Origin of the sequence: Dysgonomonas sp. HDW5A, from assembly GCF_011299555.1 — a bacterium.
Classification (GTDB): domain Bacteria; phylum Bacteroidota; class Bacteroidia; order Bacteroidales; family Dysgonomonadaceae; genus Dysgonomonas_A.
Genome location: NZ_CP049857.1, coordinates 3,979,332 through 4,210,017 on the forward strand (window position 1 = coordinate 3,979,332; position 230,686 = coordinate 4,210,017).

The 230,686-nt window shown below is 35.2% G+C and carries 192 protein-coding genes, 4 tRNA genes, 3 rRNA genes and 1 riboswitch (2 of these 200 only partly in view); of the genes, 78 read left to right on the forward strand and 121 right to left on the reverse strand.

The features are described from left to right. The 11 genes from epsC to pyrF form a co-directional block, all read left to right on the forward strand. On the forward strand, window positions 1–396 hold the end of the coding sequence (epsC, locus tag G7050_RS16415) for a serine O-acetyltransferase EpsC (protein ID WP_166117347.1). The gene continues 423 nt to the left of window position 1, outside the view; the window shows 396 of its 819 coding nt (coding positions 424–819); its start codon lies beyond the left edge, outside the window; it ends in the stop codon at window positions 394–396. A gap of 133 nt (window positions 397–529) precedes the next feature. Further along, the gene (gene efp, locus G7050_RS16420; RefSeq protein ID WP_166117348.1) at window positions 530–1,093 is read left to right on the forward strand and encodes an elongation factor P; all 564 of its coding nucleotides are present in this window, start codon (window positions 530–532) and stop codon (window positions 1,091–1,093) included. A gap of 75 nt (window positions 1,094–1,168) precedes the next feature. Beyond that, window positions 1,169–1,873 (forward strand): DNA repair protein RadC, encoded by a 705-nt coding sequence (radC, locus tag G7050_RS16425; protein WP_166117349.1) that lies wholly within the window; start codon window positions 1,169–1,171, stop codon window positions 1,871–1,873. A gap of 22 nt (window positions 1,874–1,895) precedes the next feature. Then, window positions 1,896–2,816 (forward strand): hypothetical protein, encoded by a 921-nt coding sequence (locus G7050_RS16430; RefSeq protein WP_166117350.1) that lies wholly within the window; start codon window positions 1,896–1,898, stop codon window positions 2,814–2,816. A 10-nt stretch (window positions 2,817–2,826) separates the two neighbouring features. Continuing rightward, window positions 2,827–4,074 carry an NAD(P)/FAD-dependent oxidoreductase gene (locus G7050_RS16435; protein WP_166117351.1) on the forward strand — a complete coding sequence of 416 codons (1,248 nt, stop codon included), beginning with the start codon at window positions 2,827–2,829 and terminating at the stop codon, window positions 4,072–4,074. An 84-nt stretch (window positions 4,075–4,158) separates the two neighbouring features. Then, complete coding sequence (locus G7050_RS16440) at window positions 4,159–4,476, forward strand: metal-sulfur cluster assembly factor (protein ID WP_166117352.1); 318 nt, start codon at window positions 4,159–4,161, stop codon at window positions 4,474–4,476. A gap of 5 nt (window positions 4,477–4,481) precedes the next feature. After that, a complete protein-coding gene (locus tag G7050_RS16445; protein ID WP_166117353.1) occupies window positions 4,482–5,303 on the forward strand; it encodes a UDP-2,3-diacylglucosamine diphosphatase in 822 nt (273 codons plus the stop codon). Between the two features lie 245 nt (window positions 5,304–5,548). Further along, window positions 5,549–5,893 carry a CidA/LrgA family protein gene (locus tag G7050_RS16450; protein ID WP_185154971.1) on the forward strand — a complete coding sequence of 115 codons (345 nt, stop codon included), beginning with the start codon at window positions 5,549–5,551 and terminating at the stop codon, window positions 5,891–5,893. After that, window positions 5,890–6,582 carry an LrgB family protein gene (locus tag G7050_RS16455; protein ID WP_166117355.1) on the forward strand — a complete coding sequence of 231 codons (693 nt, stop codon included), beginning with the start codon at window positions 5,890–5,892 and terminating at the stop codon, window positions 6,580–6,582. The genes G7050_RS16450 and G7050_RS16455 overlap by 4 nt, the downstream gene beginning before the upstream one ends. Window positions 6,583–6,758: 176 nt before the next feature. Beyond that, on the forward strand, window positions 6,759–7,844 hold the full coding sequence (gene prfA / locus G7050_RS16460; protein WP_166117356.1) for a peptide chain release factor 1: 1,086 nt from the start codon (window positions 6,759–6,761) through the stop codon (window positions 7,842–7,844). Window positions 7,845–7,966: 122 nt separating this feature from the next. Next, window positions 7,967–8,791 carry an orotidine-5'-phosphate decarboxylase gene (gene pyrF, locus G7050_RS16465; protein ID WP_166117357.1) on the forward strand — a complete coding sequence of 275 codons (825 nt, stop codon included), beginning with the start codon at window positions 7,967–7,969 and terminating at the stop codon, window positions 8,789–8,791. A 79-nt stretch (window positions 8,792–8,870) separates the two neighbouring features. Here the strand turns inward: pyrF and G7050_RS16470 are convergent, their stop codons facing one another. From G7050_RS16470 to G7050_RS16500, 7 genes are all read right to left on the reverse strand, one after another. Continuing rightward, a complete protein-coding gene (locus G7050_RS16470) occupies window positions 8,871–10,034 on the reverse strand; it encodes a cytochrome d ubiquinol oxidase subunit II (protein ID WP_166117358.1) in 1,164 nt (387 codons plus the stop codon). Window positions 10,035–10,069: 35 nt separating this feature from the next. Next, window positions 10,070–11,617 carry a cytochrome ubiquinol oxidase subunit I gene (locus G7050_RS16475; RefSeq protein ID WP_166117359.1) on the reverse strand — a complete coding sequence of 516 codons (1,548 nt, stop codon included), beginning with the start codon at window positions 11,615–11,617 and terminating at the stop codon, window positions 10,070–10,072. A gap of 40 nt (window positions 11,618–11,657) precedes the next feature. Further along, entirely contained in the window at window positions 11,658–11,885 is a 228-nt protein-coding gene (locus tag G7050_RS16480) for a DUF4492 domain-containing protein (protein WP_370521862.1), read from the reverse strand. Window positions 11,886–12,115: 230 nt separating this feature from the next. Further along, window positions 12,116–12,418 carry a DUF3467 domain-containing protein gene (locus G7050_RS16485; protein ID WP_166117360.1) on the reverse strand — a complete coding sequence of 101 codons (303 nt, stop codon included), beginning with the start codon at window positions 12,416–12,418 and terminating at the stop codon, window positions 12,116–12,118. Window positions 12,419–12,542: 124 nt separating this feature from the next. Further along, on the reverse strand, window positions 12,543–12,983 hold the full coding sequence (locus G7050_RS16490; protein ID WP_166117361.1) for a YbaN family protein: 441 nt from the start codon (window positions 12,981–12,983) through the stop codon (window positions 12,543–12,545). Between the two features lie 160 nt (window positions 12,984–13,143). Continuing rightward, the gene (locus tag G7050_RS16495) at window positions 13,144–14,547 is read right to left on the reverse strand and encodes a peptide MFS transporter (RefSeq protein WP_166117362.1); all 1,404 of its coding nucleotides are present in this window, start codon (window positions 14,545–14,547) and stop codon (window positions 13,144–13,146) included. 34 nt (window positions 14,548–14,581) lie between these two features. Further along, window positions 14,582–16,129, reverse strand: a complete 1,548-nt coding sequence (locus G7050_RS16500; RefSeq protein ID WP_166117363.1) for a peptide MFS transporter — start codon at window positions 16,127–16,129, stop codon at window positions 14,582–14,584. A gap of 356 nt (window positions 16,130–16,485) precedes the next feature. Here G7050_RS16500 and G7050_RS16505 point away from each other — a divergent pair, with 356 nt between their 5' ends. From G7050_RS16505 to G7050_RS16520, 4 genes are all read left to right on the forward strand, one after another. Next, complete coding sequence (locus G7050_RS16505) at window positions 16,486–19,023, forward strand: ATP-dependent Clp protease ATP-binding subunit (protein ID WP_166117364.1); 2,538 nt, start codon at window positions 16,486–16,488, stop codon at window positions 19,021–19,023. 268 nt (window positions 19,024–19,291) lie between these two features. Next, window positions 19,292–20,902, forward strand: a complete 1,611-nt coding sequence (locus tag G7050_RS16510; RefSeq protein WP_166117365.1) for a CTP synthase — start codon at window positions 19,292–19,294, stop codon at window positions 20,900–20,902. A gap of 50 nt (window positions 20,903–20,952) precedes the next feature. After that, window positions 20,953–22,914, forward strand: a complete 1,962-nt coding sequence (gene yidC, locus G7050_RS16515; protein WP_166117366.1) for a membrane protein insertase YidC — start codon at window positions 20,953–20,955, stop codon at window positions 22,912–22,914. 102 nt (window positions 22,915–23,016) lie between these two features. Next, on the forward strand, window positions 23,017–23,697 hold the full coding sequence (locus G7050_RS16520; protein WP_166117367.1) for an ankyrin repeat domain-containing protein: 681 nt from the start codon (window positions 23,017–23,019) through the stop codon (window positions 23,695–23,697). Between the two features lie 54 nt (window positions 23,698–23,751). On the opposite strand, the gene G7050_RS16525 is transcribed toward G7050_RS16520, so the two are convergent. The 7 genes from G7050_RS16525 to mdh all read right to left on the reverse strand — a co-directional run bounded on the left by G7050_RS16525 (window position 23,752) and on the right by mdh (window position 31,307). Then, complete coding sequence (locus G7050_RS16525; RefSeq protein ID WP_166117368.1) at window positions 23,752–24,177, reverse strand: RNA-binding S4 domain-containing protein; 426 nt, start codon at window positions 24,175–24,177, stop codon at window positions 23,752–23,754. A 69-nt stretch (window positions 24,178–24,246) separates the two neighbouring features. Next, complete coding sequence (pth, locus tag G7050_RS16530; protein ID WP_166117369.1) at window positions 24,247–24,810, reverse strand: aminoacyl-tRNA hydrolase; 564 nt, start codon at window positions 24,808–24,810, stop codon at window positions 24,247–24,249. Between the two features lie 15 nt (window positions 24,811–24,825). Then, on the reverse strand, window positions 24,826–25,407 hold the full coding sequence (locus G7050_RS16535; RefSeq protein WP_166117370.1) for a 50S ribosomal protein L25/general stress protein Ctc: 582 nt from the start codon (window positions 25,405–25,407) through the stop codon (window positions 24,826–24,828). Between the two features lie 124 nt (window positions 25,408–25,531). Next, on the reverse strand, window positions 25,532–26,302 hold the full coding sequence (locus tag G7050_RS16540) for a 3'-5' exonuclease (RefSeq protein WP_166117371.1): 771 nt from the start codon (window positions 26,300–26,302) through the stop codon (window positions 25,532–25,534). A gap of 136 nt (window positions 26,303–26,438) precedes the next feature. After that, entirely contained in the window at window positions 26,439–27,563 is a 1,125-nt protein-coding gene (dnaN, locus tag G7050_RS16545) for a DNA polymerase III subunit beta (protein ID WP_166117372.1), read from the reverse strand. Between the two features lie 200 nt (window positions 27,564–27,763). After that, complete coding sequence (locus G7050_RS16550) at window positions 27,764–30,124, reverse strand: family 20 glycosylhydrolase (RefSeq protein WP_166117373.1); 2,361 nt, start codon at window positions 30,122–30,124, stop codon at window positions 27,764–27,766. Window positions 30,125–30,365: 241 nt separating this feature from the next. Beyond that, a complete protein-coding gene (gene mdh / locus G7050_RS16555; RefSeq protein WP_166117374.1) occupies window positions 30,366–31,307 on the reverse strand; it encodes a malate dehydrogenase in 942 nt (313 codons plus the stop codon). Between the two features lie 432 nt (window positions 31,308–31,739). On the opposite strand from mdh, the gene G7050_RS16560 reads away from it, so the two are divergent. The 3 genes from G7050_RS16560 to G7050_RS16570 all read left to right on the forward strand — a co-directional run bounded on the left by G7050_RS16560 (window position 31,740) and on the right by G7050_RS16570 (window position 34,629). After that, on the forward strand, window positions 31,740–32,639 hold the full coding sequence (locus G7050_RS16560; RefSeq protein WP_166117375.1) for a hypothetical protein: 900 nt from the start codon (window positions 31,740–31,742) through the stop codon (window positions 32,637–32,639). 80 nt (window positions 32,640–32,719) lie between these two features. Next, window positions 32,720–33,862 (forward strand): AAA family ATPase, encoded by a 1,143-nt coding sequence (locus G7050_RS16565; RefSeq protein ID WP_166117376.1) that lies wholly within the window; start codon window positions 32,720–32,722, stop codon window positions 33,860–33,862. Between the two features lie 8 nt (window positions 33,863–33,870). Then, complete coding sequence (locus G7050_RS16570) at window positions 33,871–34,629, forward strand: DUF4276 family protein (RefSeq protein ID WP_166117377.1); 759 nt, start codon at window positions 33,871–33,873, stop codon at window positions 34,627–34,629. 35 nt (window positions 34,630–34,664) lie between these two features. On the opposite strand, the gene rpmA is transcribed toward G7050_RS16570, so the two are convergent. From rpmA to G7050_RS16585, 3 genes are all read right to left on the reverse strand, one after another. After that, window positions 34,665–34,934, reverse strand: a complete 270-nt coding sequence (rpmA, locus tag G7050_RS16575) for a 50S ribosomal protein L27 (protein WP_166117378.1) — start codon at window positions 34,932–34,934, stop codon at window positions 34,665–34,667. Window positions 34,935–34,953: 19 nt separating this feature from the next. Next, window positions 34,954–35,265, reverse strand: a complete 312-nt coding sequence (rplU, locus tag G7050_RS16580; RefSeq protein WP_166117379.1) for a 50S ribosomal protein L21 — start codon at window positions 35,263–35,265, stop codon at window positions 34,954–34,956. 133 nt (window positions 35,266–35,398) lie between these two features. Next, complete coding sequence (locus G7050_RS16585) at window positions 35,399–35,938, reverse strand: hypothetical protein (protein WP_166117380.1); 540 nt, start codon at window positions 35,936–35,938, stop codon at window positions 35,399–35,401. A gap of 194 nt (window positions 35,939–36,132) precedes the next feature. Here G7050_RS16585 and G7050_RS16590 point away from each other — a divergent pair, with 194 nt between their 5' ends. The 3 genes from G7050_RS16590 to G7050_RS16600 all read left to right on the forward strand — a co-directional run bounded on the left by G7050_RS16590 (window position 36,133) and on the right by G7050_RS16600 (window position 38,353). After that, window positions 36,133–36,717 (forward strand): TetR/AcrR family transcriptional regulator, encoded by a 585-nt coding sequence (locus tag G7050_RS16590; protein ID WP_166117381.1) that lies wholly within the window; start codon window positions 36,133–36,135, stop codon window positions 36,715–36,717. 97 nt (window positions 36,718–36,814) lie between these two features. After that, window positions 36,815–37,561, forward strand: coding sequence for a 3-oxoacyl-[acyl-carrier-protein] reductase (fabG, locus tag G7050_RS16595; protein WP_166117382.1), 747 nt, complete (start codon window positions 36,815–36,817; stop codon window positions 37,559–37,561). Window positions 37,562–37,678: 117 nt separating this feature from the next. Continuing rightward, window positions 37,679–38,353 carry an RluA family pseudouridine synthase gene (locus G7050_RS16600; RefSeq protein WP_166117383.1) on the forward strand — a complete coding sequence of 225 codons (675 nt, stop codon included), beginning with the start codon at window positions 37,679–37,681 and terminating at the stop codon, window positions 38,351–38,353. A 137-nt stretch (window positions 38,354–38,490) separates the two neighbouring features. Here G7050_RS16600 and radA read toward each other — a convergent pair whose 3' ends face one another. From radA to G7050_RS16700, 20 genes are all read right to left on the reverse strand, one after another. Continuing rightward, complete coding sequence (gene radA, locus G7050_RS16605; protein ID WP_166117384.1) at window positions 38,491–39,855, reverse strand: DNA repair protein RadA; 1,365 nt, start codon at window positions 39,853–39,855, stop codon at window positions 38,491–38,493. 270 nt (window positions 39,856–40,125) lie between these two features. Further along, window positions 40,126–41,826, reverse strand: a complete 1,701-nt coding sequence (locus tag G7050_RS16610; RefSeq protein ID WP_166117385.1) for a T9SS type A sorting domain-containing protein — start codon at window positions 41,824–41,826, stop codon at window positions 40,126–40,128. A gap of 5 nt (window positions 41,827–41,831) precedes the next feature. After that, window positions 41,832–42,371: a shikimate kinase gene (locus G7050_RS16615; RefSeq protein ID WP_166117386.1), complete on the reverse strand. Its 540-nt coding sequence runs from the start codon at window positions 42,369–42,371 to the stop codon at window positions 41,832–41,834. Window positions 42,372–42,611: 240 nt separating this feature from the next. Further along, window positions 42,612–43,430, reverse strand: a complete 819-nt coding sequence (locus G7050_RS16620; RefSeq protein ID WP_166117387.1) for a glycosyltransferase family 2 protein — start codon at window positions 43,428–43,430, stop codon at window positions 42,612–42,614. Next, window positions 43,427–44,317 (reverse strand): glycosyltransferase family 2 protein, encoded by an 891-nt coding sequence (locus G7050_RS16625; protein ID WP_166117388.1) that lies wholly within the window; start codon window positions 44,315–44,317, stop codon window positions 43,427–43,429. Before G7050_RS16625 ends, G7050_RS16620 begins: the two co-directional genes overlap by 4 nt. A gap of 3 nt (window positions 44,318–44,320) precedes the next feature. After that, entirely contained in the window at window positions 44,321–45,121 is an 801-nt protein-coding gene (locus G7050_RS16630; protein WP_166117389.1) for a glycosyltransferase family 2 protein, read from the reverse strand. Then, window positions 45,121–46,281 carry a glycosyltransferase family 1 protein gene (locus G7050_RS16635; protein WP_166117390.1) on the reverse strand — a complete coding sequence of 387 codons (1,161 nt, stop codon included), beginning with the start codon at window positions 46,279–46,281 and terminating at the stop codon, window positions 45,121–45,123. Before G7050_RS16635 ends, G7050_RS16630 begins: the two co-directional genes overlap by 1 nt. 9 nt (window positions 46,282–46,290) lie before the next feature. Further along, window positions 46,291–47,139, reverse strand: a complete 849-nt coding sequence (locus G7050_RS16640) for a class I SAM-dependent methyltransferase (protein WP_166117391.1) — start codon at window positions 47,137–47,139, stop codon at window positions 46,291–46,293. Beyond that, on the reverse strand, window positions 47,132–48,433 hold the full coding sequence (locus G7050_RS16645; protein ID WP_166117392.1) for a glycosyltransferase: 1,302 nt from the start codon (window positions 48,431–48,433) through the stop codon (window positions 47,132–47,134). Before G7050_RS16645 ends, G7050_RS16640 begins: the two co-directional genes overlap by 8 nt. Beyond that, window positions 48,433–49,350: an alpha-1,2-fucosyltransferase gene (locus tag G7050_RS16650; protein WP_166117393.1), complete on the reverse strand. Its 918-nt coding sequence runs from the start codon at window positions 49,348–49,350 to the stop codon at window positions 48,433–48,435. The genes G7050_RS16645 and G7050_RS16650 overlap by 1 nt, the downstream gene beginning before the upstream one ends. Beyond that, window positions 49,347–50,177, reverse strand: a complete 831-nt coding sequence (locus tag G7050_RS16655) for a glycosyltransferase family A protein (RefSeq protein WP_166117394.1) — start codon at window positions 50,175–50,177, stop codon at window positions 49,347–49,349. Before G7050_RS16655 ends, G7050_RS16650 begins: the two co-directional genes overlap by 4 nt. Before the next feature lie 5 nt (window positions 50,178–50,182). Beyond that, entirely contained in the window at window positions 50,183–51,169 is a 987-nt protein-coding gene (locus tag G7050_RS16660) for a glycosyltransferase family 2 protein (RefSeq protein ID WP_166117395.1), read from the reverse strand. Then, a complete protein-coding gene (locus G7050_RS16665) occupies window positions 51,169–52,071 on the reverse strand; it encodes a glycosyltransferase family 2 protein (protein WP_166117396.1) in 903 nt (300 codons plus the stop codon). Before G7050_RS16665 ends, G7050_RS16660 begins: the two co-directional genes overlap by 1 nt. A 9-nt stretch (window positions 52,072–52,080) precedes the next feature. Further along, window positions 52,081–52,920, reverse strand: a complete 840-nt coding sequence (locus G7050_RS16670) for an FkbM family methyltransferase (RefSeq protein WP_166117397.1) — start codon at window positions 52,918–52,920, stop codon at window positions 52,081–52,083. A gap of 29 nt (window positions 52,921–52,949) precedes the next feature. Beyond that, complete coding sequence (locus G7050_RS16675) at window positions 52,950–54,467, reverse strand: glycosyltransferase (RefSeq protein ID WP_166117398.1); 1,518 nt, start codon at window positions 54,465–54,467, stop codon at window positions 52,950–52,952. Further along, window positions 54,460–55,167, reverse strand: coding sequence for a CatB-related O-acetyltransferase (locus G7050_RS16680; protein WP_221412810.1), 708 nt, complete (start codon window positions 55,165–55,167; stop codon window positions 54,460–54,462). Before G7050_RS16680 ends, G7050_RS16675 begins: the two co-directional genes overlap by 8 nt. Window positions 55,168–55,172: 5 nt before the next feature. Continuing rightward, complete coding sequence (locus tag G7050_RS16685; RefSeq protein WP_166117399.1) at window positions 55,173–56,591, reverse strand: class I SAM-dependent methyltransferase; 1,419 nt, start codon at window positions 56,589–56,591, stop codon at window positions 55,173–55,175. Further along, complete coding sequence (locus G7050_RS16690; protein WP_166117400.1) at window positions 56,584–57,858, reverse strand: ABC transporter ATP-binding protein; 1,275 nt, start codon at window positions 57,856–57,858, stop codon at window positions 56,584–56,586. Before G7050_RS16690 ends, G7050_RS16685 begins: the two co-directional genes overlap by 8 nt. 113 nt (window positions 57,859–57,971) lie before the next feature. After that, a complete protein-coding gene (locus tag G7050_RS16695) occupies window positions 57,972–58,829 on the reverse strand; it encodes an ABC transporter permease (protein ID WP_185154972.1) in 858 nt (285 codons plus the stop codon). 149 nt (window positions 58,830–58,978) lie between these two features. After that, window positions 58,979–60,637 (reverse strand): AMP-binding protein, encoded by a 1,659-nt coding sequence (locus tag G7050_RS16700; RefSeq protein ID WP_166117402.1) that lies wholly within the window; start codon window positions 60,635–60,637, stop codon window positions 58,979–58,981. 175 nt (window positions 60,638–60,812) lie between these two features. Between G7050_RS16700 and mtaB the strand changes: the two genes are divergently transcribed. The 3 genes from mtaB to G7050_RS16715 are packed head-to-tail and all read left to right on the forward strand — an operon-like array spanning window position 60,813 to window position 64,049. Further along, entirely contained in the window at window positions 60,813–62,123 is a 1,311-nt protein-coding gene (gene mtaB, locus G7050_RS16705) for a tRNA (N(6)-L-threonylcarbamoyladenosine(37)-C(2))-methylthiotransferase MtaB (protein WP_166117403.1), read from the forward strand. Between the two features lies 1 nt (window position 62,124). Then, on the forward strand, window positions 62,125–63,018 hold the full coding sequence (locus G7050_RS16710) for a lysophospholipid acyltransferase family protein (RefSeq protein WP_166117404.1): 894 nt from the start codon (window positions 62,125–62,127) through the stop codon (window positions 63,016–63,018). Next, complete coding sequence (locus G7050_RS16715) at window positions 63,015–64,049, forward strand: glycosyltransferase family 2 protein (protein ID WP_166117405.1); 1,035 nt, start codon at window positions 63,015–63,017, stop codon at window positions 64,047–64,049. Before G7050_RS16710 ends, G7050_RS16715 begins: the two co-directional genes overlap by 4 nt. Window positions 64,050–65,003: 954 nt before the next feature. On the opposite strand, the gene miaA is transcribed toward G7050_RS16715, so the two are convergent. The 3 genes from miaA to G7050_RS16730 all read right to left on the reverse strand — a co-directional run bounded on the left by miaA (window position 65,004) and on the right by G7050_RS16730 (window position 67,341). Continuing rightward, window positions 65,004–65,909, reverse strand: coding sequence for a tRNA (adenosine(37)-N6)-dimethylallyltransferase MiaA (gene miaA / locus G7050_RS16720; protein WP_166117406.1), 906 nt, complete (start codon window positions 65,907–65,909; stop codon window positions 65,004–65,006). Next, complete coding sequence (locus G7050_RS16725) at window positions 65,909–66,463, reverse strand: plasmid pRiA4b ORF-3 family protein (RefSeq protein WP_166117407.1); 555 nt, start codon at window positions 66,461–66,463, stop codon at window positions 65,909–65,911. Before G7050_RS16725 ends, miaA begins: the two co-directional genes overlap by 1 nt. A gap of 161 nt (window positions 66,464–66,624) precedes the next feature. After that, entirely contained in the window at window positions 66,625–67,341 is a 717-nt protein-coding gene (locus G7050_RS16730) for a 2-phosphosulfolactate phosphatase (RefSeq protein ID WP_166117408.1), read from the reverse strand. Window positions 67,342–67,766: 425 nt separating this feature from the next. Here G7050_RS16730 and G7050_RS16735 point away from each other — a divergent pair, with 425 nt between their 5' ends. Next, window positions 67,767–68,360 (forward strand): DUF3109 family protein, encoded by a 594-nt coding sequence (locus G7050_RS16735; protein ID WP_166117409.1) that lies wholly within the window; start codon window positions 67,767–67,769, stop codon window positions 68,358–68,360. Between the two features lie 2 nt (window positions 68,361–68,362). Here G7050_RS16735 and G7050_RS16740 read toward each other — a convergent pair whose 3' ends face one another. Then, the gene (locus tag G7050_RS16740) at window positions 68,363–68,764 is read right to left on the reverse strand and encodes a 2-amino-4-hydroxy-6-hydroxymethyldihydropteridine diphosphokinase (RefSeq protein ID WP_166117410.1); all 402 of its coding nucleotides are present in this window, start codon (window positions 68,762–68,764) and stop codon (window positions 68,363–68,365) included. Between the two features lie 83 nt (window positions 68,765–68,847). Between G7050_RS16740 and G7050_RS16745 the strand changes: the two genes are divergently transcribed. Together G7050_RS16745 and kdsB are read left to right on the forward strand one after the other, a co-directional pair. Next, window positions 68,848–70,236, forward strand: coding sequence for a nodulation protein NfeD (locus tag G7050_RS16745; protein WP_166117411.1), 1,389 nt, complete (start codon window positions 68,848–68,850; stop codon window positions 70,234–70,236). A gap of 31 nt (window positions 70,237–70,267) precedes the next feature. Next, window positions 70,268–71,020 (forward strand): 3-deoxy-manno-octulosonate cytidylyltransferase, encoded by a 753-nt coding sequence (kdsB, locus tag G7050_RS16750; RefSeq protein WP_166117412.1) that lies wholly within the window; start codon window positions 70,268–70,270, stop codon window positions 71,018–71,020. Between the two features lie 637 nt (window positions 71,021–71,657). Here the strand turns inward: kdsB and G7050_RS17810 are convergent. Together G7050_RS17810 and G7050_RS18050 are read right to left on the reverse strand one after the other, a co-directional pair. Beyond that, window positions 71,658–71,867: a transposase gene (locus tag G7050_RS17810; protein WP_221412811.1), complete on the reverse strand. Its 210-nt coding sequence runs from the start codon at window positions 71,865–71,867 to the stop codon at window positions 71,658–71,660. A 17-nt stretch (window positions 71,868–71,884) separates the two neighbouring features. After that, window positions 71,885–71,968 (reverse strand): hypothetical protein, encoded by an 84-nt coding sequence (locus G7050_RS18050; protein ID WP_370521994.1) that lies wholly within the window; start codon window positions 71,966–71,968, stop codon window positions 71,885–71,887. 734 nt (window positions 71,969–72,702) lie between these two features. Here G7050_RS18050 and G7050_RS16760 point away from each other — a divergent pair. The 9 genes from G7050_RS16760 to G7050_RS16800 all read left to right on the forward strand — a co-directional run bounded on the left by G7050_RS16760 (window position 72,703) and on the right by G7050_RS16800 (window position 84,810). Next, window positions 72,703–74,355 (forward strand): glycosyltransferase, encoded by a 1,653-nt coding sequence (locus tag G7050_RS16760; protein WP_166117413.1) that lies wholly within the window; start codon window positions 72,703–72,705, stop codon window positions 74,353–74,355. Beyond that, window positions 74,352–75,632, forward strand: a complete 1,281-nt coding sequence (locus G7050_RS16765) for a glycosyltransferase (RefSeq protein WP_166117414.1) — start codon at window positions 74,352–74,354, stop codon at window positions 75,630–75,632. The genes G7050_RS16760 and G7050_RS16765 overlap by 4 nt, the downstream gene beginning before the upstream one ends. A gap of 71 nt (window positions 75,633–75,703) precedes the next feature. Then, window positions 75,704–75,886, forward strand: a complete 183-nt coding sequence (locus tag G7050_RS16770) for a TIGR04149 family rSAM-modified RiPP (RefSeq protein ID WP_166117415.1) — start codon at window positions 75,704–75,706, stop codon at window positions 75,884–75,886. Between the two features lie 121 nt (window positions 75,887–76,007). Then, window positions 76,008–77,108, forward strand: coding sequence for a zinc-binding alcohol dehydrogenase family protein (locus G7050_RS16775; protein ID WP_166117416.1), 1,101 nt, complete (start codon window positions 76,008–76,010; stop codon window positions 77,106–77,108). Between the two features lie 37 nt (window positions 77,109–77,145). After that, window positions 77,146–78,069, forward strand: a complete 924-nt coding sequence (locus G7050_RS16780) for a TraB/GumN family protein (protein WP_166117417.1) — start codon at window positions 77,146–77,148, stop codon at window positions 78,067–78,069. Further along, a complete protein-coding gene (locus G7050_RS16785) occupies window positions 78,066–80,249 on the forward strand; it encodes a lantibiotic dehydratase family protein (protein WP_166117418.1) in 2,184 nt (727 codons plus the stop codon). Before G7050_RS16780 ends, G7050_RS16785 begins: the two co-directional genes overlap by 4 nt. A 5-nt stretch (window positions 80,250–80,254) precedes the next feature. Beyond that, a complete protein-coding gene (locus tag G7050_RS16790) occupies window positions 80,255–81,139 on the forward strand; it encodes a thiopeptide-type bacteriocin biosynthesis protein (protein WP_166117419.1) in 885 nt (294 codons plus the stop codon). After that, a complete protein-coding gene (locus G7050_RS16795; protein ID WP_166117420.1) occupies window positions 81,140–83,347 on the forward strand; it encodes a peptidase domain-containing ABC transporter in 2,208 nt (735 codons plus the stop codon). Window positions 83,348–83,355: 8 nt separating this feature from the next. Then, complete coding sequence (locus G7050_RS16800) at window positions 83,356–84,810, forward strand: HlyD family secretion protein (RefSeq protein WP_166117421.1); 1,455 nt, start codon at window positions 83,356–83,358, stop codon at window positions 84,808–84,810. Window positions 84,811–85,154: 344 nt separating this feature from the next. Here the strand turns inward: G7050_RS16800 and G7050_RS16805 are convergent, their stop codons facing one another. The 3 genes from G7050_RS16805 to G7050_RS16815 form a co-directional block, all read right to left on the reverse strand. Then, window positions 85,155–86,360 (reverse strand): IS256 family transposase, encoded by a 1,206-nt coding sequence (locus tag G7050_RS16805; protein ID WP_166117422.1) that lies wholly within the window; start codon window positions 86,358–86,360, stop codon window positions 85,155–85,157. Window positions 86,361–86,623: 263 nt separating this feature from the next. Then, window positions 86,624–87,724: a relaxase/mobilization nuclease domain-containing protein gene (locus G7050_RS16810; RefSeq protein WP_255499198.1), complete on the reverse strand. Its 1,101-nt coding sequence runs from the start codon at window positions 87,722–87,724 to the stop codon at window positions 86,624–86,626. Then, the gene (locus tag G7050_RS16815; RefSeq protein ID WP_166117423.1) at window positions 87,714–88,064 is read right to left on the reverse strand and encodes a MobC family plasmid mobilization relaxosome protein; all 351 of its coding nucleotides are present in this window, start codon (window positions 88,062–88,064) and stop codon (window positions 87,714–87,716) included. Before G7050_RS16815 ends, G7050_RS16810 begins: the two co-directional genes overlap by 11 nt. Before the next feature lie 607 nt (window positions 88,065–88,671). Here G7050_RS16815 and G7050_RS16820 point away from each other — a divergent pair. From G7050_RS16820 to G7050_RS16835, 4 genes are all read left to right on the forward strand, one after another. Then, window positions 88,672–89,616: a hypothetical protein gene (locus G7050_RS16820; protein ID WP_166117424.1), complete on the forward strand. Its 945-nt coding sequence runs from the start codon at window positions 88,672–88,674 to the stop codon at window positions 89,614–89,616. A gap of 586 nt (window positions 89,617–90,202) precedes the next feature. Then, window positions 90,203–90,490 carry a DUF3408 domain-containing protein gene (locus G7050_RS16825; protein ID WP_166117425.1) on the forward strand — a complete coding sequence of 96 codons (288 nt, stop codon included), beginning with the start codon at window positions 90,203–90,205 and terminating at the stop codon, window positions 90,488–90,490. 185 nt (window positions 90,491–90,675) lie between these two features. After that, a complete protein-coding gene (locus G7050_RS16830; RefSeq protein ID WP_255499324.1) occupies window positions 90,676–90,795 on the forward strand; it encodes a helix-turn-helix domain-containing protein in 120 nt (39 codons plus the stop codon). Between the two features lie 4 nt (window positions 90,796–90,799). After that, window positions 90,800–91,099, forward strand: coding sequence for a helix-turn-helix domain-containing protein (locus G7050_RS16835; protein WP_166117426.1), 300 nt, complete (start codon window positions 90,800–90,802; stop codon window positions 91,097–91,099). Window positions 91,100–91,263: 164 nt separating this feature from the next. Here G7050_RS16835 and G7050_RS16840 read toward each other — a convergent pair whose 3' ends face one another. Next, complete coding sequence (locus tag G7050_RS16840; RefSeq protein ID WP_166117427.1) at window positions 91,264–91,416, reverse strand: hypothetical protein; 153 nt, start codon at window positions 91,414–91,416, stop codon at window positions 91,264–91,266. Window positions 91,417–91,429: 13 nt separating this feature from the next. After that, window positions 91,430–92,791 (reverse strand): site-specific integrase, encoded by a 1,362-nt coding sequence (locus tag G7050_RS16845; protein ID WP_166117428.1) that lies wholly within the window; start codon window positions 92,789–92,791, stop codon window positions 91,430–91,432. 403 nt (window positions 92,792–93,194) lie between these two features. On the opposite strand from G7050_RS16845, the gene G7050_RS16850 reads away from it, so the two are divergent. After that, on the forward strand, window positions 93,195–93,824 hold the full coding sequence (locus G7050_RS16850) for a TetR/AcrR family transcriptional regulator (RefSeq protein ID WP_166117429.1): 630 nt from the start codon (window positions 93,195–93,197) through the stop codon (window positions 93,822–93,824). 13 nt (window positions 93,825–93,837) lie between these two features. Continuing rightward, on the forward strand, window positions 93,838–98,085 hold the full coding sequence (locus G7050_RS16855; RefSeq protein ID WP_166117430.1) for an acyl-CoA dehydratase activase-related protein: 4,248 nt from the start codon (window positions 93,838–93,840) through the stop codon (window positions 98,083–98,085). 53 nt (window positions 98,086–98,138) lie between these two features. Here G7050_RS16855 and G7050_RS16860 read toward each other — a convergent pair whose 3' ends face one another. Together G7050_RS16860 and G7050_RS16865 are read right to left on the reverse strand one after the other, a co-directional pair. After that, on the reverse strand, window positions 98,139–98,864 hold the full coding sequence (locus G7050_RS16860) for a hypothetical protein (protein WP_166117431.1): 726 nt from the start codon (window positions 98,862–98,864) through the stop codon (window positions 98,139–98,141). A 127-nt stretch (window positions 98,865–98,991) separates the two neighbouring features. Continuing rightward, window positions 98,992–101,358, reverse strand: coding sequence for a glycoside hydrolase family 20 protein (locus tag G7050_RS16865; protein ID WP_166117432.1), 2,367 nt, complete (start codon window positions 101,356–101,358; stop codon window positions 98,992–98,994). A 164-nt stretch (window positions 101,359–101,522) separates the two neighbouring features. Between G7050_RS16865 and G7050_RS16870 the strand changes: the two genes are divergently transcribed. Both G7050_RS16870 and G7050_RS16875 read left to right on the forward strand, forming a co-directional pair. Beyond that, window positions 101,523–103,031, forward strand: coding sequence for a catalase (locus tag G7050_RS16870; RefSeq protein WP_166117433.1), 1,509 nt, complete (start codon window positions 101,523–101,525; stop codon window positions 103,029–103,031). Between the two features lie 363 nt (window positions 103,032–103,394). Continuing rightward, window positions 103,395–103,835: a VOC family protein gene (locus G7050_RS16875; protein WP_166117434.1), complete on the forward strand. Its 441-nt coding sequence runs from the start codon at window positions 103,395–103,397 to the stop codon at window positions 103,833–103,835. A 170-nt stretch (window positions 103,836–104,005) separates the two neighbouring features. Here G7050_RS16875 and G7050_RS16880 read toward each other — a convergent pair whose 3' ends face one another. The 6 genes from G7050_RS16880 to G7050_RS16905 form a co-directional block, all read right to left on the reverse strand. Continuing rightward, window positions 104,006–104,881, reverse strand: a complete 876-nt coding sequence (locus G7050_RS16880) for an alpha/beta fold hydrolase (RefSeq protein ID WP_166117435.1) — start codon at window positions 104,879–104,881, stop codon at window positions 104,006–104,008. Between the two features lie 261 nt (window positions 104,882–105,142). Beyond that, window positions 105,143–106,222, reverse strand: a complete 1,080-nt coding sequence (locus tag G7050_RS16885) for an RnfABCDGE type electron transport complex subunit D (protein WP_166117436.1) — start codon at window positions 106,220–106,222, stop codon at window positions 105,143–105,145. After that, window positions 106,212–107,504 (reverse strand): electron transport complex subunit RsxC, encoded by a 1,293-nt coding sequence (gene rsxC, locus G7050_RS16890; protein WP_166117437.1) that lies wholly within the window; start codon window positions 107,502–107,504, stop codon window positions 106,212–106,214. The genes G7050_RS16885 and rsxC overlap by 11 nt, the downstream gene beginning before the upstream one ends. 3 nt (window positions 107,505–107,507) lie before the next feature. Continuing rightward, window positions 107,508–108,437 carry an FAD:protein FMN transferase gene (locus G7050_RS16895; protein ID WP_166117438.1) on the reverse strand — a complete coding sequence of 310 codons (930 nt, stop codon included), beginning with the start codon at window positions 108,435–108,437 and terminating at the stop codon, window positions 107,508–107,510. Next, on the reverse strand, window positions 108,430–108,825 hold the full coding sequence (locus G7050_RS16900) for a hypothetical protein (RefSeq protein ID WP_166117439.1): 396 nt from the start codon (window positions 108,823–108,825) through the stop codon (window positions 108,430–108,432). The genes G7050_RS16895 and G7050_RS16900 overlap by 8 nt, the downstream gene beginning before the upstream one ends. 141 nt (window positions 108,826–108,966) lie before the next feature. Further along, window positions 108,967–109,683 (reverse strand): YebC/PmpR family DNA-binding transcriptional regulator, encoded by a 717-nt coding sequence (locus tag G7050_RS16905; RefSeq protein ID WP_166117440.1) that lies wholly within the window; start codon window positions 109,681–109,683, stop codon window positions 108,967–108,969. Window positions 109,684–109,993: 310 nt separating this feature from the next. Here G7050_RS16905 and G7050_RS16910 point away from each other — a divergent pair, with 310 nt between their 5' ends. Together G7050_RS16910 and G7050_RS16915 are read left to right on the forward strand one after the other, a co-directional pair. Continuing rightward, on the forward strand, window positions 109,994–112,354 hold the full coding sequence (locus tag G7050_RS16910) for a TonB-dependent receptor (protein ID WP_166117441.1): 2,361 nt from the start codon (window positions 109,994–109,996) through the stop codon (window positions 112,352–112,354). Between the two features lie 59 nt (window positions 112,355–112,413). Further along, entirely contained in the window at window positions 112,414–113,559 is a 1,146-nt protein-coding gene (locus G7050_RS16915) for a PepSY domain-containing protein (RefSeq protein WP_166117442.1), read from the forward strand. 69 nt (window positions 113,560–113,628) lie between these two features. Here G7050_RS16915 and pheT read toward each other — a convergent pair whose 3' ends face one another. Next, window positions 113,629–116,088, reverse strand: a complete 2,460-nt coding sequence (pheT, locus tag G7050_RS16920) for a phenylalanine--tRNA ligase subunit beta (protein WP_166117443.1) — start codon at window positions 116,086–116,088, stop codon at window positions 113,629–113,631. A gap of 402 nt (window positions 116,089–116,490) precedes the next feature. On the opposite strand from pheT, the gene G7050_RS16925 reads away from it, so the two are divergent. Beyond that, a complete protein-coding gene (locus G7050_RS16925) occupies window positions 116,491–116,997 on the forward strand; it encodes a thioredoxin-like domain-containing protein (protein WP_166117444.1) in 507 nt (168 codons plus the stop codon). Window positions 116,998–117,038: 41 nt separating this feature from the next. Here G7050_RS16925 and G7050_RS16930 read toward each other — a convergent pair whose 3' ends face one another. After that, window positions 117,039–118,670, reverse strand: coding sequence for a beta-N-acetylhexosaminidase (locus G7050_RS16930; RefSeq protein WP_166117445.1), 1,632 nt, complete (start codon window positions 118,668–118,670; stop codon window positions 117,039–117,041). A 132-nt stretch (window positions 118,671–118,802) separates the two neighbouring features. On the opposite strand from G7050_RS16930, the gene G7050_RS16935 reads away from it, so the two are divergent. Next, a complete protein-coding gene (locus tag G7050_RS16935; RefSeq protein ID WP_166117446.1) occupies window positions 118,803–119,714 on the forward strand; it encodes a GNAT family N-acetyltransferase in 912 nt (303 codons plus the stop codon). 65 nt (window positions 119,715–119,779) lie between these two features. Here the strand turns inward: G7050_RS16935 and G7050_RS16940 are convergent, their stop codons facing one another. From G7050_RS16940 to G7050_RS16975, 8 genes are all read right to left on the reverse strand, one after another. After that, window positions 119,780–120,580 (reverse strand): hypothetical protein, encoded by an 801-nt coding sequence (locus G7050_RS16940; protein WP_166117447.1) that lies wholly within the window; start codon window positions 120,578–120,580, stop codon window positions 119,780–119,782. 75 nt (window positions 120,581–120,655) lie between these two features. Next, window positions 120,656–122,251, reverse strand: coding sequence for an MFS transporter (locus tag G7050_RS16945; protein WP_166117448.1), 1,596 nt, complete (start codon window positions 122,249–122,251; stop codon window positions 120,656–120,658). After that, complete coding sequence (locus G7050_RS16950) at window positions 122,248–123,345, reverse strand: HlyD family secretion protein (RefSeq protein ID WP_166117449.1); 1,098 nt, start codon at window positions 123,343–123,345, stop codon at window positions 122,248–122,250. Before G7050_RS16950 ends, G7050_RS16945 begins: the two co-directional genes overlap by 4 nt. A gap of 72 nt (window positions 123,346–123,417) precedes the next feature. Then, window positions 123,418–124,740: a TolC family protein gene (locus G7050_RS16955; protein ID WP_166117450.1), complete on the reverse strand. Its 1,323-nt coding sequence runs from the start codon at window positions 124,738–124,740 to the stop codon at window positions 123,418–123,420. Then, on the reverse strand, window positions 124,733–125,155 hold the full coding sequence (locus tag G7050_RS16960; RefSeq protein ID WP_166117451.1) for a MarR family winged helix-turn-helix transcriptional regulator: 423 nt from the start codon (window positions 125,153–125,155) through the stop codon (window positions 124,733–124,735). The genes G7050_RS16955 and G7050_RS16960 overlap by 8 nt, the downstream gene beginning before the upstream one ends. Window positions 125,156–125,309: 154 nt before the next feature. Beyond that, a complete protein-coding gene (gene glpE, locus G7050_RS16965; RefSeq protein ID WP_166117452.1) occupies window positions 125,310–125,603 on the reverse strand; it encodes a thiosulfate sulfurtransferase GlpE in 294 nt (97 codons plus the stop codon). A 67-nt stretch (window positions 125,604–125,670) separates the two neighbouring features. After that, window positions 125,671–126,531 carry a GNAT family N-acetyltransferase gene (locus G7050_RS16970; protein ID WP_166117453.1) on the reverse strand — a complete coding sequence of 287 codons (861 nt, stop codon included), beginning with the start codon at window positions 126,529–126,531 and terminating at the stop codon, window positions 125,671–125,673. A gap of 115 nt (window positions 126,532–126,646) precedes the next feature. Beyond that, complete coding sequence (locus G7050_RS16975; RefSeq protein WP_166117454.1) at window positions 126,647–126,928, reverse strand: lipoprotein; 282 nt, start codon at window positions 126,926–126,928, stop codon at window positions 126,647–126,649. 160 nt (window positions 126,929–127,088) lie between these two features. Between G7050_RS16975 and G7050_RS16980 the strand changes: the two genes are divergently transcribed. Both G7050_RS16980 and G7050_RS16985 read left to right on the forward strand, forming a co-directional pair. Further along, a complete protein-coding gene (locus G7050_RS16980) occupies window positions 127,089–127,349 on the forward strand; it encodes a DUF4884 domain-containing protein (protein ID WP_166117455.1) in 261 nt (86 codons plus the stop codon). A 115-nt stretch (window positions 127,350–127,464) separates the two neighbouring features. Continuing rightward, window positions 127,465–127,977, forward strand: coding sequence for a hypothetical protein (locus G7050_RS16985; protein ID WP_166117456.1), 513 nt, complete (start codon window positions 127,465–127,467; stop codon window positions 127,975–127,977). A 172-nt stretch (window positions 127,978–128,149) separates the two neighbouring features. On the opposite strand, the gene G7050_RS16990 is transcribed toward G7050_RS16985, so the two are convergent. The 4 genes from G7050_RS16990 to G7050_RS17005 form a co-directional block, all read right to left on the reverse strand. Then, entirely contained in the window at window positions 128,150–128,782 is a 633-nt protein-coding gene (locus G7050_RS16990) for a Vat family streptogramin A O-acetyltransferase (protein ID WP_166117457.1), read from the reverse strand. 71 nt (window positions 128,783–128,853) lie between these two features. Beyond that, window positions 128,854–128,926: transfer RNA gene (locus tag G7050_RS16995), tRNA-Met, on the reverse strand. 117 nt (window positions 128,927–129,043) lie between these two features. Further along, a complete protein-coding gene (locus G7050_RS17000) occupies window positions 129,044–130,474 on the reverse strand; it encodes a DUF3078 domain-containing protein (RefSeq protein WP_166117458.1) in 1,431 nt (476 codons plus the stop codon). A gap of 278 nt (window positions 130,475–130,752) precedes the next feature. Beyond that, the gene (locus tag G7050_RS17005; RefSeq protein ID WP_166117459.1) at window positions 130,753–131,925 is read right to left on the reverse strand and encodes a lactonase family protein; all 1,173 of its coding nucleotides are present in this window, start codon (window positions 131,923–131,925) and stop codon (window positions 130,753–130,755) included. A 318-nt stretch (window positions 131,926–132,243) separates the two neighbouring features. Between G7050_RS17005 and G7050_RS17010 the strand changes: the two genes are divergently transcribed. Further along, window positions 132,244–132,504: a type B 50S ribosomal protein L31 gene (locus tag G7050_RS17010; protein ID WP_166117460.1), complete on the forward strand. Its 261-nt coding sequence runs from the start codon at window positions 132,244–132,246 to the stop codon at window positions 132,502–132,504. 53 nt (window positions 132,505–132,557) lie between these two features. Here G7050_RS17010 and G7050_RS17015 read toward each other — a convergent pair whose 3' ends face one another. The 14 genes from G7050_RS17015 to G7050_RS17080 all read right to left on the reverse strand — a co-directional run bounded on the left by G7050_RS17015 (window position 132,558) and on the right by G7050_RS17080 (window position 151,202). Further along, entirely contained in the window at window positions 132,558–132,992 is a 435-nt protein-coding gene (locus G7050_RS17015) for an energy transducer TonB (RefSeq protein WP_166117461.1), read from the reverse strand. Window positions 132,993–133,069: 77 nt separating this feature from the next. Then, entirely contained in the window at window positions 133,070–134,074 is a 1,005-nt protein-coding gene (locus tag G7050_RS17020; protein WP_166117462.1) for an ABC transporter ATP-binding protein, read from the reverse strand. A 21-nt stretch (window positions 134,075–134,095) separates the two neighbouring features. Further along, window positions 134,096–135,133 carry an iron ABC transporter permease gene (locus tag G7050_RS17025; RefSeq protein ID WP_166117463.1) on the reverse strand — a complete coding sequence of 346 codons (1,038 nt, stop codon included), beginning with the start codon at window positions 135,131–135,133 and terminating at the stop codon, window positions 134,096–134,098. A 67-nt stretch (window positions 135,134–135,200) separates the two neighbouring features. Further along, window positions 135,201–136,337: an ABC transporter substrate-binding protein gene (locus G7050_RS17030; RefSeq protein ID WP_166117464.1), complete on the reverse strand. Its 1,137-nt coding sequence runs from the start codon at window positions 136,335–136,337 to the stop codon at window positions 135,201–135,203. Window positions 136,338–136,392: 55 nt separating this feature from the next. Further along, window positions 136,393–137,484 carry a YncE family protein gene (locus G7050_RS17035; protein ID WP_166117465.1) on the reverse strand — a complete coding sequence of 364 codons (1,092 nt, stop codon included), beginning with the start codon at window positions 137,482–137,484 and terminating at the stop codon, window positions 136,393–136,395. A gap of 51 nt (window positions 137,485–137,535) precedes the next feature. Beyond that, entirely contained in the window at window positions 137,536–138,630 is a 1,095-nt protein-coding gene (locus tag G7050_RS17040) for a YncE family protein (protein WP_166117466.1), read from the reverse strand. Window positions 138,631–138,650: 20 nt separating this feature from the next. Beyond that, a complete protein-coding gene (locus G7050_RS17045; protein ID WP_166117467.1) occupies window positions 138,651–140,645 on the reverse strand; it encodes a TonB-dependent siderophore receptor in 1,995 nt (664 codons plus the stop codon). Window positions 140,646–140,775: 130 nt separating this feature from the next. Continuing rightward, a riboswitch (cobalamin riboswitch) is annotated at window positions 140,776–140,933 on the reverse strand. Window positions 140,934–141,065: 132 nt separating this feature from the next. Then, window positions 141,066–142,562, reverse strand: coding sequence for an MBOAT family protein (locus G7050_RS17050; protein WP_370521996.1), 1,497 nt, complete (start codon window positions 142,560–142,562; stop codon window positions 141,066–141,068). Between the two features lie 5 nt (window positions 142,563–142,567). After that, complete coding sequence (locus G7050_RS17055; protein WP_166117469.1) at window positions 142,568–143,995, reverse strand: LysM peptidoglycan-binding domain-containing protein; 1,428 nt, start codon at window positions 143,993–143,995, stop codon at window positions 142,568–142,570. A gap of 34 nt (window positions 143,996–144,029) precedes the next feature. Next, window positions 144,030–145,448, reverse strand: a complete 1,419-nt coding sequence (locus G7050_RS17060) for a hypothetical protein (protein ID WP_255499201.1) — start codon at window positions 145,446–145,448, stop codon at window positions 144,030–144,032. A 334-nt stretch (window positions 145,449–145,782) separates the two neighbouring features. Continuing rightward, window positions 145,783–147,198, reverse strand: a complete 1,416-nt coding sequence (locus G7050_RS17065) for an OmpP1/FadL family transporter (RefSeq protein ID WP_166117471.1) — start codon at window positions 147,196–147,198, stop codon at window positions 145,783–145,785. 116 nt (window positions 147,199–147,314) lie between these two features. Continuing rightward, entirely contained in the window at window positions 147,315–149,252 is a 1,938-nt protein-coding gene (locus G7050_RS17070; protein WP_166117472.1) for an NAD(+) synthase, read from the reverse strand. A 436-nt stretch (window positions 149,253–149,688) separates the two neighbouring features. Continuing rightward, window positions 149,689–150,324, reverse strand: a complete 636-nt coding sequence (locus G7050_RS17075) for a peroxiredoxin (protein ID WP_166117473.1) — start codon at window positions 150,322–150,324, stop codon at window positions 149,689–149,691. Between the two features lie 125 nt (window positions 150,325–150,449). Beyond that, window positions 150,450–151,202 (reverse strand): endonuclease/exonuclease/phosphatase family protein, encoded by a 753-nt coding sequence (locus G7050_RS17080; RefSeq protein WP_166117474.1) that lies wholly within the window; start codon window positions 151,200–151,202, stop codon window positions 150,450–150,452. A 679-nt stretch (window positions 151,203–151,881) separates the two neighbouring features. Between G7050_RS17080 and G7050_RS17085 the strand changes: the two genes are divergently transcribed. Continuing rightward, entirely contained in the window at window positions 151,882–152,292 is a 411-nt protein-coding gene (locus G7050_RS17085) for an iron chaperone (protein WP_255499202.1), read from the forward strand. On the opposite strand, the gene G7050_RS17090 is transcribed toward G7050_RS17085, so the two are convergent. The 8 genes from G7050_RS17090 to recN form a co-directional block, all read right to left on the reverse strand. Next, entirely contained in the window at window positions 152,289–152,927 is a 639-nt protein-coding gene (locus tag G7050_RS17090) for a trimeric intracellular cation channel family protein (protein ID WP_166117475.1), read from the reverse strand. The two genes, G7050_RS17085 and G7050_RS17090, sit on opposite strands and share 4 nt — an antisense overlap. A 32-nt stretch (window positions 152,928–152,959) precedes the next feature. Beyond that, window positions 152,960–154,039 (reverse strand): tRNA 2-thiouridine(34) synthase MnmA, encoded by a 1,080-nt coding sequence (mnmA, locus tag G7050_RS17095; protein ID WP_166117476.1) that lies wholly within the window; start codon window positions 154,037–154,039, stop codon window positions 152,960–152,962. 140 nt (window positions 154,040–154,179) lie between these two features. After that, entirely contained in the window at window positions 154,180–154,683 is a 504-nt protein-coding gene (locus G7050_RS17100; protein WP_166117477.1) for a hypothetical protein, read from the reverse strand. Window positions 154,684–154,904: 221 nt separating this feature from the next. Further along, entirely contained in the window at window positions 154,905–155,282 is a 378-nt protein-coding gene (locus tag G7050_RS17105; protein WP_166117478.1) for a YccF domain-containing protein, read from the reverse strand. A gap of 61 nt (window positions 155,283–155,343) precedes the next feature. Then, window positions 155,344–155,721 carry a RidA family protein gene (locus tag G7050_RS17110; protein WP_166117479.1) on the reverse strand — a complete coding sequence of 126 codons (378 nt, stop codon included), beginning with the start codon at window positions 155,719–155,721 and terminating at the stop codon, window positions 155,344–155,346. A 22-nt stretch (window positions 155,722–155,743) separates the two neighbouring features. Continuing rightward, on the reverse strand, window positions 155,744–156,487 hold the full coding sequence (gene rlmB, locus G7050_RS17115; RefSeq protein ID WP_166117480.1) for a 23S rRNA (guanosine(2251)-2'-O)-methyltransferase RlmB: 744 nt from the start codon (window positions 156,485–156,487) through the stop codon (window positions 155,744–155,746). Window positions 156,488–156,576: 89 nt separating this feature from the next. Further along, the gene (locus tag G7050_RS17120) at window positions 156,577–157,287 is read right to left on the reverse strand and encodes an SMI1/KNR4 family protein (RefSeq protein WP_166117481.1); all 711 of its coding nucleotides are present in this window, start codon (window positions 157,285–157,287) and stop codon (window positions 156,577–156,579) included. After that, window positions 157,284–158,945, reverse strand: a complete 1,662-nt coding sequence (gene recN / locus G7050_RS17125) for a DNA repair protein RecN (RefSeq protein ID WP_166117482.1) — start codon at window positions 158,943–158,945, stop codon at window positions 157,284–157,286. Before recN ends, G7050_RS17120 begins: the two co-directional genes overlap by 4 nt. A 212-nt stretch (window positions 158,946–159,157) precedes the next feature. Here recN and G7050_RS17130 point away from each other — a divergent pair, with 212 nt between their 5' ends. Next, window positions 159,158–159,766 carry a hypothetical protein gene (locus tag G7050_RS17130; RefSeq protein WP_166117483.1) on the forward strand — a complete coding sequence of 203 codons (609 nt, stop codon included), beginning with the start codon at window positions 159,158–159,160 and terminating at the stop codon, window positions 159,764–159,766. Between the two features lie 63 nt (window positions 159,767–159,829). Here the strand turns inward: G7050_RS17130 and G7050_RS17135 are convergent, their stop codons facing one another. The 5 genes from G7050_RS17135 to aspS all read right to left on the reverse strand — a co-directional run bounded on the left by G7050_RS17135 (window position 159,830) and on the right by aspS (window position 168,074). Next, entirely contained in the window at window positions 159,830–161,224 is a 1,395-nt protein-coding gene (locus tag G7050_RS17135; protein ID WP_166117484.1) for an efflux transporter outer membrane subunit, read from the reverse strand. Window positions 161,225–161,235: 11 nt separating this feature from the next. Further along, complete coding sequence (locus G7050_RS17140; protein WP_166117485.1) at window positions 161,236–164,406, reverse strand: efflux RND transporter permease subunit; 3,171 nt, start codon at window positions 164,404–164,406, stop codon at window positions 161,236–161,238. Between the two features lie 130 nt (window positions 164,407–164,536). Beyond that, window positions 164,537–165,640 carry an efflux RND transporter periplasmic adaptor subunit gene (locus G7050_RS17145; protein ID WP_166117486.1) on the reverse strand — a complete coding sequence of 368 codons (1,104 nt, stop codon included), beginning with the start codon at window positions 165,638–165,640 and terminating at the stop codon, window positions 164,537–164,539. A 12-nt stretch (window positions 165,641–165,652) separates the two neighbouring features. Next, on the reverse strand, window positions 165,653–166,108 hold the full coding sequence (locus G7050_RS17150) for a MarR family winged helix-turn-helix transcriptional regulator (protein ID WP_166117487.1): 456 nt from the start codon (window positions 166,106–166,108) through the stop codon (window positions 165,653–165,655). A 211-nt stretch (window positions 166,109–166,319) separates the two neighbouring features. Further along, entirely contained in the window at window positions 166,320–168,074 is a 1,755-nt protein-coding gene (gene aspS / locus G7050_RS17155) for an aspartate--tRNA ligase (RefSeq protein ID WP_166117488.1), read from the reverse strand. Between the two features lie 152 nt (window positions 168,075–168,226). Here aspS and G7050_RS17160 point away from each other — a divergent pair. The 4 genes from G7050_RS17160 to G7050_RS17175 all read left to right on the forward strand — a co-directional run bounded on the left by G7050_RS17160 (window position 168,227) and on the right by G7050_RS17175 (window position 171,211). Continuing rightward, a tRNA-Pro gene (locus tag G7050_RS17160) sits at window positions 168,227–168,301 on the forward strand. A 208-nt stretch (window positions 168,302–168,509) separates the two neighbouring features. Further along, window positions 168,510–168,704 carry an Arm DNA-binding domain-containing protein gene (locus G7050_RS17165; RefSeq protein WP_166117489.1) on the forward strand — a complete coding sequence of 65 codons (195 nt, stop codon included), beginning with the start codon at window positions 168,510–168,512 and terminating at the stop codon, window positions 168,702–168,704. An 82-nt stretch (window positions 168,705–168,786) separates the two neighbouring features. Further along, a complete protein-coding gene (locus G7050_RS17170) occupies window positions 168,787–170,139 on the forward strand; it encodes a hypothetical protein (protein WP_166117490.1) in 1,353 nt (450 codons plus the stop codon). Window positions 170,140–170,368: 229 nt separating this feature from the next. Continuing rightward, window positions 170,369–171,211, forward strand: a complete 843-nt coding sequence (locus G7050_RS17175; RefSeq protein WP_166117491.1) for a hypothetical protein — start codon at window positions 170,369–170,371, stop codon at window positions 171,209–171,211. Between the two features lie 61 nt (window positions 171,212–171,272). On the opposite strand, the gene G7050_RS17180 is transcribed toward G7050_RS17175, so the two are convergent. Then, complete coding sequence (locus G7050_RS17180; RefSeq protein ID WP_166117492.1) at window positions 171,273–171,503, reverse strand: hypothetical protein; 231 nt, start codon at window positions 171,501–171,503, stop codon at window positions 171,273–171,275. Window positions 171,504–171,529: 26 nt separating this feature from the next. Beyond that, window positions 171,530–171,700 (reverse strand): hypothetical protein, encoded by a 171-nt coding sequence (locus tag G7050_RS17185; protein WP_166117493.1) that lies wholly within the window; start codon window positions 171,698–171,700, stop codon window positions 171,530–171,532. A gap of 187 nt (window positions 171,701–171,887) precedes the next feature. Here G7050_RS17185 and G7050_RS17190 point away from each other — a divergent pair, with 187 nt between their 5' ends. From G7050_RS17190 to G7050_RS17230, 9 genes are all read left to right on the forward strand, one after another. Continuing rightward, window positions 171,888–172,277, forward strand: coding sequence for a hypothetical protein (locus G7050_RS17190; protein ID WP_166117494.1), 390 nt, complete (start codon window positions 171,888–171,890; stop codon window positions 172,275–172,277). A gap of 294 nt (window positions 172,278–172,571) precedes the next feature. Beyond that, window positions 172,572–173,180 (forward strand): hypothetical protein, encoded by a 609-nt coding sequence (locus G7050_RS17195; protein ID WP_166117495.1) that lies wholly within the window; start codon window positions 172,572–172,574, stop codon window positions 173,178–173,180. 55 nt (window positions 173,181–173,235) lie between these two features. Beyond that, on the forward strand, window positions 173,236–174,021 hold the full coding sequence (locus G7050_RS17200) for a T9SS type A sorting domain-containing protein (RefSeq protein ID WP_166117496.1): 786 nt from the start codon (window positions 173,236–173,238) through the stop codon (window positions 174,019–174,021). Window positions 174,022–174,451: 430 nt separating this feature from the next. Then, on the forward strand, window positions 174,452–175,960 hold the full coding sequence (gene gadC / locus G7050_RS17205; RefSeq protein WP_166117497.1) for a putative glutamine/gamma-aminobutyrate antiporter GadC: 1,509 nt from the start codon (window positions 174,452–174,454) through the stop codon (window positions 175,958–175,960). A gap of 329 nt (window positions 175,961–176,289) precedes the next feature. Further along, window positions 176,290–177,921: a hypothetical protein gene (locus G7050_RS17210; RefSeq protein WP_166117498.1), complete on the forward strand. Its 1,632-nt coding sequence runs from the start codon at window positions 176,290–176,292 to the stop codon at window positions 177,919–177,921. Next, window positions 177,912–178,322: a hypothetical protein gene (locus tag G7050_RS17215; RefSeq protein ID WP_166117499.1), complete on the forward strand. Its 411-nt coding sequence runs from the start codon at window positions 177,912–177,914 to the stop codon at window positions 178,320–178,322. Before G7050_RS17210 ends, G7050_RS17215 begins: the two co-directional genes overlap by 10 nt. Then, the gene (locus G7050_RS17220) at window positions 178,319–179,626 is read left to right on the forward strand and encodes a DUF3440 domain-containing protein (protein WP_166117500.1); all 1,308 of its coding nucleotides are present in this window, start codon (window positions 178,319–178,321) and stop codon (window positions 179,624–179,626) included. Before G7050_RS17215 ends, G7050_RS17220 begins: the two co-directional genes overlap by 4 nt. Beyond that, on the forward strand, window positions 179,623–180,252 hold the full coding sequence (locus G7050_RS17225) for a ParB N-terminal domain-containing protein (protein ID WP_166117501.1): 630 nt from the start codon (window positions 179,623–179,625) through the stop codon (window positions 180,250–180,252). Before G7050_RS17220 ends, G7050_RS17225 begins: the two co-directional genes overlap by 4 nt. Before the next feature lie 120 nt (window positions 180,253–180,372). Further along, window positions 180,373–181,119, forward strand: a complete 747-nt coding sequence (locus G7050_RS17230) for a DUF3667 domain-containing protein (RefSeq protein WP_166117502.1) — start codon at window positions 180,373–180,375, stop codon at window positions 181,117–181,119. Window positions 181,120–181,132: 13 nt separating this feature from the next. Here the strand turns inward: G7050_RS17230 and G7050_RS17235 are convergent, their stop codons facing one another. From G7050_RS17235 to G7050_RS17275, 9 genes are all read right to left on the reverse strand, one after another. Then, window positions 181,133–182,230: an MBL fold metallo-hydrolase gene (locus G7050_RS17235; protein ID WP_166117761.1), complete on the reverse strand. Its 1,098-nt coding sequence runs from the start codon at window positions 182,228–182,230 to the stop codon at window positions 181,133–181,135. A 169-nt stretch (window positions 182,231–182,399) separates the two neighbouring features. Then, on the reverse strand, window positions 182,400–185,159 hold the full coding sequence (locus G7050_RS17240) for a substrate-binding domain-containing protein (protein WP_166117503.1): 2,760 nt from the start codon (window positions 185,157–185,159) through the stop codon (window positions 182,400–182,402). A gap of 88 nt (window positions 185,160–185,247) precedes the next feature. Continuing rightward, window positions 185,248–186,129 carry a carbohydrate kinase gene (locus G7050_RS17245; protein ID WP_166117504.1) on the reverse strand — a complete coding sequence of 294 codons (882 nt, stop codon included), beginning with the start codon at window positions 186,127–186,129 and terminating at the stop codon, window positions 185,248–185,250. Window positions 186,130–186,209: 80 nt separating this feature from the next. Next, window positions 186,210–187,364, reverse strand: a complete 1,155-nt coding sequence (locus tag G7050_RS17250) for an MFS transporter (protein ID WP_166117505.1) — start codon at window positions 187,362–187,364, stop codon at window positions 186,210–186,212. Between the two features lies 1 nt (window position 187,365). Continuing rightward, window positions 187,366–189,564 carry a GH32 C-terminal domain-containing protein gene (locus G7050_RS17255; protein ID WP_166117506.1) on the reverse strand — a complete coding sequence of 733 codons (2,199 nt, stop codon included), beginning with the start codon at window positions 189,562–189,564 and terminating at the stop codon, window positions 187,366–187,368. A gap of 26 nt (window positions 189,565–189,590) precedes the next feature. Then, window positions 189,591–191,114: a glycoside hydrolase family 32 protein gene (locus G7050_RS17260; RefSeq protein WP_221412812.1), complete on the reverse strand. Its 1,524-nt coding sequence runs from the start codon at window positions 191,112–191,114 to the stop codon at window positions 189,591–189,593. A gap of 57 nt (window positions 191,115–191,171) precedes the next feature. Then, on the reverse strand, window positions 191,172–192,551 hold the full coding sequence (locus tag G7050_RS17265; RefSeq protein WP_166117507.1) for a DUF4960 domain-containing protein: 1,380 nt from the start codon (window positions 192,549–192,551) through the stop codon (window positions 191,172–191,174). Between the two features lie 82 nt (window positions 192,552–192,633). Next, window positions 192,634–194,316: a RagB/SusD family nutrient uptake outer membrane protein gene (locus G7050_RS17270; RefSeq protein ID WP_166117508.1), complete on the reverse strand. Its 1,683-nt coding sequence runs from the start codon at window positions 194,314–194,316 to the stop codon at window positions 192,634–192,636. 17 nt (window positions 194,317–194,333) lie between these two features. Further along, window positions 194,334–197,441, reverse strand: a complete 3,108-nt coding sequence (locus tag G7050_RS17275; RefSeq protein WP_221412813.1) for a TonB-dependent receptor — start codon at window positions 197,439–197,441, stop codon at window positions 194,334–194,336. Between the two features lie 416 nt (window positions 197,442–197,857). On the opposite strand from G7050_RS17275, the gene G7050_RS17280 reads away from it, so the two are divergent. The 5 genes from G7050_RS17280 to G7050_RS17300 all read left to right on the forward strand — a co-directional run bounded on the left by G7050_RS17280 (window position 197,858) and on the right by G7050_RS17300 (window position 203,434). Then, entirely contained in the window at window positions 197,858–198,514 is a 657-nt protein-coding gene (locus G7050_RS17280; RefSeq protein ID WP_166117510.1) for a hemolysin III family protein, read from the forward strand. Window positions 198,515–198,535: 21 nt separating this feature from the next. Then, complete coding sequence (locus G7050_RS17285) at window positions 198,536–199,330, forward strand: metallophosphoesterase (RefSeq protein ID WP_166117511.1); 795 nt, start codon at window positions 198,536–198,538, stop codon at window positions 199,328–199,330. Between the two features lie 478 nt (window positions 199,331–199,808). Continuing rightward, window positions 199,809–201,416 (forward strand): sulfatase, encoded by a 1,608-nt coding sequence (locus G7050_RS17290; RefSeq protein WP_166117512.1) that lies wholly within the window; start codon window positions 199,809–199,811, stop codon window positions 201,414–201,416. 66 nt (window positions 201,417–201,482) lie between these two features. Continuing rightward, on the forward strand, window positions 201,483–202,658 hold the full coding sequence (locus G7050_RS17295; protein WP_166117513.1) for an anaerobic sulfatase-maturation protein: 1,176 nt from the start codon (window positions 201,483–201,485) through the stop codon (window positions 202,656–202,658). An 8-nt stretch (window positions 202,659–202,666) separates the two neighbouring features. Then, a complete protein-coding gene (locus G7050_RS17300) occupies window positions 202,667–203,434 on the forward strand; it encodes a M15 family metallopeptidase (RefSeq protein WP_166117514.1) in 768 nt (255 codons plus the stop codon). Window positions 203,435–203,443: 9 nt separating this feature from the next. On the opposite strand, the gene G7050_RS17305 is transcribed toward G7050_RS17300, so the two are convergent. The 6 genes from G7050_RS17305 to G7050_RS17330 form a co-directional block, all read right to left on the reverse strand. Then, on the reverse strand, window positions 203,444–204,490 hold the full coding sequence (locus G7050_RS17305) for a glycoside hydrolase family 18 protein (RefSeq protein WP_166117515.1): 1,047 nt from the start codon (window positions 204,488–204,490) through the stop codon (window positions 203,444–203,446). Between the two features lie 160 nt (window positions 204,491–204,650). Continuing rightward, window positions 204,651–204,761: ribosomal RNA gene (gene rrf, locus G7050_RS17310) — 5S ribosomal RNA — on the reverse strand. Between the two features lie 116 nt (window positions 204,762–204,877). Further along, a 23S ribosomal RNA gene (locus G7050_RS17315) occupies window positions 204,878–207,767 on the reverse strand. Between the two features lie 122 nt (window positions 207,768–207,889). Continuing rightward, window positions 207,890–207,962: transfer RNA gene (locus tag G7050_RS17320), tRNA-Ala, on the reverse strand. A gap of 32 nt (window positions 207,963–207,994) precedes the next feature. Continuing rightward, a tRNA-Ile gene (locus G7050_RS17325) sits at window positions 207,995–208,068 on the reverse strand. Window positions 208,069–208,227: 159 nt separating this feature from the next. Then, a 16S ribosomal RNA gene (locus G7050_RS17330) occupies window positions 208,228–209,754 on the reverse strand. The 16S, 23S and 5S rRNA genes sit together here with 2 tRNA genes alongside, the layout of an rRNA operon. Window positions 209,755–210,349: 595 nt before the next feature. On the opposite strand from G7050_RS17330, the gene G7050_RS17335 reads away from it, so the two are divergent. Genes G7050_RS17335 through G7050_RS17345 form a run of 3 tightly spaced genes read left to right on the forward strand, consistent with a single transcriptional unit; the run spans window position 210,350 to window position 213,692 of the window. Next, on the forward strand, window positions 210,350–211,789 hold the full coding sequence (locus tag G7050_RS17335) for an MBOAT family protein (RefSeq protein WP_166117516.1): 1,440 nt from the start codon (window positions 210,350–210,352) through the stop codon (window positions 211,787–211,789). 4 nt (window positions 211,790–211,793) lie between these two features. Further along, complete coding sequence (locus G7050_RS17340; protein ID WP_166117517.1) at window positions 211,794–212,732, forward strand: hypothetical protein; 939 nt, start codon at window positions 211,794–211,796, stop codon at window positions 212,730–212,732. 18 nt (window positions 212,733–212,750) lie between these two features. Further along, complete coding sequence (locus G7050_RS17345) at window positions 212,751–213,692, forward strand: hypothetical protein (protein WP_166117518.1); 942 nt, start codon at window positions 212,751–212,753, stop codon at window positions 213,690–213,692. Window positions 213,693–213,694: 2 nt separating this feature from the next. Here the strand turns inward: G7050_RS17345 and mnmD are convergent, their stop codons facing one another. The 5 genes from mnmD to G7050_RS17370 form a co-directional block, all read right to left on the reverse strand. Then, window positions 213,695–214,372 carry a tRNA (5-methylaminomethyl-2-thiouridine)(34)-methyltransferase MnmD gene (gene mnmD / locus G7050_RS17350; RefSeq protein WP_166117519.1) on the reverse strand — a complete coding sequence of 226 codons (678 nt, stop codon included), beginning with the start codon at window positions 214,370–214,372 and terminating at the stop codon, window positions 213,695–213,697. Window positions 214,373–214,395: 23 nt separating this feature from the next. Beyond that, window positions 214,396–214,875: a 2-C-methyl-D-erythritol 2,4-cyclodiphosphate synthase gene (gene ispF, locus G7050_RS17355; RefSeq protein ID WP_166117520.1), complete on the reverse strand. Its 480-nt coding sequence runs from the start codon at window positions 214,873–214,875 to the stop codon at window positions 214,396–214,398. A gap of 39 nt (window positions 214,876–214,914) precedes the next feature. After that, window positions 214,915–216,081, reverse strand: coding sequence for a type IX secretion system outer membrane channel protein PorV (gene porV, locus G7050_RS17360; protein WP_166117521.1), 1,167 nt, complete (start codon window positions 216,079–216,081; stop codon window positions 214,915–214,917). A gap of 153 nt (window positions 216,082–216,234) precedes the next feature. Further along, window positions 216,235–219,702 carry a type IX secretion system sortase PorU gene (gene porU / locus G7050_RS17365; RefSeq protein WP_166117522.1) on the reverse strand — a complete coding sequence of 1,156 codons (3,468 nt, stop codon included), beginning with the start codon at window positions 219,700–219,702 and terminating at the stop codon, window positions 216,235–216,237. 115 nt (window positions 219,703–219,817) lie between these two features. Next, window positions 219,818–220,441, reverse strand: coding sequence for a fumarylacetoacetate hydrolase family protein (locus G7050_RS17370; protein ID WP_166117523.1), 624 nt, complete (start codon window positions 220,439–220,441; stop codon window positions 219,818–219,820). 210 nt (window positions 220,442–220,651) lie between these two features. Here G7050_RS17370 and pyrE point away from each other — a divergent pair, with 210 nt between their 5' ends. The 4 genes from pyrE (at window position 220,652) to serB (ending at window position 224,547) form a co-directional block, all read left to right on the forward strand. Further along, window positions 220,652–221,281: an orotate phosphoribosyltransferase gene (gene pyrE / locus G7050_RS17375; protein WP_166117524.1), complete on the forward strand. Its 630-nt coding sequence runs from the start codon at window positions 220,652–220,654 to the stop codon at window positions 221,279–221,281. Window positions 221,282–221,374: 93 nt separating this feature from the next. Beyond that, on the forward strand, window positions 221,375–221,803 hold the full coding sequence (locus G7050_RS17380) for an SRPBCC family protein (protein WP_166117525.1): 429 nt from the start codon (window positions 221,375–221,377) through the stop codon (window positions 221,801–221,803). Between the two features lie 81 nt (window positions 221,804–221,884). Continuing rightward, window positions 221,885–223,225 carry an argininosuccinate lyase gene (argH, locus tag G7050_RS17385; RefSeq protein WP_166117526.1) on the forward strand — a complete coding sequence of 447 codons (1,341 nt, stop codon included), beginning with the start codon at window positions 221,885–221,887 and terminating at the stop codon, window positions 223,223–223,225. 98 nt (window positions 223,226–223,323) lie between these two features. After that, the gene (serB, locus tag G7050_RS17390; RefSeq protein ID WP_166117527.1) at window positions 223,324–224,547 is read left to right on the forward strand and encodes a phosphoserine phosphatase SerB; all 1,224 of its coding nucleotides are present in this window, start codon (window positions 223,324–223,326) and stop codon (window positions 224,545–224,547) included. A gap of 70 nt (window positions 224,548–224,617) precedes the next feature. Here serB and G7050_RS17395 read toward each other — a convergent pair whose 3' ends face one another. Together G7050_RS17395 and G7050_RS17400 are read right to left on the reverse strand one after the other, a co-directional pair. After that, window positions 224,618–228,184 carry a polysaccharide lyase family 8 super-sandwich domain-containing protein gene (locus tag G7050_RS17395; protein ID WP_166117528.1) on the reverse strand — a complete coding sequence of 1,189 codons (3,567 nt, stop codon included), beginning with the start codon at window positions 228,182–228,184 and terminating at the stop codon, window positions 224,618–224,620. A 205-nt stretch (window positions 228,185–228,389) separates the two neighbouring features. Next, window positions 228,390–230,686, reverse strand: partial view of an adenosylcobalamin-dependent ribonucleoside-diphosphate reductase gene (locus tag G7050_RS17400; RefSeq protein WP_166117529.1) — the 3' portion only. Its footprint extends 241 nt past the window's final position; only the last 2,297 of its 2,538 coding nucleotides appear in the window; its start codon lies off the right edge, out of view; it ends in the stop codon at window positions 228,390–228,392.

The window sequence follows — 230,686 nt, forward strand, 5'->3', positions numbered from 1 at the left end:
TCTGAATATGCTCATGCTTCAGTTGGAATAGATATTCACCCAGGAGCACAAATAGGAAATATGTTTTTTATAGATCACGGCACGGGAATAGTTATCGGCGAAACTACAATTATTGGGAATAATGTAAAAATATATCAAGGTGTAACTCTAGGAGCATTGTTTGTTACTAAAGAGCTAAAAGACAAAAAAAGGCATCCAACCATAGAAGATAATGTGGTTATCTATGCAGGAGCAACCATATTAGGTGGCTCAACTGTTGTTGGTCACGACTCTACCATTGGAGGAAACGTATGGCTTACAAGAAGTGTTGTCCCCTACTCTTTGGTTTTTCACAACTCTGAAGTAAGAATCAGAACAACTCAGGATTTTGAAGATTCTTTTAATTATACAATTTGAATAGACTTTTAGCAAAAAGATCTATTATAATCTTTGTATTATTTTTCTATCTTTGCGGTCTTATTGAGAGTTAACTATCTATTCCATTAAGACATAATCGAATAATTATTATATAAAAAACAAAATATATTTTATGGCAACTACTGCAGATATTAGAAATGGTATGTGTATTGACATTGAAGGTCAATATTATGTAATTATTGAATTCCTTCATGTAAAACCAGGTAAGGGAGCAGCTTTTGTGAGAACAAAAATGAGAAACGTAACTACAGGACGTATCTTAGAAAGAACATTTAATGCAGGTATAAAGCTAGATGAAGTACGTATCGAAAGACGCGAATATCAATATTTATACAAAGATGAAATGGGATACAACCTTATGAATAATGAGACTTTCGAGCAAGTATCTCTTAACGCAAACCAAATAGAAGGAGTAGCTTTTCTTAAAGAAGGTGATACTATAGATGTACAGGTGCATGCTGAAACCGAAACTATTTTGACTGCCGAATTACCTCAAAACGTAATCTTGGAAGTTACATATACCGAGCCAGGATTAAAAGGAGATACTGCAACAAATGCAACGAAACCTGCAACATTAGAAACCGGAGCAGAAGTTAGAGTACCACTTTTCATAAATGAAGGTGAGAAAATAAAAATCAATACTCGTGACGGCTCATACGTTGAGAGAGTTAAGTAATATAAGATTTATGTTTAAGAAAAAATCGTGATTTGGTTAGCTTACCAAACACGATTTTTTTATCTTTATAAACTTATGGATCAATCGAAGCTAAAGCTAAAAATAACAGATTGGGCAGAAGAAGACCGTCCACGGGAAAAGATGCTTATAAAGGGAGTATCCGCATTATCTGATGCTGAATTACTGGCTATTCTGATTGGATCGGGTAATAAGAATGAAACCGCTGTCGAACTGTCGCAACGAATATTATTTTCGGTAAATAATAACCTGAATTCATTCGGTAAACTAAGTATTCATGACTTAGTACAAAATTTCAACGGTATAGGTGAAGCCAAAGCCATTACTATTATTGCAGCGTTAGAATTAGGTAAAAGACGTAAGCTTTCTGATACAGAAAAGCAACAGCTCATACTATTAAGTAAAGATGTTTTTCATATGTTTCAGCCACTCCTTGGTGATCTAAGACATGAAGAAAGTTGGGTATTACTCATGAACCGGTCTAATAAAGTGCTGAAAAAGATTCTAGTCAGTAAAGGAGGAATTACAGGTACAGTTATTGATATTCGCCTTATTATTAAAGAAGCAATTGAAAATTTAGCAACTAACATTGTATTAATACACAATCATCCTTCGGGTAACCCTAAACCAAGCGAAGATGATAATAACATCACACTAAAACTTAAAGAGGCCTGCAAAATACTTGATATATATTTAATGGATCATGTTATTGTATGCGACAATAGCTATTACAGCTATAGAGATAATGATTGTATATTATAAAATTTAATGAACTAACTATAAAATGATCGCATTAGTAATTATACATAACCACCGTTATGATGCTAATATTCCAAGATTAGATGAAATCTATAAAAGTCGATTTAGTCACATATTTCATTTAGTACCCTTTTATGATGGTGATAGAAGCAATGTTATTACAATATACGAAAATTCACACTACTTTCAAGGGTATGTAGCACAAGCGTATGAAAGATTAACTTCAGAAGGAAACTTTGACCATTTCATCTTTATTGGTGATGACCTAATCTTAAATCCTCAAATAAATCAAGATAATTATACTACCTATTTTAAAGTAGGAAAAGAAGATTCTTTTATTTCAAGTTTAGATGAATTACATTCTTTAAATTTGTGGTATCATTCTCCCAAGGCAGTAGATTATGATCCTTTTAATGTTCCAGGAGTAGAAGTTAAGAGAGAATTTCCTTCAAAAGAAGATGTCTTAAAAGAATTTGAAAGAAAAGGATTTGAAAAACCCTATTTAAATGCAGATAAGGTCTATGAACTACCCCCACGCTGCAATTATCCTAAAAATTTAAAAGGACTCATTCGTTATAAATTAGATTGTCGTAAAGTTAATAAGCAATTAAGAAAAGGAAGAATAGAATTAAAGTTTCCCTTAATGAGTGGTTATTCTGATATTTTCATCTTACCGGCATCTGATTTCAAACAATTTAGACATTATAGCGGCCTATTCGTTGCAACTAACCTTTTTGTAGAATTGGCTATTCCAACTGCAATGATTATGGCTTGTAAAAAAATATTCACAGAAAAAGACCTTATGGATAAAGGCATAGCCTTATGGACTAAAGAAGACAAGCAGGCATTAGAAGATACATATGAACGATCTTTGGATAAACTCTTCTCCACTTTTCCTTCAGATGTATTGTATTATCACCCCATCAAACTGTCCAGATGGACTTAAAAGACATATTATGAAAATTGCAATTATTGGAACAGGTATATCCGGACTTTCTTTAGCTAATATTTTAAAAGATAAACACGAGGTTGTTCTTTTCGAAAAAGAGCAACGTCAAGGTGGACTTATAAAGTGTGATATTATCGATTCGGTTTTGTTTCATAAAGTTGGAGGACATGTATTCAATTCTAAAAATAAAGAAGTAGCCGATTGGTTTTGGTCACATTTCAACCAAGACTCTGAATTTCTAGAAGTTACCAGAAATGCTAAGATTCTTTTTAGAGATCAAATAATTGGTTATCCTATAGAAAACTACATCTATAATTTCGATAAAAGTACTATAGATACAATAATAGACGAACTTCTTCTATTACAACATAAAGAGAAGCAATCATGGCAAAATTATCCTAATTTTGAGCTGTTTTTAGAAAATACTTTTGGTAAAACTCTTTATGAACTCTATTTTAAACCATATAATAATAAAATATGGAAAGTAGACCTTTCAACAGTTCCTATGTCTTGGTTGGAAGGAAAACTACCAATGCCAAACTTAAAAGAAATCATTGTAAGTAATATAACTCGTCAGGAAGAAAAATCGATGGTACATTCGACATTTTTTTATCCAAAAGTTGGCGGATCACAATTTATTGTAGATAGACTTTCTCAAGATTTAGATATACGTACAGGATCTGACATAACTCATATTGAAAAAATTAATAATCAATATACAATAGATAAACAAATAGGTTTCGATAGTGTTGTATATTGCGGAGATATAAGAAAGATGCCCGACTATTTAGAGAAAACTCTTGATGGCAAAGTTGATTTAAAAGAAATACAGAATTTAAGATCAAACGGCACATCGAATTTACTCTGCGAAACGGACGACAATGACATCTCATGGCTGTACATTCCTGAAGAATTCACTAGTGCTCACAGAATAATTTACACAGGTAATTTTTCGCCAGCTAATAATGGAGATAAACAACGAAAAACTTGTGTTGTTGAATTTTCCGGAAAAATGCAATACGAAGACATGATTAGTGAAATAAAAAAACTACCTGGTAATTTATCTCCTATTAAATATAATTATGAGCAGAATTCATATATTATACATAATTTCGAGACAAAAAAACTAATTGACCAAACAAAGAAAATCCTAAAAGAAGAGAATATACATCTTCTGGGGCGTTTTGCTGAATGGGAATACTATAATATGGACAAATGTATTGAAGCAGCTCTAAATTTAGCTAAAACACTATAACGACAAAGGTTTCAGGTCTATTATAATTAGTTATATACCTGAGATATGATAATCGATATTTTAAACTACTTAATTATTAAAAATATGAATACTGGATTATTAAAATTAGAAGAAGACATAGTACGTATGCTGAAAACAGTATATGATCCCGAAATACCCGTAAATATTTATGATCTTGGACTTATCTATAAGGTAGATGTAGATGATGATCAAAATGTAACCATAACTATGACATTGACTGCCCCCAATTGCCCCGCAGCAGATTTCATATTAGAGGATGTACGCCTAAAACTTGAATCTATTCCGGCTGCAAAGAATGTAATTGTAAATCTCACATTCGAGCCCGAATGGAATAAAGATATGTTGAGTGAAGAAGCTAAATTAGAGCTGGGTTTTCTATAAAAATTATGGCGGAAAGAAATAAAGTTTACTTCCTATCCGACGTACATCTAGGATCAGCCTCACACAATAAAGTTATAGATAATAACGGAGCATTGAGCTTACCTAATACGATCAAAAAAACATCGAAAGACAGTTATCCCAACCATGAGATTGAGAGAAAGCTATGCAGATGGTTTGATATGGTAAAAGAAGATGCTAAAACGATTTATCTTTTAGGAGATATATTCGATTTCTGGTTTGAGTATAAATATGTTGTGCCAAGAGGATTTACACGTGTATTAGGTAAGATCTCAGAGTTAACAGATTCCGGTATAGAAATTCATTTCTTTATCGGAAATCACGATGTATGGGTCACTGATTATCTGGAAAAAGAATGTGGTATGATAGTTCATCTTGAACCATTGGTACAAGATATATACAACAAAAAATTCCTACTCGCTCATGGTGACGGATTAGGAGATGATTCTAAGTCGTTTAAAATCATCAGATGGGCTTTTCATAACAAATTCTGTCAAAAAGCTTTTGCCTGTTTACATCCACGTTGGGCATTAGGTATAGCCCATCGATGGTCAAATCATAGTAGAGCTACAGGTGGAGAGATACCTTATTTAGGCGAAGATAAAGAACATCTGGTTTTGTTCGCAAAGAAACAACTTAAGGAATCTCCGAATATTAATTTTTTCATTTTCGGACATCGTCACATAATGCTTGACCTGATGTTATCGCAGACCTCACGAATTGTTATTCTTGGAGACTGGATCAGTTTTTTCTCTTATGCTGTTTTTGACGGTGAGAATTTTTCTTTAGAAATATTTGAGGATAAATAGAACAATAATAAGTTCGCAGAACTATTTATTGCTTTGGCTAGTAAAACAGCGATAAACAGTTATATTCTTAAAATATAGCATTAAATATTTACCTTTACTTAGCATTCTGGAAGCCGATTATCCCCATTCGATAATCGGCTTTTATTATTAAAATATCTCTAAGATTTTACACTAATAAAACAACTTCTATAGCTAATTTATCCTACCTTTGTAGAGTTAATTTTTAGGTATAAGTTAGTATGAAAATGGTTAAAGGAATTTTCATCATTCTCTTATTTTATTTTATAGGAGAGTGCATGAGCTACCTCATTAAAGGGTTTATTCCGGGAAGTATCATCGGAATGATGTTGTTATTTTTATCGCTCTATCTCAAAATCATAAATCCGGAAAGTGTTGATTCAACAGCAAATGCCATAACTAAAAATATGGCAATCTTCTTTATTCCTTCGGGAGCCGGATTAATGAGTTCATTTGGCGTATTGAGTAAATTTTGGGCATCTATTATTATTACCTGCTCAATCAGCACAATTTTAGTTATTGCCGTAGTAGGTATAGTACAACAACAAATGGAAAAAGGGAGATCGAAATGAGGTTATTAATTGAGAGTCCCGAATTTATTCTTGTCCTTATTTTTGGCAGTTATTTATTCGGGCAATATATCTTTAAAAAGACAAGAATTGCCATACTACATCCTCTTATTATATCCATAGCGATTATAATTCTATTTCTACAAATAACAAAAATGGATTATGAAACATTTCAACGAGGAGGACAATTTGTAAGTTTTCTTCTAGGTCCATCTGTTGTGGCATTGGGATATATTCTTTATCAACAAATGTCTTATCTAAAAGGAAATGTAGTATCCATACTTACTTCAATATTTGTGGGCAGTATAACCGGAATAGTAAGTGTAATTGTCTTGGCAAAAATAACAGGAGCAGATAATGCATTAGTTATGACTCTCGAACCTAAATCGGTTACGACAGCCATTGCAATGAATATTTCAGCTCAATCTGGAGGAATACCTTCCCTAACTGCTGTTATTGTTTTATTCTGTGGTATATTCGGAGGTATAGTTGGTCCTTTTGTGTTGCGTATTTTAGGAATTAAAAGCAGTATCGCTAAAGGATTGGCGATGGGAGCCTCGGCACATAGTGTAGGAACAGTAAAGGCTATGGAAATGGGTGTAATTGAGGGGGCAATAAGTGGATTGGCTATTGGACTTATGGGCGTAATGACCGCTCTGTTAATCCCCTTTATACATCAACTTCTATCTTAATTCTTCTTCTGAGAGTTTAAATTTAGACATAGACTAAAGCTAAAAAAGAATAATTAAATACTATTTAGCTAAAAGCTAAGTTAATACTTTTATAAACACATCAGTCAAGTAATAAAAAAGACCTATAGAATAATTTCCTTTTTCTTATCTTTGCACCTGCAAATTAAAAACTGAAAATGAATCAACATTCACTATTAGATAAACTAGAAGCCTTAGTTATACGTTTCGAAGAAATCGGTAAGTTAATTACCGATCCTAATGTTATATCAGATATGAAACGCTATGTGAAGCTGACTAAAGAATACCGTGATCTTGAAAAGATTGTAAATGCAAGAAAAGAATATATTCAAGTACTAACCAGTATATCTGAGGCCAAAAGTATACTTGACAATGAGTCAGATGCCGAATTACGCGAAATGGCTAAGGAGGAATTAGAAGTAAGCAATTCCAGATTACCTATACTTGAAGAAGAGATAAAGCTTTTGCTCGTACCTGCAGATCCTCAAGATAATAAAAATGCAATCGTTGAAATTCGAGGAGGAACAGGTGGAGACGAGGCTGCAATTTTTGCAGGAGACCTTTATCGCATGTATCAGAAATACAGCGAAACAAAGGGCTGGAAAACCGAAGTTACAAGCCTGACAGAAGGAACTTCGGGAGGTTTTAAGGAAATTATATTTACTGTTTCGGGCGACAATGTATATGGTACGCTCAAATACGAATCGGGGGTTCATAGGGTTCAACGAGTTCCGGCAACAGAAACACAAGGTCGTGTACACACCTCTGCATCCACTGTAGCCGTATTACCTGAAGCTGAAGAATTTGATGTGGAAATAAAAGAATCAGACATACGAGTAGATACCTTTTGTGCATCTGGAAATGGAGGACAATCGGTAAATACAACATATTCTGCCATACGTATGGTTCATATTCCGACAGGGGTAACAGTTCAATGTCAGGATGAAAAATCGCAATTAAAAAATAGAGCCAAGGCTTTAATTGAGTTGCGTTCTCGTATATATAATATGGAATACCAAAAGTATATGGATGAGATAGCCTCCAAAAGAAAAACAATGGTTTCGACAGGTGATCGATCTGCAAAGATCAGAACATACAACTATTCTCAAGGACGTGTCACTGATCATAGAATAAATCTGACATTGTATAATCTTGCAGCCATTATGGATGGTGATATCCAGCAGATAATAGATCAATTGATTATTGCTGAGAATACAGAGCGATTAAAAGAAAGCGAATTATAAGGCCCTCTTTTTGATTACTTAGGTCAGTAGAAATTACAACCGATTGTTGTAATTAAATATTTACTGATACTTAAGAAATGTAACAACAATTATTTTCGTGAATTTAAAAGATATAAATACCAATGACAAAACAAGAACTTTTCGAAAACATAAAAAAGAAGCAGTCCTTCTTATGTGTAGGACTTGATACAGACTTAAAAAAGATTCCTGAGCACTTATTAGATGAAGAAGATCCAATATATGCATTCAATAAAGCAATTATTGATGCGACAGCTCCTTATTGTGTAGCATATAAACCCAATACTGCTTTTTATGAAAGTATTGGTATAAAAGGGATCTGGGCATTGGAAAAAACAATTGAATATATCCGCACTAAATATCCGGATCAGTTTATTATCCTGGATGCCAAACGTGGAGATATCGGTAATACATCTGAAATGTATGCTAAGTCTGCTTTTGAGCATCTGAAGGCAACTGCCATAACAGTTGCACCTTATATGGGAGAAGATAGTGTTAGCCCTTTCCTCAATTATCCTAAAAAATGGGTTATTTTACTTGCTTTAACTTCAAATAAAGGGTCACAGGATTTCCAACTATTAGAAGATTCAAAAGGTGAAAGGTTATTTGAAAAAGTACTCAAGAAATCACAGCAATGGGGTACTGACGAACAATTAATGTATGTAGTCGGGGCAACTCAAGGATCTATGTTTGCTGATATACGTAAACATGCACCTAATCACTTCCTACTGGTTCCGGGAGTTGGAGCACAAGGTGGTTCTTTAGAGGAGGTTGTTAAGTATGGAATGAATAAAGAATGTGGTTTACTAGTAAACTCATCTCGTGCTATTATATATGCTGACAAAAGCGAGAGTTTTGCATCGGCTGCTACAAAAGAAGCTAAGAACATACAATCAGAAATGGCGAAATATCTACAAGATATTATCTAAAACCGATTATATTCTATCATAAAACTAAAAAGGAGAACAATATTTGTTCTCCTTTTTTATTCTTCAGATAAATTGTATATCAATAAACGTGACCATCTTCTTTCAAATCCTCACCTTTAAACTTCTTCTTTTCTAGAGATCCCCATGCATATATTATATATGCCAAAACAAATGGAACTAATATAGAAGCATATGACATCGCTACCAAAGTAAATTCACTCGATGATGAATTTTGAATGGTTAAAGAACTTTGCAAATCGGCAGTCGATGGGTAATAAGCTGTATTATTATATCCTGCAAGCAATAATAAAGTGCATACAGTAATAACAGTGCCCAAACCACTAAACCAAATACCACTAGCATAGCTTTCAGCAATTAGTGTACGAATTATACCATATAATACAAGTAATACACCCAGCAAGAAGAATATCCCTACTACGGGCATTTCTATCAGATTAATGAAATACTTATAATCTACCAAGCTGACAATTTTGGTTACAGGATCTACTGCAAAACCTTTTGATAAGAATGTCCATATAACAAAAGTCAAAAAGAATACCACAAAAGGAAGTGCATTGTATAATAAGAATTTACGAGAACGTGCAACCAAGTCCTGATCTGCCAATCTATTTATAAAGAATAAGCAAGCAAGAGTTCTCGCCAAGAAGAATACAGCAAGACCTAAACTCCAGTTTCTAAAATTAAGAAGAGCTTCAAGACCATGAAACGGATTTTGCCATTGACTGATAACTAAGCCAGTAACAGTATTTCCTCCCATAATTGTTATATTGCCTTTATTTACTAAAAAGTCTGAACCTGTAAAAAATGTAGCAACTGCTGCTCCTAATAAAAAAGTTCCAAATAAACCATTTATAAATAGAAACGACTGATAAGTAGTTCTTCCCCAAGTATTACCGGGTTTCGATTGATACTCATAGGATACGGCCTGAATTACAAAGCAAAGTAATATTAACATCCACACCCAATATGCTCCACCAAAACTTGTTGAATAGAACAAAGGAAACGATGCAAAAAAAGCACCTCCGAATGTTACTAGTGTAGTAAAGGTATACTCCCATTTACGTCCAAGTGCGTTCACTAATAAAAAACGATGTTGATCTGTCTTAGATAATGAAAAGAGCATAGATTGACCTCCTTGAACAAATAATAAAAATACTAAAAGTCCGGCCAACAGGCTTATCAGAAACCACCAATAGTGTTGTAAAAATGAATAATCAAGCATAGTGTTATATTTTATAAATTAAATAGAATCTCAGCTTAATCAGCTTTTGGTCCTTTTTTAATTTGATTCAACATGATACGAATTTCAGCAATTAATAATGCTGTAAACAACACAGCGAATATTATAAAGGTAGTTATTACCGAATTGGCACTTAACGCCGATATGGCAGCTTGTACCGGTAATACATCCTGAATAGTCCAAGGTTGACGACCAACTTCGGCAACTATCCATCCTGCCTGACTACATATATACGCCAATGGCACTGATAGAATTGAAAGCCATAGTAGCCATTTAGTATCTTCCAGTTTCTTTTTATAACTAAAGAACCAAAGTATAGCAAAAAATGCAATAAAGAAACCTCCAATATAAACCATGATGTGGAATGCCCAAAATACCATAGGAATATTAGGAACCAATTGGTCTGGAGTATCTAAGTACCCATAACCAAAGTACGGATAATTTTCCTTCAATTTAGCTTTATATTCTTGTGCAGCAGTTTCGTTGTTTTCTTTCTTTGCTGTTCTATAATCAGCGAGTGCTTGTATGGCCTGTTTGCCTCGTTCCTGCTTCTGTTCAAAAGACAATGCAACATCACCAGTCTGAGTTGTATAACCACCGTCAATAATATCTTTTATTCCGGGTACAAAAGCATCCATATTCCTATACCCTAATAAAGCCAGTGCATGTGGAATCTCCACTTTAAATATATAAGGGTCAACTCCATCGTTATATGATTTCTTGGCAGGGTTAGGCAATGCTACAGCAATAAGACCTGCCCCATTCTGCCCTTCATAAAGACCTTCCATAGCGGCTAATTTCATAGGCTGTTTTTGAGCTACCTGATAAGCCGATCCATCACCGGTCATTGCCGTAAGTAATACTGCAACTAATCCGAAGATCGAAGCAACCTTCATACTTTGTCTTGAAAACTCATGTTCTCTCTTTTTAAGCATATACCAGGCAGATACTCCTGCAACAAATGCAGCACCTAAAATCCAGCAAGAAACTACCGTGTGAAAGAATTTATTGATAGCGACCGGCGATAATGCTACAGCCCAGAAATCATTCATTTCATTTCTCACCGTATCCGGATTAAATTCCATTCCTATAGGATATTGCATCCATGCATTAGCGACAAGAATCCAAAGAGCCGATAATGTTGCACCTATGACAACCAACCAAGTCGAAGCTAGGTGCATCCCTTTACTTACCCTTGTCCAACCAAAAAACATAATAGAAATAAATGTAGCCTCCATAAAGAATGCCAACATACCTTCTATTGCTAAAGGTGCTCCAAAAATATCTCCGACAAACCAACTATAGTTAGACCAGTTTGTCCCAAATTGAAACTCCAGAATAAGACCCGTTGCAACACCAATTGCAAAGTTTACTCCGAAAATATTCATCCAAAATTTCGTTGTTTTCTTCCATTGCTCATTACCTGTACGTACATAGGCTGTTTCCATAATAGCCATTATAACGCCAAGACCTAATGTTAATGGAACAAACAACCAGTGATACATAGCAGTCAGAGCAAACTGACCTCTAGACCAATCAACTAATGATGCGTTCAATAATTCCATAAGATAGACATATTTAGTTATTCATATTTTTATTACTCGTTTACTTTCTTTGGATCAATTCTTCCCGCACATAATCAGCCTTTGAATCTGCATCTTGAAATTTAGAACTAAGAAAATTCGGAAAAAAGATTGGACGCAAGATCAAAAACATAATACACAACTTTATTATAACAAGAATCCAAAGAGTACGACCTAGAGTCATACTTTTGAAACCATCTCGAAACATGGTAAAGAAATTAAATTTTTGCCCACTCTTGTTCATTTTCATTTACATTTAAAAATTAATAAACTATACAGATAAGGCTTACAACAACCCGCAGTTATCTGATAATAATTACTGACTCACTCTTATCAGTATTTCCACATAAAAATCTGAGGCTCCGGCAATATAAGCTATAAGCAAAGCTATCAACCGGAGCTACAGAATATTTATTTTATATAGTTAGATACACCAATTATCATATGCTGATGTATAAGACCAATTTAAGCTAATTTGAATTAAGCATCACCACCTACAGGAGTAAAATCTCCTACCGGATTTTCGATATCAATTGCTCCATGAAGTCTCTCGTATTGACTGATATTATCACTCAATGCCAACATAAGCCTTTTAGCATGTTCTGGAGCTAAAATTACCCTTGACTTAACTTTTGCTTTTGGAACACCTGGAACTATTCTAATAAAATCAAGAACAAACTCTGATGAAGAATGTGTTATTATAGCCAAATTGGCATATGTACCTTGAGCTACGTCTTCTGTTAATTCAATTTGTATTTGATTTTCTTGATTCATCGTTTTCATTTTTTATTTTGTAGTAATTTTTTAGTCTTATGATATAGTCTTGTTAACATACCTTATACAAAGAAAAATAAAACTAACATAATGGCAAAATTTTTAGTAGTATTTTACCATATATAATTATAAGTTATTTATATAAACCATCAATAGGATCTATATTATCTATTTTTTCTGTAACTGACTGTATTTCTTGCAATTCCATTTTAGGTTTTCTTTTTCTTAAAGCAATCAATTGAGCAACTGTACCTATCACACCCAACCCCAGCATTATATAACGCATCTTACTTTCTGAATCGAAGACCAAAAAGGCTGTAATACAAACCATACACCACATCAAGCTAATAGAAAAAAGCCTTGCTTTCCAGCTTAATCCTGTTTCCATACGCTTAAGGTATTTTCCTGTAAGCTTATTTTCTTCCAACCGTTTATATAGTCGAGGTGAGCTTTTTGCATACAAAGCTCCGGTTAGCAAAATAAAAGGTGTAGTAGGTAATCCGGGTGTAAACAAGCCGCATAACCCTAAAATTAAACTAATAGTACCTAATGTGATAAATGTATATTTTTTCATGATCTATTAAAAACTAAAGACTATTTATAATCTCTATATCTTATTACAAAAATATCAATTCTTCGTTGGAATAGTCATTAGAACATGTTAAATCTTTTATATACAAAAAAACCTCTTCTGAAAAAATTCAAAAGAGGTTCTTCTTAAAATTATTGTTATATTATCTTACTCCATGCATCATTCGCAGAAGTATTTTATTCAAACAGATTAATGCTCCTCCACAAATAATAGCTCCTATGGCCAATACCTGATAAACAGAACCAGCCCCCAGCGAACTTGTTATAGACGAGATCCAACCACCAAGCAGATTTCCGAAAAATGAAGACAGCAACCATACCCCCATCAATAAAGATGCTAATTTAGGTGGAGCCAGCTTTGTTACGGTTGACAACCCTACCGGAGATAAACACAACTCGCCAATAGTATGTAATAAATATGTAAAGACAATCCACCACATACTTGCTTTAACGGCTGTATCAGCAATATCTCCCCCTCTTTGATGCGAAGCTCCTACCATAAACAGAAAACCTATACCAAGAAGCATAAGACCGGAACCCATTTTTACAGGGGTAGTTATCTTCTGTCCACTTTTTGAAGGCCAGAACATGGCAAATACAGGAGTCAATAATACTATGAAAAGAGGATTAATAGACTGAAACCACTCAGTAGGAATCATAAACCCACCTACATTTCTATCCAAAAATTTCTCGGTATACAATGTAAACGAAGAACCCGCTTGCTCAAAGCCTGCAAAAAAGAATATGGCAAAAAAGAAATAAATAAATATAGCAATAGTTCTTTGTTTATCTTGAGCAGTAAGAGGCGCTGTTTTGTGTTCAACTACTTGCCCTAGCTCTTCAATAGCTTCTTTTTCCTTTTTATCACCTACGGGTTTTAACCCCAATTCTCCTAAATATTTTTTAGACAATGTATTGAATAAAAGTTGACCGATAAGCATACCTATAGCAGCAGCTAAGAATCCATAACTATAACCATGACTTATAATTTTACCATCCAAGTCTTTTACTGCAAACCAATCATTAGCCAAAAGACCAACTACAAGCGGAGCGAAAAACGCACCAACATTGATCCCCATATAGAAAATGGAAAATGCAGAGTCTCGTTTAGCATCGCCCGGTTTATATAAGCCTCCAACTAAAGTAGATATATTGGGTTTAAAAAATCCATTACCTATAATCAATAGAAGCAAACCCGAAAAAAGTCCAAATTTAGAATGAAGCAAAAACAAGACCATTTGGCCTAAAAACATGGTAAAACCACCGATAGTTATCGCCTTTCTTTGTCCTAGATACTTATCGGCAAGCCACCCTCCTATCAATGGAGTAAAATAAACCAGTCCTGTAAAACCGCCATAAATTAATCCAGCGAAAGATTCGTCAAACCCGATACCTCCTTCTATAGCTGTCTTGGTTAGGTACAACATTAATATACCACGCATTCCATAATAAGAAAATCGCTCCCATAGTTCAGTAAAAAACAGAAGATACAATCCGACAGGATGTCCGAATACAGTTGTATTAGAAGGTAACTTAGTTTCAGTCATAGCTTAAAAATTCTCTAATTTATAATAAATTCTTTTATTTTACTTCTTGCATTAATTTTCTGACAATCGGAGAGACAATCAGAACAATAATACCTACAATCAAAGCATAAATAGCTAATTGTTGATATCCTCCTGTATATGAAAGGAGCTTCTCCATTAACGAAGCATTCTCATTGGGATTAGAAATACCTGCACCTATAATACCTGCCAGATATTGTCCGTATGCACTTGCTAAAAACCATAACCCCATCATCATTCCTGATAAATGTTTAGGCGATAAACTGGTTATCATAGATAAACCTATCGGCGACAAACATAGCTCAGCCAATGTCATAACAAAATAAGCACTGGCGAATATATTCAACGATGTTTTCCCATCAGGATCTGCAAATAAACGTGTACCATATAAAATATAATAAGAGCCCGCCAAAAGAAGAAAGCTAATCCCAAATTTAACGACAGTGTTTGGCTCAATTTTTTTCTTATTTAGCCAAACCCATAATAAACCTAGTAGTGGACTGAATAAAATGACAAAAAGTGCATTTGCCCCATTATTTACAATATTAGGATCAATATGAAAAAATAGAAGTGATGTTCTCAGATTCTCGTTTGCAAAAAGAGCAAGAGAACCTCCTGCTTGTTCAAACAGTGCGAAAAATACAATAGACAGAAGAATTAAAATCAATGCTGCCAAGAGCTTTTTTCGAGCTTCTTTTGTTGTAGTCTTAAACAATTGATAAAAGAAATAAAGTAGAGCTGCCGGACCGATTGTATACATAAAAAGATCTGTATACTCAGTGTTCTGAATCATCACATAAATTAATGGAATCGTCAGCAGGGCTATAATATAGACATATAATTCTCTCAGTTTTCGCTTGCTAGGTGCTAAATCCTTTAATGGACTGTCACCAATAGGTCCCAGATGCTTTTTGGTTAGTGTAAAGGTAATTAAACCTAACACCATCACAGCTCCTGCAGCCAAAAAGGCATAACTCCATGAATATCCTTTTCCTAACCAAACACAGATCGCTCCACCAAAAAATGCTCCTACATTTATACCTGAATAAAACATACTGAAACCGGCTTCTTTACGGGCATCGCCATCTTTATACAAGAAACCAACCATAGAAGATATATTCGGCTTAAAGAAACCTGTTCCTACAACAGATAGTGTAATACCTATATAAAAAAAATCGTGAGGTGCTATTGCTATCAGCAAGTTACCCACGATCATCATTATAGCTCCAAATGTCAAAGATTTTTTAAAACCCAGTATCTTATCGGCAAAAATACCTCCTAAAAAAGTAAAAGCATATACAAAGGCTTGTATTGCTCCATATTTCAAGTTGGCTTCTTTTGCATGAAGTGCCAATTGATCGACCATGAAAATTGTGAGGATTCCACGCATTCCATAAAAACAGAAACGCTCCCACATCTCAACTGTAAACAGATACCACAACTGTTTAGGATACTTACCCTCGAAATTTTGAATTTGCTCTAAGGTTAATTCTGCCGATTTTCCATCGGAGTTAGAGTTGTTTGATAGCTCAGACCGACCGAGCTCAGGTTCAGATGATTTCATTATCTAATAATAAATGCTTTTTTATATGACAAAAGTAAAAAAAATAATTGTATCTAATCTCATTTTGTCGTATATTATACTATTTACAGTCAAGAAGCTAATACTTTGTATTTATGGTTCATTCTTTTAATTTATTATAAACAGGTAATATTCAAAAGAATTATATCTTTACCTTTGATTTAAGGCCATACACAAAGAAATACTTAAAAAAATCAAAATAAAATCAGTAATCGGACATATAAACTTTATGGCATCATTTTTGTTTGGTATTATATAAAACAAATACTACAAATGATCAGATCAAGACTCTGATAAAATGTAGATAGTAGAAAACATCGAATAAAGGTAAAAAGATTATGGAAAATAATTTCTCACAAAGGGTTCGCAAGATCATGAACTATAGTCGTGAAGAAGCCGGACGTCTCCAAAACTCATATCTGGGACCTGAACATTTGATGCTTGGAATTCTTAGAAATGGGGAAGGATTGGCCATACAGGCATTAAGTGACTCCGGAATAGATTTGGATGATCTCAAATTAAATATCGATAGACATATTATAGAACAGCAAGATGTGTCTACAAGTAATAACAGTGAAATTGTATTAACCAAAGGAACTGAAAAAATACTTAAACTAAGTATTCTGGAAGCTCGATTGACCAAAAGTAAAGAAACAGATTCGGAACACTTACTTCTGGCAATATTAAAGGACAGCGAAAATATTGCTGCACGAGTTTTAGAAAATCAGAACTTTAATTACGCAGGAGCATTTATGTATATAAAAAATTTAGATGAAAACTTAGATAATGATTTGTCGCCTAAAATGGGGGCAGATTTTACTGACGACGACGATGATGATGCGTCAGAAGGTGCGTCATACCAAAATGTCAATACACAGCAACCACGTCAGTCATCCGATACACCGGTATTAGACAATTTCGGTTCGGATATGACAAAAGCTGCTATGGAGAACAAATTGGATCCTATAGTTGGTAGAGATAAAGAAATTGAAAGACTAGCCCAAATCTTAAGTCGCCGCAAGAAGAATAATCCTATTTTAATAGGAGAACCGGGAGTCGGTAAATCGGCAATAGTAGAAGGCTTGGCTCTACGAATTACTCAAAAGAAAGTATCGCGCGTATTGTTTGACAAAAGAGTAATATCTCTGGATATGGCTTCTGTTGTTGCAGGAACAAAATACAGAGGACAATTTGAGGAACGTATCAAAGCCATTCTTAATGAGCTATCTAAAAACCCGAATATCATTCTATTCATTGATGAGATTCATACCATAGTTGGAGCAGGAGGAGCGACAGGCTCTCTTGATGCCGCAAATATGCTGAAACCGGCTTTAGCAAGAGGTGAAATACAATGTATCGGTGCAACAACTTTAGATGAGTACAGAAAGAATATCGAAAAAGACGGAGCATTGGAAAGACGTTTTCAAAAGGTAATGGTTGAACCCACTACTGCAGAGGAAACTCTTCAAATTCTACGAAACATCAAAGATAGGTATGAGGAACATCACAATGTAAAATATACCAACGAAGCTCTTGAAGCTTGTGTCAAATTAACAGATCGATATATTACTGATCGTAATTTTCCTGACAAAGCCATTGATGCTTTAGATGAAGCTGGTTCAAGAATGCACTTGGCTAATATAAATGTGCCTCCCATTATCGAAGAAATCGAAAATGAGTTGAAGGACATAGTTGATCAAAAAACAAATGCTGTAAAAGCTCAGAAATATGAACTAGCGGCTAGTTTTAGAGATAAACAACGCCAATTGCTAATTCAATTAGAACAAGAAGAAGCGAATTGGGAAAAACAACTGAAAGAACAACCGCAAATAGTAGATGATGAAAAAGTTGCAGAAGTAGTTTCTATGATCTCAGGCATTCCGGTACAACGAATTGCAGAAGCAGAAGGCTTGAAACTTTTAGGAATGAAAGGGACTCTTAAATCTGAGGTTGTAGGACAAGACAATGCTATTGACAAAATAGTAAAAGCTATACAACGCAACCGTGTAGGACTAAAAGATCCTAATAAACCAATCGGCACATTTATGTTCTTAGGACCAACCGGTGTAGGTAAAACTCACTTGGCTAAAAAGATTGCCGAACTATTATTTGATTCTGCCGATGCATTGATTCGTATAGATATGAGCGAGTATATGGAGAAATTCAACGTATCTCGTTTAGTTGGAGCACCTCCCGGATATGTAGGCTACGAAGAAGGTGGTTTGATGACTGAAAAAGTACGTCGTAAACCTTACTCAGTGATTCTTTTGGATGAGATTGAGAAAGCCCACCCGGATGTATTCAATCTATTGCTTCAGGTATTAGACGAAGGTCATTTAACTGACAGTTTAGGACATAAGGTAGACTTTAAGAATACAATCCTAATTATGACATCCAATGTTGGTACACGTCAGCTGAAAGATTTTGGTAAAGGTGTTGGTTTTAGTGCCGGTGCTGTTCAAGGAGATATAAACAATGAGTATTCACGAGGTATTTTGCAAAAAGCGTTGAATAAATCGTTCTCTCCTGAATTTATCAATCGTATTGATGATATTGTGATATTTGATCAACTTGACAGAGACTCTATCAACAAGATTATTGATATTGATATGACCGATTTCTATAAACGAATATCAGTATTAGGATATGCTCTTGAGGTTAGCACTGAAGCAAAAGACTTCATAGCTGAAAAAGGATATGATGCACAATTTGGAGCAAGACCTCTAAAGCGCGCTATCCAAACTTATCTTGAAGATGAGATTGCTGAACTAATATTGTCAGGAGCACTTCAACAAGGTGATGTAATTGAAGCTGTTATGGATAAAGAAGCGGGCAAACTTAAAGTTGAGCCTAAAAGAAAAGAAGTGACTGTATAATAAGCACATCGCAATATAAATAAAAGGGAGTTTCTAAATAGAAGCTCCTTTTTTGTTAGATATTTTTTTTCTGTTAGCCTTTTTCAAAGAATTTATAAGATTTAATTATTATTGCGAATCAGTATTATAATGTTTAATAAAACTACCTTTCAATTGATACATAAAGGGGTTTTATATTAAATAAGCTCTCCATTAATCATTCGTACTACAGATATTTTTCGTACTTTTGCGTTTTCGTATTAGGAATATTTTAAAATAATATACAGACGTGGCTGATACAAAGTATATTTTCGTTACAGGAGGAGTAATCTCCTCTTTAGGAAAAGGTATAATAGCATCTTCATTAGGTAAGCTATTACAGGCGAGAGGTTATAAAGTGACTATTCAGAAGTTGGATCCCTATATTAATATCGATCCGGGAACATTAAATCCATATGAACATGGGGAATGTTATGTAACTGTAGATGGGCATGAAGCCGATTTAGACTTAGGTCATTATGAGCGTTTTCTTAACGAACCTACTCATAAAGATAATAATATAACTACCGGACGTATTTATCAGAATGTAATAAATAAAGAACGTAAAGGAGATTATTTAGGTAAAACAGTACAGATTGTTCCACATATTACCGATGAAATACGCCGTAATATTAAATTATTGGGGGCTAAATACGACTATGATTTCGTAATTACCGAAATTGGAGGAACTGTTGGAGATATAGAGTCTCTGCCATTCATTGAAAGTGTAAGGCAATTGAGATGGGAACTGGGCAGCAAAAATTGTTGTTGTGTACACCTTACTTATGTACCCTATATAGCCGCAGCCGGAGAGGTTAAAACAAAACCTACACAACATTCGGTTAAGAGCTTACAATCATCTGGAGTACAACCTGATATGCTTGTACTGAGAACTGAACGTTCATTAAGTAAAGACATACTTAAAAAGGTAGCATTATTCTGTAATGTAGAACCCGATGCTGTTATGCAGTCCGTTGATGTATCAACAATATACGAGGTTCCTCTTAAAATGCAGGAACAAGGAATGGATGAAATCGTTCTCCGCAAGATGGGAATAGCAGTTGGTCCTAAACCTGATTTGAAACCTTGGAGAGATTTTCTTGATAAAAAGAAAAATGCAAAAGAAACAATCAGTATTGGCATTGTAGGTAAATATGTAGAGTTACATGACGCATATAAATCTATCAACGAATCGTTACTGCAAGCTGCAATATATAACGATCATAAATTAGATCTTCAGTTTATCCACTCTGACAAAATTACCGATGACAATGCGGCAGACAAGCTAGGCTCACTCGATGGCATTATTATTGCACCCGGATTTGGACAACGAGGTATCGAAGGTAAATTCGTTGCTCTGAAATATGCTCGTGAGAATGATGTTCCTACATTTGGTATATGTTTGGGTATGCAATGTATGGTGATTGAATATGCTCGGAATGTATTAGGATTAGAAGATGCTAATTCAACAGAGATGAATCCTCATAGTCCTTATAAGGTAATCGATTTGATGGAAGAACAAAAGAATATTACCAACATGGGAGGATCGATGCGTCTAGGAGCTTACAAATGCAATCTCGAAAAAGGTTCTCTTGTACATCAGGCATACGGAAAAGATATGGTTGAAGAACGCCACCGCCATCGCTTTGAATTCAATAGTGAATATCGCAAACAATTCGAAGATAATGGAATGAAATGTACCGGAATAAATCCGGAAACAAATTTGGTTGAAGTAGTTGAAGTACCCGAACTTAAATGGTTCTTAGGAGTGCAGTTTCACCCTGAATATAATAGCACAGTCTTATCGCCGAATGCTCTATTTATGAGCTTTGTGAAAGCTGTTATTAAAAATAGAAAGTAAATAACAATTATTCTGCATAATAATTATATAAATCTACAGATTAATTAAGAATGGATAAAAATACAGGTATTGGCTTAGTTCTGATAGTTGCTATCGTAATGGGATTCACTTTCCTTACCCGACCTAGCCAAGAAGAAATCGAAAGAGATAATCGCATAAAAGATTCTATCTCTAATATTCAAAAAAAACAAGTAGCTGAAGATATTGCCGCAGCAAATACAGAACAACCTGCTCAGAAAGAACAATCTTCGGTAACGGATTTTTTCTCATCTAATACTTCCGTAAAAGCAGATTCAATTACAAGTAATCCAACAGATTCTCTTGATTCTGCACAACCTCAAATTACATCAAATCAACCCAAAGAGCAAATTATCTCTTTAGAAAATGAGATTGTAAAAATAGATTTCTCCACCAAAGGAGGGCAAATGCTTAGTGCCCAACTGAAAGATTATAAAAAATATAATGGAGACTCTCTATATCTATTTAAAGCTGATGCTAATTTATCGCTGGAGTTGATAAACAAAAAGGGAACTGTCCTAAATACGGATAAAGCAATATTCACTGCTATTCAGAGTTCATCCGATGCAAATCAGACTCTTGTTATGCGAATGAATTACACAGATACCGAATACATTGACTTTATCTATTCACTCGCACCTAACAGCTACATGGTTAAATTCGATATTGCTGTTGTAGGTATGCAAAATCTACTGAGTGTTGATTGTTTAGAGAAATTTAAACTTAATTGGTCTCAAAAATTACATCGACAAGAAAAGAGTGAAAAAAATGAGCAAAGATATACACGCATACATTATAAAGGTACAGATGGTAGCTTCGAAGAACTAAGCGAAAGCAGTAATGATAATAAAGAAGTACCTACCGGTGTAAAATGGGTGGCATTTAAGAATCAATTCTTTGCAACCACTCTTATTGCTGATAACGAATTCACTTCACCATCACTACATTCTAAAGTATTACAATCACCAGATTATTTAAAAGATGCTGAAGCTACTCTATATTTCAAGCCAACATTGGATAATAAAGGGACTCTTAAAGGTGGATTCACATACTTTCTAGGACCTCTAGATTATTATATGTTGAAAGGCTATGATGATGGAGTAAAAGATGTAAGTCAACAGCTTGATCTGGATAAATTAATACCTTTAGGTTGGGCTTTATTCCGGGTTATTAATCAGTACTTTATTATTCCTCTATTTAACCTACTGGCATCTACAGGTATGGGAATGGGAATCGTAATTTTATTACTAACCCTAATTGTTAAGTTGATTATTTCTCCATTGACATATAAATCGTTTATGTCATCTGCAAAAATGAGAGTCTTAAAACCTCAGGTAGATGAATTAAATGAGAAATATCCGGGTCAGGAAAAGGCTATGGAAAGGCAAAAAGCTGTCATGGCATTATATGGGCAAGCGGGCGTAAATCCAATGAGTGGGTGTATCCCAATGCTACTTCAGATGCCTATTTTACTTGCTTTATTCTCGTTCTTCCCTTCGTTGATAGAACTACGTCAGCAAAGCTTTTTATGGGCTAATGACCTTTCTACCTACGATGCAATATTCGAATGGAATACAAATATCCCTTATATTTCATCTTGGTTAGGTAACCATATCAGTTTGTTCTGTATACTGATGACTGCAACTAATGTCATCTATACCAAATTCAATATGGATGCAACCAATACAGGACAGCAACAAATGCCTGGTATGAAGTGGATGATGATGTTAATGCCTCTTGTTTTCTTCTTTGTATTGAATAGTTATCCTTCTGGTCTAACATATTATTACTTCTTATCGACATTGATGACCATATTGATCACAATGGCTTTCCGATACCTAATCGATGAAGAAAAGGTATTAGCTAAACTAGAAGAGAATAAAAAGAAACCTAAGAAGAAAGGATTCATGTCGCGTCTACAAGAGCAAGCAGAACAAGCTCAACGTGCACAACAGCAACAGGGCAAACAACAAAACAGAAAAAAGAAAAAATAGAATATCATTTTTTTGACAAAGATTAATTACAACAAAGGCTTGCTATTCATTATATAGCAAGCCTTTGTTTCTCAGTATTACTAACTAAAACAAGAATAGATTATGAGTTGTATTTATATATCATTACTTAGTATATTATTATTTTCATCCTGCTCCGATAACAATAAGGATGCAGATAATACAACTACACAAAAAACATTGATGGAATATGTTATGGCTTCAGATATTCAAGGGGTAAGAAATTCAGTAAAAAATGGGATAGACATAGACAGAACTAATGATATCGGGGAAACTCCTCTATTGAAAGCGACGCAAATGAACCAAATTACGATTGCCGAAATACTATTAAAAGCCGGAGCTGATATTAATAAGCAAGATAATATATACGATAGTCCTTTCTTATACGCATCGGCAGAAGGCAGAACTGAAATACTGCGGATGATGCTTAATTATAATCCGAATGTAAAGATATACAACCGTTATGGCGGAAATGGACTAATTCCTGCTGCAGAAAAAGGACACCTCGAAAATGTCACTTTACTTTTAGAAAAAACAGATATGGATGTCAATCACATCAATAATTTGGGATGGACAGCCTTACTGGAAGCAATCATATTAACAGACGGAGGAAAAGTTTACCAAGATATTATAAAAGTACTTATTGCTCATGGAGCTAATGTCAATTTACCAGATAAGGAAGGTATAACTCCTTTAGCTCATGCCAGAAAAAAACGATATACAGAAATAGAAAGAATACTATTAGCAGCTGGAGCGCATGAGTAAAATAAGAAACGGAGACCAATATATATTAGTCTCCGTTTCTTATTTTATTTTTTATTATTGATCATCAGAATCAAAATCCCATTCATCAAAGAAGGAGTCATCAATAAAGTCAACCAAGTCTCGACGGTCTTTCTTTGTTGGTCGTCCAGCTCCTCGATCTCTATCTATGAATCCACTTACTTTACTTAGCTCTAATATGTCATATTCCGACTGAGGAGTTGCATCTTCCATAAACTCAGGGACAAGTTTTGCACCCATACGTTTCTCACTCAAATCCAAAACCTTAAAAGAATACGTAATAGGCGGTTTCTTTATTTGGATAACATCACCTACCCTAATCATACGGGAAGGCTTTATATTCGTCCCCTGAATCATTATACGCCCTTTTTTACAGGCTTCAACAGCTAGAGTCCGTGTTTTAAAAAGACGAACAGCCCATAACCATTTATCAATTCGCACTTCAGTTTTTTCTTCTTTCATAACTTAGGCTATAAATGTTGTTTTGGCTATCATTTGTTACAGCAAAAACAATATAATAAATAAGTGAACTTATTTATTATTAAATTGATTCATTGTATTTTGTAGTCCTGCCAAACAAAAACTTTTAATAATATCTTCACACATTTCGAAACGTTCGGGAAGTGCTTTTTCTTCTTCATCCGAAAATTCACCTAATACGTAATCCACTTGTCCTCCTTTGGGAAAATCATTCCCTATACCAAAACGAAGACGCGAATAATTCTGTGTACCAAGTACCGATTGTATACTTCTTAATCCATTATGACCTGCATCGCTACCTTTCCCTTTCAATCTCAATGAACCGAAAGGTAAAGCCAGATCATCTAAAACTACCAATAGATTCTCTACCGGGATTTTTTCGGCTTGTAACCAATATCTGATAGCATTACCACTTAGATTCATATAAGTAGAAGGTTTCAAAAGTATAAGGGTTTTACCTTTAACTTTCAATTCAGAAGTTTCTCCATATCGTTTGTCGGTAAAAACAATATTGGACGCTTTAGCTAAAGCGTCCAATACTCTGAATCCTATATTGTGGCGGGTATAATGGTATTCACTACCAATATTGCCCAAGCCGGCAATTAAGTATTTCATTCAATAGATTATTTATTATTTGCCTTTAGCAGCAAGACCTCTTGCAGCACGTGTCAATTGAACACGACATACAACAGCATTTTTTGCATTTAATAATTCTAATCCGTCAAAGTTAAGTTCTCCAACTTGTACTGATTTTCCTAAAGCCAAATGCTCGATATTTACGTGCAATTTCTCAGGAACTTGATTGTAAAGAGCTCTAACTTTCAATTTACGAGTATCTAAAGACAATTTACCCCCTGCTTTAACACCTTCTGCCAAACCGTCAAGTACTACAGGTACATCGATAACGATTGGTTGATTTTCAAATACATGAAGAAAATCTAGGTGAAGTATTGCATCTGTTACAGGATGTACTTGGAGGTCTTTAAGAATTGCTTTGTAAGCTTTTCCATCAAGAGAAAGTTCTACTAAGAAAATCTCAGGAGTGTAAATTAATTTACGCACATCACCAGCTTGCACAGTAAAGTGAATTGCATCTGTAGAATTCTCTCCACCATAGATTACTGCTGGTATAGCATCTTGTTTACGAAAAGCTTTAGTTGCTTTTTTTCCTAGATCAGTTCTTAGTGATCCTTTTAGTTCAAATGTTTTCATTTTTTAATTTTAAATTGTGTTACTCAAATTAAGGACTGCTTCCTTATCCCCATCACACGGACTTTACAGAAAAGCGACTGCAAAGATAATTGATTCTTTATTAAGAACAAACAGGTAAACGACCTTATTTATTCATTTCTCGTAATTTAATTTTGGTCAATACCTGTTTAGTATTCAGAGGAAAATCGGCATCCATCATCCATGCATAGAAACTAGGCTCGGCTCTAAGAACCTCAGACACTGGTTTACCTTTATGTTTTCCAAAATTAAACACTTCTATTCCATTTTCATTTTTAATGATTCGCCCCGCTAAATCAACATTATCATTAAAGAATGAATATTCTTCAGCCAATTTCGCGATATCGTTTGGCAAATCAGGGTAGCGATCCAATTGCGCTTTAAAGACTTCATAGGTAGCCAAAGTGTCAGCTTCAGCCGAGTGGGCATCATCGAGGCTCTTATCGCAATAGAATTTGTATGCAGCCTCTAATGTACGTTGTTCTTTTTTATGAAAAATAATCTGAACATCAATAAACTTTCTTTTCGAAAAATCAATATCAACCCCTACCCTAAGAAACTCTTCCGAAAGTAATGGTATATCAAAACGGCTCGAATTAAATCCGGCTAAGTCGCAGCCTTCAATCTGATCCGCCAATGATTTAGCTATCTGACGAAATGTTGGCGCATCTTTTACATCTTCATCCGTGATACCATGTATATCCGACGATTCTTTGGGAATCGGCATTTCAGGATTAATACGCTTTGTTTTTAGCTCTTCTTTTCCATTAGGAAAAACTTTCAGATAAGAAATTTCGACAATTCTATCACGAGTGGTATTTGTACCTGTAGTTTCCAGGTCAAAAAACACAATCGGATTCTTTAGATTTAGTTCCATAAAGTAAACTGTATTGAAGCAAAAACTTTATCACTCTTTATATATTCAAAGAATGATAAAGCTTATTATTTGCTCGTTATATTATCAATATTAATATCGTATTAGATCTAGTTTATTGCCAAACAGCAACTTGATCTTAATCGTTAAGCATCATAGGCATTAAAAGCATAAGAAGATCTTCTCCGTCACCTTTTTCAACCGGGAAAATAAGTCCCGCACGTGAAGGGTCGGATAATTCTACAGAAACTTCAGTTGCCGGAATATTGTTCAATATCTCAATCAGAAAATTCGATTTAAAACCGATATTCATGGCAGTACCTTCATATTGGCATGGAATAGTTTCTTCGGCAGCTGTCGAAAAATCTATATCCTGAGCAGAAACCAACAATTTATTATCTGACAATTGCAGTTTAACCAAACTACTTGCCGGATTAGAAAATACCGATACACGCTTCAATGCATTCAAAAATGCCAATCGGTCTAAAACAACTTTGTTCGGATTATTTTGAGGAATTACCGAATTATAATTAGGATAACGTCCTTCAATAAAACGACAAGTCATTGTGTAGCTTGACATTGTTATATAGGCGTTATTTTCATCGAACTTAATTGTAACAACTTCAGACTCCTTCGGTAAAATACTTTTCAGTAAGTTGGCTGGTTTCTTTGGAAGAATGAAAGATGCTCTTTCCGAACCTTGCACCGATAAAGTTTTGCTACGAACTAATTTATGTCCGTCTGAAGCTACAAACGTAAGATCTTCGGTAGTAATATCGAAATAAACACCATTCATCACAGGGCGAAGTTCATCGTCTGCACTGGCAAATAATGTTCTATTAATAGCTGTACATAAAATCTGAGGGTCAATAGATAAGCTAATTGCTGTATCTTTTAATTCTTTAGGTTGTGGGTATTCTTCGCCACTTTGACCTATAAAATTATATTTTCCGTTGTGGAAATAAATAAATATTTCCAAGTTATCATCATTAATCTCAAATGTAAGAGGCTGATCAGGAAGCTCTTTCAGTGGATCCAATAAATTGCGGGCATTGATCGCAAGTTTTCCTGAACCTTCTACTTCATTTACTTCTAATGAAGTTACAAGACGTGTTTCTGTATCTGCGGCTGTAAGCGTCAACGTGGAATCATTAAGCTCCAATAAGAAACAATCTAAAATAGGCAATGTATTTTTTGAATTGATCACCTTGCTAATCGACTGAAGATGACTCAGTAAAGCAGTACTAGATACAACAAATCTCATATATATTGGTTTTATTAAGTTACGTTTTTGTACTAACAAAAGTAGCGATATTTTTTTTAAGAACAAAAAGTAAGACCATAGACTGACTCTTTGTTATATGCTCTGTAAATATGCACGGTTTATTGTTAAGAAATATCGGAGTACAAGATACGAAAAGAGACCTATTTTTCAATAGATCTCTTCTCTTTATTTTTTAGAACTTATTTGAAATATTTTTCATCTAACAATTTAAATTCTTTTTCTTTATCGGGTCTTATTGATACAGTAATCGGATCCCACTGAGTAGGCCATCCACCAAATATAGCTCCAAGTCTTACAATTTTAATTGCATGAAGACCTTTTGCCAATGCGATAGATTTATCTGCTCGTGAAGATCTACGGGCAGTATCTTTTCCATTATCATTGCTGATTAATTGTTTTCCGTCAATCCACAATTCACTATCAGTACTAAAATAATATACGCCATCCTCAGGAATGTCTATATATCCTGTTAGTATAGTACTATAAAAGTCCTGTGGATATACTTCCACATAACCATTAACACGATGTTTTGCTTTTTGTGGAGAAGTTATATATTCAACTTCATCGGGAGTCTTACCATCTAAATCCGACACTTTACGGGCAACTCCTTTGAAATGTTCGGCTTTCAAACCGGGTTTCTCACCTGCTTGTTTTTCAACAGCGGGAGCCGGAGTTTGCTTTTCAATGGTGATAGTTCTTACAGGACTCATTTTATCAGATGACAACACCGAGCGTATTTTCAAGGTTGTATTTTCAGTAAAGCTTAATGGTTTGTCATAAACAGCAGATGACAGAGTTGGCTCCGAACCATCTATTGTATAAACGAATTTAACAGGCTCAGTTGATTTAAACGCTAATGCAGCTGAATCAGTAAATACTATAAAATCGCAAGATGGAACATCTTTTTGTTCGGGTAGAGGAATATAATAATTGATATTATGCATATCTAAACGCACTCTCTGATTTTCGATTCGACGCTCAAAATCCTCATAATTCTTTCTTGTTGGCTGAGACCAAGTAACTTCAGCCAGAGCTATAACACGTGGGTAAATATCAAAATCCATATCATCAGTCTGATAATTATACTCACACCACATATTAGCCTGAGCACCTAAGATATGATGTTTTTTATCCTCTGCTATTTTTGCAGGAATAGGCTCATAACTGTAAGTTTCCGATAAAGTAGTCAATCCTCCAATAGTAACAGGTAATATTTTAGAATCACCTTGGTAGTGGTCTAAATACAACCAGTTTCCGGGAGTCATAATCACATCATGTCCCATATTAGCGGCAGCAATACCACCTTCTTCGCCTCTCCAGCTCATAACAGCCGCAGTTGGAGCCAATCCTCCTTCAAGAATTTCATCCCAACCTATCATTTTCTTATTATGTTTCAATAAGACTTTTTCCATACGTTGTACAAAATAGCTTTGTAGCTTCTCTTCTGCACTATGCTCTTTGTCTGCTTTCAATCCAAGTTCTTTAATACGAGCCTGACATTTTGGACATTTTTCCCATCTAACTTTAGGACACTCGTCTCCTCCGATATGGAAATATTCACTTTCAAACAAAGGAATAACCTCCTCAATAACATCTGTCAGAAATTGAAATACCGAATCGTTTCCGGCACAATATACATCATTTGCAACTCCCCAAATATTACGTACCTCGAAAGGTCCTCCTGTACAAGAAAACTCAGGGTAAGCAGCCAATGCTGCAACACCATGTCCGGGAAGCTCTATCTCAGGAATTACTTCAATAAAACGCTCTTTGGCATACGCTACAATTTCTTTAACCTGATCTTGTGTATAGAAATAAGGCCCATAAGTACTACCATCACCTTCTACACGCATCGCTCCTATTTCAGTCAATTTAGGATACTTCTTTATTTCGATACGCCATCCTTGATCTTCAGTTAAATGCCAATGGAATGTATTTATTTTGAACATTGCCAATACATCCAATTGCTTTTTGATATAATCTACATCAGCAAAATGACGGCATACATCCAAATGTTGTCCGCGATATGGAAAGCGAGGTTCGTCTTTAATGCTCACACTTGGAGCTTTCCATGCTATATTTTTTACTATTACAGGACTTTCAATTTCGGCAGGAAGCAATTGCATTACAGTTTGCATGCCATAAAATGCTCCTTGTGGAGTTTTGGCTTTTATGTCTATTCCTTTTTCGGTTACCTCCAATAAATAACCTTCGTCATTTACAGCTATATCCTTATCTAGATTGATACTTATATAATTAGAACCCGGAACACTTGTTTTGATATCTAAATCATAACCGGTCGAATTCTTGATCTTAGCAGCAAAATAAGAAGCCACCTTATCTAAAGACGGATCATTTACCGCAAATACTACATTTTTTGAAAGCTCAAAACTTCCTTCATTTTGTTTTAACTCCAAAGGTATAGGAGTTACATTTATCCCCTCATTGTAAGACTTCTGAACAGGAGTTTCTGTACTACCGCATGATGATACAAGTAGGGCCAATGCTACTGTACACACAGGTATAAGTTTTTTCAGCATAATTATATTATTTAGTTATTTAATCAAGGCTAATTTTCACAAATGTTATTTAACAAACGATTAAAATGCTAAGATAATGAAAAATGAAACATCTACTTATCAGCAAAAAGCCTTTATGTTATATAACATACCCCAAAAATCTTTTACTCAAACATAAAATCGGCTATCACAAAACGAAATAAGAGGAATGCCTTCATAAAGACCACTCCTCTTATTGTATAAATATAGAAAGTATACTACTTTAGATAGCATTAATTTCTTTCAACACATTATTTGTTTTATGAACGGCAACAGCAGATGCTTCGAATTTTTCTTTTTCGTCAGCAGTAAGCTTTAGGTCAATGATTTTTTCCCAGCCATTTCTACCTAAGACTACAGGAACACCAATACAAATATCACTTTGTCCGTATTCGCCTTCAAGGCTAACACAACAAGGAATTACTTTCTTTTGATCGTGAAGTATAGTTTCCACTACCGCTGCTCCCGCAGCACCCGGAGCGTACCATGCTGATGTACCTAACAAACCTGTAAGAGTTGCGCCACCGACCATAGTATCGGCAACCACTTTATCCAAAGCCTCTTTTGACAAAAGCTCAGAAACAGGAATACCCTTATATGTAGCCAGACGAGCCATAGGAATCATAGTAGTATCACCATGTCCACCAATAACCATACCTTCAACTTCTGTTGGATTTACACCTAAAGCCTCACTCAAATAATATTTGAAACGTGAACTATCCAGTGCTCCACCCATACCTACAATACGGTGTTTAGGAAGACCTGTTACTTTAGAAGCCAAGTAGGTCATTGTATCCATTGGATTAGAGATAATAACCAAAATAGCATTGGGGGAATATTTCAGAATGTTTTCCGCAACACTTTTCACAATACCTGCATTCACGCCGATCAACTCTTCACGAGTCATACCCGGCTTACGAGGAATACCTGATGTAATAACCACAACATCCGAATTTGCGGTAGCTGCATAATCATTAGTAACACCCTTAATTCTTGAGCTGAACTCAAGTAACTGAGCTGTTTGATTCATATCCATTGCTTTTCCTTCAGCAACACCCTCTTTTACATCGAGCATGATTACTTCGTCCGCAATTTTTTTAAATGCTAATACATTTGCACAAGTGGCTCCGACATTACCGGCTCCCACAACCGTTACTTTAGACATGATAATTTAGTTTTATAGTTATGAATTAGATTACATGTAATTATTCGAAATATTTTTTCTCAAAGCCTGAGTAATAAATAACATCTATTTCGAATAGACAAACAAAAGTAGCTTGTTATTTGCAATTAAGGAATTATTTCAGAGCTAAATTTCACTCTAAATATTAAAAAATATTGACAAGAAGATTCACAGTATATGACGTTTTTACAATCAAAAAATATCAAACATATACTTTTGAACCTTCCCATATAAACCAGATGTTATTTAGAAACCATCTCACGGTAAACATTAACCATTCTGTAACTTCATAAATAGTGAGTACTTAGCTGAATTACTGAAAAAACTTGAATAGTCTAAGCTCTCTAATTTATATTATTAATATATTTGTATACAAGTCTAACATATTAAAAAGAAGTAAGAAAGTAAAGTTATATGGAACAGAATACAAAACCTTCGACAAGAAATACCAAAATATTAATTGCCATTATTGTGGGTTTAATTGTAGGAATGGGGATTGCCGCATATTTCATTTTCAACCAAAAAACTCAACTGGAAGAATTACAGCAGGTAAACGAAATATCCAAGCAAAAACTGGAAGACGAATATGCAAGCATAGACACTCAATACGAAGGGTTTAAACTTTCAATCAAAAATGACTCTTTGTTTCAACAATTGAGTAATGAGCAAGCAAAAGTACAACGCTTGAGGGAAGAGCTTCGTACGGTAAAAGCGACTGATAAAGCAGAAATAAGCCGCTTAAACAATGAACTTAGCAGTCTTAGAAAAATTCTGAAGTCATATATTGTACAAATAGATTCACTTAACCGTGCTAACGAAAGGCTTGTACAACAAAATAAAGAGATAACAAATAAATATCAGGAAACGACAAAGACATTAAATAAAGTTTCACAAGAAAAAGCTAACCTGAACGAGAAAGTAACACGTGCGGCTAAACTCGATGCAACAGCCATAAGTGTAGCAGCAACCAACTCGAAAGGGAAAGTACAAAAGAAAATAAAAAGTGTAGAACAATTAGTAGTCTCTTTCACTATTACAAAAAACATCACTGCAGAACCGGGTGAAAGAGTAATCTATGTTCGAATAATGAAACCTGATGATGATATTCTGGTAAAAAACAGAGCTAACACTTTCTCTTTCGAAAATCGAGAAATTCAATACTCGATGAAACGAGCTATTGAATACGGAGGCGAAGAGGTACCTGTTACATTATACTGGAAGGTTGAAGAATACTTAATGCCGGGAACTTACAGAGTTGATTTATTTGCTGATGGCAGTTTAATCGGTTCACGCTCTTTTTCACTTGAAAAATAAAAAGCTAACAGGATTTTTATTTTTTAAGAATAAGTTATAACTATTAAATTGTAGTATTTTTTCACACGACTTATAAAAGTATGATACTAGAATCTTTAAAATATATTCGTGAAGAAGGTAAACCAAATGAATGGGGCATCGAAGGGAAAAACGGCGATCTGATCAGGTTCGACAATATCAACCTGTTCGTTGGTAAAAATGCTGTAGGTAAGAGTAGAACACTAACTGCTTTATGCCAAATAGCGAACCTCTTATCTTTGAAAAAACCGGTTTCCGATTTGAAATTTTCCGAAACAAAGTATCACCTGATATTAAAAGAAGATAATATCACTTATGAATATATTATTTCAATAGAAAACAATCTGATTACAGACGAAATTCTATGGGTAAAAGGTGTTGAAAAGTACAACAGAAAAAAGAGTAAGATATACTCAGAGGAATCTCAGAAGTTTGAAGTCCTTGATATTGCAGATACTGATCTGATTACCTCGATCCAAAATAAAGACAAAGAATACCCCTATATAGCTGAAATATTCGAATGGAGTAATGCATTAAAAAATTATGCTTTCACAAATCAATATGAAAAAAATCATTTGATTAAACACCGAGAAGAACTGGAACACTTAGAGATTGTTGAAGACTTCAGCTCTGACAATATCGTCAAACTCTTTTTTAAAGGCAAAAATGATTTTGGACAACCCTATATAGACAACATTATTTCTGACCTTCATTCAATAGGATATGATATTAGCAATATCGATCTGCTAAAAGATCAGCTAGGAATAGGGTTATCAGTACAAGAAGAAGAACTACCGGAGCCGACACTTCAACTGGATATGTCTCAAGGGATGTTTAGGGCACTTTCTTTTCTTATACAACTTGAATATGCCCTATTAAGTAAAATATCGGTATGTCTTCTTATCGATGACTTAGGTGAAGGACTAGACTACGCCCGCTCTAAATCTCTCATTGAGTTATTAATCTATAAAGTTAACAACTCGGACATACAGATATTTATAACCACCAATGATAGGTATATCATGAATAAAATCCCCTTAAGGTATTGGTCTGTAATCGAACGTAAAGCAAAAGCATCCATATTTCATAATTATCATAATGCGAGAGAAATTTTTGATGATTTTAAATATACAGGATTAAATAATTTCGATTTCTTAGCCAGTGATTTCTACCTTCAAGGATTTAAGAACGAAGAGGAAGAGTAAGCCAATATATGAAAAAGATTGCATTTTTTGTTGAAGGACAAACCGAGCAGGTCTTCATCAATAGGCTCATAAAAGAGATTATCGGCTATAAAAACCTTACGGTTCTTCTAAAAAAAATCTCAGGAGGTACCAATGCTCCCAAACGTGAATTTGTAAGGAATTATAGCATTCCCCTCAAATCGGAATTCACTGCACTTATATATGACTGTGGTTCCGATAATCGAGTAAAATCAGAAATACTTGATAACATAAATAGCCTGAGAGAAGCCGGATATACAAATATTATAGGATTAAGAGACTTATATCCATTATCGATAGAGGAACTACCTCGTCTCGAAAAAGGACTACAATACCTGCCTTATCCATTAAAAAAGAAAGATTATCCTTTTGATATAATAATAGCAGTAAGAGAAGTAGAAACATGGTTTCTTGCAGAAAGCAGTCATTTTCTAAAAGTGGACAAGAAACTTACGGGACGATTCATTGAAAAACATCTAGGCTTCAACCCTGATATGGTAAACCCTATTTCGCGCGAACATCCATCTGAAGATATAAACAGGATATATAAATTAATAGGCAGATCGTACACAAAAAAATACTGGCAAGTAGAGAAACTGGTAAATCGACTCGATTTTAATAAAATAAGGAAAGATATTCGATTTAAAATTCCGGCTTTAAATGAGCTGATAACTACTATCGAAAAGTTTAAAGAAGGTCAGCTACAAGAACCTGTTCTATCCGAAAAAGAAAAAAGCAGTCTGAACTAATTCAAACTGCTTTTCTTATCTTAAAGAATCTGCTATTACGCTTCTGCTTCTGCTTGTGGAACTACAGATACGAATGATCTTTCGTTCTTTTTTCTACGGAATGCAACTACTCCATCAACAAGAGCAAATAATGTATGATCTTTACCGATACCTACATTTTCACCTGGATGATGAGTTGTTCCTCTTTGACGAACGATGATGTTACCTGCTTTCACGATTTCACCACCAAATGCTTTAACGCCTAATCGTTTACTTTCCGATTCACGGCCGTTCTTCGAGCTACCTACACCTTTCTTGTGTGCCATTTTCTTCTAATTTTACTGATTAAGCAATAATATCTTTTACTGTAACTTGTGTAAATTGTTGACGGTGACCGTTCAACTTACGATATCCTTTTCTTCTTTTCTTGTGGAAAATAAGTACTTTATCGCCTTTTACTTGGTCTCCAACTGTAAGGATAACTTTCGCTCCACTTACAAAAGGTGCACCTACGGTTACAGCACCGTTTTTGTCAACTAATAACACTTTCTCGATTTCAAGATCAGCACCACTGTCTGCTGTTACTCTGTGAACAAACAATTTTTGATCTTTCTCAACTTTGAATTGTTGTCCTTGAATTTCTACAATTGCGTACATCTGCAATATAAATTTTTACAAGTTATGAGCCTGAGGCGAACTATTGTTATATAGTTTCTTGTCTGCCTATTAGCAATCGGGGAGCAAAATTACAAATATTTCGTCAATTACACAAGCCACAATAATGTATATTTTATTTTTTAAGAGTATAGATCAGTTTTCCTGAAAAATTTTGAGGAATCGAATTAATAAATTCAGTATAATCGATTCCATTTATAGTTCCTTCAACCTTCAACATCTTAATTAGAATATCCCGGGTAAAGTCACCTCTCATCTCCAATAAAGAGTTGGAGATTTTATATGTATGAGTAAGGGTTTCCTTAATATCAATATCCTCAACATATATCTTATTATTTTCAAAATAATATTTTTCTCTGCTATTAAGAGTCAAAGATGGATCTTTTTTAGGTATTGTTGTTGTTACAACGTATTCTTTATCAAACACCATATTTATAGTATTCTGTTGCAATGATTGAACAAAAGACTTGTTTATCAATTCGTCAAATGGAGAATAGTTTGATTCTAGTTTTACAGATTTAACAACCCATTTTCCGATTATCATTTCTTTTGCTTGAGCGTCATCCGTAATAAATACCTCATCCTCATCATCGCCTCCACAAGCAGAAAACCCTAAAAAGATACATGAAAGTAGACAGAATAATACTTTTTTCATAGTGCTAAATAATTTTTCAGATAAATAAAATGTGTTTGATATAAAATTAATGTTCCAAATATAGCCAATTTGTCTTATCCTATATTACTTTCGCGAAAAAATTAATAGATAAAATACTCCCCCATAGCTCTCTGTTTTGAATATTTGTGTTACTTTTGCACAAAACATAAAAGACTGTGCAGTTTTATTAAGATATGGCAATAACAAAAACAAGAACTATGTTGATTGACGTCGCCCGGCAATTATTTGCCAAGCTGGGTGTCGAGAATACAACTATGAATGATATTGCTCTTGCCTCCCATAAAGGCCGACGGACTCTGTACACATACTTCAACAACAAGAATGAGGTATTTAAAGCGGTAGTCGAATCCGAATTGGATAAGATGATAAAGGCTCTTCAAGCTGTAGTTGAAAAAGATCTTCCCGCAGATGAAAAACTCATGTTGTTCTTTTACACACGCCTCGATGCAGTAAAAAATGTAGTAGCACGTAACGGCAACCTCAGAGCCGATTTTTTTCGTGACATCTGGCGTGTACAAAACGTACGCAAAACATTTGACCGTAAAGAAACCGAAATCCTCAAGGAAATATTACAAAAAGGTGTAGACGAAGGAACTTTGTCTATGCCGGATGTAGACCTCACTGCTGAAATTCTGCATAATGCATTAAGAGGGCTGGAGGTTCCTTATATCAGAGGGCTTATTAATCCGAATGATTCCGACCACAAAAGGCGATACCTTAATATTTCACACCTCATCTTTCGGGGAATAAAGAAATAAAACTAAAACAGCAATAATCAGTTATACTTAATTAGTAAAAATAGAACATTAAATATTTCACATAACTTAATATCCACAAATAATTTAATATTTGATTATGAAACTTTTAGAAGGAAAAACAGCAATCATAACTGGTGCAGCCAGAGGTATTGGAAAAGCAATAGCACTAAAATATGCACAAGAAGGAGCAAATATTGCTTTTACAGATTTAGCTGTTGATGACAATGCAAAACAAACAGAAAAAGAAATAGCTGCCCTAGGCGTAAAAGTAAAGGCTTATGCATCAAATGCTGCCGATTTTGAAGATACACACAAGGTGGTAGATGCAATTGTAAAAGATTTCGGAAGAGTAGATATCCTGGTTAACAATGCAGGCATCACTCGTGACGGTCTTATGATGCGTATGACTGAACAACAATGGGATATGGTAATCAACGTAAACCTAAAGTCTGCATTTAACTTTATTCATGCAATTACTCCTGTAATGATGAAACAAAAAGGAGGAAGTATTATCAACATGAGTTCGGTAGTAGGTATTTCAGGTAATGCAGGTCAAACTAATTATTCAGCATCAAAAGCAGGTATGATTGGTCTTGCTAAATCTATAGCCAAAGAAGTAGGCTCAAGAGGAATACGCGCAAACTGTATTTGCCCGGGATTTATCATCACTGAAATGACAGGAGCTCTATCAGAAGAAGTGAAAGCTAAATGGGCAGAACAAATTCCACTTCGTCGTGGAGGTACTCCAGAAGACGTTGCTAATGTCGCAGTGTTCTTAGGTTCAGATCTATCTTCTTATGTTAGTGGACAAATTATTCCGGTTTGTGGTGGAATGAACATGTAAGGTTACTGACCCCTTTTAAATAAGAATATTAGATAGTATTTAATACATTTCACTATCATAACATAAAAGACGCAAAGAAATAATTAACTTTGCGTCTTTATTTTTTGCCCTCATATTATGACTGTATTATACGAAGACAACCATATCATTATTGTAAATAAAACTGTTTCGGAAATCGTACAAGGTGATAAAACCGGAGATAAGCCTCTTTCTGAAATAGTAAAAGAATGGCTCAAGGAGAAGTACAATAAACCCGGAAATGTATTTTGCGGAGTAACGCATCGTCTCGACAGACCTGTAAGCGGTATAGTAGTATTTGCTAAAACAAGCAAAGCACTTCCCCGATTGAATAAGATGTTTCAAGATAAAGAAATAAAGAAAACATATTGGGCTATAGTGAAAAATGCACCTAAGGATTCAGAGGGAACATTAACCAATTTTCTGGTACGTAACGAAAAGCAAAATAAATCATATGCCTACGATACTGAAAGACCCGATTCGAAGAAAGCCATTCTTCATTACAAGCTAATTGGACAATCGGATAAATATAATCTTCTGGAAATTGATTTGGAGACCGGACGTCATCATCAAATACGTTGTCAATTAGCAAAGATGGGTTGCATAATAAAAGGCGATTTAAAATATGGTGCAGATCGTTCCAATCCCGATGGAGGAATAAGTCTGCATGCACGCAAAATTAGCTTTATACATCCGGTCTCAAAGGAGCTGATTGAAGTTACTGCACCTGTTCCGGATGATAATTTATGGAAAGCTTTCGAGAGAGGCAATTAAGTTAAGAGTAAAATTTATTGGTATATTTTATAGTTATAACAATCTACATTTGTTATACTTGCCAAAGCAATAAAAAGGTCTATGACCTTAGCTAATACTTTATAATAGATAAAACCTCTTATAAAAGTTATAAAACATTATCCAAATAATTGACGGAATGCTTCTTCGACTTTTCTTACGGGGATAATTTCGATATTTACTTTAGAAGTGAAACTCTTAAGATTATTATGAGGGATAAGAATTTTAGAGAAGCCTAGTTTTTCAGCCTCTAATATCCGTTGTTCAATTCTATTAACAGGACGTATCTCCCCTGATAATCCTACCTCTCCCGACATACAAACGTGTCTTTCGACAGCAATATCCAAGCTCGAAGATAAAACGGCACTAATCACCGCCATGTCAATAGCAGGGTCGTTTACTTTCAAACCTCCGGCTATATTCAGAAAGACATCTTTTTGGATTAACTTAAACCCTGCACGCTTTTCGAGAACTGCCAATAACATATTCATCCTACGGCTATCAAAACCCGTTGCAGATCGTTGAGGGATTCCATAAGCAGCAGTGCTAACCAATGCTTGAGTTTCGATTAAAAACGGTCTTACACCTTCTATTGCAGCAGCAATAGAAACCCCGCTTAGCCCTTCATGATTTTGAGTAAGTAATAACTCTGACGGATTACTTACCTCACGCAGACCATTTTGTCTCATTTCGTATATACCCAATTCAGCTGTACTACCAAATCGGTTTTTGATGCCTCTCAATATACGGTACATATAATGCTGATCGCCTTCAAACTGCAATACAGTATCTACAATATGCTCCAATACTTTAGGACCGGCTATACTACCCTCTTTATTGATATGACCGATAAGTATTACAGGAGTACCTGTTTCTTTCGCAAATTTCAAAATCGCAGCAGAACATTCCCTTACTTGTGCAACACTTCCGGGAGATGACTCTATCAAATCAGTAAATATGGTTTGTATAGAATCAATAATAACAAGATCGGGTTTTGTATTCTGAATATGAACAAATATTTGTTGTAAATTGGTTTCACAAACAATATAACAATTCTGGCTCTTTTCATTTATTCTATCGGCTCTCAACTTCAATTGACGAACACTCTCCTCCCCCGATACATATAATGTCTTCTGAGAATTCAAATTTAGTACTGTCTGCAATATCAATGTAGATTTACCGATACCGGGTTCTCCACCTAGAAGGATCAAAGAGCCGGGCACTAAACCTCCACCTAAAACCCTGTTAAGCTCTTCATCTTTCAAGTCGATGCGTGGTTCTTCTCCGGTTGCCACATCTTGTAATAATATAGGCTTAGCCTTCGGAGAATCAAACAATGTATCTGTTCGTCTACTGTTGCTATCCTTAGCTATTATTTCTTCTACATACGTATTCCATTCTCCGCAAATAGGACATTTGCCGAGCCATTTAGCTGAATCGTTACCACAATTACTACAAACATACACCGATTTGGTCTTGGCCATTATCTTACAATACAATTATTAAAATACAACAAAGTATCATTAACTACAAAACGTAACCAAAATAGTTACATAAGTGACTGAAAGTTGTCACTTTCACTAATTCACTAAAGAATTAATTATCAACACAAAACAAGTAAAAAGGTTACAAAAGTGACAAAAGTGACACTTTTTGACAGCTTATTTTTTTCTCCCTGACTGTCACTTTTTAGCATCTTAATATTCTTTATAAATAGATAAAACACTCCTTATAAAAAAATAAGGTCTGAGACCTTATTTTTTTATAAACTTCTCGGTTAATTTACCGGAATCAGCCTGAATCACAACGGAATAAACTCCCTTCTGCCACCCATCAACTGCTATTGTAGCCGTAGAAGCATTGTATCCCGATTTTGTATATATCTGACGACCTGCTAAATCGTATATCTTTATACTTCTTATTATTGAACTTGTATTGACATTTATCTCATTGTCGGCCATAGTAGGGAAAATAACGATATCTTTCGTGATATTATCAACAATTTCCGGTTCTAAACCCGAAGGATAATTAGGATCATACCCTTTAAGAGTCTTATTTCCTTCATTTATTGGATCGAGATATTTCTTCATCTGCCGGTTTTCGCCTTCCAAATAATCCCAGTGATAGGAAAATTTACCATAAACATCCGGTCGAAATAAATTAATACACTCTGACAGACCTCCACTTAGAGTTCCTATAATCAAACCCTCTTGACTAAATAGAGGGGAGCCTGAAGAACCTCCTTCTGTAACACTATTTCCGTCATATACTACTTGCCATGATGCATCAGTTGCTCCTGTTATATATTTCTTATTGGCATCTGTACCATAAAATGTTGTTGTACTTATAGGTCTGTTATAAGTTGTGATCTTCTTAAGGTCATAATTAGGATGATGAATAACAACACCTGAAGTTGCCGCAATATTCCTCCTATCCCATCCATTATAAAAAGGCTTCCACTCTGTAGGAACATTATCTTTCAATTTAATTAAAGCCCCATCAGAACCTCTGGTTATTACTCCATATGATGTTTCCTCAATAGGCGAATTGACTAAAAGATCAACTCCAACCAAAGTACCAGCCGTTTCGGGAATAACCTTCTCATTCTGGCAACCCGGAAACTCAAAATTAAAGTAAACAAGCATGTTTGGATAATCGATAATTCCATCTTTAACAAAACAATGATCTGCTGTTAAAACGTAAGGTGTACCATCTCGCTTTGTATTATTTATTAAACTACCGGAGCAAGCTGACCACCTCTGATTCACTTTAAAACATAAAAGAACAACTCCTCTTTTTTGATTTTTCCAATTATCACCTGCCGGACAGTTTACATTAATCATGCACGAAGCAGATTGATTGATTTCCTTACCAGGGGGAAGAGAAACAGCTCTGGGATTATAAATATATCCGACATCTTCAACGACTAGGCGAGGCTGTTCACTTGAAGTTGCTGATGCTACATACTCTAAAGTTATTTTTTCACCGGAAATTATTTCCGTTGCAAAAGAACCGCCTTCCGGGTGCGTACTTCTGGTATATGCTCCCAAAACTTGTGAATGATCTTCATTATAAATAAATAATTTTGCTCCCTCAGGAATATAAAAATCTTTATAACTTAAAATCAGTCCTTTTGCCCCTTGTGCAAAAATGGTTTGTTGCCATATCTTAACAGAGTCTGAAAAAGTACTCCAATTTCCCGTTTTACGAATATCTACATCAACAGGCAGTACTTCTGCCACTCGTGCCGGTCCACCATTTCTTTCGACAATAGCATCTTCCCATATCAATCTGTCTATATCCAAATTAACAGGAATATTAGTTACAGGTGATGTAGACCGAAGAGTATTCGGACGTGAAAAGCTCGGAGGAACTCCTCCCTGACTAATCTGACCAAAAGCTGATAAACTAAGAATAGAAGAGACTAACAAAAATAAAAGTTGTTTATTAATCATCGTTTTTAAAGTTTTTGTGTATTACTTATTGTATCCATTAGAAGAAGAACATATTTATCTACATCTTCTCTATTTACAAGCTCATCAGCTTCAAAAATAATTTTAGCGCGACTATAATGAGGTTCTCTTCGGTTTAAGTTATCCGTTACAAATAAAAGAAGTTCTTCTTCATTTTTATCCTTAATTAAAGGACGTTTTTCCTTGCACAAGTTTAATCTTTCGGATAATAATCCGGCACTGGCTTTCATATAAATAGTGATACCGGCATTATTCATCACCTCCATATTATCGTAAAAACAAGGAGCTCCTCCCCCTGTTGAAATTACAACATTTTCAAATTGGGCAACCTCCTTTAATACCTTATTTTCGATTTCTCTGAATCCCTCTTCTCCGAATTGCTCGAATAACTGAGCGATTGTTTTATTATATCTATTTTGGATAAAATGGTCTAAATCTACAAATTCCAGGTCTAATAATTTTGCCAATTCTCTGCCTGCCGTAGTTTTACCGACGCCCATATATCCTATTAAGAAAATACGTGTCATAAAATGCTTTTTGCAAAAATAAGAAAATAAATATAGGAAAAACTATTTATAAAGAATTATTAAGGTCCACAACCTGTTAACCGCTTCTTAATAAATAACAGAACAATGAGTTACGGCAAATTAATAAGAAGTACAAATCTCCAATAAAAAGAAAATAGACATCCGGACAATTTTAAACTTATACCGGCTATGATAGGATAATTTATCCTATAGAATAAAAATACTTATGGATAGCTAATTCTATAGTCTTGTTAACCTCAGAGTTAAACAGACTTTTAAAAAGACTTTAAACAGAAAATGAATCCATTTTTTAGAATGAACAAAGTCTACAACAAATCCATTTCTTGACAAGTAATACAACCTGTCAACCTCTTTATAAACCTGATCGGATAGTTCTTCCTGAGCCACTTTCCTTTTTTCGGCTAAGATAGCTTTTCCGCCAATCGTACTGCTCAGCCCATCCGTATTATAGATAGCAATATCTACATCAACATATTGAACCTTTTCACCATGTATACCTATAGCTATCAAAAAATGCTTCCAATCAGACATTATACGAAGTGTTTCATCATAATATCCATATTCATCAAACATCTCTCTTTTCACGAGAAAAGCCTGATGACATAAAAAGCCTGAGTAAATATCATACAACGAAAATAACCAGTCACGATTTTTATAGCTATCGTCTTTTCTCAATTTTCCTTTTTCATCCCATATTATATTACCGCACACAAAATTTTCCTTCACATCATGCTTGAAGATATCACTTAGCACATTATTCGAAGCAAAAACATCACCAGAATTGAGGAAATAGCAGTATTCACCCTGTGCAGCATAGATACCTTTATTCATGGCATTATATATACCCGAATCAGACTCAGTTACCCAATAATCAATTCTGTCTTTATTAGCCTCAATAACGTCATCACTACCATCGGTAGATGCACCATCAATTACAATAAACTCATAATCAGTAAAGGTTTGAGACAAAACACTATTTATAGTCTGCTCCAAACCGATCTTATTATTCCAATTTATGGTTATAATTGATACTTTCATTTGCTTTGCTGATTTTCTATTTTAAAACATTGCTCATGGCGATCAAACGAGACAACAGGAGGATATCCGAAATTATCCAACTTAAACTTATCAAGAATAAGTTTGGCATTCAATATTTTAAACTTAGATAAAAACAAGAATTGGCTTTTACGTTTATTATATTGTTTCAGAATACTTTGTTCCTCTTCCGTATATATTTTAGTTTTCAATACCGAACGAATTTCAGCATCATAGGCATCTTTTTGTTTCATGGAAAGTTGCTCGCCATCCCTCATTCTGAAACCACTTAGAATAGCAGTAGTTACATATAATTTTTCAAAATTGAAAAACCTAAACCACAGCTCAAAATCCCCTGCATATTTCAGTTCCGATTCTATTCTTGATCCGGCTTTTTCCCACAAAGACCGACGCCAAAATACCGATTCTTGTTGTATCCATTGATATTGACCTATATACAAATCATATTTAGACCACTGACGTAATGTATGTGGGCATTCCACTATACGCCCCATTGCATCATATACCGAAGGAAAACCTAATAACCAGTTAACCTCTTTATACTTAGAAAATATCTCTGAGACCGTAAAAAATGATTTGGACTGGTACATATCATCGGAGTTAATCCATGCCATAATCTCCCCTGTCGATTTCTCGAAGCCTTTGCGTATAGCATCGTACATGCCTTTATCGGGTACACTTTCCCAATAAGCTAGCCTATCTGCATACTTCTTTATAATATCAACCGAGCCATCAGTACTACCTCCATCTATGATGATATACTCAAGATTCGGATAACCTTGATTCAATACGGATAGTATGGTCTCTTCAAGGTATTTCTCCTGATTATAGTTAGGCGTAACAATTGATATTTTAGGATAATTTTCCATCTATTATTTTTTTCCAAACACTTTATACAATACTCTAAAAAAGAAGAAAATTAGTTTATTCGATTTTACGAATTTAGGGATATAAGCATCTGCCTCTAATGACCTGAGTCTTTCATAATCTGTCAACAGATTATGAGGCATCAATTCTTTTGTAACCCTTCTACGTTCTTCCAGATGGCGTTCTCCATGAGATTTATTAGTACTGATACCTTCCATCTCAAAAAGAACAATATCGAAATTCAGAAAGGCAGTTCTCTCACCACCTAATATAGCCTGAAAGAAAAACTTCCAATCCGACACTATTTTAAGCGTTTCATCATACTTTCCATATTTATCAAACATATCGCGTCTGATAAAAGTAGCTTGATGTAACAATGTATTTACAAACATATCGTACAGAGTCACCTCTCTGTTTCCCAGATTCGCCCACCTAACCTGACGAGTTCCATAATCACATATCTGAATCCCTCTTAATAAAGGTTCTGCATATTCTTTAGTAAATGTTCTTTCTAAAACATCCGAAGCAGCATAACTATCTCCCGAATTCAAAAAGTGTAAATATTCACCTTTAGCAACATCTATTCCCTTGTTCATGGCATGATATACACCTTTATCGGGTTCGCTTACCCAATAAGCAATCCTATCGGAAAACGATTCTATAATTTGCTTACTATTGTCAGAAGAGCCTCCGTCAATAATAATATATTCGTAATCGGTATAAGTTTGACCTACTACACTTTCGATAGTGCGAAGCAGTCCCTTTGCATTATTATACGATATGGTTATTATAGAAACTTTAGCCATTACATCTTGCTTAATACATTTTTATAAATTTCGACAGTTTGCAAAGCACTCTTTTCCCATGAGAAATGTTGCAAACGCTGTTTCCCTTTACAAACCATTTCTTGCCTGTATTCTTTATCATTCAACAAACTTAATACAGCAGCTCTTAGTTGTTGCGGCGATTTAACGTCAAAATATACGCCAGCGTCTCCTGCTACTTCGGGAAAACAACTTCCATTACTCAGCACAACAGGACATTCAGCCTGAAATGCTTCTAAGATTGGAATACCAAATCCCTCGTAATAAGATGGATATATAAACATCTGTGCTGATTTATATAATCCTAACAGTTCAGTATCATCAACAAATATAATTTTCAGCTGATCCTTTATTCCTAAAGCCTCAAAATAGCTATTCTCTTCCGATGTGAAGTGATCTCCTGTACAAACTACATATAGATATTTATTTGCCAATAAAAGCGGCTGAATAGAGGATATAAAGAAATTGAAATTCTTATATCCTAAGCGTCTGTCACCCACATAAAGCAGGTACTTTTCAGGTAGATTTTGAGGTTTATTTCCCCCATCTACCAAAGATGATGCATGATAAGTTACCGATATTTTATCAGCAGAAGTGCCAAATACATTGATGATATCTCGTTTGGTATTCTCCGATACTGCTATAATATGAGCAGCATTATCAACCAGCCTTTTCTTTCGCTTAATAAATCCCGGACTATTTATAAATTCAGGATATAACTCAATAATCATATCGTGAACTGTCAACACATAAGGTTTACCTTTCAGATGATCCAAGTAATAATCACCAAAGAAAGTTGGATGGAAAATATCGAAATCTCCTTTTTGAAGCTTCTCTATTGTTTTTGCCTGATTAATCTTGTAATAATCAGGATATCTTTCAGGGAACTTCCTCTCTAAAAACGAATAAAGCTTCTTTTTCCCTTTAAAATCTATATTCGGAAGAAAAGAATAATAAGATATAAGTTGATCTTTCCATTCGAAAGGAATATTTAAACCTTTCAAATACTCATTGAAAGCATATTCCACCGATACATCAGCTTCCACATCTGCAGGTAAATGGCTGATTATCTCTGCAAAATAGCGAGAGACACCACCTATCCGTTGATGTTCAAATATCTGATGATCATATAGTACTTTCATTGCAGCTAATTAATTTTTAGTTTCAGGATGAACTATCTGACGTATATATTGAACATCCTGAGGAATTTTGCTTGATAAGTTAATAGCAGCAGGAGCATTGCTCTTACTTCTGCCAAGAATACCTATCAGACGATCTGCAACCTTATCCCAAAAAGTTCTTGTATAATCCAAAGGATTCTTTTTCAAAGTCTTTTTAGTCAGGATATGAAGGTCTTTTCCATTTGAATAAAAATTGCAGGAGAACTTATTTGCAATCACTTCAAATGCCCGCTTAGTATAGAAACTAATATGCTGCCCTCCTTCAGGGGCAAAATACCACCAATCACCGGGATTCGTTAATTCTTTATCAGGTACTATTTCGGTTGAGAAGATAATAGAATCCGAATAACTAAACAGTTTTTCTATTTCTTCAAGAGGGTTAGCCAGATGCTCAAATATTTCGAAAGCTGTAACGGCTTCAAATTTTTGTCCTTGCTCCAATTCTTCCAGTGTAAAATGTTTAGCAAACAAGTTTTCGCAATATTTATCATCCCAATAGAAATCAAATCCTTTATCACGCATCAGACGGACATACATTCCGTATCCTCCTGCATAATCAAGAAATTTTTTATTGTAATCGAACGATGTTTTCAATACATTTTCAACGGCAGAAGAATATACCAAGTTACGGTATATCAAGCCAATATCCATAGATGTGATTGCGTCACTATATGCTTCGTCCAGCCAATGTGGAGCATCCGACTGAATAAACCCGCAACAAGTACACTTATGATAGCTTACATCATATTTATGCAATACACGGGTCGAAAACAATATATTGGTTTCACCTCCACAAATAAGACATTTATTGTTATTCATTTGCTAATATATTAGGGTCTGAGACCTTTGATTCTAAGACTTGGTTATATAATTCGACATACCTGTTGGCAATATCTTCTATCTTGAAATTATCCAGAACTTTCTTTCGGGCATTATGACTCAAAGTTTTATCTTCGTTATGACTGAGCGTATACACTATACCAACCGTAAGGTCGAATATATCATAAGGTTTTGCCAAATATCCATTTTGTTGGTGATCAATCATATCGGGATTTCCTCCGATATCGAAAGCCACAACCGGAGTTCCGCACGATAAACTTTCGAGAATGGTATTAGGCAGATTCTCATGCGTCGACGGAACGATTGTCACATCAGCCGCATTATAAGCCAGATTCAAATCCGCTTCTTCGCTTACATATCCTAAAAATCTGGCAGGAAAATCAAACGTATAATCATCTTTTTTCTCTGCTCCGAATATTAATAATTCAATCTCATCTTCGGCATACATTCCCGCTAACTGTTTCAAGCTATCACGCAGTAAATCTCCCCCCTTACGTGGATCAGCCATAGCCGATATTCCTCCAAATAATATCGTTTTTTTCTTTGGATCTAAAGATAATGATTTCTTAGCCTCCTCTTTATCCATAGGTGCAAAAACCGACGTATCTATACCGTTGGGGATAACTGTTACCGGATATTTATTCAACAACACGCTTTCTTTTGCAGCTTTTGCCAACCACTTACTGGGGCTTACGATATGAAAATTAAGAGACGAATATCGTTTCTTTTTCATATCAAAAACCTGATAACTTAAATCCTTTTCTTTGGTCGAACCTAATTGAGGACAAGCATTACAATGGCTTTTGTATTTATCGCAATCTTCGAAATAAGAACACAATCCGGTAAAGGAAAAACAGTCGTGTATTGTCCAGATGATAGGCTTATCAACATTCCGAAATTCAGTAAAATCGACATAGCTCTCTCCTACCCAATGCATATGGACTAGATCGAAATCAATTTTATCCAATGAATTCTTCAATAGAGATATGGCGATATCCGATAATATTTTGTTCTGCATATTAGGGTAACCACCCCAAATAATACGTCTTCTTTTTTCTTGTAGTTTAAGCTTATACTTATTCAGAAAAGCAGTAATTCTGTTTTGCGGATCGTGATAATTCTCAGCTAAATGAACAGTGGAAGACGCAGTTCTTTTGCTATTAACCAAAAGAATATCTTCAATACCCATTCGGTTAATTTCCTCATGTAAGCGAAATGCAACACGTGCAGCTCCCCCAAACGAGTCCTTAGTGCTTAGCGTTACGACCTTCATTATCTATTCTTTAGAATCTTTTTCACTCGCTCTTTCCACGATTTAGGCATCAAGCTCTGGATTTTCTCCTTAGTAATCAGGTAAGTTGCCAAAATCTGTAAATCCCACGATAATTTATTTTCTATCTGCACCCAGCTTTCGGGGATCAAGTCTTTTGTATCGTAATTATCATATGACTTTCCAAACCATGGATTAGGACATACAACCACATTATCGGGATTAGGATTTAACCAGGCTCCCCACCAACTGAAAGTACTGTTGCTTATAATGTTATTGGTACAAAGTGTCTGAATATAAAGATCGATAATAGGCTCTTCATCATCTACAAAAAAGAAATTATCGCCTTTAAAATGCTTTTTGCACCATTCTATGTCATCACTGATTATCAGATATTTTTTATCTCTGCCCAGATAATCTATCGCCTTATTGAAATAAGACATCGAACAAACAGCATAACGATGGGGCAGTTTAGTGTAATCGCCACGTCTCACATTTATCGATGTAACCCCTTGATCCAGTATCGTTCCGAATTTAGAATATATATATTCTTTAATATCGGCCGGAATAGAGAAAAGCTCTTTAACCAGAGGTTTATCAAAATACTTTTCGGACTGAAATGCTCCATATAGCAACATATCTCTGCCTTCGAAAGGTATTTCCCTGTAAACATAATCTATATCGTAATAATAGAAACAATCAGTAGAAGGACGTCCTACCTGAATAGGTATATTTCGAAGAATATTACTTCTGAACTGTTCTATATAATCTTTTACATAACAATTATCGGGTGGAGCCAGTTTGTAACCATCATGGCATACAACCTTGTAGTCAACACCATGCTTTTTAGCAAAAGATGCTGCTGTTGCAATCTGAAAAAGATGATTACCAATTCTACCGTTTAATTCTATATATATCATTTTCTGAATATCTTACTTATATAACGTAATGGTGCCAATATATATCCTCCGATTCGGTATTGTAAAGAACTTTCGATAGATTTTAATCCTTTAAGCTCTCTAAATTGAGTAATAGGATTTATGTATTGCAAATAAAGTTCCTGATGATTTTTGAAAATCTGTATTCTTAAATATTCTTCTTTCTGTTCATCTATCAGGGTACGCATCGAAACCTCTTTGGTTCTGTAATAAAAATGAATCTTATCGAGTTTAACCACGCGATCTTCTCTGTTTAATAAGCTTATCCAAAAATCATAATCTTCCCATCCGTATATCATGTTGGTATTATATCCCGTTGTCTTATCATAGTCTGCACGTTTATAAACAGCAGAACAATAAATACAATTGCGGACAAATAGCAAATTATCGTACGTATAAGGTAATAACTCCCATTCTTTATTGTCTGCACCAAATAATTGAGCCCTGCAAAATACCAACTTTACATCAGGGTTATTCTCTAAAACATCTATTGCTTCCGAGATATACGTTTTTGAGATTTTATCGTCAGAATCCAAAGGCAGGATATATTTACCGGCAGAATGCTTAATACCATAATTTCGAGCATCGGACAATCCTCCATTTTCCTTCTTCAGGTATTTAAAACGTGCATCCCGTTCACTCCATTCCAAAGCAACCTCTTCCGTATTGTCCGGTGAACCGTCATTGACAATAATACACTCCCAATGTAGATAATCCTGCTCCAAAACAGATTGCAATGTCTCGGGCAAGTATTGTGCCTGATTATAACAGGGTACAATTATGGATATAACAGGAGATATTTCAGACATACAAATTAGCTTACTAATTTCTTTATATTTATTTTAAAGAGAACGGTTATAAATTTTAAAGATACATTATTTCTTATTACCCTTAAGAACTCCTTCAAGGAGATCAACCGATCCTTAGGCACATTGCGGTATATCAGGATATTAATATACCTGCCAAAGTATTTCTTATAGAACAGATTATATCGATTATTAGTTTTACTTAATTTATCAAGAATAGCTATTTTCGAAGGTAAATCAACATCAAAACATTTATTTACTGAGATCAACTCATCTGTACTCATATATTCTCCAAAATAATGAGACAGGTATTCCAACTTTATTCTTTGCTTTGTTTCTTCCTGCTCCTGATATTTCTGGCTACTGACCTGATTGGAATGTTGACGATACTGCAACAATACTTCATCCAGATTTGCCATCTTCAAGTTTTTTGTCGCAGCTTCTACCCAAAACTGATAATCTTCTATATATTTATAATCTGCATTATACCTTATATTATTCAAATCGATACTATCCTTTCGCATCATTACCGTAGGATGGGCAAAAGCACCATCGTCCAATAATTTGATACGTATTTCTTCATTATAATTAGGATGATGTATCTCATGTGGAGTCCCCATAAAAATAAAAGCCGTACCTAGAATTGATATATCTGGATTATTCTCAAAAAAACGTACTTGTTTCTCAAGCCGTCTATCCAAGGCTATATCATCGGCATCCATACGGGCGATGTACTTTCCTTGTGCAACCTCCAGTCCATAATTTAAAGAATAAATCAACCCCTTATTTCCATCATTATGTATCAGCTTTATACGGGGATCGTCATATCCATTGATAATATCAACTGTATTATCAGTTGAGCCATCATTTATAATCAGAAATTCGAAATCAGTGAAAGTTTGCCCCAGAATACTATCCATAGCCTCTCTGATATGCTCTGCAGCATTGAAAGCAGGCATAAGAACTGACACAGTATAGGGGGATGGATTACTCATTATTTAAAAAGTCTAAGGAAAAGACGTTTAAGTTCATAATATGCAATTATCGGCTCACGTTTGAGGAATAAGAGGAATATTTTCAGATTCGTTTTTTTTGATAATTGATAAAATGATCTGTAGTGTTGCCACTCGTTGAACCATTTTTCACGAAATTGTTTACCCAACTTGATTCCTTGCTTCTTTGCAATCATTTTAGAGATAGGAAAACCTTCTAAAAACGTAAGCCCGTTTACTTCTGCTTTATTTGAGACATTCGAACTATGGTTCCGAAAGTAATTCAAATATTCTTTTACCTCAGATACCGTTCCCTTTCCATTCATGGCAAGAGTTGCCCAAAACAGCCAGTCACCGCAATATTTCAAGCGGGCTAATTTGTCCCAAACCGATTTATCAATCGCATCCTTTCGGAATACAACCATACTTGCGTTATATACCACATTACCATATAACAGAAGATGGGAAAGAAAATAATCGAGAGTGCAAGAATCTGATTCTAAAACCGTCTCTTTCTTTCGTTTTATATGATCATGCTCATCAATAATATACGATTGTGAAAAACAGAGTACCGAATTATTCTTTTCGATTAAAGACATTGTCTTTTCTAGAAAAGTCACATCTGCATAATCATCACTTTCGGCAATCCATATATAGTCGCCTTTGGCTAACTCTATACCTTTTTTCCATTGTTTGAAAGTGGTTCCGCTATTTACCTCATTATATAAAATATGAGAGACTTTAGGATTGTTTCTATAAGATTCTATGACCTCTTTACTATTATCTTTAGATTTATCATCTAAAATAATAAGCTCAAAATCCTGATAAGTTTGATTCAACACCGAATCAATCCTATGCTTAAGATATTTCTCATGATTATAACTCGGAATAATTACTGAAACCATAGACCATTATCATGCACGATATGCAAATATATTTAATTGTAGATCAAATGTACCGGAAGTAAATTTATTCTTATTCTTATAATTAAGAAAAGGATGACACATTGCTGGATATGCTTCTTTAATATAATACCTAAAGCCAGCATCTGTTAAAACTCGCAACAATAAGTCTAGCCTTTGAGTTTCTCCTACCGAACTATGGTATTCAACAAATAATATTCCAACCTTATCCAATGAATCTTTAATATCTAATAATAAGTCTACCTCAGCACCCTCAATGTCTATTTTCAAAAAATCAACAAATTTTTCCAAATAAGGTAATAAGCGTAAAGTCTTTACACTAATAGATTTCGAGGAATCACTATCACCTTCTAGCTTACCTCCAAGTGAATCATTTGGTAGAAAGCTCATGTATCCATCAGTAGTCCAAACTGCAGCATTAATAACGTCAACATCTTTAAAATTAAATTGCTCTACATTATATCTACATATCTCTGCAATATTAGGGTCGGCCTCAAATGCTATAATTTGGGAGTTTGGATATAGCTGTTTAAAATATATTAGACTCAATCCGATATTTGCTCCGCAATCAATTATCAAAGGGGCTTTATTAGAGGTCTCAAATCTATAAACTTCATCAATAAATATCTCCATAACACATTCCATATAGCAGATATTATTTATTCTGCGTATATTCTTACCAAATAATACAGTAGTGTTATTATCATCCTTATCCCAAATATTATTTACATACTTAGAATATTCTGGAAATGTAATTCCTAGCTTTTTTATATATGTTCTATATGCGTACTTTTCTTTTAGATAAAAATAAAACCTTTTTATATATTTCATAATGTATGATAGAAATTATTTGAAACAGATTACCAATTATTCGAACTATTTGTGGTGGTTTTATAATATATCTCCTCTTCGGTCATAGATAATGTATTAGTATACCAACCTTTATGCTGAGATGTAAAATTACCTGCTATTCGAATTCCTTCAAAAAAATTAGTCTTTTCATATTTATATAATGGGGGATAAATAGCAAATGTTGTATCAATATGAGTACGATACAAATCCTTTCCTATTTGTCTTTCCCAAAACTGCTTTTCCCAATCCAAAACCTTTTGCTTCAACGCATAATGATCGGGAATATCATCTATTCTCAGAGCAAAACCAACTTTACTTACCTCCTTGTGTTTATCCAAAATTTGTATAAACTGATTAATATAATCTTTTGGTAATTCTTTATTGGGTAATATATCGGAATCTGTCACTATATAATATCCGGATGAATATTTCTTATATAAGTCCTGATTTTTCCAAAAAACCAAATGACCATAATTCTCAGTCATCAACTCAACTGTCACCTCACCCTTAATTTGCTCATAATACTCTAACAAAGGAGGATATGTTGAACAATTATCTACTATAACAATATTCTTATGCTTCCTCTCCTGCAAGAAACTGACCAGCTCTTTTAAATCAGCTAATCTATTATAATTAATTATAACAACAGGTATCGAAAGTAGGTCTCTCTTCTGTTTTCTGACAGTTTTATTAAAACACCAGATCAAAGGATGTATACGCTTTTCATGTATATAATTAGACCAAAACTGTAAAGAAAAAGCATTGAATATATTTTTCTTTACACTACGCAACAATCTAAATATTCTATTATTGTAGAAATTCTTATACGAACCATATGTATAATACATTTCATATAGCTCATAAGAAAAGGACTCATTTATGACCCTTTGCCTCTCTTCTTGCACTAATTTAATATTCTGGCTACTCAAACCATCCATATCGAATGATGCAACCACAATAGGCAAATGAGTTCTTGAAGTATTCGCGAATACAATCACTTTAAGGAAAAAAGCCCAATCGGATACAATTTTAAGATCTTCTCGATACAATCCGTATCTATCAAATAGTTCCCGTTTAATAAAGGTAGTTGGATGTGTTAATGTGGCCTGCATCATCTGATCAATGCCTACATAATTCGGCATTTTAGCAATATCCGTTTCCCCATTCGGGAAAATTCTATGCAAATCACCATAAATAAGATCATTTTCCAAAGAGTGTTGAAAAATATCGGTCAGAACTTCGTTATTATATAATGTATCTCCACTATTAATAAACAGAAGATATTCTCCTTTTGCCTGTCGAATCCCTTTATTCATGGCATTGTATATACCAGAATCAGGTTCACTAACCCAATAGTTTATTTTTTCAGAATATTTTTTTATAACATCTGTACTTGCGTCGGTAGATGCTCCATCAATCACAATGTATTCAAAATCCGAAAAATTCTGATTAACAACACTATCCAGAGTTTTCTCTAATCCGGTAGCATTATTATAATTAATTGTTATTATGGAAACTTTACTCATTACGATCTTCTATATCCTTTATATATTTTTGCACAAAATTATCAACATCGAAAAAAGACTTCTCAATAATATCCAATCTATCTTCGTTCCAATTCCACCAGGCGATATTCAATAATTTGTGAATAACATCTTCTTCGAACCGATATTTTATGATTCTAATCGGACTGCCAACAGCTACAGCATAGGGTGGTATATCTTTCGAAACCACACTCCCTGCACCAATTACCGCTCCATCTCCAATGGTTACCCCATCCAATACTGTAACATTCATGCCTATAAAAACATCATTACCAATATGTATAGGTAAAGTCTCTTTTATTTTATCGGTATTTGATAGCGTTGTTCCATTCTGCTTTTGGGTAGAATAAAACATGGGCGATGTCGAAATACCATTAGTTGGATGAATACCCCATCCGCAAACAAAATTAGCACCAATCGAACAGAACTTTCCGATTGAAGTTAATCGTATTGTTGCATTCTGGGCAATGTATGTAAAATCTCCGACTTGCGAATCTAATAAAGTATATTTGGGGTAAATACGGGCTTTGCTACTAATTGTTGAATTGCCACAAATATTGCGGTTATACAGCAAATTGTATTCTTCCGGATTATTCATAAAGATAAAAAGGTTATCTATTTTATCTCCATATAACCGTTTTAGAAAGTTTCGGATTCCCTTTTTTATAAGATTCACAAGCATCTTAGTTACCCTTTTATTTTACCGACAAATAAAATTCTGTTTTCTTCGAGTGTTTCAATCTGAAGAATATCAAAATGCTTTGAAAATTCATCTTTAAACCAGTCTAAGGTATAAAAATCAGGAACAGCCACCTCTTCTCTATGCTCTATAGACCATAATCCTTTCGGCATAAATTCTATTAGCACATATTTATTAGAATAAGCTTTTACTCTTTCGAATATAGTGGATAAAACAAATTTTGAAGTTAAAACCAAATGATGTGTAACAGCAAGCGCCATTACTAAATCTGATTTTATTCTCTTTGATACATCCTCAATACTCGGAGGAAACATAAAGTTTAATAAAAGTATATTTATATCTAGATTCGACTCTTTTCGATTACGACATGCAACTTCAATAGCATTCTCATCATAATCTGTTAAAGTTACACTAGGAATATTAAATCGGTCTTTAATCAGAAAGCTCATTAGTCCCTCATTTCCTGCCAAATCAAGAGTCGACTGAAGCGGGTCTTCCGAATTTATCTTTTGAATTATGCCCAATATATTTTTGAATCTGTCAGATAGTTCAACTTCTCCTTCTTTTCCATAAAATTTAGAGTGGTATCCCTTCCACAACGATACTGACTCGGGAAACTCCATTGATTCGATCTTTCTTGTTATCGTTGAACGATCATCAAAAATGATAGGTGCAGATGAAACCCGTGCTGAACGTCCTTTCAACAATGATGCTATTTTATTCAGGCGATTACTTAAACGCTTTGCTGATTTTGCATTTTGAGTGGTATGAACGACTTTGCCTCTAAATAATACTTCGTAACGAAAAGGTTTTGCCTCTAACAAGTCAAACAAGCCGGAATCACAAAATTTTTGATCCGGAATAGTCTGCATTCTGTAAAACTTGCTTTCGAGAATCTTCCGTGTAATATAAAATTTACCTTCTGCCCAAAAACAAAGTGGAATATAAAAACTATTGATAAACTCCTCATGAGCAACCCAGTCTTTTCCCTCTTTTTTCTGAAAAGAACCTATATCTACATACATAGGTTTACTTCCTTTAAACAAAACATTTAAAGTATGTGCATCTTTTAATTCATAACCATACTTTTCACATATATTTTGAACCTTCAGAATCATTAAGGCAGCATCTTTAAACATAGAGAATCCCCATTCTTCTTGGTGGATATTCAATAATTTTTCATGCTCCAATATCAATTCGACATCAGGTAAAGAAAGATCTGATATTATGGTTTTAGGTATCAAGCAACTATCCATTAGTTCCTTAAAGAATGGTTGATTTAAAAGATCAAGACACTCTTTTACCGATTCTTTAGATATGGCTCTATACACTTTTCCATTATAAAAAAATACTCGGCCAAACCCGTCAAACATAGAGTTAGGAGAATAGTAAATATTATTATTCATAGCTGACATTCCAATTTTGTTTTACATAACATAAGCCTTTTCCTGCGGGAGTTTTACCGGCAAAAAAGAAACCTCCGTTTTCAACTTCCAATGATGCGGCTTTCTGTATATAATCGGCCATATTACCATCAACAAAAGCTGCAATATTGATAAAATACTGACCTTCCCTAATAGTAAAGTCTACAGGAAGATTAATTCTAATCTTTCCTTTCGATTTTATCCGGGTAGGAAAATCATGTATAACCGACGAGTCTAAAAATAACACACATACCCCAAAAGCATCATTAATGCTTATATAAAACATAGCCGAAATGTCTTGCTCTTCCGACTCATATTCCAATTCGACACAAATAGGGTCACCGGTCGATATATTATAAGGCGATGTACCTCCCACAAACTTAAATTCGGTAACTCTCAAACGTCCGCTTCCACTTCTGTCCTTTCTTTCCCGAATAGGTAAAACAGTCGATTCATCAGCTTTAGAATAATAGGCAATAGCATCGTCTATAGATGATGAAACATATTCTACCATTCCATTACCTAAAACAACCCCCCTATTACAAAGACTTCTCATAGATCCCATATTGTGGCTTACAAAAAGAACTGTACGTCCTTCTCCCTGAGAAACATCTTTCATTTTTCCTATTGCCTTTTTCTGGAACTCTGCATCGCCTACGGCCAGCACTTCATCCACGACTAAAATTTCAGGCTCCAAATGTGCTGCAATAGCAAATCCCAACCGCACAGTCATTCCCGAAGAATATCTTTTAACGGGTGTATCAACATATTTTTCGATACCCGAAAAGTCTACTATTTCATCAAATTTATTCGTTATCTCTCTTTTGGTCATCCCAAGAATAGCCCCGTTCATATAAATATTTTCGCGTCCGGTAAGCTCTCCATGAAACCCTGTTCCAACTTCAAGTAACGAAGCAATACGCCCTTTAGCTCTAATACTTCCGGTTGTAGGAGATGTTACTCGCGAAAGGATTTTAAGTAAAGTCGATTTTCCGGCTCCATTCTTTCCTATAATACCTACAACCTCACCTTGTTGAACATTAAAAGTTATATCTTTTAATGCCCAAACATAGTCACTTGTCGATTTTACACTTCTGTCATTAACCTGTCCAACCTGTAAATAAGGGTCTTCTTTGCCACGCACCAAGTGCCACCAACGGTTTATATCATGAGTTAAAGTACCTGTTCCAATCGTTCCTAAACGGTACTGTTTCGATACATTTTCAAATTCAATTACTGTATTTGACATATAAAATGTTCTGTTTTATTAAGTAATGCAAAATATCTATGCTATATTTAAAAGCTATAGCCGGCTATTAACATTGCAATTACCAAAGCAATAAAAAGGCCTCTGACCTTAAATTATACAATATCTATAAATCGGCGTTCCACTTTATTAAAAGTAACAATACCAATTAAAACAATTATAACGGTAAATGTTCCACTATAAAGTAAACCTCCCCACGATAATTCTCCTGTTCCCAGCATACCATATCTAAAAGCCTCCACAATCGAAGACAGTGGATTCAATTGAATAATCCATTTAAAAGCACCATATTTTGCAGGAATTGCAGATAAAGGATAGATAACCGGAGTAATATACATCATCAAACCAATAGCAAAAGAAAATAAGATATTTAAGTCTCGATACTTAATGGTTACTGATGATATAATAATACCAATACCGAAACCTATACCTGCCATCATTATTATCAGAAGAGGAAATAACAACACAGCACTATTTATACCTATCGGAGAACCGTTAAACAGAAAATATATATAGATTGAAAAGAATAATAGTAACTGAATAAACATTTTTAGGACAGCCGAAACCAAGCCGGCAATAGGAACTACAAGTCTAGGGAAATAAACTTTACTAAAAACATTGGCATTCCCCATAAATGTGCCGGAACTACGCCCCAAACAATCTGTAAAATAATTCCAACACAAAACACCCGACATATAAAATAACATGGGTGGTAATCCATCTGTAGATATCTGGGCAATTCCACCAAAGACCAATGTATAAATAAGCGTCGAAAAAATAGGCTGAATAAAAAACCAAAGAGGACCTAAAATGGTCTGTTTATAAGCAGAAATAAAATCTCTTTTAACATACAGATACAATAAATCTTTGTACCTCCAAACCTCCTTCAAGTTTAGATGAATACCCTTTTCCTTGGGTTTTATGACGATATCCCATTCATCGTCTCTAGCTATATCCATACAGTAATAAAGTAATTAAATAAATTAATATCAGACGACAAAGATAACACTTTTATGGAAAATGTATTCATCATCCAGATACATAAAACGCTCATGTTAAATTATGAGCGTCCTATTATGTTAATTAACAATATATAGAGGTATTATGTTTCGTATAAATATCTTTTTATACTCTTTTTAGGCGTTTTTTCAAACTCTGTAGGATAAATATGTATGGTAGAAATAGTCTCATAATTTGCGACAGACTTATTTAAAACCTGCTTATTTTCTTCCATTATAGCATCTAAATCGGTTGACGACAATCCGGTTACATTCATCGTCTCATAATCAGGATAAACCAAAGCGACCAATTTATTATTCCGCGTTACAACCAGAGATTCTGTAACATAAGGTAAATTATTCAGCTTTGCCTCTATTTCTTCGGGAAATATATTTTGCCCGCTGGCTCCCAATATCATAGTTTTACTTCGACCCCTCAGGTAAATCCTGTTATCTTTATCTATTGTACCTAAATCGCCTGTTTTAAGCCAGCCATCCTCAGTAAAAGCAGCTTTTGTAGCCTCCTCATTTTTATAATAGCCCTTCATCACATTCTCTCCTCGAACCTGAATTTCGCCCAAGGTATTATAAGGATCAGGGGAATCCACCCGAACTTCCATTATCGACAATATCTTGCCACAGGAAGTCGGCACAAAATCATAGTGGTGATCGTATGAAATCAAAGGCCCGCACTCGGTCATTCCATACCCAACTGTAAAAGGGAATTTAATTTTATGTAAAAAACTTTCCACTTCTTTATTAAATGCAGCACCTCCAATGATAACTTCGGTAAAAGAACCACCTAAAGCATCCACTAAGCCTTTTCTGATTTTTGCATAAATCTGATCCTTTACCAGAGGAATCTTTAATGCCATTTTAATACTTGATTTTTCAAGTTTCGGCAAAATAGCTTTCTTGTATAGTTTTTCTATAACCAAAGGAACAGTAACTATCAGATTGGGTTTTATTTCAGAAAATGCAGCAGCTAATATCTTAGGAGAAGGAGCCTTACCCAATAAAGTTACATGAACCCCCTCCGACAATGCGTAAAGAAAATCGAATGCACATCCATACGCATGAGCTAATGGTAAAAAGGAAACAACCCTATCTCCTCTAAATAACAAATCCAACTTTTTAGCATAGGTTACATTTCCTGCTAAATTATTAGCCAACAACATAACACCTTTACTAAACCCGGTAGTTCCGGATGTATAATTGATCAGAACCATTTCCGAATTATCGACACTTGCATACACTATATCGTCTTTAGTGAAACCATTTGGGTATTTGCAGGTCATCTCATTATCCAAATTCTGGATAATAGACTTTATATGCTTCTTACTATTATCATATATACACGAGAAATCGGATAAAGTAAAAATACCTGTTAAATGTGACATTTGCCCTTCTTCCAATCCTTCCCAGACCGAATCATTTACAAAAAGTAGTTCCGATTCCGAATGATTTACAATATGGTGTACATTATCAGGGTGAAAATCCTGAAGAATAGGAACTATAACAGCACCATAAGTTATAGTAGCCATATAAGCGATACACCATTGACGAGTATTTTTGCCAATAAGTGCAATTTTAGTTCCTTTTTTTATTTCTAATTTATCAAATAAAATATGCAAACGAGCAATTTCTCTTGCCAAATCTTTATATAATAATGTATTGGAGTCTCCATAGTCGGACAATGCTGGTAAATCCCAGTTATATTTGAAACTGTCCTCATATAATTTAATGAAATTCTCTTTAATCATAAAAACTGCTCATTTTTTTATTATTTGTGCAAAAATAGATACAACAATGGTATTTCCAAACTTTTTTAACTTCAATATTGATCCATTTTGTGTATTTTTGTAAGCTATTTATAATTATATATTTATACTACATTGAGTATCAATACATACTCAATCATATTTGCTTAATAAATAAATGACAGATAATACTATATTCGAAAATAAACTTGCCGCCTATCTCACTTTAGGATGTAAGTTGAATTTTGCTGAAACTTCGGCTATTGGAAAACAATTGTCGGAAGTGGGGGTACGTAAAGCCCGCGAGGGAGAAGTTGCCCATATATGCGTAATAAACACTTGTTCTGTTACTGAATTTGCAGATAAAAAATGCAGACAAGCCGTTCGAAAACTTATCAAAGAAAATCCTGGGGCATATGTTATTGTAACAGGATGCTATGCCCAACTTAAACCCGATGATATAGCCTCGATAGAAGGTGTTGACATTGTGCTGGGAGCTGAACAAAAGTTGGATGTGATAGCATATCTTGACGAACTTAAGAAAAAAGAAAAAGGCACGGTCTTTACCAGCAAAACCAATCATATAAAAACCTTCGTACCCTCTTGCTCAAAAGACGATAGAACCCGTTACTTTCTCAAAGTACAAGACGGTTGCGACTATTTCTGCTCTTTCTGTACAATACCATTTGCCAGAGGAAGAAGCCGTAATGGCAGCGTAGCGGACTTAGTAAAACAAGCCGAGGAAGTTGCTGCAAACGGAGGCAAAGAGATTGTTTTGACAGGTGTAAACATAGGAGATTTTGGGAAAACAACCGGAGAAACATTCTTTGATCTGGTAAAAGCCCTTGATAATGTAGAAGGAATTGCCAGATATCGTATATCATCTATCGAACCTAACCTTCTAACTGATGAGATTATAGAATTTGTGGCACAATCGAAACGATTTGCTCCCCACTTCCATATCCCATTACAATCGGGTTCTGATACCGTATTGAAATTAATGAAACGGAAATACGACACGGCTTTATTCAGGCATAAGGTTGAAAAAATAAAAAGTATCTTACCACATGCTTTCATAGGAGTAGATGTAATTGTAGGCACACGTGGCGAAACCGATGAATATTTCGAAGAATGCCGACAATTTATTGAGAGCCTTGGCATATCGCAACTACATGTATTTACCTATTCGGAACGCCCCAACACACAAGCTCTGAAAATAGAGCATATTGTTGATGTTAAAACCAAACATGCCAGAAGTAAAGCTTTATTAGATATATCGGATCGAAAACTTAGAGATTTCTACCTGTCTCAAAAAGGACTACTCAGAAAAGCACTCTTTGAGCATTCTATACACGATAATAAAATGTACGGCTTCACAGAAAACTATGTAAAAATAGAGCGCGAATACGATGAAAGACTCGTAAATGTGGTAGGTGAAGTGCATCTAGGTGGATTAAATATAGAAGGAACAGCCGTAGTACTTCAATAAAATGAATAAAATAGTATACAACATAATATACGCCGTATTATATACACATGCTCTACTACCACTTAGAGTATTGTATATACTATCCGATTTATTGTATATTCCTGTATATTATATTGTCAGATACAGACGAAAGGTTGTAAAAGAAAACCTTTCAAATTCGTTTCCAGAAAAAAGTGAGAAAGAGTTGTTAAAGTTAGAACGAAACTTTTACCATCATTTCTGTGATTATTTTGTTGAGACTATCAAGCTACTCCATATAACAGATAAAGAGATACAAGAAAGAATTACGTTCAAAAACATTGAGTTAGTAGCAGAACTGATGAAGGATGGAAATTCTGCCATTATGTATCTTGGTCATTATGGAAACTGGGAGTGGGTACCATCCATCACTTTAGAGTTTAAAGAAGACACCTTATTAGGACAAATCTATCGCCCGCTTAAAAATGAAGCTTTTGATAAACTCTTTCTTAAGATACGAAGTCGCTTTGGAAGTGTAAGTATTCCTAAAAATAACACTTTGAGATCTATTATTCAGTATAAGAGATCAGGACAAAAAGTACTTATCGGATTTATGTCCGACCAAACTCCATCCTGGAATAATATCCATTACTGGACAAAATTCATGAATCAAGATACAGCTGTATTTACAGGTGTTGAGCGAATAGCCAAGCAAACAGGCTTTTCGATAACCTACCTCGATATCATAAGGGTCGAAAGAGGCAAATATAACTGCGAAGTAAAGTTAATCTCAGCAAATCCAAAAGAGGAGCCTGAATTTGCAATCACAGAAAAATATATTCGTGAGATGGAAAAAACCATCTTACGAAGTCCTGCTTATTGGCTTTGGACTCATAAACGCTGGAAATATAAGAAAAAAGATTTCGTGAACGAATGAAAAAAGCATCTGTTGTTATTCTAAACTGGAATGGGAAGCGGCTTCTCGAAGAATTTCTGCCTTCTATCATAAAATATACCAATAGTGCTATTGCTAATATTGTTGTTGCAGACAATGCATCGACCGACTCTTCTCTTGCATTCATCAGACAACACTACCCCAGCCTATCTATTATCGAGTTATCCGAAAATTATGGCTATGCAGATGGATACAATCAAGCCCTAGCTCAAATAAATACCCAATATTCAATACTTCTAAATTCGGATGTAGAAGTTACAGAAAACTGGCTTGAACCTTTACTCGATTTTTTAGAAACAAATGAAAATGTAGCTGTTGTACAACCCAAAATATTAGCTCAAAGAGATAAGGCATATTTTGAATATGCAGGAGCAGCAGGTGGATTTATAGATAAATATGGTTACCCATTCTGTCGGGGAAGAATCTTTGATTCAGTAGAAAAAGATATAAATCAATACGATCAACCCATTGATATATTTTGGGCATCGGGAGCATGTCTAGTTATTCGTACAGATATATTCAAGCTAACAGGAGGCTTAGACAGTGCTTTCTTTGCACACATGGAAGAAATTGATCTATGCTGGAGATTAAATTCACGAGGATTAAAAGTGGCATGTATACCTCAATCAGTAGTATATCACGTAGGCGGAGCTACCTTAACTGAAGAAAGTCCTAAAAAAACCTTCCTGAACTTTAGAAATAATCTTCTGATGCTTTATAAAAACCTAGAAGAGAATGAGTTTAAACATATCTACAAAATACGATTTATTTTAGACTATTTAGCAGCTCTTCAGATGATAGCCAAGGGAAAATTTAAGAATGCCAAAGCGACCCATCAGGCTCATATGGAATTCAATAAAATGAAGAAGAATTTCAGTAAGGCTAGAAAAGAGAATTTAGAAAAACAAACAACACAAAATATAGCTTCAATATTTCCTAAAAGTATATTATGGCAATTCTTCCTTAAAGGACACAAAACATTTAGTTCTTTAGTATGGAAGATAAATAATTAGCCTTTTAGGTCTGCTTTCTATGCAATAAATTCATATATCCTCTGCACTTTTTTCAGATCTACTTCTCTCAAGAGGTTTAAAGTGATATTACCAAAGCATAAAACACTAATAATCAATATATTAAATTCAACTATAGAGGGAATTATTTAATTCTTATTTTTCCAAGAAAAAGAGAAGACTATTCATTTTAATGATTTATTATATTCTTCGGGAGTTTTATCTTTTTTTTCTAACATATTTATCTCTTTCAAATTTCAGCATTCTCACAGTTCTATACAAAAGAAAATTTCACAGACAAATTTCATACCCCTCGATCAAACCACTACTATACACAAGTATAACTCTAAACATTAATTAACATTGTATATTTTTTAAAATAGAACTAATAAACTTAAAATATAGAGTTTAAATACACTATTAATATACAACAATAGTATAAATAGAGATATCGCTTATTGTATACCCTTTAAAACAATCTTATATTATTCTATTCAGAGTAAAAAGACTAATCTATCTTTTTTCTAAACAAATAATAATCAACATAAAATTCCTTATAATCTAAAACTTTGACAAAGATTCTCAAAAACAGCTATTACAATTATTTTCAGTTATCAGATTAAGCAATTATGGCTATTTGTCAGTTTCGTAAGCAAAGCATCAATAAACAGTTGCAATCTTTAGATATGTTATCAACTATTTTCTTTTATTTATTAAAGACATAAAAGAAAAAGCTCATTAAAAGGAAATATAAAACCCATAAATACAGCTAATTTATTATAATTTATCAGCTATCAAAATATAACCAGCAATATATAATAATATATTACATATTAAGATTGACAAATCAATTAAAAACTAGCCTATAACATAAATCACTTATAATCTAAACATTAAAAGAACCACCTATATATATCGATAGATTTTTTAATTAAATTCAAGAATAAAAATCTATTTTCATAAGACCTTTTCCTGTATTTGTTGAAAAGCGATTTCTTGTGAGATTTCAGACAAATTAATCCAGTTAATAGAGGTATCTCTTTTAAACCAAGTCATTTGTTTTCGCGAATAAATTCGAGAATTTTGCTTAATCTTCTCAATGGCAAAATCCAAAGTCCATTCACCATCCAAATATTTGAATAGCTCTTTATACCCAACCGTATTTAAAGAATTACTTATTCGAAAAGGATAAAATCTTTCGGCCTCAGCCAATAAGCCATCATCTATCATTTTATCAACTCGCAGATTGATTCTTTGATAAAGTTCGTCTCGATTTCTCATCAATCCAATTTTGATAATTTCGAAAGGACGTTGCTTTACTCTATTAGTACGGAAAGAAGAATAAGGCTTACCCGACATTAAACAAACTTCGAGTGCATGAATAACCCGTTTGTAGTTTTTCAGATCTACCTGATCATAAAAGATGGGATCTAAAATTTTTAATTGTGAACGAATAGGCTCTAGCCCTTCCTTCTCGTAACGGTCATAAAGCTCTTTACGAAGATTTTCATCTATCGTGGGAACTTCATCGATTCCTTTGCACAATGCATCTATATACATCATTGAACCTCCGGTGACAATCAAAATATCATTTGTTTGGTGTAGTTCGGAGATTATTTTAAGTGAATCTGTCTCAAATTCGCTGGCACTATAATATTCTTCGATACCGAGTGTGCCTACCATATAATGAGGTACGCGAGACAATTGTATCTCAGTAGGGGCAGCAGTTCCTATTGAAAGACCTTTATATAACTGACGTGAGTCTGCTGATATAATCGGACAATTCCAATATTCAGCCAGACTCACGCTTAATTCGGTTTTACCAACTCCGGTTGGTCCTAATAATACAAGAAGTTTCTTCATTAAAAATTCTCACCATCTGACGCAGGCAGAGATTCATCTAAACCGTCAAAGCCTTCAGCATCCAATTCATCCAGATCATAGCCTTCATCTCCGTAAAAATTTTCACCTGTATCTATACCTGTACTTTTTACTTCAAAATCATCGAAATCGATAAATTGAACAGGAGCATCTCCTAACGATTTTGTACAAATAGCTTCATCTAAGTCTTTTCCTGTAATAATCTCTCTCAATTCAATAAAAAAAGATCTTTCGGTCATATAGTCAAAGACATACATAAGCTTTTGCTTCTCATCTTCAAGGAAATCATTCAAGACTGAGTCTTCCATTATATAGGAGTCTTCTTCCGAACTTGTATCCATTTCGGTCAAAGTTATTTCACGCTCTTTTTCCCAGTTATCGCTACAAATAAAGAATGAAGACATTTCACCCTCTTGATAGTTTACTGATGAAAGAATAGCTTTGTGTAAGTCCAGAAAAGTTGCGTCAGCATCTATCTGAATTTCCCTTTTGAAATCCTCCACTTCATCTGACAACATTAAAAACCTAAATACCATGAGTTTAGTTAATTATTTTCTTTATTAATTAAATATTTCAAACTTGTTATTTTCCTGAATATTTATTATATAACTATCAATCTATATTGAAGTTACTAAGAAACAGATAGATTTATTACCTTTATTTATTTTTCAAAGTTATATAAAAGAATTATATCTAATTACTCTAATGTTATCTTTTTCGTGTTTTTATTGTAAATGGGCAAAACATGAGTCGTATCAAATTGCAGACAAAAGTCAGCAACATCCAAAAGGTTATGTGCTTCAAGACGCTTCATATGCTCACCTCTCTTTATGTAAGACAAGATATTTGGTTTAGCTTCTTTCCACATAGATAATGCTACACCTGCAGCATCGAAGCTGGCATTATAGCCCCCTTTTTCTACCAGAATTTCAGCAAGAGCACCTCCAAATAGACTATCCTCTAAATTGAATTTATCTTGCCAGCCGGCACAAAGCACCAATACATCCTTCTTTTGCGAAAGGCAAAAATCAGCCACAGTCGAAATATTAGAGAACGAACCTATTATCAGACAAGAACAATTCTCAGCCATATCTATAGCATGCGTTCCGTTAGTCGTAGAGATAACAACATCTTTCCCCTCAACCTTTTGTCTTGTATATTCGGATGGAGTATTTCCAAAATCACCAAATTCAAATTTCACTACATTCCTTTCTCCTCCTACCAGATACCCTTTATCTTTATAAGCTTTTGCTTCTTCGACTGTTGCAACGGGCATAATACTTGCAGCTCCATTATTTAAAGCCATACACATAGTGGTAGTTGCCCGAAAAATATCGACCACCACCACAATCGTATTATTGTTTTCTACGTAATACGGATATAAAATCGGGGAAAAACAAACGTCTATTTTCATTGTTAGTATAACTTATATTTTATGCCAACCGGCAATTGAAAAAGTAGCACGACAAGGTGCCAGTAGTTACAAAAAGTAATCAGAAAGGTGACAAAAACGACTATCAAGTGTTACTTTTTTAATTTACACAACACACTGTAAACCAACAACAAGAATTAAAAAAGGTGACAAAAGTGACAAAAGTTACATTTTTTAATGGCTTTTTCTTTTTCTTTCTTTTGTTGTTACCTTTTCGCCAGCCCAACCTTCTAAAAGAAGAGAGGACAGAATAAAGATTCTTTTACAGATAGATAAATCGTTCCAACCCTTGATTTTTATTATTAAAACAAAGCTACAAAAAAATAACAGGCTACAAAAGCCGCAAAGAGTCTTTAGCTAAACTTATATAAATTCATTACCTTTGCAGACTCAATTAAAATAATAGAATGATACAAATAGATGATGCCATAGTAGCATTAGACATTATAGAAGAAAATTTCATCTGCGACCTTTCTGCTTGTAAAGGAGAATGCTGTGTAGAAGGAGAGTCAGGAGCTCCTCTTGAGAACGAAGAAGTCGAGATTATCGAAAAAGTATTACCCCTAATATGGGACGACCTGTCACCAAAGGCTCAAGAAGTTATCAACAAACAAGGTGTTGCTTATCAAGACAGAGACGGCGATATGGTCACCTCAATTGTAAACGGTAAAGATTGTGTATTTACCTATTACGATGAAAAAAGTGTATGCAAATGTGCCATTGAAAAAGCATACAGAGAAGGTAAAACCGATTTCTACAAGCCGATTTCCTGCCACTTATACCCTATAAGGTTAGAGAAATTCAGAGAATTTACAGCAGTCAATTATCATAGATGGCGAATATGTAAAGCAGCTGTATTATTAGGTAATAAAGAAGGGTTACGAATATATCAATTCCTGAAAGAACCATTGATTCGCAAATTTGGAGACGCGTGGTACAACGAGTTATGTATTGCGGCAGACGAGTATAAAGAAATGAAAAAAAACGGGTTGACTAAATAAAGTCAACCTTTTTTATTTAAATTATCAAAAAGACTACTTATATAGGGACGTTCGAAATCTTCCGATTTGATAATCTTACCATTTACAACAAGTAAATCAACATCTATTTTTATTATCCCTTGTGATTTTTCTTCTGACCGACGACCTATTTCCGATTCTATTCTCTTCAATTTCTCGGCTACAATCAGTTCACTGTCCTCTGAATTAATTAATGCCAACTGGTTATAAAAATCAGAGTGATAAGTTTCACCATATGGTTCAGTATTAATCATCTCAGAAAATACCACTTCAGGATAATCTTTACTAAGCAGATAACGGCAACGGGACATATTTGCTGCCCTGTTTTCGTTCGATCCCATGCTTATAATAAATGTATTCATAACAGTTTGCAAATATACATTCATTTTTATTAAAAAGTGCCAGATTAAATATTTTGAATTACCTTTGTTTAAGGTCATATACACTAAATAAATATAGACTGAACTATATGAAAAAAGCACTTATATTTCTTCTTTTAACTTTTGTCGGGTATATTCAACTTATGGCGAATACCGATACTCCTCTTATATATAGAATCAATATCAAGCAAGAAATAGGTCCCGTAACATGGCAGTATTTACAAAACGGATTGCACCTTGCTGAAAAAGAAAAAGCCGATTACATACTTATCGATATGAATACCTATGGGGGAACTGTTGTTGAAGCCGATTCGATGCGAACAGCTATCTTAAACAGTAAAATACCTGTATACGTATTCATTAATAATAATGCAGCATCGGCAGGAGCTTTGATAGCTATTGCCTGTGACAAAATATTTATGCGGAACAGTGCCAATATAGGAGCAGCAACGGTTGTTGATGCCTTGGGTGAAAAAGCTCCTGACAAATATCAATCTTATATGCGGTCGTTAATCAGATCTACCGCCGAAAGTCACGGTAAAGACACGCTTATATCGCAAACCAATGATACTACATTTACATGGAAACGAGATCCTCGCATTGCAGAAGCAATGGTAGACGAGCGTGTAGTTATTCCCATATTGACCGATACCACCAAAGTATTGACATTAACAGCAAATGAAGCGGTTAGTGTCGGATATTGTGACGGTATTGCCGAAAACATCACTGAAGTAATAGTGAAACACATGAATATCGAAAACTATGATATTCAAACATATAACCCTACAATATTTGATTATATAAAAAACTTTCTCACCAATGGAATAGTACAAAGTATTCTCATTATGGTTATCATAGGCGGTATATATATAGAACTTAAGACTCCCGGAGTAGGTTTACCCGTTGCTATGGCTATTACGGCAGCCTTATTATACTTTACCCCTCTATATATGGATGGCTATGCTCAGAATTGGGAAATTATCATATTCGTCATAGGACTTATTCTCATAGCATTCGAAATATTTGTCATACCCGGATTTGGCGTGGCGGGCATCAGTGGAATTGCACTTACTGTTCTGGGGTTATTCCTTAGTTTGGTGGGGAATGTTGATTTTGACTTTACAGGAGTATCAGCTGACCAAACTCTCAAATCATTTATTACGGTCATTGTAGGAATACTGATGTCGTTTGTCCTTATCATCACCTTGATAAGCAGAATAGGAAAAAAAGGAAGCATGTTCAGAAATATTGCTTTGACAAGCGATCAAGAAGGGTTTATTTCCGTACCCGAAGAGCAAAAACTTATGATTGGAAAAATCGGACACGCTGCCACCGTTTTAAGACCATCGGGTAAAGTGATTATAGACGGTCAATACTATGATGCTGTTGCCAATCAAGGATTTATAGAAAGAGGAAAGAATATCAAAGTCATTAAATACGAAAGCTCTCAACTATATGTTGTTGAAATAAAAGAGTAAACGAGTCTACAAGTAAAGCAAACTAAAATATATGAAATTTATAGGAATCATACCTGCCAGATACGGATCATCACGCTTTCCCGGAAAACCCCTAGCTGATATGGCAGGAAAACCGATGATACAAAGGGTATACGAACAAGTTAAAAAAGCGATTGACGAAGTTTGGGTAGCAACCGACGATGAACGTATTCTAAAAATTGTAGAGGATTTTGGAGGAAAAGCCGTCCTCACATCTCCCGACCATAAAAGTGGAACAGACAGATGCAATGAAGCTTTTTCGAAAATTGGAAACGGCTTTGATGTCGTAATCAATATACAGGGAGATGAACCTTTTATTCAACCTCAACAAATCGAAACACTTAAATCTTGTTTCGATTCTAAAGAAACCGAATTGGCTACTTTAGTAAAACCATTCAAAAAAGAAGATGGCTTTGAGGTACTTTTCAATCCAAATTCGCCTAAAGTAGTTTTGAATAAAAATAGCGAAGCTATTTATTTCAGCCGTTCTATTATCCCCTATATAAGAGATGCTCATCATACAGAATGGCTTGACAAACATATATTTTACAAGCACATAGGTATGTATGCATACAGAGCTAATGTCTTGAAAAAAATTACCTTGCTACCTCAATCGAATCTTGAATTGGCTGAATCTTTAGAACAGCTTCGATGGATTGAAAACGGTTATAAGATAAAAGTCGGACTTACTGATATAGAAACTATTGGTATTGATACTCCCGAAGATATGGAAAAAGCAATTAAGCTACTAAATCTAAATAACTGATTTGATTTACAAACCTTGCAATAAGATGACAAAAAGTACAAAACCGTCATTTATATAAAAATCTAATAAACAGAAAACTAATCTTAAAAACATTACAAAAGTGACAAAAGTGACAACTTTTTCACTTCGTTTTTCGTGTAACCTTTTTTGAGTTGTTTGAGCTAAAATAAAAAGATAAGTTTGTTTCCATAAATACTTTCTTATACAGATAAATTTTCAGGATAAAACAGACTCATATCTCTTTTAAATAGCAGTCTTGTAGATATTATATACTCTTTTTCAAACAGTTACAGGTGGATACTTTTAAGCAGGTAATGATTTGGCAATGGTTCTTTTGACAGGTATTTACTTCATTTTACACACTGTCAGATAACTCGTAAGACAAATATATATCAATTCTTCATAAAAAGAGTATTTGCGAGAATAATAAATCTGTATGGACAAGATTTTAGAGTAGGTAATGTTGCAAAAATAGAACAGATTACTTAAGATGAGTTCAATGTAATATAGTAGATAGATAATTGTTTATCCTTAACTATATCTACTCTGATGTAAGGTTTTTTTAGGTAAAAAACTGTAAGCTAATAGTCCCGCAATCCGGCTTGTCTGGAAGTTAGCGAAAGAAAGATATCTAGTTCTATCTGACAAATATTTTTGAGTTCATCGTTAACAGATTCAACAATAGCTCTCTTTCAGGGTCTTTTAGAGGTATTCCTCCTTTCATGTTGTTTCTTTGTTTGTAAACTAACTGTATCCCCTCCACAAAAAGAACATCTACTAGCCTTTGAGATATATAGCCCCTGTCTACATATAGTTTCCCAAAAATGTTTCTTTCGAAATTTTCCATTTCTAAGGTCATATAGATTACCCCGAGTAATGAAAGAAACTAAGCATTTTTCCTCTGTCATTAATAATCAGATGAAGTTTGAAGCCGAAAAACTGGACCATTGTGCTTTTTCTTTTAGTTGTTATCCCACCAAAGATTTTGTTCTGTCATTCTTGTCTCATGTAACAGACGTCCAATGTAGTAGAACTTACAAAACTAACACCTATTCATTTACCTAAACGACAATATTTTAAGAAGAGATCCAAAGATAAAAGCTCACACTGTTGAAGTTCTACAAAGCGATCGTAAGAAACCAATTTAGAGGGAACCCTAGAGTTAGATGTTTGCATATATAAAACAGATAATAGGCCTTTAGATTTCTCATTTTGCTTAAATGAAAGCAATTAGAATAGTCATTACTTCGCTGTCTGATAAGCGATTTATTTTATTTTTGTATTATTTTTCATTATGCTCTTGAACTAAATTTTTAGAATAATAAAGTTCAAATTTAGCAGAAAATTCATCACATAAATAGAAAATATCTGTAATTCCAAAAAGACTTAGCATAATAGACTGTTTGGGGGTGTTAAGCTTTGAACTTCAACTGCTTAAAGTTAATCAAAACTTAGCTATTATACTATTTGTTAATGAGTTATCTTATATCGAACTCACGTTAAAATAATAAAAATTCGACAGAGGATAAACCTTATCTGAATCCACCTCAAAAGATTATTTTTCTATTCATAATTAGATTCGGCTAGTCTGTTAATGTAGGTTAATAAGCTTCTATAGACTATGGAATATAATATATTTTTAATAATATTGTAAATTATGACTAATCTAATACTAAGTGAAAATGCCCCAAACTAATAATCAAAATTGTAATAGATTAACAATTATAATACCTTTTTTAAATGAAGGTATTGAGGTTCATAATACTGTTAAAAGTATTAGAGAAACAGCTAATACCGATCTGCCTATTATTTTAATAAACGATGCTTCAAATGATAATTACGACTATAAATCAATAGCTAAAGAGTTTAACACTCAATATATATCACATGCTGTAAGAAAGGGTGTTGCCGCATCACGTGATGAGGGTATCAATTTATCTGAAACGGAATATTTTTTATTATTAGATGCCCATATGCGATTTTATCAAAATAACTGGGTCGATTTGTTATTATCAGAACTTGATAAAGATGAACGCGTATTACTTTGTTGTCAAACAAAAGTCTTATATAAAGAAAATAATATTATTATTGAGGCAAAAGATGATTTAAGATATGGTGCAAGAACAGTTATCAATGATAATAGAAAGGTAATTGTTACCGAATGGATTAGACAAGAAAGACATCCTAACCTTTTAATTGAAGACACTCCTTGTGTTTTAGGAGCAGCTTATTCTACTAGTAAAAAATATTGGAACCATCTTAAAGGTTTATCTGGTTTAATATCCTATGGAAATGATGAGGACTATATAAGCATGAAAGTCTGGTTAGAAGGAGGAAAATGTAAGTTGTTGAAAGAAGTTGTTGTAGGACACATATATAGAAAGGAATTTCCATATGAGTTCACCTCTAGTGAATTAATATATAACAAAATGTTAATTATTGAGACCCTATTTCCCTCTTTAGAAAATAGATTAGCATTTAAAACATTAAGATCTCAATTACCTATTGATATATATAAAGAAGCTTATCTCTTGTTTTTAAAAAATAGGAATCAGATAAAAGAGTTAAAGGATTTATATTCTAGTATTTTAACAGATAATTTTGATTTAATTAAAAGAATAAATTCTCTAAATTCAGAAGTTACATTAAATAATGGACAAATAATTGAGACCGTAATTAGAGAAGTATTATTACAAACCGATTTATTAAAATTTAATGGTTTGTTCTATGGAAAGATGGGCTCTATCATATTGCTCTATCATTATGGAGTATATTCGAATAACGATATATACAGCAACATCGCTGGAGAACTTTTGGAAGGTCTAATTTGTAATCTTGAATTAGGAATGTCTATTAACCTTGCTAATGGTCTTTGCGGTATTGCTTGGGGAATTCATTATCTAATCGAAAATGATTTTGTTAGTGGTAATATTCCTGAGATTTTGGAAAATATTGATAGGAAGATAATGGAATGGGATCCATCTAGAATAAATGATTATAGTTTAGATACCGGATTAGGTGGAGTATTATTTTACCTTCTTGGAAGACTTAAGTATGAAGATAAAAATAATATAGTATTTGATGATATATATCTTAAAAATCTATATAAAGGAGCAAACAGGATATTGAAGGGTGAACTCAATGACTCGTATTCAATTGAAGTCGCTTTAAAATATATTACATTTTACACTGAGCGAGATAATGCAATATTAGGTCTTCAAAGCATACATGATATTTTGAATGAAATTAATCTTGGCGAAAATGATATTGTTAATTTACCTATGACATTAAAAAACGGAATGATTGGTGTCGGTTTAAATTTGATTCTAAAATGAAACATTTATATATTTTTAATGAAGATTCGGTTGCCGCAGCCTATGGTATTGGTACATATGTCCGGGAATTGGCTAGTTGCCTTAAAAAAAGATTTGCAGTGTCAGTTGTTTGCCTTTTTTCCGATCGGCATGATAAATTTCAGACTGAATCAGTTGATGAAATTGAATATATATACATTCCGGCCTATGATACTTATAAAATGAACAATTCAAATTATACTGAATACAATAATAAGTATTACGCAGGGGTTGCAAAATTTATGAGAACATATATTGATTTAAAAGAGGAAATAATATTCCAGTTTAACTATAATAAACAGGGTGTACTGGTAAATCAACTTAAAATGCATTTTACTCAAGCTACAATCCTCTTCACGATCCATTCTATGACATGGACATTTGCCATGAACGGAGATCCTAATGCTTTTAAGAAAAGTGTAAAGAGTGGTAATGAAGATAAGATTATGATTAATGATCTAAAAACAAGGAGTGTATATGAAGCTTTTCTGAAAGAGCAAGAGCTTTTTAGAAGTGCTCAACATATAATTAGTTTATCAAGTGCGACTTATAAATTACTTAAAAATATTTATAAAATTGACAAGAATAAAATATCAACTATTCCTAATGGTCTTAATGATATCTTTCAAAAAATTAGTGCTAAAGAAAGGACTAAGCTCCGAGACTACTATAATATAAAAGAAGACGAAAAAATATTTCTATATGTTGGAAGATTCGAAAAAACAAAAGGATTTCTACATCTAATAAAGGCTTTTAAAGATATTGTTAAATCTCATTCTAAATGTAAACTTTACTTAGTGGGTAGTGGAGAGGTATATTATCAAGAAGGCCTGAAAGAAATTAATCCGTTTTTTGATAAAATAATACTTACCGGACGACTGAGCCAAAAAGAAGTTTACAAATTCTACCAAATAGCAGATGTCGGTATTATTCCTTCTTTTCACGAGCAATCCAGTTATACAGCTATTGAAATGATGATGTTTGGCTTATATATAATATCCAGTAATAGCTACGGTTTGAATGAGATGTTCAAAGATGGAATAAATTCTCAGGTTGTTCATACTTCATATAAAAAAAATGAATATGAAAAAAAACTATTTAATGCAATTAATAAATACTTAAATTCTCCTCAAACTGAAATATTACAATTACAGGAAAAGGCTAGAGAAACCTACGAAAAAAATTATTCATTGCAAATAATGTACGCTAAGACCTTAGAAGCAATTGCTAAGTTAAAGCCACAAACTAGGAAAGTTTAACAAAAAAACTATATAAACAATGCATTGGTTTATAGCTCTTAGGATTATTAACAAACTAAAAATTCAAAATTATGGAAAAGAAAGAATTGAAAAAGATCGAACTTAAAAAAGATGAAGTTATCAATTTGAATAACGAGGAAATGGGTGATCTTAAAGGTGGTTCTACATGGGCTTGTGCAACTGTGACACTTGTTACATATATTACTTATGATAACACCAAAGAAAGAAGTTGGTGGAGTTGTCCAACAACATAATTAATAAATAAGAGGGTTGTTTAAGAAGGTTAGATATTATTATAGAATATATTCATATACCCAAAAGCGACCCTCTTTAAACCGTTTAAGTAAAAACATGATACCATAAAAATAATTTGTTATGCAAACTTTGGCTATTTGTTCATCAAAATTTAAAGAAAAATATAAACTTGAGACTCTCGAATTATTAGGTGAAAAAATTTACTTTTCACTTATCGATTACCCAGATATAAATGATTATAAAGATTTAGACGAGAATCAAGTGTTGATAGAGATTATAGCATTCAGTTGCAACTATAGAGATAAATCGCTAATAATCAGAATGAATGAGGCCTGCGAAGAAAAAAGTGAGTCATATATATATTCTCCTTTTGGTTCTGAATTTGTCGGAAGAGTTATTGATGTCGGACACTCTGTATCATCATTAAAAAAAGGAGATCGAGTTATTACAGATGCAACTTATCCTATCCGGGATAATAAGTATGTTCGTCCGGGTATAGCTACGAATCATGCATCACAACGTTATCATGTATTTCATGAAGGTCATTTGATTAAAATACCAGATTCTTTATCGGATGAGAAAGCCGCATCTTTCACTATCGCTGCACAAACAGTATATAGTATGCTCCGCAGACTATCCTTAAATAAAGGAGACCGTATATTGATAACATCAGCTACCTCCAATACTTCTTTAGCAGCTATATCGGCTCTGAAAAACAAAGGATATAGATTATTTGCTTTAACTACTAGTTTAGATTATGAAACCCAACTATTAGAATTAGGTGTTGAAAAAGTTCTTCCTTTTGATGCTTTGAAACTTGAAAGACTCGAAGATTATATAAATTTTGAAAAATTTGAGGCAGTTATAGATCCCTTTTTTGACCTTCACTTTTGTGATGTTGTTAGTTATATGCGACATAATAGTAAGTACATTAGCTGCGGATTATTTAATCAACATCCACTATTCAAAGATACCTTAAATCAAAATAGTGAAAGTTCTTATGCAAATGCGCTTTCGACGTGTATAGGAAGGAATATAAGTTTTATAGGAAATTGTTTAGGAAACAGAGATGACCTAATTACAGCATTACAGGATTTTGATACTGGCAAATTTGATATTATAATAGATTCTGTATTTACTGGTGAGAATTATATTCCATTTTTAGAAAAAACTTTTCATAAACAAAAGCGTTTTGGAAAAATTATTTACAAATACATATAGAAGCATGAAGAACATATGCATATTAATTATAATGTTTATGGCATATTTTTCGACTTCATATGCAGACAATTCTAAAGGAAATGGTTTACTTTGGAAAATAACAGGCTTAGGCATTGAAAAACCTTCTTATTTATTAGGAACGTCTCATAGTGTATGCAGTACTTTCTTAGATAGTATTAATGGATTTCATGCTGCATTTGAGTCTACCGAACAGTTATTAATCGAATCTGTTAATGAAGAATATGCCAAATATGTCAAACAATCCTCCTATATGCCTAGAGATAGCACTTATGAAAGTTTACTTTCAAAAGAGGATTTGTTACTATTAAATGAAAAAATGGAGCTCTTTTTTGGAGAGAATGGAGCAAATGAGCTTAAAAATGTAAAGCCCTCAGTTCTGATATTTTTAATTCAAGGTCAAGTAATAAATAAACTTTATATAGAAGCAGGAATCACTCCTAGTAATCCATTATGTGATAGTTCTATTGATAAGTATATAGAATCTACAGCTAAACGAGAAAAATATAATATTATGGGACTAGATGAAGAAGGTGATGCGTTTTTTAACCGTATGCCTATATCGACAGATCTCAAGAAGCTTATGGAACTATTAAAAGATGAAGATTTTTTCAATAATGAAACTCAAAAAAAAGAAACTCTAGAAAGAATAATAAGCTATAAAGATAGCATGGATAAATACTATAAACTACAAAGCCTAAAAAAAATAGAAGAACTTATTGAAAGTCAGAAACAATATATTTCAACAGATCTATATATGGAACAAGAATTTACCATGATGGGTAATAATAGAAATAATAGATGGATGAAAAAAATACCCTTTTTGATTAAAAATAAGCCTTCCTTTATCGCAGTAGGTGTTGCACATTTGATAGGAAAAACGGGCTTGATAAACCAATTAAGGAATTTAGGATATAATGTTGAACCAATAAGAGAGTTATGATATACGAAAATTTCAATAAACTCATAATAAGAGCTCCTTCTTTATCATTCAATATATTGGATAATATTTCATGTGTTGATGATTTAATGGCTTTTTTAGAGAATAAATTAATCAAAGAGGCTATATATCTCGCATCCCCAGAATTGTATCAAGAAGTTATAAAATATTTAAAACATGGAATTCATCAAGAAAAAGACAAACAGCGTATTCTAAATACAATTTATAAATATATAAGCAGAATGGCTACACGATGTACGCCATTTGGGCTTTTTTCAGGATGTTTTATTGGATATTTGTCTGAGAAAACTAATTTAATAAAAGATATAAATATCACAAGAAGGACTCGTCTAGATATGTTTTTTTTGTGCGAACTGCATCAAAAACTATCTAAACTTACCGAAATAAGAAGTTCAGTCAAATACTATTTGAATTCAACATTATATAGTAAAGGGCAACAATATAGATATATAGAATATAAGTATCATGAAGGTCAACGCAAGCATATTATATCTACAGTTGAGCATAATGAATATATTGAATATATATTAAAATTATCCACTAATGGTATATATTTCCATGAATTATTAAATTATCTAACAAATGAATGTATTGAAGAAGAAAGTGCAATAACGTTCATTAATGAAATGATTGATTGTCAGATAATAATAGATGAATTATCTCCAATAGTTACGGGAGGAGATTATTTTCAAAAATTGATTGAGTTATTAATCCAAGCAAATGTTAATGATGCGATATTATCTCTTTTAATTAGTATTCAGAGTTTATTAGATAAATTGGATGAAACTTTCAGCGAGCAAATATATGAAAATATTATTCACCAGATTGAGAAATTGGAAATACCCTTTAATAAGAAATATCTTTTTCAAGTCGATTTTTTACATAATATGAAAAAATCAGATGTTAGCCAATCTATTATTACAGAGCTCAAATCAACTATCCGGTTTTTATCTAATATAAATGGTGTCATTCATAATAATAATATAAAGAATTTTAAAGAAGAATTTTATCGTAGATATGAAGACCGAATGATACCACTTTTAGAAGTATTAGACCCTGACTTAGGTATAAGTTATCCTGTAAACAATAAAAAATGGGAATCGTCGCCTCTAATTGATGACATACTTTTCCCCGCAAAATCAGAGAAGAAAAAAAATACTTTTTCATCTCCCTCTTATCAGGATATTCTACTTGAAAAATTTATTCATTGTATGTCTAATGATGAATCTGAAATTATTCTTATAGATAATGACTTTAATAATAAAGAAATAGATAATTCCGATGAATTGCCCTTAACAACAGCGGCTTTATTTGAGGTAGTTAGAGACGATGCAAGAGGTGTTTTAGTTAGATTAAAATCTTGTGGTGGTTTTAGTGGAGCTAGTTTATTTACCAGATTCGCTTATTTAGATCCTGAAATAGAAGAATTAGTAATAAATATTGCCAATAAAGAACAAGAGCTATATAATGACAAAATTATAGCAGAAATAGTCCATTTACCTGATTCTAGGACTGGAAATATACTATCTCGCCCACATTTAAGAAATTATGAATTGATTTATATGGCAAACTCAGACTTAGGAAATGAAAGACTTATTCCAGCTTCTGATCTTATGCTCTGTTGTCGCGGAGATGAATTAGTCCTTTTTTCAAATAGATTGAATAAGGAAATTATTCCCAGACTAACAAATGCACATAATTATAATAATTTGCATTGTACACCCGTATATCGATTTCTTTGTGATATGCAGATGCATTTAATCAAAGATTTATCATTTAATTGGGGAATATTAGAAAGTCAACTCTTTTTACCAAGAGTAAGATATAAGAATACTATCCTGTACCCAATGACATGGAATATTCCTCAAAAAAACATTCATTTTTTATTAGATATAAAAGATGATTATATGCTTGTTAATGAGACTAATTGTTGGAGAAAAAAATATAAAATTCCTCAATATGTTCTTATGCCAATAGGAGATAATAGCCTGTTCATTGATTTCAAAAACGTTTTAAGTATACATTCATTATTATCCGAAATAAAGAATAAAGAAATAATTACTTTTACAGAATTTATTTTTGATACAAAAGACGCAATAATACGTGATAATAACGGAATATATACCAATGAATGTATAGCAACTTTTTATAAAAAAGAATGAAAAGAATGAAAAGAATTTTTGTTCCTGGTAGTGACTGGTTTTATATAAAATTATATTTGGGTAGTAACTATGCTGATCGGATATTGATAAAATATATAAAACCTTTAATTAACTCTTGTTTCGAAAAAAATCTGATTGAAAAATGGTTTTTTATACGTTATAATGATCCTGATTCCCATTTAAGAATTCGGTTATTATTAAAAGATAAAAAATTTACAGGACAAATTATTTCTTTATTTTATAATCAAATATATCCTCTAATTACTGACGAAATTATATGGAAGGTTCAAATTGAGACTTACAATAGGGAATTAGAAAGGTATGGTAATTTTTTAATTGAAGAAGCTGAGTCAATATTTTTTTTAGATAGCGAATGTATCTTAGCGATATTAGAATATTTAACAAGAATTTCAAATAAAGATTACCGATGGGTAATATCGCTTAAAATGATTGATTCATTTTTAAATAATTTTCATCTTGATTTATTGAAAAAACAAGAATTAATCAAAAATATAGGTAATTCTTTTAAGACTGAATTTGGATTTAATAAATACAATTCAAAGCAATTTAATATTAAATATAGAACTAATAAGTCAAAAATACATTTATGTTTTGAAAATAGTATGTCAGATCCTGTTTTATCCGATCTTAATGTTTTCATAGAGGATAAATCACATAAATTAAACGATATTGTACAAAAAATATATACTAAATCAAAAGAAAAACTCACTATTGATGAAATTATTACTAATATAATTCCAAGTTATTTACATATGATGCTAAATCGATTATTTATATCAAGAAACAGAATATTTGAATTAGTTCTTTATGACTTTATGTATAGATATTATACAAGTGAGATAGCTCGAAATAAAAATATAACAGTTTAAATGAAACCTTTCCCCTCTTATCCTCAGTTAGACGCTATGGATTGTGGTCCGACGTGCTTGCGAATGATAGCAAAATACTATGGACGAAGCTTTTCAGTACAATATCTTAGGGAAAAGAGTTTTATTACACGCGAAGGTGTGTCTATGTTGGGGATCAGTGATGCTGCTGAATTAATTGGTTTCAGGACAAACGGAGTAAAGATAACTTTCGAACAACTTGTCTCCGGAAAGCCATTACCTTGTATCCTTCATTGGAATCAGAACCATTTTGTAGTCTGTTATGGTATTAAGCAAAAAAGAAATGGTGAATATGAAATAAAGATTTCCGATCCAGCAGGAGAGAAATACACCCTGAACAAGACTGAATTTCTCAAATGTTGGATTAGTTCCCGTTCAGGCGGTGAAGATACAGGTACAGCATTGTTGTTAGAACCAACACCAGATTTTTACACACAAGATGATGGTTTAGAAAATTCAGGTAAAAGTATCCGCTATTTCTTCCGCTATCTTCGCCCCTATCGCTCTCAGGTAATACAGCTTATTATAGGCTTATTAGTAGGCAGTATACTCGCTCTTATTCTACCTTTTCTGACACAGGCAGTAGTAGATCAAGGTATAAGCAATAATAACCTGAGCTTTATAACCTTAGTTCTGATAGCTCAATTAATCCTTTTTATTACCCAACTCGCTGTTGAATTTATCCGTAACTGGATAACCCTTCATGTCAATAGTCGTATCAGCATATCGCTTATATCTGATTTCCTGTCCAAATTGATGAAGCTCCCTCTTCGTTTTTTTGACACTAAAAATGTCGGGGACATCATGCAGCGTATCGGGGATAATGACCGTATCAAATCATTCTTAACAGGTTCTACCTTAACTACCTTATTTTCTTTTGTTAATTTTATTATATTTGCTGTTATACTTGCTTACTACAATCTGACCATATTGGGGGTATTTGTATTGGGTAATGCCTTATATATTTCGTGGATATTACTATTCCTTCGTTATAGGCGCAAATTGGATATGGCACGCTTCTCGCAGGCTTCTGCCGAACAAAGCAATCTGGTACAAATTGTAACCGGCATGCAGGAAATCAAACTTAACAACTGTGAAAAGCAGCAACGTTGGAAATGGGAACGCATACAGGTAAAACTCTTCAAAATAAGTATTAAAGGCCTTGCTCTGGGGCAATATCAGCAGATGGGTTCTGTATTTTTCAGTCAGACTACATCGTTGTTTATATCCTTTATTGCTGCTCGCTCTGTTATCGAAGGAGATATGACTCTAGGTATGATGATGTCAGTTAGTTATATAATAGGGCAACTGTCCGGCCCTATCGGACAAGTTATTGGATTTGTACAAGCCGCACAAGATGCTAAGATAAGTCTCGAACGCTTAAACGAAATACACAACAAAGAAGACGAAGAACAAACCATAGAATCAAAGATAAATGAGCTTCCTAATAATAAGACCCTATATGTAGAGGATTTATATTTTAGCTATGATGGAGCAGATAGGGACTATGTGTTAAAAGGAATAAACTTATCCATACCAGAAAATAGAGTAACAGCGGTAGTTGGAGCCAGTGGCAGTGGAAAGACAACCCTGATAAAACTTTTACTTTCTTTTTATGAACCTAATAAAGGTAAAATTAAGATTAAGGACATCCCAATAGATGATATTAATCCTCACCTGTGGAGACAAAAATCAGGCGCAGTGATGCAAGATGGGTTTATCTTTTCAGACACCATTGCCAATAACATAGCTGTAGGTGAAGATATAGTTGATAAAAAGAAGCTGCTTCATGCTGTAGAAGTTGCTAATATCAAAGAATTCATAGAATCATTACCCCTGAAATACAATACCAAAATAGGTATGGAAGGAAATGGTATCAGTCAAGGGCAACGCCAACGCTTATTAATTGCCCGGGCTGTGTACAAAAATCCCGATTTTTTGTTTTTTGATGAAGCTACCAATGCTCTAGATGCCAATAATGAAAAAGTTATACTGGATAATTTGAACAGTTTTTATAAAGGAAAAACTGTTGTTATAGTAGCACATCGTCTCAGTACGGTTCAGAACGCTGATAATATTGTAGTTCTGGATAAAGGACAAATTATAGAAGAGGGAACTCACAAAGAATTAACTGATAAAAAAGGAGCCTATTATACTCTAGTTAAGAATCAGCTCGAATTGGGTATGTAACAAAATACATGAATAAAAAGAAAGATAATATAGTAAATAAGAGTTTGGAATCAGGTGGCACAGAAGACGTTTCTGTCATAACTCTTGATGACGGAACAAAAGTAGCCAAAATACGTAAAAATAAAGGTTCAGACTCTGAACCTGAATACGAATTAATAACACTCTCTCTAGGTATAGAATTAAGAAGTGAAGAGTTTCAGGAAGTATTAGGAAGTGTTCCTTCGTGGATACTGCGAAGAGGCATTACCCTTATAGCTATTATCGTTTTGATAATACTGATTGGAAGTGCTATCTTTAAATACCCTGATATTATTACTACCTCTATGACTCTTACCGGAAGCACACCCGCAGCATCAATTATAGCAAAGGCTTCAGGTAAAATACAAGAACTGAGCATTACTGATAAACAGGAAGTAAAATCAGGTGATTACTTGGCTGTAATCGAAAATCCAGCAAATACGAATGATATACAAACATTAAAAACATATATACAACAATTAAATGAAAAAATAGATACGACCATAACATTACCGTCCAAAGACCTTAAATTAGGAAGTATGCAGTCTCTATATTCTAGTTTTTATATTACACTGTTTGATTATCATGAATTCAAACGACTTCAATACTATACACAGAAAATTGATTTTATGAAAGAAAAAGTGAATCAATATCAGGATTACTACAAAACAATAACCGGACAAAAAGAGATTATAAAAGAACAGTTCCAATTAAACAAAAATCAATACCAACGAGACTCAATCTTGAACAAACGCGGAGTTATTTCCTCTGAGGAGCTAGAAACAACGCGAAATCAATATTTACAAGGTTATCTTTCACTCGAAAACATCCATTCAACCATTCAAAACACCGAAATGCAAATTACCCAGATGCAAGAAAGCCTGTTGGATACTGAATATCAATACCTAGATAAAAAAAATCAATTGGAAACTCAATTAAAAACATATATAGCACAACTCCTATCCGAAATACAGACTTGGGAGTTGAATTTTGCATTGATAGCCCCTGTAGATGGACAAGTAACTTTCACCAATTATTGGGTAAAGAATCAGAATGTAACAAATGGAGAAACAGTATTTACAGTTATTCCCAAACATAACCAAGAAATCATGGGGAAAGCTCAGATGCCATTAATACGTTCAGGAAAAGTAAAGACTGGACAAAAAGTAAACATACGCTTTGCTAACTTCCCAGATAATGAATATGGTATTATCAAAGGTATAGTAAAGAATATCTCGATGGTGTCAACAAAAGACACTCAAGGGATGGGTTACTATACAGTAGAAATAGAGTTGCCTAATAGACTAGTAACCACTTATAATAAAGAACTCCCTTACCTGCCTGATATGCAGGCACAGGCGGATATTGTGACTGAAGATATTTCTCTACTTGAACGATTCTTTATGCCAATCAGAAAAATTTGGACCGAAGGGATGACAAACTGAATAATGATGAACGTTTGTATTGGAACAATCTTTTGTATAAGGTTACAAATCCAATATTGGAGCTTATAGGTAAAATGAGTTACAAGCAAGAATGCAGGTCGAATATAGCCCTATTTAGGACGGTCGAAGTAAAAAAGTTACTTATGCGGAAGCTTTTGGTCGTACCGTTGCAGGGATATCTCTGTGGCTAAATCTAAGTGATGAAGATTCTGAAGAAGGCTCATTAAAAAACCGGGACTATCCTAAATTTTGTGTAAACGATCAACTACAAGGTTGGATTCTTATCATATAAATTCTTTCAAATCTCCCCCCCAAAAAACGGGGAGTTTGAAGGAATTTTTCTTTTACAGGTTGACTCTTTCGCCAAAGATAACCAAAAATTGATTCAGAATAAGTCCCCAATTATGTATGGGCATTGTCCACTTCTTCTCAATCTCAGCAATAGAGAGATATACAGATTTTTTCAGAGCATCGTCATTGGGGAATGACAGTTTGTTTTTAGTATATTTTCTGATTTTACCATTCAGATTTTCAATCAGGTTGGTGGTATAGATTATCTTTCTGATTTCTAACGGAAAGTCAAAGAAAGAGGTAAGTTCATCCCAATTGGTTCGCCAAGAACGGATGGCATAGGGGTATTTAGAACCCCATTTTTGTTCAAACAAGTCAAGTTCTGCACTTGCTGATTCTTTTGTTGGGGCATTGTAAATCAACTTTAAGTCAGAAGTAAACTCTTTCTTTTCTTTCCAAACCACATAACGACACGAGTTGCGGATTTGATGGACAACACAGATTTGAGTAGTTGATTCGGGAAAAACAGCCTTGATCGTATCAGTAAATCCGCTCAGGTTATCTGTTACCGTTATCAGAATATCACTGACTCCACGTGCTTTTAAATCGGTGAGAACTCCCATCCAAAAAGAGGATGACTCTGTTTTACCAACCCACATGCCCAAGACTTCCTTAAAACCCTCTTTATTAAGTCCAATACATAGGTAAACAGTCTTATTGATAACTTTGCCATTATCTCGGACTTTGAAGACAATGCCGTCCATCCAAACAATCAAGTACAGATTATCCAATGGGCGGTTCTGCCACTCAATAGCCTGTTGGCTGACTTTATTGGTGATATGAGAAATGGCAGAGGTAGATAAATTAACGCCATAAAGCTCATGCATCTCGGATTCAATATCCGCTACACTCATACCTTTGGCATAAAGCGAGATAACCAAACGTTCGATGGATAAGCCTCGACTTTGATGCTTAGGTACAACAACCGGTTCAAAATCGCCTTCGCGATCACGAGGTACTTCGATCACAGATTGACCATGCTTGCCTTGAATCTTCTTTGAATAACTGCCATTACGCGAGTTCCCTGTGTTAATGCCTTCTTTTGAGCCTTTCTCATAACCAAGATGAGAGTACATCTCCCCCTGAAGCATTTGCTCGTAAACCTTGACATGAAGCTCACTCATAAAAGCTTCTACATCTTCTTGGGTCTTGAATTGACTCAAGAACTCTTTGCTTAAAAAATCCTTTGGTATGTCCATAATAATGATTTTGGATAAAATTATACATAAATGAAAAAACTACAAGTTGTTCAACCTGTAGTTTTTCATTTACACAATATTATGGACACTGTCAAAAAAAGATAACACTGTTCAACCTATGAAATACTTTTCTTACCATTTTCTCCCTGATTATTTTTCTTGAGAACCGTAGGGGATTTGGATTTTACTTCCACTTTTTTCTCTTTTGGTAGTCTCGGGTCACCCCACGATTCCTGATACTCAGAGTCAGATTTGTTAGCTTTTCACAGGTATGGATACGCAAACTCACCACCATACCACTTCACTTTAGCTTTTGTTACATAGCCATTTTCAATTAGTATTTTATCCCGGATACACATTTCATATCTGCCAAATTTGACAAACACATCAGGATTTTTTTTACTAAAAAAAGCCTTATTCCTCTCCTCATTCAAGAAAACATAAGAAGAAAACAATCCACTCCCATCTTTTTTCCTGATATTTTCCAAATAAACAAATCCACCCTCTTTCAAAGTATGCCATTGCTCCGAAGTCAGTTCGACTCCGCCGATAACTGGTAGTTTAAGCTTATCTTCAGCTTGCTGCTCTACTTTGGAAAGCTGTTTTTCTTTTTGTTCCTGAGTTCTCTCTTCTAACAATTCGATATTCTTATCAAACTCTTTTTGCAGATTCCCAAAGCTAAATTTTCTATCAACCTGTGAACCTTTGAAAGATATATTGTCGTAGCGGAACGATACACCCTCAATCTCTCTTATCGTTCGTTTGTGTTTATATTCTACCTCAATATTTAATTCTTGGAGGGCAAACCGTAAATCAGTAGGAGTTTTACAATTGGGCAAAACCGATTTTATAGCATCATAAATATAATATTTTGCCCTATCAGGATTGTCTAATTTCTCCCGTTTTACATTGCTTTTTCCCTTGCCATAAGTCAGGTTGTATTTATCCTTTAACTTTTTACATACTTTGATATTTCGCTTGTAATCATGATTGACAGATATGAGTTTTAGATTATTATCAATGCGGTTATACACAATATGCAGGTGGTCGTTATCGGTGTTATGATGCCTGACAATGATATATTGTGTATTCTTAATTCCCATTTCTTCCATGTACTCCTTTGCTAATTGAAGCATGAAGTTACAAGTCAGCCTGTGGCTGTCTTCGGGAGCAAAGGATATAGGAATATGCCCCACAGGCCGCTTTATCTCTTTCCTGCCTGAACGCTGCATGGCAAAACTGCGGATCATTTCTTTAGCATTATCCGCCCATACACCTTCGGCTTCGAGTAGTTCAGCCGTTTCATTCATTACATATTGGACACATCCTTTGAACGATTTGCCTTTAATATTCTTAGCGATCATCCAGCAACTGTTTAAAGTAATCAACCATTCCTAATACTTCGGAATATACGTCCATGAATCCTGCAATGTTAGCTCGTTTGGCTAGTTGGTTTAAGTTGTTTGCCATACCTGCTACTTTTCTCAGTAAGTCTAGTTCTTCGAGCGTGAAACGAGATTTAACACGACCTTTGAGTGTCATTTCTCTCGCATATTTAGTAGCTTTCATACCTAGTTTCTCCGCTTTTTCTCTCACAGTTTTAAAATCTGATTCGGTCAGTTTCAGGTTAATCGAAGTAGAAAGTTTCACTTTTTCTTTAGCAGGTCGTCCGACTTTGGGGCTATCTTTCTTCTTATTTTCCATAACATTTCATTTTGGGGTTATGAAAATCTGAGTGTCTCCAAACACTCAGGCGATCCGAAACGGAAGCGACCATCAGGAGATGAAGTGTAGGATTGCTCCACAGCTCCATCAGTCATATGACCATCGGGAGTAGGCTGTATAGGGCTGAGCCCCCTGCAAGGGCAAGGTAGTTTCGGAAGGAATTCAAAAAGCCTCGGAGAGCTTTTTGGGTTACCCGAAAGATTACCTTGCTCCTTTGACGACGAGAAAAAAATAAAGAGGCGACAGTCTCTTTGTTTTTTGAATTGGTGGCAACATTTTCACTCCGAAGGGAGTACATTACCAAAAGCTTTGGAATCAGCAATACTATCAATGTATTGCCATTTGCTCTTCAAGGGTAGGTAGAGCAGTTTAATTGTAGAAAGTGGATTAGATTTCTCATATTGCAGTATGGATTAGATGTATCCGACATGGATACTTCGACAAATATAGATTGTTAATTCGATAGTTATATCACTGACAATATGGAGTGTGTGACTTTGCTTTAGCTTGCATTTATTTGCTATATAGCCTGACAAAATAGAGTCACTCTTGTTGCTCTTATTGGTAATATTACTATCTTTAGTACATGTATGACTTTGACCAAAATATAATAGAATCGGATGTGCCCGAATCATTTCAAGTTGTGCAACAGAGTCTTAATGACTTTGTGGCAATCAACTATGAAACGGCACTTGGTCTGGTCTCACAACCACAGCTAACAGAAGCGGAGATACTCCACTACAAAAGTAAAGTTTTGGATATCATTCGTAACAATCCTCCTTTGGTGAGCTTGCCCAAATATCTTCGTGACGGGAGAGAAGACTATCTTTGGTACAGTGATTTTTATGATGAGATAAGCAAAGATGATTATCATCGGTATCGTACATTTATAAAACCAACAAGTGCAATAACTCCAAGCAACTATACCGAAGAACTGGCTAAGATCGATCTGCCTTATTTTAGAGAATTGGTAGATCTGGTAAGTTTGGAACGCTTATGTATAAAATATGAGAAGCTATTTCCAGCTCCCAAAAAAGGCATTGTTCAGGGAAAGCCACGGGTACAGGAAGCTACTATTGCTAAGGAGACCAAAGCTACAGTTAAATCTAAATCAACCAAACGCTCTTATCAACCCAAATTGAGTAAAGAACAATATGTATTATTAGCCGATTGCATAGAGGCTATCAAACTGTTTCGTTCAAAAATAAAAGTAGCTGAACTAAAGAAACTACTTTTGGGAAAACTTCCTGAACCGCTACAAGTAACCAACCAAAAGACATTGGTCTATCTCCTAGACCAACTCAGTGAACATAAGTATATCAAGAATACGTGGGTGTCGGTTACCGATGGGAATAAAGACTTTATATCTTTTCGCACAGAAGGTAACAAAGAAAGGTATGGCGATAATGAACACTATATCGGCATGCAACAGTTGCTTAATTGCCGTAACCGCAATAAACGACAGCAAATATTCGGGCTTGAAAATATAGATACTCTGATAGAGAAATTGAGGGAATATAGCCTTCAATAGTTAAAAAATATTATTCGCCTGTATTTCCTATAAATATTTCCACCTCTTATTAAATCAATTTTACTGACTGTAATTCAATTCGTTACTTCATATTCGCGGTTTGACTATTATTGCCAAATTACTCCCTTTGGAGTATATACTCAAATTATAATATTTTCATATACAATATCATACAGATAAAGCCTGTTAGGTAAGGCTGTTATGCTCACAGCGCAGGGGATAGATAGTTGATATCTTGCACTCAATTTCGGAAAGACCCGGTGTGTAATGTTGCATGTCAATTATTCTTCCGAAGGTTATTTATTATGGACAAGGCCAATCGCATCAGAGATGAATGAGTGTATATGTTTTTCAATATTCCTAAACAGTATTATTTATTCAAAAATAAAGTAAGCAATAGTATTTAATGATATGTTTTGTGTCATAACTAGCTATTGTTTTCATACTTAACAAATTAACAAAAAGGTCTGAGACCTTAAAAAGAAAAATTATGAGCGAAGAATCAGAAAATGACAAAATGGAGATTGACGGAAAAAGTATATCCGAAATGATGGAAGATAGTACATGAACTCCGACATCAGCTAAAGTGAGGGTTGGACGCAAGAAAGACGAGGAAGAATATGCCAAACGTTTTTTGGCAACTCGAAAAATCAAGGATTATGCTCCAGTGTATATTGATGTTAAGATGAAAGAGAAGTTGCAAACATTGGTTGCATCCCTGCAACACATCGCATTGGATATTACTCCGAGTATTCTGTTGTCCAATATCCTTGCTGACCACCTATCGGTAAATAAGGAACTGATAACCCGTTCTGCTAATGAAGGTTTGAAACGTTCTCTAGCCAGCACTTTTAACAACGATGAAAATAAATAACGTAAAATTAAAAAGAAATGGAAATTGTATGTATTGACTTGTTGGTATGGGAAAGGCTTGTACAACGGGTAGGTAGATTAACCTCAGAAATATCGGCATTAAAAGAATTGTACTGTCCCAATCCCCGTGATGGCTGAATAGACTCGGCTGATGTCTGCCGTGCTTTGAGTATCTCGAAACGCACTTTGCAAACTTGGCGAAACAATGGTAAGATACCCTTCTCGATGTTGGGAGGCAAGGTTTATTATCGTCAGTCGGATATAAATGATTTGCTTGAAATGGAAATAAAACCTGTAAAAAAATAACCTCATGGATAAATTTATAGGATTTGATTCCAAAGAGTTCAAGGAACTTGAAGAACAGATAGAGCAAGCCTTGAACAATATGCAGAATGTTCGGGATAAATACCGTCCTGCATTGGCAGACAATCGCTACCTGACAGGAGAGGAAGTAATGGCGTATTTGCATATCTCGCCTCGCACGCTTCAAAATCTGCGAGATAAGCGAATGATTTGTTATACAACGATTGGAGGGAAAATACTTTATCCGGAAAAAGAACTTCAACAGGTACTGTATAATAACTACCAATCACCAGAGCTTCCTTTCTAATAGGAAATGAAACAATAGATATGCAGATTCTAAGAAGAGGGAATTGAAGTTGCCACTTACGCATAAAATGAAAACAAGCATTCCTGATTAACATCAAGAATGCTTGTTTTAGTTTGAAGATATGCGTCATCGTCGGGTCGGTCGTTTCGTTGCAGGATACTCCTTTACACTTCGAGCAGGGAAACAGGCAAGCCTCGGAGCGAAAATACTATCCGCGAGGATGGAGATTTTTGTTTCCGACCCGTAGGGCTATGGGCTTGTCTGTTTGCTCTGTAAGAAGTAACCTTCTCCTGCAATAAAAGGGCTGACTCGACCATTATTGTTTTTACTCTATTCCACTTTAGCCCATTTTGGGATGATATAAGTTGATGGATTTACAGGATTATTCTCCCTCTTTTTCTCAGGCAGCATCCCTTTTTGCTTTTTTGTGATTCGTTTGATATTTCTGAAATCGGATTGAGGGCGGTCTGTTTCCAATTTATACTTGTCTCCGATTTTATCTGTCAATACCGCCATGTCTTTACTTATCTTATCATTGGTGATTTTAGCGTAGATTTGTGTGGTGGTAATGCAAGAATGCCCCAGCATCTGAGAGACCGTTTCGATGGGTACACCTTGCGAGAGGCACACTGTCGTTGCCATTGTATGGCGCCCCATATGCGAGGTAATTCGCTTTGTGATACCGCATAACTTAGCTATACGTTGTAAGCAGCGGTTCATATTGTCGCTATGGCTTGGCACAGGAAAAACAAAATTATTCTTTGCCACAAGACGGTATTGTTCAATCAGTTGTTTTGCAATCGGCAGTAGCTTGACATAAAATGTAGCATTGGTTTTCTTGCGTTTAGCTATTAACCATAGTTCGCCATCGAAAGAGGTTTGAATATTATCGAAAGTTAGTTTCTTGACATCCGCATAAGCCAAGCCTGTAAATGCCTGAAAGACAAAAACATCCCGAATTTGACGTTGTTTGTATCTTCTGAGCTCTACAGTCATAAATCGGCGAAGTTCGTCTTCAGTCAGATAGCCTCTATCTCGAGTCTGTGCTTTGAATCGGAAACTGGCAAAGGGATTGACGTGTATATACCCTTTACGCTGAGCAATCAACATAATCTGTTTCAGTTTAGTAACGGCGGTCAATAAAGTACTGCCTGCTAGCTTGCGTTCTTCTAATAGGTAAGTGTAATAATCCTCAACAAATTGTGGTTCTATTTCCTTGATTGGAATATCAGAAAGGTTATATCTATCCCGAAGAAACATTTCTACTCGCCTGCGATTGATAATTAATTGCTCGTATGAACCTTCGGTTCTGTCTTTACCGACACGCTTAGCATAGCTTTCGTAAAACTCATCAGCGATAGAAAAGAAAGTACGGAACTCATCACCAAAGCCCAGATAAGCGTTTTTAACTTTTTCAGCAGAAACAAAATTATCCTTGTCACAGATACTCTGATACTGTTTGCCGATTTGGGTTTTGATGTTGTCTAGCTTCTGATTGATTTTCTGTGCTTCGAGGCTTTTGCCTGATGCTCTGTTTGCTTTGGTGTCCCAAAGCTCGGGCTTGATGTTTAGCTTACAGCTAAACTGTGAGATGGTACTGTTTACAGTAATCCTTCCCATTACAGGAGCTTTACCATCTTTTAAATTGTTCTTTTTAAGATAGAACAAAATCTTAAATGTACTTCTTGCCATAACTCTAATTTTTTGTTACAAATTTAGTTTACTTAGAGTTATCCGGTGCTATGCAAAATTACGCAAACTATTGAATAAGTGACGAATATACTTCAGTTTAACAAAGTTACTCAGGTAACGATTTGGTAACTGAACTCGCCGCCATCTTTGCTTTTTTGTGCGTTTATTCTCTTTTAGTTAAAAGAACCGTCGTGCTTAATCCGCTGATTAAGTTTTAATTACCTTCGTTTGCTCTCCCTTTTCTAAATGGCTGCTGTTTCTACTAAGATTAACATTGATTGTTATAATTAAGAAGAGAAAAATCATCACAGCAATTAAACACTTGTTTAGTTGCTGTTTTTTTTATTAATTTGCAGTATTAAACAGTTGTTTAATACTGCACGAATATTATTATACCTAAGATATGATCAACGATAAAGATCCCCATGAAGTAAAGAGAAAAATTTTAAAAGAAGCTAAAACCCTCTTTATAAAAAACGGGTATAATGGAACAAGTATCAGGGATATAGCCAAAGCATCGGATACAAATGTAGCGATGGTAAATTATTATTTTCAATCGAAATACAACTTGTTTGAGATAATATTTGAGGAGGCAATGGAGATACTTACTCAAAAAATATTCCTGACTTTAGGATCTGATATGCCATTCTTTGAACTAATAGAAACATGGATACATACTTACTATGAGATTCTTTTTGAATATCCTCAAATCCCCATGTTCATATTAAATGAAGTAAGCCTCAATCCTCAAAGGCTAACCACGCGGATAAAAAGTAAGAATCCCTTTCAGGCATTCGAACAGATCGCAAAACGCATACAAGATGAAACAGCCAAAGGTACAATAAGAGAAACACCATCTGCTGATTTTCTTTTAAATATTATTTCCCTATCGCTATTCCCTTTTATGTTTGGAGAATTAGCCATGGCACTCATGGATGTGTCAAGAGAAAAATACAGCGAACTGATTGCCAATCATAAAAAATATGTTGTAGAGTTTACCATTAATGCTCTGCAACCCAATACTAAGCTTTAAAATATTGCCCGATATGCACACAAAACTTCAATATAAAATGGGAGTTGACGTTGGATCAACGACTATTAAAATAGTAATTATAGATTCTGATTCGCAGATTATCTATAAAGCCTATCGCAGACATCAGGCAAATATACAGCAATCGTTTGCCGAAGAATTAAATAAAGTGACCGACCAATTTCCCGATACTGAATTCTGTATAAATATTACAGGATCGGCAGGTATGGGTATTGGCGAACGTATAGGTGTTACTTTTGTACAAGAAGTAGTAGCCGCTGTAGAAGTGGTTAATAAAGTATATACTGAAACTCATACTCTTATTGATCTGGGTGGTGAAGATGCCAAAATGGTTTTCTTCAAAGAGGGGAAACACCCTGACATACGCATGAATGGTAGTTGTGCCGGAGGTACAGGCGCTTTTATAGACCAGATGGCAAACCTCATGAATATTTCAACCGAAGAATTAGGAGATCAGGCTCTTAAATTCGAGAAAATATATCCTATCGCTTCCCGTTGTGGTGTGTTTGCCAAGACAGATGTACAAAATCTGATAAGCAGAAACATTCCCGTAGCTGATATATCGGGTTCTATTCTTCATGCTGTAGCACTCCAAAGTGTTACTACCCTAGCCAGAGGTTGCGATATTGTACCTAAAATACTATGCATTGGTGGTCCTTTGACATTTATTCCGGCCTTACGAAATTCATTCAGAGAAGTATTAAAAATAGAAGATAACGATTTTATACTACCCGAAAACGGAGAATATTTTCCGGCTTGGGGAGCTGCATTATATCAACAAAAGGATATAGCTTATCATAATCTGAACGATTTAATATCCAAATCTGAAGACAATACAACAGCTCAGAAAGACTATTTACCGGCTTTATTCAACAATGAGGAAGAGTATCAGGAATGGAAGAAAAATAGAAAAATTAAGCCTCTACAATTTCAAGAACTGGGAAGTAAAAAAGAAATAGAATGTTTCCTTGGTATAGATTCGGGGTCTACTACAACCAAAATTGTAGTGATGGATTCCGATGCCAATATCATATATCGATTTTATGGAAGCAATGAAGGAAATCCTCTCAAGAAAGTTATAGAAGGACTTTCGAAGTTTTACAAGAAAGCAGAAGACAGAGGTGTATCCTACAAATTTCTATCCTCAGCAGCGACAGGTTATGGAGAAGATCTTATTAAATCGGCTCTGGGTCTTGATTACGGAATTGTAGAAACGATGGCTCATCTATCGGGGGCACAATATGTAGACCCTCAGGTTTCTTTTATTCTCGACATTGGAGGACAGGATATTAAATCGATCTTCACCGAAAATGGAGTAATCTCAAACATTGAATTGAATGAGGCTTGTTCTGCCGGATGCGGTTCGTTTTTACAGAACTTTGCATCTACTATGAATATGACTTTGGGGGAATTTTCCCATGCCGCATGTATAGCACAACATCCGTCTGATTTAGGTTCACGCTGTACTGTCTTTATGAATTCGAAAGTAAAGCAGTCGCTTCGTGAAAATGCAGGAATGGACGATATTGCAGCCGGACTTGCTTATTCAGTAGTAAAGAACTGCTTATACAAGGTTCTTAAAATATCAAACCTAAAGCAATTAGGTGATCACATCGTTGTTCAGGGAGGTACATTCCGAAACGATGCCGTATATCGTACTTTGGAATTACTTTCGGGAAAATCGATAAGTTCGACAGATCATCCCGAATTGATGGGTGCTTTTGGTGCTGCTCTTTATTCTCAAAGATTATGGAAAAAAAAGCAAGCCACAACTCCCAAGATAGGAGCAATATCTTTACCCAACATAGAAGCCATTGATACAAGAGAGCTTCAATGTAAAGGCTGTACGAATAATTGTTCGGTATTACGGTTTAAATTCGAAAACGGTAATATCTGTTATGCAGGCAACAAATGCGAAAAGATATTTTACAATAAAAGTTCTATACAAAAAGGTGGTTATAACGGTTTTGATGAAAAGAATGAAATATTATTCAACCGAGGAGTTAATGCCGATAATATCCAACAAGGTAAAACAATCGGGATACCTCGTGTCTTGAATATGTTCGATAATTATCCTTTCTGGCATACACTTCTTTCGGATTGCGGATTCAATGTGAGATTATCACCCGAATCGACCTTTCCTCTTTATCAAAAAGGAGTGGGCGGTGTAATGTCCGATAATATCTGTTTTCCTGCAAAACTGGTACACGGACACGTGTTATCGCTTATCGAACAGAAAGTAGACCGCATCTTCTACCCTATTATACCGAAGGAAGAGAAAGAATTTGGCAGTTCGTCCAACTCTTTCAATTGCCCTGTGGTGAGTGGTTATCCCGAAGTTATCAGAAGTTCGGTAGAACCCGATGAAAAATATGGTATTGCCTTCGACAAACCTGTTATAACATTCAGTAGCGATAAGGCTTTGGAGAAAGGTTGTTTTGACTACTTATCATCATTAGGTGTTTCAAAGTCTGTTTTCAGCAAAGCTTTCGAAAAAGCAATGAAGGTAAAAACAGAGGTGAAAATACAATTAAGAGAAAGTCAAAAAGATTTACTAAATCAGGCTATTGAAAATAACGAAACAGCTTTTGTCGTAGCCGGAAGACCTTACCATGCCGACCCCCTTATCCATCAAAAAGTCGGACAAATATTGTCAGATTTAGGTGTTACAGTATTTACGGATGATGTTTTCCGTAAAGAAGAAAGCTCTGGATTCGGACGTTTGAATATTGTATCGCAATGGTCGTATCCAAATCGTGTAGTGCAGGCGGCAATGGAGGTTGCAAAACTACCTCAGAATATACAATTGATTCAGTTGAATTCTTTCGGTTGTGGGCCTGATTCCTTTTTTATGGATGAGACACAGGATATACTAAAGGCAGCAGGCAAGAACCTCACGATCTTACGTATCGACGAAATTGCCAGTCCGGGATCTATTCGATTGCGTCTGCGTTCTCTGGTTGAATCTCTAAAAACGATTAATACACAGGAACAGAAAACACCTCAACCGGCATACGAGGGTTATCGCACACCTTATACAAAAGAAGACCGAAAGAAAACGATACTTCTCCCTTGGTTTACCGACTTTTTATCCCCTTTTGCTCCGGCTTTGGGTGAACTGGTTGGGTATAAACTACAAAACCTCCCTAAATCGAACAAAGTATCAGCCGATCTAGGTTTGATGTATGGTAATAATGAGGTTTGTTACCCATCAACCCTTATATTAGGGGATATTATCAGCACACTACAATCAGGAGAGTATGATGTACAAGATGTGGTTCTGGCAATAACTCAAACGGGTGGGCAATGTCGTGCGACCAACTATCTGGCTCAAATAAAGAGCGGATTGCAAAACGCAGGATTCAGAGATATTCCCGTTATTTCCCTTTCGTCAGGAGACTCGTATCAGAATGAGGAAAGTGAATTTAATATAGATTGGAAAAAACTAGCCAAAATAGCAGTTGATACTGTGCTTTACTCGGACGCTTTACAACAAATGCACAGTGCAATTAGTGTGCGTGAAAAAACAAAAGGTGCATCGCAGCAAGTATTTGACTTTTATATTGAAAGAGGAATTGATGGAGTAAGAGCCAATTCCCCTAAAACGCTACGTCGATTATTAAAAGAAGCTGTTGCCGACTTCAATAATGTACCTATTTTTGAAAAACAATATACCAGAGTTGGTCTTATCGGTGAAATATTCTTGAAATATAACAATTATGCTCAGGCAAATATAACGGAATGGCTACGGTCGAAAGAAGTTGAAGTTTCATGTCCTCCTCTTTTGGATTTCCTAATTCAATTCTTTGTCAACAACAAAGAAGATGTAAAAAATGGTCTGAAAGAAGAAACTATCTTCGCAAAAGCCATGCAACCTCTTATCTGGACTTGGATCAATAGCAAGATTAAGAAGTTCGAAAAGATCATGTCTAATTTCAAATTCTATGAGGCATCCGAATCTATTTTTGCTAAAGCTGAAGCTGCTTCCGAAGTATTAAGCCTATCCAATCAATATGGTGAAGGATGGCTTATTGCAGGTGAAATAGCCCATTACGCACGTAAAGGGGTTAATAAAGTGGTATGCATTCAACCTTTCGGATGTATAGCCAATCACATTGTAGCTAAAGGAATTGAGAAGCGATTGAAAACTCTATACCCCGATATGAATATCCTATATCTCGATATTGATGGTGGTATTGCCGAAGTAAATTTACAGAATCGTTTACATTTTATGATTTCATAAATCAGATTGTAATGTATAAAAAGAGAGTCATAGTCTGAACTCTCTTTTTTCTTTCAAAATTGAAAGTCAAACTCTTCCTTTACAATATTTTCAATCCTCTCTGTCATGTATTCACAAGAATAACAAAAATTCAGATCACCTTTTTTCTTTAAAATAGACTCAATCATTTTCTGATCATCAATAAAAGGTTTATATCCCTTTTTATTCAACTCATAAAATCCATACAAAGCATATATTTGTTTCTCCACGTTAGAAGATTGAAGCCAGCGTCTTATTTCATTTATATTCTTATAAGTATCTAATAAATTCATTATTTGTCTTTCATTAGGAGGCTGGAATCCAATCCCACAACCCTCTCCATAAACAATATCTGTTACAAAAAGCTCATTTAGATTCAAATCTATCAAAAAAACATTCCTAAATTTAGTATTTAGCATATCATACTCGAATCGATCCTTATACTCTTCTTTTATAAATGTAAAATCAGCACCCCTAAAAGAAGTAATCTTTCCTAAATTATAATAGATAATATTTTTATCTTGCAGAATAAGGTTAACTCTAAAAGAATATATTGTAGATATATATTTGTATTCCTTATCAGGAATAGTCAGACCAATATAATAACATACTTGACTATAATTATCAATAATATCACGTTCTAAAGAAAGTCCTCCGTCTATTGTCTCATCATATATTCTTTCAATAGCTGATTCAAACTCATTAATAGTTTTAGATCCTAATGACGAGATAATTTCTTTTCGAAGATCTAAAATTTTCATTTTATGAAATACCTCTGATCCAATTCCTTTTTTCTCTTTTAGACCTAAAGTTTAATTGTTATTCTTTATACAAGAACAAAATAAAATACTACTTATTAAAATCAATGCTATTACTTGCTTAAGCATATTATTCTACAACTATTTCATCAATCATTATATAAGCCTTTGCTCCGGCTTTTTCATGCCATGCTGGCAATCCCTCAATAGCCTTAAGTGTTACTCGTATATAGTTAGCTTTTACTGTATCAAATGTTTCTTTTATTTCCCAAGTATAAGGCTTAAGATGACAATTAAGAACAGGCAATCCCATATGGTGTACTTCTTTGAAAGTTTTCCCATCATCCGACACCTCTATTTTTATTGATTTAGCAAATAGTAATCCACCACGGCTATTTATAAATTGATTCAATTTCACAGAAGAAACTGACACTTGATCACCCAATTTAATTGTAGCCACCATATCTTCTCCTAAAAAGCCAAGCCATGAACCTGTACGATAGCTACTTTTGTAACCTTTTTGTCCATCAACTAAAGTGATTGCTCCATTAAATGTATATTTCTTATCAGGTTGATTCTTTAATTCGATAGGTTTCGCGGTAGCTTTATTAAATGAAAATTCTTTTGAGTAAATTTTACTTTGTATACCATCTCTCACAACTAATGCTTTTAAATTGCTTGATTTAGAAATGATAATAGGTTCTGAATATTTAAGGCTTTTTTCTGTTGGCACAGTACCATCCAATGTATAATAAATGGGAGCATTATCGAATGTTGACAACGTTATCTTTATCTCATTCTTTTCTGTATCATAATCGCATTTTACCTGTACCCCATAAGCCTGTTTACAATTTTCATAGCCTAGTTTATCTAGCAATAAAGATTGTCGGTACATTCTTGCTACAAAGTTATTGTAATCTTTTTCCTGAGGATACGACCATAAGGTTTCAGCCAAAGCTCCTAAGCGAGGCAACAACATATATTCTACATTTTTACTGGTAGGCATATATTCAGTCCAGACATTTACTTGTCCTCCCAAAATATTTTTTTGCTGATCTTTTTCTAGTTCAACAGGTATAGGATCAAAGCTATATACTTTCTCCAAATCCGTTAACCAACCGAAAGTATAGGGTTCGTTATCCACATCAGGTGATTGATAATAATCGAGATAAAGATGTGATTCGGGAGTCATTATTACATCATGACCTCTGCCAGCTGCATATATTCCACCATCAGTTCCTCGCCACGACATAATAGTAGCATTAGGAGCAATTCCTCCTTCTAATATCTCATCCCAACCTATTATAGATTTTCCTTTTTTATTAATCAGCTCTTCTACCCGATGGATAAAATAGCTTTGTAATTGTTCTCCGGCTGAATGTGCTTTTGTCTCTCTGATTCCTAAAGCTTTTATTCTCGCCTGACATTTAGGACAAGCCATCCATCTGTTTTTCAAACATTCGTCTCCTCCAATATGAATATATTTTGCAGGAAATAATTCTGCAACCTCAGTAAATACATCATCCAAAAATGTAAATACACTATCGTTTCCGGCACAAAGCACATCCTCAAATATACCCCAACCTCGTCCTACTTGATAAGGCCCTCTGGTACAACCCAATTCGGGATAAGATGCCAAAACAGCCAATGTATGTCCGGGAATATCTATTTCGGGAATAACCGTTATATAACGTTGACGGGCATATTCTACCACATCTTTTATTTCTTCCTGAGTATAAAAACCACCGTAAGACTTGCCATCGTACTCTTCCGAATGGCGATCAGTAGCAGTTTCGGATCTCTGTGAGCCAATTTTAGTCAGATTAGGATATTTCTTTATTTCGATTCGCCACCCTTGATCATCTGTTAGATGCCAATGAAAGACATTCATATTGAATAATGCCAGAACATCTATATACTTCTTTATAAAATCTGCTGAATAGAAATGACGGGACACGTCTAATGATACTCCCCTATGTGAAAATTGCGGATAATCTTCAATTACCGCCGCAGGAAAAGAAACGTTATTTACACTCTCGACAGGCAATGATTTTCTCAATGTCTGGATAGCATAAAATACACCTGATGCACTTACCCCATTTATGAGTATATTATGAGGTGTGACAGATAATTTATAATAATCGGGATTTGTATTTAGTGTTGTGTCTATTTGAAATTCTATAATGCTCTCAGCATCTTTCTTTGTAGTCAATTGAAGATTAATACCTGCACATTCGTTAATATATGAAGCTAAGAAAGAAGCCAACTGATGTGATTGACCATCGTTCTCTATATAAAAGATTCGGGTTGATTTATTCAAAACAAAAGGATTGCTTTCCGCCTGATAAATTATTTGTCGAGGTAAAGGAACTACCTCATAATTGGCGTTTACTGTCTTATTATCATTTGTACATGCATAAAATAGAAAGGTACAAAGTATACTAGTTAATGGTAGTAAAAAGTTTACAAAACTTTTTAGTGTTCGAGTAAATTTCATGGTAGAATTAGTTATAACAATAATTAAAAATAATAAATATACAAATAAAATACATAGTGTAAAAATTCTAAATTCTATAAACATTTCGTTTTACTCCTTGTTATGAAAAGATACACAAACCGAAAAATTCCCTTTATTACACATAAACTAAACAAATTAAAACTATGGAAGAAGAAAAAAAGAAAACCTTAACAACCAATCAAGGCAGTCCTGTTGACAATGATCAGGCATCGATTACAACCCAAAATCCTACGATGACTTTGCTATCGGATACTCACATGATCGAAAAACTAGCACATTTCGATAGAGAACGTATTCCCGAAAGAGTTGTACATGCTAAAGGTTCGGGAGCTTTTGGCTACTTTGAAGTTACAAACGATGTAACTAAGTATACTTGTGCCGATTTTCTATCTCAAATTGGTAAAAAGACCGAAATGTTAGCCCGATTCTCAACTGTAGGAGGCGAAAAAGGTTCTGCCGATACAGCCCGTGATCCTCGTGGCTTTGCTTTGAAATTCTATACAGAACAAGGTAATTACGACATGGTAGGTAATAATACGCCTGTATTCTTTATTCGGGATGGTATTAAATTTCCCGATTTTATCCATACTCAAAAAAGGAATCCAATATCAAATCTCCCCGATCCCGATGCTTTTTGGGATTTTCTGTCATTGACTCCCGAAAGTATACATCAGGTTACTATTCTTTTCTCCGATAGAGGTACGCCCGATGGTTTTCGTCACATGCACGGATTCTCAAGCCATACTTTTATGTGGTACAATACCCAAGGTGAGCATGTATGGATAAAATGGCATTTTAAAACGGCACAGGGAGTAAAAAACTTAACCAATGAACAAGCGACCGAATTGGCTGGCACAGATCCTAATTATGCAACACGTGATCTGTACGAAAGTATCGAAAAAGGCGATTATCCTGCTTGGGATGCTTTTGTTCAGATAATGACTCCCGAACAAGCAAACCATTATAAATTCGATCCGTTTGATATCACCAAAGTATGGTATCAAGGTGAGTACCCATTGATTCCCGTAGGTAGATTTGTACTAAACCGCAATCCAGAGAATCATTTTAATGAAATTGAACAGGCTGCTTTTTCTCCCGGAAATTTTGTTCCCGGTATAGCCGCTTCACCCGATAAAATGTTGCAGGTACGTTTATTCAGTTATCCTGATACTCACAGACATAGATTGGGGGCAAACTTTGACCAATTGCCTGTAAATGCTCCTAAGTGTCCGATGCATAATTATCAGCGTGATAGCTATATGAATACCCGTAATGATGCACCTGCCCCTAATTACTATCCTAATTCGTTCGAAGGTGCTGCACCTGATGCCAAGTTTACACCTCCGGCATTAGATGTACAGGGACTAGCTGCACGACATGAGTATCCGTTAGGAGATATTGACTTTGTTCAGGCAGGAGAACTGTATGGTCGTGTACTGAGCAATTATGATAAAACCAACCTTATCAATAATCTTGTAGGTCATATGAAGAATGCACAACAACGCATTCAATTACGTCAGGCTGCATTATTCTACAAAGCTCATCCCGAATATGGAACCCGTATTGCACAAGGTCTGGGATTGAGTGTTGACAGAGTAAAACAATTAGCTGAAATGAGTCAGGAAGATAGGGTAAAAGCTACTGCACAATAATATATCAGTAATCCGTAGTGTATTTAAGCAATACTCATTTTTAAGTTGTTTATATTTCTATTGTTTATATAAACACTATATTCTATTTTACCTAACAAAGTCGGAGATAAAATTACAAATAGCTGATATTCAGAATAAATATTCATATATTCAGAAGTTAAATCGACAACAATCAATTTAATATCCGATAATTTAGATTTACGTTTTTGATTCAAAAAATTCATCTTGCATTCTGTTTTTTGTAAAGTTTCGAGTATTTTTCATAACTTGCAATAAAGTTGTCCATATCACTTAATCAATTGGTAATAAATAAAATATACCTGTTTTTATAATTATAAAAGAATAATATTAAATTAAAAAGTTATGAAATTCAGTAATGTACGACTGCTAGTCAAAGACTTTGCAAAATGCTTTAAATTTTATAAAGAACAATTGGGGCTAATACCTGCTTGGGGAGATGAAAATAGTGGCTATGCCAGTTTTAAGGTAGCAGAAGGAATCGAAGGATTAGCTCTGTTTGTATCAGACTGGATGGCTCCTTCTATAGGGAACGTTAACAAACCAATGCCTACGGACTGCCGTGAGAAAATGATGATATCATTTGAAGTATCAAATGTGGATGAAATTTATAAAACATTATTTGCGAATGGAGTAAAGTTTATTAATCAACCAACAGATATGCCAGATTGGGGGATGCGAGTGGTTCACCTAAGAGATCCTGAAGAAAATCTGATAGAGCTATTTACTATGCTAGCACCCGAACAATATAGTAAGGAACTTGTAGAAGAAAACAAGAAATATTAATGAACGACGGGTATCAGCAGTAAAATTCTATAAAAAGTAAAAGCCCTAAGATCAAAATAATCTTAGGGCTTTTACTTTTTTAGTGCAATTCTTTCGAAAAGCAGAATCGACCAATTGCAAATATATGGGTAGACATAAAAATACCGAATAATACCCCTCCCATAAATTCTTTAAAGTATTTTGTAAACTTTAGCTAGAAAACTTCGTATTTCTGCTCCGATTTCCTCAAGATGAGTCTCTAAAGCAAAATGTCCCGTATCATACAATTTTACAATGGCATTGGGGTTATCTCTCTTAAAACACTCTGCACCCACAGGCAAAAAGAAAGGATCATTCTTACCCCATGTAGCAAGAAAAGGAGGCTGATAGGTTCGGAAGTATTCTTGAAATTTAGGATATAGAGCTACATTATTGCTGTAGTCTCCAAATAAATCAAGTTGTATATCAGTACTCCCTTTACGATTAAGGAAATATTGATCAGAGTTATATCCATCCGGAGAAACTAAGTTAGCATCATTTACTCCATAGAGGTATTGCCATTTAGTTGTCTCTTCTGTCAAAAAAGACTTTAATGCATCTCTATTTTGAGATGTCTTTTCAGTCCAATATTTTCTTATGGGGTTCCAACCGTCACTCAATCCTTCTTCATAAGCATTTCCATTTTGTGAAATAATTCCTGTAATTTTTTCAGGATTTAAAAGTGCTAATCTAAATCCAACCGGAGCACCATAATCAAATACATAGATTGCAAATTTATCTAATTTGAGTTGCAGAGTAAATAGATTGATATAATAAGCCAGGTTATCAAAAGTATAACTAAATTCTTTATGATCACAATGGCTTGATAATCCGAAACCTAAAAGATCGGGAGCAACCACATGATAATCTTTTGCAAGTATAGGTATTAAATTTCGAAACATATGGGAAGATGAAGGGAACCCATGTAAAAGAAGGATTGTCGGAGAAGTTTCTTTTCCTGCTTCACGATAAAATATAGTTTTAGTATCTATACTAACTGTTTTGTAACTTACTTTATTTGTATTCATATTTTATATAATTAGAATGTCAAACAAAGTTACGACATTAAACGTTTGTCTGAAATGACAATAAATATGCAAATACTGCCATTTGAATAATAAAACATATAGCTATCCTAGCCTTTCTTGGATCGACAATAGATACAACAACCTACCCTATATCGAAAAAAATTTAATCGAACATCTCAGATTTTCAATAATATATATACTACTGACAGTTACAAAATGTTCGAATACCATAAAATATGCATGATATACTCGCTGCATGTATTATTGTTTCGAGAAGCAGAATCGTCCGATTACAATCAATATATAAGCAAAGATTAAATACCTCACCAAATCAAAATGATGCAAATAAACTAAAGCAAAGGTTGTAGTAACAATTCCGATAGTAAGCAGAACTCCTGCCCCTACTCTTTCCTTTAGATTTATGTTTTCACCCCAAACTTTTGGTTTAAAGACCCAATTGATAGGAATTACAAATCCATTCACAAGTAAAATAGAATAGGACATATACTCATATTTTACATCATTCAACAGGCAGAGCATAGCAACCAAACCAATCATTGCTCCATAATATAGTTTTCCCATCTTAGTGGATGCACTCGATGGCATATCGGTAGCCATAAATAAGGTTCCTAATAATATGCCTCCTAAAGAGAATTTAATATCCTTAAAAGCAAATATTTGCAGTAGTATAAAGAATGTAACTAATAGTCCGAACGGTATATGCCATGAAATACGCCTACGAAGCAAAAGGTATAATCCTCCCAATACCAGAAGTATAACTGAATATTCTCCTATTGCCCCCGATGGCTTAAAGAATATAGAGTTCATATATTCAGTAAAACCTCCATTTCCTAAGATATTGAAAATATTCAGATCCTGAAAATTGACATAATCTTTATTATACCAGATCGTTCGTGAAGTCATTACCAAAGGAAAGAAGACAGTCATAAATTCCCGTCCAACCAAAGCAGGATTAAACATATTACGTCCCAATCCTCCCCAAAGTATCTTACCAAAGATTACAGCCATAGCCGAACCAAAGGCAACTACATACCAAGGCGTAAAAGGAGCTAATGTAAAAGCCAGCAAAATAGCCGTTACTATTGCCGAACTATCGAGCAATGTATTCCACTTTTTCAGAAAAATACCTGCAAATATAAATTCGCCAACCATAGCACTGATAACAGCAACGAACATCACAAACAGAGGAGCCTCTCCATATGCAAAATACGAAATAACCGCACAGGGAACGAGTGCCAGAAGAACATCCGACATTACTTCCCAAACACTATCTTTGGCTCTTACAAAAGGTGTATATACTGTTTTACTATCAGTCTGCATGAGTCAATAACGCTTTTAGTTTTACCTTTCCTTCTTTGATGCTTTCCATCAATGGAACATCACTCGGGCAGATGTATTCGCAGGCAGCACATTCTATACATGAATTTAAGCTGTATTTTTCTAATGAAGCAATCTTTCCTGTTCTGTAATTTTCGGCAAATACAAGAGGCATCAATTTCATCGGACATACATCTACACAATAACCGCACGATATGCAGTTATTTCTTTTAATCTCTTTCTTTTTGAAAAACAGTACTCCCGATGAACCTTTGATGATTGGAGCTGAAGTTTCCACAACATTCTTGCCCATCATAGGACCACCCAGAACCAATTGCTTGTCGTCTAATGTATTTGTCTGATTCTGATATTCTAAAATATGGCTGATAGGTGTGCCAATTTTAACTTGGTAGTTTCCCGATTTCTTAGATTGTTCCCCCGAAACAGTTATTATACGTTCAGTTAAAGGTTTACGCTCTACAAGAGCATTATATACAGCATGAACTGTACCCACATTACTCACCATTAATCCCTCATCTTTGGGAACAACGCCACGAGCCAATTCTTTTCCTGTAACAGATTTTATAAGTTGCAACTCTCCTCCCTGAGGATATTGATTGGGTAATATGGCAACCCTTACATTTTTATATTCGGACTGAGATAAAAATGGACTAAATACATCCAATAGTTCTTTATTCTGCTTTTCTATTGAAAGGACTATTTCTTGAGCTTGAAGTACTTTATTTATCAAAAATATACCTCGGAACAGTTCTTCGGTCTTATCTCTCATCAAAGCATAATCAGCCGTCAGATAAGGTTCGCACTCAGTTCCGTTGACAATAAAAGTATTAATCTTTTTGCCTAGCAGGTTATACTTTACAAAGGTCGGAAACTGTGCTCCTCCCTCTCCTACTATACCTGCACTTTTTATGATAGCTAATATCTCATCGGAGGTCAGGTTATCAGCATCAATTACCGGTCGTGTAATCTCTTCATTTCTAAAATCATTTTGCAGAACTATGGTTTCAACCAAAGTTCCATCCGCCAAAGGATGTAATTCAATCGCCTTGATCGTACCCGAAACGGGAGCATGAATATTAGCCGACAAGTTACGTGTTTCCTCAGCTATAATCTGATATTTAAGAACATACTCACCAACTTCTACAATTGGTTTTGCTGCTTGCCCTATATGTTGTAACAAAGGCAGATACAAAACAGGAGCATCGGGAATATCCGATATACTCATCTGCTTAGTTTTGCTCTTCATCGAAAAAATATGCATCATAATTTATTGTACTATATATTTTTCGAAACCATCCGAAAATCGAATATGGTTATTTTTATCCATTAAAAAACCCGAAACATCAAATTGGCTCGATAATAGCTTCATTTTCACCGTGAAACCATCTAATGTCTGATTATACAATCCTGTTGAAATAATGTCACCTACAAAACAATTGGTCGATATTATTCCTATCTGCTTATTTTCGGAAGGATAACCAGTGCGGGGATTGATTATATGTCCGTATTTCTTACCACCAATTTCAACAAATGTTTTAGTTTGTGCCGAAGTCGAAAAACAAGCATTCGAGAGTTTCAGTTTAAATAAAGTATCCTCTTTATTCATTGAATTCTCTACATTTATTACCCAGTAAGAATGCACCGAATTATTCAAAGCCTTAATAGTACTACCTCCCGCATTAATAATAGCATCGGTAATACGCTCTTTCCTCATTTTCTGAACCAGCTTATCTACTGCATAAGACTTCATAAACGAGCCTGTAATAATCTCCTGTCCTTCTGCAATGCGAACTTTAGAGCCTTCTATTTCTATTTTCTTATAGTTGACCTGCTTCCTGGTAGCTTTAATTTCCTCTTTCAGAGGTAAACGTCGCACTTCATCTTTATAAAAGCCCCATAGACGAACCAGCGGCATTACGGTTATATCATATTCACCATCAAACAAATCCGAAAAATAAATAAGTTGCCTCAACAAACTGATAGTTTCGTCATCTACTTCAACAAATTGCCCGGCATTCTTATTTATCAAATCAAAAAAAGAACCTTCGCTATATGAATTGTAATGTTTGTCAACATCTTCCAATACAGCAAAAAGTTCATCAAACAGGCTTTCGTCGCAGAAAACCGGTATCTTTATCTTAATATGTGCATGGAATAACCATCGCACCTGAGCTTTATATAAAAGTCCATCATTCACTTGCAGCAGCAGTTTCTTCTTTTACGGGTTCTATTTTTGTTTTAGGAGCTTCTTTAACCTTTTGTTCATCCTTCTTTTCCGAAGTTTTAGTCGGTTGCTCTTTTAAAGCTTTCTCTGTAGTTTTTTTCGGAGCTTCTTTCTTAGATATCTCCTCCGCTTTTACTTCCGAAACTTCGGGAGAAGAAATTGCATTATCTTTTGTAATAACCTCTTTTGTTTCTATTTCTTCCGTGATTACAGCATTTTTACTCGCAATCTCGTTTTCTCCTGAATCAGGAACTTTTAACCCATCATTATTCTTAAATATAGTATCTATTGCAGCTTTGTTTCCAAACACTATCAGTACTATACCAAATAGAAAAAGAATAATTTTCTTTACAGTTGTCATCTTATTCGGACATTAAGTTATTTTTGTTTACAAAAATACTCAATACGTATTCGTATTGGTAATTAATTAACCATTTATAATAAAAAAAGAATCTTATTTAATAACAAATAAGATTCTCTATATGATAGATATAGTCAATTATTATTCGGGCATCATATTGTGGAATACATTCTGAACATCTTCATCATCTTCAAACTTATCTAAAAGCTTGGTAATTTGTGCTCTTTGCTCTTCCGTTACTTCTTTTAGCTCATGCGGAATTCTCTCAAACTCAGCACTATGAATTTCAAATCCATTTTCCTCCAAATATTTTTGAATATCCGAATATGACTTAAATTCGCCATAAAGAAGTATATCTTCTTCGTCTTGCTCTATCTCATCTACTCCATAGTCGATAAGTTCCAATTCTAAATCCTCTAGTGAGACATCTTCCTTTGGTGATATTTTAAATACGCATTTATGGTCAAATAAAAACTCTAAGCTACCGGTTGTTCCTAATGAACCATTATGTTTATTAAAATAGCTACGTACATTTGCAACAGTACGGGTAGGATTATCGGTTGCCGTTTCTACAACAATAGCGATACCAAAAGGACCATATCCTTCATAAGTAACTTCCTTGTAATCAGATTCATCTTTAGAAGTAGCCTTTTTTATTGCACGTTCTACGTTTTCCTTGGGCATATTCTCTTTCTTCGACTGCTGTATCAATACACGCAAACGAGGATTTGTATCTGCATCAGGGCCACCTTCTCTGGCTGCAATGGTTATTTGTTTTCCTAATTTAGTAAATACACGAGCCATATTGCCCCAACGTTTCATTTTCGTTGCTTTACGGTATTCAAATGCTCTTCCCATATCTGTTCTTTATAATTTCATTGAGGTCTTAGACCTATTTTATTATTTTATTTTCTGGCTACAAAAGTATAAAAAATAGCCTATACAAAAAACTATTACGACCTCAGACATTATTAATATTCTGACAAATATTATTTCTGGAGCTTGTTTAGGCTAATAACTTCAAAAACACTTATTCTAAGATATAAAACCACTCATCAATTATAGTGATTCGATGGGTAAAAAATCATTATTATAGGTGATTGCAATACTTGAGCTATTTATTTTACTTCACACGATTTTTAAAAACTCAAAATAAACTCAAAAACAGATGAAATTTTATTTAATGTTAGTTCTATTATCTTTAAGTGCTTCTTCTCTTATTGCTAAAGATATACGAGGTAGACTTACAAATAGTAATGGCGAAAGTCTTGATTATGTAACTATCCGGCTAGATGGCACCGGATGGGGAACCACATCAAAATCTGACGGAACATTTTACTTCAAAAATATACCTACTGGACAATATACGCTTGTTGCCAGCCTTATTAATTATAAAACGAAAACAATACATATTGAAGTTTTATCTGATGCAACAACAGAAATAGGAAATCTTGAATTGGAACAATCAAGCCAGACATTAGATGAAGTGGTAATCTCTGCCAACTTAGATAAATACGTATCAAAAAAACCGTCCAATTCAATCAGACTCGACCAACCTCTGGTTAAAGTTCCGCAAAACATACAAGTGGTAACTTCCCGCATGATTTCCGATCAACAAATACTCAGCATGAGCGATGGCATAATACGTAATGTAAGTGGCGCTACTCGTCAAGAACATTGGGGAGACTTGTATACCCGTATAAACATGAGAGGTGGACGTGCTGCTGCTTTTCGCGAAGGAATGAACCTGACCTCTACCTGGGGACCATTAACCGAAGATATGAGCTTCGTTGAATCAATTGAATTTGTAAAAGGTCCTGCAGGATTTATGATGTCAAATGGAGATCCCAGTGGTATATATAATGTAGTGGTTAAGAAACCAACAGGACAAACAAAACGCCAAGCTTCATTAACATTGGGCAGCTATGATCTTTACAGGGCAAGTATTGATCTGGATGGCAAACTCGATCAAAAAGGAAAATTATTATATAGACTGAATTTGATGGGGCAACTTAAAAATTCTTTTCGAGCCAATGAATTCAATAACAGATATAGTATTGCCCCTGTTATTACATATGTAATTAATGAAAATACAAAACTTACTGCGGAATATACTTTACAACATGTAGATATGTCGAATGTAGGTTCTTATTATAGCTTTGCGACACAAGGCTACGCAACCTTACCTCGAAATTTCACCCTATTGGCAGCAGGAATGGAACCAACCAAAATAAATGATCAGAGCATTATCCTCAATCTTCAACATAACTTTGATTCCAATTGGAAATTAACTGCGCAAGCTGCTTATTTTAACTACAATCAGGTGGGTAGCTCAATGTGGGTTGACTCCATCAATACAGATGGGAATTTACGCCGTACAGCCAGTATATGGGATGCAATATCTCAAATGAAATTCGGACAGGTTTTTGTCAATGGAAAAGTTAAAACAGGACCTGTAACACATCGTATATTGGGAGGACTAGATATGGGTAACAAAGAATATTGGGCAGATTGGTCGCAATCTTTTGCTCTTGATACTATTGGTTCATTCAATATTTATAACCCCAACAATGGAAAACCGGTCTTAGGATATCCCGATTTTGACAGAAGTAAAAGCATTAAGGAACGATCTGGAGGTCCTCAAATTACACAAACATATACAGGTTTATATTTGCAGGATGAGCTTTCGTTCTTTGATGAAGCCCTAAGATTAACTCTGGCAGGTAGATATACCTATGTTAAAAGTAATTCTTACGGAACTATTACAGAAGAACGTAAATTCACACCACGTATAGGTCTTAGTTATTCAATAGATGAAAACACTTCGCTATATGCCCTTTACGACCAGACATTTCTTCCTCAGAGCGGACTTCGCCGCGATGGTAAAGGAATCAAACCAATCACAGGTAACAATATGGAGATTGGAGCCAAGAGACTCTGGTTTGGAGGTAAATGGAACAGTACATTATCATTATACCGAATCATAAAAAACAACTTGTTAGCTGCCGATCCTACAAATGCAGCAGGAGAAGTATATGTAACCGAGATAGGTCAAAGTAGAGATCAAGGTATTGAATTTGATGTACAAGGAGAAATTCTCAGAGGATTAGATATTGTTGCCAACTATGCTTTTACCGAATCTGTGGTAACAAAAAGCTCCTCGCAATATACTAAAGGAACACAACTTCCCGGAGTGGCTAAACATACTATTAATGCAAATCTAAAATACAAATTTATGGATGGTGCATTGAGAGGATTCAATCTTCAGGCAGGATGCACATCTTTGATTGATCGTAGTTCGTGGTGGGCAGACAGTCGAGATCATGCGGAAGAACTTCCTGATTATTTTAGATTAGATGCCGGTGCCGGTTGGTCAAATGGTATACTGGCTATTAACCTCATGGTAAATAACGTACTTGATAGCTATTTATATTCGGGAACACCTTATACTATAGGCAAAACAAATGCTTATTACTGGCAAACCGAAACTCCAGTGAACTACCGCTTGAATATTACTTATAATTTCTAAGGCTGTAAACAGATTTCCTACTTTTGTAAAAATTTTAAAATAAAAGAATTTAATCTTCAATGAAGAAATTATCTTTCAAACGAATAATCTATCTATTACATCTCTGGCTGGGAATGCTATCGGGTATCGTTGTATTTATTGTTGCGATCACCGGATGTATATATACCTTTCAGACAGAATTGAGAAATGTATTCGAATCTTACCAAGATGTGGAAGTACAAAATAAACCATTCCTTTCACCATCTGAGCTTAAGGAGAAGTCAAAACAATATGTATACGCATCTCCCTCAGACAACAGTAATGTTATTTATGGAGTTACTTATGCCAAACTAGACAGAGCGGCAACGGTAGCCTATAATCATTATGAAGATGGTTATACTTTATTAGTACTGAATCCTTACTCAGGTGACTATCTGGGCAAACAAGTTTTGAAAAATGATTTTTTCAGATTTGTACTATCCGGACATCGTAACCTCTGGTTACCTTATCCGGTAGGTCATCAAATCGTAGGATGGGCAGTTTTGATCTTTGTTATTGTATTAATAACAGGTATTGTTTTATGGATACCTAAAAAGTGGAACAAAAAATCATTAAAGCCACGCCTTACAATTAAAAAGAAAGCCGGATTTTTCCGATTCAATTACGATCTTCACAATGTACTGGGTATTTATGCCGCTCTTATTGCATTAGTAATTGCACTGACGGGGCTTACCTGGAGCTTCGAATGGTATGCCAACTCGTATTACAAAGTAATATCAGGTGGCAAAGAACTTAATAAATGGCAGGTAGCACAATCGGATACGACAGCCGTATCTAGTCTCGAAAATACAGCAGACATACTTTGGGAAAAAGTAAAAGCCGAGTATCCTATCGGGCAAGAGGGGTCATTTATGTTTGATTTTCCAAACCAAAAAGCTGATGCTTATCGTATCTGCTTCAATTCGGCAAACGATGATACTTACTACAAAAGACATTTTCGATTCTTCGATCAATACACGCTTAATGAGTTGGAAGGAGGCGGAATGTATGGTATTAAGTACGAAGATTCTTCAGCAGGAGATAAATTCTACCGCATGACCTACGATATACACGTTGGTGCTATTGGTGGTTTTACAGGTAAACTTCTTGTATTTTTGGCAAGCTTAATTACTGCCAGTCTTCCAATTACAGGATTTATTCTTTGGTGGAAAAAGAGACATAAATAAAGATAAAGTAATACAATAAAAAAGGATTCTCATTATGAGAATCCTTTTTTATTGTATCGACAAATTATCTTATCTCAACTGAGCATTCAACTCCTGCTCTAATGATTTTTGAATCTTTTGCATTATAGCATCAATTTGTTTATCCGTAAGCGTCTTCTCGTCATCTTGAATGACAAAGTTCACCGCATACGACTTCTTGCCTTCAGGTAAGTTCTTACCTTCATACACATCAAAAAGATTCACTTCTTTCAGCAATTTCTTTTCCGATTTGTATGCAATTTTTTCAATCTGCTCAAACAAGATATTTTTATCTAATAATAAAGCCAAATCACGTCTTACAACAGGATATTTAGATATCTCGGTAAATGTGACATTGTGCTTTTTAGTTTCTTTCATCAAAGCATCCCAATTCAGCTCTGCAAAATAAACTTCTGTGTTGATATCCGTTTGTTTTAATAACTTTTTAGCTACAACGCCCAAAGTTCCTAATACTCTATTGCGAGTTTTAAGAGTTAGTGCAACGCTATATATATCATTGGAGAATTGCTCGTATTCATATTTACCCAAAGGTAAACCCAAACGATGCAAGATGTTCTCTGCATAAGCTTTCAATTGGTACACCGATGATTTTTGGGTAGGTGTAGCCCAACTATTATTAGTTGTATCACCACATAACCAAAGTCCCAAATGAAATTCTTCAGAGTACTCTTTCAATGGCTTATCGGCTTCTTTCTTCTCTACATCAAAATAATAGCAATTACCAAATTCGTAGAATTTAAGATCATTACTTTTTCTGTTTCGGTTATAAGCAATACTCTCTAGTCCTCCGAAAAGAAGAGTCTGACGCATCACATTCAAATCATTGCTCAACGGATTAAGTAAACGAACCGACTGCGATGAAGGATAGGTAGTCAAGTCTGTATAATAAGCCTCTTTAGTCAAAGAGTTATTCATTATCTCATAAAATCCATCACCCGTCAACTGTTCTGAGATCAGATTTTGTAAATCATACCCTTTATCAGTAGCGGTTTGATAAGATAGGTTAGATTTCAAAGATTCTCCTATTTCAATATTATTATATCCATAAATACGAAGGATATCTTCTATTACATCCACATCACGTAATACATCTACACGATAGGTAGGTATGCTTAGCGTTAACTGGTCATCCGATTCTTTTTTGATCTCTATTTCAAGACTGGCAAGAATTGATTTTACAGTTTCTTTATCTATATTCTTTCCAATCAACGAATTTACTTTGGCATAAGAAAGTTCAACTATCGGATTTTCAATTTTATTAGGATAGATATCCTGTATCTCTCCGACAAAACTTCCATTGGCAACTTCTTTTATCAATAAAGCTGCACGTTTCAATACATATAATGTATCATTAGGATCAACACCACGCTCGAAACGGAACGAAGAATCGGTACTTAGTCCATGACGACGTGCTGTTTTACGTACCCATGTAGGATTAAAATAAGCACATTCGAGAAATACATCAGTAGTACTTTCAGTTACACCCGATTTTAAGCCACCGAATACACCACCTATACACATACCTTCTTTATCGTTACAGATCATCAGATCTCTATCGCTTAGGATATGTTCCTGTTCATCTAGAGTTACAAATTTAGTTCCCTCCGGTAATGTTTTCACATAAACTGTATCACCTGAGATTTCTTTCAGATCGAAAGCATGCAAAGGATGCCCCATTTCGTGAAGTACATAGTTGGTAACATCTACCACATTATTTATAGGGCGTAAACCAATAATCGAAAGGCGATCTTTCAACCAGTCGGGACTTTCTTTAACCGTCACCCCTTTTATCGTAATACCTGCATAACGAGGACAAGCTTCGTTATTTTCAACGATCACATTAATTCCTTTTTCGTTTGCATTCACAGTGAAAGCATCTACCGAAGGACGATTTAAATTGGTTGCCTTTCCGTTTTGATTTAAATAAGCAGCAAAGTCACGGGCTACACCAAAATGAGAGGCAGCATCAACCCTGTTAGGGGTAATATCCACTTCTATCAAATAGTCACTTTTGATATTATAGTAATCTTTAGCAAGTGTACCTACCTTTGCTTCAGAAGGAAGAACAATGATACCATCATGACTCGTTCCTATTCCAATTTCATCTTCGGCACAAATCATACCGAAAGACTCCTCGCCTCTTATTTTTGATTTCTTTATAGTAAAAGACTCTTCGCCCGAATAAAGAGTTGTCCCCACTAAGGCAACAATAACTTTCTGTCCGGCCGCAACATTTGCTGCACCACATACTATTTGCAAAGGCTCTTCTTTACCCACATTTACGGTAGTAACATGTAAATGGTCAGAATTAGGATGATCAACACAAGTTAATACTTCCCCAACAACCAGACCCTCAAGCCCACCTTTTATTGTTTGTATTTCTTCCACCCCTTCGGCTTCAAGTCCTATAGAGGTAAGAGCTGCAGCCACCTCATCGGGTGACAAATCAAAGTTAATGTAGTCTTTTAACCAATTGTATGAAATATTCATATTCCAAATTATTTCTTAGCTAACTAATTACTAGCTGTTTATATTTTATATAATACCATTCGTATTTAAGTGTCCCAAAATTACAAAATTTTCTTTGTCTACGCTAGAAAAATAGGTTATCCATACACCTTGCTGTAAAAAAAACCGAATAATAATAACTTTGGCATTAGATAAAATCTATATTGGCTGAAAACCTTTTCCACAATACATTGTTATAAATCTGATATATAGAATAGAGATTCCACATTTTGATTTTGACAGAGAGTGGTGTATATTTGTGCCGCTTTTGTATAAAAGCATACTGATTCTAAGCGTAGAGTCAGCCATTCCGAGAATCGGAAAGGCCTTATTTTGAGGGTGATCCTACGAATAAAGCCTTAGTTCTAACCAAAATATTATTTTATGAAGTATTTGAAGTATTTCTTGCTTGTAACGATAGTGTTAATAACATCATCTTACACGCCAAGAACTTCGAGGATTTCGGAAGGTATTTACCCGGGAGACCTTATGCCTGAATTAAAAATTGATAATGAATCAGGCACGAAGCTCGATCTCGAGCATCTTAAAGGAGTTAAAGTATTGGTAAGTTTTTGGGCTGCTTATGATGCAGAATCCCACATGAAAAATGTTCTTTTATGGAATGCCTTACAAAAAGAGAAACACTCACTAGTAATGGTGTCGGTCTCATTTGACAAGAGTAAAGCGGTATTCGAAAAGACATTGAGCATGGATGGAATCAACGACAGGTATCAGTTTTTAGATACAAAAGGATCAGATTCCAAGATTTACCAAAAGTATCAACTGGAGAAAGGATTTCAAAATTACCTGATTGATGAAAATGGAGTCATCATGGCAATAAATCTTACTCCTAAAGATTTGAGCAGAATATTAGAAAAAAAGACATCGTAAATAAAAAGAGCTATTCATATTTGAATAGCTCTTTTTTAATTTTATCCGTCTGCCAAAACATCTTGTCTATCCGGTCCCCAAGGTTCGGGAGTAGAGTTCTTATTAAAAGGATTAAAATAGTTAATATTAAACTGATCTAAATACTTTAAGAATATTTTCACTCTATTTTCAAATTCATTATAATTTAAATTAGCAGCTTTATTATCAGTCCATGCATTTTCGGCTATTGCCATTAATCGGGGATATGTCATAAAGTCAAGCCTTTTTTTATCTTTTATCCGTTCAGTCCACACATTAGCTTGCATCCCCAACACCTGTTTTGGATGAGAAGAAATGAGCTTCGAAATATTTCCGGAGAAATTATATACAGTTTCCAACTCATTGAAGTCTCCTGCCCAACGTCGTCCTATCTTGTGATTGTCATCTTGTACAAAATCAAAATAACAAGGTATTCGGGGGGTCAATATGATATCAAAACCATCATTTAAAGCCTGTGTCAACAACTCCGGTTTATCATGCCTCCACCACATAATTATAGCCTTATCGGGCGACACTCCTGTATTTACGATCTCATCCCACCCTATCATTTTTCGTCCTTTAGCATTTACTATATCGCAAACCCTACGTACGAAATAATGCTCCATACCTATTTCATCTTTTAAATTATGATTTTTTATAAATTTCTGAATCTGTGGATCGGTGAACCACGATTGATTCCCGAAATGAACTTCGTCTGCTCCAATATGAATGTATGGTGCAGGGAATAACTCTACTACTTCATCGAAAATATTACTAATAAATTCGTAAGTAGTCTCTCTCGCCGGATGAAAGGTAAAATCCTTCCAACGCCCTTCACCACCTCCCGATATTTCAGGATACGAACGTCCTACAGCCGTAGCATGTCCGGGCATATCTATTTCAGGTACAACCATAATATGACGTTGAGCAGCATACTCAACAATCTCTTTTATTTCGTCTTGTGTATAAAATGCACTCGGTGCATTCGCATCACTCCAACTTCCTACAGACCCTTCCTGAGTCAACAACGGATATCTCTTTATTTCGATTCTCCACCCCTGCTCATCTGTTAAATGCCAATGGAAAACATTTAATTTAAGACGAGCCATAATATCGAGGTATTGTTTCACAACGTCTTTCCCCATAAAATGACGGGATTCATCAAGCATATATCCTCTCCAGCCATATACGGGAGCATCCTCAATGAATACAACAGGAACAGTTGATTTACCATTTTCCGTCTGAATTAGCTGTGCTAAGGTTTGCAGTCCATAAAATAGTCCCGCATTGCCCGATGCTTTGCATACTATTTTATCAGTTTGCACATCCAACACATATGCTTCTTTTCCTAATTTGGAATCTAACTGAAGGTCGATGACATTTTCAGATAGCACCTTATTATTCTGGAGAGTAACTTGAATTGAAAATTCGTTTTTCAATACATTCTGATAAGCATCCGCTACTGACTTTAAAGCATTGTCTGCATATACTAACTTTGTTTGTGGGTTAAAAGAAAAATATCCCTGTCCTAAAGAAACTTTCTGTGGTTTAGGAATCACATTTATCTCTGAACCTGCATAAGTATTAAGCGATAATGCAAGAAAACAGAAAATAAAAATAACCAACGTAGATAATCGTGTTTTTCTAATGTTCATAGTAATCTAAAATATAAAAGGTTTCAAAATCAAAATTAAGACTTAATTGTATTCTTTCCAACCCAAGCGTGTCAATTATAAGTAATATATTTGCTAATTAACGTTTAATTAGCAAAAAACAAGTGAACCTATATGGAGAAAGTTCTAATAAATAATAAGGAATATAATTACATTACAAATTATAAAAACGATGAAAGGTTGAGAAACGATCTCCATATATTAACTCGAAAAATCTGGGGTTTCGACTTTGAAAAGTGGTATAAAAGTGGTTATTGGGGAGACAATTGTCTCTTGTATTCTTTATCGGACGGTCATAAGATAGTTTCGCACATAACAGTGACTGTAATAGATTTCATTGTTTTAGGAAAGAAGAAAAAGTTTTTACAGTTAGGAACAGTCACAACCGACGAAGAATATAGAAAACAAGGCTTAAATAAATTTCTTCTTGAAAAAGTACTACATGAATGGAAAGATAAATGTGATCTGATCTATCTATTTGCAAATGATAGTGTTTTAAACTATTATCCTCTATTCGGTTTTGTTCCAGTAAATGAATATATAGCTACAAAGAAGATAGAGTCTACCAAAAATGCATACAATGTTAGAAAGCTGGACATAAATAATCAGTTTGATCACGAGCTGCTCTATAAAAAAGCAAAAAATGCAATTCCGTTATTCAACATTTCAATGGTTGATAATGCGGGACAAATTATGCTTTACTGCAACTATTTCGACAAATTCAGCTTTAAAGAAAAGCTTTATTATATTGAATCTCTGGATACAATCATTGTAGCTGAATATATAGGCAGTGACCTTATCTTATATGACATTTTATCTACCCAAGAAGTTGAGATAGAAGCAATCATTAATGCAATGTCTACAGAACAAACACAAAATGTGGTAATGTACTTCATGCCTAAAAACAATAAAGATTATGAAATTAAACTTTTAAAAGAGGAAGATACTACCCTATTTGTAATGGGGAATGAGAAAAAATCATTTGAAGAAGAAAAACTTATTTTTCCTATATTATCTCATACATAAATAAAAAAGAGAATTGCCTTTTATCAGACGATTCTCTTTTTTTATTTATTATATAATGTTTCCTATCAAAAATTCCAAGCAAAACCAAATAAGAAATTTACCTGTGCAAACCAGAAGTGCTGTGACGCTTTATCGCTGCTCGATGCTGTTGTACGGATACTAGGCATATTGATATATCCTTGTTTTCCTTCGCATCGTAGGAAAAATAAATCCCAAAGCAATACATCTGCTGCAATCTTACCATTCAAGCCGAATCCTGCCAAGTGGAAATCATCGTGTCTTTCTTCACTAAATAATGTCGAGTTAGTCTTTGGTAATAAGAAACCTGCTCCAACTCCAGCTATACCATTAATTTTAAGAATACCACGTTTATAAAAATTATGATAATATTCAAACTCTGAATTGATGTAGTTCAATCCATCAGTATGCTCAAACATAAGAAAGTCTTCTGTCAGTTTTACATCTCCATCAGGGCTAACATGATTCTCAAATCCGGGTCTTACTGTTCCTGTTAATCTAACTGTCTGACCTTGATCCATCACATATTTCATATGATCCACACCAATATTTACAGCCATGTTATCTTTGAAAAAATATCCTATTTTAAAGTTCGTCTGAGGTATAGTAATACGATTGGGCTGTAAATAGTTATGATAATTTACGGCACTAAGTTTGTCATGAGCAACAACACGATGCAATGTAAAATCATAATCGTCTCCTGTAAAGTGTATTGTCGAGTTTGTGTAGTGGGCTCTGTTCCATCCCCAAAAAGCATAAAACTTACCTTTTTTATAAGCCGGCTCAGTTTGTGCTATAGCAACAGAGGTAGATACTATAACCAATGCCAATAATAAAAGTTTTTTCATTTTCTTAATTTATATTAATTTTCAAAGTACAAATGTACTGTATTTTATTTATAAGGTGAAATTTTTCTGTATTAATCAATTCATATCACGCCCAACGGCTACCAACGTAACTGGTTTATATTTAAAGAAATAGAGTAATATAACGACTAATAATACAATTCCCATAATCAACATATATCCGAGAATTTCTTTAATGCTTATAGTCAGTGCTTGTATCTGGACTCTCGAATAAAGGGTATTAGTTGCTATACGCTGTGCATCCTCAATGCTCAGTCCTTTGAGTATAGAGCTTGTATAGGATTGAGAATACAAACTATTAGCAATAGGGTTCAGCTGATCTATACTTTCTGACAAGTGCACTGTGTTTTGCTGTTGCAATCGATAGAGCCAATTAGTAAGTATGCTAGAACCTATTGCAGGGGCCAATACCGAACGGCATCCTATAAGAAAGAATGCATTGTATATCAATTGCTGAGGTTCGAGTCCCTGAATTGCATATACGGCTAAGGCAACAAATAAAATCAACATACCAAGTCCTTTGAGAAACATCGGTATGAATAAATCTTCATATAAACCCATTGGTTCTACTTGAAAATACAGTAAACCGATAGCCAAAGTAAAACATGCAAAACCTATGAAGATAAGCCATGCCATCCTCACTGCTTTCTTGAAAAAGTAATAGCAGATAAAACCTCCCAGAACTATTCCGGGAATCATATATAAATACAATTCATTAGTACGGGTAGTATCTAAACGTAGCACTGAATTGACATAAGATGCAGTAAGAATAGTAAAAGATGCAAAAAACATCATAATGAATGAGAACAGATACACCACTACCGAGTTCCGGTTCTTCAATACACTCAGATCGACAAAAGGTCGTACATCTGTCATCAACTGACGGCGTACAAACATCCAGCCAACAACAGGTATAAGAATTGTTGCTATAACAATATTATTCGAGGCAAACCAGTCATTTGTTTTACCATAGGTAGCAACATACAAAATGCACATAAAAACAAGCGAACATTGAAAAAAGCTATACCAATCGATTTCTTTATAGGGAATTCGGATCAGTTTACGACCAAACGCCATAAATATCACTACTAATACCATGGCAAACAACAACAATGCAATCATAAAATAATACATATGCTGCCACTGATAGCGATAAGCAAATTCGGCTGTGATAACAAGTGATAGCTGTCCCAAAATCAAAGTAATAGGATAAAACTTAGAGTAAAACTCATTTCGGGTATTACTGGGACTGAAAAAAGGCATTATTATAGCAATAATTTCGATCAGAGTAAATGCTTTAAAATACCCGATAAAAAAACTACAAACTGTTATTACTTCCATCGAAGTAGTTACTGCACAAATCCAACTTAGAATAAACTGACAGAAAAGAACCACCAGAATAATAGTCTTAGTGGTAGCAACCGGTTTGATAATAGGAATAATAGGGTACGCCATAGCCATACCTGCCGAGGCTGCAAAGTACGCCATGTTTATATCTTCCGACAATACACCTAAAGCTCCCGAGATGTCGACATTACTTCCTGTATAGGCTCCATTAATAAGCATCACGGGAACCAATACAAGCATGGCCACCATACAGACCAGCCATTTTGGTACCCAACTTCTGAAATGTTCGCTGCTATTTACCTTCATTTTTTAATAGCTTCGGTCTCAACCATCATTCCAGCTTTTAACTTTTCCATATCTTCATCCGAAATATCCACAAAATCAATTCTCACAGGAATACGTTGCTGTATTTTCACAAAGTTACCTGCTGAATTATCGGTCGGTAATAAAGAATATTTAGATCCTGTAGCCAAAGAGATAGAAGTCACTTTTCCTTTAAAGACTTTGTTTGCAATGGCATCAACTTTTATCTTGATTTCCTGTCCGATATATATATTCTCAATTTGTTTTTCTTTATAATTGGCTATAACCCATTTACCCTCATCTCTTACAAGATTGGTTACTGTTTGACCTGCTTGTATCAGTTGTCCTTCTTCCAATGTGCGACGTCCCAGATAACCCGAATAAGGAGCAGTAATCACTGTATAGGAAAGATTTAACTTTGCCAAAGAAAGATCGGCTTCTTTACGCAGAATATTAGCATCAGTATTACTCCTCTTTTTTTGTGTTTCAGTTGAAGTCGAACGTAACGATTCCTGTTGCCGTATCAATGCATTATAATGAGCCTTCATTGCCTCATACTCTGTTTTTACCTGATCAAATTGTTGATGAGATACAGCATCGGCTTCCAACAAGTTAGCGTATCTCTTGTAATCCTGCTCCGACTTCCACAGCCGAGCTTTGGCTTCTTCAATATTAGCCTGAGAAACAGCAACATTGCTGGATGTTGTCACAATACTGGATGTCAACACTTCGGCTGTTGCCTCAGCATCCTTCAATGCAGCTTCAGCATCCATAACCTTTAAACGATATTCCCTGTCATCAATAATTAACAGAGTATCACCTGCATTTACTTTTTGGTGATCTGTAAAGTATATTTTGCTGACATACCCCGCAACACGTGTATTTACGGGCGATATATATTGCTCTATAGTTGCATCGTTCGTAATTTCGTACCTATAATAGTTCAGAAAGAAATTACACGCCCATACAATACCAGCAATTGCCAGAATGATAGTAATCCCGTTCAATATAAAATTACGCCGTCTTTTATTTCTTAGCTTTAAATGTATGCGGCGTAACTCTTGTTTTGCTTCAATTTCAGATTGATTTATATCCATAAAATATTTAAGTACTTGCTACTATTTATTCTCTATTTATTTAACTCCTGCCTCCATGCGATATTTGTATACTTATAACTTACCACAAACATTCAATAATTGATAATAAGTATATACTGCATTTGTACGGGCTGCGGTCAGCTTCAATTCCACTTCTAACTGAATTGTGTTGGCATCCAGAAGATCTGTAAGAATGGCTAATTGATTGAAATATTTTGTGTCTACAATTCTATAATTTTCGTTTGCTTGTTCTACGGATGTCTCTAACAATTTTACACGCATGAGAGCTTCCTTATGTTTTAGGTAAGCAGACTTAACTATTCCTCTAATATTTTGCCTTTGTTGCTCTTCTGCCAATTCTTGCAAATTAATTTGGGTCTTTGCCATAGATAAAGAATGCTTCCTGTCGAATAATGATGATATTTTGTAAGATAAATTCAATGTTATTCCCCAAGAATCTATAAATAAATCCTGAATAGGAGAAGTATTGGGTAAAGGTCTTTGAAATGTATTTCCAAATTGAAGAGATAAGCTAGGTAGATAGTCAGCCTTGGTAATTTCCAGATTATTCTTTGCTAAAGCAATGTTTGTTTTAGCAATACGCATTTGTGGATATTCAAGATAGGCCGTTTGGATATAATCTTCGATACCTGTATCAATATTCATCTGCGATCTTAAGAAAGCTGAATCCGGTTCATAAACTATATCTTCATCCATACCCAAGGCAATAGCCAATTGCTGACAAACTAAAGCTATATTATTAGTTGTTTCTTGATAAGACAGATCAAAGTTGGTCAGTTCTATTTCACTTCTTAAAACATCATTGGTCGTAATCATTCCCTCTTCACGCATTTTCCGGATATCTTGAAGCCTGTGTTTTGCCTCATCGATGCTTATAGCATAAATATCTCTTTGTCTATAAAGATTATATAAATCAAGATACTTAGATATTAACCACAATTTAAGATTAGCCTTATCTTGACTTAATGATAAACGGGCAATTTCTTGCTCAAGTTCCGATTTCTTGATTCCATTATTAATACGTCCTCCTTCATACAAAGGCTGTACGGCACTCAGCTGGTAATTCTGCCTCCAATCAGGAGTCGACGGATGCTTTACGAATGAAAGATCTTTATCCAGAATGGTAGATGTACCTACATATCCGAATTGACCGACAACAGCAACATCGGGAAGCCTCTTATTTTTTGCTAAAGAGTTCTTTTCATTTGCTATTTCAGTTTTCAAATAGGTTGACTGAACAGTTATACTATGTTCTATTCCTTTTTGGAAAAGCTCTTCTACCGACAACTTGTACTGTGCACTAGTTTCGAAGGAAAAGAAAGTAACTAATGAAATAAGCGAAAGTGTAATTGTTCTTTTTATTATTTTAGTCATTGCTTATGATTCCGCTTAATTCTTTCATATAATCGACACAAAATTGAAGTTTGATTTTATCTGTCGACTCCTCTACTTTCTGATATACAGTTTCAACTATTGTTTTAATTTGTTGATGTAAAGCTTGTCCTTCTTCTGTAAGAACGATTAATTTACTTCTCCTGTCTATACTATTTTCTATACGGGTTATTAACCGCCGCCTCTCCATATTATTTAACAAATATGAGAGACTCGATTTATCTTTATGGGTTTGGTTTGCCAATTCCTGTTGGTTTACAGTATCTTTGCGATACAGGCACCTCATCACCTGAATCATCTCAAAAGTTAGATCAATCCCCTGCTCTCTGATACTTTTTTGTATAGCTTGTCTATAAGAAGCCTGCACCATCAATAGTGCATATACAAACTCTTGCATTTTAACAATCTTTTCTGTTTCTGGCACAAAGTTATAATAAAATAAATTATTAGTTGAATATTCAACTAATAATTTACATAAAAAGGTGGACAAAAAAATAGCCAACAGAAATTGTTGGCTATTTTTCAAGAATGATATAGAAAAAATCAGATTATTAGTCTTTCCAAACTTCGTATCCTCCATCTATACTATATACCGTATCGAATCCTTGAGCTGTTAAGTATTGTGCCACCGATTGACTACTATTTCCATGATAACACATTACTAAAACCGGAACTTGCTTTTCAGTATTAACTATAAAATCCGATAGATTTTCTTGAGTCAGATGCAATGCTTTTTCATCATGTCCTTCTTCAAAACTCTGCGAATCCCTGATATCAATCAATATTGCATTCGAATCTGCAACAAGCATTTCTTTTGCTGCATCCTTATTTATTCTCTTAAACATATATTAAATTCTTTTTCTTATTAAAACAAATACTTATATATAACCGTTACTGCGCATTATTGTTCTATCAATGCAAACGAAGAGTCATTTCATATAAATTCACAAAATTAGAGAAGCCCGTAGTAGATAATATATCTATTAAACTACTATTCTCATCAAGAGTTACAAACTTTATTACTTCACTTTCTGTTCTATTCTTTAATTCGCTAATAAGGAACATTTCTAATTGCTTATTCTCCCACCCTCTAAGCACTCTTAGCTGTGGTATATCCCCACGTTTTTTATTAACAAATCCAAATGCTACTATTTGCTGATTACAGGATAGCGAACAATATTCATAATTATCAATATTATTGAGAATAGACAATCGTTCATTTTGCCATGAGGCCAAAGATGGATAGAAGGACGTATCGTCTAGTTCAAAATATTCTGCTTTATCAGACTTTAGAATATAATCTTTTGAGAAATAATCGGAAATTTCATTTTTCTTTATTTGAAAGCACTCTAACCTGCGTTGAGTTATAAATCCATTTTTCAGATAAAGCTCTATTGCAGGTATATTATTTTCTAAGACCTCGAGCAAAAATACTTCTATACTTTTTTTCTTGAGTAAATCAACCAAGTAAGTAAATAATTTATTGGCAATACCTTTACGCCTAAAATCGGGAATTATCCCTGTGCCTCCATCATAACAATATTTCTTACCTTCGATCTCTCTATACCCACAGATAATAAATCCAATTAATTTTTCATCGCTGAAACATCCTACTGAATAATTGAAATCAATATCACGTGTTACAACCATCTCCTGAAATTGCCCAATAGTCATTTGCATAGGTACTTCATAATCGGAGAAAGACTCCATAAAAGCCTCATATACTTCTTTAAATGAAATACCCTCAAGTAAACGAATTTCTATATTTTCCATCTATTAAACAATCCTAGTTTCACGATACAAATAAACAATAATTATATCGGGCTTCAAAACAAAAAACCGAACCAGCAAAACAGATTCGGTTTTTTCTAAAATAAGTATCGGCGTATTATTCTTTTCCTTCAGTTTCTTTGTACCATTTATTAAGATGTCCATCTACAAATACAAAGAAGAAATGATTCTTATACATATCTTTATACTCCAATGTTTCTTGCTCCTTACCCTGCACACGGGTCACTCCGGAAGTGGTGTACTTATCTCCCATAAGAGAAACAACCTCTTGCCTGGTCATTCCCAGTTCAATTTGCTTTAGTGCCGAATTATAAACTTTCATAGAACCACAAGCCGAAAGGACAGTTGCAATAAATGCAATAAAAAGTATTTTCTTCATAACTCAATATTTTAATTATCTGATAAACATTTTATAGTATGATTTAGTTCGAAAACCTTTATAATTCATCAGTTTCGAACATCACAAATTTACGGATAATTCTTTCTAAAAAGTGTTTTTTCAGTATATTTGAGAATCTAATACATAAAACAAGAATACTATGAAACCTCTTTTATCTTTAACTGCTATTGTTATGCTAAGCATCTCATCTTGTAAAACCAACAAGCCATTAATAAGCACACAAGCTCAGAATAATACGACCTATGAAGTGTCTTATTTATTTGAACATGATGGTTGTAAAGTATATCGCTTTACAGATAACGGCAGATATGTATATTTCACAAACTGCACAGGAGATGTGACTTCAGTAGAAAATGATTCAATAGAAACTAAGATACAAACAGTTATAAAACGTAAGTGAAAAATTTTAAATTTCTAATATTTCTTCCATTTACACTATATACATAATTTAGTAAATGATAAGTGAAAAAATCAGTCTATTATAGATAAACTTAAATCTACCAGTATCGTTCACTATGAAAACATCATTAACTCTTGTTGAAAAAATAATATCGACTCTTTTATTGATCATTGGTCTATTATTTACCTATCAGGCTATTTCAGGCTATATCCTCACCTACATTATATACTTTGATGCTCCAACTTCTTATCGTATTTCTATAGCCACATATGTCTCGAATTTATTAATTGGAAATTTACTGATAATATCATCTCTGTTATTCTTTAAAAGAAAAGCTCTAGGAGCCTTACTTTATAAATACACAGGGATCATGGTCATACTTTATGCTATTAATCTCAACCTTTTTGATATAATAGCATATTCTGATATACGATGGTTTGATATATTATTAGGAGCACTTTTACTTCTTGCATTAGGTAGTTTTCTTTGTATTTATTTCTGTCGTAAAAATGATCTCTACAAAAGTAAGCTTGTCCTACCATCCTTCATTATACTTGGAATAATAACTTACATCTATATTGATTTATTCTTTTGTGACTGGTACTACTATTTTTATGTACAGAAATGAATTCAACTTTACTATATAATAAAGATTAACAAAAATTTAAGTTGTATTTAATCTTCTAATTAAGCACTACAAAAAGAAAAGCAACCGATACTTTGATTGCTTTTCTTGTGAGTTGAACACTCTATCGAATTATCGAACAATTTTATCGAGGATTGGAAGACGATTATCAGCTTTACTCAAAACACCTTATTTTATCCAAATCAGGATTAAGTAATACGTCTAAGTTTTTTGTTATTTTCTCAGGTGACCAATTCCACCACTCCAACTGTTGAAGATAATTAATCAGCTCATCATCAAATCGTTTTCTAATAATTTTTGCGGGGTTTCCTCCTACAATATGGTATGCAGGAATATTTTTTGCGACAACAGAGTTTGCCGCAATGATAGCTCCATTTCCAATTTCTACTCCAGGCATAACAGTTACATTCTGCCCAAACCAAACATCATTCCCAACTATTGTATCCCCTTTTATTGGTAGATTATCTAAACTCATAAGTAGCTTATCCCAACCTTTACCCATAATATTAAATGGGTAAGTAGTTATGGCATTCATCTGATGATTTGCCCCGTTCATTATAAATTCTACACCTCTGCCTATTGCACAAAATTTACCAATGATAAGTTTATCACCTATAAAATCATAATGGTGAGTCACGTGATCCTCAAAGCTCTCTGCACCATCTTTGTCATCATAATAGGTGTAGTCTCCAACTATAATATTAGGATTCTTGATCACGTTTTTAATAAAGCATACCTGCTTTATTTTTTCATTTGGATAGATTGATTGGGGATTGGGTCCATTCATAGCATGAGTATTGATTGAGAATACAAATATAACAAAAAAGCAACCTCAAATGAGATTGCTTTTCTTGTGAGTTGCGGGGACCGGACTCGAACCGATGACCTTTGGGTTATGAGCCCAACGAGCTACCAACTGCTCCACCCCGCGATATTTCGAGTACAAAGATACGTCTTTTTCAATACAGTCCAAACTTTTGGAACACTATTTTTATATTATTTTGCCAGAAAACACATATACAACTAAGCATCAACACAATAAAAATGCTTACCATTTGTAATTTAATCCGAAACTTATAAGCTGATTAATCTGTAGGTAGCCAAGCTTTTTATCTCGGGGGACATTGTCATCAAATCGAGTATTCAAAGATATCGTTGTAGAAAAAAGGCGAGTAAACATCATATCAAACTTATTTTCAAACTCCACTTCCACCCTTTTATAGTTTGTAAAATATCGGAAACGAGAAGACCAGGACATATATCTGCTAAACTTAAAAGTTAGATTGGTATTAACCAAAGAACCAACTTCTGTTAATGCCCGCTCTCCTTTTTCCAGACCAAATCGCGTTTCATCTACATTTTCATCTCTAACATAAATATAATTGACTGACAGCGGAGACAGGCTCAATACTAAATCTAACTTTTTGGCTTTGTCACTCTTATATTTCTTTTCTAATTTATAAGCCATACCAATACTCGCATTCATGACCAAAGGGGCCAAAAATGAAGTATACTTATCACGAGAGTTAAGGGGATAAGTATTAAAAAACTGTGTTTTAGTTTCTAAACGAGTAGAATAAGACCAATTATTATATGCTTTATAACCTAAAATGTTTTCTAAGCGAAATAAGTCTTCACTAATATTTACATCATGCTCCTTGTCTGAAGGAGTAGCTTGCAAATTTAATCTCCATTCCATAGTATTATTAAATGTAACCTTATCTTTTGCATAATTCAATGCAACCTTATGAGAATTACGTATAAAAAAGCTACTATTTCCACCTGAATACCAGTTATCAGATATATGATTTTGTGCAATCTGAAGAGCGTGCTCTCCATTCTTAACCCAATAAATAAATCCGGGATCAATTTTTGTCATTTCCACAGGTGTTACCTGAATCGCATCATCTGTAGCTATTAGATTATGAAGAAAGTTACGCTTAGTAACATCCTCTTCATTCAGTTTAGGAATGCTCTTCAATACAGAAGCATTATATCGGACATCACCAATATTGCTCATATCCATATAGAAATTTTTACGACGAGCGTGAATAACTTCAGCTCTCTTTATTAATGGAGCAAAAGTATTTTCTTCCGGTATCAAATGAAATTTAGGACCTTCTAATTTCGAGTCTTTAGGAATAAAGCTCAAGCGTGGTGGTAAGATTTTCCCATCAAATACAATCGGCAAAAATTGAGGATCATATATAACAGTATCTCTAAAGCTCACATTATAAGGGAAAGGATCCCACTCTACAGGAGGAACTATGATCAATCCATTCGCACCTCTAGTATATACCAAAACCGAATCATTTTGAAATACTGGCATTTCCTCTCTTTGAGGCGCTTTTTTTTCAATCTTTGTATATGCAGGAATACCGTTATCATTAAATTTCGAATTTACAGATTCGGCATAAGAAGACGAAGAGAATAATAACAAAAGAACTGATGTCAGAATATAATATAAAGAATTTTTCATCTTGATTAGATTGCTTTTCTTTTAACTATCGAGCTAAAGAATTAAACATAACATTCGAATGCTGCAAATATAATAATAAAACTTTCCCAAAACGATACTTTTATTATCTCTAAAGGTTATTTAAGATCGTTAATTTATTAATTATTGCAGTAAAAAATAGTTTTAGAATATAATATCACATTACATCTGAAATATTCCTCTAAATATCTAAATGGGTTAATGTAAATAGGAAGAGTCATACAACTCTTCCTATTTATAACATTATTTATACTGATTGATTATTGTACTGAGGCAAATTTCACGCAAACAGGCATATCTAAGGTTATATCATGCTCTGTATTCTCCAATAGCCCTGTACTCTCATTAATTTTAAAAACTTGAATTACATCACTATCACGACAAGCAACCAACAATAATTTACCATTGGGAGTTATTGCAAAATTACGAGGATGAATACCTGTTGATTGATACCCTATTTTAGTCAGTTTTCCATCTGATTCGTTTATTGAGAATATAGCTAAGCCATCACCTTTCAATCTATTAGAGGCATACAAGAACTTACCATTAGGAGTAATTCCGATATCTCCACTTCCTTTTGCATTCAATGTATCAGCCTTGATGGTTTGTATTTCACTTAAGTTTCCATCATTATAACTGAAAGCAATAACATCGCCTGAAAGTTCTGTAATTAAATACGCATATTTATTATTAGGGTGAAATTTGAGATGACGAGGCCCTGATCCAGCTTTTATATTAAATGCAGCAGGTGTACCCACCGATAAATACTTATCACTTGTTTCATTTACATTAAACTTATGAATCTTATCCGTACCCAAATCATCTGCAAACAAATACTTTCCATCAGGAGTAAATTGTACACAGTGAATATAAGATTGTTTTTGACGTTCAGAATCAATTCCTTTTCCTGAAAAACTAATCACCTCGGAAGCGGGCTCCAATCCACCCTTTTCATTCACCGAAAAATAAGTAAGACTACCTCCTAAATAATTAGCCGTAATAACGTGTTTCCCATTTGCATCAATACTTATATAACAAGGAGCACCTCCACCTGTCAACTGCTTATTAATGAAAGATAATTTCCCGTCCTTCTTGTCAAAAGAAAAAGCATTGGCTACAGATGTTTCAATACCATCATCTTCTGTTACTGAATAAACAAACTTTTCCGATTGATCCAACACTAAATAAGAAGGGTTATCCACATTTATTTCACTCACATATTTAGATGTACCCGTAACAGTATCTAACTTATAAACATAAATACCTTTACTTTCTCCCGAAGTATAGGTGCCTACCAGCATATACATTTCCGTATTACTCTTTTCAATTTGATCCATAGACTGATTATCAGCATTAGCATTGTTTGTATTTTTATTTGCACATCCTATAACAAGACAAGCAAAAGAGAATATAGCTACAACTTTTTTTAGCATAGTTTTTTGTATTTATTTAATTATTAAAGGCTATAAACCTTTCTATTATTGGGGCTAATATATTATAATTTACTACTTATCTATTTTTTTACTGACAACATCATATTGAATAGTTATCATAAATTAAAAAGAGAAAACAGAAAGTGAACAACCTTAAATCAGAGCTCTAAAAATAGAATAAACAAATTTAATCAATAAAAATTCGAGTCCAAGTCCTTTTTAGTAAGAAAATTCGATAGCGAATATTTTTTTATTATTCAAAAAAGCCTATCTTTGCAGACCGAAAAGAGAATAATTAAAAAAATAATAATATAAGCAATGAAAAAAGGTATTCATCCAGAAAACTACCGTCCAGTTGTTTTCAAAGATATGTCAAACGATGAAATTATAATTTCTCGTTCAACAATCAATGCAAGAGAAACTATTGAAGTAGACGGTGTTACTTATCCTCTAATCAAATTAGAAATCACTAGTTCGTCTCACCCATTCTACACAGGAAAACAAAAACTTGTGGATACTGCAGGACGTGTTGATAAGTTCATGAATCGTTACGCAAAACGCACACAAGTTAAAAAATAATTTTACTTGTTGATAATGATACATTAAGGCATTCCGAATTTCGGGGTGCTTTTTTATTTTGTCTGAAAATGAATTAGAATAGGAAGTGTATAATAACAGTCTACATTTTCACCATTCATTTTGCCGGGTATCCATTTAGGCATATTTTGCATAAATCGAACAACCTCTGCTTCAAAAGCTTTAGCTAATGGTGTTCGCATTGTTATATTATCAATTTTCCCTGTTTTTCTGACCACGAAACGAACATTGATCCGTCCATTATCAATTAATTCTGATAGATCAGAGCTTGGATATCTTAAATTCCGACCAATATATTTCATCATCTCGACATCTCCTCCCGGAAATTGAGGCATGACTTCTGCACTAGTGTATATACTAAGTGTATCTTTTTTTGTCTCAGAAACAATTTCTTTATTCAATATACTTATCTGAGCATTTAGATTAATAAAGATAAAGGAGAATAAAGTAATATAAATAAACTTTTCCATATAAATATATATTTATATCTTGTTCCAAAGCATCTATTTTATAGAGAAGAGAATAAAAGAAATTCCATAAGAAGTAATTACTGTTTCAACCAAAGATCTAATTCCTCAAAAGAGGAAATTCTTTCCTCTTGATTATTTTGAGTAACTACTATCTGAGTTCGCGTTAGTAATTTTATAGAAAATTCACATGAAGGAGTATCTATCAGAGAATAACCTTTTCGTAACAAAAAATTCTTCGTCCAATAATACAATTCACCTTCTGCTTCTAAATATATCTGCTTTTTGATAATATTTTCGGAGACAAAGCGTCCTGTTTCTCTATCAAATACAATTGATTCATTACCAATATATTCATTAATAGCATCTGAAAGAACGATATCTTCTGTAACCCCACATTTCAAGCCTTTATCTCTGGCCAATAACCATAAACGGTCTGCTAATGTAAGAGCCAACTCGATATCATGGGTAGATAATAAAATCGTTTTGTTTTGTGTAGAGGCTATAAGATGCAATAAATTCATTATCTCAATACGATTAACAATATCCAGAAAAGCCGTTGGTTCATCCAGAATTATAATCGGGCATTCTTGTGCCAGAGCCTTTGCAATCATCACTTTTTGACGTTCACCATCTGACAGTTCCGAAACATACGAATCTTTTTTATGTAGAATGCAAACATCATACATTGCCTTCTCCACAATTCTATGATCTTCTTTTGTGAATCGACCAAAGAATCCAGTATAAGGATATCGCCCTAGACCAACAAGTTCGGAAACGGTTAATCCTCCAACAACTGTTTTATCGGTTAATACCAATCCTAAAAGCATTGATAGTTCTTGTTCCGAATACTTATGTATACTTCTTTTCTGTAATAATATATCTCCTCTCAGTGATAATTGAAGTCCTGTAAGCGTACGTAATAAGGTAGATTTGCCTGCACCATTAGAACCTAACAGACAAGTCAACTCTCCAGCATATAGCTTAAAAGACATATCTTCATACAATACCGAAGTATTCCTATTACGGGACTTAGGATATCCAATACTCAGATTCTGAGCTGATATAATAGGTTCTTTGTTCATTCCTCTTAATGATACTACTTTTTAGTTGAAGTATTGAATTTTCTTTTGGTTGACAATTACATAGATAATTACAGGGGCTCCAAAAATAGGCGTAATTGCATTCAAAGGAATCAATCCTGCCGATCCGGGAATAACACTGATCAGGTTGCATAATAAGGCCATAAATGTACCCAAAAGTATAGTCATGGGCAATAAAAACTTATGATTAGAAGTTCCCAGCATAAGACGTGCAATATGAGGAACAGCCAGCCCTATAAAAGAGATAGGACCGCAATAGGCTGTAGTAACAGCGGTCAATATACCTGCACAAACTAACAATAGAAAACGTATTCTCTTAATATTCACTCCTAAATTTGCAGCATACCTCTCTCCTAATAACAATGCGTTTAGAGGTTTTACTAATAAAATCGACAATACTAATCCGATTGAAACCGTTATGCAGTAAAAGGGCAACTGAGCCATGGACACACCCGAAAAATCGCCCATACCCCAAATCATATATGAAAAGACTTGTTCGCTCGTACTCCAGTATTTTAATAAAGAAATAACCGAAGAAGTAAGATAACCAACCATAATACCTATGATCAGCAGCATTATATTATTCTTTACAATAGACGCAAAGCCAATAATGATAAGAAGAATCAATCCGGCACCAACAAAAGCTCCGGCAACAACGGTCATAGAAGCAGACAAGCTAAACCCCACAGTATTGCCTACTATACCACCAAACAATAGTATCACTATAGCAACCCCCAGTCCTGCACCCGCACTAATACCTAAGATTCCAGCATCAGCTAATGGATTACGAAAGGCGGTCTGTAACAATAAACCCGAAACAGCTATTCCTCCCCCTGTAAACAAAGCTGTAATAGCCTGAGGTAAACGCACTTCGAGAACAATATGCTCCCATGATTTTTTCACAACTTCACCACCTGTCAAAATATCAAGAATAGCTTGAAATGGTATCTTAACTGATCCGACAAACAAATTTGCAAAAAACAGAATAATAATCCCTATCAACAGAGGAACAATATATTTAGCAAGGTGATTCGTTTTCAAATTTAAATATCTAAAGTCTCAGACTTATTTATTACTTATTTATAATCAAAGATAATAATAAACATCTTTATTCTTCCATCTTACTATAATAGCGAGGAATATAATCCGGAAAAAGGTCAGGATGAAAAATATATGCAAAATCCTCTAATATATAATCGGGATGTATAGGAAGGTCTTCATAATACGATTTTTTTCCGGCATTACAACCGTAAATATTCCGATTTTTAAAAGCTGAGAAATAAGAATATGGCTTGTATTCTTTTTCCAGTGAAGTATATGTCAAATCATGAGGCTGATTATATTTTATCAACCAATACTGTGCATCTCCTGCCTTGTCCAATACCTGCTCAAAAGCCAATGGTGTAGAAGCAACTTTATCATCATCCGACCAAATGTAAGTCGCACCTGCGTCACTTAACATTCTGGAAATAAAACTACCTCCACCGGAAGTATACCAAACATTTCCATACATAAGGTCTATAAATACGGAAGGCTTGTCTTTGACCGACGCCAGTTTATCCTTGATTGCATTATAATTGCTTACGGTATTATTAAATAATGAATCAACTTGTGATTCTTTGTCAAAAAATAAAGAATAAAACCGAATCCATTCAGCACGCCCAAGAGGTAGAGGTTCCATATAATCCGGAGTTTCTATGACGGGTATGCCGGCTTTATCAATACTCCCGTAAGTACGCCCTTGTATAGGTGTAGCAAAAATAGCTTCGGGATCAACGTCTACAATCTTTTCGATAACAGGATTAGCTGCCTGTCCTAAATCGGCTATTGTACCCTTCTTTATTCCGTCCTGAATATAATCTATATCAATATACCGAGGTTCGCAAACCCCTTTCACAGTACTAAGAACTCCTATTTCATTTAAGGTCGCACAGTGAATAGTTGAATAAGCTACCACACTACTTAATGGTGTTCTAATAACCGTACCTTGAGGCAAGTTTGAAGGTAGAGCCTTGTTTTTATCTACGAGAATATATCGCTGTAAGATTCGGGTAGAGTCCCAAGGATCAACAACTGTTACTTCCTTATACTCAGCATACTTTTTGACTGTAAATCCTTTGGCATATTCTACTGTATAAACTGTATCAACAGCATTATTTACAGACTCAACAGATGCTTTGTTACCGTTACCGGAACAAGAGACCAATAAGACCGAAACAAATAATAAAATTATAGAATGTCTCATATGTATATATATATCAAAAGGAGTTGCATGGCAACTCCTTTTGGTTACAATTATATTATTTATTTACAAACCAGATACCTATAGGATAAGCTGCTCCGGTATCAAATTTAGATTTCAATTTTCCTTCCGATGAGAATATATACCCATCCCCATTATTTGTTCCATTAGCTGCTAAAATATAAACATCGCCTGTTGCAGACTCAGATTTCATAAAGCTAATATCTTTTATTACAGTTCCATCGGTAATAAAGCTTTGCTCTACCACTTTTTTATTTACGATGTCATAATATGTAAATGAAGACGATGGATTATAATTAGCATCATATTCTTTTTTCAACATATATAGTTTATCACCTTCTGGAAATACCGAATACGAACGTCCTTCATCTAATTTAGTTACAGCATCTGTACTAGTATTTATTTGTTGAAGAGTATTGGGCACATCTCCATAATTACCTCTAGAGACTAAATATAAATTATTATATTTATCAACTTTAAGTTCACACGGATTTACGGCAACTGTAATATCTTTCTTCGATGACAACTCTGCATCTACAATAGAAACTCTATTATCATAACCATTTTTATAATTCATTCCTCCCGAATTGGCTACATATAACTTATTATTAACAGCTTTTACCGCCTCAGGATTAAGCCCAACTGCTATGCGTTTATCAATAGCTAATGTTGTAGTATCAATACGAGCTAAATAACCATCAAATAAAGTCACATACACCTTTCCTTTATAGCTTTCAAGAGCACGAGGTTGTAGTTTTTCCAAAAGACTTGCTGCATCATTTTTTATTGTAGATAGTAGTTTATTATTGCTATCCAAAACATAGATCAAACCAGAACCATACACCGCAACATATGTCTTGCTACCATATATAATCATATCTTGACCTGTATCTCCCAGCCCTATACCATTGGCGGATTCAAATACATTTGAAACTTTTTTCGAACCAAAATCATAATAGGTTAATGCTCCATAATTTCCGCCATATTTTCCGGCATTAAGGATATAAGCACCATTAAACTCTACAACAGGAATATCCGGATCATTGTTATCATCATCACTACAAGAAGAAAAACCGATTAGAGTGGCTCCGAATAGGAGCATACTCCACAATAAATTCTTTTTTATCATTTTATGTTTGATTTTAAAGTACAATTATAATTGTTAAATAAATTTTCTAAATTATTTCTTTATAAAAGAGATACCCATAGGATATGATCCTCCTGTATCAAATTTGTTTTGTAATTTGCCTGCTGAAGAGAATACATACACATCTCCATTATTCTTTTTATTGGCAGCTAATACATATATATCACCCGATGCAGGCTCAAATTCAATTCCCGATATATCCGATATTACAGTACCATCTGTTATAAAATTTTCTTCTACAACTTTTTTCTCTGTAATATTATAGCAACTTACGGTTGATACCGGAATACTGTTTACATATACTTTATTCACCAAATACAACTTATCGCCATAAGGAAACATCAAAAATGAGTGCCCTTCTTCCAATACGGTAACTTTATCTGTTGTAGTATTTATTTGTTGCAGTTTATTAGGTACAGCCGTTTCATCCGTTTTATAATTACCTCTTGAGATCAGGTATAAATTATTGTATTTATCCATTTTAAACTCCTGAGGATTCATACCTACTTCTATTTCCTTTGATGAAGTTAACTCAGGGTCTACTACTGAAACAGTATTATTATAGCCGTTTTTAGAATTCATACCTCCTGAATTTGCTACATAAATTTTATTATTAGCAGCTTTTACACTCTCCGGATTAGGTCCTACAGCAATCTTCTTGTCGATCTTCATAGTTGTGGTATCAATTCGGGCTAAATATCCTTCATAAAGACTCACATATACTTTTCCATTATATGCTTCGAATTCGCGTGGCTGGATCTTATCTGCCGTCTCACTTTGTATAGTACTTAATATTTTACAATTCTTATCCAAGACATAAATAATCCCGGAGTTATAAACTGCAACATATATTTTATTGCCATACACAATCATACTTTCGCCGGTATCGCCCAGACCTATTCCATTTACCGATTCAAAAATGCCGGTTCTAACTTGTTTCGAATCTAAATCATAATATGTAATGCTTGCTGCATTGTTTCCTTTTCCTCCACTATTAATAACATATGCTCCATTAGGAACTAACTGAGGAGGAGTTATATTATCATTCTTATCATCATCGCTACATGATGAGAAAATAAATAAAACTGTAAAAACTAACGTACTAAAAAAAAGTATTCTTGATTTCATTTTTGTTTAATTCTTTAATCTTAAAAATTCATTCTTACTAATATCCTATAAGAACGGCCGGGCATAGGATAATCTTTTATTATATAATATGTTTTATTTGCTAAATTGGCAATATCTCCTTGTATACGAAACTTATATCTTCCCTGTTGAAATGTCCTGTTTAATGTAATAGTATGGTCAACATAACCTTCAATGCGGTTTCTTTCGATATTCTGTGGCTCTGCATATGTTTTCCCACTTGCTATAAATGAATATCCGAAATTAACCCAAGGGTTTTCGAGAGTCAGCGATCCCGCACCTGAATGTTCTGGAGTATACTGTATCTGATCTCTATAATTCTTATCCTCCGGATCGGTTATATCTATTGCCTTCTGATAGGTATAGCTGCCTGATACCTGAAGGTTTAATTTATTATTAATCTCAAAATGAGTATTTACATTAAGATCAAGTCCTGTAATTTTCACTTTTCCTAGATTAACGACCTTCGATTCAAACATAGCTGGATAAATCACTATCTTATCTTTTACATTGTTACGATAAACATCTGCTGCTATACTGAAATAATTGAAGAATTCTGAGAATGAATTTGACCAGGTTAATCCTAAATTATATTGCTGTGTTTTTTCGGGACGCAGACTCGTATTACCCATTCGATGGTAATAAAGGTCATTAAACGAAGGAACTCTAAATATATCTTTATAAGAAGCTCTCACTCTAAGACCTGTAGAGTTAAATGGTCGGTAAGATAAACTGAGCGAAGGAGACAATCTCTTTCTATTGTCAGGCTTACTCCCCACAACCACACTCTCGCTCATATAAGTTCCTAATAAATTAGCAATAACCGTAAGATTCCTATCATCATACTTTGCAGATAAAGAAGTTAGCGAAGTCGATCTGTTAGGTTCCGCAAAACCCGAGAAATTAGCAGTCAATGTATTATAACTATAATCTTGAGCAAAAGAAAAAGAGATTGTTTTATCCAGATTATATAGTAATGTACTTGTAAGATATAATTCGTCTTGTTTATATATATCCTCTAATATACCATCGGGATATTTTGCGTCCTTATCGATATAACGTGTATACGCATGTCCGTACTTACCTTGTATCTGCCAATTAAACTTATCATTAATGTAGTTGATATATTTTGCCTGAGTGAAGAAGTTTCGATCCCACAAACGCTGATTACTATTATTGTAATACAATATAATGGCTCCCGGCAATCCTCTTTCCGAATCAAAATAATATGCTTTTACAGACAGTTTTTGTGATTTGGTTAACTCGCCAAATATATTCAGCTCAGTACGTTTAATATCGACATCGGTATTTTGTCTTTTTTCCCTTATTACTTCATCTACATTTTTTCTTTCATAGCTATACTTGCCATCTGCCCTTTGCCAACTGCCATCGAGAGAAAAAGAAAATTTCTTATTCAATTTATATGCATAGTATAAATAAGGATTAAATTGCCCCCATGATCCGGCAACCAATTGTGTGTGGAATGAATATCTTTTATCCGTAAAAGAGGGTTCTCTGGTAGTAATACTTAATACTCCAACAGAAGCCGAAGCCTTGGCTGTCCTGAAAATATCATCGGATTGCCCCACTGTCAATGATAGCATCGCAATATTATCCAATGAAAATCTTCCGATATCAACTTGTCCTGATTGTGCATTGCTTACAATGATTCCATCATATAAAACTGCAGTATGCTCAGAACCAATACCTCTGATAGCCACTGTTTTCATACCTCCAATACCTCCAAAATCTTTTACGACAACTCCCGAGAAACGACGCACAGCGTCCGAAACAGATAGTACTCCGGTCTTGTCTATATCTGATTCCGATAAGGTTTGGATTAGGTTGGTCGAAAGAGAAGCTGATGGTTTAATCTGTGCAGTTACAACTACTTCATCAATCTGATGTGTTTGTACAGAATCTTTACTCTGAGCATTTATTCCTAAGAAAAAAAGCTGAAAGACAGAAAAAACAACCAGAAAATAAGAGTAATTCATATACAGAAAGCAAATAAACCAATAATAGATTTAGCTTCCGGATAAAATATGATGAAGAAATTACGATGGAAATATTCTAAAGAAGAATGAATCGACAGTTTTTGATCTTCAGCTCTATTTCTCGAAAGCTGTTTAGTATCTGTCGTCTTGCAGGTTTTCTGACTTACATTTTTTTATTGCTAAATAAAATGCTTACAGTAGCGAGTCTGTTCAGGTTTTTCACCTGATTGCCCTTATTGAATCCTGTTATTAATACTAATTACAGGAACAAAACAACGTTGCAAAGATATGTTATAAAGATTAATCTCGACACACAAGAATGTTAAATATTTATTTTTTCTATAAGTTGACAACCTTGTGTACTTGTATTATCAGTCACTTTTTTAACATACTTACCTGATTAACAAAGAGTATACGATCTTAAAATTGGAAATAGATAAAGGGTTGTGTACTGCTTGAAGCAGTTGCATACACCAACCAAAATACTCCTCCTACGATAATAGCTCTTCCGATGTATGGAAGTTTCAGAAAGCACATTTCGACCATATCACTTAAGCGTTTAGGTGTAAAGTGTAATATAAAACCTGCAAAAATCAGGATGAACACATTCCTGTATGCTTGAATTACAGTTAACCATGCTTCGGGATTATATTCAAGCCTCGTAATATTTTCGATAACGGTTCTTGCGACACCGAAATCTGCTGCCCTAAAGAAAATCCAACAAAAAGCAACGAAGTGAAATGTTAGTAATCCACAAAATAAATTGACCAGAATATTTTTTTCAGGAAGCTTTACAAACTGCCTAAACAGACGTTCTACAGCTAAAGCTCCACCATGTAATGCACCCCAAGCAATATATTTCCAAGCAGCACCATGCCAAAGTCCTCCAATAAGCATTGTCAGAAAAAGATTAATATAAGTGCGGAATTTCCCTTTGCGGTTCCCGCCTAATGGAATATATAAATAATCTCTCAACCACCTTGATAGTGTAATATGCCACCGACGCCAGAATTCTGTCACAGAAAGCGATTTATAAGGTGTTCGGAAATTTTCGGGAAGCTTGAATCCCATTAATAATGCTATACCAATAGCCATATCCGAGTAACCCGAAAAATCGCAATATATTTGCAGAGTATATCCATAAGCAGCCATTAAGGTTTCAAATGGGGTATAACTCAGGGGACTATCAAAAATACGATCGACAAAATTCAATGAAATATAATCGGAGATTACTGATTTTTTAATGAGTCCTGTGATTATCAGAAATAAAGCTAACCCGGCCTCTTTTTTCGATAAGCTTATCTCTTGATACATTTGAGGTAAAAACTCTTTTGCCCTAACAATAGGGCCTGCGACCAACTGAGGGAAGAAAGAGAGATAGAAAGCAAAGTCCAACACATTCTTTGCCGGCTTTAATTCCCTTCTATACAAATCAATTGAATAACTTATTGCCTGAAAGGTAAAGAAAGATATCCCTACAGGAAGAATAATATGCTGTAACTGAAAGTTCCCGTGAAATAAATCATTCAAATTATCGATAAAGAAGTTGGTATACTTGTAATACGCCAACACCAGCAAGTTGAGAACGACCGTTATTGTGAGAATTGATTTTCGGATACTTTTCTTCGGAGACAGGTCCATCACCTCTGACAAAATATAATTAATCAGGGCTGATAATATCAACAGTATAAAATATACTCCACCTGCTTTATAATAAAAGAATATAGAAAACAAAAAGACATACACGGTTCGAAAATGTGCATACTTCTTTGTTAAGATATATACCAAATAAAAGATCAGAAAAAATCCAAGAAACAAACTGGTGCTAAATAAAAGCGGATTGCTTGGGTCATACTCAAACCACGATCGTATTTGATCGCTCGAAAGAGAAAAATAAGATTCTAAATAAGTTAACACAGTTTTCAATTTGTCCTACTTTTTACATAATTATCATAAGCAGCCAAGAAGTGAGCAGCAAAAAGCTGTCCCTGCTTTTCGTATCCCTCTCTGGTATAATGCACTTTATCTTTCGCCATCAATGGCTCAAATTCTTTTTCGAGCGGAGCCTTAGCTCCTCCCAATTTAGTCAACAGATCCCATATAACACAATCCTTTAATTGCTTTAACGCCTCTCCGTACCCCTCTACAAAAGTATTAGGTGTTCTTCTCTTGAATAACGAAGGAGGGGGTGTCATTAATAAGATCACCATCTTAGGATTATTTTTTCTTACCTTATCTATAAACATTTGTATCTGTGAAATATAGTAAGGAGTTGTCCATTTATTAAAAGCCTCATTCGTTCCAAGTGAAATAACAAGTAAATCGGTTGATAATGCAGGAAATTGATCAAAAAACATAGGGTATTTATTGTAATCTGAAACCTTTGTTCCATTTACACCTATGCTATGATAAATAATTCCGGGTTTATCATTTTCCAATATTATACCGCTCAAATTATATTCAGATTCCTTTTTTCCTGGAAGAATAGTTAACTGATTAGATGAAACCGGCAATATAAATTCCGATTCGTATATTTTCTCTTTTGAAAGAATAGTATTCAACAAAATCTCTTTCTTCGGTTCTTCTTTCACCTCTTTAGGAATAGCAACAATTTTTGTCTCCGGTTTTTCCTTTGATGGGATTTTCAAATCCATCCCTACCCTTATCGTATTCGAAGATAAATTATTTAAGTCTTTTACTTTTTCGATGGGAACATTGTAAAACTGTGAAATTCTGTATAATGTCTCTTTGCTCTCAACCTTATGAATTATATAATTCGGCTTCTCGTTTTCGATTTTATCATTATCCTTCTTGGCTGTTGATGGAGGTGAAGTAACCTCACTCACGTTAGCTGTTACACTTTGGTAATCGGTGTCAGGTAAACTAATCTTAAATGAAGAATTCTTAGTCGGGTAAAGCAACTTTACCTTATTGAAGGTATACAAAGGGTTTGCATCTATATTAACTTCAAAATCGGGACTACTTGTATAAAGTCCTATTCCACTTAAACCGACACATACATCCGTCACCGGATAAATATTACGACGACTTTCCCAAATCGTGTTGGAGGTATATTTAATATAGCTGGTACCGTTGGTTTTAGCTAAGCTATAAGGAAAAGTAAAACCATATCCTCCATTTCCAAATTTAGCTTGCAAAATCTGACGTATTACATTGGTAAACATATCGGCCTGCACATGCGAATCACCTATATGAACAATATTCACTTTACTTATCTTATTCTTCTCTAACTGATATAATTTCTCAAATACAGGAGCCAGCAATTTCACATTCTTAAAATCACTATTTACACCGTCTTTTGCATCTTTGGAAAATATGCTTGAAGACACTGTACAAAAAATAAATAAGAAGAGTATTGCTTTTTTATAAATCATCCGATTGTGTGGAATTTTTAGGTCGAGCCGAGATTCGCCCCGACTCTCTTAATTTTTTATATTCAAAATAGCCTTTATCTAATTCACCATAGATAAGACCTCCGATTTTTTTTGCTCCTTTTTGATTAAAGTGAGTATAATCTTTATTAGCTAAAGACGGATTTTCTTGTACCCATTTTACCATCGAACCATAACCACCCATTAAGGTATATAAATTTATAAAGCCGGAATGAGTACCCTCTGCATATAATTTCTGATGCTTAACTAATGGCTCTACCGCCTTATCGGTCTGCATCTCCATGTTTGTTTTTACAGCCCTGTCACCTGTCGAGATAATCAGGATACTTGCATTAGGAAAACATTGTTGCAAATGATTTACAACTCCCGACATTTTAGATTCATACCAACTATAATCTGTAGTGCCATATCCTAATACGTTTGTGCCATATTGCAAGACTATAAGATCATAGTTTAAGACCCTATCAAGTGCATTCATCAAGTCTTTATTAAACAAAGAAAGGGGTAAACCAGAGTTGCCACGCAATGAGAAATTATCGACATGCACACCTGATCCATCATCAAAGTTGATACCATAGAAAGGAATAGAATCAGCTTTTTCGAAAGTAGCCTTTAATGTTTTAGTTGAAGGTGATAATTTCAAGGTATTCAAAAGCTTGGAAGTAATCAATTCGTAGCGTACCGTAGAATCTTTACTAAAAGAAATATTTACTGAAGCATTATGATTTGAAGAGCTACCATAAAACAAGGTTGGATTATATAATAGCGTTGCATTAGCTACGTCATTCGCTGTATATTTTAACCAGGTCTGACTTCCACGTGGTACAAACGAAACCTGTCCGTCAACGCCAAATGCTCGCTTAGGCTTCTTTACATTCAGAAAAGACTGGGTCTCCCAATTTTTGGAAAATTGATGGGTTACAGAATATCTGGCTGATGCAGAAAGAGAAGTTATTCCTACAAATCCGACTCCTTTACCTCCATATTGATTTTGATATGCACTGCGAATATCCTGAACAATCAAATCGCCGTCATTCATCGAATCGCCAAAGTAAGCTATGCGAACTTTGCCTTTTCCTGAAGTTTCGAGATCATATAGTTTTTCGTAAAAATTCACTAAGTTACCAATGCCTTCACTATTATCCGAAGTCTCTATCTTAACTCTGTTAATTAACGTGTCACTTACTAAAGAATCACCCTCTGATATCGATAACGAATCGTTAGACATAGCATCCAATGCCAAGCTATCAATAACTATCCCCGAAATTGCAGCAGTACTTTCGGGAAATAGTCTGCCCGGCAAAACCTGCTTAAGTCCCCAAAATATGCCTATAGCAATAACAATTGTCAAAAACGACTTAAAAAAATAATTATTAGTTTTTTGCTCCATACCCATATATAAAGGTCACAGACCTATTTATTACTTTGATAAACATTGAAATAATCTGATAATAAATAGTTGAAAGTACTTAATTCATTAACAACAAATTAAGAGTCCAATACGTCAATTATACCGTGTGTTTAAAAATGCGATGCAAAGCTAGTTACTTTATTCAAATTTCAGATATAGTATTTAACAAAAAAACTGCCTCTCGGCAGTTTTTTATAATACAATTTTCGTCATTTGTATATTAGGAAGGTAAAGTTTATTTCTATGCTTAACATCTGTAGCTACAACCTTAACCAGTATACTTCTGAAAGTAATAAAAGTCAGTTCTGCAACCTTAGAATGAAAAATCAACTCCTGCACCAAATACTTTATTTGTTCGGGAGAATATATCTTTGGATATAACTGCCGGCGGTACCGGTGAATTTTTTGTATAGTCTGAATAAGTTGTCCAGAAATATCCAACATTGATTCGTACTGAAGGAGAAACATTTACAGCACCCCCAAGACCAATAGAATATGAATTACATGAGAAACTTAAATCTTTTTGGAAAATATCGCCAACGCCATATCTTGTAATCTGTCCTCCGGCACTAACCAAAAACATTTTATCTATTTGGTATTCCAAACCTGCCAGATACTCATTGGTTGAACCTGCATCCTTTTGCTTATCGCTATCCATTTTAGCATGTGAATCAAAAAAGCAATGATAACCAACACTAGCTAACAGCTTATCCGTAAATTTATAAGAAGCACCTATAGTTAACAAAGCAGGAATATCATGTGCAGTATTAACACCATCAGAGAACATACCTGTATCGTCTCTCTTTGTATTATTTTCAACATCCAAAGAAGTCTTAAACTCATACTTAACACCAATGTTCAGTTTATCGTGATTGAAGTTAAATCCTAATATAGGAGCAACTCCCCAACCGCTTTGCTTACTATCAAGCATTGCTCCCTCATCACTAGAAGCCTTTGCCATCAAAAGTATCTGTTGTTGCTTTACCGGATCGGCTGCAGCACCAGCAGCAATTTGATTTAAAAGTTGATCTGCATACACCATATTCTGAGAAAACTCAGAACCAACCGGAGTCAAATTTAATTTTAATCCTCTCAAATATCCTTCATATGAGTTTCTTACAATATTCAGTCTGAAACCTGCATAAGCAGAAAACATATCATTGATTTTATATGTTCCACCCAATTGACCTCCAATAATCATATTAGAGCCTCTCATATATTGATCTACCTGATATCTATTAGCTGTAAGTTTTGTAACCGCTTGAGTTTGTTGAACCAAAGCAGCACTACTACCAGCTAAAGCTTCAAACGAAGGTAGTCCATCATTGAAAGTAGCTTTTCCACCACCGCCGGATATAGCAATAGATCCGGACAATACCCATTTGCCCTTTTTATAAGCACCCTGTAAACTTGGGATAATAGGTACGGAAGCTTTACCTTCAAATGTTTTGGTATCTAAGCCTCCATTCATTTTGAATATAGGAGAAGTTGACGTTATAGTTCGTGTTTGAAATGCACTTTGATTAGAAAAAGAGAAATGGAATCCATCTGTAAGCTTTATTAAACCTGCCGGATTCGTATAGACTGCATCAATTTCGGTAGAAGCATCACGAGCAGGATTTCTGAGAAAGTGAACGCTTTGATTGGTATTGGTAAGTATTCCTCCTGCAAATAATGCAGAGGTCGACATACAAAGAGCAGCAATAGCTACTAATTTTGATTTATTCATGAATTCTATTAATAAAATTGAAATTGGGCAGCAAATGTATTAATATTAATTTTAGTTTCAAAAGAAACTAAAACAATTTAATTAGCTGATACACAAGATTCATATTGCATACACAACTATTGCAGTGCGTCCAATTGTTTCAACCATAAAGCAGCAGAGGCATCACTTGCCATACGCCAATCACCACGTGGAGAAAGGTTTATCGAACCAACTTTAGGCCCATCGGGAATACATGAACGCTTGAACTGTTGTGAAAAGAATCTACGGTAAAAAACTTTTAACCATTTAAGGATCTCTTCTTTCTGATAATCGTCCTTAAATGCATACTGAGCCAAAAAGTATATTTTCAGAGGTTCATAACCAAAACGAAGCATATTATATAAGAAAAAATCATGCAAAATATATGGGCCTACAGTATCTTCCGTAATTTGTACGATCTTGCCATCTTTCCCGGCTGGTAATAATTCGGGACTTACAGGAGTATCCAAAATATCCAGAAGGATGTGTTCTGAAGCTATATCTAACTGTGTATCGGAAATCCAGCGAACAAGAGTTTTTACCAATGTTTTGGGAATACCTGTATTGACAGCATACATAGACATATGGTCGCCATTATAAGTACACCACCCTAAAGCTAATTCGGACAAGTCTCCCGTTCCTATAACAAGTCCGTTTACTTTATTGGCATAATCCATCAATATCTGGGTTCTCTCACGAGCCTGAGAGTTTTCATAAGTTATATCATGAATAGTTTCATCGTGGTCTATATCCTTGAAATGTTGAATAACCGCATCACGTATAGATATTTCTTTGATTGTCACCCCCAACGATTTCATCAAATCTAAAGCATTATTATACGTACGGTCGGTAGTTCCAAAACCGGGCATAGTAATACCATATATATTCTTTCGAGAAATATTCAGTTTATCGAAAGCTTTCACCATCACTAGTAAAGCAAGTGTAGAATCTAAACCGCCCGATACACCTACTACTACAGTTTGACAATTGGTATGCAATAAACGCTTAGTTAACCCGCCTACTTGTATAGCGAAAATTTCAGAACATCTTTCATCCAAATTCAAAGGAGATGGAACAAATGGTGTCTTGTTTATTAATCGTGTTAACCTAAAGTCGGCATCAACTTTAGATGTTCCAACCTTAACAGTACGATATCTTACCTGATCGAGGTTCTTATATTCTGAAACGGAAAACGATTTATTTTTTAAGCGATCGTTTCTTAAGCGATCGACATCAATTTCGCTAACACAAAGTTCACTATCAAAAGAAAAACGTTTGCCTTCTGCTATAATTTCTCCATTTTCGGCAATCAGACTACTTCCACCAAAAACAATATCAGTAGTAGATTCACCATTTCCGGCAGCGGCATATACATAGCCTGCAATACATCGGGCAGATTGTTGGCTTACCAACGATTTCCGATAAGAATGTTTACCTATGGTTTCGTTACTTGCCGACAGATTGAAAATAACCTCGGCTCCATACAACGAATGTATACTTGACGGAGGGAGAGGTGTCCAAAGGTCTTCACATATTTCGATAGCAAAATTGAAGTCGGGAGTCTGAAAAATAAGGTCTGTACCAACAGGGACATCTTGACCGCATAACTCAATAGTATCACTTGTCAATTCTCGGGGAGAAGAAAACCAGCGTTTATCGTAAAACTCATTATAGTTTGGTAAAAAAGTCTTAGGAACAACACCTAGTATCTTTCCATAATTAACAGCGACTCCTACATTATACAATTTATTACTGATTGCAAGAGGCATACCCACTATTATGATTATCGACGATTGTTCACTAGCCAGACGTATTCTTTCTAAAGAATACAATGTTTCGTCTAATAATGCACGCTGATGCAATAAATCCTGAGCTGTATACGAGGTTATACAGGTTTCGGGAAACACAATAGCCGAAACTCCTTGCTTTTCGGCATCAGCTACTACTTTCAATATTTCGTCTGTATTAAAAGCACAATCTGCAACCTTCAACCGAGGCGAAGCCGCTGCCACTCGTACATACCCATAATTATCCATTATTGCCAACTTAGTTTTACACAAAATTACGAAACAAAATTCAAATCAACGCTTATTGCATTTACTAAACACAAAGGTTACACTTCTATTCTAAATACTAACTAAATCTAACTTACTATTTTATAACAAATAATCAATTTAGAAAAGTCTAAATCCCATCAAATGTATTCATAAAGTTACACAGAAAGGTGACAATTTTCTTTATTTGATACACTTTTGTCCATTTATTAAACCTCTGTTATTCAATAAATAAAATCTAAAAAAGTTACAAAGGTGACAAAAGTGACACTTTTTTGAAGGATATTTTTTTGTCACCTATATACTCTAAAGTTCTCTTATTATTCATAGATAAACCTATCCCTAAAAAAGTAAGCCGCAACAATTAACTTGTTACGGCTTACTTCATATGCAAATATTACAAATAAAACTGAACTTATTAGTGGCTATGCGATAAGTAATCTGAAATACCCTCTTGAGTAGCTTTCAAACCTTGTTTTCCTTTTTTCCAGTTTGCAGGACATACTTCGCCATACTCTTCTGTAAATTGAAGTGCATCTACCAAACGAAGAGTTTCTTCAATACTAGGTCCGAGAGGCATATCATTTACAACTTGATGACGTACAATACCTTCTTTGTCGATCAAGAATAGACCACGGTAAGCTTGTGGAGCACCTACAAATACTTCTTCACCTTCGTCATTATAATCTGTATCACCAGCCAATACATCATAGTTTTTAGACACCATCAATGTTTGGTCTGAAATAATAGGATACTTCACCCCTTGAATACCACCTTGGTTTTGTGGTGTTTGAAGCCATTTCCAATGAGAGAAAGCTGAGTCGGTTGAAGCGCCTACTACAGCTACATTACGAGATTCGAATTCTGCAATTTGATCCTGAAATGCGATCAATTCAGTTGGGCATACAAATGTAAAATCTGCCGGATAGAAGAAAAATACTACATATTTTTTTCCTAAAAATTGGTCTAATGAAAAGTTTTCTACAATTTCATTACCGTTAACAACTGCACTTACATTAAATACAGGAGCTTTTTTTCCTACTAATACTGCCATAATTTTTCAACTAATTTAGTTTGTTTTTCTTATTACAAAGAAACAAATTCCAGCCAAACAAATCAAATAGATATTCGCTATATACTCATAGGTAGAACCAATCGGGATTCATTATTCAGAGCCAGTTAGCGAGATAATTTCACATCCAACAATACAGGTCTGTGATCTGATGCTTCAGGCTCATTTACCACAAAACTATTTTGAAATAATACATACTTATAACTGCGTCTATCTATAGCAATATAATCTAAACACTCTTCGGGTTTATCTGCCGGATATGTTTTTTCGGGAGGTGTCAAAATCTTGAAATCTTTACTCAGAAGTTTCATTACATCAGAATCCGGATGTGCATTAAAATCACCTGCAATAAATACAGGTTTCTTTATTTTCGCCAATTCCTGCTGAATAATACCGATTGAAGTCAACTGATCTTCGGAAGTAAGAGAAAAATGTACAACCAGAAAAACAAATTTGTCAAACTCTGCAATAAGCAGAACACGGGCTTCTTCTCTTCCCGGCAATGGCAAATAATGAACATGCAAAGGTTTTTCATTTGACAATACCCCTATCCCATATTTTCCTCCATCATAATGTATAGCCGGAGCATAAGAGTAATGCATTCCTGTTAATTCACTCAGTTCACCTAACACAAAACGTTTACTACTACGGTTAGTAACACTATCTATTTCCTGAATGGCTACAATATCCGGATGAAATCGATTGATAACATCAGCCGTTCGCTTATAATCAGGTTTCATATCCATCCCCATCCCATTCCGTATATTATAAGTCATAATACGCAGATCGTTTTGAGAATCGGCTTCAACTGAAATGAAAAATAAAAGAGCAGTTAATACAAAAATTAGTTGAGTTTTCATATTGTTAATAAATTAGATATAAGGTGATAATAAAAAGTATTGATATCTAATGATATTTCGAATTACGTATTATACACTAGACAAATATACAATTCAAAGTGAAACATTTCCTGATTCATTGCGTTATAAATAAATAATGTCAATCAGTAGTTGGGATTATATGTTCTATTATTCTAACGCACCCTTATGGGTTTGTTTTTCATTTTGCCTTGATGCAAAACGAAACAAAAGATCAAGACTGTGCCTTTTTGCGCGACCCGCTACGGACCCGAAAGCTAAAACAAAAGAAAAACGTTTAACGACAATATCCTTTTGTTTCTTAACGCTTTCATTCGTCCTGCGGGTACCCCGTGCAAACGCCAAGGTCGGGAAGCCTGACGGACAATAGTTGTTTGCGTGCATCAGCCGAAGTGCATCAGTGGAGTAGCCGTTGGCTGACAAGCGAAGCAGGCGTAAAACTAAACGTGCCGACAGGCAGTAGGTTTAGTTTAGCCTGTAAGCTTTAGGTCAGACAGGCGAGCCACGCAGCACAAAGCCTTTTTGATTCCTTTTGCGGCTTTGGGCAAAAGGAATACAAGCAATCTCTGATTGCGCGTAGTAAAATGAACGTTAGAATAATAGAACATAAACATAACAGATCAACTACTGAATCGCATAAATACTTTAATTTCAGACAATCATGAAATCAAAAACAGACATGCCCAAACCTACAACAGTTGATGAATACATTGCTGTAGCAATTCCTGAAGTAAAGGAATACTTAGAACGACTAAGAAGTTCTATCAAACAAGCCGCACCACAAGCCGAAGAAGTCATTAGTTACGACATGCCGGCTTATAAACAAAATGGTATGGTAGTTTACTTTGGTGGCTTTACAAAACATGTCAGCCTATTTCCCGGTGCAGAAGCAATAGAAGTATTTAAAAACGAATTAACAGATTATAAAACCTCTAAAGGAACGATCCGTTTCTCTCTCGATAAACCACTTCCAATTGCATTAATAAAGAAAATAGTAAAATTTAGGGTAGCTGAAAATTTAGCAAAACAACAGAAAAAACAAGCATCTAAATCACCAACAAATAAAAGCTAATCATCTCCTTTTAGAATGGGCAGCCTCCAATGAAATTTAGTTGCCAAAATACGTATAACAAATACAAATATCGCTGTAGATACCTGAACTATAGGCATGCTTACTCCCCAATAATTCAACAAGCAAAATAAGAGTCCTCCCATTATACAGGCGACTGCATACAGTTCCTGAGTAAAAATAATGGGTATTTCATTGATCAGAATATCTCGAATAATTCCTCCAACTACCCCCGTAATAGTTGCCATTATTACAATTACCCAGGGAGCATATCCCAGAGCCAATGTTTTCTCGGCACCCACGACAACAAATAATCCCAGTCCAATACTATCGAACCAAAAAAATGTATTATTCAGCCTTACCAAAATTTTGCGATATACAATCACACAAAACAAAGCCAATACCGTACACCAAAGATATACACTCGAAAGCATCCAGAAAGGGGTAATACCCAAAAGAAGATCCCTTAAAGTCCCCCCTCCTATTGCCGTAACCAGTCCTACAACCAAGGCTCCAAACCAATCGAATCTCTTAGCCGAAGCCAAGCGGATACCACTTATAGCAAAAGCAAATGTTCCTAAGAACTCAATGATATCAACAAATTGAATATTATTCCAAAAATCAGTAATCTGATTCATATGCCAAACATTAAGCAATAAATGGTACTACCTTAATCAGCCTGCTCATCGGCTATTACGCCACTCCCCAAGCATAACTTCGATTCTTTATCATATACAACACCAAACTGTCCGGCAGCAATACCTTGTATCTTCTCATCTGATTGAATACGATATATATCACCTATTTTTTCAATAGTTCCTGTTGTAAATTCAGGCGTATGACGTACTTTAAAAGTAATGTCTTTTTTATCGTCAAAATCGCCCCAAATATCTTCAGTTATAAATGAGAAACCTCCCAAATTTACAGTCTTTCCGTATTGTGTCTCAGGATCATACCCATTAGAGACGTATATTATATTTCGTTTTACATCTTTTTTGATCACAAACCAAGGTCCTCCGCCTAAGCCTAAACCTTTTCGCTGCCCTATGGTATGGAACCAATAACCATTATGACGACCTAAAACTTTTCCTGTCTCAAGTTCTACAATTTTACCCGGACGTTCGCCCAAGTATCTGCCGATAAAGTCATTGTAATTGACCTTACCCAGAAAACAAATTCCCTGACTATCTTTTCTTAAAGCCGATGGTAATCCTTGCTCGGCTGCAATAGCTCGAACTTCACTTTTCAACAAATTACCTATCGGAAACATGAGTTTTGATGCTTGCAGATAATCTATTTGTCCCAAGAAATAAGTTTGATCTTTCACATGATCCTTTGCTGTGGAAAGCCATGTTTTACCATTCAATTCGGTAGTGGTGGCATAATGACCTGTAGCTATCTTATCGAACTCATGTCCCCATTTTTGTTCGAAACAGCCAAACTTAATCATCTTATTACACATAATATCAGGATTAGGTGTCAAACCTCTTTTTACAGCTTCGATGGTATAACTCACCACATTTTCCCAATACTCTTCATGGAGAGATACAACCTCCATTTTACAACCATATTTTTTAGCAATATAAGTTGTTATTTCTATATCCTCTTCGGCAGGACAGTCGATATAACCGTCTTTATCCTCCATACCAATACGTATATAAAAAATGGTAGGATCGTAACCTTGTTCTTTCAATTGGTGAACAACTACCGAACTATCAACGCCTCCCGATACAAGAGCTGCTATTTTCATTTTCTAAAAGCGACCTCCTTTGGTCATTATTTCTTTAAATATTCAATCAGGTCTAAGACCTATTTATCACTTTGCGCCCTATCAGACCGATTGGAGATAAAGGCTCTGATGCATACTATTAATCCTTTATTATAATTGCACTACCAAATCCTGGTTTTGGCAAACATCTTTAATACTCCCAATCCAAGACCGACACCTGCTCGAACAAAAAATTGATTCTGTCCGTTGGTAACATCAAAATCATAACCTGCTTTAATAAAAAACATCTTATAATCAACATACACATTAGGTGTAATTACAATTCCATTTTGTCTTCCTCGTCTGAAATCGAAGAGATATCCTCCATCCACACCTACCAGAATAGTATAAGGATTATTGTTAAAAAGATCTTCACTCAAAAATGATTTAATCTGAATCGGCTTCAAATGCAAACCACTCATTTTAGCACCACCCGATGTTGTGAACTCCAGACCGCTGGACACAAAAGTATTCAGTTTGTTTTTCTGATGGAATGTCGGAAAAGCCATACTTGTAAAAAACTGTCCATTTGCACCTTCCGAATATTGTCCCCCTAAACCAATCAATTGACCATAACATAGAATAGGTAAAAGGAGTAACAATAATAATATATTTATTTTCTTCATCTGGGTTATGTTAAGTGAAAATTAGCACTATAATCATTACAGCACAATATATAAATAACCTTCTTCGAATACAGGTATACAAAGATTATCTTTTATACTACAAAAATAATGCTTTCTTTTAATATCAAAGCCTTTTTCCCATATACATTATCTATATAAAAAACGAAAGTCTCTATACAAAAGTTAGTATAAAGACTTTAATCTGTTATATTATATCGTTATCAGGCATCCACCACCCTCTTTCCAAAGGGAAATAATGCTAATTTGATAAATTTGAAATGCTGCAAACCAAATGGTATTCCAATAATAGTAATGCAAAGAAGAGCCCCGAAGAAGACATGAGTCAAAGCAATCCAGAAGCCACCAATAATAATCCAAATAACATTCATTATTGTATTGAGGCATCCCGACGATTCTTCGATAGTAACCACTTTACTTCCAAAAGGCCATATTGCCAATACTCCCAGTTTGATCGATTGCAATCCAAACGGAATACCTATAATTGTTATCATCATGACAATACTAGCCATAAAATATTCAATAGCAATTGCCCATCCTCCAAACACAAGCCATATAAGATTACCTATCAGATTTCTCATTTTCGGAATTTTTATTTAATACACTTCATTAGAATTAGCGATCATTAGTAGCATATGAGAATTAGCGAACTGCAATTATTTCAATTTCTACCATTGCAGCTTTAGGAAGATCTCTTACAGCAAAAGCCGAACGAGCAGGAAATGTTCCTTCGAATTGAGTCGCATACACTTCATTCATCGCTGCAAAATTGGCGATATCGGAAAGTAACACAGTCGTTTTTACAATATTGCTGGTTGTAAGACCTGCTTCTGCCAGAATAGCCTTTATATTTTTAAAAACTTGTTCCGTTTGTTCTTTAATACCTCCGGCTACAAAATCACCCGTAGCAGGATCAATCGGAATTTGACCCGATGCATAAAGTGTTCCGTTTACTTCTATTGCCTGACTATATGGACCTATTGCCGCAGGAGCGTTATTGGTTGAAATTACCTTCTTCATTGTATCTATTTTTTATGTAATATTATGCGTTCAAACCTTTTTGTCGGATCGACTCATAGATCAACACTCCGGCAGCTACCGAAACGTTTAACGAACCGATAGTTCCAAACTGAGGAATTTTAACTAGTTCATCGCAAATACGAAGATTATCATTAGAAACTCCAACATCTTCGGCTCCCATAACTATGGCTATAGGACCTGTATAATCTACCTCCGTATATGATTGAGCAGCACGTTCTGTTGCAGCTACCACCTTTACTCCACTATTTTTAAGGAAGTGAATCGCTTCAGTAAGGCTATTTTCTTTACATACCGGAATTTTCATCAATGCTCCGGCGGAAGTTTTTACCGCATCGGCATTTACCGTTACGCTTCCGCGTGCAGGTATAACAATTGCATCTACTCCGGCCACTTCGCAAGTACGGGCAATTGCTCCGAAGTTACGCACATCTGTCAATCCATCAAGTACAAGAATGAAGGGACTTTTTCCTTGTTCATATAGAAAAGGAATAATATCTTCGATTTTTTCATAAGTAACCGCCGATAAAAAAGCAATTACACCTTGATGGTTTTTGCGTGTATATCTGTCGATACGCTCCACGGGAACCCTCTGCACAGGTATATCGTGTGACTCTAAAGCAGCAGTTAATTCTCTGAAAAGATCGCCTTGAAGTTCTCTCTTTACAATTATTTTATCTATTTCTTTTCCTGCTTCTATAGCTTCTATAACGGCACGTATGCCAAAAATCATTTCTTTTTCTTTCATTCAAAGTATATTATATCGTAAGGGCGTTGCATATGCCCATTTATTTTATTTCTATGTTTTAAAAAGACGCATGTAATACGTCCTCTACTTTAGTCCAACTGCTGAAAACCAAACTTACTTTTGAAGTCCGACAAATCAAAATCTTTTCGTGTACTCAAGTATATTAAATCGTCTACATCCGTATCCAAATCCTGAACAGAATAATAAAGTAGCAGTCCGTATTTACACCAATAGATTACCAATCCGTTTCCATCAACAACCTTTTCCCATTTTTCGGATAGGTCTTTCTGAAACTTATCCCATAATTCGGCATTTTCGAGATCACTTTTATACCCTACATAACTCAAAGGATAACCTCCTTTTGACCTTGTTTGCAAATCAGCATCTGCACTGGCTGCCTGATAGAACATGATTAGTTCTAAAAAGTCGGGCAAAGGCAAAGCCTCAGTATACCAGATCACTTCACTTTCCTGATCGCCGATATTGGGCGAATGATAAACAGGAACAACTTCTTTTCCCAAATCACTCAAATCGATACCCCAAGAAAGTACTGCCTGATTCTCTTCGAGAAAAACAAGCTTATTACTCTTAATATATATTTGTTTGGGCTTTGCGAAAAACTCGAAAGCATCAGTAAACAAAGCCAATTTACCGACATTCAGATAGAAATCCTTTAATGCCTGAGGAAACTTTACATTCAGTTTCTTTTCGGCAACCTCTATGGATTGAATATCGACTCCTTCCGACGCTTCTAATGGACGTCCGAGTATTTTTTCTGCTGTTTGTTTTATTCTATTCATTTCTTTCCTAACATCACTTTTGCATTCTCAATGGCAGCATCGGTTACATGCGAACCGCTCAGCATTTGTGCTAATTCTTTAATACGTTCTTCCTCTGTAAGCTTTCGCAGGTTGGTAGTTGTACTGTCTCCTTCGTGCGATTTGTAGACAAAATAATGAGCTTTACCTTTTGCTGCTATCTGAGGTAAATGGGTAATGGCCAAAACTTGCATCTGACCTCCAAACTCCTGCATGATATGTCCCATCTTATCGGCAACCTCACCCGAAACACCTGTATCTACCTCATCAAAAACAATGGTTGGAAGTGCCGTTGCACCCGCTATCATCGATTTCAGACAAAGCATCACACGTGAAATTTCACCACCCGAGGCCACTTCTGCAACAGGTTGCAGAGGTACATTCTTATTGGCTGAGAATAAAAACTGCAAATCGTCTATACCCGAAGCATCGGGATAGTTTCTGGCAGTAATCTCGCATTCAAACCTCACATTGGGTATGCCTAAATAAGCTACCTTTTCGATCAGTTTCTTTTCTATATCTTTTGTTGCCGATTTACGTTTCTTACTCAACTTTTCGGCTTGAACTAACATTTTTTCTTGCTTTTGGGTCAGGTCTTTTTGAAGTTCCTCAATCTTCTGATCATACGAATCAATACTAGTTAGTTTTGTCCGTAAATCGTTATATAGTGCAATTAATTCAGCAACAGACGACACTCTGTGTTTTTGTTGCAATGTATAAATCTGATCTAAACGCTGTTCTATAAAAGCAGCACGTTCGGGGTTAAATTCAACATCACCCGCATAACGTTCGGCTTCCGTGCTCAAATCTTTGAGATCAATATAAGCTGTCTCCAGACGTTGAGCAATCGCTTCAGCATTCACATAAATGCCCGATAAACTTCGTGCCGCTGTTAACCCCTCCTTTAAAGAAGAAACAACACCTTTATCATCGTCCGAAAGCAATGTATACACTTTATATAAAGCCGATTTTATATCTTCAGCATGGTTCAGAGTTTCTTGTTCCTGTTCTAACTCCTCAAGCTCTCCTTCCACTAATTTAGCTTCTTCAAGTGCCTCGAATTGAAAACGAAGGTAATCTTCATCCTCCTTGCTTCTGGCTGCTAAATCTTTTAAATCAGATAATGCAGTATCAGCATGCTTATATAATTTAAAAGCTTCTTTATATTCTTTTAAAAGAATCCCCGTCCCTGCCAATAAATCCACAACCTGCATTTGAAAACGGCTGTCTCCCAGCATCAGATTCTGATGTTGAGAATGTATGTCTATCAGCTGACCACCTAGATCTTTTAAATCATTCAACGACACCGGCGTATCGTTTATAAACGCACGCGATTTTCCTGTCGATAATATTTCACGACGAAGTATATATGTATCCGGGTCATAATCAATTCCGGCCTCTTCACAAAAACCTTTGAGATCATATGCCGATACATCAAAAGTACCTTCGATAATACACTTTGTTTCGCCTTGTTTAATAGTTTTAAGATCGGCACGTTGTCCTAAAATCAGAGATAAAGCTCCAAGTATAATAGATTTACCGGCACCTGTTTCTCCTGTTATGACAGAAAATCCAGACTCGAAGTCTATTTCGAGACTATCAATTAAAGCATAATTCTTTATATATAATGACTTTAGCATATATTATTTCCTAAGAATAAAAAAGTGCAACTGTTATAATAAACAAATACAAAACAAAGGTAGTGAAATTTCATCATGTAGAAACACCTTTGTATCTTCGCATTTTAGATAAGTAACATTAAATATTTGTGGTAAGACTTCAGAGCAGTAACAATCTCTAGCTGCCACATTTATCAAAGAAATAGAAGGTCTGAGACCTTAAAGATAGCAGTATGGATTACAAAATAAAAGTAAAAGCTCTAAGAGAAATAATGCCAATCCCAATGGCTGAGGCACTAAAACTTCTCAAAGAGAACGATGGAGACATTAAATTATGTGCTGATATATTCAAAACAAAATCAATCGAATATATTTGTCTTGAAACCGATTGTTCGAAAGAAATGGCACTAGAGTTTTATGAAAAAGAAAAATTTGATCTGAACAGAACTATCTCATTTATTAGAGAAGAATTATTCGATCAAAACTATAAACCTATACATAATATTACTTTAGAGAATCTCAACAAAACACGATCATGGATTGCCATAGTCCAGGAAAAAGATTTTGCGACATCTCTCGACTACAATGAATTGGCATCTGTTATACAAACACTGGCAGCAATCCCTTCCTTGAGAGAAATAGCAATGGTATTGAAACAAGCAAAAAAAATAAAAGATTCTATTTTCAAAGGATATAGTGACAATCTAAGTATCGATGAATTTGTCCGTCGAAATGTCAAATTAGATGATGATCCCGACTTTCAAAAGGCATATCACAGAATAAGTTTAAGTACAACAATCATTATTGATGAAATTAACCGACATCGAAGAAACTTATCATAGAAAGTAAAAAAAGCATATACTCAGATTGAGTATATGCTTTTTAAATTAAATATTGATAGGTAATTATTTAACGCCTCCGCCAAGTGCTCTGTATAAATCAACCGTAGCTTGTAGCTGTTCTAATTTATCACTAACTTGTCCCAATTGGGCACTCAATAAATTTTGTTCAGCAATCAATACTTCCGTATAATCAGCCTCACCGGCTTTCAATAACTCTTGGGTAAAATAAACTGCCGTGCCTAAAGACTCTACTTGTTTAGAGCGAGGAGCATTTTTACTCAATGAAGCCTCATAAGTATACATAATGTCAGACACTTCTTTACCTGCTGCTAAAACCGTCTTTTGGAATGTCAATAAAGACTCTTCTTGTTGAGCCTTACGTATTCTCAATTGACCGATCAACTGCTTTTGAGCAAAGATAGGCTGAGTAAGGCTACCAATGATATTTGCTATAATATTCTCAGGTTTAAAATTTTCTACAAACCCAATCATAGACCCTGTATTAAGTGTCAATGAAGGATAAAAGCTTGCCTGAGCTGCATTAGTTAATTCAAATGCACTTCTAAAACCAAGTTCCGCCTGTTGTACATCCGGACGTTTTGCTAACATCTGTACTGGCACCCCGAACGATATTTCTTCCGGAACATTTTGATCTTGTATAGATGAACGTACTACCGAACCTGGTTTGCGAGCCAACAACAAACAAAGGCTATTTTCTAATGTTCTAATCTGAATTTCAAGACTAGGAATACTTACTGCAGTACCATACAGCAAACCTTTACTTTGTTCTACTGCTGCACCATTCAACATTCCGGCATCTTTCAATGCCTGCATTGTTTCGCTGCTTTGCCTTAGTAAGTCAACTGTTTCCTTAGTAACCCGCAATTGCTCATCTAAAGCCATCAAAGAATAATATGATGTAGCAATATTAGATATTAAAGATGTCTGAATCAAATCTTTATAAGCCTGACTCGATAACATTTGAGCAAACGAAGCCCGAGCCTGCCTGTTAATTTTACCCCAAAGATCTGCCTCCCAAGTAACAGCTATTCCTAAACCATATTGTGTATTACTGTATCCCAAAACATCTTTTACTCCAGCATTGTTTACACTGGTTCTTGATTGATTGAATTGACCTACTAATGCAACATTTGGAAAATAAGCTGCTCGAGCCATACTCAAATTAGCTTCTGCTTGTTGAATACGAGTATAAGCAATTTGTAAATCAAAGTTTTGAGCCAACCCCTCTTCAATCAAAGCCTGAAGTATGGGATCCTGAAAGTATTCTCTCCACGATAAATCTGCGACAGTAGTAGTATCAGTAGGATTCTCATCTCTGAATAACTCCTCTGAATCAACTTCCGGAGTTTTGTATTTATTGACAACCTGACAGGAACTGAATCCTATTGAGGCTGTAAGCCCCAATAGAACGATTCCCTTGATATATTTCTTATTCATATTATTTCTATTTACTTGCTTGCTATTGTCTTATCATCAGAATTCAACACACCCGATTTACTAAATTTCTCTTGTATATTTTGGAAGATGATATAAAGAGATGGTATCACCAATACTCCAATCATCGTTCCTATAAACATACCACCGATAGCACTGATACCAATTGATCTATTACCGATAGCACCGGCTCCTGATGCAAACATCAAAGGCATAAGACCAAAGATAAAGGCAAAAGATGTCATCAAGATAGGACGCAAACGTGCAACTGCACCATTAATAGCTGCATCAACAATACTCATACCTTGTTGACGACGCTGTATGGCATATTCTACAATCAAAATTGCATTCTTCGAAAGAAGACCGATCAACATGACCAGCGATATCTGGACGTAGATGTTATTCATAATTCCACTACCTCCTATCATGGCAACAAATATAAAGATGAATACTCCCGCAAGACCAACCGGCAAGGATATAATAACTGCCAATGGTAGAATATAACTCTCATAAAGAGCTGCCAACAGTAGATAAACAAAGATTAAACAAAGACCAAATATCAGGATTGTTTGGTTACCACTACTTACCTCCTCGCGAGTCATACCCGAATATTCATAACCATATCCGGCAGGAAGCGAAGTTTTGGTAATCTCATCAACCAATTTTATTACGTCTCCGGTTCCATAACCTTTAAAGAAGTTAGGTATAATAGTTACATCCATCGATGAGAACATATTGAAACGAGTCAACGCCTGAGGACCTGTTACATCAGTAAATGTAAGGAACTCCGTAATAGGTGCCATTGTTCCATTAGCTGTAGGTACAGATATCTTATCTAAATCTTCCAACTTAGATCTATACTCGGGCGAAGCCTGAACCATTACCCTAAACTGTTTTCCATACAAGTTAAAGGTAGATACATACATACTACCGATATAAGCCTGCATAGTAGTCATCACCTGTGTAAGAGTTAAACCTGACTCTTTTATCTTCGCCATATTCACCTCTATCTGTTTTTGAGGAAAACTTGGGTTAAAAGATGTCATCGCCATCATTACCTGCTCTTTGGACTTAACCTCATCCAAGAATTTATTAGTTATCTCATAGAATTTATTAATATCTCCCCCTGTTTTGTCCTGAAGTTTCATTTCAATACCCGGAGTCATACCAAATCCTTGTAGAGTAGGCATTCCGAAGAACATAAATGTAGCATTCTGTATATGAGCGGTTTTAGCCGTCAAAGTATTGGTTAGCTCATCTATAGTTATCTTACGTTCCGACCATGGAACCATTTTTATAATAATTGAGGCATAAGAACTTCCCGATCCGCTCAAGAAGCTGGTTCCTGCAATACTGGTAACATCACTCACGCCTTCAATACTTTTCACAATTGCTGTTACCTCTGCAACAACAGAATCTGTTCTCTCAAGAGATGAACCTGGAGGCAAAGTAATCATACCCATCGCATTACCACCATCTTCCTGAGGTACGAATCCTTTAGGTATTATCATCACCATCAATACATACAAGATTGCAGAGCTTATCAGAATTATAAGTACTGTAATCCAACGATGTCCTCTCTTTCCTAAGAAATGTAGACTTGATTTATATTTTTGAGTAGCAGCATTAAAACCAATATTAAAGCTATAGTAAAAACGTTTGATAAAACTTTTCTTTTGACTATGCTCTTCACTATGAGGTTTAAGGAATAAAGCACATAAAGCAGGACTTAATGTCAAAGCATTAATAGCTGAAATGACAATAGAAATAGCTAATGTCAAACCAAACTGCTTATAAAATATACCACTTGTCCCACCGATAAAACTTACCGGAATAAATACCGCTGCCATTACCAATGTAATAGATACAATAGCCGGAGCAATTTCTTTCATCGCATTCATTGTCGCCACTTTAGGGTCTTTAACTCCCGAGTCGAGCTGAGCATGCACCGCCTCGACGACGACTATCGCATCATCGACGACTATACCAATAGCCAGAACCAAAGCAAACAAAGTCAGCAAGTTGATAGAAAATCCGAATAGTTGCAGGAAGAAGAATGTACCGATAATAGCTACCGGAACTGCAATAGCCGGAATCAACGTTGAACGGAAATCCTGAAGAAATATAAACACAACGATAAACACCAGGATGAAAGCTTCAATCAAAGTATGGATTACTTTTTCGATAGATGCATCCAAGAAATCATTTGCATTAAATAAATAAGTCAACTTCAAACCTGGAGGGAACGAAACTTTAGCATCTGCCAATGTTTTTTGAATATTGTCGATAATCTCCTTTGCATTTGATCCTGCTGTTTGACTAACAGCTATAACTACAGATTGCGTTCCGTTGGTAAGGGAATTAATAGTATAATTAAGTGATCCTAATTCAACATCCGCAACGTCTTTGACACGTAATATTTGCCCGTTTTGCGAACGAATTATGATATCTTCAAATTGCGTAGCCAATTTTAGACGTCCCGTATATTTCAATGTATATTGAAAAGACTGATCACTATTTTGCCCCAATTCACCAGGGGCAGCCTCAATATTCTGATCTTGTAGAGCAGCAATAACTTCCGAAGGCGATATCTGATAAACACTCATCAAGTCAGGTTTAAGCCAAATACGCATCGAATAATCCTGTGCACCATATACCATCGCTTCTCCTACCCCAAACACACGTTTGATCTGAGGTAAAACATTGATATTCGCATAATTTTGGATAAATCGCCCATCATAATCCGGATTATCACTGGTTAGCGACATAAACATAATAGTACTACTCTGTTGTTTTTTAACGGTAACCCCTACTTTTATTACCTCTTCAGGCAGCAAAGGTGTTGCACGGGCAACCATATTCTGAACATTTACTGCGGCAATATCAGGATTAACTCCTTGTTTAAAGAATACAGTAATAGTTGCTTGTCCGTTATTAGAAGCCGAAGATGTCATATAAGTCATCCCTTCTACACCATTTACTTGCTCTTCGATGGGGATAACAACACTGTTCATTACCACGTCAGCATTAGCACCACTATAATTGGCGGTAATTTGTACCGTGGGGGGGGCAATATCAGGATACTGGGCAACAGGCAGCGTAAGCAGCCCTATCAGCCCCAATATCACAATAATGATTGAAATCACTGTAGATAATACAGGTCTTTCTATAAAGGTTTTTAACATTGTATTCTTTTTATAGTTTTAATTTTTATTCAAGTAAAGTCCAAAAACTTTTATATGTTGGTTAGGTATAAACACAACTATCTATTACAAGAGAGAATGTTGCAAAAAATACTCACCTCCATTTATAAACTTACTGAACTTTTATTTTCGCACCATTACGAAGAGTTATCACTCCATCAGTCACGATACGGTCTCCATTAGAAAGTCCACTTGTTACAGCATAATCTTGTCCACCGGGTATTTGTAGTACAGATACGATAGTTTGCACAACCGAATCTCCCTGAACTTTATAAACCAACACTTTATCCTGTTGAGCAAATGTTGCTTTTTGAGGAATAATTAAAACATTCTCTAAGTGTCTAGGTATACTAATTTTTCCACTAGTACCACTTCTCAACAACCCTTGAGGATTAGGAAAATCAGCTCTAAAGCTAACTGATCCGGTAGCAGTATTTACAAGCCCCGAGATAGTTGAAACCCTACCTTTTTCAGGATATACTGTTCCATCTGCCAGAATAAGTGATAATTCGGGCATATTTTTAATTTTCTCTGCCTGAGTATTTCCGGGTGCTTTTTGTAAAAAGTCCATTAAGTCCTTTTCGTTCAAGGAAAAATAAACATAGACATTACTCGTATTTGCCACAGTAGTCAAAACATACGCTTTATCAACAAGACTTCCCAAACGATAAGGTATAGCTCCTACGATACCATCAACAGGGCTAGTTACACTAGTCCAAGCAACTGTAGATTTTGCCTGTGCCAATGTTGCTTGTGCCTGTGCCAATGTTGCTAAAGCCGATTGGTAAGAATTTTCGGTAGTTTCCAACTGAACATTACTTACAATACCCTTTTGAGCCAAAGGACGTATACGCTCCACATTAAGCTTAGCCGTATTTACAGCTGCTTGAGCACTGGCTACCGATGCTTGAGCTGAAAGTAAAGTCTGCTCCGATTGCGGCGAATTTATTTTAAATAAAGCCTGTCCCTTTCTAACAACAGCTCCTTCATCAACGTAGATTGCTTCAATAAAGCCATCGATACGTGGTCTTATTTCAATATCCTCTTGTCCTTTTATTGTTGCAGGATATACAGATTCCAAAACTGTATTCTGCTCACTCAATACGGCAGTAGGATATACCGGTGCCTCTTCTTTCGGTGCTTCTTGCTTACTGTTTCCACAAGAAACAAGTAACAAGGCTACTAATACCCCAACACTTAACCTATTCAAAAACATACCTAATATTATTTAATTATTTAACTTGTTTAATACATCCAATAAAGATCGTAATTGCGCTTTTAAGGCATCACCATCCATGTGCTCTAAGAGTTTATCTGTTGACTGGTGAACTTTATTTATCGCTTTTAGAAAAAGCTCTGTACCATCATCAGTTATTTCAACAATACGTGCTCTTGTATCTATTTTACTCGCTTTTCTGTCGATCAATTTTTTCTTGTGCAGATTTCGAAGAATGGTGGATGTTGTCATTGGATCAACATTTGTTACATTCGAAATTGCAATTTGTGTCACTTCTTGTTCTGTTTGGCTCAGATGATAAACAGCAGACAAAACTTCCATTTGAGATCCCGTCAATCCAAATTCATCCAAAAGTTTATGTTTACCTCTTTGCCATGATTTCATTATTTGCCATATAAGAAAGCCTAAATCATTGTATGGATCCCCTATTTCACAACCTTTATTCATTACTTACCCATTATCTATTTTAATTTATGGGTGCAAATATACTAAGTACACTTATAATAAGTACACCTACTATCAAGGAAAATGAAAACATTTAACATCTTTTTCATAAATTCTAACGTATCCAAGAATGAAAAAATAGAGGGGTTGAATTTACGAAAAAAGGACAGATTGCCAAAAACAACTGTCCTTTTTTATTTATTAAAAAGAATATTTACTCTTTTAAATCTACAATAAGCTGTAATTCTTTCAATTGTTCATCATCGATAACAGACGGAGCATCAAGCATAACATCACGCCCCGAATTATTCTTAGGAAATGCAATACAATCACGGATTGAATCTAATCCGGCAAATATTGAAACCAACCTGTCTAATCCGAAAGCAATACCAGCATGGGGAGGCGCACCATATTTGAATGCATTCATTAAGAAACCAAACTGAGCCTGAGCTTTTTCTTCAGTGAAACCTAAAACTTGAAACATTTCTTTTTGCAATTCACTGTTATAAATACGCTCCGAACCTCCACCTATCTCAACACCATTAATTACTAAGTCATAAGCATTGGCTCTCACATCTCCCGGCTCTGTTTTGAGAAGTGGGATATCTTCTTCTTTAGGACTTGTAAAAGGATGATGCTTTGCAAAATAACGCCCTAGCTCTTCATCTTTTTCTAACAGAGGGAAATCAATTACCCACAGACAGTTAAATTTATTTTTATCTCTTAAACCTAAACGCTCTCCTACTTCGAGGCGAAGTTCACCTAACTGCTTTTGAGCTTTTTCTGTATCTCCACAAATGATAAGTATAAGATCGCCCGGTTCTGCCCCGCAACGATCTGCCCATTTTTTCAAATCTTCGGGAGTATAAAATTTATCTACGGAAGATTTTAAAGAACCATCTTCTTCATATCTCAAATACACCAAACCTTTTGCTCCGATTTGTGGGCGCTTTACAAAATTGGTTAATTCATCCAATTGTTTTCGGGTATAAGATGCACAACCTTTCGCACAAATAGCACCTACATATACTGAGCTATCAAAAACAACAAAATCTTTGCCTGTCGTTAAATCCTTCAATTCAACAAATTTCATTTCGAATCGAGTATCTGGCTTATCAGATCCATAATACTTCATGGCATCAGCATACGTCATACGAGGAAAATCCGGAACATCTATATCCTTCATTTTTTTGAATAGATTTTTTGTCAACCCTTCAAATATATTCAAAATATCTTCCTGACCTACAAATGACATTTCGCAGTCTATTTGGGTAAATTCAGGCTGACGATCCGCACGTAAATCTTCGTCTCTAAAGCATTTTACGATCTGAAAATATCTATCGAATCCTGAAACCATCAACAGCTGCTTTAATGTCTGAGGAGATTGAGGCAAAGCATAAAACTCTCCCGGATTCATACGAGAAGGCACAACAAAATCTCGTGCTCCCTCTGGAGTAGAACCTATAAGTACAGGGGTTTCTACTTCCAAAAAATTCAATTTATCTAAAAAGCTGCGCGTTTCAAATGCAATTTTATGTCTAAGTTCTAAATTTTGTCGTACAGTATTACGCCTTAAGTCTAGATAACGATACTTCATACGAATATCATCACCGCCGTCTGTTTCGTCCTCAATTGTAAAAGGAGGCGTTTCGGACGAATTTAAAACAACTATTTTAGTTGGAACCAATTCGATATCTCCGGTTAGCAAAGTACTGTTCTTGCTCGAACGCTCTTGAACGATTCCAGTTACTTGCAAAACCCATTCACGTCCAAACTTATTAGCCTCTTCATAAAGATCAGTATTTGAATCTTTATAAAAAGCTAACTGAGTAATGCCATAGCGATCGCGAAGATCGACAAAAGTGATACCTCCTCCCAACTTACGCACTTTCTGCACCCATCCCGACAGGATAACTTCCTTATTTTCATCTGCTAGCCTAAGCTCTCCGCATGTATGACTTCTATACATAGTAAAATTTTTGACTAATATGTATTCTATTTCTTGAGTTACAAAAATACGTATTTTATTGTGCTGATCACATTTTTTCAAAAAAAAATCTTCAAATATTTTGTTATTAAAAAATATGTCATACCTTTGCATCGCATTTGAGAAATCAAACACGGGATGTAGCGCAGTCCGGTTAGCGCACCTGCTTTGGGAGCAGGGGGTCGTGGGTTCGAATCCCGCTATCCCGACGAAATTAAAAAGCTGATTTTCAGCAATCTAAAAGAAAAGTGATCTGGTGTATTTTATGTATAAGGTCACTTTTTTGTTTAAAAACGGTCGTTTGTACTTAGTATTATGTAAAATCAATGCTATAATTTCTATAACTATTCTATAACCGTTTTTTTCCTAAAGACTTTTTTCATAGATGTGTTTTTGCCTGCCAAAAATAAAACAACTATGGCTACATTTAAACCTGTAGTATTTTCATCTGCCAAACATTTAAAACAAGATGGGACTACAAATATCAAAATACGTATTTATCATAATAGTTCTACTCAATACGTACCTACACAATATTATATTTCCCCGAACCAATTATTAAAATCCGGGAGTATTGCTGAAAGAAGAAGAAATTGTTGCTTGCGAGTATAATAACGATCCACTAGCTATCGGTTTTAAAGGTCACTTAAACGGAGGAAGCTTAAGTCAAGGAATTTGAGGTATCGGCAGTGCAGTGTCTCAATTCGCACCTGCTGTTTCTCAATTCGGTCAGGATTTGGGTAATATCGTTGGTAACGATGATCTTGGGAGCAAGATTTCAGGTATTGCAGATGCAATAGGCGGTTTAGGGCAAACAGCACAAGGAGTAGGTCAAATAATGTCAGGGGATGTAATAGGCGGAACTATGGCTGTTGTTTCCGGTATATCTAAAGTCGTAGATGCACTGGATGGACTCTTTGGTGCTGACTACTCGAAATTCAATGCTATGAAAGAGCAGTATGACAGCCTGAACGAAGTGTGGGATCAACTGATAGATAAAAAGAAAGAATATCTATCGATGGCATACGGAGAAGAGGCTAAAAGAGTAGGTAAAGAAGCAGAAGATTTAGTCAACAAGAGTATTGAGTCCTATCGATTACTAGGAAAAGAATATTTAAACTCAGGAGCCAGCGCAGGTTCTCACTCTAAAGGCGTAAGGCAAAGAGAAAGAATGAATTCTGAAGGTTGGGAACAATTACAGCAATGGGCAAATAATAATGATATCTCTGAGTCATTATACGGATCTGTTTCGGGAGGAAGAATGACAGGTCTATTTGATCTCACATCTGAACAATTACAAAAACTAAAAGAAGATGCTCCTACATTCTGGGCCAAGCTAAGCGATGAGACTAAAGAATATCTTAATAATATAATAGACGGAGCAGAGAAGATAGAGGATATCAATAAATCGATAAAAGAACAGCTTACTCAAGTTTCATTTGACAGTGTATTCGATGATTTCATTGATACACTCATGGATATGGATAGTTCATCTAAAGACTTTGCCGATAATTTCGCTAACTATTTGCAAAAAGCAATACTCTCAAGCTTAGTGGCAGACAAATACCGTGAAAAGCTACAATCATGGTATGATAATTTTGCAAAAGCAAATGAAGAAGATGGTATCGATGCTAAAGAATACGCAGACCTCCAAGCTGAATATAATAAAATAGTAGAAGATGCCTTAAAGGAGCGGGATGCGCTTAAAGATTTATTGGATTGGACCGGCTCAGATTCTTCCTCTTCTCAATCTGCTTCGAAAGGTGATTATGAAACCATGAGCCAAGATACAGGTAAAGTTCTGGAGGGTAGATTCACAGCTATTCAGATGAGTATGATTAATGTTGAAGGATATATATTAACTCTACTTAATATAAATACAGATTCTAATAATACACTGAAAGCTTTTGCCTCAAACTTCCAAGAGATACGCAATATTGTGCTCGACATGATGTATAATATCCAAGATATAAATAAAAATACCAAAGAGCTGTACGAGATAAATTCGGAGATAAAAGGTATGAGTAGGAAATTAGATAGCTTGTAGAAAAAGTGTACATTATTTAGAATTAAAAGAGTTTTAAATTATAATGCTATAAAACAATAATTGATATATTGTGTTCGATTTTTAACACTAATAATATGATACTATGAAAAAATGTATATTTGTATTTATCTCTCTATTTTCATGTCTAGTTTTTCAATATTCTTGTTCCCAAGATGATAGCCTGCCCTCTTCGGAGTCTAATACGTCGGATAACTCATCACTAAGGACTATGGCGATATATACAGATTGGTCTGGAGAAATAGAAGTTATTATCACCTCAAAAGCTATAACTGGGTATCATAACTCTGTTTCAGTTGATGTTCCATCAGATTATGTGGTAGTAGGTGGAGGTGCTTCTATTTCACACATCGGAAATAGTGGAGCTTTATTGACTGGTTCCTTTCCAAATATGTCGCTGACTAAATGGACTGCAACCTCCAAAGATCATTTAGAAAAGCAACTTCATACACTAACAGTGTATGCTATCGGTATAAAATTAAAGGGTGTTACAAAGAATACACTTAAAAGCTATATGACAGTTCAAACAGCAACAACAATAGGGGTTGCTGGGAAAATAACCAATACTAACGTCAATATGCTTTCAGGCTATATGATTGTTGGAGGAGGCGCCGAAATTATTCAAAAATCAGGACCTGGTGTTTTATTAACCAAATCAAGTCAGGATTATTATGTTGTGAGTGGAGCCGTCATGCTTAATAGTTGGCGTGCACAAGCTAAAGATCATATAGAACAATCTACTGCTGATTTAAAAGCATATGTGATTGGTATCAAAAAAGATATACCTGGCTTTGGCGAATTAGAAACTTTTAGTACCAGAAAATTTGCATGGTCAACAGCTTCGTCCGGAGCTTTTACAACTACAGTTGATATTGAAGCAGAATGGGTACCTACATGTGTTGGTGCTGGAGCTAATTGGAATGGATATGGAAGAATGCTCTATAGCATGAAGCCCTCTTATCATCAATTTAGCGGAACAACAACAGATCATTTAAAAGCTGATACCCCTGTTGCTATTGATCTTGTATATAATGTAATAAGAAAAAAGAAATAACGATTATGTTGATATCGTGATTAAAAGAAAAGGCCCTTCATAATGAAGGGCTTTTTCTTTGCTATTTTTCAACTGTCAATTCTATTAGCAATATACCTAACTCTCGAGCTTTCTCAATAGAGAGAAATGTTGGTATTTCAATATCTCTATCTTCTGTCGGATAATAACCATGTAGTAGAAAAAATACACAATCTTGTTTTTCCTGAGTACTGTCAGTTGTTTGGACTGATTCTCCGACTGTCATTTGAACATCGGTTAAAGTTTCAATTTGAATTGATCTTTTTTGATTCATTTTTTTGTATTTAATTAATTATCATCTTAAAATACGCCTACTGGTTCTCGGCTTTTAATAATCGCTTTAGCAACAATTTTTGCTGAATTTTGACATTCTAGCTTGCACCTATTTTCACCATTAATATTTTTAGCTTCAATATTATGTCTAGCCAATGTTTCGGCAAAATCAACAGCTGATAATTCTAGCTCTGACATATTATCTCTTATTTTAGCTGTATCGGGTAGATTTTTCTTTTCTCTGATTGTAGAAGTTCCACCTTCTCCGTATAACGGCTCATAAATTGCATTGGTGCACTTCTTGAAGCCTACCAAAGCTATCAATGGCGGTTAATGGCTATGCCGATCGTGCAGCGATATGGAATAGAGCAAAGGAGGTGTTGAAATGAAAACAACACAATTAAGGTTTTATATTAAGTACCTAATCATTAGCTTATTGATAGGCTTTATTATAGGAGGACTTGTTTGTTTCTTTATAGGCCGATCCACTATCAATACCAAAACTGAAACCGCATATGTTAAGGGTGAAACAGTAAGAGATTGGTTCCCGATTCTTACACCGTTCAAGGTTACCAAATCTAGTGATCAGATCTATTTACGTGATACAATAAACGGAAAGATCGATACAGCCGGTATAATAGCTGATTGGGTATTAAAGAGAGATTATAGACAAACCCTTTTCGATAATAATAACGGAAAGCTTGATATTGATTTTACGGTACAATATAACAAGCCGTCTGACTTAAGATATTTCTATATTCCCATCAAGAAGTAAATACAATATACAAAGTAAAAACATGGCAGCCGTTTGTTTCGGCTTCATATTCGACTCTAAACTATGTGAGTGTTGGTGGTGGTATATTCTATCACAATCTAGGTTTTGAATTAAGATATGTTACTGACTTTAATAAAAAAGGTGTTGATATTGGCTTGAAGTATAAGTTTTAGACTAATTATTATAATATAATAGAAATAAATGAGAAATTAGTCAAGAAGTGCTTCTGTTTTTGTCTTTACATTGCGATAATAAACTTTAATACAAATAACTATGAAAAAACTATTGTTATTAATGATGTTCATAGCATCTAGTTTACTGAACATCAAAGCTAAAACAGGAACTATACAAGGTCCGATAAGTGTTTCTGTAGGCACATCTCATGAATACACATTAAAACTAAACACGCCTGTAACCCAGGATACATATGTAACAGTCGCTACTGCATTTGGCTTCATAAATAAAGAAAATGAATCAATGCAATCTTTAAAAATTTCAAAGGGTTCATATGAGCTTAAATTTATAGTAAAGTGGATGACCTCATCTACAGGAGCAAATATCAATATAAATGGGCAAGGAGGGTCAACTATTAATATTTTTCGACATGATATAGTAGTGAAAAGTGAGACAGCTACTATTAATCCAGGAACTGGAACCGGATGTTGTAAAGATCTATATAAAACAGGTTCTACAAGTGCTATACTGGAAGGACCTTTGGTCCTTAGAACCGGTGAGGAAGCTGAATATAAAATTAAAGGAAATCAATACGACAATAGGGGACATGAAACATGGGATATCAGTCGAGAATTTCTGGAAGTTATCAAAGAAACCCCCATATCGATAAAAGTAAGAGCAAAAAATATAGCTACAATGGATGCATATATTTATGTTGATTTATGTTGATTTCTGCTATTGTCTCTCGCTCCAGGGGAAAAATGACATATTAGCAAAAAAGAGAATGTATATTACTATAATCCCGAACTTTAAAATAGAACCTATTTCAGCATTGGCTGTTTGTTCTGGTGGGAATGCATCATATAAGCTCGCAGGGTACGGTATAGGTCTTGATGTAGAATGGAGAGGCAGTGCTAATATGACTTTAATTTCTGGACAAGGTACAGCTAATGCCATATTCAAATCAACTGGAAATGGTGCAGGAATTGTGAGTGCGTTTATAAAATATAAGGGAGAGAATTTTATTTGTGAAAATTCCAGAGTTTGGATAGGACCTGAAGCATCTCCAACTATCGATGGAGATCTCGGGTCAATCAATACGGCAAGGCTGAATAGCGAATATGGGTTTTATGCAAAAGGCCTACCTCGAAATACTATAGGACAATACAGATGGGGGTATGGAGCCAAGAATTCATTAAAATATATAGAAACAGATATAAATTTTGTCGTATTAAAATCCCCTTCTTCCGGCACATCATTTATGGTTACATTGTCAGTTGAAAATCCATGTGGTTGGAGTCCACCTAGCTCTATAGTCTATCGCATTAATAGCGGAGGAAAGGATAAAGGACCTGTTTACCCTCTTAAAAATGCACTGGTAATAGATGAAGATCAACCTGAGATCAAATCCGTAAAAATATACAACCTATCAGGTGTACTAGTATATTCTGATAATGCAGTTGATGGCAGTTTCGATATTAAATCGACTGTTTTAACCGATGGAGTTTATATCATTGAGAAATTTGATGGAGAAAACAGAACTTCAGAAAAGGTAATGTTGAAGCGATAATATAATGATTTAAGTTAGCAAAAGAACCTCTCATTTTCTGAGAGGTTCTTTTTTTATACGTACATGCAATTTGCATGCAACAAGTAGGATTAGATGAAATGATAGCAAATAGGACTAAACACCAACGTTCTATAAGCAAACTTTCATATTATTTCTTCTTTTCACATATGATATACACCCTTCAAAAAAAGAATAAGCAAAGCTAGATTTTTTTTCTATTTTTAATCTGACTTATTTACAGATAAACACTTAATGGAGGTTCTTTTTAATACTCAATTCAGCAGAGTATATCTGCTATCATTCCTTGCTAACTGATTATTCTCCACCTTTACTTTAGATAAAAACCTATTTAAATACCCCTCTAATACCTAAACTATTTTTAGGCTATTTTGTTAATTAGTATATTACAAGTTTTAAATTATTATCTTATATGGCTACTAATACAAACCAGGCTGTAAAACTGGGAGTTTTTACACTTGTCATTATGAATATTACTGCAGTTGTTTCCCTAAAAGGACTTCCTGAGGAAGCTGTTTATGGATTAAGTTCTGCATTTTATTACTTATTGGCAGCTCTTGTCTTTCTTATTCCAACGTCATTAATAGCTGCCGAATTAGCAGCCATGTTTCAAGATAAGCCAGGAGGAGTATTTCGCTGGGTTGGTGAAGCATTCGGCAAGCATTTTGGACTTATGGCTATATGGCTTCAATGGACCCAAAGTATATTTTGGTATCTCACAACATTAATATTTGGGGCTGTTGCAATAGCTTTTATTGGGCATAATAGTGGACTTGATGCAGAGTTATCAAACAATAAGTATTATACATTTCTTATTGTTATTGCCATGTTTTGGATTGCAACTTTTATATCGATGAAAGGTATGGGATGGACAAGCCGGATATCGAAGATAGGAGGGCTTATCGGAACTGTTATTCCAGCTGTATTACTTGTTATTTTAGGTATAATGTATCTTGCTAGTGGCGGGCAGTCGCAAATGAATTTTCATACAAATTTTATTCCTGACTTGTCTAACTTCAATAACTTTGTTTTGGCAGTAGGAATATTTTCATTCTATGCCGGAATGGAAATGAACAGTATACATATTACAGAGATGAGTAATCCTGCAAAGAATTACCCTAAAGCGATTTTCATCAGTGCACTTATCACTGTAGTTGTATTTATACTGGGTACTTTTGCCTTAGGTATCATCATTCCACAGAAAGATATAAGTCTTACTCAAAGCCTTTTGGTTGGTTTTGACAACTATTTTGCATACATCAAAGCATCCTGGATGTCTCCCATTATTGCCGGGGCACTTGCAATAGGTGTATTTGCAGCAGTATTAGTTTGGGTATCAGGGCCGTCAAGAGGACTTTACATTGTAGGAAAAGCCGGATACCTTCCGCATTTTTTTCAAAGAACGAATAGTAATGGGATACAAAAAAATATACTTATTGTTCAAGCTATTATTGTAAGTGTTTTAAGTCTTTTCTTCATCATATCACCATCTATTGATACTATTTACCAAATATTTACACAGATTGCAATTATACTATATCAGATAATGTATATGTTTATGTTTGCTGCTGCTATAATACTACGTTATACAATGAAAGATACGGATCGTCCGTTCCGCATCGGCAAAAAAGGCAATTCACTTATTTGGATCATAGGAGGTTTAGGCTTTATAGGGTCAACTCTTGCTTTTATCATCTGTTTTATTCCACCGGCACAAATAAATATTGGAAGTATCGTCGGTTGGTATGCTATCCTTATTGTTACCTGCATGTTATTTGTGATAACTCCATTTGTAATATATACTTTTAAGAAAAAATCGTGGACTGACCCTAATCAAGGAATACCTCCTTTTCACTGGGAAACTAAAAAGAAACTGCTTAAGCTATTTAGGGATGAATTAAAACAAGACGAAAAAGAATAAGATAAGACTAATTACAACCATAACTGTTTTATCAGAATTACAAAAGCAGTAAAGATGTGTTATGAAAAATAGAACTCTATTTCATAGAGTTCTATTTTTTTCAGAAGATTATCATGTCGCTATAGAAAGCTCCTTTTTTATAACTTACACACGAGTAAGGTCCAACATTTTTTAACAAACAAGAAGGTAATAATATACTATATTAGGATATCAGTATCTTTAAGTTTAGTACTTTTAAATTGAAATAAAAAATTAGATTTATTTTATTTTTTCACATACTCAATTAGCCTGTCTCGTGGAATAATATTAAGTAAGAACACATATATTCTATGAATTCAACATTACTTGAACTACTTGATCGAATAAAAGGAGCTAAGCTTTACTCATCATCTTATAGAGCTAGAGTATATATTCCTTATTCTATAGATTACAGCCCTTTTTATGCAAAAACAAAAGTCTACTTTGAAGTAGTGAACGACAAATTAAAGTTGTTTGTTGATGTATCTTCCAATGACTACAATGAAGAATGGTGCAAACAGGAGTCTGAACGTTTAGAGCAAATTATCCACAAACAATTTTATGAAATTATATATAATTGCGAACTTAAACGAAAAAATAGTCCTTTGCATATTCGATTAAAAGATAATCTCAGTCTATTAACACAAGAAACAATACCTTATTACGATGGAGCCCTTAGTTTCTTGTCCAAGATGAAAGTTTCAGCTTTAGTGTCCGAATCGCAAACTGACCGTTGGTATATTTCGATACGACTTGCACAAAGCAGATATAACGCCAAATATATAAATAAACTACATGTATTTTTATCCCAAGTCTCTATAGAAGATTTTAAGCAACAATTATTTACAATATGGCCCAACTTAACAATGCCGATTCTTTTTACCAGCATTGAAAGTCTCAGTTATAATATGCAGGTATATTTAAACTTATTAGAATATACTGACGGATCTACAATGCTGATTATTGATGATTGCCACATGTTTAAATCACCTGATACCATACGTTCTCAGCGTATATATAAAATTGCACGCTTGTGTAGTTATAAACTGGTGATGACAAACTCCCTGATTGTTAATAATATTCATGATATTTATATGCCCTATAAAATTTTGAGTGACTTAATTCTAGGGTATTACCATTGGGATGATTTTTCGAAGATGCATATTATTTACGGAGGCTTTGATGGCTCTGAAATACTTGGTTATAAAAATCTATCCTACCTCGTAAATATGACAGAACCATATACATATGCGTTGGAAGAGAGAAAAACTGCTAAACGATCAATCTCAATCAAAACATATATATGTGACCTGACAGATAAGCAGAAGTATTATTATAAGAGAAAGAAGAATGAACTGCTAACACTCATCGATCAAAATAAAGTTCAACTCCATGATGTGTACAGGATACTTATAGAGATGCAAAAAATAGTTTGTGGATATGTTCCTATCAATAAGTTCGATAAGATTAATAAATTGGCATTACTCAAAGAACACACAGGAGAATATCAATGTATAATTCTTTGTAAATACCTGTTTGAGGTCGATCTGTTAATCAATTTTCTAGGAAAAATAAATTGTGCTGTTTTCTGTGGTAAAAATAGTAAATGGAGAAAAGATGAGAAATTGATGTTTGACCACAGAGAAAAGCGATATTTAATTTCGACACTCGCTATGCAAGACAGTAAATTAAATGATCTGAAAGGCTATTATGATATTGTATTCTTTAGCCCGTCTTTTAAATACATCGAATATAAGCGCTGTTTAACATATATAAAGAACAGCCACTTAAGAAGTTCAATATCGGTAAAACGCTTCATGACAAACTCGGGTATAGACCGAAAAATCATGGAAAATTTGAAACGTAAAGAAAAATTAGCCGATCAACTACAAGAATTACTCGTTAATAAAACCAAACTTAAAGATTTTGTAGCATGCCTATAAATGAAACAGATAACAAGACAATGCGAATAGAAAAGATATGGGGAACAGATCATGCTCTTTATAATCTGATAGGACCTTTCGTTATGAATCCTGATGTTATCCGCATCAATGGAGGATACCCTTTTAAAAATACAGAAGACCACGTCTGGTATATTTCAATTACAGGAAAAAACATGGTTACAGGCTTTATTTCGATTGCCAATAACAAACTATGTAATGATTTTACATGGCAGGACTACAATTTACTGGAGCTACTTATTCTACGAGCTATAGCCGATCTCGAAAAAGATACGGTTGTTTCCTTCATGGCTCATTCGGATGAACTCCCTACCCTTCACAAACTAGGCTTTGTAATCGTAAAACCGGGTATCAATTATTCTAAGATGAGCAAAACGATATGAATATTCAAAAAAACAGAAATGTTTACGAAATGGCTATTGAGCGCATTGAGTATATTTTTTCAAACTTCGAGAATATTTATGTTTCTTTTTCAGGAGGAAAGGATAGCGGAGTAATGCTGAATCTGATTCTCGACTACATGAGGACCCACCATATAAAACGAAAAATATCCGTTTTATATATTGATGTCGAAGCATCATACTCGAAGACCGTAGAGTTTATTGAGGAAATGTTTCTTGACAATCTTGATCTCATAAATCCTTATTGGGTATGTTTACCTATGATCACAACTAATGCCGTTTCGATGTATGAGCCTTACTGGATTTTTTGGGATCGAAACAAGCAGGAGAAGTGGGTACGACCAATGCCTACACACGAATTTATTATCAACGAGAATAACAATCCTCTTGACTTTTACAAGAAGGATATGACTTTCGAAGATTTCATCACTTTGTTTGGCGATTGGCTGGCAAATCGGTACTCATCAAAAAAAGTAGCCTGTTTAGTAGGTATCCGTTCAGATGAAAGTCTCAACCGATACCATGCCATAAACAGAAAAGATAAATCATCATATCACGATAAAAGATATTCAACCCGTATTACCGAATTGACATATAACTTCTATCCTATCTACGATTGGAATGTGGAGGATATATGGGTTTATAATGGAAAATTTCACAAACCGTATAATCGTATCTATGACCTGTTTTACAAAGCGGGAATACCTCTTTCAAAAATGAGGATATGCGAACCTTATGGGGATGAACAGAAAGCAGGATTGAGCCTCTTCAAAGTATTGGAGCCCGAAACATGGATCAAGGTAGTAGATCGTGTTAGCGGGGCTAATTTCGGAAATATTTATTGTGGAACAAAGGCGTCGGGAGCCAGACGTATTGATTTGCCCGAAGGACATACGTGGAGAACTTATTGTAAATTTTTACTGAATACTTTGCCCAAAGAAACGCGAAATATATATGTCCGAAAATTCCGAAAATTTATTCGTTACTGGAATAAAGTCGGATCGCCCGTTGCCGATGAAGATATTCTTCAGTTAGATGAAAATATAATCATTAATACACATACTTTTAGTAACAGAGGAACTAAAGATAAATACGTGATTAAATTCAGAAGTATACCCGATGTTTTGCCCGGTCTTGACAATAAAACTGATTTTTTATCATGGAAACGTATGTGTATGGCAATTATTAAAAATGATATAACCTGTCATTCGCTGTCATTCGCACTTACAAAAAAACAAATACTAAGACAACAAGAATTGATTCGTAAATACAATGAAATGCTATGAAAGATAATATACGGGCAACGGTCGATCAACTATGTCAATACATAGAAAATACTCCCGATGTCGAAAAAAAAATAGATACTTTAAATTACATCCGTGCTATGCTACATAGAGTAAGCCCACTGAAACATCACCCTGTTGATTTTATCGCTTGGGAAAAATCAGAGAATATAGAAGGCAATAACTATAATCCAAATAGTGTAGCTCCTCCTGAGATGAGATTATTAATTACATCCATAGAGGAAGATGGCTATACAATGCCCATCGTTACCAGTCCTGAAAATGAATCATTACGGATTGTAGACGGATTTCATCGAAGGCAATCGGAAATAAAATCAACAAAAATATCAACTAGTACATATGGTAGATTGCCAGTAACCTTTATACGTGAGGAACAGCGAGGGCTAAGCGATAGAATGGCGTGTACAATACGTCATAACAGAGCCAGAGGGGCACATAATATTGATCTGTTATCAAGTATTGTCAGAGAACTGACCCTAATTGGAAAATCGCCCAAATGGATCGCTAAAAACATAGGGATGGACATGGATGAGATACTTCGCCTCAAACAATTAACCGGTATAGCAGCTTTATTTGCTGATGAGGATTTCTCGATAAGCAGAGAGTAGAATTATCTACTTTGATAGTATATTTTAATTACGAACTATTTATGTTATTACATGAAAAGCAATAAATATATAAACTTATTTAAGTAAATTAATGTTTATACTTCATATAGTATTTACGTTATGAATAAGACATCTCATCGCTGTGCGAATTGTAATAATGCTGTAAAAGGAGATTTTTGTAATAGATGTGGACAATCGATTAAAGTCTCTCGCATTAATTTGTCCCACCTTGTTGAAGAACTGCAATTCAGTTTCTTGCATATAAACAAAGGGATGCTCTACACAATAAAGGAATTGTTACTAAGACCCGGATACACAATAAAAGCCTACTTAAGCGGTAAAAGAGTAAAATATTTCAAACCTTTTGGTTTCCTTCTTATATGGGGGTCAATTTATAGCTTGGTACTTCATTTCTTTAATGTATATCCTGACTCCGAAGTCAATCAACAGGATAATCCGATTTTTGATAATGACTTTATCTACAATTGGTATTACTCTCACTACTCCATAGTTCAGCTTCTCATAATACCTTTTTATGCTTTATCGTCTTATATCCTATATCGAAAAAGCAACTATAATTATATTGAACATTTAGTAATATACTCTTATACAGACGGTATAAAAGTAATTATTCTGATATTGCTTTACCCTTTATTTTATTACACCCACTCAAAAGATGTATATTCAATTACATTAGCGATTCTCTATCTATATAACACGTACGTTCTGGTACAATTATTCAAAACCTCATCATGGACTAAGGCAATTTTAAAGGCTGTACTAAGTATCATTTTAACTCTGGTCGTTGCTTCTATTACAATAATAGCTATTCTGGAAGGTATTCATCATTTTCTAAAAGTATTCTGAAAATAGATTATCGTCACTCAATACCTATCCACCATTGGCGGAATGTCTGGGTAGAATCTTTTAGATGTACCGTTTCACCGATCATAGGAGTAATGAGATCTTGTTCGTTATCTTTATTTGCTTCGGTGATTCTTATTAAAGGTTCATCCCATGGATGAGTTGACAAAGCAAATTTAGATGAATGTACAGGCAACAATCGTTTTGCATTTAAATCTTTAGATGCTTTCAATACCTGTTCGGGCATCATATGAATGTATTTCCAGCCTTCTCCATACTGACCATTTTCGAGAATAGCCAAGTCGATACCTTCGAAGCGTTTGCCTATTGTTGCAAAGTGAGAGTCATAGCCACTATCACCTCCGATGTATATTTTAAATGTTGGGGTCTGCAAAAGAAAAGATGACCACAATGATTGTTTAGGAGATAGACCTCTTCCAGAGAAATGACGTGCCGGCAAGCAATAAGCAGCAAATCCTGAATCTAAAGCTGTGTCCTCATCCCAATCCATTTCAACTATTTTGTTCATATCGAAGCCCCAATATTCGAAATGTTCTCCTACACCTAAACTGCAGATTATTTTACCAACCTTAGGTTTCAATTTTATTATTGTCTCATAATCGAGGTGATCCCAATGATCATGAGAGATAAATAAATAGTCGATATTCGGAAGGTCGTCTACACCATAACGGTCTGTACCTTTAAAGGCTTTGGTAGTGAATGAAACAGGTGATGCTGTACCACTAAAAACAGGGTCAACCAGAATACGTTTACCATCTATCTGAATAAAATAGGAAGAATGTCCGAACCAAACCAAGATATCTTCACTCTTATCGAGAGTTAATAAATCGGTCTTCATAGAAGGTATTTCATCTACGGGTTTAACTCGCTTATGGCCTCCGAATAAAAAATCATACATTACTCCAACATATCCCTTTTCGCCTGTTAACTGGGGAGTAAGGCTCTGATTCTGAAATTTCCCGTCTTTGTAATGAGTTGAATTTTGAACTCTTATCAATCGATCACCCGATGGAGTTTTACCAAATTTGGCTTGTTGTAAAAATATAAATACGATAATTACTAAAACACCTATAACAGAAAGGGTTACCCACATAATCTTTTTTCCTCGTTTCTTTCCCAATTGTTCAATTATAAATAATGAACAGCAAAACTATTAAAAATAAAAGAAAGAAGAGTAATTTGACTATTAAAAGAAATAGAATTTAGGCTTCATATCATTTAATATCACAAACTTCAGTTATATATAAACTGTGTTTTCCCCATTACTTATTTATTTTATCCAAGTAAGCGGTTGGGCTTTCATCATAAAACTCCTTAAAACATTTTGTAAAATATGAAGGTGACGAGAACCCAGCTTCGTAGGCAACCTCCGAAATTGTTTTACTCTTAGTATTCAATAAATGCTTAGCATATTTCAGACGAATAATCCTTATTAATTCATTAGGCGAATAATTGGTAAGCGACTTTATTTTTCGATATAATTGAGATTTAGATAATCCGATACTTTTCGCTACATCATCGAGATTCAACTCCGAATCGGAAATATGAGATTCTACATAACTTCTAAAGCTATCTATAAAACTCTGTTCACTTTCAGCCAAAGTCGTTTTCTTCGTGTCATTGACCAAGCTGTGTCCAAAAGCTTCTTTTATCTTTTGCCTGTTTTCGATTAGTTTTCTAACCCTTATATTTAGCAAATTAGCATTGAAAGGCTTCGGTATATAAGCATCGGCACCACTTTCGAAACCTATTACTTTCTGCTCATCGAGCGAGCAAGCTGTCAACAAGATTACCGGTATATGGCTGGTTGAAATATTTTCTTTTAAGTAATGACATACTTCAAATCCATCTTTTTGGGGCATCATTACATCACTGATTATTAGATCGGGAATATATTTCTTAGCCTTTTTAAGTCCGTCTTCGCCATCCTCAGCTTCTATTACAGTATACTCGTGATTGAGAATATGATGCATAAAGCTTCGCATATCTGCATTATCTTCGATAATAAGTACAAGCGGCTTATCTCCTTGCAAATTACTTTCAGGCAAAATTTCGTCCTCTATAACTACGGAGTCTAATTCTAATCGGGCTTGAGTATAACCCTTTTCATAGGCAGTTGATTTATCCGATCCGTTATCTTCCTGATTGAATGGCAGCAAGACATAAAATGTAGTGCCTTCCTCCTGCTTGCTTTCAACGTATATCTTACCCCGATGAATATCGACCAAAGTACTTGTCAGAGCAAGCCCGATTCCTGTACTACCGTCACGAGAATCTATTTTATAGAAACGATCGAATATATTCTGTCGTTCGTCTTGGGGAATAAACGAGCCGCTATTAAAAACCGATAGTTTTGCATATTCAGTATCTTCAATAACCTCTTTCCTTAAATTTATATTTATTATACCTTCCTTATTCACATGCTTTAGTGCATTTGATAAGAGATTGAAATAAATTTTCTCGACCTTTTCTTTATCAAACCACATCTGAAATTCCGAACTTTCTGTCTCGACAGATAAGGTAATTTGCTTTCTCTTTATGGAATCATAAAACAAAGGGGTAAGATCTTCCAGAAAAGTCTTTAAATCGTTGTTGGAAAAGTGGGTTTTCATCTTCCCATTTTCATAACTTCTGAATTCTATTATTTCAGAAATAAGATGTAATAGACGATTACTGTTACGTTTGACTAATGTTAGCAACTCTCTTTGTTCTGCGGTCAATTTATCCTCAGCAAGCAAAGCTTCTACAGGACCCAGAATAAGAGACAAAGGTGTTTTGAATTCGTGCGAAATATTGGTAAAGAATACTAATTTGGCGTGAGTAGCTTCTTCCAATTGTTTGGATAAAGAGATCAGTTGTTCTTTTTGTTCGGTAAGAATTTCGGCCTGACGTTTTATTTCTTCATTTTGTCGTTCCAATTGTGTATTGGCTCGGCTTTTGGCTTTATAAGCCTTATAGGCTAGAAATAGTAATAAGGTAATCAGACATAAAGCAATCAACGAAATATAAAAAAGAGTCCGCTGATTGGAATATTGCAACAGGCTTTTATCTAAAAGACTATTCATTTTATCAAACTTATGTTGATGCTCGAATATCTGATTGGTTTGTAATTGCAATACACGCACATTGCTCTTATCTACAACTGCCGTGTAAAGGATATTCTCTTTATCGAAAGACTCTTTGTTTAAAATACGGCTGGCAATATCAATGACCTTATCGCCTCCTGTCGGATAAATAAAAGAAGCATCGATCAATCCCTTTTGGATACTTTCGATGCCCCCACCCTCGCCGGGAAGTGCATCGATACCAACAATAAAGGGAGATTTTCCACTATATTTCATTGCTGCATTATGTACACCGAGAGCCATAGGGTCGTTCATCGCAAAAACCAGATCAACAGATTCATGATTCTTAAAAACTTCTTCCATCTGTTGTTCTGCAACATTTTTCAGAAAGTCACCCCGTTTTTCGGCTATGATCTTTATATTGGGATACTTGCCTATAGCATCCATAAAACCTCTATAACGCTCGTCATCGGCTGTAGAACCTTTCCAGCCTCTCATTATAACAACATTTCCTTTTTCTTTGAGAACATCGGAAACATATAAACCAAGCTCGTAGGCCAGCTGATAATTATCGGCACCTACATAGGCTGTATAATCATCAGTATCTATTTTCCGGTCTAAAAGAATAACAGGAATACCCGATCTGTAAGCTTTCTGTATAATGGGAGTAATAGCAGTAGACTCATTAGGTGAAACAATAAGAAGATCTACGCCTGCATCAATAAAAGATTCGATATCTTTTATCTGTTGCCGGGTATCGTCTTTTACGGTTTTTATGTTGACTTGCATATTCTGAAAAAAAGAAGCTTCTCTCAGAATCTCTCCATTAACTGTTTCTCTCCAGAGGTCGTCGCTGCATTGAGAAACTCCAACCACATATTCCGACTTTTTATCCAATCGGCATGCAGTTTGCAAAATGGAAAGCAGAATACAAAAGATAATTATGCTGTTTCTCATGGTCGGGGTATTTCAGATAGAAGTACAAAAGTAAGAAAAAGCACTACAACCCAACATTGGCTATAGTGCTTTAAAATATATAGAAAGGTTATTTTCTGAACAATTCCAAATAAGAGTCCGCCAATTTAGGCATAGCGCCGTGTTGCAAGCAAACATAAGCCGATACCTCAACAGCCAGTTGATGTGCATCTTCGATACGTTCGCCATGCAGATAAGCTGCTACAAAGGCGGCTGTAAAAGAATCGCCTGCTCCGACCGTATCAGCCACATGCACTTTAGGGGTGGGCTGATAAGAAGTCTGACGGGGGGTAAATACAAAACTACCATCTGTTCCTTTTGTAAGCACCAGTATATCCAGCTTATAATCTTCGAGAAGCCTGCCGCAGATTTCCTGCTCATCACCTTTCCATCCATAGAGATTAGCTACTTTGATAACTTCTTCGTCATTGATCTTCATCATATTCGACATCTCCAGAGATTCATGTATAATCTCTTTTGAATAAAAATTGAGACGCAGATTAATATCGAATATCTTCAGACTATCTTCGGGCATTGCAGCTATAAACTTACGGATTGTCTCACGAGATACACTGTTTCGTTGAGCCAAAGAACCAAAACATACTGTTTGTGTGCTTTTTGCCAGATTCTCGGTGCGTGCAGTAAAGGGAATATTATCCCAGGCTACATTCTCACAAATTTCATATTGAGGAACGCCTGCTTTATTTAATGTCACCTGAACAGTTCCTGTCGGATAATCGGTCTTCTCTAATAAATAATTCAATCCTTTTTCTTCGAGACTGGTTAGAATTTCTTTGCCTAACAGATCATCTCCAATTGCACTTACAGCATAGCCATTAAAGCCAAACTGCGAAGCATGATAAGCAAAGTTGGCAGGGGCACCCCCCAGAACTTTTCTTTCGGGAAATACATCCCAAAGGATTTCGCCTAATCCTACTACTGTATTTTTCATGTTTTATTTTTATTTATTGTTATCTTTTTATTTACTGCAAATCGCGAATAATAGGGCGAACACATAGGTTCGCCTCTACCTTAGGCTTTTTCTTTCAATTTAAATGACATCAAAACCAAATAGAATATACCAACAGCTAATATCAATAAAGCTCCTGTTTGTGAAGATAGTAAATCGGTCATTAATCCCATCAATAAAGGAAAAACAGTACCACCGAAAAGTCCCATAATCATAAGCCCCGATACTTCATTTTTCTTATCAGGCATATATAAAAGAGCCTGAGAAAGAATGATTGGGAATATATTCGAATTACCCAAACCGATAAGTGCTATACAAATATAGATCATTGTGAGGTTATGGAACATAAATAATCCAATAATCGCCAAAACCATTAATGCAACACTCATCATAAAGAATTTCTTGGCAGAGAAACGAGCTAAGACAAAAGCACCTGTAAAACAACCAATCGTACGAAATAGAAAATAAACACTGGTTGCATAACCTGCTGCATCGAGAGTCATCCCCAAACGTTCCATTAATATCTTGGGAGCTGTAACGTTAGTACCGACATCTATTCCCACATGGCACATAATCCCGATGAAAGATAGGAGTATAACCTTATTTCCCAAGAGAGCAAAACATTGTGCAAAGGTCGAACTTTCGCCTTCCTCATCGGTTTCAGAGATGGATGTCATACTCAGCAGTAAAGTAGCTAATATGGCTATTACCATAAAGATAGGGAATAAAAATTTCCAGTCGCCTAACGATGCTGCCGCCCATGCTGCAATAATAGGAGCCATAAAAGAAGCTATTGCTTTTACAAACTGACCGAAAGTAAGTGTACTTGCCAACTTATCACCACTCACGATATTGGATAATAAGGGGTTTAGTGAAACCTGCATCAATGTATTTCCAATACCTAATAACGAGAACGAAACAAGCATAGAGGCATAAGAATAACTTACAAAAGGCAGCAATAAAGCCAACGATGTTACTGCTAAACTGATTATAACAGTTTTGCGTCTCCCGATTTTATTCATCAGCATTCCTGTTGGAACCGAAAATATCAGGAACCAAAAGAATACCATCGACGGAAATATATTTGCTTCTGTTTCTGACAACGAGAAATCTGCTTTAACATAGTTCGTGGCAATTCCGACCAGATCAACAAATCCCATGGCAAAGAATGCCAGCATAAGGGGGAGTAACTTGATATATATACTTTTTTCTTTCATCTTATTTTAATTCATAGATGTTGATATTCTCTACTGTAACATTTCCTTCCGATTCAAAAACCAACGAATTATAAGGCTCTGACGGAAACATGGTATTTGTCTGTACCAGCTCACCATCGTTTATAAACAATTCAGATGAAGCCTTATCAATAAGTAGTCTTATTTTATACGTATCTTTTTTCACCAAAGGAGCTTTTATTTCAGCAGATGCAAAATTTTTACTGAAATCGGACAATCCACTGTTGGATCTGTCTACAAGCAGTTTATCTTGTGCTAAATCGAAAGTAAATTTAAGATTTTCGCCTTTCTTATTGACTAATTTGAAATTGAAATTGGCAGTAGCTTTAATGGTCATTTCTATTTCATAAGCTCCCTGATTATCTTTCAATAATCGGTCAATTGTATAAGTTTTATCCACAGTAAAATCTAATACTTTTTCTGTAGCTCTTCTCAATTCGGCAATTTCTTTTACCGGAGCATTGGCTACCACAAGATGCTTTCCATTATTTGCAAGAGTCAATTCACGAGGAACCGTCATCGCATTACGGAAATTAACCGTAGGTACATGGTTGGTATAATCCCAATTACTCATCCATCCAATAAATACACGCCTGTTATCAGGAGCATCAGACCAAGTAACACCTGCATAATTATCGCGTCCATAATCCAACCAAAGAGGATATGGTAAATTATCTGCTTTAAAGGTTTTACCATCAAAATCTCCGATAAAATACTGTGTTGCACTGCCACCGTTAGGTCCTCCTGGATTAATACTTACAAATAATACCCATTTGGTTTGTCCGTTATAGGTAAGCGGAAATAAATCAGGACATTCCCATACTCCGCCATGATCGCCTATGCCTTCGCCAAACTCACTTAGTTTACTCCATTCTTTCAGATTTTTCGATCCATAGAAAGTAATGGTCTGTGTAGTTGCCAATGACATTACCCATTGGTTTGTACCTTGATGCCAAAACACTTTTGGATCACGAAAATCAACAAAATTAAGATCCGACAATACCGGATTTTTATCGTATTTAGTGAATGTACGCCCATTATCCAAACTATAAGCAATACTCTGTGTCTGAATACGTCCTGCCGATGTATAAATAGCTACCATCGCATTTTTGCCGAATCCTGCCGTATTATTTTTATCAATCACAGCACTTCCCGAGAATATCGTACCCAATGAATCGGGAGCTATAGCCACAGGCAGATATTCCCATTTCTTCAGATCTTTACTAACTGTATGCCCCCAGTTCATATTTCCCCACATCGATCCATATGGATTGTGTTGAAAGTACAGATGGTATTCGCCATTGTGATACACCATTCCGTTAGGATCATTAGTCCATCCGTATTGAGGTGAAAAATGGTAAAGCGGACGGTATTTCTCATTATAATCGAAATCAAAAGTATCTGATTGCTTAATTTGAGAATATCCTATATCACTATTTTTTACATGAGCGAATAAGAGTGTTAACTCTTGCCCTTTATATTGTTCTACATTTATAGGCGCCCAATAGTCGATCTTTGTTTGTGCAACACGTATACTCAAAAGAGGACTTACTGCTTTACCATCTTGTTCCAAATAAATTTGCGACTCGGGTCCTCTATCTTCAATAGGCACAAGCAGGTATTTTTTATCTATCTTGAACGATAGGCGATGGTCTACCATAATATTACTTTTAGGAGTGTTACTCATTTCTATCTGGTCTACGAGAATATGTCCCCAACCACCTCTTTGGTTGTCGACAATCTTTATAACGGCTTTTTTCCCTTTATAGTTTTTCACATCCCATGTCATCCAGAGTAATGATTCGGTTTCGACAATCGATCTGGATACGTATACACTTTTACCTTCGACCAATAATTCTATATAAGTATCGGCATGCATACCACCACCTATCAGGTAATTGATATAATCGCGTTCGATAGTAAATTCAGGTGAGATAAGAGTACCTCGCGAATCGTCGCCACCGTGATAACTGTTTGCTAAACGCTTCCCTTCGAATCCTTTTACTTCCTGCTGTCCGGGAAGACTCCCTTCTGCGGGACTCGTACCGAAGGCCTCGCCCTCAACGGTCCAATTCTTATACGAATCGCTTTCAAAATCTTCAATTACAATATCAGATTTTGTTGAGCAACCGATTAAAGAAAGAAGCCCTAAACAAAAAATTGATTTAAAATATATTTTCATAATTTCTATGTATGTGTTCTACTGCCTTATTTTGATAAGTTGAGATTCGAGAATGTTACTTCTCCATTATCCGAGAATATACCCCATGGGTTCCTATTCATTTTATATATACGGTTTGTAAATGCTGTTTGATGATTGACATACACTACACAAATCGAATTTTCGACCATGATGGTCACATCAAATTCTTTATTATCAGGAACATTTAGTTTTACATTATCAATACGCAAAGGATCTTCGCCATAAACCCGTCTTTCTAATCTTAATTGATGCTTCTCCAAATCAAACACAACGGCATATACTTCTCTGCGATTGCCACACGAGCCGAATTCGAATCCAAAGCTATTGGATGTTGTAGCCTTTACTTTAGAAGATATTTTGTAAGTCCCCTCTTGTCTGTCAAAAACTGAAACAGCTTGTTCGCTCGAAGCTTTCAATGTAAATGAATTAGATTCTATGTTAGTATTAACCGAACTAGTCCTATTTAAGTTCTGACTATTAATTAATTTATCATTTAAACCATGAGGGAATGTTACTGTTATCGTTCCATCCGCATATTGAATAAGCTTGTGAGTAATTAAAGAGCCAGCCCAATCAAAGTTGGTATAATCACTATGATTTTCTCTTGTGGGACACCATCCCGATATATAACGGTCTGTTCCATCCGCACCTGTTTTACCTGCATAAAATGCTATCCCATCCAAAGCACTGTTAGCAGGAATAGTCCATGCTCCTGTTGTACCTTTTCGGAATTGATAATGTACTTTACGATCATCAATATTCGAATAAATGAGGTATTGATAGTCACCCATTGTAAATACATCGGGACATTCGAGCATAAAAGTGTTCGGATCATCATAAAATGGTTCTATCAATTGCCAGTTTCTCAGATCGGTCGAGGTATATTGAGCAATAACCGCCCGCCATGAACCTTTATAATCGGCACGTGTACTAATCAGCATTCTGAAAGTTCCCGAGGCTTGGTCTTTTATGATTAACGGATCGCGGAATTCGTTACGATCATAGCCATCTGATGCAGCCAGAAGGAAAGACGGATCTTTAGTCCACGTATTCAAATCGGTAGATGTAGCCAACATAATTTTCTCACGAGGATCAAGCTCTCCATTATGCCCTGTATAAAATGCATAATATACTCCGTTATGTTTAAATACACTTCCGGTTCCCAATGCACGATCTTGTTGCTCAACTGTTCCCGTAGGAATCATTTCTCCATTATCTGTAAATGATGAAAAATTATCTGTAGTTGCCTTATACCAAGGATGAAAAGTCGGCGAACCGTCTCTTGCATCGTGAAGATAGAAGATATGGAATTTTCCATTTTCATAAAAAGGCATAGGATCTCCCACCCACCCTTTTGCGGGTTTAAAAAATGCCGAATAGGTTGAATACAAATCATTCACATCGTAGCAAGTAGGAGCTCCGGCTTCTGCCGATCTGGGGTCGTTACTTACATAATCCATATTATTATTGCATCCTGTCAAACCAATGAGACATAAGGATATACTAAAAAAATGAGTTCTGATTTTCATGGTTTTATAAAATTTGAATGGTTAAGGTCACAGACCTATTTATTTACTTTACAGTATTTACTTTAATAAATAGTTGAATATATTAGATGTCAGAGTTTCGATATTTCCTTTATAAGGATTTACTATAGAGCCGTCTTCGTTGTACCAATCATACGATTCGACTCCGATACATATTGTAATTCCCGAAGTATTGACTTTTGGATATTCAAACATAACAGAACGTCCTTTCAATTGGTCGTCCCAATGGTAGCTGGCCAAATTGATTGCTCCATTCTTTGTAGTCCACAAAGGAATATTGTTCGCATAATCTCCCCATTCGAAATTCCAGATAGCATTGTGTCCTTTGGCTTTTACGCCTTTTCCTACTAAATATACCTTGTTGTTTACTCCTACAGGTTTCTGTAATCCGGCAAATATCGGGTGCGATTCGTTTCCGGTAAAACATAGTCCCCAATCATCACCTACTACAAAAGCATCATTACCATCACCCCACATATTATTTACAGCTTTTCCGTCTTTAGCTATGCCCAATGTCGAAACATACTGCACAGCCCATGAAGAGAAGAAAAAAGAACCACCATTTTGGTAATATGTCTTGAGACTTGTAACCACAGTCGGCTCCAAAGCTCCTGTTAGCAGGGCTTGTGTATTCCCATCGGAATGCCACCATATCGCTGCAAAATTTGCTAAGTCTTTGCCATTCTTAATATCATTAAAAGAGACATATTCAAAATCGGGAACATTAGCAGCAAACCAATCGTAAGCAGCCTTTTCGTCCATATTTTCTATTGAAGAAGCATTGTTTGCCACACCTAAGAAAGCAATCGGTTTTATATCTACTTTTTCTACAGTTATTATATAAGGGAACGTTTCATTCATATAAGACAGAGTGTAGGTTACAGGATTTGTAAAATCGACTGCCGTTCCCTGCGCAGGTGTTACAGTTGCTCCGCTGGTAATTACAAATTCGGGAGTTAACTTGGTTACGTCTTCCGACTTTGGATATCTTACATGAACGGTTCTCTTGTCATTATCAATCGTTCCTTTGTATTTTCCGATGCTGAAACTTAGTATTTCACCTTTGATATGAGAAGCCACCACCATATAATCTTTATACAGATTACCGTTTGTTACTCTGAACTTTGTTGCTTTCGATAAATCCATCGCTTCATTGCCGGCAGGGTTTATAACTGCCCTATCCGATAATGTAATTTGCGGTGTTAACTTTGTCAGATCAGTTCCCAAAGGCAATAATATCTGTACTGTCCCATTCTCATCGTTAATAGTTCCGTCTGTCCCGTTTATGGAGAAAGATTCTATTCTTACTCCTCCCGACAAATCGAGATTTTGACGGTCATCATCGCTGCAAGCAATGAATCCCAAGCAAAAAATCAGGGAAAAGATAAAAGGCAATATTTTATTTATTCTTTTTTTCATTGTATCCTTATTTTTTAGTTTTCATGGCTATAATAGCCTTTAGTTACTTTACAAACCAAAGTAATAGAAAAGGTCTGCGACCTTACCAGCCATAGTTTTGTTTGTATATTCCGTTTACAAAGTTGATTTGCTGTTGAGGGATCGGAATATATTCATTCTTGCTTTTTGTAAAATTGCCACTTCTCAAGAATGACCGTCTTGATGATTCTGTTTTGAAGTAGGCATTTATCACCTGATCGGCAATACCCCAACGAACCAAGTCGAAGAAACGACTTCCTTCCATTGCAAACTCAAGGCGACGTTCCCAACGCAAAGCTTGGCGGGCAAAATCGTTCGACCATGTACAGTTAACTCCCGGTTGATAAAGTGAGACGCTCAATTTAGGTGCATAATCAATCATATCGGTACTGCGTTGTGCTCTTTCTCTTATTTGATTGATAAGCGGTAAGGCTTCATTATGACGTCCTAATTCTATTAAAGCTTCGGCACGCATTAAAATAGCGTCTGCATAACGGATAATGATTCTGTTTTTAGAGTTTCCGTAGAATGGGGCAACATTCACAAAGCAATCACACGAAGGATCAACGTTTTCTTTCAAAGACGCATAATATCCATATACGGTAGGATTACGGTTCCATCCTTCTTCATAAATCAATTCTTTATTGTATTTATAAGGGAATCCGGGCATAGCGACAGTATGGAATAAACGTGGATCAGCAGTGTTTGCTTTCGAATCATAGTTCGTATTATCGAACGAATCGAACATAGGTAATCCTGTTTTATCTGTTTTATAAGCATTCACCAAGTTTTGACTCGGTTTGTGAAAATCACAACAGCCAACCCCCATAGGTACTGATAATACATCGCCCCAATTTAACCGACCGAACATAGTTCCGTCGTCAATTGAATACTGTACTGCAAATAACGATTCTTTACCATTTTGATATGCTCCCGGTAAGAAGTTATATGCAAAATCATATTCTAAACCATATCCCGAGTTAAGAACTTTCTCTGTGTATTTAAGAACTTCCTCTAAATCGGCACGGTTTATTTCTGTTAAATTATTTCTTTCATCCTGTCTGTAAGCTCTATATAAGTTTGCTTTCGCCAAATAAGCTGCCGCTGCTATTTTATTGGCACGTCCAAGCTGATCTTGCTTTTCGGGAAGCAAATCATATGCTTTCTGAAAGTCGCTTACAATCCAAGCCCATTGTTCGTCATTAGAAAGTTTGTTATCTACTTTATCATAATCGTCAATCGGCAAGTCTTCGTCTACAAAAGGAATATGCCCGAATACTGTTTTAAGTATAAAGTAAAAATGACCTCTCAAAAAATACATTTCACCCATACGGGTATCTCTCAATGGAACATCATTTGTCGATACCGTTTTCAGTACACTCAAAGCGGTATTTGTTCTCGAAATTGCTTTGTAAGAATAAAACCAAAGCCCATCGGCTTCACCAAAATCGGTCTTTATATTTTGAGCTATTTCATAGAAATGGAATGCACTGATGTCATTTTCGTCATTTCCTCCTTTATAGGCGTCATCCGAACGAACGTTGCCGTAAGGCCATAAGCTGAAGGGTTTATCATAGTGATCGTTTCCTAATGAAGAATAAGCTGCTGTAACCAATCCTTCTACCTGATCGGGACCTTTTACCTGCTCATCGCTCAATATTCCCTGAGGATCGTCATTCAAGAAATCACAGCTCGAAACCATAACCATTGCTGCAAAGAGTACAGCTATATATTTTATCTTTTTCATTGTGTTGTACTGTTGGATTAAAATGAAACATTAAGCCCGAAAGTAAATGTCATCGGAATAGGATATCCCCATGCCGGATTTTCAGGATCTACGCCTGTAAAGCTTTTACTTTTGATAGTCAGTAGATTTTGAGCACTTACATACGTACGCAACCGACTTAATCTTATTTTCTGAATAATATGCTTAGGTAATGTATATCCTACTTGCACGTTTCTGAGTTTCAGATAAGAACCATTCTCTACAAAGTAAGTAGACATACGTGCCTCATTATTTGTATCGGTATAAGATAAACGAGGAATATTTGAATTCGGGTTGGTTATAGGATCCCATGCATCCAACAAGCGTGTACCTTTATTGGATCGTGTATCGGAAACGCTCCAGAAATCGGTGGCATATTTCACGGTATTTATAACATCCACATTATGTATTCCTTGAAGAAATATAATGAAGTCGAAATTCTTATATGCAAAGTTCAGATTCAATCCGTATGCAAAATCGGGGAACGGGTCACCTATCCAAGTACGGTCATCGTCATTTATAACACCATCGTTGTTTATATCACGATAACGGATACGACCTAAACCTTTTCCATCTTGTTGAGCATGTCTATCTAAATCTTCCTGGCTTTTGAAGATACCATCAGCCACATACCCGTAAAAAGATCCTAGCGGACGACCTAAAATATTATCCCATTTTCCATTTCCACCGTAGGAATTTTTAACGGATTCAGGTAAAAAAGTCACTTGGTTTTTATTGGTTGATATATTTCCCGATACATCATAAGTTACACCTGTCGAACCGATTTTACCTCTATATCCAACTGTGAACTCAAAACCTTTGTTTTCCATGCTGGCTCCATTGTACCATTTGTTAGCTCCTTCGCCTTTTATAGCTGCGTAGCCGGGAGAATAGAGAATGTCTTTGGTACTTTTCCAGTAATATTCAGCCGACCCATAAAGTGCCTGACCAAAGAATCCGAAATCGAGACCAATATTTGTTTGAGTGGTAGTTTCCCATTTCAAATCGGGATTTGATAATTGAGAGCGTCTAAATCCTGACGGTAATAATCCTGCTCCTTTTCCATTCAGATCATAGGCTGTTCCCCAAACCGAATCCCATGTAGGGTTTCCTTTACCATAATCGGTTACATAAATATCATATATCGCTGTATTGTTTATGTCCTGATTACCGTTCTGTCCCCAACCGAAACGCAATTTCAGATCAGATAAGTAATCGCTGGTTGAAGCCATAAAAGCTTCTTGACTTATTCTCCATCCTAAATTGAATGCAGGGAATGTTCCCCATCTGTTATTCTTTCCAAAACGAGACGAGCCATCACGACGAACTGTAACCGATGCCAGATATTTATCATCGTAAGCATAGTTTATTTTACCGAAGAAAGACATCAGCGAATATCCGGTAGATATACCTGTACCTTCACTTAATCCTGTACCTAGATCGGGCCACATATAATCAGGGGTTTCAACGGCAAAGCCTTCTCTTTTGGCTGAAAAATTTATATCCTCTTGGTTGAACATCTCCATACCAACCAATGTTTCGAAACGGTTTTTTCCTATTTCGAAGTCATAAGTAGCGGTATTACTCCAAGTCCATTTAGTCCAGTGTGCTTGTTCCATCAACGAAGCGGTTCTGTCACTTTCGAGATATCCTGACTGATAACTGTGTGTAAGGCTTCTTTTATAGAAGTTACCATAATCTAAACCAAAACTCGAACGGATATTTAATTTCTTGATCGGTTGCAAATTCACATAAGCATTACCAAACATACGCCAGTAACGATATCTGTTATTCTGATTATCATGAACCAAACGAGCCGGATTTTGTCGGTCGGGCAATCCGGTGATAGGTCCTCCCCATCCTGCTCCATCGGCTGTATGCACCGGAATAAAAGGAACAGCAATTAAAGCCGATTCTATTATTTTATCAGGTTGAGCAACTTCGGAAGTTCTGTTCAGTGTAAAATTTTCTCCAATGGTAAGAATATCACCATACAGTTTGTAGTCGCTATTCATACGTACCGAGAATCGAGAAAAGTCAGTATATTTTATCAATGCGTCATTGCCAAAATGTCCCAATGAAAAATAATAACTGCCTTTTTCTGTTCCGTTACTTACTGCGAGATTATAAGACTGAGCTACCCCTGTTTTTGTTATCTGATCAAACCAATCGGTATTAGAAGTTCTTAGGGTTCTGTTTTTATCTAAGTATTCAGGAAAATAGACGTTTTCTAAAACTCTATTGCCTTGAGCACCTATACCGTCTTTATATACAATTCCTAAATTGTTACTATTGGGATCAATTCCCGAATTAACAGAAGCCTGCCACATGGCTTGTGCATATTCACGAGAATTGAGAACATCAATTTTCGTATTGTAATTGGCTACAGATACAAAAGCATCAAAATCAATTTTGAGAACTCCCGCTTTCCCTCTCTTTGTAGTTATAATAATTACGCCGTTTGCAGCTCTCGACCCATAGATACTGGCAGCCGAAGCATCACGAAGTACCTGAATACTTTCAATATCATGAGAGTTCAACTCGTGCATACCTGCCTGAGATGGTATTCCATCAATAATATACAATGGGTCATTATTATTCAAGGTTCCTATACCACGAATACGTACAGTAGCCGATCCGCTCGGATTTCCGTCTGCTGTAACTTCCATACCGGCAACTCTCCCCTGCAATGCTCTGATGGGGTTATTTTCCGGCTCAGACATCATATCATTTACTTTCACGACCGATACAGCACCTGTAAGGTCTGCCTTGCGTTCGGTACGATATCCTACAGCAATTACTTCATTCAAGACTTGCGAATCGTCCGTCATCAGGACATTAATTTCCTTTTTACCATTTACCGGAATGTTCTGAGTTTTAAATCCGATATAAGTAAATTCGAGAGTAGCATCGGGGCTGGCTTTCAATGTAAATTGACCATCCAAATCTGTAGTAGTCCCAATACTTGCATTTTTCACTTTTACACTGACCCCTATCAAAGGTTCATTGTCTGTTGCAGATTTTACAACTCCTTTTATGTCTATCTCCTGAGCTTTTATAAAACTACAGAAAGAGAAAAGGAGCAGTATCAAGAAAAGGTTTCTCATACTCATTTTTCATTTTTGGTATTAAATTAATAAACGTACTTGTTAACAAAGGTCTATGACCTATTTATAGTTTGTGCAAGTATTAAATGATAGTTATAATTAAACGATCCGGCATTAAATACTTCCTCTAACTTACAAGCACAAAGAACTAAATTAGAAACTTTCTTACCTATAAAAATTAGGTCAAAAGCATGCATAAATAATGCATTCACGATTTTACATAAACAATAATCATTTAATAAACAGACTATTAAAATATTCTATTATATAAATCTATTTTATAATTTATTATTAAATATTCAATTGTGAATACTCTGCGAAATGTAGAGATTCTGCCTAAAGAGATACCGTAGTATGATTTTATATTGTAAATTTGAATTTGAAAGAATCAAGAAAAATAAAATTTAAATCAAGTAATGACTGATAAACAATATTCACAGAGGGAAGAACTTCTCAATGCTTGGACTCATGGCCTAGGGATTATTTTTGGAATTATCGCCGGATTTTTTCTTGTTAAACAAGCAATACAAACCGGAAACACATGGGCTGTTGCCAGCGTTTTCATCTATATTGTTTGTATGCTTATGTCTTATGTCACTTCAACCGTCTATCATTCTTGTACCCATCCTACCAGACGGGTTCTTTGCCGAAAATTCGATCATGCTGCTATTTATTTTCACATTGCAGGCACCTATACTCCTTTTACTTTAATTGTATTGCGAGAAGTAGGCATCTGGGGTTGGTTGGTATTTTCAATTGTCTGGATAGTTGCCATAGTGGGTACGGGGCTTAGCTTTGCTCATTATAAAACAGGCAGCAAATTAGAAACCATCTGTTATGTACTTATGGGATGTATTATTCTTATAGCGTTAAAACCTCTTGTCGATACATTATTATCAACCACCGGCTCTTTGGATTCAATATATTGGCTCTTAGCAGGAGGTATCTCTTATATAATCGGAGCCATATTCTATTCATTCAAAAAGATAAGGTACATGCACTCGGTATTTCACCTCTTTGTTTTAGGAGGAAGCGTATGTCACGTACTAGCCATCTGGGACATACTGAGATAATAATTACAATAAAAAACAATAATGCAAAAAATAGCAATTATAAGTGATATTCATGGAAATCTGCCTGCATTACAAGCAGTTCTTAAGGATATTAACACAGTGTATAAAGCCGATCAGATATATTGTTTGGGCGATCTTACCGATGGTGCACCCTGGCATAACGAAGTTATTGAACTGATTCAAGAACTTAATATTCCCACTATAATGGGAAACCATGATGAAAGGATAGCTTTTGACTATGCTGTGCATGCACTTAGTAAGCATAGCCTTGAAGAACAAGATGCTCGCTTAAAAACAATTAATCATACTAAAGAGACTATCAGTCCCGATAATAAGCAATTTTTATCAGGTCTGGTTCCTGATATTCGGTTGGATTATGATAATCTTTCGTGCTTGCTGGTACATGGCAGTCCTCGTAGTAATGAAGAATATGTCTATGAAGATCACGACGAAAGTTTATTGATTCAAATGTTCGATGAAACCAATTCGGATGTAATAATAACGGGGCACACTCACCTTTCGTTCATTCGAAGTATTTCAACCCATGACCGTAAAGATAAATTGTTTATAAATGCAGGCTCGTTAGGAAGAACCAAAGAAAAAAACGGAGGAAAAGCTGTCTATCTCAGACTTACTATTAATGAGACAGGCGAAATAAACGATATTCTGAAAAGCGTAGATACTACTCTTTGTGAAGTAGACTATAGTATTCATGAGGTAATTTCAGGTATAAAAGAAAGTGAAGTACCCAATTTTTATGCCCATTTTTGGGAGAAACATTTGCAATATCCATCAAGGTCTCAGAGCTATTCATAGTTTATCTAGGTATAACCACAATTGACAGTTATAGCTTTAAAATACAAGATTAAAAACTATCTGTTACTTAATTTAATAAGTGCATCATTAAGCAATAGTTTATCTATACATTGAAGCGCTCTTTGATATAGGTTACAGAAAAGTAACAAAAGGAGACAAAAGAATACAGATAGTTGTCACTTTTGTCACCCTAAAACAATCTAATACACTGACTATGATCAACATACAAAATTGAAAAACATAAAATCTATTTTGAGTGTAACTTTTGTCACTTTTGTAACCTTTTTGATATTAATTATCTATCTATAAGCGATTTAGATAAATAAACAGAGTAACTTTTTTGTCACCTTTTATTCGTATCCTAATATTGGCTAACTGTTAATTAACATAAACAGTCATAACTTTTGCATTGTTGTTTGATCATTCAATTTATTCTTATTATTTTAGTGTACCAATTAACCTAAATACCTGATATTCCATGACAAATTTCAAGAGGATTAGTTTAGTAATTATTCCAGTATCAGTACTCAGCCCATATGGTTATGGACAAAAGGAACAGAGTAGCAAAGATCGGTCACGTCCCAATATTATTCATATCATGACGGACGATCATTCTTTCCAAACCATCAGTGCATACGGGCATCCTATCTCTAAGTTGGCTCCTACTCCTAATTTAGACCGATTGGCTAATGAGGGGATGTTATTCCAGCAAGCCTTTGTCGAAAATTCACTTTCCACCCCTAGCCGGGCATGTCTTATGACTGGTTTATACAGCCATCAAAACGGACAACGCCAATTAGGAGCAGGTATAGATACAACCAAAACTTTCTTCTCGGAATTGCTTACTCAAGCCGGATATCAAACGGGAGTTATAGGTAAATGGCATATGCAATGCGAACCAAAGGGCTTCAATTATTACTGCGTTCTGAATGATCAGGGAGATTATTATAACCCCAGTTTTAAGACCAAAGACTCTCATGGTAAATATGTGCGGGAGGAAGGCTATGCAACCAATCTTATAACGACTCACTCGATAGAGTTTATTGAAAACAGGGATAAAAACAAACCGTTTGCTTTATTGGTACATCATAAAGCTCCTCATAGAAACTGGATGCCTGAAGCTAAATATTACGACTTGTATGAGGATGTAGAATTTCCAAAGCCGGAAACATTCTATGATGATTACGAGAGCCGTTGTTCTGCTGCCCGAACTCAGGATATGACTATCGACAAGACCATGACATTCATTTATGATCTTAAACTAAATGAATTAAAAGATACTGCTCCTTATAATACAGAATGGAGTGATGGAGGTTTGCAACAAGCGATGGATCAAATGACTCCTGCACAACGTGAAGCTTGGGAGAATGCTTATCATCCTAAGAATATGGAATTCATTAACAGCAACCTGTCAGGTGATGAATTGCTCAACTGGAAATTTCAGCGTTATATGAAAGATTATCTTCGCTGTATAAAATCAATTGATGATGAAGTCGGGCGTTTGATTGATTATCTGGAAAAAGAAGGTTTAATGGATAATACTATTATAGTATATACTTCGGATCAAGGTTTTTATATGGGAGAACATGGGTGGTTCGATAAACGTTTCATGTACGAAGAATCGTTCCGAACACCACTTATCATACGTTACCCCAAAGCGATAAAAGCCGGAACGAAAACCGATGCCTTAGTTCAAAATATAGACTTTGCTCCTACTTATCTATCACTAGCGGGAATAGAAAAACCGACCGAAATGAGTGGTGCTTCTCTTGAAGGACTTTTCAATGGAAAAACACCTAAAGACTGGAGAAAAGATTTATATTATCATTATTATGATTATCCTGCTATTCACAATGTACGTCGCCATGATGGAGTAAGGACAGACAGATATAAGCTGATTCACTTCTATGGTAAGGGAGAAATAGGGAATGATGAGAACATCAATTGTAACGAGCTGTTCGATCTCAAAAACGATCCTACTGAATTACATAATTTGTATGGAAAAAAAGGATACGAAAAAATAACCGAAGAATTACAAGTCACTCTTGATAATTATAGAAAGAAACTTAAAGTGGATGAATTTTAAGAGAGGTTGCAAACCTTTTTATGTCATTCTACTAGAAATAATATCACGATCTAAAAACTTGGCTATATGTCACCAAAAACATATGCTCCTTTTGCAAAGCCTTTGTATGTAATGCTCAAACCAATAGGAGCTATTTGTAATTTAGGATGCACCTATTGCTATTATCTGGAGAAGAAAGAACTTTATCCGGATAAAGGCAATAAAACAATAATGAGCGATGATCTACTGGAAAAATTCGTTTCTCAATATATCGAGGCACAAACCATGCAACCTATACTGTTTACATGGCATGGTGGCGAACCTTTGATGCGTGACATTTCATTCTACAAGAAAGCGTTGGAGTTGCAGCGTAAATATGCCAGAGGCAAACAGATAACAAATACTCTGCAAACCAACGGAACGTTGTTAAACGATAAGTGGTGTGAATTCTTTAAAGAAAACAATTTTCTTATCGGTATATCTATTGATGGGACTAAAGCCTTTCATGATAAATACAGAACGACAAAAGATATGCGTCCGACATTTGATCATGTTGTACGAGGTATTAATCTACTAAAGAAGCATCAGGTAGAATACAATATAATGGGAGTTGTAAATGATTTTAATATTGATTACCCTCTTGAGTTCTATCAGTTTTTTAAAGATATCGATTCTCATTATATCCAATTCTCTCCGGCAGTAGAAAGAGACAGCAAAGGTAATGTTACGGAATGGAGTGTTACACCTGAAAAATGGGGTGATTTTCTTATTACAATTTTCAACGAATGGGTAAAGAAAGATGTCGGAACCTATTTCGTCCAATACTTCGATTCTGCCCTAGCCAATTGGGTTGGGGTAAATCCCGGAATTTGTATCTTTGCTAAGAATTGTGGGCATGCAGGAGTTATGGAATTTAACGGTGACGTATATTCTTGTGATCACTTCGTTTATCCTCAATATAGGTTAGGCAACATAAAAGATAAGACTTTGACCGAGATGATGTATTCGAAGCAACAGATAGATTTTGGATTGGCTAAATCAGAATCTCTTTCTTCCCAATGTAAACAATGTAAATATCTATTTGCTTGTCATGGGGAATGTCCTAAGAATAGAATATCTAAAACTCAATCGGGAGAAAAAATAAATTATCTATGTAGTGGGTACTACAAGTTCTTTAAACATATAGCTCCCTACATGGACTTCATGAAAAAAGAATTGGAAGCACAACGTCCTCCCAGTAATATAATGAAGGATTTTAAATAATTATTATAATGAGGTTTTTATGTACACTTTTGTTACTTTTATCTTATACTGCAATATTTCCACAGGAATACCCTGATGGAGTAAAAAAGTTAATCGATGCTTATCCTGATTTTGAGATAAAGTACAACGGTAAATATATTACACTAAAAGGTGGGCAACAATTTGTATATGATGACAAAATAATAAAATCAGGGGAAGAACTTTTGAATAAACCATCTATCTCTGATATGCTTAAACAGAACTATCCACAAAGATCGAAAGGTTATATCCCATCTAAAAACAGTGATCCGGGAAGAGTTAGGAATGAAGAATTTATGAAAGCCATGTATGGCAAAGATTCTAAAGAGGTACAAAGTAACTTAGTTACAATAATATGGTGCCCCAAATTATCAGGTAGCAAAATAAGGATTACTAAAGTCAATAATGTTCATCTACAACTACAAAAGGTCTCTGAAGAGTTAGATAAACATCCCGAATTACAAAAATATTTGCAGGGAGCCACTACTTTCAATTGGCGAATTATAAAAGGAACCAACAGATTAAGTACGCATAGTTTTGGTACATCTATAGATCTTAATGTAAAGTACTCAAATTACTGGCAATGGGATTGCAGATGCACAGATGAAAGTCACGATTTAAAGTATAAGAACCAAATACCTCAATTAATTGTAGATATTTTCGAAAAATACGGATTTATTTGGGGTGGAAAGTGGTATCATTATGACACCATGCATTTTGAATATAGACCTGAACTATTAAGTCCAGGTCTATTATAGTTTGTATCCTTATTTTGACATAACTGTATTATAAACTACTTTTCTTAGAGTTCCATCTGCATCATCACAGCTGTATTCCCAATACATGGCACCAAGCATACCTTTCTTAAGAAGATATTCACATTTTAGCTTTAGTGATCTTGCGTTATCGTATGAGTAAACAAAATACCCTTCTGCATCAACTAAATAAGGTACTTGACCTAAAGAATCCCATTTCTCTGTGTATCCTTTAAGTGAAGGTATATCCTTATAGTCAACAAAGTCATTAATGCCTTTAATACCGTGACCATAAAATGGCAATCCTAAAGTCAATTTATTCAAAGGCATCCCTGCTGCCACATGAGCATCAACAGACTCTTCAACAGAAAGACGTTTTGTATGTTCAGATCGTGATAAAGGTGCATTATGATAAGGAGGACGTCCCATATCATAAGTCATTATGTTAACGAAATCTATATATTTATCAATTGCTTTAAAGTCATAATATTGAGCAGAATAAGCACTAGCCAAAGTCAATAACTTGTCTTCACCTATAACCTCACGGATTTCTTTCATTAAGGAAGTGAAATTCTCAGTATCATTGGGTGATGAAGAAATATCGGCAGCACTGTTTGTTGGGTATTCCCAATCAAGATCGACCCCATCTAAATTAAATTGATCAATTACCCTTTTGCAATCATTTACAAAGGATCTACGAAGAAGTGTATCGGCTGCCATTTCACTAAATCGCCCGCTTCCCCATCCTCCGATAGAAAGTAATACTTTTAGTTTAGGATGTTCTTTCTTAAGAGCTGAAATTGCTTTTAAACGATCTTCATTCTGTATAACAATACTATTAAATGAGTCTGATACACGACCAAAAGCATAATTAATATGAGTCACTACATTAGGATTTGGCATAATTTCACTTGAGGCAGTGACATAGGCCAATACTATTGGAGTTTCGCCCAATCGATTGGCATCTTGTAATGAATCATTCTTTTCCGCAGTAGACCTATTGCTACAAGAAAAGAAAGTAAATAAGATAGCAATAAATAACAAAGCTAGATTTTTCATAGTTAAGAATTTCTATATAATATTTAATGTTTGTAACGAAAGTAAGAAAATAAATCCAAAATGGCTACTTACTGTCTATTTGTTGTGAGAGTGTAATAAATTGTGTTGTGTGTATATAATAAAACAGCCTCAGAGTATAAAACTCTGAGGCTGTTTAAAAAGAGGGCGGCTATCTACTCTCCCACCTAATGGCAGTACCATCGACGTGGTTGGGCTTAACTTCTCTGTTCGGAATGGGAAGAGGTGGATCCCCAACGCTATAACCACCTTAATATTGTAAATTAAATATCTACTTATAGAGATTTAATTGAGATGATGTAAAAGAGCTTTCAAATAACTTGTATGTAGCAAACCTGGGTCAATCAGGCGAGACTCTGGGCAGAGTCATGGAAAAAAGTTTCGGGCAATTAGTACTACTCGGCTATGACATTACTGCCTTTACACCTGTAGCCTATCAACGTCGTAGTCTGCGACGACCCTTATAAGGATATCTTATCTTGAAGCCGGCTTCGTACTTAGATGCTTTCAGCACTTATCCGATCCAGACTTAGCTACCCGGCGATGCTCCTGGCGGAACAACCGGTAAACCAGGGGTCTGTCCAACACGGTCCTCTCGTACTAGTGTCAGATCTCCGCAAATATCCTGCGCCCACGATAGATAGAGACCGAACTGTCTCACGACGTTCTGAACCCAGCTCGCGTGCCACTTTAATGGGCGAACAGCCCAACCCTTGGGACCTTCTCCAGCCCCAGGATGTGACGAGCCGACATCGAGGTGCCAAACCATTCCGTCGATATGAGCTCTTGGGAATGATCAGCCTGTTATCCCCGGAGTACCTTTTATCCTTTGAGCGATGGCCATTCCATACTGAAACCACCGGATCACTATGCTCTAGTTTCCTACCTGATCGACTTGTCGGTCTCTCAGTCAAGCGCGCTTATGCCATTACACTCTACGAACGGTTACCAATCGTTCTGAGCGCACCTTTAGAAGCCTCCGTTACTCTTTTGGAGGCGACCACCCCAGTCAAACTACCCACCATACAGTGTCCCCGTATCCACGGGTTAGAATTCAAACAATTAAAGGGCCGTATTTCAAGGGTGACTCCACAAATACTGGCGTACCTGCTTCATAGTCTCCGGCCTATCCTACACATCAAGTGCCCAAATTCAATGTAAAGCTATAGTAAAGGTTCACGGGGTCTTTTCGTCCCATCGCGGGTAATCGGCATCTTCACCGATACTACAATTTCACCGAGCTCACAGTTGAGACAGTGTCCAGATCATTACACCATTCGTGCAGGTCGGAACTTACCCGACAAGGAATTTCGCTACCTTAGGACCGTTATAGTTACGGCCGCCGTTTACTGGGGCTTCAATTCAAAGCTTCTCATTGCTGATGACTTCTCCTCTTAACCTTCCAGCACCGGGCAGGTGTCAGGCTATATACTTCTTATTTCTAATTTGCATAGCCATGTGTTTTTGTTAAACAGTTGCCTGGACCTATTCTCTGCGACCTACATTGCTGTAGGTACCCTTTCTCCCGAAGTTACAGGGTCATTTTGCCTAATTCCTTAACTGTGAATCACTCGAGCGCCTTAGTATACTCAACCCAACTACGTGTGTCCGTTTTAGTACGGGTACGATATAGATTAGCGTTTAGCGGTTTTTCTTGGCAGTTTGTTTACCTACATTTTTAACTTGCCACAAGGGCTCGTCATACTTTCAAGTTCGACTCTTCTAGCGGATTTGCCTACTAAAATCAACATCTACACTCTTTAACCATCTATTCCGTCAGATGGCAGTAGTTTCACTTCTGCGTCCCCACATCACTCTATACAGTAGTAACGGAATATTAACCGTTTCGTCCATCGGAATCGCCCTTCGGCTTATCCTTAGGTCCCGACTTACCCTGATCCGATTAGCGTTGATCAGGAAACCTTAGTCTTTCGGCGAGGAGGTTTCTCACCTCCTTTATCGTTACTCATACCTACATTTGCTTTTCCGTACGCTCCAGAGTAGCTTACGCTACGCCTTCTACGCTGAACGGAATGCTCCCCTACCGATAATATTTTATCCCATAGCTTCGGTAACATGTTTGATGCCCGATTATTATCCACGCATCGCCACTCGACTAGTGAGCTGTTACGCACTCTTTAAATGAATGGCTGCTTCCAAGCCAACATCCTAGCTGTCTCTGTAGCAACACTTCGTTAATTCAACTTAACATGTATTTGGGGACCTTAGCTGATGGTCTGGGTTCTTTCCCTCTCGGACATGGACCTTAGCACCCATGCCCTCACTCCCGGTAAAAACTTATGCCCATTCGGAGTTTATCTGGACTTGATAGGCGGTGAAGCCCTCGCATCCAATCAGTAGCTCTACCTGACATAAGTTATAAGCCGAGGCTGCACCTAAATGCATTTCGGGGAGTACGAGCTATCTCCAAGTTTGATTAGCCTTTCACCCCTACCCTCAAGTCATCCGAAAGCTTTTCAACGCTTACCGGTTCGGTCCTCCAATTGGTGTTACCCAACCTTCAACCTGCTCAAGGGTAGATCACTTGGTTTCGCGTCTACTCCCATTGACTAAGCGCCCTGTTAAGACTTGCTTTCGCTTCGGCTGCGTACCTCAATAGTACTTAACCTTGCCAATGAGAGTAACTCGTAGGTTCATTATGCAAAAGGCACGCCGTCACCATTACTGGCTCCGACCGCTTGTAGGCACATGGTTTCAGGGTCTATTTCACTCCTCTGTTCGAGGTTCTTTTCACCTTTCCCTCACGGTACTGGTTCACTATCGGTCTCTCGGAAGTATTTAGCCTTACCGGATGGTCCCGGTGGATTCATACAGGATTTCTCGTGTCCCGCACTACTCAGGAGTCTGCTAGGCTTGGTTAGGGTTTCGTATACGGGATTATCACCCTCTGTGATCGATCTTTCCAAATCGTTCTACTACTCTAACTTCTTGCCACAGCGCAGTCCTACAACCCCAATAATGCCGAAACATTATTGGTTTGGGCTAATCCCATTTCGCTCGCCACTACTCTGGGAATCACTTTTGTTTTCTTTTCCTATGGGTACTTAGATGTTTCAGTTCCCCACGTTTGCTTCTGGTTAGACCAGATGACGGTTTCTTCAACCGCCGGGTTGCCCCATTCGGAGATCTTGGGATATAATGGATATTTGCTCCTCCCCCAAGCTTTTCGCAGCTTATCACGTCCTTCTTCGCCTTCGAGAGCCTAGGCATCCCCCATGTGCCCTTATTTACTTTTTTCTTCGCCTGATTTATAAGGGTTCTTACAAACTCTTATATACCGGTTTGATATATACTCGTTATATTTTTACTTGCTCTTTTTTACATCATGTCAAAGATCGTTTACCTATTACATAGGTATTGTGGAGAATAACGGATTCGAACCGTTGACCCCTGCGTGCAAGGCAGGTGCTCTAGCCAGCTGAGCTAATCCCCCGTAGTGGGAAGCGTGACTTCCTTCGTACTTTGTAGTCCCAGGCAGAGTTGAACTGCCGACCTCTACATTATCAGTGTAGCGCTCTAACCAACTGAGCTATAGGACTGGCTTGTTCTTGTGCGCCTGAAACTGTGGATACACAGCTTCTCTGTTCTCTTATTTTGTTAGGTTGTACATAGGTTTTGAAACATTTTAAAAAAGACATTAGACATCGGGTAGATTCCTTTTCTTCAAAGGGTCTCTTTGTTAGACAAGGCTTCTCCAGAAAGGAGGTGTTCCAGCCGCACCTTCCGGTACGGCTACCTTGTTACGACTTAGCCCCAGTCACTAGTTTTACCCTAGGACGCTCCTTGCGGTTACGTACTTCAGGTACCCCCAGCTTCCATGGCTTGACGGGCGGTGTGTACAAGGCCCGGGAACGTATTCACCGCGCCATGGCTGATGCGCGATTACTAGCGAATCCAGCTTCATGGAGTCGAGTTGCAGACTCCAATCCGAACTGGGAATGGCTTTGGAGATTGGCATCCTGTCACCAGGTAGCGACCCTCTGTACCATCCATTGTAACACGTGTGTCGCCCCGGACGTAAGGGCCGTGCTGATTTGACGTCATCCACACCTTCCTCACAGCTTACGCTGGCAGTCTTGTCAGAGTCCTCAGCTTGACCTGTTAGTAACTAACAATGTGGGTTGCGCTCGTTATGGCACTTAAGCCGACACCTCACGGCACGAGCTGACGACAACCATGCAGCACCTACACATCTGCTATTGCTAGAAGATCTGTTTCCAGATCGGTCAGATGCATTTCAAGCCCGGGTAAGGTTCCTCGCGTATCATCGAATTAAACCACATGTTCCTCCGCTTGTGCGGGCCCCGTCAATTCCTTTGAGTTTCACCGTTGCCGGCGTACTCCCCAGGTGGATTACTTATCGCTTTCGCTTAGCCGCTTATTGTAATATCACAAACAGCTAGTAATCATCGTTTACGGCGTGGACTACCAGGGTATCTAATCCTGTTTGATACCCACGCTTTCGTGCTTCAGCGTCAGTTATAGTTTAGTAAGCTGCCTTCGCAATTGGAGTTCTTCGTGATATCTATGCATTTCACCGCTACACCACGAATTCCGCCTACTTCAAATATACTCAAGAAAAACAGTTTCAACGGCAATTTTAAGGTTGAGCCTCAAACTTTCACCGCTGACTTATCATCCCGCCTACGCACCCTTTAAACCCAATAAATCCGGATAACGCTCGCATCCTCCGTATTACCGCGGCTGCTGGCACGGAGTTAGCCGATGCTTATTCGTATGGTACTTGCAATAGGTTACTCGTAACCTTTTTTACTCCCATACAAAAGAAGTTTACAACCCGTAGGGCAGTCATCCTTCACGCGACTTGGCTGGTTCAGACTCTCGTCCATTGACCAATATTCCTCACTGCTGCCTCCCGTAGGAGTCTGGACCGTGTCTCAGTTCCAGTGTGGGGGATAAACCTCTCAGTTCCCCTATCCATCGTTGCTTTGGTGAGCCGTTACCTCACCAACTGGCTAATGGAACGCATGCCCATCTTCTACCGATTAATCTTTAGCAAATATTACCATGCGGTATCCCTGCGTTATGGGGTATTAATCCGAATTTCTCCGGGCTATTCCCCTGTAGAAGGTAGGTTGCATACGTGTTACTCACCCGTGCGCCGGTCGTCATCAAAGTATTGCTACTTCATGCTACCCCTCGACTTGCATGTGTTAGGCCTGTCGCTAGCGTTCATCCTGAGCCAGGATCAAACTCTTCTTTGTATATCTTTTTTATATTCTTTGAAGCGTTTGTCTTTTTTTACTCAAGGTTTTTGACGTTGAGTTAGAGTCTCTAATCTAAAATTAGTCTCTACCCGTCTAATGCTATATTTTTTGTTTCTTATGTATCAACCGTGTCAAAGATCGTTCTTTTTTGCTTCGTTTTATAACCGTCTCTCGGTTTTAAAGCGAGTGCAAAAGTAGTCGCTTTTTATATACGCTCCAAATATTATTACAACTATTTTTGAAAACTTTTTTCCTTTATTCCCTAACTTATATCTAAACAGTGGTTTACATTGTGAAAAAAAATTCAAGGGTTTTTGCTTGGCTGAATTATGGGAAAATATTGCCTAAGATATGAGGATAGAGACCACAAATCGTTTGAATATATTTACCCTAAAAACATCTTTCAACCATACGTCATATATATTCCATCAAATAGAATCAGCAAATATCGTTAATATTCAATCCTTTTAAATTCATATAATGAAAACTAGAACTAATAATACTTTCATTTTTTTATAATATCTTTGAGCCTTCTTTATTTCGGATAAACACTACCTAGTAAATAATATACACACTAATATCAATATACTATATGTTTTTTAATTCAATCGAATACGCCATTTTTTTACCTGTTGTTTTTATTCTCTATTGGTTTGTTTTCAAGAAATCATATAAAATTCAAAATCTCTTATTAGTTATATCCAGCTACTTCTTTTATGCCTGCTGGGATTGGCGATTCATGTTTCTTCTTGGATTTTCAACCATTCTAGATTTTGTTTCAGGCTTGCAAATAGCAAAGGTACATTCTAAGGTAAGCAAAAAAATATGGCTTATACTTAGTGTTGGCATCAACTTAGGTTTTCTCGGAATATTTAAATATTATAACTTCTTTGTTGAGTCTTTTGCTGAACTATTGGCTTCGGTTGGACTTACCGCCCATTTTACAACATTAAATATTATTTTACCGGTTGGTATATCTTTTTATACCTTCCATGGGCTTTCATATGTATTTGATATATATAATGACAAAATAAAACCTTGTCATAGCTGGGTTAATTATAGCTTATTTGTAAGTTTCTTCCCTTTACTTGTAGCCGGACCAATTGAACGGGCGACACATTTACTGCCACAAGTGGAAAAAGCAAGGACTTTTAATTATAGTAAAGCAATTGATGGATTAAGACAGATTTTATGGGGATTATTTAAGAAAGTAGTAATTGCTGATAACTGTGCTGTTCTGGCAGATAATGTATTTAACAATCCAGATCAATATCATGGAAGTTCATTGGTGTTAGGAGCCATATTCTTTACAATTCAGATTTATGGTGATTTTTCCGGTTATTCTGATATTGCTTTAGGTTCTGCGCGATTGCTAGGTTTTGAGCTATTGAAGAATTTCAGCTTTCCTTACTTTTCAAGAGATATTGCTGAATTTTGGAGGCGATGGCATATCTCCTTGTCTTCTTGGTTCAAAGATTATGTATATATTCCATTGGGAGGAAGTAGAGGTACTATGCTTAAAACGATCCGAAATACATTTATTATATTCTTAGTTAGCGGATTCTGGCATGGGGCTAATTGGACATTTTTAGCATGGGGTGGATTAAATGCTCTCTTTATAATGCCTTCAATACTATTTAAGTCCAATAGAAGAAATCTGGATGTAGTGGCACAAGGCCGTATACTGCCTTCGTTAACTGAAATATTTCAAGTACTTTCAACTTTCTTATTATCTACTTTTGCCTGGATATTCTTCCGGGCTGAAAGTATTCATCATGCACTTTACTTTATAAAAGATATTTTCACTCCTGAATTGTTTAGTTTTCCTAAAATGTATTCCGGACAAGTTTTGCTACTTATTCTTTTATTCTTTTCCATTGAATGGATGGGGAGAGAAAATAATTATGCCATTGAAAAGATAGGAATCAAAGTCAAAAGCAGTTTTTTACGTTGGTCGTTCTATTATATTATTGGGATATTAATTTTCATTTACTCGGGACACCATCAAGCATTCATTTATTTTCAATTCTAAATTAATGAAGAAACTTATCTTATATACAGTGATATTCATTACTCCTTTTATTGTGACTATAATCGTAATAGAGTATTTGTTAAGAAAAATACCAAACAGTCATATGGTTAAGGCGGATGAATTTAAAACAAAAGTAAAACAAACAAAAATTCTTATTTTAGGAAATTCGCACGCTGCTAATGCTATAAATCCCGAACTTTTATCAAAAGAGGCTTACAATTTAGCCCAAGGTGCTCAGACTTTAGATATTGATTATGCTCTTCTAACTAAGCATCAAGATCAGTTGGACTCGTTAGAATACATTATTGTATCTATGTCCTATCATTCGCTTTGGTTTAAGCTTTCAGACTTAGAATATTTTAAATGGATGGCGAAATATAATAATATCTATTTCAATATAGATATAGAACATAACCCTTTAAAGATGTTTCTATTTCTTGATGAACCTATAAAAAAAGATTTAGAGTATATAAAGTTGTATTACTGGAATAAACGCCCCATAACATTCAATTATATAAATGGTTTTATTCCTGCACCACCAACTTCCGATTTAGAGAAAATCGAAAAGCATGGTAAATCTGTTGCAGAAGGATTCACTGTTCAGGATTTAACGTTTAGATATAATGAGAATTTAAGATGTCTAGAGAGTATAATACAGATAGCTAAAAAGAAACATTCTAAAGTTATTTTTATTACTATACCTTGCTACCCTACATATATTGACAACTTAAACAAAGAGCAGTTAAACTCAATGCATCATTTAATGGATAGCATTCAGGATAATAAAAATGTTTTCTATTATGATTTTTTAGAAGACGCTCGAAATTACACTCTTCAGGATTTTAATAATGGAGATCATCTAAGTTATATAGGGGCTCAAAAAGTTACTTGCAAAGTTGACTCTCTTATTAAAGTAATAGAAGGGAAAAATGGTAAACAATAAATCGTTGAGCATTTGAAGATGAAAAAACTAATATTATATACTCTTATATTCATAAGCCCATTTATTGTTATTGTAATTGGGCTTGAAACCCTTTTAATAAGGTTACCTAATGCTTACATGGTTAAAGCTGATTTTCTTAAAACCAACTCCAGCAAGACACAGATACTTATACTTGGTAGTTCACATGGAATAACAGGAATCAACCCCGACTCTTTTACTAAAAACGCATTCAACACAGCAAACTATGCACAAACATTAGATATAGACTCTAAAATTTTGGACAGATATCAAGATAAATTAGATTCTTTAGAGTATGTAATAATTCCTTTATCATATCATCTGTTATGGACTAATATTGAAGACCATCCACAAAGATGGAGACGTAAGTATTATAATATATATTATGGAATAGATATAGAACAAAATCCATTGAAAAGATTGTTATTTCTGGACGAAACGATGAGAACTAATTTTCAGATCATTCAAAATTATTATTATAAAAAAGAAGACCCTATACCTAATTTAACGCCTAAAGGATTTGTTATTTTAAAACCGGCCAAAAGCGTGGATGAAGTTGAAGAAGTTTCTGAAAAAGTTATTTCAGCTCACACTGCATCTGATTTAGATTGGAGATATTTTGAGAATATAGAATATTTAAAGCAGATTATTGAAATAGGAAAGAAGAAGAAAGCCAAAACTATTTTTGTCACAATACCTGCACATGCATCATTTGTTAAACTTCTTAACCAAAAGCAATTGAATATGTTGTATTCTACAGCAAATGAGTTAGCTGATAATAAAGATGTATTCTACTACGATTGTTTGAACGATTTTAATAAAGACACTGGCAACAAAAACTATGAGCTTTTCTTTGATTCGGATCATCTCAGCTATTTAGGAGCAGAAGTCTTTAGTCATAAGCTAGATTCGATCATTAAAGTTTTAGACAAAAAAGACTGATCTCATAATTTGGTGGCTCTTAAAATTTCCCGTTTTCCGGGAGGACCCGCTAAACGCTCTACATTATAGCCGGCTTGTAATAACATACGTCTGACAACTCCTTTAGCACAATAGGTAGTAAGAATACCCTCCTTGTTTGTTAAAGTATATAAGGTATCAAATATTCTCTGTGACCACATCTCCGATTGCTTCTCGGGAGCAAAAGCATCAAAGTAAATTACATCAAAGGTGGTATCCAGGTATAATGGAAAATCTAATTTACTAAAATCAGTTTGAATTTTGGTCAGATAAAAAGAGGATGTTATCTCATTCCTTTTACCCCAGTCACAAGCATGAAGTTGAGTAAAGTATTCTTTATTCTCAGGCTCACCGCTCTCCACATAATTTAATTGTCCAACGATGTCCATTGATAGCGGATAAAGCTCAAGACTTGTGTAATCTATTCTTTTAGCTGTATTCTGGGTAACCTGAAAAGAGAGATATGCATTAAGTCCTGTACCAAAACCTATTTCGAGTATTTTTATATCATCCTTGAGCAAATGTAATAGACCTGCTTTTATATAAATATGATCGGATTCCTGTTTTGCCCCATTCACCGAATGATAATGCTCATTAAGAGAAGGAACAAAAAGTGTGTGAGACCCATCTGCTGTAGATTCTATTCTTACTTCCTGTTCCATTATCTTTTCAACATATTCGGATATTATATCTTCTCTATTAAAGCAACAGCATACGATGAAAACCCTTCTTCTCTGCCCACAAATCCCATTTTCTCAGAAGTTGTAGCTTTGATTGAGAGATCATCTACATCAATCTCCAAAATATCTGCCATCACTTTCTGCATTTGGGGTATATGAGGATTTATCTTTGGCTGTTCGGCACAAATCGTAGCATCTATATTTCCTATTCTATATCCTTTTTGGGTAAGTACCTCTAAAGTTTTCTTCAGTAGTAATTTACTATCAACATCTTTATATTCCTTAGCCGTATCAGGAAAATGAAATCCTATATCTCTAAGGTTAGCTGCACCCAATAGGGCATCGCAAATAGCATGGATAAGTACATCTGCATCAGAATGTCCCATTAATCCTTTTTCAAAATCAATCTTCACTCCACCCAGCCATAAATCACGGCCTTCTACTAAACGATGAACATCATATCCAAATCCTACACGTATCTTCATTATAATTCTTCAATAAATTGTGCTTAAAAATACCTTATCTTATTTAAATAAATTTCTTAACCCATCCATATCAAACCCCAGCGAAAAACGGATTGTCTGATCCAAAGGATTAGATTCTGCTGCCGAAATTAAATATGCAGCATCGAGTTGGAATACATTCATTTTGAATCCTGCTCCAAATGAAAAATATTTTCGGTTTCCTTGTCTTTCACTTTCATGAAAATATCCGCCTCTAACCATAAACTGGTTATTGTATGCATACTCCATACCCGCCGACCAGGCTATCTCTTCCAGCTCTCCTCTAAGTCCATAAGGTGAATCTGTAAATGATGTAAATATTCCACGAATAGGCGACATTTCAGCGACCGCTCGTTGACGTGCCAGAAATACATCCTCTTTTTCCTCATCTCCTCTTACAGGACGAGATGGTACTAAGAGCTTATTCAGATCCATACTGAATGCCAGTGTATTATATTCGTCCAAAGGATATGTAAGGGAAGCTCCTAAACGCATATTTGTCGGAATAAAATAACTGTTAGCACCTCCATCCATTGATATTTTAGAGCCAACATTGGATATATTGAAACCCAGTCCCAGCAAACTTTCGGCAGAACCGATCATTACATACGATTCATTGTATCCGGACAAGTCGGCAGCAAAAGCATTTCCCGGAGTTGTTCCATCATCAACTGATGTAGTATAATCTGTGCGAATATACCGCATGGCAACACTACCCGAGAATGTCTGTGTCAGTTTACGTGAATAGGCTACATCAAAAGCCATTTCGTATGGAGAAACCACTGAACCAAATTGACCATTTAAATCGACTTCAGGTATATCCCCTATCGAAAAATAGCGTATTGAAGCACTTAATGCCTGATTATCTTCATTTCCAAATTTATAGAAACCCGAAGCGTAAACCATAGCTATATCTTTTACGATTTTGCGTAACCAAGGAGTGTACGACATTGATATTCCTGCCTTAGTTTCGAGAAATGCATATTTTGCAGGGTTCCAGTGTTGCGAATAGAGGTCGGGCAGAGTAGCTGCTCCAACGTCTCCCATACCTCCTCCTCTTGCATCGGGTGCAATCGTTAACGATGGAACCGCTGTTATAGGAGGATTGGCCAACTCTTGTGTATATCCTGTAAGTGCACTAATCAGGAAAAGAGCTATAAATAGGTATTTCTTACTAATTCTTATCATAGGTTTAATCTTTGTTTTTGTTTAGGTCTCAGACCTTTTTATATTTTAGCAAGTATAACAAATATAATGTGTTGTAACTTCAAACATATTACGAAATACTATATTTACTCATAGGTACGTGTACATATTGTAGCATAAAGATAAAACTCTATCTTAATGGGTAACAATTAATTTCTGAGATTTTATGGATGAAACCCTTCCATTGAGACTTACTTGTGCTGTACAAATATAAACACCCGGATTTAAACGTGAGCCTCCAGAGTCATTTAAATTCCAATTATAGGAATATTGTTGCAGATAATCTGCACTTTCTTCATGCACCCACATGAGGGCTCCAGTCAACGAATAAACCGATATCTTCACATCGACATTTGTTCCCGGAGTATTTGTGTTCAACACAAAATTAGTTTCATTTATTGCTGGATTACCCCATATTTCGAAATTATAGATTGCCGGTCTGAAATCATTACTTATAATAAAATCAATTGTTTGACTTGCTGAATTATTCCAAACATCCCACACTCTCAACTCTAACGTATGATGTCCTTCGTCTAACTCCGGAAATTGATATCTTATACTTCCTTTTTTAGTTGAATTTTCATCATTCTCAAAGTAAGGAGTCATATCAATATTTGTTCGATTATTAAGAATAAGTACCATATTGTGCCCTATTCCACTTGATAAATTAATTCCGGTGTCGTCCGAAATATCAGCGAAAAAGAGAGGCGTAGGGTTTACATGATCTCCATTTTTAAATTGAGGAGAATTCAAAAACATATTTGAAATAACAGGAGGATTAGTTTCTTCGGGCAAATTAGTATTTGTACCCCCTACCGTATAATTATAAAAAGAACCCTGAGCTTTTTTATCTCCATCCTCATTATGGGCATAAAAACTCATTTTCCCTTTTCCGCCTGTATATAGAATATCTTTGGGAGCTACAAAGTTAATTTCAAATGTACCTTCTTTAACTTCGACACTACCGGAGAATAAAGTATTCGTATAATCTTTATAACTCATGGCAATCTCATCACTTAGGCCATCCGGAGTATTTCCTCTTGTTCTAAGAGTCTGCTCCGAATCAAACACGATCGATTCGAGCTTGCCATTAAAGTCTGTAACTATATCTCCATTCTGATTAACAATATTTCCCTTGATAATTGTATTATCTAAAGCTTGTATATTAAGATCTTTTTCATCAGCAGACAGTCCATTCATTTCAGTAACTTCAACACGATAAGTTTCATCCGGATAATTTAATCTTAATGCAGGATCTCCTAATAATTGGAACTTCAGCTTATTCATATCCTGCAACATATCTTTCTCCAGTTTAGCATTACGAATTATATCACCCATTCGAGCAGCTTTTCCGTCTTTGGGTTTCAATAAATGCTTGGTTATATTGTTATTCATAAGAGTATTATCAACAATAAATACAACTCTTACTGTAGAAAACAAAGCAATAGCACCTCCATTAGGATTCAATAAGGCAACTTCGCCTCCCGAAGTATCATCGGCGTCGAAGCGGCTAAAATCGCAAGTTGCAGTTATCCAAAGAGGTAATCTGTTATTATTCATTGCAGTTATATCCGAAAGTTTCAATAAAAACTCATGGGTCCAAGAATCTGTAGCACCATGTCCTATAAAATTCAAAGCCAAAGTCCCTCTATTTATATTATCAAGAACAGCTTGTGTAGCATCCGGATAACGTGCACCATTAGTGCTTAATACTCTTTCATAAGAATCTTGATAAATACGGTTCAATATAAAATCGGGATGGTTAGTAGCAGTGTAAGTAGCTAGTTTTTCGGCATCTAACATGTGTCCTCGCTCCGATATAAGAGTGTGATTAGGAGCAATAGCATCATCGGCAATAAATGTTATATTATTTTGCCATATTCCTCTATTAGTATTCTCCATATATGCTGTTATTTTGCTTACAGCTATTTGAGCTTCATTTTCGGTTCTCACAGGCAGACGCCCTATAGAAATATCCAGCTTGTCTAAAGCCAAATCACGACCTTCGCTATCATCCAAAAATCCTAAATAGTCATCAGTTACATAAGAAGCTGTCTCCTGTAAAGACTCTTCTGTTTGATAAGTCAAAAGCATTGACTTTTTATTTTCAGCAGTCCAATTAGATTGAATAAAGCGATTATCGAATGTGCCCCCTCCAAAAAGGAAAAGATATTTAGGCCTGTCTTCTTCGGAAGTACTTCTGTCATAGAACATTTTCACAAATCGACGATACGCAGTTATATCCGGATTACCGGACGAAAACTCATTATAAATATCATCCGGACTAACAATTAACGACCTCAAACCTTCCTTTGCATGCAATCCGGCAACTTGCTCAGCATAAGATTTCAAAAACGGTTGAACTATAATTATCATATCAGGGCTCGTACTTGCATGAAGGTTTTGATTAGACACTTTACCGACAAGTGTAGGAGAAGGAATTGTTTTAGAAATATCCACTAAAGCATATTCATGTATATCAGTATTAGATGCTCCGAAGCTCAGAGTAGTGCCTGATAAGGATGCATCAATTTTTCGAACCGTAGTATTATCCGTAACATCCCATACCAACATCGAACTGCTGGCTTCTGAAATATTGAATTGAATATCTCCCCTATTCGTTTTATCACGAAATAAAGTCACTGCACCATATGGTTTTAGCGCTCGTTGATAATTTACTCTTATATAATTCAGATAAAGGTTCTGATCGGTGCTCCATCCCTTTGTATAAGTAAGATTCAACGTATTCTTATTTTGTAGATTTGATCTGACTATTGTATCATTTATGGTGGTTGCACGCGTATAATATTCATTCGTTACTTCAGTCTTCTGGCTTTTAACCAAACCTCCATTTACAGATACACTAAGCATCCCAACCGGTACAGTAACTCTTGATATAAAGTCATATCTTATAGTAGCAGGGGCGGAAGTTACCCCTTCAAGAGGTAGTGTAAAATCCTGAGAAGTTTTACTTTTAAAGCTTTCACCAAAGAATTTGCGACCGGTTTCTGCTATATTTACCAGCTCTTTTTCGTGTAAATAATAATCATCGAAAGTATTTACTTTAACAGACGCTGCAGAAGAAGCCTGCGTAGCCATGAGTTTAGGCTGATCAGTAGATTCGGTCACAAAATAATAAGCAACCTCATCAGCCTTAGTATCACTATTCTTAGAATATGGATTTTGTTCGTGTACAAACTCTTTCAGTTTTTCATCATATACCCATTTAATACCTCCACGGGCATAAAACAATATATAATCTCCTTTTCCAAAATTAGCGGGGTCTTTACTCATCCATATCGAAACCTTAGGAAGATCATCTATATAAGGTTTTGTAAAGTCCTCATCCAGAATCCAGCCTCCATAGCCATATATTTTCACATTCTGAGGGTTAGATAAACCCATTTTAGCTAACTCTTCATAAGTCAATTTATACACACCGGTAGCAGGCACCTTTATTTTATACCAGTTTCCTTGTGATAATACAGAGTTAGCTGCGTATCTACTCCCATCATTATCAACTGCTGATAGTTGAAATAAGGAACAGATACTAAAAAAGAGTAGTGTATAGAAATATCTTTGCAACAGTTTTTGTCTTAACATATAAATTAAGGTCTCTGACCTTTGTTACTTTGGTAAGCATAAATACAATTTATAATTATAATTTTATCACTATAAATTATATCTAAGACCTTACTATTACCTATATATATTCTTGTTAGCGTACATAAAAATCAAAAAGTTTCTTATTTTCCAAAAAACCCTCCAAGTGATCGTCTATATCGACACGTCCAACTCCGGCTGGAGTTCCTGTAAATATAATATCGCCAATCTTTAATGTAAAGAAACGGCTCACATAATCTATTATTTTATCAACTGAATGAATCATATCAGATGAATTTCCTATTTGAACCTGATTACCATTTTTATGCAGCTCAAAATTCAAATTATCCATAGAGCCGGAAAATTCTTCTTTTGGAATAAACTCACCTATTGCCGCAGAATAGTCAAAACCTTTAGACAGTTCCCAAGGAAGCCCTTTCGATTTTAGCTCCGATTGCAGGTCTCTTGCCGTAAAATCTATTCCAACAGTCAGTTCATCATAATAGCGGTGAGCAAACCGTTCTGCAATGTTCTTACCCAATCTGTTTATACGGACAACAATTTCCAATTCGTAATGAATATCATTCGAAAAATCCGGTATAAAAAAAGGCTTATTATCCTTCAGTAAAGCAGAGTCGGGCTTGATGAAAATAACCGGATTATCGGAAGTAGCCGAATCGGCTCTTCCCATCTCGCGATTATGTTCCTGATAATTAAGACCTACGCAAATAATCTTCATTCTTAATGTGTCAAATTACAATACAATATACAGAATTCACAAAGATAAAAATATTTTCATACTAAAATGACGATATTAAAGGATACAACACTTATTATTACACATAAATCCATAAAGAATCAAAAAAATAGATACAATTGTATAACTCATATCTACCATTATATCTATATTTGCACTGCAATTTGTTATATTTATTTTATCCCACAGACTATGAATACTTTGGAAAAAATGACAGCAGAAAAGCTGTTGAGAATTAAGGCTATAAAGCTTCAACCATCGAATCCGTTTACATGGGCATCCGGATGGAAGTCTCCCATATATTGCGATAACAGAAAACTTTTCTCTTATCCTGCAATCCGTAATTTCGTAAAGATTGAGCTAAGCCGTTTAGCAATGGAATTATACCCCGATGCCGATGCTGTAGCAGGTGTAGCAACAGGAGCTATAACACCGGGAGCATTAGTTGCCGATTCTTTAGGCTTACCTTTTGTATATGTACGTGCTACTCCAAAAGATCACGGACTGGAAAATCTTATTGAAGGTGAGTTAAAGCCAAATAGTAAAGTATTGGTTATTGAAGACCTGATCTCAACGGGAGGCAGTAGCCTTAAAGCTGTAGAAGCCATCAAGAGAGACGGATCGGAAGTTATCGGTATGATTGCCATATTTAACTATGGTTTACCTATTTCAAAAGAAAATTTCACTAAAGCAGGTGTAGAGCTTACAACTCTTACTAATTACGATGCAGTATTAGGTGAAGCGTTGAGAATCGATTATATAGACGAATCGGAACTCGAAACACTTCAAGAGTGGAAAAAAGATCCTGCAAACTGGAAATAAGGTCTCAGACCTTTTTTGCATTACTTTGGCAAGGACGACAACAACCTGTGAAAGTATAGTACTAAATACTTTTATTTACTTAATATCGTAAAAATGGCGGAATATATCAGCGATATAAAAACAATACCTTATTCGGATCAGGATATTTTTTCGGTTTTATCAGACCTGAGAAAATTAGACCTGATTAAAGATAAAATACCTCAGGACAAAATCAAAGATTTCTCATATGATCAGGATTCCTGTACAGTTACTGTAGATCCGATTGGAAAAGTTAGATTTGTTATTGTAGAGCGTGAACCTAATTCTACAATTAAATTTGAGGCCGAACAACTTCCTTTCAAGTTGAATTTATGGATTCAATTAAAACAATCAGCCACAGAAGAAACTAAAATGAAGCTGACCGTAAAAGCCGATATAAATGCTTTCTTGAAACCCATGATATCAAAACCGTTACAAAACGGACTGGATAAAATGGCCGAGACATTAGCCACCATACCTTATGGTGATTTAGCTGAAAAGTAAGGGTCTCAGACCCTTTTGTTGTTTTGGGAATACTGAGAATAAATAGTTGAAATTGCTTAATTAATTAAGGAAAGCTAACGAATGAAACTTTGGCAAAAAAATACACTGGTTAATAAAGATATAGAAGAGTATACGGTTGGTCACGATAGAGAAATGGATTTATATCTAGCCAAACATGATGTAATGGGCTCGATGGCCCACATAACCATGCTCGAATCAATCGGATTACTTGCAAAAGAAGAATTATCTATTCTTCTTAAAGAACTCAAATCAATATATAATACCATAGAAGAAGGTCATTTTACAATAGAAAATGATGTAGAAGATGTTCACTCTCAAATAGAATTAATGCTTACCCGTAAATTGGGTGATGTTGGTAAAAAAATTCACAGTGGTCGTTCGAGAAACGATCAGGTATTGGTTGATCTAAAACTTTTCACTAGAGAACAGATTAAAATTGTCGTAGAATCAGTATCAGGTCTTATTGATGTACTTTTACAGCAAAGCGAAAAGTATAAAAATGTCCTTATACCCGGTTATACTCACTTGCAAATAGCAATGCCATCGTCATTCGGATTATGGTTTGGAGCTTATGCCGAAAGCCTTGTTGATGACTTACAGTTACTTTTGGCTGCATTTAAAATCTGTAACCGCAATCCTTTAGGATCTGCCGCCGGATATGGTTCTTCATTCCCATTAAACAGACAACTAACAACAGATTTATTAGGATTCGATTCTATGAATTATAATGTTGTATATGCTCAAATGGGAAGAGGTAAGATGGAACGCACTGTAGGCTTTGCCATCGCAGGCATAGCCGCAACTCTATCTAAACTATCTTTTGATGCATGTATGTATAATAGTCAGAACTTTGGTTTTATAAAGTTGCCGGATGAATATACTACAGGATCAAGTATCATGCCACATAAGAAGAATCCCGATGTATTTGAATTGTCCCGTGCTAAATGTAATAAATTACAAGCTCTGCCAACAGAAATTACTTTGATTACTAATAATCTTCCGTCAGGCTACTTTAGAGACATGCAACTTATCAAAGAAATTTTCTTGCCTTCTTTTGATGAGCTAAACAACTGCATTTCTATGATTGGTCGTATGATAGGTGAAATTAAAGTAAACGAAGAGGTTATAAATGATGATAAATACACCTATATATTTAGTGTAGAAGAAGTAAACCGTCTAGTATTGGAAGGAATGCCCTTCAGAGATGCTTATAAAAAAGTAGGTATGGACATCGAAAACGGTAAATTCTCACACAACCGACAAGTGAATCATACACACGAAGGAAGTATCGGAAATTTATGCAATGAGCAAATAGAATTACTAAAACAAAATATAATAGATCAGTTTGATTTTGCCTCTATAGAAACTGCAGAATCGAAATTACTAAACTCAGCAAACTAAGGTCTCTGACTTTTTATTGCTTCGAAAAGTATAAAATCAAAACTGGATATCTTTTTAGACTGTAGTATTAAAGAATTGAAACTACTTAAAATTTAAGAATGGAGGATACTGAAATAATTTTAGTTCGCATATCAGGACAAGATCGTCCGGGTGTGACCACTGCTTTAACAGCCATATTAGGACATTACAATGCCACTATACTTGATCTTGGACAGGCAAACATACATCATTCGCTATCGTTAGCAATTATGTTTGAGTCTCAAACCGAAAAATCAGGTTATATCCTCAAAGATTTACTATTTAAGGCTGACGAATTAGGTGTCAATGTCAGATTCTCCCATCTAAGCAAAGAAGCTTATTCCACTTGGGTAAATCTTCAAGGAAAGAATCGTTATACTGTTACTATTTTGGGACGTGAGCTAAATGCAACACATATATCCATAGTAACACAAGTATTGCTAGATAATAAACTCAACATTGAGAAAATTACTCGTCTGACTTCTCGCATTCCCTTAAATAAAAAAGATAGAATCGGTCGGTCGTGTATAGAATTATCAGTTCGTGGAACTATCGAACATTTTAAAGAACTGCAAAAAACATTCCTTACTCTTTCTGCAAAATACCAGATTGATATTGCTTTCCAAGAAGAAAGTATGTATCGTCGTATGCGTCGTTTGATTTGTTTTGATATGGATTCAACTCTTATCCAGACTGAGGTTATAGATGAACTTGCCGATCGTGCAGGAGTAGGAGAAGAAGTTAGGGCTATTACTGAAGCTGCTATGAGAGGCGAAATAGACTTTTCCGAAAGCTTCAAAAGAAGAGTTAGCCTACTCAAAGGTTTAGATGAATCGGTTATGAAAGAGATTGCCGAAAATCTGCCGATAACAGAAGGAATGACCCGATTAGTACGTATTTTGAAAAAGAGTGGATATAAAATAGCCATTCTTTCGGGTGGATTTACTTATTTTGGTAATCACTTAAAAGAAAAATACGGATTTGATTATGTATATGCCAACGAACTGGAAATTGAAGACGGTAAACTTACCGGAAAACATGTTGGAGATATTGTAGATGGCAAACGCAAAGCAGAGTTGTTACGTTTAATTGCTCAGGTCGAAAAAGTAGATTTGAAACAAACTGTAGCCGTAGGTGATGGAGCGAACGATCTACAAATGTTGGCTACTGCAGGACTAGGAATTGCATTTCATGCAAAACCTAAAGTCAAAGAGAATGCACAACAGTCTCTTTCTACTGTAGGACTCGATGGGATTTTATATTTCTTGGGGTATAGAGACTCGATGCTCGAAGGAGATTATTAAAAAATATAATAATATAAACAGTAAAGTCCCGGAGATTTCCGAGACTTTGCTGTTTTATAAAAGATGGGTTTTACTTCACCATTAATTTTAGACTTTCATTCAACTCTGGATGTTTATTGTCTTTAATTGATAAAACATATACTCCTGATGGTAATTTAGAAGAATCAACCGAATGATCTTTGGTTATAAGCAATGTACGCCCCGACATATCTATTATTCTGATTTCAGCAGTATTGGTTTCTTTCGGGAAATCAATAAATAATATATTTCCTCTCAATACAGGGTTAGGGTATACCGTAGTACTTACTCTTGTATCACTAATTAATTCAACCGTTCTGAGGGTAGATGCTAATGACTTGAACTCGATCAACAACTTAGGATGTTTATTTACATCAGATGATTCTTTCGAATAAAATTGTGCATCTGTTTTTCCATCACTACCTTTTGAGGTAGAAGATACGTGCAATGATATGATTTTATTTCCTTTCTTATACTCTGAGCGAACATATTCGGTAATATCAACCTGTACATCAGAGCCTGCCGGTAAACCATTAACAGTAGCAATAGGCTCAGCCAAAACAGAAGGTTTGTTTGCCCATGTTAAAGTCGATTCTGTCCATGTATTTGCCACCGGTACAATTTGCCAGCTGGTATTTTGAATAGAAATATTAGCGTATGAAACCGACAATTTTAAGTAAACATTATCTATTTCATCAAAACTGGTATTTTCCAGATTAAATTTAAAATACACCTCTCGATTGTATCCATCACCGTCTTTTTTAATAGTCAAAGTATTAGTTGTACCATAATTGGTATTCGCAAAACTACCATCTCTTACCCAAGCATCTTCGATAGCAATAAATTCAGACGATGCGGTATTACTTTCGCCCTTTTCTTGTAACATTAATTGTGGAGCTTTAAGCGGATCACTTCCCTCTTTCGAATAAAACTGAGCATCTGTTTTGCCATCGGCACCCCTGGTTGTTGACGAAATATGCAAAGTCAATGTTTTACTATTATTTTTAATTTCATTAAATACAGCCTGAGATATATCCACCATAACATTAGAACCGGCAGGTACTGTAGAAACTGTCGCTATTGTATTAGTAGTGACAGGTCTATTATTCCATGTTATACTTTTCTCGCTCCATGTATTATCAGCAACATATCCTATATTCCATTGAGTATCATGAATTGATGTATTGGAGTTTGCTACATACAGAGCTAAAAATATATTTTGATACTTGGTTATATCAATATTCTGTAAATCAAATTTAATATAAGCCTCTCGATTATAACCATCTCCATCTTTTTTCACAACTAAAGTATTAGCTGTTCCATAATTCGTATTTGCATAATCGCCATCCCTTACCCAAGAATCTTCTATTGCATAAACAGATTTATACTTAACCGATACATATTCAGGAGTATCCTGATCTATTATATACTTGAATGTAGAACCGGCATACGAATCGGGATGTTTAGGCAGTGTACATTTTAGTTCTTTTGTACCTCCAATAGTTGGGAACTTTGTCCGCAAAGTTACATTTGATTGTACTCTCGATGGATCTGAGATATAAACTTCAACTTTGGGCGTTCCTACATTTTTAAGGATTAAAGCACATCCCCTATCAGCATAAACAGTAACATCTCCATTTCTAAATGTGGCAGCTTTATAAAAGACCAGACTTAAAATATTTAACCCTTTATGTCTTACAGCCTGGATTGAATCTGTATTTGCCAATATTTCAATATCAGCACTAGAATAGGTATTCATTTCTGCTGATGTAGTTTTATTTGGAACAACTATATAGGAGTAACTTCCATTGGTGGGCTTAACACCATGATTAAACCACATTTTAAATACTTCTTTTGTTATTACCTCATCGCTAGAAGGTGCATTAATAGATTTCCATGTTCCGGTCTGATCTTGATTAGTAATAGAAATATTTCCCCCTTGAGGAAAGATATAACCTATTCCATTATGCAACACCCATGATGGATTAACATAATTATGGCTTCCTTTACTCAATATTGTTTCGGTTCCATTCGTATTAGCAATCACACTTCCTTGAAGTAAACTTTGATTAAGTGTTGTGTTTATTGTTTGTGCTACTGTCGAAGCAATAGCCGCACCTAAGCAAACAACCTCGTCATCAAAAAAGAACCATGACTTTTTAGCTGTTGTATTAATATTATAGTTATTATCATTAAGCCAATAAGTACTTACCCCGTATTTTCCGTCAGAAACCCCTCCGGCAAAAGTACTTGTACCTACTTGCCCCCACTGTGCAGGTTTTGGTATCGTTATCAAAGAAGGAGCTGTTACACCGGGTATCTTCGCCCAATCCCATACAGGGAAAATATCGACATACTCATCGCCATTGATAGCAATATCAGTTGCTCCGTCTGCAAGGAAGTATCCTTTAAGGTTCTCTTCATTACCATTCTCATTCCGACATGTGTATTTCGATGCAGTTCGTACATCAAAAGTATAACCCGGGCGTTGATGCAATGTATAATCAGACCGCCAAAAGTGAGTGTTGGTTGATTTCAATCCATATCCGGGAGATTCTGTTCCCTTCAATCGTTTTACTGCTGCTTCGTATTCTTCTGTATTCGCTGGATCAAGAGCAATCATACGGTTTACAACTGTAGCAAAACCAGATTGGCTAAGACCGTTTTTTCTGCTCACTCCACGACCCAATACATTATAAAGAAAATATTTACCCCTGATAATCGGTAAATAAATAGTTCTCATGAATTGACTCAGCAAATCTAGTTTTTCGCCGGATAATGCATAGGGAGTGCCTACCATATACTCGGCAATACTAGATATACCATTCACAAACACATGCCCATACCCACCAACATATAATTGATTACCATGCTGTTGATAGGAATAATCATGCTGTAGCCCCTCTCCTGTTGTTAAAAATATAGGAAAGTACACCTGATCTGCACCAAAAGACAATACTGAAGTATCTTTAGTCAAACACCCTCTATATATCCAATGTGTAGCAATATCCAGTTTGTTAGCTCCGGTCCCTTGCGACCCCGGCTCATCAGGCTTTCCCCCTTCACTTTTCATACGTGCCAGAAGGTTATTTTCGAGAGTAGCAGGCAATTGCTGTGCTCCCGAACGCATAAGAATCAACATAACACCCATTCGCTGAGGGCAAGCTATTTTCTGCATATACCAATTGGTACTTAAAGGATGTTTATCATACCAAAAACCGAGCATCTTTACAATCGTATTATAAACGGCTGCATCTCCAAAATACTTGCTATTGGTCATTGTATAAGCAAGTACCATGCTCTTCATCCTGTCTAAATGACCAATCGGTTTCCAGTCAGTCTGGGCATTATCTGCATAGTTAATATCAGGAAAAGATCCATCTTCCTGGATAACCGATAGATAATAAGTAGTATTATTTTCCATAGTCGTGACATTAACACTTTTATGAGCAGATTGAATACGCTCCATGACTACTTCAAATACATCAGCTTTGGTATCATCTGATGTTTGATTTTTGGATGCATAAAGACTACTTAAAAATGTTAATCCAATAAAAAGAATGAGAAAATTCAGACATCTCTTATTCGTATAGAGATGCTTTTTAATAATGTTTTTCATGTTCCTAAATTTAAAGTTTGTAATTCTGTGTACAGTCAAGCTCTGTAAAACGGTCAAAATATAGTGTATTCTATCCAGACAACAATACTTATTCTTTAATTTAACACTTACATCAACACACAGATACATAAAAAACTAGCCCTACTTCTGTTTAGAAGCAGGGCTAGAGACAATATGTTAAATTAATACTTAGATCAATTCAGGATCAACCACATTTTGAAGCACCACAATTGCTACATTTCAAACAACCCTCTTGATAAACTAAGGTTTCTTGCTCACAAACAGGACATTTTTGACCTTTCAATTCGGCACCGTTAGGAAGGTACTTCTTCAAAGCTCTTTCAACCCCATTTTTCCATGTATTGATTGTTTCGCTATCTAATTCCAAACCTTGAACCAGTTTAATAACCTGATCGATTGGCATACCATAACGCAATACGCCTGAAATCAATTTAGCATAATTCCAATACTCAGGATTAAACTTACTGTTCAGACCTTCGATTGTTGTTTTATAGCCTCTCTTATTCTTGAATTGGAAGTCATAGCTACGTTCTCCATCGTCATCAGTACTTTTAATAATAACTCCTTTACTTACATGTTTAGGCAACATAATACCTTCATCATCGTCATTAAGACCTGTAAATATTTCGTAAGGACGACCATCTAGAACACCGATAAAGGCAATCCATTTTTCCTTGTTATTTTGGAATCTAATTACGTCTGCTTCCAGCTCTTTAGGACGAGAAGTCACCAAGATTGGACGTTCGTAACATTCGTCTTCTTTTGTTTTTTTGTCATCGGCAGCCAATAATACACCTGCACGTGAACCGTCTCTGTAAACAGTACATCCTTTACATCCGCTCTTCCAAGCCTCAACATATAATGTATTTACTAACTCTTCCGACACATCTGATGGTAAATTTATAGTTACACTGATTGAGTGGTCAACCCACTTTTGAATACGCCCTTGCATTTTCACTTTTTGCAACCAATCTACATCATTCGAAGTTGCTTTATAGTACGGAGATTGAGCTACCAGATGATCTAACTCTTCCGATGAATATTTTTTAGTCACTGAGTGTCCTTTTGCTTCCATCCAGGTTACAAACTTGTGGTGGAAAACAATGTATTCTTCCCATGAATCGCCATTTTCATCTATAAAGTCTACTTTAACCTGTACATCATTCGGATTTACCTTACGACGACGTTTATAGACAGGAAGAAATACAGGCTCAATACCTGACGAAGATTGTGTCATTAAACTAGTTGTTCCCGTTGGAGCTACTGTAAGACAGGCAATATTACGACGACCGTATTTTTCCATCTCAGTATAAAGAGTAGGGTCTTCAGCACACAATCTATTGATGAACGGATTATTTTTTTCTCTTTCGATATCAAAGATTTCAAAAGCACCACGTTCTTTTGCTAAATTGACAGATGCACGATAAGCTGCAATAGCCAAAGTACGATGTACTTCTTCAGCTAGAGCCGTAGCATCTTCCGTTCCATAGCGAAGATTCATTGCTGCAATCATATCCCCTTCTGCAGTTATCCCCACGCCTGTTCTACGTCCTTGCAATGTTTTCTTGCGGATTTTTTCCCATAAGTTTCTTTCGGTTTGTTTTACCTCTTCCACTTCAGGGTCTTCATTTATTTTCAATAATATATTATCAATCTTTTCTGTTTCCAGATCAATAATATCATCCATAATACGTTGAGCTAGTGCTACGTGTTTTTTGAATAATTCAAAATCAAAATAAGCATCATCAGTAAATGGATTAACTACATATGAATATAAATTAATCGCCAGCAAGCGACAACTATCGTAAGGACAAAGAGGTATTTCACCACATGGATTAGTAGATACTGTACGGAAACCTAAATCGGCATAGCAATCAGGCACCGATTCTCTAAGAATTGTATCCCAGAATAAAACTCCCGGTTCTGCCGATCTCCAAGCATTATGTACAATTTTCTCCCACAATCTCGAAGCATCTATTTCTTTTGTTGTAGTAGGATCGTTTGACACAACAGGATATTGTTGCGTATAAGTTGTTCCATCAACAACAGCCTGCATAAAGTCGTCATCAATTTTAACGGAAACATTTGCACCTGTTACTTTTCCTTCTACCATTTTGGCATCAATGAAAGATTCCGCATCAGGATGTTTTATAGAAACACTCAACATCAAAGCTCCGCGGCGACCATCTTGTGCTACTTCACGGGTAGAGTTTGAATACCTTTCCATGAAAGGAACCAAACCAGTTGACGTTAATGCAGAATTTTTAACCGGAGAACCTTTTGGGCGGATGTGAGAAAGATCATGCCCTACTCCACCTCTGCGTTTCATTAATTGCACTTGTTCCTGATCGATGTGCATAATCGCACCATATGAATCTGCCGATCCATCGATTCCGATCACAAAACAGTTCGAAAGAGAAGCAATTTGAAAATCGTTGCCAATACCCGTCATTGGGCTACCTTGAGGTACGATATACTTAA

Excerpts from the sequence above, each read along its gene's own strand:
- efp (WP_166117348.1), top strand. The coding sequence starts at position 530 with ATGGCAACTACTGCAGATATTAGAAATGGTATGTGTATTGACATTGAA.
- radC (WP_166117349.1), top strand. The coding sequence starts at position 1,169 with ATGGATCAATCGAAGCTAAAGCTAAAAATAACAGATTGGGCAGAAGAA.
- G7050_RS16430 (WP_166117350.1), top strand. The coding sequence starts at position 1,896 with ATGATCGCATTAGTAATTATACATAACCACCGTTATGATGCTAATATT.
- G7050_RS16435 (WP_166117351.1), top strand. The coding sequence starts at position 2,827 with ATGAAAATTGCAATTATTGGAACAGGTATATCCGGACTTTCTTTAGCT.
- G7050_RS16440 (WP_166117352.1), top strand. The coding sequence starts at position 4,159 with ATGAATACTGGATTATTAAAATTAGAAGAAGACATAGTACGTATGCTG.
- G7050_RS16445 (WP_166117353.1), top strand. The coding sequence starts at position 4,482 with ATGGCGGAAAGAAATAAAGTTTACTTCCTATCCGACGTACATCTAGGA.
- G7050_RS16450 (WP_185154971.1), top strand. The coding sequence starts at position 5,549 with ATGGTTAAAGGAATTTTCATCATTCTCTTATTTTATTTTATAGGAGAG.
- G7050_RS16455 (WP_166117355.1), top strand. The coding sequence starts at position 5,890 with ATGAGGTTATTAATTGAGAGTCCCGAATTTATTCTTGTCCTTATTTTT.
- prfA (WP_166117356.1), top strand. The coding sequence starts at position 6,759 with ATGAATCAACATTCACTATTAGATAAACTAGAAGCCTTAGTTATACGT.
- pyrF (WP_166117357.1), top strand. The coding sequence starts at position 7,967 with ATGACAAAACAAGAACTTTTCGAAAACATAAAAAAGAAGCAGTCCTTC.
- G7050_RS16470 (WP_166117358.1), bottom strand. The coding sequence starts at position 10,034 with ATGCTTGATTATTCATTTTTACAACACTATTGGTGGTTTCTGATAAGC.
- G7050_RS16475 (WP_166117359.1), bottom strand. The coding sequence starts at position 11,617 with ATGGAATTATTGAACGCATCATTAGTTGATTGGTCTAGAGGTCAGTTT.
- G7050_RS16480 (WP_370521862.1), bottom strand. The coding sequence starts at position 11,885 with ATGAAAATGAACAAGAGTGGGCAAAAATTTAATTTCTTTACCATGTTT.
- G7050_RS16485 (WP_166117360.1), bottom strand. The coding sequence starts at position 12,418 with ATGAAAACGATGAATCAAGAAAATCAAATACAAATTGAATTAACAGAA.
- G7050_RS16490 (WP_166117361.1), bottom strand. The coding sequence starts at position 12,983 with ATGAAAAAATATACATTTATCACATTAGGTACTATTAGTTTAATTTTA.
- G7050_RS16495 (WP_166117362.1), bottom strand. The coding sequence starts at position 14,547 with ATGACTGAAACTAAGTTACCTTCTAATACAACTGTATTCGGACATCCT.
- G7050_RS16500 (WP_166117363.1), bottom strand. The coding sequence starts at position 16,129 with ATGAAATCATCTGAACCTGAGCTCGGTCGGTCTGAGCTATCAAACAAC.
- G7050_RS16505 (WP_166117364.1), top strand. The coding sequence starts at position 16,486 with ATGGAAAATAATTTCTCACAAAGGGTTCGCAAGATCATGAACTATAGT.
- yidC (WP_166117366.1), top strand. The coding sequence starts at position 20,953 with ATGGATAAAAATACAGGTATTGGCTTAGTTCTGATAGTTGCTATCGTA.
- G7050_RS16520 (WP_166117367.1), top strand. The coding sequence starts at position 23,017 with ATGAGTTGTATTTATATATCATTACTTAGTATATTATTATTTTCATCC.
- G7050_RS16525 (WP_166117368.1), bottom strand. The coding sequence starts at position 24,177 with ATGAAAGAAGAAAAAACTGAAGTGCGAATTGATAAATGGTTATGGGCT.
- pth (WP_166117369.1), bottom strand. The coding sequence starts at position 24,810 with ATGAAATACTTAATTGCCGGCTTGGGCAATATTGGTAGTGAATACCAT.
- G7050_RS16535 (WP_166117370.1), bottom strand. The coding sequence starts at position 25,407 with ATGAAAACATTTGAACTAAAAGGATCACTAAGAACTGATCTAGGAAAA.
- G7050_RS16540 (WP_166117371.1), bottom strand. The coding sequence starts at position 26,302 with ATGGAACTAAATCTAAAGAATCCGATTGTGTTTTTTGACCTGGAAACT.
- dnaN (WP_166117372.1), bottom strand. The coding sequence starts at position 27,563 with ATGAGATTTGTTGTATCTAGTACTGCTTTACTGAGTCATCTTCAGTCG.
- G7050_RS16550 (WP_166117373.1), bottom strand. The coding sequence starts at position 30,124 with ATGCTGAAAAAACTTATACCTGTGTGTACAGTAGCATTGGCCCTACTT.
- mdh (WP_166117374.1), bottom strand. The coding sequence starts at position 31,307 with ATGTCTAAAGTAACGGTTGTGGGAGCCGGTAATGTCGGAGCCACTTGT.
- G7050_RS16560 (WP_166117375.1), top strand. The coding sequence starts at position 31,740 with ATGGAACAGAATACAAAACCTTCGACAAGAAATACCAAAATATTAATT.
- G7050_RS16565 (WP_166117376.1), top strand. The coding sequence starts at position 32,720 with ATGATACTAGAATCTTTAAAATATATTCGTGAAGAAGGTAAACCAAAT.
- G7050_RS16570 (WP_166117377.1), top strand. The coding sequence starts at position 33,871 with ATGAAAAAGATTGCATTTTTTGTTGAAGGACAAACCGAGCAGGTCTTC.
- rpmA (WP_166117378.1), bottom strand. The coding sequence starts at position 34,934 with ATGGCACACAAGAAAGGTGTAGGTAGCTCGAAGAACGGCCGTGAATCG.
- rplU (WP_166117379.1), bottom strand. The coding sequence starts at position 35,265 with ATGTACGCAATTGTAGAAATTCAAGGACAACAATTCAAAGTTGAGAAA.
- G7050_RS16585 (WP_166117380.1), bottom strand. The coding sequence starts at position 35,938 with ATGAAAAAAGTATTATTCTGTCTACTTTCATGTATCTTTTTAGGGTTT.
- G7050_RS16590 (WP_166117381.1), top strand. The coding sequence starts at position 36,133 with ATGGCAATAACAAAAACAAGAACTATGTTGATTGACGTCGCCCGGCAA.
- fabG (WP_166117382.1), top strand. The coding sequence starts at position 36,815 with ATGAAACTTTTAGAAGGAAAAACAGCAATCATAACTGGTGCAGCCAGA.
- G7050_RS16600 (WP_166117383.1), top strand. The coding sequence starts at position 37,679 with ATGACTGTATTATACGAAGACAACCATATCATTATTGTAAATAAAACT.
- radA (WP_166117384.1), bottom strand. The coding sequence starts at position 39,855 with ATGGCCAAGACCAAATCGGTGTATGTTTGTAGTAATTGTGGTAACGAT.
- G7050_RS16610 (WP_166117385.1), bottom strand. The coding sequence starts at position 41,826 with ATGATTAATAAACAACTTTTATTTTTGTTAGTCTCTTCTATTCTTAGT.
- G7050_RS16615 (WP_166117386.1), bottom strand. The coding sequence starts at position 42,371 with ATGACACGTATTTTCTTAATAGGATATATGGGCGTCGGTAAAACTACG.
- G7050_RS16620 (WP_166117387.1), bottom strand. The coding sequence starts at position 43,430 with ATGAAAGTATCAATTATAACCATAAATTGGAATAATAAGATCGGTTTG.
- G7050_RS16625 (WP_166117388.1), bottom strand. The coding sequence starts at position 44,317 with ATGGAAAATTATCCTAAAATATCAATTGTTACGCCTAACTATAATCAG.
- G7050_RS16630 (WP_166117389.1), bottom strand. The coding sequence starts at position 45,121 with ATGGCTAAAGTTTCTATAATAACCATATCGTATAATAATGCAAAGGGA.
- G7050_RS16635 (WP_166117390.1), bottom strand. The coding sequence starts at position 46,281 with ATGAAAGTACTATATGATCATCAGATATTTGAACATCAACGGATAGGT.
- G7050_RS16640 (WP_166117391.1), bottom strand. The coding sequence starts at position 47,139 with ATGAATAACAATAAATGTCTTATTTGTGGAGGTGAAACCAATATATTG.
- G7050_RS16645 (WP_166117392.1), bottom strand. The coding sequence starts at position 48,433 with ATGAAGGTCGTAACGCTAAGCACTAAGGACTCGTTTGGGGGAGCTGCA.
- G7050_RS16650 (WP_166117393.1), bottom strand. The coding sequence starts at position 49,350 with ATGATATATATAGAATTAAACGGTAGAATTGGTAATCATCTTTTTCAG.
- G7050_RS16655 (WP_166117394.1), bottom strand. The coding sequence starts at position 50,177 with ATGTCTGAAATATCTCCTGTTATATCCATAATTGTACCCTGTTATAAT.
- G7050_RS16660 (WP_166117395.1), bottom strand. The coding sequence starts at position 51,169 with ATGAGTAATCCATCCCCCTATACTGTGTCAGTTCTTATGCCTGCTTTC.
- G7050_RS16665 (WP_166117396.1), bottom strand. The coding sequence starts at position 52,071 with ATGGTTTCAGTAATTATTCCGAGTTATAATCATGAGAAATATCTTAAG.
- G7050_RS16670 (WP_166117397.1), bottom strand. The coding sequence starts at position 52,920 with ATGAAATATATAAAAAGGTTTTATTTTTATCTAAAAGAAAAGTACGCA.
- G7050_RS16675 (WP_166117398.1), bottom strand. The coding sequence starts at position 54,467 with ATGAGTAAAGTTTCCATAATAACAATTAATTATAATAATGCTACCGGA.
- G7050_RS16680 (WP_221412810.1), bottom strand. The coding sequence starts at position 55,167 with ATGCTTGTGAATCTTATAAAAAAGGGAATCCGAAACTTTCTAAAACGG.
- G7050_RS16685 (WP_166117399.1), bottom strand. The coding sequence starts at position 56,591 with ATGAATAATAATATTTACTATTCTCCTAACTCTATGTTTGACGGGTTT.
- G7050_RS16690 (WP_166117400.1), bottom strand. The coding sequence starts at position 57,858 with ATGTCAAATACAGTAATTGAATTTGAAAATGTATCGAAACAGTACCGT.
- G7050_RS16700 (WP_166117402.1), bottom strand. The coding sequence starts at position 60,637 with ATGATTAAAGAGAATTTCATTAAATTATATGAGGACAGTTTCAAATAT.
- mtaB (WP_166117403.1), top strand. The coding sequence starts at position 60,813 with ATGACAGATAATACTATATTCGAAAATAAACTTGCCGCCTATCTCACT.
- G7050_RS16710 (WP_166117404.1), top strand. The coding sequence starts at position 62,125 with ATGAATAAAATAGTATACAACATAATATACGCCGTATTATATACACAT.
- G7050_RS16715 (WP_166117405.1), top strand. The coding sequence starts at position 63,015 with ATGAAAAAAGCATCTGTTGTTATTCTAAACTGGAATGGGAAGCGGCTT.
- miaA (WP_166117406.1), bottom strand. The coding sequence starts at position 65,909 with ATGAAGAAACTTCTTGTATTATTAGGACCAACCGGAGTTGGTAAAACC.
- G7050_RS16725 (WP_166117407.1), bottom strand. The coding sequence starts at position 66,463 with ATGGTATTTAGGTTTTTAATGTTGTCAGATGAAGTGGAGGATTTCAAA.
- G7050_RS16730 (WP_166117408.1), bottom strand. The coding sequence starts at position 67,341 with ATGAAAATAGACGTTTGTTTTTCCCCGATTTTATATCCGTATTACGTA.
- G7050_RS16735 (WP_166117409.1), top strand. The coding sequence starts at position 67,767 with ATGATACAAATAGATGATGCCATAGTAGCATTAGACATTATAGAAGAA.
- G7050_RS16740 (WP_166117410.1), bottom strand. The coding sequence starts at position 68,764 with ATGAATGTATATTTGCAAACTGTTATGAATACATTTATTATAAGCATG.
- G7050_RS16745 (WP_166117411.1), top strand. The coding sequence starts at position 68,848 with ATGAAAAAAGCACTTATATTTCTTCTTTTAACTTTTGTCGGGTATATT.
- kdsB (WP_166117412.1), top strand. The coding sequence starts at position 70,268 with ATGAAATTTATAGGAATCATACCTGCCAGATACGGATCATCACGCTTT.
- G7050_RS17810 (WP_221412811.1), bottom strand. The coding sequence starts at position 71,867 with ATGGAAAATTTCGAAAGAAACATTTTTGGGAAACTATATGTAGACAGG.
- G7050_RS18050 (WP_370521994.1), bottom strand. The coding sequence starts at position 71,968 with ATGGTCCAGTTTTTCGGCTTCAAACTTCATCTGATTATTAATGACAGA.
- G7050_RS16760 (WP_166117413.1), top strand. The coding sequence starts at position 72,703 with ATGCCCCAAACTAATAATCAAAATTGTAATAGATTAACAATTATAATA.
- G7050_RS16765 (WP_166117414.1), top strand. The coding sequence starts at position 74,352 with ATGAAACATTTATATATTTTTAATGAAGATTCGGTTGCCGCAGCCTAT.
- G7050_RS16770 (WP_166117415.1), top strand. The coding sequence starts at position 75,704 with ATGGAAAAGAAAGAATTGAAAAAGATCGAACTTAAAAAAGATGAAGTT.
- G7050_RS16775 (WP_166117416.1), top strand. The coding sequence starts at position 76,008 with ATGCAAACTTTGGCTATTTGTTCATCAAAATTTAAAGAAAAATATAAA.
- G7050_RS16780 (WP_166117417.1), top strand. The coding sequence starts at position 77,146 with ATGGCATATTTTTCGACTTCATATGCAGACAATTCTAAAGGAAATGGT.
- G7050_RS16785 (WP_166117418.1), top strand. The coding sequence starts at position 78,066 with ATGATATACGAAAATTTCAATAAACTCATAATAAGAGCTCCTTCTTTA.
- G7050_RS16790 (WP_166117419.1), top strand. The coding sequence starts at position 80,255 with ATGAAAAGAATTTTTGTTCCTGGTAGTGACTGGTTTTATATAAAATTA.
- G7050_RS16795 (WP_166117420.1), top strand. The coding sequence starts at position 81,140 with ATGAAACCTTTCCCCTCTTATCCTCAGTTAGACGCTATGGATTGTGGT.
- G7050_RS16800 (WP_166117421.1), top strand. The coding sequence starts at position 83,356 with ATGAATAAAAAGAAAGATAATATAGTAAATAAGAGTTTGGAATCAGGT.
- G7050_RS16805 (WP_166117422.1), bottom strand. The coding sequence starts at position 86,360 with ATGGACATACCAAAGGATTTTTTAAGCAAAGAGTTCTTGAGTCAATTC.
- G7050_RS16810 (WP_255499198.1), bottom strand. The coding sequence starts at position 87,724 with ATGATCGCTAAGAATATTAAAGGCAAATCGTTCAAAGGATGTGTCCAA.
- G7050_RS16815 (WP_166117423.1), bottom strand. The coding sequence starts at position 88,064 with ATGGAAAATAAGAAGAAAGATAGCCCCAAAGTCGGACGACCTGCTAAA.
- G7050_RS16820 (WP_166117424.1), top strand. The coding sequence starts at position 88,672 with ATGTATGACTTTGACCAAAATATAATAGAATCGGATGTGCCCGAATCA.
- G7050_RS16835 (WP_166117426.1), top strand. The coding sequence starts at position 90,800 with ATGGATAAATTTATAGGATTTGATTCCAAAGAGTTCAAGGAACTTGAA.
- G7050_RS16840 (WP_166117427.1), bottom strand. The coding sequence starts at position 91,416 with ATGGTCGAGTCAGCCCTTTTATTGCAGGAGAAGGTTACTTCTTACAGA.
- G7050_RS16845 (WP_166117428.1), bottom strand. The coding sequence starts at position 92,791 with ATGGCAAGAAGTACATTTAAGATTTTGTTCTATCTTAAAAAGAACAAT.
- G7050_RS16850 (WP_166117429.1), top strand. The coding sequence starts at position 93,195 with ATGATCAACGATAAAGATCCCCATGAAGTAAAGAGAAAAATTTTAAAA.
- G7050_RS16855 (WP_166117430.1), top strand. The coding sequence starts at position 93,838 with ATGCACACAAAACTTCAATATAAAATGGGAGTTGACGTTGGATCAACG.
- G7050_RS16860 (WP_166117431.1), bottom strand. The coding sequence starts at position 98,864 with ATGAAAATTTTAGATCTTCGAAAAGAAATTATCTCGTCATTAGGATCT.
- G7050_RS16865 (WP_166117432.1), bottom strand. The coding sequence starts at position 101,358 with ATGAAATTTACTCGAACACTAAAAAGTTTTGTAAACTTTTTACTACCA.
- G7050_RS16870 (WP_166117433.1), top strand. The coding sequence starts at position 101,523 with ATGGAAGAAGAAAAAAAGAAAACCTTAACAACCAATCAAGGCAGTCCT.
- G7050_RS16875 (WP_166117434.1), top strand. The coding sequence starts at position 103,395 with ATGAAATTCAGTAATGTACGACTGCTAGTCAAAGACTTTGCAAAATGC.
- G7050_RS16880 (WP_166117435.1), bottom strand. The coding sequence starts at position 104,881 with ATGAATACAAATAAAGTAAGTTACAAAACAGTTAGTATAGATACTAAA.
- G7050_RS16885 (WP_166117436.1), bottom strand. The coding sequence starts at position 106,222 with ATGCAGACTGATAGTAAAACAGTATATACACCTTTTGTAAGAGCCAAA.
- rsxC (WP_166117437.1), bottom strand. The coding sequence starts at position 107,504 with ATGATGCATATTTTTTCGATGAAGAGCAAAACTAAGCAGATGAGTATA.
- G7050_RS16900 (WP_166117439.1), bottom strand. The coding sequence starts at position 108,825 with ATGACAACTGTAAAGAAAATTATTCTTTTTCTATTTGGTATAGTACTG.
- G7050_RS16905 (WP_166117440.1), bottom strand. The coding sequence starts at position 109,683 with ATGGGAAGAGCATTTGAATACCGTAAAGCAACGAAAATGAAACGTTGG.
- G7050_RS16910 (WP_166117441.1), top strand. The coding sequence starts at position 109,994 with ATGAAATTTTATTTAATGTTAGTTCTATTATCTTTAAGTGCTTCTTCT.
- G7050_RS16915 (WP_166117442.1), top strand. The coding sequence starts at position 112,414 with ATGAAGAAATTATCTTTCAAACGAATAATCTATCTATTACATCTCTGG.
- pheT (WP_166117443.1), bottom strand. The coding sequence starts at position 116,088 with ATGAATATTTCATACAATTGGTTAAAAGACTACATTAACTTTGATTTG.
- G7050_RS16925 (WP_166117444.1), top strand. The coding sequence starts at position 116,491 with ATGAAGTATTTGAAGTATTTCTTGCTTGTAACGATAGTGTTAATAACA.
- G7050_RS16930 (WP_166117445.1), bottom strand. The coding sequence starts at position 118,670 with ATGAACATTAGAAAAACACGATTATCTACGTTGGTTATTTTTATTTTC.
- G7050_RS16935 (WP_166117446.1), top strand. The coding sequence starts at position 118,803 with ATGGAGAAAGTTCTAATAAATAATAAGGAATATAATTACATTACAAAT.
- G7050_RS16940 (WP_166117447.1), bottom strand. The coding sequence starts at position 120,580 with ATGAAAAAACTTTTATTATTGGCATTGGTTATAGTATCTACCTCTGTT.
- G7050_RS16945 (WP_166117448.1), bottom strand. The coding sequence starts at position 122,251 with ATGAAGGTAAATAGCAGCGAACATTTCAGAAGTTGGGTACCAAAATGG.
- G7050_RS16950 (WP_166117449.1), bottom strand. The coding sequence starts at position 123,345 with ATGGATATAAATCAATCTGAAATTGAAGCAAAACAAGAGTTACGCCGC.
- G7050_RS16955 (WP_166117450.1), bottom strand. The coding sequence starts at position 124,740 with ATGACTAAAATAATAAAAAGAACAATTACACTTTCGCTTATTTCATTA.
- G7050_RS16960 (WP_166117451.1), bottom strand. The coding sequence starts at position 125,155 with ATGCAAGAGTTTGTATATGCACTATTGATGGTGCAGGCTTCTTATAGA.
- glpE (WP_166117452.1), bottom strand. The coding sequence starts at position 125,603 with ATGTTTAAGAGAATAAATAAGGATGCAGCAAAAGAAATGCTTGTTGCA.
- G7050_RS16970 (WP_166117453.1), bottom strand. The coding sequence starts at position 126,531 with ATGGAAAATATAGAAATTCGTTTACTTGAGGGTATTTCATTTAAAGAA.
- G7050_RS16975 (WP_166117454.1), bottom strand. The coding sequence starts at position 126,928 with ATGAAGAAAATACTTTTTATTGCATTTATTGCAACTGTCCTTTCGGCT.
- G7050_RS16980 (WP_166117455.1), top strand. The coding sequence starts at position 127,089 with ATGAAACCTCTTTTATCTTTAACTGCTATTGTTATGCTAAGCATCTCA.
- G7050_RS16985 (WP_166117456.1), top strand. The coding sequence starts at position 127,465 with ATGAAAACATCATTAACTCTTGTTGAAAAAATAATATCGACTCTTTTA.
- G7050_RS16990 (WP_166117457.1), bottom strand. The coding sequence starts at position 128,782 with ATGAATGGACCCAATCCCCAATCAATCTATCCAAATGAAAAAATAAAG.
- G7050_RS17000 (WP_166117458.1), bottom strand. The coding sequence starts at position 130,474 with ATGAAAAATTCTTTATATTATATTCTGACATCAGTTCTTTTGTTATTA.
- G7050_RS17005 (WP_166117459.1), bottom strand. The coding sequence starts at position 131,925 with ATGCTAAAAAAAGTTGTAGCTATATTCTCTTTTGCTTGTCTTGTTATA.
- G7050_RS17010 (WP_166117460.1), top strand. The coding sequence starts at position 132,244 with ATGAAAAAAGGTATTCATCCAGAAAACTACCGTCCAGTTGTTTTCAAA.
- G7050_RS17015 (WP_166117461.1), bottom strand. The coding sequence starts at position 132,992 with ATGGAAAAGTTTATTTATATTACTTTATTCTCCTTTATCTTTATTAAT.
- G7050_RS17020 (WP_166117462.1), bottom strand. The coding sequence starts at position 134,074 with ATGAACAAAGAACCTATTATATCAGCTCAGAATCTGAGTATTGGATAT.
- G7050_RS17030 (WP_166117464.1), bottom strand. The coding sequence starts at position 136,337 with ATGAGACATTCTATAATTTTATTATTTGTTTCGGTCTTATTGGTCTCT.
- G7050_RS17035 (WP_166117465.1), bottom strand. The coding sequence starts at position 137,484 with ATGATAAAAAAGAATTTATTGTGGAGTATGCTCCTATTCGGAGCCACT.
- G7050_RS17040 (WP_166117466.1), bottom strand. The coding sequence starts at position 138,630 with ATGAAATCAAGAATACTTTTTTTTAGTACGTTAGTTTTTACAGTTTTA.
- G7050_RS17045 (WP_166117467.1), bottom strand. The coding sequence starts at position 140,645 with ATGAATTACTCTTATTTTCTGGTTGTTTTTTCTGTCTTTCAGCTTTTT.
- G7050_RS17060 (WP_255499201.1), bottom strand. The coding sequence starts at position 145,448 with ATGGAGCAAAAAACTAATAATTATTTTTTTAAGTCGTTTTTGACAATT.
- G7050_RS17065 (WP_166117471.1), bottom strand. The coding sequence starts at position 147,198 with ATGAATAAATCAAAATTAGTAGCTATTGCTGCTCTTTGTATGTCGACC.
- G7050_RS17070 (WP_166117472.1), bottom strand. The coding sequence starts at position 149,252 with ATGGATAATTATGGGTATGTACGAGTGGCAGCGGCTTCGCCTCGGTTG.
- G7050_RS17075 (WP_166117473.1), bottom strand. The coding sequence starts at position 150,324 with ATGGCAGTATTAGTAGGAAAAAAAGCTCCTGTATTTAATGTAAGTGCA.
- G7050_RS17080 (WP_166117474.1), bottom strand. The coding sequence starts at position 151,202 with ATGAAAACTCAACTAATTTTTGTATTAACTGCTCTTTTATTTTTCATT.
- G7050_RS17085 (WP_255499202.1), top strand. The coding sequence starts at position 151,882 with ATGAAATCAAAAACAGACATGCCCAAACCTACAACAGTTGATGAATAC.
- G7050_RS17090 (WP_166117475.1), bottom strand. The coding sequence starts at position 152,927 with ATGAATCAGATTACTGATTTTTGGAATAATATTCAATTTGTTGATATC.
- mnmA (WP_166117476.1), bottom strand. The coding sequence starts at position 154,039 with ATGAAAATAGCAGCTCTTGTATCGGGAGGCGTTGATAGTTCGGTAGTT.
- G7050_RS17100 (WP_166117477.1), bottom strand. The coding sequence starts at position 154,683 with ATGAAGAAAATAAATATATTATTATTGTTACTCCTTTTACCTATTCTA.
- G7050_RS17105 (WP_166117478.1), bottom strand. The coding sequence starts at position 155,282 with ATGAGAAATCTGATAGGTAATCTTATATGGCTTGTGTTTGGAGGATGG.
- G7050_RS17110 (WP_166117479.1), bottom strand. The coding sequence starts at position 155,721 with ATGAAGAAGGTAATTTCAACCAATAACGCTCCTGCGGCAATAGGTCCA.
- rlmB (WP_166117480.1), bottom strand. The coding sequence starts at position 156,487 with ATGAAAGAAAAAGAAATGATTTTTGGCATACGTGCCGTTATAGAAGCT.
- G7050_RS17120 (WP_166117481.1), bottom strand. The coding sequence starts at position 157,287 with ATGAATAGAATAAAACAAACAGCAGAAAAAATACTCGGACGTCCATTA.
- recN (WP_166117482.1), bottom strand. The coding sequence starts at position 158,945 with ATGCTAAAGTCATTATATATAAAGAATTATGCTTTAATTGATAGTCTC.
- G7050_RS17130 (WP_166117483.1), top strand. The coding sequence starts at position 159,158 with ATGGATTACAAAATAAAAGTAAAAGCTCTAAGAGAAATAATGCCAATC.
- G7050_RS17135 (WP_166117484.1), bottom strand. The coding sequence starts at position 161,224 with ATGAATAAGAAATATATCAAGGGAATCGTTCTATTGGGGCTTACAGCC.
- G7050_RS17140 (WP_166117485.1), bottom strand. The coding sequence starts at position 164,406 with ATGTTAAAAACCTTTATAGAAAGACCTGTATTATCTACAGTGATTTCA.
- G7050_RS17145 (WP_166117486.1), bottom strand. The coding sequence starts at position 165,640 with ATGTTTTTGAATAGGTTAAGTGTTGGGGTATTAGTAGCCTTGTTACTT.
- G7050_RS17150 (WP_166117487.1), bottom strand. The coding sequence starts at position 166,108 with ATGAATAAAGGTTGTGAAATAGGGGATCCATACAATGATTTAGGCTTT.
- aspS (WP_166117488.1), bottom strand. The coding sequence starts at position 168,074 with ATGTATAGAAGTCATACATGCGGAGAGCTTAGGCTAGCAGATGAAAAT.
- G7050_RS17165 (WP_166117489.1), top strand. The coding sequence starts at position 168,510 with ATGGCTACATTTAAACCTGTAGTATTTTCATCTGCCAAACATTTAAAA.
- G7050_RS17175 (WP_166117491.1), top strand. The coding sequence starts at position 170,369 with ATGGCGATATATACAGATTGGTCTGGAGAAATAGAAGTTATTATCACC.
- G7050_RS17180 (WP_166117492.1), bottom strand. The coding sequence starts at position 171,503 with ATGAATCAAAAAAGATCAATTCAAATTGAAACTTTAACCGATGTTCAA.
- G7050_RS17185 (WP_166117493.1), bottom strand. The coding sequence starts at position 171,700 with ATGTCAGAGCTAGAATTATCAGCTGTTGATTTTGCCGAAACATTGGCT.
- G7050_RS17190 (WP_166117494.1), top strand. The coding sequence starts at position 171,888 with ATGAAAACAACACAATTAAGGTTTTATATTAAGTACCTAATCATTAGC.
- G7050_RS17195 (WP_166117495.1), top strand. The coding sequence starts at position 172,572 with ATGATGTTCATAGCATCTAGTTTACTGAACATCAAAGCTAAAACAGGA.
- G7050_RS17200 (WP_166117496.1), top strand. The coding sequence starts at position 173,236 with ATGTATATTACTATAATCCCGAACTTTAAAATAGAACCTATTTCAGCA.
- gadC (WP_166117497.1), top strand. The coding sequence starts at position 174,452 with ATGGCTACTAATACAAACCAGGCTGTAAAACTGGGAGTTTTTACACTT.
- G7050_RS17210 (WP_166117498.1), top strand. The coding sequence starts at position 176,290 with ATGAATTCAACATTACTTGAACTACTTGATCGAATAAAAGGAGCTAAG.
- G7050_RS17215 (WP_166117499.1), top strand. The coding sequence starts at position 177,912 with ATGCCTATAAATGAAACAGATAACAAGACAATGCGAATAGAAAAGATA.
- G7050_RS17220 (WP_166117500.1), top strand. The coding sequence starts at position 178,319 with ATGAATATTCAAAAAAACAGAAATGTTTACGAAATGGCTATTGAGCGC.
- G7050_RS17225 (WP_166117501.1), top strand. The coding sequence starts at position 179,623 with ATGAAAGATAATATACGGGCAACGGTCGATCAACTATGTCAATACATA.
- G7050_RS17230 (WP_166117502.1), top strand. The coding sequence starts at position 180,373 with ATGAATAAGACATCTCATCGCTGTGCGAATTGTAATAATGCTGTAAAA.
- G7050_RS17235 (WP_166117761.1), bottom strand. The coding sequence starts at position 182,230 with ATGTGGGTAACCCTTTCTGTTATAGGTGTTTTAGTAATTATCGTATTT.
- G7050_RS17240 (WP_166117503.1), bottom strand. The coding sequence starts at position 185,159 with ATGAGAAACAGCATAATTATCTTTTGTATTCTGCTTTCCATTTTGCAA.
- G7050_RS17245 (WP_166117504.1), bottom strand. The coding sequence starts at position 186,129 with ATGAAAAATACAGTAGTAGGATTAGGCGAAATCCTTTGGGATGTATTT.
- G7050_RS17250 (WP_166117505.1), bottom strand. The coding sequence starts at position 187,364 with ATGAAAGAAAAAAGTATATATATCAAGTTACTCCCCCTTATGCTGGCA.
- G7050_RS17255 (WP_166117506.1), bottom strand. The coding sequence starts at position 189,564 with ATGAAAATATATTTTAAATCAATTTTTTGTTTAGGGCTTCTTTCTTTA.
- G7050_RS17260 (WP_221412812.1), bottom strand. The coding sequence starts at position 191,114 with ATGAAAATCAGAACTCATTTTTTTAGTATATCCTTATGTCTCATTGGT.
- G7050_RS17265 (WP_166117507.1), bottom strand. The coding sequence starts at position 192,551 with ATGAAAAAAAGAATAAATAAAATATTGCCTTTTATCTTTTCCCTGATT.
- G7050_RS17270 (WP_166117508.1), bottom strand. The coding sequence starts at position 194,316 with ATGAAAAAGATAAAATATATAGCTGTACTCTTTGCAGCAATGGTTATG.
- G7050_RS17275 (WP_221412813.1), bottom strand. The coding sequence starts at position 197,441 with ATGAGAAACCTTTTCTTGATACTGCTCCTTTTCTCTTTCTGTAGTTTT.
- G7050_RS17280 (WP_166117510.1), top strand. The coding sequence starts at position 197,858 with ATGACTGATAAACAATATTCACAGAGGGAAGAACTTCTCAATGCTTGG.
- G7050_RS17285 (WP_166117511.1), top strand. The coding sequence starts at position 198,536 with ATGCAAAAAATAGCAATTATAAGTGATATTCATGGAAATCTGCCTGCA.
- G7050_RS17290 (WP_166117512.1), top strand. The coding sequence starts at position 199,809 with ATGACAAATTTCAAGAGGATTAGTTTAGTAATTATTCCAGTATCAGTA.
- G7050_RS17295 (WP_166117513.1), top strand. The coding sequence starts at position 201,483 with ATGTCACCAAAAACATATGCTCCTTTTGCAAAGCCTTTGTATGTAATG.
- G7050_RS17300 (WP_166117514.1), top strand. The coding sequence starts at position 202,667 with ATGAGGTTTTTATGTACACTTTTGTTACTTTTATCTTATACTGCAATA.
- G7050_RS17305 (WP_166117515.1), bottom strand. The coding sequence starts at position 204,490 with ATGAAAAATCTAGCTTTGTTATTTATTGCTATCTTATTTACTTTCTTT.
- G7050_RS17335 (WP_166117516.1), top strand. The coding sequence starts at position 210,350 with ATGTTTTTTAATTCAATCGAATACGCCATTTTTTTACCTGTTGTTTTT.
- G7050_RS17340 (WP_166117517.1), top strand. The coding sequence starts at position 211,794 with ATGAAGAAACTTATCTTATATACAGTGATATTCATTACTCCTTTTATT.
- G7050_RS17345 (WP_166117518.1), top strand. The coding sequence starts at position 212,751 with ATGAAAAAACTAATATTATATACTCTTATATTCATAAGCCCATTTATT.
- mnmD (WP_166117519.1), bottom strand. The coding sequence starts at position 214,372 with ATGGAACAGGAAGTAAGAATAGAATCTACAGCAGATGGGTCTCACACA.
- ispF (WP_166117520.1), bottom strand. The coding sequence starts at position 214,875 with ATGAAGATACGTGTAGGATTTGGATATGATGTTCATCGTTTAGTAGAA.
- porV (WP_166117521.1), bottom strand. The coding sequence starts at position 216,081 with ATGATAAGAATTAGTAAGAAATACCTATTTATAGCTCTTTTCCTGATT.
- porU (WP_166117522.1), bottom strand. The coding sequence starts at position 219,702 with ATGTTAAGACAAAAACTGTTGCAAAGATATTTCTATACACTACTCTTT.
- G7050_RS17370 (WP_166117523.1), bottom strand. The coding sequence starts at position 220,441 with ATGAAGATTATTTGCGTAGGTCTTAATTATCAGGAACATAATCGCGAG.
- pyrE (WP_166117524.1), top strand. The coding sequence starts at position 220,652 with ATGAATACTTTGGAAAAAATGACAGCAGAAAAGCTGTTGAGAATTAAG.
- G7050_RS17380 (WP_166117525.1), top strand. The coding sequence starts at position 221,375 with ATGGCGGAATATATCAGCGATATAAAAACAATACCTTATTCGGATCAG.
- argH (WP_166117526.1), top strand. The coding sequence starts at position 221,885 with ATGAAACTTTGGCAAAAAAATACACTGGTTAATAAAGATATAGAAGAG.
- serB (WP_166117527.1), top strand. The coding sequence starts at position 223,324 with ATGGAGGATACTGAAATAATTTTAGTTCGCATATCAGGACAAGATCGT.
- G7050_RS17395 (WP_166117528.1), bottom strand. The coding sequence starts at position 228,184 with ATGAAAAACATTATTAAAAAGCATCTCTATACGAATAAGAGATGTCTG.